175 protein-coding genes and 2 pseudogenes (1 of these 177 only partly in view) are annotated in these 179,511 nt (G+C 70.9%); 105 read left to right on the top strand and 72 right to left on the bottom strand.

Annotation, left to right across the window (positions count from 1 at the left end; all coding sequences use genetic code 11):
* Window positions 1-210 precede the first annotated feature (210 nt).
* From rpmH to KFLA_RS35165, 9 genes and pseudogenes are all read left to right on the top strand, one after another.
* Window positions 211-348: a 50S ribosomal protein L34 gene (rpmH, locus tag KFLA_RS36995; protein ID WP_012924626.1), complete on the top strand. Its 138-nt coding sequence runs from the start codon at window positions 211-213 to the stop codon at window positions 346-348.
* A gap of 29 nt (window positions 349-377) precedes the next feature.
* Window positions 378-737, top strand: a complete 360-nt coding sequence (gene rnpA / locus KFLA_RS35195; RefSeq protein ID WP_012924625.1) for a ribonuclease P protein component — start codon at window positions 378-380, stop codon at window positions 735-737.
* Window positions 734-1,045 carry a membrane protein insertion efficiency factor YidD gene (yidD, locus tag KFLA_RS35190; RefSeq protein ID WP_012924624.1) on the top strand — a complete coding sequence of 104 codons (312 nt, stop codon included), beginning with the start codon at window positions 734-736 and terminating at the stop codon, window positions 1,043-1,045. Before rnpA ends, yidD begins: the two co-directional genes overlap by 4 nt.
* Before the next feature lie 12 nt (window positions 1,046-1,057).
* A pseudogene (yidC, locus tag KFLA_RS35185) lies at window positions 1,058-2,074 on the top strand (membrane protein insertase YidC); the annotation flags it as partial.
* A 290-nt stretch (window positions 2,075-2,364) separates the two neighbouring features.
* Window positions 2,365-2,886: a Jag family protein gene (locus KFLA_RS35180; RefSeq protein ID WP_012924622.1), complete on the top strand. Its 522-nt coding sequence runs from the start codon at window positions 2,365-2,367 to the stop codon at window positions 2,884-2,886.
* A gap of 52 nt (window positions 2,887-2,938) precedes the next feature.
* Window positions 2,939-3,574 (top strand): 16S rRNA (guanine(527)-N(7))-methyltransferase RsmG, encoded by a 636-nt coding sequence (gene rsmG, locus KFLA_RS35175; protein ID WP_049797488.1) that lies wholly within the window; start codon window positions 2,939-2,941, stop codon window positions 3,572-3,574.
* 599 nt (window positions 3,575-4,173) lie between these two features.
* Complete coding sequence (locus tag KFLA_RS37755) at window positions 4,174-5,112, top strand: ParA family protein (protein ID WP_272941277.1); 939 nt, start codon at window positions 4,174-4,176, stop codon at window positions 5,110-5,112.
* Between the two features lie 1,363 nt (window positions 5,113-6,475).
* Entirely contained in the window at window positions 6,476-6,604 is a 129-nt protein-coding gene (locus KFLA_RS39515) for a hypothetical protein (RefSeq protein ID WP_272941276.1), read from the top strand.
* A 296-nt stretch (window positions 6,605-6,900) separates the two neighbouring features.
* Entirely contained in the window at window positions 6,901-7,125 is a 225-nt protein-coding gene (locus tag KFLA_RS35165) for a hypothetical protein (protein WP_012924618.1), read from the top strand.
* Window positions 7,126-8,096: 971 nt separating this feature from the next.
* Here the strand turns inward: KFLA_RS35165 and KFLA_RS38065 are convergent.
* Window positions 8,097-8,612, bottom strand: a complete 516-nt coding sequence (locus KFLA_RS38065; protein ID WP_012924617.1) for a hypothetical protein — start codon at window positions 8,610-8,612, stop codon at window positions 8,097-8,099.
* 778 nt (window positions 8,613-9,390) lie between these two features.
* On the opposite strand from KFLA_RS38065, the gene KFLA_RS35155 reads away from it, so the two are divergent.
* Window positions 9,391-10,368 carry a ParB/RepB/Spo0J family partition protein gene (locus tag KFLA_RS35155; RefSeq protein ID WP_012924616.1) on the top strand — a complete coding sequence of 326 codons (978 nt, stop codon included), beginning with the start codon at window positions 9,391-9,393 and terminating at the stop codon, window positions 10,366-10,368.
* Window positions 10,369-11,692: 1,324 nt separating this feature from the next.
* Here the strand turns inward: KFLA_RS35155 and KFLA_RS39215 are convergent.
* The 4 genes from KFLA_RS39215 to KFLA_RS35135 form a co-directional block, all read right to left on the bottom strand.
* The gene (locus tag KFLA_RS39215; protein ID WP_012924615.1) at window positions 11,693-12,079 is read right to left on the bottom strand and encodes a DUF3817 domain-containing protein; all 387 of its coding nucleotides are present in this window, start codon (window positions 12,077-12,079) and stop codon (window positions 11,693-11,695) included.
* Window positions 12,076-12,906, bottom strand: a complete 831-nt coding sequence (locus KFLA_RS35145) for an SURF1 family protein (protein ID WP_237706673.1) — start codon at window positions 12,904-12,906, stop codon at window positions 12,076-12,078. The genes KFLA_RS39215 and KFLA_RS35145 overlap by 4 nt, the downstream gene beginning before the upstream one ends.
* Before the next feature lie 34 nt (window positions 12,907-12,940).
* A complete protein-coding gene (locus KFLA_RS35140) occupies window positions 12,941-13,888 on the bottom strand; it encodes a D-alanine--D-alanine ligase family protein (RefSeq protein ID WP_012924613.1) in 948 nt (315 codons plus the stop codon).
* 183 nt (window positions 13,889-14,071) lie between these two features.
* Window positions 14,072-15,382, bottom strand: a complete 1,311-nt coding sequence (locus tag KFLA_RS35135) for an aminotransferase-like domain-containing protein (protein WP_012924612.1) — start codon at window positions 15,380-15,382, stop codon at window positions 14,072-14,074.
* Window positions 15,383-15,591: 209 nt separating this feature from the next.
* Between KFLA_RS35135 and KFLA_RS38550 the strand changes: the two genes are divergently transcribed.
* The 4 genes from KFLA_RS38550 (at window position 15,592) to KFLA_RS35120 (ending at window position 17,708) form a co-directional block, all read left to right on the top strand.
* Window positions 15,592-15,768 (top strand): hypothetical protein, encoded by a 177-nt coding sequence (locus KFLA_RS38550; protein WP_012924611.1) that lies wholly within the window; start codon window positions 15,592-15,594, stop codon window positions 15,766-15,768.
* Window positions 15,769-15,883: 115 nt separating this feature from the next.
* Window positions 15,884-16,564: a GNAT family N-acetyltransferase gene (locus KFLA_RS35130; protein ID WP_012924610.1), complete on the top strand. Its 681-nt coding sequence runs from the start codon at window positions 15,884-15,886 to the stop codon at window positions 16,562-16,564.
* Between the two features lie 22 nt (window positions 16,565-16,586).
* Entirely contained in the window at window positions 16,587-16,973 is a 387-nt protein-coding gene (locus KFLA_RS35125) for a DUF2784 domain-containing protein (protein ID WP_012924609.1), read from the top strand.
* Between the two features lie 66 nt (window positions 16,974-17,039).
* Window positions 17,040-17,708, top strand: a complete 669-nt coding sequence (locus KFLA_RS35120) for a permease prefix domain 1-containing protein (RefSeq protein ID WP_049797487.1) — start codon at window positions 17,040-17,042, stop codon at window positions 17,706-17,708.
* Between the two features lie 30 nt (window positions 17,709-17,738).
* Here the strand turns inward: KFLA_RS35120 and KFLA_RS35115 are convergent, their stop codons facing one another.
* Window positions 17,739-18,065, bottom strand: a complete 327-nt coding sequence (locus KFLA_RS35115) for a PadR family transcriptional regulator (RefSeq protein WP_012924607.1) — start codon at window positions 18,063-18,065, stop codon at window positions 17,739-17,741.
* Between the two features lie 81 nt (window positions 18,066-18,146).
* Here KFLA_RS35115 and KFLA_RS35110 point away from each other — a divergent pair, with 81 nt between their 5' ends.
* Entirely contained in the window at window positions 18,147-20,297 is a 2,151-nt protein-coding gene (locus KFLA_RS35110; protein ID WP_012924606.1) for an MMPL family transporter, read from the top strand.
* Window positions 20,298-20,367: 70 nt separating this feature from the next.
* Here KFLA_RS35110 and KFLA_RS35105 read toward each other — a convergent pair whose 3' ends face one another.
* From KFLA_RS35105 to KFLA_RS35070, 8 genes are all read right to left on the bottom strand, one after another.
* On the bottom strand, window positions 20,368-21,501 hold the full coding sequence (locus KFLA_RS35105) for an N-acetylmuramoyl-L-alanine amidase (RefSeq protein ID WP_012924605.1): 1,134 nt from the start codon (window positions 21,499-21,501) through the stop codon (window positions 20,368-20,370).
* Window positions 21,502-21,573: 72 nt separating this feature from the next.
* Window positions 21,574-21,903: a thioredoxin gene (gene trxA / locus KFLA_RS35100; protein ID WP_012924604.1), complete on the bottom strand. Its 330-nt coding sequence runs from the start codon at window positions 21,901-21,903 to the stop codon at window positions 21,574-21,576.
* 35 nt (window positions 21,904-21,938) lie between these two features.
* Window positions 21,939-22,931 carry a thioredoxin-disulfide reductase gene (gene trxB, locus KFLA_RS35095; RefSeq protein WP_041290799.1) on the bottom strand — a complete coding sequence of 331 codons (993 nt, stop codon included), beginning with the start codon at window positions 22,929-22,931 and terminating at the stop codon, window positions 21,939-21,941.
* A gap of 132 nt (window positions 22,932-23,063) precedes the next feature.
* Entirely contained in the window at window positions 23,064-23,816 is a 753-nt protein-coding gene (locus tag KFLA_RS35090; protein WP_012924602.1) for an anti-sigma factor family protein, read from the bottom strand.
* Between the two features lie 112 nt (window positions 23,817-23,928).
* On the bottom strand, window positions 23,929-24,642 hold the full coding sequence (gene sigM / locus KFLA_RS35085; RefSeq protein WP_012924600.1) for an RNA polymerase sigma factor SigM: 714 nt from the start codon (window positions 24,640-24,642) through the stop codon (window positions 23,929-23,931).
* The gene (locus KFLA_RS35080) at window positions 24,639-26,285 is read right to left on the bottom strand and encodes a protein kinase family protein (protein ID WP_012924599.1); all 1,647 of its coding nucleotides are present in this window, start codon (window positions 26,283-26,285) and stop codon (window positions 24,639-24,641) included. The genes sigM and KFLA_RS35080 overlap by 4 nt, the downstream gene beginning before the upstream one ends.
* Window positions 26,286-26,483: 198 nt before the next feature.
* Window positions 26,484-28,139: a murein biosynthesis integral membrane protein MurJ gene (murJ, locus tag KFLA_RS35075; protein WP_012924598.1), complete on the bottom strand. Its 1,656-nt coding sequence runs from the start codon at window positions 28,137-28,139 to the stop codon at window positions 26,484-26,486.
* On the bottom strand, window positions 28,132-30,462 hold the full coding sequence (locus KFLA_RS35070; protein WP_148256817.1) for a DUF6049 family protein: 2,331 nt from the start codon (window positions 30,460-30,462) through the stop codon (window positions 28,132-28,134). The genes murJ and KFLA_RS35070 overlap by 8 nt, the downstream gene beginning before the upstream one ends.
* A 63-nt stretch (window positions 30,463-30,525) precedes the next feature.
* Between KFLA_RS35070 and KFLA_RS35065 the strand changes: the two genes are divergently transcribed.
* Entirely contained in the window at window positions 30,526-31,953 is a 1,428-nt protein-coding gene (locus tag KFLA_RS35065; protein ID WP_012924596.1) for a CCA tRNA nucleotidyltransferase, read from the top strand.
* A 40-nt stretch (window positions 31,954-31,993) separates the two neighbouring features.
* On the top strand, window positions 31,994-32,773 hold the full coding sequence (locus tag KFLA_RS35060; protein ID WP_012924595.1) for a hypothetical protein: 780 nt from the start codon (window positions 31,994-31,996) through the stop codon (window positions 32,771-32,773).
* 99 nt (window positions 32,774-32,872) lie between these two features.
* Here KFLA_RS35060 and KFLA_RS35055 read toward each other — a convergent pair whose 3' ends face one another.
* On the bottom strand, window positions 32,873-33,691 hold the full coding sequence (locus KFLA_RS35055) for an aminotransferase class IV (RefSeq protein WP_012924594.1): 819 nt from the start codon (window positions 33,689-33,691) through the stop codon (window positions 32,873-32,875).
* A 52-nt stretch (window positions 33,692-33,743) separates the two neighbouring features.
* Between KFLA_RS35055 and KFLA_RS35050 the strand changes: the two genes are divergently transcribed.
* Window positions 33,744-34,358, top strand: a complete 615-nt coding sequence (locus KFLA_RS35050) for a YgjV family protein (RefSeq protein ID WP_012924593.1) — start codon at window positions 33,744-33,746, stop codon at window positions 34,356-34,358.
* A gap of 9 nt (window positions 34,359-34,367) precedes the next feature.
* Here the strand turns inward: KFLA_RS35050 and KFLA_RS35045 are convergent, their stop codons facing one another.
* Window positions 34,368-34,817 (bottom strand): GNAT family N-acetyltransferase, encoded by a 450-nt coding sequence (locus tag KFLA_RS35045; RefSeq protein WP_012924592.1) that lies wholly within the window; start codon window positions 34,815-34,817, stop codon window positions 34,368-34,370.
* A gap of 90 nt (window positions 34,818-34,907) precedes the next feature.
* Here KFLA_RS35045 and KFLA_RS35040 point away from each other — a divergent pair, with 90 nt between their 5' ends.
* Window positions 34,908-36,170 (top strand): amidase, encoded by a 1,263-nt coding sequence (locus KFLA_RS35040; protein WP_012924591.1) that lies wholly within the window; start codon window positions 34,908-34,910, stop codon window positions 36,168-36,170.
* Window positions 36,171-36,204: 34 nt separating this feature from the next.
* Window positions 36,205-36,582, top strand: coding sequence for a VOC family protein (locus KFLA_RS35035; protein ID WP_158307310.1), 378 nt, complete (start codon window positions 36,205-36,207; stop codon window positions 36,580-36,582).
* A gap of 10 nt (window positions 36,583-36,592) precedes the next feature.
* Here KFLA_RS35035 and KFLA_RS35030 read toward each other — a convergent pair whose 3' ends face one another.
* Complete coding sequence (locus KFLA_RS35030) at window positions 36,593-38,533, bottom strand: discoidin domain-containing protein (protein ID WP_012924589.1); 1,941 nt, start codon at window positions 38,531-38,533, stop codon at window positions 36,593-36,595.
* Window positions 38,534-38,669: 136 nt separating this feature from the next.
* Between KFLA_RS35030 and KFLA_RS35025 the strand changes: the two genes are divergently transcribed.
* The gene (locus tag KFLA_RS35025) at window positions 38,670-39,770 is read left to right on the top strand and encodes a LacI family DNA-binding transcriptional regulator (protein ID WP_012924588.1); all 1,101 of its coding nucleotides are present in this window, start codon (window positions 38,670-38,672) and stop codon (window positions 39,768-39,770) included.
* Between the two features lie 28 nt (window positions 39,771-39,798).
* Here KFLA_RS35025 and KFLA_RS35020 read toward each other — a convergent pair whose 3' ends face one another.
* A complete protein-coding gene (locus tag KFLA_RS35020; protein ID WP_237706672.1) occupies window positions 39,799-40,419 on the bottom strand; it encodes a TetR/AcrR family transcriptional regulator in 621 nt (206 codons plus the stop codon).
* A gap of 68 nt (window positions 40,420-40,487) precedes the next feature.
* Here KFLA_RS35020 and KFLA_RS35015 point away from each other — a divergent pair, with 68 nt between their 5' ends.
* The 6 genes from KFLA_RS35015 to KFLA_RS34990 are packed head-to-tail and all read left to right on the top strand — an operon-like array spanning window position 40,488 to window position 46,033.
* Window positions 40,488-41,729: an acyl-CoA dehydrogenase family protein gene (locus KFLA_RS35015; RefSeq protein WP_012924586.1), complete on the top strand. Its 1,242-nt coding sequence runs from the start codon at window positions 40,488-40,490 to the stop codon at window positions 41,727-41,729.
* On the top strand, window positions 41,726-42,589 hold the full coding sequence (locus KFLA_RS35010; RefSeq protein WP_012924585.1) for an SDR family NAD(P)-dependent oxidoreductase: 864 nt from the start codon (window positions 41,726-41,728) through the stop codon (window positions 42,587-42,589). The genes KFLA_RS35015 and KFLA_RS35010 overlap by 4 nt, the downstream gene beginning before the upstream one ends.
* Window positions 42,567-43,649 (top strand): phosphotransferase family protein, encoded by a 1,083-nt coding sequence (locus KFLA_RS35005; RefSeq protein WP_148256816.1) that lies wholly within the window; start codon window positions 42,567-42,569, stop codon window positions 43,647-43,649. The genes KFLA_RS35010 and KFLA_RS35005 overlap by 23 nt, the downstream gene beginning before the upstream one ends.
* Window positions 43,649-44,329 (top strand): histidine phosphatase family protein, encoded by a 681-nt coding sequence (locus KFLA_RS35000; RefSeq protein WP_012924583.1) that lies wholly within the window; start codon window positions 43,649-43,651, stop codon window positions 44,327-44,329. The genes KFLA_RS35005 and KFLA_RS35000 overlap by 1 nt, the downstream gene beginning before the upstream one ends.
* Window positions 44,330-44,333: 4 nt before the next feature.
* The gene (locus tag KFLA_RS34995) at window positions 44,334-45,086 is read left to right on the top strand and encodes an SDR family oxidoreductase (RefSeq protein WP_237706671.1); all 753 of its coding nucleotides are present in this window, start codon (window positions 44,334-44,336) and stop codon (window positions 45,084-45,086) included.
* Window positions 45,086-46,033 (top strand): LLM class F420-dependent oxidoreductase, encoded by a 948-nt coding sequence (locus tag KFLA_RS34990; protein WP_012924581.1) that lies wholly within the window; start codon window positions 45,086-45,088, stop codon window positions 46,031-46,033. The genes KFLA_RS34995 and KFLA_RS34990 overlap by 1 nt, the downstream gene beginning before the upstream one ends.
* Window positions 46,034-46,059: 26 nt before the next feature.
* On the opposite strand, the gene KFLA_RS34985 is transcribed toward KFLA_RS34990, so the two are convergent.
* Both KFLA_RS34985 and KFLA_RS34980 read right to left on the bottom strand, forming a co-directional pair.
* Complete coding sequence (locus KFLA_RS34985; protein ID WP_012924580.1) at window positions 46,060-47,916, bottom strand: sensor histidine kinase; 1,857 nt, start codon at window positions 47,914-47,916, stop codon at window positions 46,060-46,062.
* Window positions 47,906-48,616, bottom strand: coding sequence for a response regulator transcription factor (locus KFLA_RS34980; RefSeq protein WP_012924579.1), 711 nt, complete (start codon window positions 48,614-48,616; stop codon window positions 47,906-47,908). The genes KFLA_RS34985 and KFLA_RS34980 overlap by 11 nt, the downstream gene beginning before the upstream one ends.
* A 111-nt stretch (window positions 48,617-48,727) precedes the next feature.
* Between KFLA_RS34980 and KFLA_RS34975 the strand changes: the two genes are divergently transcribed.
* The 4 genes from KFLA_RS34975 to KFLA_RS34960 are packed head-to-tail and all read left to right on the top strand — an operon-like array spanning window position 48,728 to window position 53,236.
* Window positions 48,728-49,789 carry a hypothetical protein gene (locus KFLA_RS34975; protein ID WP_012924578.1) on the top strand — a complete coding sequence of 354 codons (1,062 nt, stop codon included), beginning with the start codon at window positions 48,728-48,730 and terminating at the stop codon, window positions 49,787-49,789.
* Complete coding sequence (locus KFLA_RS34970; protein WP_012924577.1) at window positions 49,786-51,084, top strand: peptidoglycan-binding protein; 1,299 nt, start codon at window positions 49,786-49,788, stop codon at window positions 51,082-51,084. The genes KFLA_RS34975 and KFLA_RS34970 overlap by 4 nt, the downstream gene beginning before the upstream one ends.
* A complete protein-coding gene (locus KFLA_RS34965) occupies window positions 51,081-51,773 on the top strand; it encodes an ABC transporter ATP-binding protein (protein ID WP_012924576.1) in 693 nt (230 codons plus the stop codon). The genes KFLA_RS34970 and KFLA_RS34965 overlap by 4 nt, the downstream gene beginning before the upstream one ends.
* The gene (locus tag KFLA_RS34960; RefSeq protein ID WP_237706670.1) at window positions 51,770-53,236 is read left to right on the top strand and encodes an ABC transporter permease; all 1,467 of its coding nucleotides are present in this window, start codon (window positions 51,770-51,772) and stop codon (window positions 53,234-53,236) included. Before KFLA_RS34965 ends, KFLA_RS34960 begins: the two co-directional genes overlap by 4 nt.
* Here KFLA_RS34960 and KFLA_RS34955 read toward each other — a convergent pair.
* Window positions 53,144-54,481: an MFS transporter gene (locus KFLA_RS34955; RefSeq protein ID WP_012924574.1), complete on the bottom strand. Its 1,338-nt coding sequence runs from the start codon at window positions 54,479-54,481 to the stop codon at window positions 53,144-53,146. The genes KFLA_RS34960 and KFLA_RS34955 overlap by 93 nt on opposite strands.
* 16 nt (window positions 54,482-54,497) lie before the next feature.
* Window positions 54,498-54,968 carry a DUF4188 domain-containing protein gene (locus KFLA_RS34950; protein ID WP_012924573.1) on the bottom strand — a complete coding sequence of 157 codons (471 nt, stop codon included), beginning with the start codon at window positions 54,966-54,968 and terminating at the stop codon, window positions 54,498-54,500.
* 76 nt (window positions 54,969-55,044) lie between these two features.
* On the opposite strand from KFLA_RS34950, the gene KFLA_RS34945 reads away from it, so the two are divergent.
* Window positions 55,045-55,671 carry a MerR family transcriptional regulator gene (locus KFLA_RS34945; RefSeq protein ID WP_012924572.1) on the top strand — a complete coding sequence of 209 codons (627 nt, stop codon included), beginning with the start codon at window positions 55,045-55,047 and terminating at the stop codon, window positions 55,669-55,671.
* A 115-nt stretch (window positions 55,672-55,786) separates the two neighbouring features.
* Here KFLA_RS34945 and KFLA_RS34940 read toward each other — a convergent pair whose 3' ends face one another.
* Window positions 55,787-56,482, bottom strand: coding sequence for a DUF6348 family protein (locus tag KFLA_RS34940; RefSeq protein WP_012924571.1), 696 nt, complete (start codon window positions 56,480-56,482; stop codon window positions 55,787-55,789).
* A 153-nt stretch (window positions 56,483-56,635) separates the two neighbouring features.
* Window positions 56,636-57,568: an acyl-ACP desaturase gene (locus KFLA_RS34935; RefSeq protein ID WP_012924570.1), complete on the bottom strand. Its 933-nt coding sequence runs from the start codon at window positions 57,566-57,568 to the stop codon at window positions 56,636-56,638.
* Between the two features lie 265 nt (window positions 57,569-57,833).
* On the opposite strand from KFLA_RS34935, the gene KFLA_RS34930 reads away from it, so the two are divergent.
* Window positions 57,834-58,187 carry a VOC family protein gene (locus tag KFLA_RS34930; protein ID WP_012924569.1) on the top strand — a complete coding sequence of 118 codons (354 nt, stop codon included), beginning with the start codon at window positions 57,834-57,836 and terminating at the stop codon, window positions 58,185-58,187.
* Between the two features lie 335 nt (window positions 58,188-58,522).
* Here KFLA_RS34930 and KFLA_RS34925 read toward each other — a convergent pair whose 3' ends face one another.
* Window positions 58,523-59,260 (bottom strand): alpha/beta fold hydrolase, encoded by a 738-nt coding sequence (locus KFLA_RS34925; RefSeq protein WP_012924568.1) that lies wholly within the window; start codon window positions 59,258-59,260, stop codon window positions 58,523-58,525.
* A gap of 23 nt (window positions 59,261-59,283) precedes the next feature.
* On the opposite strand from KFLA_RS34925, the gene KFLA_RS34920 reads away from it, so the two are divergent.
* The 3 genes from KFLA_RS34920 (at window position 59,284) to KFLA_RS34910 (ending at window position 62,710) form a co-directional block, all read left to right on the top strand.
* The gene (locus KFLA_RS34920) at window positions 59,284-59,697 is read left to right on the top strand and encodes an acyl-CoA thioesterase (RefSeq protein ID WP_012924567.1); all 414 of its coding nucleotides are present in this window, start codon (window positions 59,284-59,286) and stop codon (window positions 59,695-59,697) included.
* The gene (locus KFLA_RS34915; RefSeq protein ID WP_012924566.1) at window positions 59,697-61,013 is read left to right on the top strand and encodes a zinc-binding dehydrogenase; all 1,317 of its coding nucleotides are present in this window, start codon (window positions 59,697-59,699) and stop codon (window positions 61,011-61,013) included. Before KFLA_RS34920 ends, KFLA_RS34915 begins: the two co-directional genes overlap by 1 nt.
* Before the next feature lie 245 nt (window positions 61,014-61,258).
* A complete protein-coding gene (locus tag KFLA_RS34910) occupies window positions 61,259-62,710 on the top strand; it encodes a zinc-dependent metalloprotease family protein (RefSeq protein WP_012924565.1) in 1,452 nt (483 codons plus the stop codon).
* A 169-nt stretch (window positions 62,711-62,879) separates the two neighbouring features.
* Here KFLA_RS34910 and KFLA_RS34905 read toward each other — a convergent pair whose 3' ends face one another.
* From KFLA_RS34905 to KFLA_RS34880, 6 genes are all read right to left on the bottom strand, one after another.
* A complete protein-coding gene (locus tag KFLA_RS34905; RefSeq protein ID WP_012924564.1) occupies window positions 62,880-63,962 on the bottom strand; it encodes a hypothetical protein in 1,083 nt (360 codons plus the stop codon).
* On the bottom strand, window positions 63,959-64,165 hold the full coding sequence (locus tag KFLA_RS34900) for a hypothetical protein (RefSeq protein ID WP_012924563.1): 207 nt from the start codon (window positions 64,163-64,165) through the stop codon (window positions 63,959-63,961). Before KFLA_RS34900 ends, KFLA_RS34905 begins: the two co-directional genes overlap by 4 nt.
* A 104-nt stretch (window positions 64,166-64,269) precedes the next feature.
* On the bottom strand, window positions 64,270-64,710 hold the full coding sequence (locus KFLA_RS34895) for a hypothetical protein (protein ID WP_012924562.1): 441 nt from the start codon (window positions 64,708-64,710) through the stop codon (window positions 64,270-64,272).
* A 102-nt stretch (window positions 64,711-64,812) separates the two neighbouring features.
* Window positions 64,813-65,643, bottom strand: coding sequence for a DUF72 domain-containing protein (locus tag KFLA_RS34890; RefSeq protein ID WP_041289628.1), 831 nt, complete (start codon window positions 65,641-65,643; stop codon window positions 64,813-64,815).
* Window positions 65,644-65,739: 96 nt separating this feature from the next.
* Window positions 65,740-66,819 carry an inositol-3-phosphate synthase gene (locus tag KFLA_RS34885; protein ID WP_012924560.1) on the bottom strand — a complete coding sequence of 360 codons (1,080 nt, stop codon included), beginning with the start codon at window positions 66,817-66,819 and terminating at the stop codon, window positions 65,740-65,742.
* 10 nt (window positions 66,820-66,829) lie between these two features.
* Window positions 66,830-67,405: a PadR family transcriptional regulator gene (locus KFLA_RS34880; RefSeq protein WP_012924559.1), complete on the bottom strand. Its 576-nt coding sequence runs from the start codon at window positions 67,403-67,405 to the stop codon at window positions 66,830-66,832.
* Between the two features lie 213 nt (window positions 67,406-67,618).
* On the opposite strand from KFLA_RS34880, the gene KFLA_RS34875 reads away from it, so the two are divergent.
* The 4 genes from KFLA_RS34875 (at window position 67,619) to KFLA_RS34860 (ending at window position 73,397) form a co-directional block, all read left to right on the top strand.
* Window positions 67,619-69,109, top strand: a complete 1,491-nt coding sequence (locus tag KFLA_RS34875) for a short-chain fatty acid transporter (protein ID WP_012924558.1) — start codon at window positions 67,619-67,621, stop codon at window positions 69,107-69,109.
* Between the two features lie 131 nt (window positions 69,110-69,240).
* The gene (locus tag KFLA_RS34870) at window positions 69,241-71,544 is read left to right on the top strand and encodes a transglycosylase domain-containing protein (protein WP_148256815.1); all 2,304 of its coding nucleotides are present in this window, start codon (window positions 69,241-69,243) and stop codon (window positions 71,542-71,544) included.
* A gap of 195 nt (window positions 71,545-71,739) precedes the next feature.
* The gene (locus tag KFLA_RS34865; protein ID WP_012924556.1) at window positions 71,740-72,930 is read left to right on the top strand and encodes a mannosyltransferase family protein; all 1,191 of its coding nucleotides are present in this window, start codon (window positions 71,740-71,742) and stop codon (window positions 72,928-72,930) included.
* A gap of 47 nt (window positions 72,931-72,977) precedes the next feature.
* The gene (locus KFLA_RS34860; RefSeq protein ID WP_012924555.1) at window positions 72,978-73,397 is read left to right on the top strand and encodes a hypothetical protein; all 420 of its coding nucleotides are present in this window, start codon (window positions 72,978-72,980) and stop codon (window positions 73,395-73,397) included.
* Here the strand turns inward: KFLA_RS34860 and KFLA_RS34855 are convergent.
* The 5 genes from KFLA_RS34855 to KFLA_RS34835 all read right to left on the bottom strand — a co-directional run bounded on the left by KFLA_RS34855 (window position 73,346) and on the right by KFLA_RS34835 (window position 82,057).
* The gene (locus tag KFLA_RS34855; protein WP_012924554.1) at window positions 73,346-74,647 is read right to left on the bottom strand and encodes a transglutaminase domain-containing protein; all 1,302 of its coding nucleotides are present in this window, start codon (window positions 74,645-74,647) and stop codon (window positions 73,346-73,348) included. The two genes, KFLA_RS34860 and KFLA_RS34855, sit on opposite strands and share 52 nt — an antisense overlap.
* Before the next feature lie 231 nt (window positions 74,648-74,878).
* Complete coding sequence (locus KFLA_RS34850; RefSeq protein ID WP_237706669.1) at window positions 74,879-78,790, bottom strand: GH92 family glycosyl hydrolase; 3,912 nt, start codon at window positions 78,788-78,790, stop codon at window positions 74,879-74,881.
* Window positions 78,791-79,099: 309 nt separating this feature from the next.
* Window positions 79,100-79,831, bottom strand: a complete 732-nt coding sequence (locus KFLA_RS34845) for a methyltransferase domain-containing protein (protein ID WP_012924552.1) — start codon at window positions 79,829-79,831, stop codon at window positions 79,100-79,102.
* A gap of 89 nt (window positions 79,832-79,920) precedes the next feature.
* Complete coding sequence (locus KFLA_RS34840) at window positions 79,921-80,922, bottom strand: alanine racemase (RefSeq protein WP_012924551.1); 1,002 nt, start codon at window positions 80,920-80,922, stop codon at window positions 79,921-79,923.
* 4 nt (window positions 80,923-80,926) lie between these two features.
* On the bottom strand, window positions 80,927-82,057 hold the full coding sequence (locus KFLA_RS34835; RefSeq protein WP_012924550.1) for a lipid II:glycine glycyltransferase FemX: 1,131 nt from the start codon (window positions 82,055-82,057) through the stop codon (window positions 80,927-80,929).
* A gap of 124 nt (window positions 82,058-82,181) precedes the next feature.
* On the opposite strand from KFLA_RS34835, the gene KFLA_RS34830 reads away from it, so the two are divergent.
* The 5 genes from KFLA_RS34830 (at window position 82,182) to KFLA_RS34810 (ending at window position 86,481) form a co-directional block, all read left to right on the top strand.
* Window positions 82,182-82,754, top strand: a complete 573-nt coding sequence (locus KFLA_RS34830; protein WP_012924549.1) for a TetR/AcrR family transcriptional regulator — start codon at window positions 82,182-82,184, stop codon at window positions 82,752-82,754.
* A 34-nt stretch (window positions 82,755-82,788) separates the two neighbouring features.
* On the top strand, window positions 82,789-83,508 hold the full coding sequence (locus KFLA_RS34825) for an SDR family NAD(P)-dependent oxidoreductase (RefSeq protein ID WP_041289626.1): 720 nt from the start codon (window positions 82,789-82,791) through the stop codon (window positions 83,506-83,508).
* A 45-nt stretch (window positions 83,509-83,553) separates the two neighbouring features.
* Window positions 83,554-84,777 (top strand): MFS transporter, encoded by a 1,224-nt coding sequence (locus KFLA_RS34820; RefSeq protein ID WP_012924547.1) that lies wholly within the window; start codon window positions 83,554-83,556, stop codon window positions 84,775-84,777.
* 39 nt (window positions 84,778-84,816) lie between these two features.
* On the top strand, window positions 84,817-85,224 hold the full coding sequence (locus KFLA_RS34815; RefSeq protein WP_012924546.1) for a hypothetical protein: 408 nt from the start codon (window positions 84,817-84,819) through the stop codon (window positions 85,222-85,224).
* A gap of 147 nt (window positions 85,225-85,371) precedes the next feature.
* Complete coding sequence (locus tag KFLA_RS34810) at window positions 85,372-86,481, top strand: serine hydrolase domain-containing protein (protein WP_012924545.1); 1,110 nt, start codon at window positions 85,372-85,374, stop codon at window positions 86,479-86,481.
* A 92-nt stretch (window positions 86,482-86,573) separates the two neighbouring features.
* Here the strand turns inward: KFLA_RS34810 and KFLA_RS34805 are convergent, their stop codons facing one another.
* Complete coding sequence (locus KFLA_RS34805) at window positions 86,574-87,377, bottom strand: deoxyribonuclease IV (protein WP_012924544.1); 804 nt, start codon at window positions 87,375-87,377, stop codon at window positions 86,574-86,576.
* Between the two features lie 51 nt (window positions 87,378-87,428).
* Window positions 87,429-87,929 (bottom strand): Lrp/AsnC family transcriptional regulator, encoded by a 501-nt coding sequence (locus KFLA_RS34800; protein WP_012924543.1) that lies wholly within the window; start codon window positions 87,927-87,929, stop codon window positions 87,429-87,431.
* A gap of 94 nt (window positions 87,930-88,023) precedes the next feature.
* On the opposite strand from KFLA_RS34800, the gene KFLA_RS34795 reads away from it, so the two are divergent.
* The 5 genes from KFLA_RS34795 (at window position 88,024) to rplI (ending at window position 91,130) form a co-directional block, all read left to right on the top strand.
* Entirely contained in the window at window positions 88,024-89,241 is a 1,218-nt protein-coding gene (locus KFLA_RS34795) for an MFS transporter (RefSeq protein ID WP_012924542.1), read from the top strand.
* Window positions 89,242-89,396: 155 nt separating this feature from the next.
* The gene (gene rpsF / locus KFLA_RS34790) at window positions 89,397-89,687 is read left to right on the top strand and encodes a 30S ribosomal protein S6 (RefSeq protein ID WP_012924541.1); all 291 of its coding nucleotides are present in this window, start codon (window positions 89,397-89,399) and stop codon (window positions 89,685-89,687) included.
* A gap of 92 nt (window positions 89,688-89,779) precedes the next feature.
* Window positions 89,780-90,358 (top strand): single-stranded DNA-binding protein, encoded by a 579-nt coding sequence (locus KFLA_RS34785; RefSeq protein WP_012924540.1) that lies wholly within the window; start codon window positions 89,780-89,782, stop codon window positions 90,356-90,358.
* Between the two features lie 77 nt (window positions 90,359-90,435).
* A complete protein-coding gene (gene rpsR / locus KFLA_RS34780) occupies window positions 90,436-90,669 on the top strand; it encodes a 30S ribosomal protein S18 (RefSeq protein ID WP_012924539.1) in 234 nt (77 codons plus the stop codon).
* 14 nt (window positions 90,670-90,683) lie between these two features.
* A complete protein-coding gene (gene rplI, locus KFLA_RS34775) occupies window positions 90,684-91,130 on the top strand; it encodes a 50S ribosomal protein L9 (protein WP_012924538.1) in 447 nt (148 codons plus the stop codon).
* 87 nt (window positions 91,131-91,217) lie between these two features.
* Here rplI and KFLA_RS34770 read toward each other — a convergent pair whose 3' ends face one another.
* Entirely contained in the window at window positions 91,218-91,448 is a 231-nt protein-coding gene (locus KFLA_RS34770; protein WP_012924537.1) for a hypothetical protein, read from the bottom strand.
* 77 nt (window positions 91,449-91,525) lie between these two features.
* Complete coding sequence (locus KFLA_RS34765) at window positions 91,526-92,926, bottom strand: hypothetical protein (protein ID WP_012924536.1); 1,401 nt, start codon at window positions 92,924-92,926, stop codon at window positions 91,526-91,528.
* A 238-nt stretch (window positions 92,927-93,164) separates the two neighbouring features.
* Here KFLA_RS34765 and KFLA_RS34760 point away from each other — a divergent pair, with 238 nt between their 5' ends.
* The 10 genes from KFLA_RS34760 (at window position 93,165) to KFLA_RS34715 (ending at window position 104,045) form a co-directional block, all read left to right on the top strand.
* Entirely contained in the window at window positions 93,165-93,800 is a 636-nt protein-coding gene (locus KFLA_RS34760; protein WP_012924535.1) for a DUF6668 family protein, read from the top strand.
* Between the two features lie 12 nt (window positions 93,801-93,812).
* Window positions 93,813-94,076, top strand: a complete 264-nt coding sequence (locus tag KFLA_RS34755; protein WP_012924534.1) for a TrbC/VirB2 family protein — start codon at window positions 93,813-93,815, stop codon at window positions 94,074-94,076.
* Between the two features lie 51 nt (window positions 94,077-94,127).
* Complete coding sequence (locus KFLA_RS34750; protein ID WP_012924533.1) at window positions 94,128-94,973, top strand: DUF8175 domain-containg protein; 846 nt, start codon at window positions 94,128-94,130, stop codon at window positions 94,971-94,973.
* Window positions 94,973-95,848: a TrbL/VirB6 family protein gene (locus KFLA_RS34745; RefSeq protein WP_012924532.1), complete on the top strand. Its 876-nt coding sequence runs from the start codon at window positions 94,973-94,975 to the stop codon at window positions 95,846-95,848. Before KFLA_RS34750 ends, KFLA_RS34745 begins: the two co-directional genes overlap by 1 nt.
* Window position 95,849: 1 nt before the next feature.
* Complete coding sequence (locus KFLA_RS38060) at window positions 95,850-97,478, top strand: TrbL/VirB6 family protein (protein WP_012924531.1); 1,629 nt, start codon at window positions 95,850-95,852, stop codon at window positions 97,476-97,478.
* Window positions 97,453-98,973: an SCO6880 family protein gene (locus KFLA_RS34735; RefSeq protein WP_049797485.1), complete on the top strand. Its 1,521-nt coding sequence runs from the start codon at window positions 97,453-97,455 to the stop codon at window positions 98,971-98,973. Before KFLA_RS38060 ends, KFLA_RS34735 begins: the two co-directional genes overlap by 26 nt.
* 16 nt (window positions 98,974-98,989) lie before the next feature.
* Window positions 98,990-100,600 carry a hypothetical protein gene (locus tag KFLA_RS34730; protein WP_012924529.1) on the top strand — a complete coding sequence of 537 codons (1,611 nt, stop codon included), beginning with the start codon at window positions 98,990-98,992 and terminating at the stop codon, window positions 100,598-100,600.
* Window positions 100,600-102,525 carry a type IV secretory system conjugative DNA transfer family protein gene (locus KFLA_RS34725; protein WP_012924528.1) on the top strand — a complete coding sequence of 642 codons (1,926 nt, stop codon included), beginning with the start codon at window positions 100,600-100,602 and terminating at the stop codon, window positions 102,523-102,525. The genes KFLA_RS34730 and KFLA_RS34725 overlap by 1 nt, the downstream gene beginning before the upstream one ends.
* An 82-nt stretch (window positions 102,526-102,607) precedes the next feature.
* Window positions 102,608-102,988 carry a DUF4913 domain-containing protein gene (locus tag KFLA_RS34720; RefSeq protein WP_012924527.1) on the top strand — a complete coding sequence of 127 codons (381 nt, stop codon included), beginning with the start codon at window positions 102,608-102,610 and terminating at the stop codon, window positions 102,986-102,988.
* 34 nt (window positions 102,989-103,022) lie between these two features.
* A complete protein-coding gene (locus KFLA_RS34715; RefSeq protein ID WP_012924526.1) occupies window positions 103,023-104,045 on the top strand; it encodes a tryptophan--tRNA ligase in 1,023 nt (340 codons plus the stop codon).
* Window positions 104,046-104,271: 226 nt separating this feature from the next.
* On the opposite strand, the gene KFLA_RS34710 is transcribed toward KFLA_RS34715, so the two are convergent.
* On the bottom strand, window positions 104,272-105,576 hold the full coding sequence (locus KFLA_RS34710; protein ID WP_012924525.1) for an MATE family efflux transporter: 1,305 nt from the start codon (window positions 105,574-105,576) through the stop codon (window positions 104,272-104,274).
* Window positions 105,577-106,111: 535 nt separating this feature from the next.
* Here KFLA_RS34710 and KFLA_RS34705 point away from each other — a divergent pair.
* The 4 genes from KFLA_RS34705 (at window position 106,112) to KFLA_RS34690 (ending at window position 112,032) form a co-directional block, all read left to right on the top strand.
* On the top strand, window positions 106,112-109,246 hold the full coding sequence (locus KFLA_RS34705) for a replicative DNA helicase (protein ID WP_012924524.1): 3,135 nt from the start codon (window positions 106,112-106,114) through the stop codon (window positions 109,244-109,246).
* A gap of 154 nt (window positions 109,247-109,400) precedes the next feature.
* Entirely contained in the window at window positions 109,401-110,228 is an 828-nt protein-coding gene (locus tag KFLA_RS34700; RefSeq protein ID WP_012924523.1) for a CPBP family intramembrane glutamic endopeptidase, read from the top strand.
* Window positions 110,225-111,376 (top strand): sensor histidine kinase, encoded by a 1,152-nt coding sequence (locus KFLA_RS34695; RefSeq protein ID WP_012924522.1) that lies wholly within the window; start codon window positions 110,225-110,227, stop codon window positions 111,374-111,376. The genes KFLA_RS34700 and KFLA_RS34695 overlap by 4 nt, the downstream gene beginning before the upstream one ends.
* On the top strand, window positions 111,373-112,032 hold the full coding sequence (locus KFLA_RS34690; RefSeq protein WP_012924521.1) for a response regulator: 660 nt from the start codon (window positions 111,373-111,375) through the stop codon (window positions 112,030-112,032). The genes KFLA_RS34695 and KFLA_RS34690 overlap by 4 nt, the downstream gene beginning before the upstream one ends.
* A 114-nt stretch (window positions 112,033-112,146) precedes the next feature.
* On the opposite strand, the gene KFLA_RS34685 is transcribed toward KFLA_RS34690, so the two are convergent.
* Entirely contained in the window at window positions 112,147-112,818 is a 672-nt protein-coding gene (locus KFLA_RS34685) for a MerR family transcriptional regulator (RefSeq protein WP_012924520.1), read from the bottom strand.
* An 89-nt stretch (window positions 112,819-112,907) separates the two neighbouring features.
* Here KFLA_RS34685 and KFLA_RS34680 point away from each other — a divergent pair, with 89 nt between their 5' ends.
* Complete coding sequence (locus KFLA_RS34680) at window positions 112,908-113,489, top strand: DoxX family protein (protein ID WP_012924519.1); 582 nt, start codon at window positions 112,908-112,910, stop codon at window positions 113,487-113,489.
* 27 nt (window positions 113,490-113,516) lie between these two features.
* Complete coding sequence (locus KFLA_RS34675) at window positions 113,517-113,927, top strand: hypothetical protein (RefSeq protein ID WP_012924518.1); 411 nt, start codon at window positions 113,517-113,519, stop codon at window positions 113,925-113,927.
* 55 nt (window positions 113,928-113,982) lie between these two features.
* Here the strand turns inward: KFLA_RS34675 and KFLA_RS34670 are convergent, their stop codons facing one another.
* Window positions 113,983-114,945 carry a helix-turn-helix transcriptional regulator gene (locus KFLA_RS34670; protein ID WP_012924517.1) on the bottom strand — a complete coding sequence of 321 codons (963 nt, stop codon included), beginning with the start codon at window positions 114,943-114,945 and terminating at the stop codon, window positions 113,983-113,985.
* 64 nt (window positions 114,946-115,009) lie between these two features.
* On the opposite strand from KFLA_RS34670, the gene KFLA_RS34665 reads away from it, so the two are divergent.
* A complete protein-coding gene (locus KFLA_RS34665; protein ID WP_041289624.1) occupies window positions 115,010-116,305 on the top strand; it encodes an FAD-binding oxidoreductase in 1,296 nt (431 codons plus the stop codon).
* Here KFLA_RS34665 and KFLA_RS34660 read toward each other — a convergent pair.
* Window positions 116,302-116,700, bottom strand: coding sequence for a RidA family protein (locus tag KFLA_RS34660; protein ID WP_012924515.1), 399 nt, complete (start codon window positions 116,698-116,700; stop codon window positions 116,302-116,304). The genes KFLA_RS34665 and KFLA_RS34660 overlap by 4 nt on opposite strands.
* A gap of 172 nt (window positions 116,701-116,872) precedes the next feature.
* Here KFLA_RS34660 and KFLA_RS34655 point away from each other — a divergent pair, with 172 nt between their 5' ends.
* Window positions 116,873-117,613, top strand: coding sequence for a hypothetical protein (locus KFLA_RS34655; RefSeq protein WP_012924514.1), 741 nt, complete (start codon window positions 116,873-116,875; stop codon window positions 117,611-117,613).
* 118 nt (window positions 117,614-117,731) lie between these two features.
* Window positions 117,732-118,082: a TraR/DksA family transcriptional regulator gene (locus KFLA_RS34650; RefSeq protein ID WP_012924513.1), complete on the top strand. Its 351-nt coding sequence runs from the start codon at window positions 117,732-117,734 to the stop codon at window positions 118,080-118,082.
* A gap of 98 nt (window positions 118,083-118,180) precedes the next feature.
* On the opposite strand, the gene KFLA_RS34645 is transcribed toward KFLA_RS34650, so the two are convergent.
* Window positions 118,181-119,257: an ABC transporter ATP-binding protein gene (locus KFLA_RS34645; protein ID WP_012924512.1), complete on the bottom strand. Its 1,077-nt coding sequence runs from the start codon at window positions 119,255-119,257 to the stop codon at window positions 118,181-118,183.
* A 206-nt stretch (window positions 119,258-119,463) separates the two neighbouring features.
* Between KFLA_RS34645 and KFLA_RS34640 the strand changes: the two genes are divergently transcribed.
* Window positions 119,464-120,159: a dienelactone hydrolase family protein gene (locus KFLA_RS34640; protein WP_012924511.1), complete on the top strand. Its 696-nt coding sequence runs from the start codon at window positions 119,464-119,466 to the stop codon at window positions 120,157-120,159.
* Between the two features lie 19 nt (window positions 120,160-120,178).
* Here the strand turns inward: KFLA_RS34640 and KFLA_RS34635 are convergent, their stop codons facing one another.
* Window positions 120,179-121,117, bottom strand: coding sequence for an AraC family transcriptional regulator (locus KFLA_RS34635; RefSeq protein WP_012924510.1), 939 nt, complete (start codon window positions 121,115-121,117; stop codon window positions 120,179-120,181).
* An 86-nt stretch (window positions 121,118-121,203) separates the two neighbouring features.
* On the opposite strand from KFLA_RS34635, the gene KFLA_RS34630 reads away from it, so the two are divergent.
* The 4 genes from KFLA_RS34630 to KFLA_RS34615 all read left to right on the top strand — a co-directional run bounded on the left by KFLA_RS34630 (window position 121,204) and on the right by KFLA_RS34615 (window position 124,993).
* Complete coding sequence (locus KFLA_RS34630) at window positions 121,204-122,052, top strand: NAD(P)H-binding protein (protein WP_012924509.1); 849 nt, start codon at window positions 121,204-121,206, stop codon at window positions 122,050-122,052.
* Complete coding sequence (locus tag KFLA_RS34625) at window positions 122,049-122,594, top strand: anthrone oxygenase family protein (RefSeq protein ID WP_012924508.1); 546 nt, start codon at window positions 122,049-122,051, stop codon at window positions 122,592-122,594. Before KFLA_RS34630 ends, KFLA_RS34625 begins: the two co-directional genes overlap by 4 nt.
* Before the next feature lie 45 nt (window positions 122,595-122,639).
* Window positions 122,640-123,497 (top strand): alpha/beta fold hydrolase, encoded by an 858-nt coding sequence (locus KFLA_RS34620; RefSeq protein ID WP_012924507.1) that lies wholly within the window; start codon window positions 122,640-122,642, stop codon window positions 123,495-123,497.
* A gap of 101 nt (window positions 123,498-123,598) precedes the next feature.
* Window positions 123,599-124,993, top strand: coding sequence for an erythromycin esterase family protein (locus KFLA_RS34615; protein WP_012924506.1), 1,395 nt, complete (start codon window positions 123,599-123,601; stop codon window positions 124,991-124,993).
* Between the two features lie 56 nt (window positions 124,994-125,049).
* Here the strand turns inward: KFLA_RS34615 and KFLA_RS34610 are convergent, their stop codons facing one another.
* Entirely contained in the window at window positions 125,050-125,865 is an 816-nt protein-coding gene (locus KFLA_RS34610; RefSeq protein ID WP_012924505.1) for an ABC transporter permease, read from the bottom strand.
* On the bottom strand, window positions 125,862-126,836 hold the full coding sequence (locus tag KFLA_RS34605) for an ATP-binding cassette domain-containing protein (protein WP_012924504.1): 975 nt from the start codon (window positions 126,834-126,836) through the stop codon (window positions 125,862-125,864). The genes KFLA_RS34610 and KFLA_RS34605 overlap by 4 nt, the downstream gene beginning before the upstream one ends.
* Before the next feature lie 88 nt (window positions 126,837-126,924).
* On the opposite strand from KFLA_RS34605, the gene KFLA_RS34600 reads away from it, so the two are divergent.
* Window positions 126,925-127,893 (top strand): helix-turn-helix transcriptional regulator, encoded by a 969-nt coding sequence (locus KFLA_RS34600; RefSeq protein ID WP_012924503.1) that lies wholly within the window; start codon window positions 126,925-126,927, stop codon window positions 127,891-127,893.
* 44 nt (window positions 127,894-127,937) lie between these two features.
* Here KFLA_RS34600 and KFLA_RS34595 read toward each other — a convergent pair whose 3' ends face one another.
* Together KFLA_RS34595 and pip are read right to left on the bottom strand one after the other, a co-directional pair.
* On the bottom strand, window positions 127,938-128,957 hold the full coding sequence (locus tag KFLA_RS34595) for a phosphatidylinositol-specific phospholipase C domain-containing protein (RefSeq protein ID WP_012924502.1): 1,020 nt from the start codon (window positions 128,955-128,957) through the stop codon (window positions 127,938-127,940).
* A 123-nt stretch (window positions 128,958-129,080) separates the two neighbouring features.
* Window positions 129,081-130,025: a prolyl aminopeptidase gene (gene pip, locus KFLA_RS34590; protein WP_012924501.1), complete on the bottom strand. Its 945-nt coding sequence runs from the start codon at window positions 130,023-130,025 to the stop codon at window positions 129,081-129,083.
* A 44-nt stretch (window positions 130,026-130,069) separates the two neighbouring features.
* Here pip and KFLA_RS34585 point away from each other — a divergent pair, with 44 nt between their 5' ends.
* Window positions 130,070-130,582, top strand: a complete 513-nt coding sequence (locus KFLA_RS34585; protein WP_012924500.1) for a MarR family winged helix-turn-helix transcriptional regulator — start codon at window positions 130,070-130,072, stop codon at window positions 130,580-130,582.
* On the opposite strand, the gene KFLA_RS34580 is transcribed toward KFLA_RS34585, so the two are convergent.
* The 4 genes from KFLA_RS34580 to KFLA_RS34565 are packed head-to-tail and all read right to left on the bottom strand — an operon-like array spanning window position 130,535 to window position 134,662.
* Entirely contained in the window at window positions 130,535-131,221 is a 687-nt protein-coding gene (locus KFLA_RS34580; RefSeq protein WP_012924499.1) for a 2OG-Fe(II) oxygenase, read from the bottom strand. The two genes, KFLA_RS34585 and KFLA_RS34580, sit on opposite strands and share 48 nt — an antisense overlap.
* Before the next feature lie 36 nt (window positions 131,222-131,257).
* On the bottom strand, window positions 131,258-132,163 hold the full coding sequence (locus KFLA_RS34575) for a UbiA prenyltransferase family protein (RefSeq protein ID WP_012924498.1): 906 nt from the start codon (window positions 132,161-132,163) through the stop codon (window positions 131,258-131,260).
* A gap of 56 nt (window positions 132,164-132,219) precedes the next feature.
* Window positions 132,220-133,086 carry a Vgb family protein gene (locus KFLA_RS34570; protein ID WP_012924497.1) on the bottom strand — a complete coding sequence of 289 codons (867 nt, stop codon included), beginning with the start codon at window positions 133,084-133,086 and terminating at the stop codon, window positions 132,220-132,222.
* Window positions 133,073-134,662 (bottom strand): ABC-F family ATP-binding cassette domain-containing protein, encoded by a 1,590-nt coding sequence (locus KFLA_RS34565; protein ID WP_012924496.1) that lies wholly within the window; start codon window positions 134,660-134,662, stop codon window positions 133,073-133,075. The genes KFLA_RS34570 and KFLA_RS34565 overlap by 14 nt, the downstream gene beginning before the upstream one ends.
* Window positions 134,663-134,783: 121 nt before the next feature.
* Here KFLA_RS34565 and KFLA_RS34560 point away from each other — a divergent pair, with 121 nt between their 5' ends.
* Together KFLA_RS34560 and KFLA_RS34555 are read left to right on the top strand one after the other, a co-directional pair.
* Window positions 134,784-135,380, top strand: a complete 597-nt coding sequence (locus KFLA_RS34560) for a TetR/AcrR family transcriptional regulator (protein ID WP_012924495.1) — start codon at window positions 134,784-134,786, stop codon at window positions 135,378-135,380.
* A gap of 62 nt (window positions 135,381-135,442) precedes the next feature.
* A complete protein-coding gene (locus tag KFLA_RS34555) occupies window positions 135,443-136,207 on the top strand; it encodes an SDR family NAD(P)-dependent oxidoreductase (RefSeq protein WP_012924494.1) in 765 nt (254 codons plus the stop codon).
* 26 nt (window positions 136,208-136,233) lie between these two features.
* Here the strand turns inward: KFLA_RS34555 and KFLA_RS34550 are convergent, their stop codons facing one another.
* Window positions 136,234-137,742, bottom strand: a complete 1,509-nt coding sequence (locus KFLA_RS34550) for an LCP family protein (protein ID WP_012924493.1) — start codon at window positions 137,740-137,742, stop codon at window positions 136,234-136,236.
* A 101-nt stretch (window positions 137,743-137,843) separates the two neighbouring features.
* On the opposite strand from KFLA_RS34550, the gene KFLA_RS34545 reads away from it, so the two are divergent.
* Window positions 137,844-138,326 carry a GNAT family N-acetyltransferase gene (locus KFLA_RS34545; RefSeq protein WP_041289622.1) on the top strand — a complete coding sequence of 161 codons (483 nt, stop codon included), beginning with the start codon at window positions 137,844-137,846 and terminating at the stop codon, window positions 138,324-138,326.
* Here the strand turns inward: KFLA_RS34545 and KFLA_RS34540 are convergent.
* Window positions 138,316-139,203: an alpha/beta fold hydrolase gene (locus tag KFLA_RS34540; RefSeq protein WP_012924491.1), complete on the bottom strand. Its 888-nt coding sequence runs from the start codon at window positions 139,201-139,203 to the stop codon at window positions 138,316-138,318. The two genes, KFLA_RS34545 and KFLA_RS34540, sit on opposite strands and share 11 nt — an antisense overlap.
* Window positions 139,204-139,396: 193 nt before the next feature.
* On the opposite strand from KFLA_RS34540, the gene KFLA_RS36985 reads away from it, so the two are divergent.
* Window positions 139,397-140,245 carry a DUF3152 domain-containing protein gene (locus KFLA_RS36985; RefSeq protein ID WP_012924490.1) on the top strand — a complete coding sequence of 283 codons (849 nt, stop codon included), beginning with the start codon at window positions 139,397-139,399 and terminating at the stop codon, window positions 140,243-140,245.
* A 1-nt stretch (window position 140,246) separates the two neighbouring features.
* Here the strand turns inward: KFLA_RS36985 and KFLA_RS34530 are convergent, their stop codons facing one another.
* From KFLA_RS34530 to KFLA_RS34520, 3 genes are all read right to left on the bottom strand, one after another.
* Window positions 140,247-140,612, bottom strand: coding sequence for a VOC family protein (locus tag KFLA_RS34530; protein ID WP_012924489.1), 366 nt, complete (start codon window positions 140,610-140,612; stop codon window positions 140,247-140,249).
* 85 nt (window positions 140,613-140,697) lie between these two features.
* A complete protein-coding gene (locus tag KFLA_RS34525) occupies window positions 140,698-141,249 on the bottom strand; it encodes a MarR family transcriptional regulator (RefSeq protein WP_012924488.1) in 552 nt (183 codons plus the stop codon).
* The gene (locus KFLA_RS34520) at window positions 141,246-142,031 is read right to left on the bottom strand and encodes an NUDIX hydrolase (protein ID WP_202797058.1); all 786 of its coding nucleotides are present in this window, start codon (window positions 142,029-142,031) and stop codon (window positions 141,246-141,248) included. The genes KFLA_RS34525 and KFLA_RS34520 overlap by 4 nt, the downstream gene beginning before the upstream one ends.
* A gap of 90 nt (window positions 142,032-142,121) precedes the next feature.
* On the opposite strand from KFLA_RS34520, the gene KFLA_RS34515 reads away from it, so the two are divergent.
* Both KFLA_RS34515 and KFLA_RS34510 read left to right on the top strand, forming a co-directional pair.
* Window positions 142,122-142,352 carry a hypothetical protein gene (locus KFLA_RS34515; RefSeq protein ID WP_012924486.1) on the top strand — a complete coding sequence of 77 codons (231 nt, stop codon included), beginning with the start codon at window positions 142,122-142,124 and terminating at the stop codon, window positions 142,350-142,352.
* A 164-nt stretch (window positions 142,353-142,516) separates the two neighbouring features.
* Window positions 142,517-142,903 carry a VOC family protein gene (locus tag KFLA_RS34510; protein WP_041289621.1) on the top strand — a complete coding sequence of 129 codons (387 nt, stop codon included), beginning with the start codon at window positions 142,517-142,519 and terminating at the stop codon, window positions 142,901-142,903.
* Between the two features lie 36 nt (window positions 142,904-142,939).
* Here the strand turns inward: KFLA_RS34510 and KFLA_RS34505 are convergent, their stop codons facing one another.
* Window positions 142,940-144,256: an FAD-binding oxidoreductase gene (locus KFLA_RS34505; protein ID WP_012924484.1), complete on the bottom strand. Its 1,317-nt coding sequence runs from the start codon at window positions 144,254-144,256 to the stop codon at window positions 142,940-142,942.
* An 85-nt stretch (window positions 144,257-144,341) separates the two neighbouring features.
* On the opposite strand from KFLA_RS34505, the gene pdxR reads away from it, so the two are divergent.
* The 7 genes from pdxR (at window position 144,342) to KFLA_RS34470 (ending at window position 151,976) form a co-directional block, all read left to right on the top strand.
* Window positions 144,342-145,766, top strand: a complete 1,425-nt coding sequence (gene pdxR, locus KFLA_RS34500) for a MocR-like pyridoxine biosynthesis transcription factor PdxR (protein WP_012924483.1) — start codon at window positions 144,342-144,344, stop codon at window positions 145,764-145,766.
* Between the two features lie 285 nt (window positions 145,767-146,051).
* Entirely contained in the window at window positions 146,052-147,095 is a 1,044-nt protein-coding gene (locus KFLA_RS34495; protein ID WP_049797484.1) for a sensor histidine kinase, read from the top strand.
* Window positions 147,092-147,742 carry a response regulator gene (locus KFLA_RS34490; protein WP_012924482.1) on the top strand — a complete coding sequence of 217 codons (651 nt, stop codon included), beginning with the start codon at window positions 147,092-147,094 and terminating at the stop codon, window positions 147,740-147,742. The genes KFLA_RS34495 and KFLA_RS34490 overlap by 4 nt, the downstream gene beginning before the upstream one ends.
* Window positions 147,743-147,806: 64 nt before the next feature.
* Window positions 147,807-148,205 (top strand): hypothetical protein, encoded by a 399-nt coding sequence (locus KFLA_RS34485; protein ID WP_012924481.1) that lies wholly within the window; start codon window positions 147,807-147,809, stop codon window positions 148,203-148,205.
* Between the two features lie 204 nt (window positions 148,206-148,409).
* Entirely contained in the window at window positions 148,410-149,549 is a 1,140-nt protein-coding gene (locus KFLA_RS34480) for an epoxide hydrolase family protein (protein WP_012924480.1), read from the top strand.
* Between the two features lie 103 nt (window positions 149,550-149,652).
* Window positions 149,653-151,404: a PHP domain-containing protein gene (locus KFLA_RS34475; protein ID WP_012924479.1), complete on the top strand. Its 1,752-nt coding sequence runs from the start codon at window positions 149,653-149,655 to the stop codon at window positions 151,402-151,404.
* Window positions 151,401-151,976, top strand: coding sequence for a hypothetical protein (locus KFLA_RS34470; RefSeq protein WP_012924478.1), 576 nt, complete (start codon window positions 151,401-151,403; stop codon window positions 151,974-151,976). Before KFLA_RS34475 ends, KFLA_RS34470 begins: the two co-directional genes overlap by 4 nt.
* 82 nt (window positions 151,977-152,058) lie before the next feature.
* Here KFLA_RS34470 and KFLA_RS34465 read toward each other — a convergent pair whose 3' ends face one another.
* Window positions 152,059-154,311 carry a HelD family protein gene (locus KFLA_RS34465; RefSeq protein WP_237706668.1) on the bottom strand — a complete coding sequence of 751 codons (2,253 nt, stop codon included), beginning with the start codon at window positions 154,309-154,311 and terminating at the stop codon, window positions 152,059-152,061.
* 185 nt (window positions 154,312-154,496) lie between these two features.
* Here KFLA_RS34465 and KFLA_RS34460 point away from each other — a divergent pair, with 185 nt between their 5' ends.
* Both KFLA_RS34460 and KFLA_RS34455 read left to right on the top strand, forming a co-directional pair.
* Window positions 154,497-155,030 carry an NADPH-dependent FMN reductase gene (locus KFLA_RS34460; RefSeq protein WP_012924476.1) on the top strand — a complete coding sequence of 178 codons (534 nt, stop codon included), beginning with the start codon at window positions 154,497-154,499 and terminating at the stop codon, window positions 155,028-155,030.
* A 64-nt stretch (window positions 155,031-155,094) separates the two neighbouring features.
* Window positions 155,095-156,114, top strand: a complete 1,020-nt coding sequence (locus tag KFLA_RS34455) for an LLM class flavin-dependent oxidoreductase (protein ID WP_012924475.1) — start codon at window positions 155,095-155,097, stop codon at window positions 156,112-156,114.
* 60 nt (window positions 156,115-156,174) lie between these two features.
* Here KFLA_RS34455 and KFLA_RS34450 read toward each other — a convergent pair whose 3' ends face one another.
* The gene (locus tag KFLA_RS34450; RefSeq protein WP_012924474.1) at window positions 156,175-156,663 is read right to left on the bottom strand and encodes an Lrp/AsnC family transcriptional regulator; all 489 of its coding nucleotides are present in this window, start codon (window positions 156,661-156,663) and stop codon (window positions 156,175-156,177) included.
* A 137-nt stretch (window positions 156,664-156,800) separates the two neighbouring features.
* On the opposite strand from KFLA_RS34450, the gene KFLA_RS34445 reads away from it, so the two are divergent.
* A complete protein-coding gene (locus KFLA_RS34445) occupies window positions 156,801-157,943 on the top strand; it encodes a trans-sulfuration enzyme family protein (protein WP_012924473.1) in 1,143 nt (380 codons plus the stop codon).
* Window positions 157,944-158,022: 79 nt separating this feature from the next.
* On the opposite strand, the gene KFLA_RS34440 is transcribed toward KFLA_RS34445, so the two are convergent.
* Entirely contained in the window at window positions 158,023-158,610 is a 588-nt protein-coding gene (locus KFLA_RS34440; RefSeq protein ID WP_272941314.1) for a ClpP family protease, read from the bottom strand.
* Between the two features lie 117 nt (window positions 158,611-158,727).
* Between KFLA_RS34440 and KFLA_RS34435 the strand changes: the two genes are divergently transcribed.
* The 3 genes from KFLA_RS34435 to KFLA_RS34425 all read left to right on the top strand — a co-directional run bounded on the left by KFLA_RS34435 (window position 158,728) and on the right by KFLA_RS34425 (window position 160,577).
* A complete protein-coding gene (locus tag KFLA_RS34435; protein ID WP_012924471.1) occupies window positions 158,728-159,087 on the top strand; it encodes a helix-turn-helix domain-containing protein in 360 nt (119 codons plus the stop codon).
* Between the two features lie 3 nt (window positions 159,088-159,090).
* Window positions 159,091-160,077 carry a pyridoxal-phosphate dependent enzyme gene (locus KFLA_RS34430; RefSeq protein ID WP_012924470.1) on the top strand — a complete coding sequence of 329 codons (987 nt, stop codon included), beginning with the start codon at window positions 159,091-159,093 and terminating at the stop codon, window positions 160,075-160,077.
* A gap of 101 nt (window positions 160,078-160,178) precedes the next feature.
* Window positions 160,179-160,577: a GNAT family N-acetyltransferase gene (locus tag KFLA_RS34425; RefSeq protein ID WP_012924469.1), complete on the top strand. Its 399-nt coding sequence runs from the start codon at window positions 160,179-160,181 to the stop codon at window positions 160,575-160,577.
* Here KFLA_RS34425 and KFLA_RS34420 read toward each other — a convergent pair.
* Window positions 160,561-161,442, bottom strand: a complete 882-nt coding sequence (locus tag KFLA_RS34420; protein ID WP_012924468.1) for a hypothetical protein — start codon at window positions 161,440-161,442, stop codon at window positions 160,561-160,563. The two genes, KFLA_RS34425 and KFLA_RS34420, sit on opposite strands and share 17 nt — an antisense overlap.
* Window positions 161,443-161,544: 102 nt before the next feature.
* Here KFLA_RS34420 and KFLA_RS34415 point away from each other — a divergent pair, with 102 nt between their 5' ends.
* From KFLA_RS34415 to KFLA_RS34405, 3 genes are all read left to right on the top strand, one after another.
* Window positions 161,545-162,111: a DUF4865 family protein gene (locus KFLA_RS34415; RefSeq protein WP_012924467.1), complete on the top strand. Its 567-nt coding sequence runs from the start codon at window positions 161,545-161,547 to the stop codon at window positions 162,109-162,111.
* Between the two features lie 99 nt (window positions 162,112-162,210).
* Window positions 162,211-163,434 (top strand): MFS transporter, encoded by a 1,224-nt coding sequence (locus tag KFLA_RS34410; protein ID WP_148256812.1) that lies wholly within the window; start codon window positions 162,211-162,213, stop codon window positions 163,432-163,434.
* A 43-nt stretch (window positions 163,435-163,477) separates the two neighbouring features.
* A complete protein-coding gene (locus KFLA_RS34405; RefSeq protein ID WP_012924465.1) occupies window positions 163,478-164,452 on the top strand; it encodes a DMT family transporter in 975 nt (324 codons plus the stop codon).
* On the opposite strand, the gene KFLA_RS34400 is transcribed toward KFLA_RS34405, so the two are convergent.
* On the bottom strand, window positions 164,380-165,063 hold the full coding sequence (locus KFLA_RS34400) for a TetR/AcrR family transcriptional regulator (RefSeq protein WP_012924464.1): 684 nt from the start codon (window positions 165,061-165,063) through the stop codon (window positions 164,380-164,382). The genes KFLA_RS34405 and KFLA_RS34400 overlap by 73 nt on opposite strands.
* Window positions 165,064-165,115: 52 nt before the next feature.
* Between KFLA_RS34400 and KFLA_RS34395 the strand changes: the two genes are divergently transcribed.
* Complete coding sequence (locus KFLA_RS34395; protein WP_012924463.1) at window positions 165,116-166,027, top strand: SDR family oxidoreductase; 912 nt, start codon at window positions 165,116-165,118, stop codon at window positions 166,025-166,027.
* Here the strand turns inward: KFLA_RS34395 and KFLA_RS34390 are convergent, their stop codons facing one another.
* Together KFLA_RS34390 and KFLA_RS34385 are read right to left on the bottom strand one after the other, a co-directional pair.
* Window positions 166,028-166,873 (bottom strand): MBL fold metallo-hydrolase, encoded by an 846-nt coding sequence (locus KFLA_RS34390; protein WP_012924462.1) that lies wholly within the window; start codon window positions 166,871-166,873, stop codon window positions 166,028-166,030. It abuts the gene before it with no gap.
* Window positions 166,855-167,451 (bottom strand): LysE/ArgO family amino acid transporter, encoded by a 597-nt coding sequence (locus tag KFLA_RS34385; RefSeq protein WP_012924461.1) that lies wholly within the window; start codon window positions 167,449-167,451, stop codon window positions 166,855-166,857. Before KFLA_RS34385 ends, KFLA_RS34390 begins: the two co-directional genes overlap by 19 nt.
* A gap of 84 nt (window positions 167,452-167,535) precedes the next feature.
* Between KFLA_RS34385 and KFLA_RS34380 the strand changes: the two genes are divergently transcribed.
* Window positions 167,536-168,420, top strand: coding sequence for a LysR family transcriptional regulator ArgP (locus tag KFLA_RS34380; RefSeq protein WP_041289618.1), 885 nt, complete (start codon window positions 167,536-167,538; stop codon window positions 168,418-168,420).
* 80 nt (window positions 168,421-168,500) lie between these two features.
* On the opposite strand, the gene KFLA_RS34375 is transcribed toward KFLA_RS34380, so the two are convergent.
* Window positions 168,501-169,385, bottom strand: a complete 885-nt coding sequence (locus tag KFLA_RS34375) for a DMT family transporter (RefSeq protein WP_202797057.1) — start codon at window positions 169,383-169,385, stop codon at window positions 168,501-168,503.
* Between the two features lie 304 nt (window positions 169,386-169,689).
* Between KFLA_RS34375 and KFLA_RS34370 the strand changes: the two genes are divergently transcribed.
* On the top strand, window positions 169,690-169,884 hold the full coding sequence (locus tag KFLA_RS34370) for a hypothetical protein (RefSeq protein WP_012924458.1): 195 nt from the start codon (window positions 169,690-169,692) through the stop codon (window positions 169,882-169,884).
* 113 nt (window positions 169,885-169,997) lie between these two features.
* On the opposite strand, the gene KFLA_RS34365 is transcribed toward KFLA_RS34370, so the two are convergent.
* Window positions 169,998-170,978, bottom strand: coding sequence for an SCO6745 family protein (locus KFLA_RS34365; protein ID WP_012924457.1), 981 nt, complete (start codon window positions 170,976-170,978; stop codon window positions 169,998-170,000).
* A gap of 96 nt (window positions 170,979-171,074) precedes the next feature.
* Window positions 171,075-171,566 carry a GNAT family N-acetyltransferase gene (locus tag KFLA_RS34360; RefSeq protein WP_237706667.1) on the bottom strand — a complete coding sequence of 164 codons (492 nt, stop codon included), beginning with the start codon at window positions 171,564-171,566 and terminating at the stop codon, window positions 171,075-171,077.
* A gap of 150 nt (window positions 171,567-171,716) precedes the next feature.
* Between KFLA_RS34360 and KFLA_RS34355 the strand changes: the two genes are divergently transcribed.
* Window positions 171,717-172,940: a calcium:cation antiporter gene (locus KFLA_RS34355; protein ID WP_012924455.1), complete on the top strand. Its 1,224-nt coding sequence runs from the start codon at window positions 171,717-171,719 to the stop codon at window positions 172,938-172,940.
* 4 nt (window positions 172,941-172,944) lie between these two features.
* Here KFLA_RS34355 and KFLA_RS34350 read toward each other — a convergent pair whose 3' ends face one another.
* Complete coding sequence (locus KFLA_RS34350; protein WP_012924454.1) at window positions 172,945-174,405, bottom strand: ankyrin repeat domain-containing protein; 1,461 nt, start codon at window positions 174,403-174,405, stop codon at window positions 172,945-172,947.
* Between the two features lie 341 nt (window positions 174,406-174,746).
* On the opposite strand from KFLA_RS34350, the gene KFLA_RS34345 reads away from it, so the two are divergent.
* Entirely contained in the window at window positions 174,747-175,925 is a 1,179-nt protein-coding gene (locus tag KFLA_RS34345) for an amidohydrolase family protein (protein WP_049797482.1), read from the top strand.
* Here the strand turns inward: KFLA_RS34345 and KFLA_RS36980 are convergent.
* Window positions 175,870-176,409 (bottom strand): annotated as a pseudogene (locus tag KFLA_RS36980) (DinB family protein); the annotation flags it as partial. The gene KFLA_RS34345 and the pseudogene KFLA_RS36980 sit on opposite strands and share 56 nt — an antisense overlap.
* 199 nt (window positions 176,410-176,608) lie before the next feature.
* On the opposite strand from KFLA_RS36980, the gene KFLA_RS34340 reads away from it, so the two are divergent.
* On the top strand, window positions 176,609-178,273 hold the full coding sequence (locus KFLA_RS34340; RefSeq protein ID WP_012924451.1) for a DEAD/DEAH box helicase: 1,665 nt from the start codon (window positions 176,609-176,611) through the stop codon (window positions 178,271-178,273).
* Between the two features lie 222 nt (window positions 178,274-178,495).
* On the top strand, window positions 178,496-179,511 hold the 5' portion of the coding sequence (locus tag KFLA_RS34335; protein WP_012924450.1) for an MFS transporter. The gene runs 349 nt beyond the window's last position; only the first 1,016 of its 1,365 coding nucleotides appear in the window; it begins with the start codon at window positions 178,496-178,498; its stop codon lies beyond the right edge, outside the window.

Here is a 179,511-nt window from a genome sequence, read left to right as displayed (position 1 = left end):
ATGGGGACGGCTGGTTTGACCTGTCCACAGGCTGACACGTACCGTGGATCGGTCGGTGTTGAGCCGGCCGTTTCGTGCTGCGCTCCAGCGGGACCATTGTTGTCGGCGGGTAGTTGACTGGGTTCTGAATCGGTGTGCAGGGCCTGCACCAACGGCAGATCTACCAGTGGATTTGTCGACCTTCGTGATCGAGTAACCGGAGTCATCCCAGTGAGCAAGCGGACGTTCCAGCCGAACAACCGTCGCCGGCACAAGAAGCACGGCTTCCGTCTTCGGATGCGCACCCGTGCGGGCCGCGCGATCCTCGCCTCCCGTCGTGGCAAGGGCCGTCAGCGCCTCGCGGCCTGAGGTCCCTCGACCGACGCGGTGACCACCTCGTGCTGCCCCCGTCGCACCGGCTCCGCCGGTCCGACGACTTCCGCCGCGCCGTCCGGTCCGGACGACGCGCGGGCCGGCGTGCGGTGGTCGTGCACTTCTTCTCCGGATCCGGCGATCAGGCCGGGACCGCGGACGAGCCTGCCCGTGTCGGATTCGTGGTGAGCAAGGCGGTGGGCAACGCGGTTCTGCGGAACCGGGTCCACCGTCGCCTGCGCGCCGTCCTGGCGTCACGACTCACCGAGCTCCCGGCCGGCAGCCTGACCGTCGTCCGTGCCCTGCCGGCGTCGGCCTCCGCGTCGTACGCCGAGTTGGTGGACGACGTCGACGCCGCGCTGCGCCGGGTGCTGGTGCCCCGATGAAGATCGCGCCCGTGAAGTACGGGATCATCGGATTCCTCAAGCTGTACCGGAAGTTCGTCAGCCCGATGTACGGGCAGGTGTGCCGGTTCTACCCCAGTTGTTCGGCGTACGCCCTGGAAGCGGTCGAGCGGCACGGCGCGGTGCGCGGTAGTTGGCTGGCGGCGAGGAGACTCGCCCGCTGCCACCCGTGGAACCCCGGCGGCTACGACCCCGTTCCACCCACAGATGTCGACCAGCGCGGAGAGCCCGTCTCCGCCAACCAGCCCGGATCGTCCACCGACGCCGGGCCTGTGCAGCGAGGTGCTTGAGTGACGACTCTTCTGGCCATTCCCCAGCTCGCGTTGTGGGACGGGATCGTGGACGTGTTCAACGCGGTCATGACTCCGCTCTACTGGGCCGTCTCCGCACTGCTGGTGGGGTGGCACTGGCTGCTCTCGCAGGTTCTGGACCCGAACGGCGGCTGGGCCTGGGCGCTGTCGATCGCCGGCCTGACCATCGTCATCCGGACCCTGCTGATTCCGCTGTTCGTGCGGCAGATCCGCTCGAGCCGGAACATGCAGCTGCTGCAGCCGAAGATGAAGGAGCTGCAGAAGAAGTACGGCCATGACCGGGAGAAGCTCGGTCAGGAAATGATGAAGCTATACAAGGAGACGGGCACCAACCCGTTCTCCTCGTGCCTGCCGCTGCTGCTGCAGTCGCCGGTCTTCCTGGCGCTGTTCCGGGTGCTGGACGGTGCCTCGAAGGGTGAGGCCCACAGCAGCATCATCGCGCCGCACGTGAACTCGCTGCGGCACGCGAAGATCTTCGGTGCCGAGATCTCGCAGACCTTCCTGCGGGCCAACGGCGACGGCTCGACGAACGTCAAGATCGTCGCGATCGTGCTGATCATTCTGATGACCGCCACGATGTTCATCACCCAGCTGCAGCTGATGCGCAAGAACATGCCGAAGGAGGCCCTCGAGGGCCAGGCGGCGCAGATGCAGAAGATCATGCTCTACGTCTTCCCGATCTTCTTCCTGATCGGTGGCTTCAACTTCCCGATCGGTGTGCTCATCTACTGGTTCGTCTCGAACGTGTGGACGATGGGCCAGCAGTTCTACGTGATCCGCCGCAACCCGGCTCCCGGCACTCCGGCCTTCGACGCGATGGAGGCCCGCAAGCGCGAGCACAACCGGCGCGCGGGCCAGCCGGAGGAGACCGGCCTGGCCGGCGCGGACACCGACGGCGAGAGCGGTACGGACCGGCGGCCGGTGACCCGGCAGCAGCCGAAGCGGCAGTCCCGCAGCGACCGCCGCTCCGGCGGTACGACGACGCCCGCGGCCGGCGCCCGTCCGCAGGACGAGGTCGAGCCCAAGGCGTCCGCCAACGGCCAGCAGCCGGCCGCGGCCAAGAAGGCTCCGGCCGCGAAGAAGGCCCAGGCGGGCGGGAAGCGTCAGCCGGCCGCCAAGTCGCGCGCGCAGCGGACCGCCCAGCAGAAGGCGGCGCAGCAGAAGTCCGGTCAGAAGAAGTCCGGCGGTTCGACGGCCGCGCGCAAGACCGACAGCTGAGCAGCCGGCTCCCTGTACATCCCTGCTTTCGTAGGACCTGGGTCCCCGTGGGGCGGATCTCGAACCGTGAAGGAGTGGCCGTGAGCGACGGCATGCAGAACGCCGAGTCGGCGGAGAAGTCCACCGCGCGTGGTGCGGACGAGCGACTGAAGGCACTGGAGGCCGAAAGCGACATCGCGGCCGACTACCTGGAAGAACTGCTCGACATCGCCGACCTGGACGGCGACATCGACATGGACATCGACGGCGACCGGGCGGCGGTCTCGATCGTCGGGGCCGACCTGAGCAACCTGGTCGGCGAGAACGGCAAGGTGCTGGAGGCGCTGCAGGAGTTGACCCGGCTGGCGGTCTACCGGGAGACCGGTGAACGCTCGCGGCTGATGCTGGACGTGTCGAACTACCGCGCCAACCGCAAGGCCGAGCTCGAGCAGGTCGGCCAGAAGGCGATCGAAGAGGCGCGGGCCACCGGGAAGCCGGTGCGGCTGGAGCCGATGACGCCGTTCGAGCGCAAGGTGGTGCACGACGTCGTCGCGGCGGCCGGTCTGACCAGCGAGTCGGAGGGCGAGGAGCCGCGTCGCCGGGTCGTCGTCCAGCCGGCCTGACCGCCGTGTTTCGCTCGTGACGGACGACGTTTCACGTGAAACCCCGCCGCTCGTGGAGGAGCTTTACCCGGGGGCGGCGGACCGGCTCTCGGCGTACGCCGAACTGCTGGCGACGGAAGGAACCCTGCGCGGGCTGATCGGCCCGCGCGAAGTGCCGCGGCTCTGGGACCGGCACCTGCTGAACTGTGCCGTGCTCGAACGGCTGATTCCCGAGCAGTCCTCGGTCGCCGATGTCGGCACCGGGGCCGGCCTTCCCGGCATCGTGCTGGCCCTGGTCCGGCCCGACCTGCACGTCGCGCTGGTCGAGCCGCTGCTCCGGCGTACGACGTTCCTGGAAGAGGCGGTGCAGCAGCTCGGCTGCGACAACGCCGAGGTGGTCCGGGCCCGCGCCGAGGACCTGCCACCGGCAAGTTTCGACGTGGTCACCTCGAGGGCGGTCGCTCCACTGGGCAAGCTCGCCGGGTGGTGCCTTCCGCTGTGTGCCGAGGGTGGGCTGATGCTGGCCATGAAGGGATCGTCGGCAGAGGCCGAGCTGGCCGGCGCGGAGCGCGAACTGACCGCTCTCGGGGCGGAAGTTTGGCATGTTCACCAACTCGGCGTGGATGAACTGGCCCAGCCGACGACAGTCGTGAGTATTGTGGCCGGACGTGCTGCGCGGGGACCCCGGCACACAAAACGCGGGAGGTGAACGGGTTGGTGAGTCGCGCCGTCGGATGGCCGGACACGAGCACCGGAGAACCCCAGGGAAACCAGGGGATCGGTTGGCCCACACGGCACCAGGGCCCAGTTCTGTGGGTGACCCGGGAATCCACCGTGGATGCCGCTCCGGCTGCGGACAACCGGCCCGAGGCGCCGTCCACGGACCTTGTGGACAACGCCCCCGAGGTGACTGTTCCGTCCTCGTCCGAACCCGCGTTCACCGAGTCCGCGTCTTTCGCCGATGCGGCCGTCTCCTCCACCGTCGACCCCGTGTCAGCTCCCGCTGGCGAGCTGCAGGACGACTCGGAGCCCCGCCCTTCGGTCCTGCAAGCGGCCGCTTCGCTCGACCTGGGCGGCGCTTCGATCGCGTCGCCTCCCCAGCCCGTTTCACGTGAAACCGAGCCGGCCGGGACCCCCGACGCTGAGTACCCCGAGTCTCCACGGCCTGTGGATGACTACCCCCTCGAGACGCCCTCTCACGCGGGAATTCATCCACAGACCCCTGTGGATGAACCTGGGGAGAGACCAGCGCCGTCCCCCACCGACATCCTCTTCGGGCCACGTCCCGTACCTCTTGGAATGGGCGCCATGACTGCCGCACAGATCGCCGCGCGGGCCACCTCGGACGAGCTTCAGCGACGACTGCTCGAAACTCCGATCGCCGCCGCCACCGAACGGACCCTGCTCGTGAACGAAGGACGCACGATGGGCCGCGAGTTCCCGCTGCCCGCCGAGACCCGGGTCTTCGTGGTCGCCAACCAGAAGGGCGGCGTCGGCAAGACCACCACCACCGTGAACGTCGCCGCCGGCCTGGCGCTGTACGGCGCCCGGATCCTGGTGATCGACCTCGACCCGCAGGGCAACGCGTCGACGGCGCTCGGCATCGAGCACTCCGAGGGCACTCCCGGCGTCTACGAGGCGATCATCGAGGGCGAGCCGCTCAGCAAGCTGCTGCAGCCGTGCGAGGAGCACCCCGGCATCGTCGTCGTCCCGGCCACCATCGACCTGGCCGGCGCCGAGATCGAACTGGTCAGCATCGTCGCCCGCGAGAGCCGGCTGAAGAAGGCCCTCGACACCCACCTGGCCGAGACCGAGGCCGCCGGCGAGAAGTACGACTACGTCTTCATCGACTGCCCGCCCTCGCTCGGCCTGCTCACCGTGAACGCCCTCACCGCCGCCCGCGAGGTCCTGGTCCCGATCCAGAGCGAGTACTACGCCCTGGAAGGCCTCTCCCAGCTCCTCCGCCACATCGAGATGGTCAAGTCCCACCTGAACCCGACCCTCGACGTCTCCACCATCCTGCTCACCATGTACGACGCCCGCACCAAGCTGGCCGGCGAGGTCGCCGCCGAGGTCCGCGGCCACTTCCAGGACGCCGTCCTCCGCACCGCCGTCCCCCGCTCCGTCCGCATCTCCGAGGCCCCCAGCCACGGCCAAACGGTGCTCGCCTACGACCCTGCCTCCGCCGGCGCCCTCTCCTACCTAGAGGCATCCCGCGAAATCGCCATGCGCAACACGAGCTCGTAGCCGGCTCCACCCCAAAGGCCCGGACCGTTGAGGTCCGGGCCTTTGTCGTTTCCCGTTGAATCGATGGCGCGGGTGGCCACGGGTCGAGCCCATGCGTCGATGTCCATCTGCTGTGCGGGAGCGCGCGTGCCAAGTCACCACGATGCAGCACGCGTCCTCCGCTGGGCCTGGCACCTGCTGGCGGTCGAGTCTTTGGGATCCGGCCCTCGACTGCCTCGCCACCCCCCTGGCCGCTCGCGCAACTCAGGCATCGCCTCACCGCTCATGTGGAGCACCGAGCCGCGCGTAAGGAGATGTGGTGAAGCGGACGACGGATGTGTGGCCCGCGGCCAGTCGCGCACTCAGCCGACCGGCCGATAGCGCTTGCAGTCGTGGCCTCGCCGAGACACCAACCTCGCCACCAAGCTCGCCGCCCAGACCGGCGTTCCTCTCGGTGAGGCTGACAGCAGGCAGACCGGCGAAAGGCCGCTGGACGCTTCCCCGCAGCGGACCATCGCGCGCGCCCGCCATTACGTTCGACCAGGGGAGTGAGCCTCCAGCCGGACGTCGCTGGCGTCCACCCGCCGCAGGGGAGCCGAGGAGCCCACGACGCCGTGAGCTTCTCGCCTAGGGCCGCGCCACCCTCCCTCCGCACTGCTCCACTGAGCGCCGGGCCAGCGTCGGCCGCTCCGCATGGACCGCTCGGCGTGGAGCGCTCAGGATCGAGCGTTGGCATGGAGCGTTGGCATGGAGCGTTGGCATGGAGCGTTGGCATGGAGCGTTGGCAGGGAGCGGCGGCAGAAGCGAGCACTGATCGTCGCCGGTAACACGCCCGCCTTCAGTTCCGCGCAGATGACTTTCTGCATCGATAGGACGGATGAAGGCGACTTGGCGCTAGGTCGACATAGACCTCCCGCCTCGCGGAGTCCGGACTGCCGATTAGCTGAGTCAGCCATATTGGCCGGCGACGTGGCGTTCCGGCACCGGGCGCGAGGAGACGCCTCCCGCGGTGGCGACGGTTCCCGCCCACGGCGCGATCCCGGGCAGCCTGCGGCGCCGAGCCACACTAGAGCGAACGCGAGGCGCGACCGGGTGGTCCTGGCCGCCGAAAACAATGCGCCGGCGGGTGACCCGCGCGATCGCACCGCGCCCAAGCGGCTCTACGCGCTGGCGGGCTTCCGCGCTTCCCGCGTACCGGCCTGTCCGTTCCGCGTGAAGCGGGCCGCACCGGTTCCACGTGAAAGGGGCGCACCCGGACCACCTGTATGGGGCCGCACTCGGTACCACCTGAACCGGGCCGCACTCGGTACCGGGGAAACGAGCCCCGATCCACGCGGCGCTAGCTGTTTCACGTGGAACGTATCCGGGCGACCAGCGCTCTGGCATGGTGCGGGCTGAAGCCGAGGAGCGCGTCTTCGGCCAGATGCTTGCTACAGCGGCAGCAGGAGACAGCAGCGGCGGTCTGACCGCTGACGAGTTGGACCTCGAGCGGGCGTCGCTGGTTCACCGCTAGCTGCGGCCGATCAGGAGACGACTGCCCCGGCCGCCACTCCTAATGAACGGCACGGCCCTTCGCCCCGCCAACGTGGCGTCGCCGATGACGAACTGGCCGCAAAGCGTCGACGGTCATCGGCGGCGGGACCGGGATGCGCTGATCGCGTGTGTCGGCCGTCGAGCGTGGCGACGGCCTGGGCGTGGACCAACGACGCGCACAGGCCCGGCGCCGCCGACCGAGGCGCACGGGCGCCGAGCCGAGGATCAGCCGGTACGCCGTGCAGCCGCTGCGAAAACGCGGGTTCGAGGGTGCCGGTGGACGACCTGGCCAATGCGGCCCGCTTCGGCAAGGCCACCATCTGCCGCGGCTACGCGAGCGAGGAACAGTCGTCGAACGACGCGCGGCCTGGGCTGTCCGACATCGAGATCCCGGCGACCGAAATACAGTCGTGGTCGACGGGGCGTGGCGGCCAGTTCTGTGGGCTCCCGATTCTGTCGGGTTGCCCGATGCGGCGAGGCGACGACGCTCGTGGCGGCTGACACCGCCTGGGGATCGTCCGCGGATTGAGCGCATGTCTTAGGGAGCGGCATATAGCACGGAGTACCTGCCGCGTCGGCCGGCAATCCAGAGTGGCCCTAGGCGTGTCGCCGTCATGACTGCGAATCTGAAGTCGGCCCGGCGAAGTCTCTCGCGGTGGTGGTCGCGGTGCCGCCGCTCAGAGCAGGCCTCCGGGCCGTGGTGTCGAGTGACTGTCGTCGCAACTGATTGGCTGGGCGACGCCGCAGCCGCGCGAGCTGCTAGGCGCAGCCGTCGTGGCGCCGGAGCACGCGCCGGTGGAGCGCAGCTACCGCCTGGCAGTTGCGGCAGGGGATCCGGGGCGCCGGAAAGGATGGGCAGATCCGGGGCGCCGGAAAGGATGCGGACGCCGATGTACGTGTCGATGTCGCGGCCGGAGTCGGCAGCACAGAGCGAATTGCCACACCGGACGCCGGGGGTGACGAGGGCAGTCACGGCAACGTCCCCCCGCGCGGAGGCTGGTAGCACCGGTGGTACTCAGGGCCGGTGACGTGGGCTTCGATCCGACTCCTGTGGCTTTAGCCCTTATAGGCAGGCGTCCGTCGGCCCGGGCGTACGCCGTGTTCCAGCCGCCCAGCCCGCCCTGTTGCAAGCGCCGATGTACTCGCGCTGGGGGCTCCGATGTGCCCCGCCCTTGGGAGCGCCGGCGCATCAGGTCGCAGTCCGGCGCAGGAGCGACGACAAGAGGGCCATGGTGCTGGTGGCGACTTGGCGCTAGGTCGACAATCGGGGCAGCAGAGCACTCGCCGCTCCAGTGCTCGGGTGCGCCGAGGCAAGGGCTCCTCACAGGCACGAAGCGCTGCGGCTAGTCCTCACAGGATGCCCGTTTCACGTGAAACCCTGCCGCGCGTTCGCGGATCAGGAGGTGGCTGGCCTCGACCGGGCCCAGAGCATGTCCGCGGTGGCTGTTCCGGTTCCGGTCAGCGCTGAGGGGTCAGCGGGCGCACAGCGGCGCTGCGTAGGCCTCGCGCGACCCCGATCCGGCAGCTCGACGGCCGAAGCCGCCCGCTGTGGCGGAACTCGTGTCACGGTTGAACACCAACCCGTGGCCGGGAGCACTGCGTCGCGTTCCTCTTCTCTTGCGCGGACGCCTGCGGCAGTTGATGACCCGCACGTACGCCGCCAGCCGGCCGAGCTCGACCGTGCCGTCCGGCCCGTTGATGCTGCGTGCCAGCCCGTCGGCTCGGCAGGGGTCGGAGGACCGGCTGGCGCTTTTGACCGGGACCCAGGACGGCGTTTCACGTGAAACCCCTGTCTGAATCAACCACCGCGGGCCCCCACGCCCGGCCAACGTTTGGCGGAGGACTCGCCCGCCGAAGACCTCTCGATGGACGGCCGCCTTCACGACGGCCGTCTCCACGACGGCCGCCTTCACGACGGCCGTCTCCACGACGGCCGTCTCCACGACCGCCGTCTCCACGACGGCCGTCTTCGCGAGGGCCGTCTTCATGACGCCCGGACTCGCGCCGGCCACGGCTCGGCGACCGCCCTCCCCACAGCCGCGAGCCTGAGCCGGCGCCGCCGAGCTGCCGTGCGCGATCCGGAGTGGCAGGCCAGTCAGGACTAGAGCTGGGCAGCTGGGGCCCCGGCCGCGTGCGGCTGGTCGCCAGCACCGCCATCTGTTTCCGCCAACAGACCTGACCCCGCGCCGAACTTGTCCGCCAGCCGCCGCCCGCCTCCCCGTTTCCGGTCCCTGCGAACTGAGATGCGCCGAGTCAGCCGGCGTTGGTGTAGCCCCGGATCCAGATGCCGCCCCACCGCAGGCCAGTTCTCCGCAGTACCGATGCGCGGCCTCGCTGACTGCCCAGATATCGGTCAAGCGCAACGAGACGCACCGCCAGTTCGACGGCCTTCTTCCTGGTCGCGAACCCTCGGTGCTGTGGCATAGACATGCTCCGTGCCGGTCTGAGCGCTGCCCGGCCGGGACTTGCCACGACGGAAGTCTTCCCGGACCCGGCCCGAGCCCGGGAGGCGAGGCGAATCCAGCCGGCGCACGGAATCCATGCCTGGGGCGGACCCTGTTGCTGGAGTCCATGTTTCACGTGGAACGCTCGTCGCTGAATGAGTCGGCGTGGGTGTGATTGGGCCCCGGCGGGGCGACACGGGGAGGCGGGGGTGAGGGTGTTGCGGGGGCGGGGACCGGTTACCGTTGCGGGGGCGGTGGTTGAGGGGTGAGTGACCTCGATCGGCCGCAGCGAAGTGTGGCTGGCTGAGACTTAGGGAGTGGGATGAATACCAGGCTTGGGCGTGGACTGGGTGCTTTGATTCCTAGCAACCCGGCTCCCGGGAGCAATGCGAGTCTGGGAAGTAAGTCGAGTTCGATCCCTGGGGCTCCGCCGGTTCGGCAGGACAGTGCTGGGGCTGGGGTTCGTGGGAGCGGCGAGCTCGCTGCTGTGCCGGGGGCGGAGTTCGCGGAGATCGCGGTCGACAAGATCACGCCGAACCCGAAGCAGCCGCGCAGTGTGTTCGACGAGGACGCGATGGCAGAGCTCGTGCACTCGGTGAAGGAGATCGGGCTGCTGCAGCCGATCGTGGTGCGCCGGTTGGAGGAAGACCGGTACGAGCTGGTGATGGGTGAGCGGCGCTGGCGGGCGACGCAGGAGGCCGGGCTCACCACCATCCCGGCGATCGTGCGGGACACGTCGGACGACGTGATGCTGCGGGACGCGTTGCTGGAGAACCTGCACCGGAGTCAGTTGAACCCGCTCGAAGAGGCGGCGGCGTATCAGCAGATGCTGGACGACTTCGGGTGTACGCAGGAAGTGCTCGCTACGCGGATCGGGCGGTCGCGGCCGCAGATCTCGAATACGCTGCGGCTGCTGAAGTTGCCGGCATCAGTGCAGCGGCGGGTTGCGGCCGGGGTGCTGTCCGCCGGCCATGCGCGGGCATTGCTGGGACTGCCGAGTGGGGACGCGATCGAGCGGCTGGCGCAGCGGATCGTCGCTGAAGGGCTTTCGGTGCGGACGGTCGAGGAGATCGTCGCGATGGGGGACCTGTCGGCGGACGATCCGGTGCCGGCGCGGCGGCGGAACAAGCCGGTGGCGCCGCGGCTGATCGATCTGGCGGACCGGCTGTCGGATCGTTTCGAGACGCGGGTGAAGGTGGACCTTGGCAAGACCAAGGGCAAGATCACGGTGGAGTTCGCGTCGATCGACGATCTGGAGCGGATCGTCGGGTTGATGGATCCGAACAAGACGGCTGAGTGAGCTCGGGCTCGCCTGCAGTTTCGGCTGCGGGCGGGCCGTTCTCGCCGATCCACGCCGATCGACTTGCGCACGGAAAGCGGCGCATCGTCGATTCGACGTGGCCGTAGGACAAGGTCGTCGACAGCAGCTGAGGCAGCCAGGGATGATGTCGGCGGGTGCCTGGGGAATGAGCAGATGAGGCCGCCGGCTTCCGAGTCCGAGGCTCGGTTGGCGGGGCGATAGCGCGATCGGTGACTTGTCTCCCGGCGAGCCCGCACCGACGTCGGGGCAAGGATGTCCGGCGATGTCGCGAGTTCTGCTTCTGCGGCATGATGCTCGATCAGGTCGAGAACGCGTCGTCCGGCTGCAGGGTGAGTGGCAGTTGCGCGCGGCAGTCGGTGCTGGGCTACAGCCGGGCGATATCGGGGGATGCTTCGGCGCCGACCCAGGGGCAGTAGTCGAAAATCCGCCGCCGTGCGCGAACGCGATCCAGCGACATGAGAGCAGTGGGCGCTCGTGCGCGCGGGGTGCAGGTTCGGCGAGCGCTCGTCCTGGTGCTGGTGCTGGTGCCGAACCAGCGTCGGCCGCCGCCGCGGTGTCCCTGATCACGAGCCGGTCGCGGCTGCGACGACCCGTTGCACCCGTGTCGGCCCGATCCAACAGCTCGAATACCCCGTGTACGGACGCGTTGCTGGTGTTCGTCGTGTCGGGCGCGCGATCCGCGCCGCGGGTGCTGTTCTTGTGCGGAAGGCTGGCAGAGGTGATGGGACTCGGCGAGTTTGCGGCGTCCCAGGCGAAGCGGTCACGGGATTGACAGGTCGCAGCGAGGTTGATCGCTCGGTGCCGGTGCCGGTGCCCGGTGCCCGGTGCCCGGTGCCTGGCGGGGTGGCGGGGGTGTGGCGCGCGGGGGCAGCCGGTGGGGAAGAGTCATCGGCACATGCAGCCGGCGCATGGGCTTCGCTAGGGGTGAAGGTGGGCTGGGTGTCGCGTGGGGAGGCGACCTCGCGCTGCCGTCTCCTAGCACGTGGCGGGGATCGGTGCTGCACGCGTTACCGGTCGCCGACCCTCACGAGGACCCGGTGCGGAGGCAAAGTCCGATTCAAAGGCTGCAGGCGAGCGCGGAATGCCGAATCTAGCGATCTGGGAGTGGCCTGGAGCGGCTTGGAGGGCGCCAGCGGTCCGGAAGGAGCATCCGCGAGGCGGCTTAGGATCGCGCTCACAGAACAATTTGGGCCTTCGGAATGCTGTGATGGCAGCTTCCGAAGGCCCGGATGGCACTATCGCGATATGTCGACAAATTGCTAAGACGTTATCCGGTCGCGGCGTTTCACGTGAAACGGCCGAGTTAGCGGGTGAGGTCGTGGTGGACCTTGCGCTCGGCGTAGAAGGACAGGAACGGGATCGTGCCTGCGAGAGCGACCAAGACCAGGCGAGTGAAGGGCCAGCGGACGCGGCGGGCCAGGTCGAAGGTGGCCAGCAGGTAGACGACGTAGAGGAAGCCGTGCAGGGGGCCGACGACGTTCATCACGGACGGGTTGTCGGCGAAGTACTTCAGTGGCATCGCCAGGAAGACCAGCAGCAGGAGCATCACGCCGACGATGTACGCGATGATCCGGTACCGGAGCAGGGCGCCGCGGGTCTGCACCGGGAGGGCGGCGGCGCGGTTCCCGGCGGACGGGGTGGCGGACGCGGCGGACGTGGCGGGGGTGCTGGGGTCTGCGGGGGAGGTCACGCTGAAACGGTACCGCTTGGCGCTGCGTCATCCTCGGGCTGGTGGTCGGGATCACCCGCGCGGTGCGCGTCGAGCATCATCCGGCCCCACATCCACACCGTGAAGGCCGCGAACAACCACCACTGGAAGCCGTAGGCGACATTGCGCAGACCGGCGTGGTCGGTCGGGGGAGGCGGTGGCGGAACGAGGGCGAGACCGTTGAGCCCGGCGCCCTGCTCGACCGAGGTGGCAACGACGAAGGCGTCGTAGATCCGGTAGTCGACCATGTGCACGATCGTCGGGATCCGCAGCGACTGCAGGACGCGTCCCTTGCCGGCGTCGCCCGACGAGTCCTGCGCCTCGGACGCAGTGATGCCACCGGTGAGACTGACTCGGCCAGCGGGGGCCTTGGCGGCGGGATCGTCCACCGACGGAACCCAGCCACGCACCACCATCACCGCACCGGGCGTACCGGAGCGAACGGAACTGTCGAGCAGCAACGGACTGACCACCCAGAAGCCCTTGCGGCCTTCGTGTGCGCGGTCCGAGATGAAGATCTGATCGGCAGCCGGCGCCCAGGTCCCCGTGGCCGTCACCCGCCGAGCCACCGCGGCGGCCGGCAGCCCGGATTCGATCGAGAACAGCGACTCCACCGGCACCGGTGCGATCGACGCCCGCTCGGCCGTCGCCGCGGCGGTCTTGGAGCGGTAGACCTCGAGCTGCCAAACCCCGAGCACCGACATCACCGCGGCGATCGCCAAGGCCAGCACCAGCAGGCCGGTCCAGCGCGGAGTGAGGATCGTGCGCCACAACGGTCGCGCCGGCGGGGGCTCAGGAGTGGAGGCCACGGGCTCAGTGGTTGGCGCGACAGGCATCAGGACCTCAGCGAGCGGCAGCGGTGGCGAGCAGATCGCGGCACAGCACGCCCAGCTCGATCCCAGCCGCCTCCGCCGCCAGCGGAACCAGCGACGTCTCGGTCATGCCCGGCGCCACGTTGACCTCCAGGAACCACGGCACACCCTGCGCGTCGACGACCAGGTCCGAACGCGACAGGTCCCGCAGCCCGAGCGCCCGGTGCGCTGTCACCGCCGCCTGCGCACAAGCCGCAGCCACCGCGGCGTCCAGCCGAGCCGGTACGACGAACTGGGTGGCGCCCGCCGTGTACCGCGCCTCGTAGTCGTAGAAGCCCGAGTCCGGCTGGATCTCGACGGCCGGCAGGGCCCACGGCCCGTCGCCGGTGTCGACCACCGTGACGGCGACCTCCGTGCCTTCGACGTACCGCTCGATCAGCGCGACCGGTCCGTAGGCGTAGCAGTTCACCATCGCCGAGGGCAGTTCGTCGATCGTGCGCACGATCGAGGCGCCGAGCGCTGATCCGCCGCGGGCGGGCTTGACCACCAGCGGCAGGCCGAGCTGCCCGACGACGGCCTCCATCAACGCCGCCGCGCCGAGCTCGCGGAACGTGTCGTGCCCGAGCACCACCGACTCCGGCGACCGCAGACCGGCCGAGCGGACCATCGTGCTGGCGACCGGCTTGTCGAACGCCGTCCGGCAGGCCGCGGCGTCGGCGCCGACGTAGGGGACGCCGTACAGGTCGAGGACCTGGCGCAGGGCGCCGTCCTCGCCGGTGACACCGTGCAGCACGGGGAAGACGGCGTCCGGGGGATCGTTGCGCAGCCGCTCGACCAGGCTCGCGTCGACGTCACGCTGCTCGACCTCGACCCCGACGCTGCGCAGCGCGTCCGCGACGCGGCGGCCGGAACGCAACGAGACGTCCCGCTCGTGCGACAGCCCACCAGCCAGTACCAGCACTCGACCCAGATCACTCATCAAACTTTCCCGATCACTCGTGGGCGATTCCGGCTCGGCGCCGGTCCCGAGGCCCATGGGAACGGTACCGCTACCGGCTCGCGGACCCACGGGGCGCCCAGAGATCCCTGCACGGATTTTGCGCTCCCCAGCGCCGACCGCCAGCACCGACCCCAGCGTCGGCACCGGCCAGGCGCGGGCCCATCAGCTCAGCTCCGGGCCCGGTGCGTCGTAGTTGTGCCCGGCGCCGGGCTGCAGCGGACCGAACGTCTGCCGCAGCTCGAGCTCCTCGTTGATCACGCCGGCCAGTCGCGCGACCCCCTCGGTGATGCGCTCGGGCGTCGGGTGACAATAGGACAGCCGCATGCACTGAGAGCCGAAACCGTCGGCGAAGAAGGCGGTTCCGGGCACGTAGGCGACCCGGGCGGTGACCGCGCGCGGCAGCATCGCCTTCGCGTCCAGGCCTTCCGGCAGCGTCAGCCAGACGTAGAAGCCGCCGCCCGGCCTCGTCCACGTCGTTGCCGCCGGCATCTTCTCGGTGAGCGCGGCCAGCATCGCGTCACGGCGCTCGCGGTACATCTCCCGGAACTGCTTCACCTGGCCGAGCCAGTCGTGCCGGCTCAGGTACGACGAGATCGCCAGCTGGCTGAACACCGGCGGGCACAACGTCGCCGACTCCTGCGCCAGAACCAGCTTCTCCCGGACGGCGTGCGGCGCGACCGCCCAGCCGACCCGGAACCCCGGCGCGAACGTCTTCGAGAACGAGCCGAGGTAGATCACACCCTCCCGGTCGTCCGCGCGCAGCGCCCGCTGCGGCTCGCCGTCGAAGCCGAGCAGACCGTACGGGTTGTCCTCCAGCACCAGCAGGTCCGCGCGCTGACAGATCTCCAGCACCCGGCGCCGCCGCTCGTCGGACAGCGAGACTCCGGCCGGGTTGTGGAAGTTCGGGATCGTGTAGAAGAACTTGATCGTCTTGCCGGCCGCCCGGACCGACTCGATCGCCTGCTCCAGCGCCTCGGGCTGCACGCCGTGGTCGTCCATCGCCACGTGCACGACCTCGCACTGGTACGCGCGGAAGACGCCGAGCGCCCCGACGTACGACGGCGCTTCGCAGATCACCACGTCGCCCGGGTCGCAGAACACCCGGGTGACCAGGTCCACCGCCTGCTGGCTGCCGACCGTGACCACGACGTCGTCGGGATGGGCGTCGATGCCTTCCAGCCGCATCACGTCGCAGATCTGCTCCCGCAGGACGGGGTCGCCCTGGCCGGAGCCGTACTGCATCGCGGTCGAGCCGTGGTCGACCACCAGGTCGCGGACCGCGCCGCCGACCACGTCGAGCGGCAGGCCGCCGATGTTCGGCATGCCGCCCGCGAGCGAGACGACCTCCGGGCGGCTGGCGACGGAGAAGAGTGCGCGGATCTCGGAGGCGGTCATACCCTTCGTCCGTGCTGCGTACCGGTCGACGTAGTTGTCGAGACGGGTCTGCCGGACGTCGGGCAGGTCAGCACTCACGGACGGCTCCAAGGCACTCGAGGGGAAGTCTCCAGGCTACGCCGTGGTCGTCGGGCGTGTTGCCGCGCCCGGACTGCCGATCGGCGCCACCTCTCACTACCATGCCTTATAGGGGCAGGTTCGACCATGCCGCGGACTGGCAGCTGAGACGGCGGCCGGCCGGACCACACGCGGCAGGACCTGTTGCCACCGCGGAAGGCAGGATCGGAATGAGCGTGGGCAAGGCGTTCGGTTTGGCACTCGGAGGGCTGGTCCTGGGCGTGTTCGCCGGGTTCGCCGCGGAGTTGTTCAGACGGCAGCCGGCGGACAAGATCCAGCAGCGCTACGTCGCGCCGGAAGCGGCCGAGACCCCCGGCGCCCGGACCCCGGCGCCGGCGGCCCGGTGAGCGGGGCCTGGTGAGCGGCACGGTGACCGGCTCGACAACTGGCCGCGTGAGTGGTCCCGGGACCGGCCCCTGGACCGGCGCCGCGACCGGCGCCGGTGAGTGACCGGATCGCCCGATGGCCCGACGGCTGGAACCGTTGACGCTCGCCAACCTGGCCGAGCTCCCGGTGCCGTGCCGCGCCTGCGTCTTCTGGGAGCTCGACCCGGTCGCCGCGAAGAACGCCTCCCGCACCGGTGACACGGAGCTGGAGAAGGAGGCCTGGCTGTCCCAGCTGCTGCTCGACTGGGGCACCGCCGGCTTCCTCCTGTACGTCGACGACGACCCGGCCGGCTACGTGATCTACGGTCCCGCGGCGTACCTGCCCCGGATCCAGGCGTTCCCGACCGCACCCGTCAGCCCGGACGCCGTCGTGCTCGCGACCGGCCGGGTGCTGCCTCGCTACCTGGGCCTGGGCCTGGGCAAGCTGCTCGTTCAGGCCGTCGCCAAGGACGTGCTGAAGCGGGGGTTCCGGGCCGTGGAGGCGTTCGGCGACTCCCGCTGGGACGGTCCGGGCTGCGTCTGGCCGACGGACTTCCTGCGCGCGGTCGGATTCGGCGTCGTCCGGGACCATCCGCGGCATCCCCGGCTGCGGCTGGACCTGCGTTCGACGGTGACGTGGCGCAGCGAGATGGAAGCGGCGGTCGAACGGGTACTGGGTGTCATCCGGCCCGAGCACTCACCGCCCCGTCCGATCACGGTCCGCGAGGTCCTGCCGCGCGAACCCCAGCGCCTCCGGCACGGCCCGTCGCCCAGCTGACCCACCAGAGAAAGGCCGCCCGATGGTCTACCGCTTCCTCGCCGACGTGGTGATGGTGTTCCACGGCGTGTTCCTGCTGTTCTTCGTGATCGGCGGGTTCATCGCGTGGCGGTGGCCGAAGGTGATCTGGGCGCACCTGCTGGTCGGCGTCTACAGCCTGGTCAACGTGGTCCTGGACTTCGCCTGTCCGCTGACCCGCCCCGAGAAGTACTTGCGCCGCAAGGGCGGCGAGGACGACTACGAGGGCGGCTACATCCAGCACTACCTGGAGGGCAGTCTCTGGCCGGAGGGGGCGACGCCGACCGCCGAGAAGGTCGGCTTCGCGTTGCTGGTGATCTCGTACGTCGGCTTCTTCGTCCTCCGCCGTCGCCGCAGGCAGCGGGTGCCCGCGGCGGCCGCGCGTGGGTGAGGAACCAGGGGCGGCTCAGTGGTGCCCCGGACGTGTTTCGCCGCCCGGTTGTCCATACTGGTAGCCGTGTCCACTGCCACTCAGTGCTTGCAGCAAGGACCCGTTGACGCGTACGTCGCCGGGCTGAACCGCGCGCTGCGCGGACCTCGCCGCCGCAAGGCCGACCTGATGGCCGAGGCGCGGGACAGCCTCGAGGACGCGACCGAGGCGTACGAAGCCGACGGCCTCGACCGGGACGAGGCGGAGCGGCGGGCGGTCGCGGACTTCGGGGACCTGGGCGAGATCGTTCCTGGGTACCGAGCCGAGCTCGGGCTGGCACAGAGCCGCCGGACGGCCGTCCTGCTCTTCCTGGTGATGATCGCCCAGCCGATCGTCTGGCAAGAGGGTGCCTGGGCGTGGACCCAGCAGCCCGATGCGGCGATGCCGCTGCTCGACGTGGTCCAGCAGGCGGTCCGGGTGGTCGGCACGCTGGCGATCGCCGGTGCGTTCGTCGCCCTGCTCGGCACCGGCCTCGGTCTGCGCTATCCCTGGTTGCGGGACCGGGCGGCCCGGGCAACAGCGCTGTTCGCTCTGGTGTGCGCCGTGCTGGTCGGCGCGATGGCAACCGTGATGGGCCTGTTCAGCAGCGAGCTGGGCGGCTCCGACCTGGCTGGTCTCGGCGTGGTCGGCGGCTTCGTCCTGCTCCCGCTGACGCTCGTCTCGTACTCCGCTCAGCGCTGCCTCCGGCTGGCCTGACCTCCGCGGTCCCGGCCGGCTGCCGCCGGATCAGCTCGTCCGCGGCCGCAGCACGCCTTCGATGACCGTGCGGAACGTCTCCCACTCACCGCGCCCGGCGACGAGCATCTTCTGCCCGGCCGGCGTCAGCTGGTACGTCCGGCGCTTGCGGCCGCCGACAGTGCTCCACTCGCTGGCCAGGTAGCCGGCGCGCTCCAGCCGCCGCAGCGCCGGGTACAGCGTGCCGGTCGGCAGGTCCAGCGCGCCGCCGCTGCGCTCCTGCAGCGCCTCCATGATCGCGTAGCCGTGCAGGGGCTCGTGCTCGACCACGGCCAGGATCATCGGGTCGAGGTGACCTCGCAGGGCGTCCGCCTTCATGTAGCCAGTCTACCCATAAGCCTGCTACCGTCGACAGTAGATAAGTAGAACCGCTACATGTAGCAAAGCGAGGCACATCGGATGACTGTCGACACTCCCTCCCGGACGAGCACCGGCCACCAGCCGCCGCCCGGCCTGCTGGGCCGCATCTCCGGCTGGGCACAGCGGCACGCCGGACCGGCGGTCGCGTTGTGGCTGGTCGCGCTGATCGCCGTCACGGTCGGTTCCACGCTGGTGGGCGACGCGTACCGCAACGACACCTCGTTGCCGGGCACCGAGTCCCAGCGCGTGATCGAGGTCCTCGAGAAGCACCAGCCGCGCGGCACCGCCGACGAGCTGCAGATCGTCCTGTACGACGAGGCCGGCGTGAACCAGCCGGCCACCAAGAGCCGGATCGCCGCGATGCTCGCGGAGGTGCGTGACCAGCCGCACGTGGCGGAGGTCGGCGATCCCTTCGCCGAGCAGGGAACGGTCTCGGCGGACGGCCGTACGGCGTACGCGAACGTGACGCTGGACGGTACCGACGTCGATCCTGAAGCCGTGCGCGGCGTGATCACCAAGGCCCAGGAGGCGGCCACCGACGGACTGGTGGTCGAGCTGGGCGGCGACCCGGTCCGGGCGGCGGCCGAAAGCAGCGGCGGAGCTGCCGAAGGGGCGGGCATCCTGGCGGCGCTGGTGATCCTGGTCTTCCTTTTCGGATCGTTGCTGGCGGCAAGTCTTCCGCTGCTGACGGCCGTCTTCGCGGTCGGCAGCACGCTCGGCCTGCTGGTGCTCGCCTCGCACGTCTTCACGGTGCCGGACTACACGGCGCCGGTGATGATGCTGGTCGGGCTCGGCGTCGGCATCGACTACGCGCTGCTGATCTTCTCCCGCTACCGCGGCGAGCTCCAGCGCGGGGCCGACCGCACACAGGCCGCGCAGATCGCGCTGGATACCGCGGGCCGCTCGGTGCTCTTCGCCGGCTGCACCGTGGTGATCGCGCTGCTCGGACTGCTGGCGCTGGGCCTCGGAGCCCTGCAGGGAGTGGCTCTCGGCGTCACGCTGACCGTCCTGATGACGATGCTGGCGGCCGTGACCCTGCTGCCCGCCTTGCTCGCGCTGTTCGGCCGCCGGATCGAGCGCAGCGTCCTGAAGCACGCGGCCAAGGCCCGCCGTACGCCGGGAGACGGCTGGCGCAAGCTCGCCGGCCTCGTCCAGCGGCGGCCCTGGACGCCTCTGGTTCTGGGCGTGCTGGCCCTCGCAGCACTCTGTCTGCCGGCGCTGGACCTCCGGCTGGGCTTCGCCGACGCGGGCACCGACGACCCGGCCAAGACCAGCCGGAAGGCGTACGACCTGCTGGCTCAGGGATTCGGGCCGGGCTTCAACGGGCCGCTGATCGTGGTGTCGGAAGGCAACCAGGTGGCCGCGGACACCCTGAACCGCAAGCTGGCCTCGGAGCCCGGCATCGCGGCGGTCACGCCGGCCCGGATGACGGCCGACGGCCAGGTGGCGACGATGGTGGTGTTCCCGGACTCGGCGCCGCAGGACGAGGCCACCAGCAAGCTGGTCGAGCGGTTGCGGGACAGCACGCTGCCGGCGGTGGCGGCGGAGACCAAGGCGACGTACCTGGTCGGCGGGGCGACCGCCGCGGCCGACGACTTCGCGGCGGCGGTGAGCAGCCGGCTGCCGATCTTCGTGCTGGTCGTGGTCGGGCTGTCCGCGCTGCTGCTGCTGGTCGTGTTCCGGTCCGTGCTGATCCCGATCAAGGCGGCCGTGCTCAACCTGCTCAGCATCGGCGCCTCGCTCGGAGTCATCACGCTGGTCTTCCAGGAAGGCTGGTTCGGCGCCCAGCCGGGACCGATCGAGGCCTTCGTGCCGGTGATGATCTTCGCGATCGTGTTCGGGCTCTCGATGGACTACGAGGTGTTCCTGATCTCCCGGATCCACGAGGAGTGGCGCCGGACCGGCGACCCGGTGCTGGCGGTCCGGGAAGGCCTGGCGACCACCGGCAGCGTGATCACCGCGGCCGCCGCGATCATGATCGTCGTGTTCGGCGCCTTCTTGCTCAGCCCGGACCGGATGCTGCAGCAGTTCGGCCTCGGCCTGGCCACGGCCGTGCTCGTCGACGCCCTGCTGATCCGCTGCGTGATCGTCCCGGCCGTCTTGCGGCTGCTGGGCACGCGGGCCTGGTGGCTGCCGGCCAAGCTCGACCGGATGCTGCCCACGGTCGCGCTGGAGCGGTCAGAAAAGTGATCGGCTGAACCAGAAAACGAATCGCCCGCCGGCTGCGCAGAGCAGCGGGCGGGCGATTCGTCGTACCGGGTCAGACAGTCAGCTGACCGAAGCGCAGCATGCCGGTGGCGGCGTCCTGCTCCGGCGGCAGGTACACGCGCTGGATCGCGACCACGATCGCCTCGGCGACCACGTCGCGGAAGGCCGGGTCGGCCAGCCGGGACGCGTCGTGCGGGTTGGTGACGTAGCCGATCTCCAACCGAACCGCGGGCATCTTGGTCCGGCGCAGCAGGTCCCACGTCTTCTGGTGGGTGCGGCAGTTCAGCAGGTCGGTGCGGGCCACGATCTCGCGCTGCACCAGGCCGGCGAACTGCTCGCCGACGCTGGACGACGCGCCGTGCAGGTCCGTGCCGTAGTAGTACGTCGCGACGCCCTGCGCCTCGGGGTTCGCCGACCCGTCGGTGTGCAGGGAGACGCACAGGTTCGCGTCGGTCTCGTTGGCGAACGCGGCCCGGGCCAGCTCGTCCGGCCCCTGGTCACGCCCCCGCGACAGGTATGCCCGTACGCCGGTGGCGCCGAGCCGGCCTTCGATCCGGGCGGCCAGGTCGTAGGCCACGTCGGACTCGCGCAGGCCGAAGCCCTCCCAGCCGTAGTCGAAGCCGCCATGGCCCGGGTCGATCACCACGGTCTTGCCCGACAGCCGCGGACCGGCCGCCCGGACCGCCTCGGAGGCCCGCAGCGCGTCCGGCCGCCCGCCGGTCGCCATCGGCCGGATCCGCTGCAGCGCCTTGAACGTGGACGGGCCACAGGTGCCGTCGGCCGGCAGGCCCATGTTGCGCTGGAACTCGGTCACCGCGCGCTGGGTGTCGGGACCGAAGATCCCGTCCACCCGCGCCACGGCGAAGCCGAGCTCCTGCAGCTTGGCCTGCAGGGCGACCACGTCGTCCCCGGTCAGCGGGTGCGACACGACGTACGTCAGCAGCCGGTCGCCCAGCCGCCAGCGGGCGTCGTCGATCGCACGGTAGGTCTGCGGACCGACGATTCCGTCGATCATCAGCCCGCGTTGCTGCTGGAAGCCCCGAACGGCGTGCGCGGTCTCCTCGTCGTACACGGACCGCGGGCCGGGGGCCAGCAGACCGAGGCGCTGCAGCTTGCCGATGATCTCGGCCACGGCCTCGCCGCTGTCACCGATCCGGTAGATCCGGGCGCCGTTGGGGGCTTCCATCAATGCTCCTTGCCGTGCGGCGGACGGTACCCCCGTGAAAGGGGTGCCAGGCAGTCTCTCACCAGGTACTGGTCAGCCGGTGAAGTCGGCCAGTTCCTTCAGCAGTGCCGCCTTCGGCTTCGCACCGACGATGGACTTGGCCAGCTCACCGTTCACGTAGACGTTGATGGTAGGGATACCGGTGACCCGGTAGTTGCTCGGGGTGACCGGGTTCTCGTCGACGTTCATCTTGAGGAAGGTCAGCTTGTCGCTGTGGTCCTGCGCCAGCTCCTCCAGGATCGGCGAGACCTGGCGGCACGGGCCGCACCACTCGGCCCAGAAGTCCACCAGGACCGGCTTGTCGCTCTTCAGCACGGTCTGGTCGAACTCGGCATCGGTGACGGCGTTCATCTTCTCGGCCACGGACGGCTCTCCTTCGGTTGTTTCTCGAGTAGGTGTCAGACGGAGACGGGCTCGGTGGCCGCCGCGGTCGCGGCGGCGGACTGCTCGACGTGCTCCAGGGTGGCCAGGAAGCGCTCGGCGTCCAGCGCGGCCGAACAGCCGGTGCCGGCCGCGGTGATGGCCTGGCGGTAGGTGTGGTCGACCAGGTCACCGGCGGCGAACACGCCCGGCAGGTTGGTGGCGGTGCTGCCCGGCTGGACCAGCACGTAGCCCTCCTCGTCCAGGTGCACCTGGCCCTTGACCAGCTCCGAGCGCGGGTCGTGCCCGATCGCGATGAACAAGCCCGACACCGGCAGCGCGCGGGTCTCACCGGTCACGGTGTCGCGCAACGTCACGCCGGTCAGCTTGTCGTCACCGTGGATCTCGGCGACCTCGGAGTTCCACGCGAACTCGATCTTGTCGTTGCTGAACGCCCGCTCGGCCATGATCTTCGAGGCCCGCAGCTCGTCGCGCCGGTGCACGATCGTCACCTTGTCGGCGAACCGGGTCAGGAACGTGGCCTCCTCGATCGCGGTGTCGCCACCACCGACCACGGCGATCTCGTGCTGACGGAAGAAGAACCCGTCACACGTCGCACACCACGACACACCGCGACCGGACAGCTGCTCCTCGCGCGGCAGCCCCAGCTTGCGGTAGCCCGACCCCATCGCCAAGATCACGGTCCTGGCCCGGTGCTGGGCGCCGGCCGAGTCGGTGACCACCTTGACGTCACCAGTCAGGTCGACCTCGACCACGTCGTCGGCGACCAGCTCGGCCCCGAACCGCTCGGCCTGCGTGCGCATCTCGTCCATCAGCGCCGGACCCATGATGCCCTGCGAGAAACCGGGGTAGTTCTCCACCTCGGTGGTCGTCATCAGCGCACCACCAGCGGTCACCGAACCCTCGAAGACCAGCGGTTCCAGCTGCGCCCGCGCGGCGTACACGGCAGCGGTGTAACCCGCCGGGCCGGAGCCGATGACGATAACGTTGCGGACGGCTGGGTCGCTCATGCTCGCGCGATTCATCTGGGCGTTCCTCGGTGTCGTCGAGACTGGACGTCGTACTCAACGGATCCTAGAGGCCGACCATTCCCAAGGTACCCACCGTGCCCGTCCGGCCAGCCGGTGGCTCACCGAACGGAGTCAGCGGTTGCGCAGCGTGATGGTCGTGTCGTAGAAGGGCGTCGCGACGCCACCGGGCTCGCTGCACCCGGTGACCACGAAGATCTGCAGGTCCCGCGGCGACCCGCCGGGCAGCCCGATCACCGTCGACCGCTTGCCGTCCACCGTGGCCGGCTGGACCAGCCGGAGCACGGAGTTCGGCCGGCCCTGTGCGAACTGCTTGGCGCAGGCGATCTCGGCCGCGTCGCCGTGCAGCACCGCGTCGTTGGAGTTCTCCAGCCAGCGCTGGGCGTCCGGCCCGACCTGCTCGGTCGAGATGCTGGGCACCGACGTCGGGTCGCTGATCCCGGCCGCGCCCTCCTTGCTGTGGTCCGCGGTCGCCAGGACGACGCCGACGCCGGCCGCCGCGACGACGACCACCGCAGCCGCCGCGAGCAGCAGCTTCGGCAGGTGCCGGTGCGGCTCCTCGCGGAGCTGGGCCAGCGAGTGCACGCCGACCGTGGAGGCCCGCAGTACGGACTCCGAGGCGATCACGGCGTTCAGGTGCTCGGCGACGTGGGCCGGCATCGGGATGTCGGTGCGGCCCTCGTCGGCGAGATCCTCGGTCAGCTGCAGCAGCGCGTCGTACGTCTGCTGGCAGTCCGGGCAGGCCTTCACGTGCTCCCGCGCGCGGTGCGCCTCGGGGGCTGGTAGCAGGTTCTCGATCAGGTCGGCGATCGTGTCCGTGTCCAGGTGCTCGAGGTGCTCACTGGTCGGCAGACCGGATTCGGTCATCGGGGACTCGCCCCCTCACGGGACGTGCGCAGAGTGGTCATCGGTGAAGTGCTCCGGTCGGCGAACGCTAGGGGGTCGCGGGTGGGCGACTCCGCTTCGACGGACGGCCCGGTCATTCGGTTCCCCCCGATCCGGAACCAGCTTTTGCCGGTTTCGCGGCGGCCGCTGCCGGGCCGTCGTCGTCCGGTCCGCTGCCGCCGCGCGTGGTCTGCCAGTGCCGTAGCAACGGCAGCAACCGGGCCCGGCCGCGGGCGCACCGGCTCTTCACCGTGCCGGGTGCGCACCCGAGGATGGCGGCCGCCTCCTCGATCGAGTAGCCCTCCATGTCCACCAGCACGAGCGCGCTGCGCTGGTCGGAGTTGATCTGCTTGAGCGCGTTCAGCACGTCCAGCCGGCGCTCGCGCACCTCGGCCGGGTCGTCCTCGGCGGGGCCGGCCAGCTCGGCGGCGCGGTCCTCGTCCTCGGGCAACGGGTCGGCGGCCCGGACCTGGCGGCGCCGGATCCGGTCCAGGCAGGCGTTCACCACGATCCGGTGCAGCCAGGTGGTCACCTTGGCGTCGCCGCGGAACGAGTCGGCCCGGCGGAACGCCGAGATGAACGCCTCCTGCAGCGCGTCGGCCGCCTCCTCGGGCTCGCCGAGGGTCCGGATCGCGACCGCCCACATCCGGTCCCGGTGCCGTTTGACCAGGTAACCGAACGTGTCCGGGTTGCCGGCCACGTGCAGCCGGAGCAGCTCGTGGTCGTCCATGGTGTCGTAGCTGTGCGTCGCGACCGCGTCGCCGCCCGGGCTGGGGGGCGGACCGATCCGGGTGATGTCGGAGGTCATTTCTTGACCACGACCTCCGAGATCTCGCCGCGGTAGCCGCCGCCGTCCTTCGGCAGCTTGGTCAACCAGACCAGCACGTACCGCGTCTGGGTCGGAGCCTCCGGCTTCAGCGAGGCCGTCGGGCCGGCGTCCTCCGCGACGGCGACCGACTTCCAGCCGCTCTCCGAGCTCGGCGCCTTGTCACCCTCGGTCTTCGGCACCATCAGCTCCAGGTCGGTGCCGTCGCCGACCAGGCTGACGGTCACCTCGGAGACGTTGGTGGGCTGGCCGAGGTCGTAGTAGATCCCGACGCCGTTCTTCAGTCCGCCGAGCGCCGCCTTGCTGTACGACATCGTCGTCCAGGTGGTGCTCTGCTTGTTGTCGTAGGTGGCGCCGACGTCTTCCGGGTGCTCCTCGCCGTTGCCCTTCGGCTCGGGGTCGAAGTCCTTGGCGTCGGTGATCGTCACCTTCTCGTTGGTCTGCGCCGGCGGGCCGGAGGTCTGCGGCACGTTCGGAGTGGTGCCGTTGCTGCCCTGGTCGCGGTTGATCGCGCCCTTGACCAGGAACTGCGCCATCAGCACCACCGACAGCAGGGCCAGGACGGCGAGCAGAATCAGGATCCGTCCACCCCAGCTGCCCCGGCGGCGCGGTTCCTCCGCCGGTGGGCGACGGCGGCCGCCGCCGTTCGGGGGCGCGGACTGCGCGGCGACCGGCCGGGTCTCCGCCGCCTGCCCGTACGCCGCGTGCGCGGTCTGGCCGTTGCTGCTCGGCCGCGGCGGGGCCGGGTCGACCGCGGGCGGCACGGCCGGGATCGCGGGGGCGATCTGGGTCGCGTCGTCGATGCTGCCGTTCTGCCGGGCGACGGCGATCGTCTCGTCCATCTGGCTCGGCGGCTCGTGCGAGCTGCCGACGACGCCGGACAGCGCCGCGGACAAGCCGGCCGCACTGGTGATCGGCGCGGCGTGGTGCCGCGGCGGGTCACCGAGCAGCCGGTCGGTGATGTCGTCGAGGGACCGCGGTACGCCGGCGCGGACCTGGCGCGGGCTGAGCAGGCGGCCGTGCTCGACCGGCGCGGGCTGCAGTCCCCACGCGGGAGCGGGACCGGGCCAGCGGCCGGTGAGCGAGGCGTACAGGATCTCGCCGAGGGCGCGGACGTCCTCCTCCGGCGACCCCGGACCGGTCGAGCGCAGCGCAGCCTCGGTGGCCAGGCCGACCACCTTGATCGCGCCGGCGTCGGTGACCACCACGGTGGCCGGGGAGATCGAGCCGTGCGAGTGGCCGGTGCGGTGCAGGTTCTCGAGCGCTTCGGACACCTCGCGGGCCAGCCAGCCGGCCTGCTGGCCGGTCAGCGGCCCCGCGCCGAGCATGCGTTCCAGTGGGCGGCCTCCGGCCCACTCGCGCACGCAGTACGTGACGCCCTCGTAGACGTCGCAGTCGAGCACCCGCAGGAAGCGCGGGTCGTTCGCCGCAGCGGCCCGCCGGGCGGCGTCGAAGAGCACGTTCTGCCGCGGGTCCCCGACCGGGAGCACGTCCACGACGACCGCTCGGCTGAGCACCTCGTCCACTGCCCGCCACACCCGCGCACCGTCGATCTCCGCGAGCAGCTCGGCGATCCGGTAACGGCCGGCGAGCAGGGCACCCGGACTGACGGTCTGGTTCGACACGGTGTCTCTCGCCCTCCTCGATGCACTGGTCGGCCTGCGTCCCGCTCCGGATCCGCGCGTGGCGAACCCGGTCGCGAGCGGTTGCCGGTCCGATCGCAGCCCCCATGCTAGTGCCTCGTCAAGAAACGTCCGGCACCTTCGGCGGTGCCCCAGTCACCATCACCGGATCGTGGGTACGAGTGCACAAGCGGCGGTGGATCAGGATCGGCGGCGCCGGCCGGGCAGCTTCGCTGTGACCATGGACACCACGTCGGTGACCTCGTGGATGCGCAGCACCCGGGCCAGCCCGACGTACACCGGCAGCATCACGACGGCGCCGATGCCGAGCTGGAGCACGGCGGCGACCGGCCCGCTCCAGTCCAGTTGCGCGTTCACCAGCGACAGCACGATCCGGCCCAGCCCGGCACCGACCACCGCGGCGATGATCATCGCCAGCAGCGGCAGGCCCACGCCGGCGCCGTGCACCCGGGGCACCTTCCGGGCCAGCGCCCGCCGCGACAGCAGCACGGCGAAGAGATACGTGAGCGAGTACGCCGCCCCCAGCGCGACACCGCTGAACCGGAGGTGTTCCTCGTCGAGCAGCACCCGCACCCCGACCAGCGCCGCGGTGATGTTGAGCGCGGCGATCGCGCACTGGAGGAAGAACGGTGTCCGGGTGTCCTCGAAGGCGTAGAAGGAGCGCAGCTGGAAGTACTGCACGGTGAACGGGACCAGCCCCAGCGCCAGCGCCATCAGCGTGTACGCCATCAGTGACAGGTTGTTCTTGCCGGAGCCGTAGCCCGCGATCACCGTGACGATCGGGTAGGCGAACGCGACCATCGCCGCCGCGGCCGGTACGACGATCGCCAGCGCCTGCCGGATCGACTGCGCGGACAGCCGGGCCACCTCGGTCACGTCGCCGTCGGCCGCCAGCGACGACAGCTGCGGCATCGCGGCCGTCGCCAGCGACACCGTGACGATGCCGTGCGGGACCAGGATGATCAGCATCGCCGTGCTGTACGCGAACAGACCGGCCTTCGCACCCGGGTCGGGCGACGCGCTGCCGGCGATCGCGAGGTTGGTGACGACCACCAGCGTCACCTGGTTCACCGCGACGAACAGCACCGTCCACAGCCCCAGCTTCGCGGTCCGGCCGAGGCCGGTGCCGCGCAGACCGAACTTGGGCCGGTAGTGGTGACCGCTGGCCCGCAGGTAGGGCAGCAGGACCAGCAGCTGAACCGCGATCCCAACGGTGTGCCCCAGACCGAGCAGCAGCTCCTCGTTGGTGCTGTACGTCGCCGGGTTGTCGCCGGTCCGGTAGATCAGCAGGAAGACCACGATCGCCGCGCAGGCGACCAGGTTGTTCGCGATCGGTGCCCACATCATCGGGCCGAACCGGCGCCGGGCGTTCAGCACCTGGCCGACCAGCACGAACGCGCCGTAGAAGAAGATCTGCGGCAGGCACAGCTGGACGAACATGATCATCGAGGCACGCTCGGCGGCCCGGGACGGCTCGTGCAGCTCGTCCGGCAGGTAGAGCCCGGCGATCTGCGGCGCCAGCAGCACGCAGCCGACGGTGACCACCGCGAGCACCACGAAGCCGAAGGTGAGCAGCCGGTTGGTGAAGTCCTGCCCGCCGTCCTCGTGGTTCTTGATCGCCCGGACCAGTTGCGGCACCAGCACGGTGTTGAAGACGCCGCCGGCGAGCAGGATGTAGAGGCTGTTCGGGATGGTGTTGGCCGCGGTGAAGATGTCGCCGCGCAGCGCGGTGCCGATGGCGGCCGCGAGCAGGGCGATGCGGACGAATCCGAGCAGGCGGGACAGCACCGTTCCGGCTGCCATCACCGCCGCGGAGCGCAGGGTGCGGTCAGCCATCCTTCGTCCCGACTCCCTCTTTCAGACTGTCGGGTGTGACGCGCAGCGGCTCGCCGGCGGTCAGCGGGTTCGGCTCGTCCGGGTGCGGGCCGTCGTCGGCGGGCCCGGCGTTCAGCACCGCGGGGTCGATCGGCGCCGGGTGCAGCGGGTCTTCGCCGGTCTCCGGCGTGGGGTTGCGCCGCTCCGACCGCACCCGGCGGTAGATCCGGACCGCCGAGGTGCCGAACAGCAGCGCGACCGCGGAGCCCACCAGGATCCAGCCGACGCTGCCGTACTGCGCGGCCTGGATCAGCAGTTCCTGGGAGCTGCCGACCGGCAGGTCCTGGGACGAGACGACCTGCGCGTCGGCCCGGATCAGGCCGTTCTGCTCAGCGCTCGCGTTGATCTGGTACGTCGCTTTCTGACCGGGCGGCAGCACCCGGGTCTGCAGCGGCTCGATCCGCAGGTCGCTCCGGTTCGCCGAGGTGACCACGACGCCGACCCGGACCGAGACGTTCAGCTCGTTGGCGATGGTCAGCGGGAAGGTGCCCTTGCTGCCGGACAGGTTCACCTTGATCTCACGGTGCCCGCCCTTGCCGCCGCTGGAGTTCGTGACCAGGTGCACCTTGCCGAGCTGGCCGTTGATCAAACTCAGCTCGTACGACGCGAACTCCTGCGCGTCGTCGGGGAACGCGCGCCAGCCGGTCGAGGCGGACCGCAGCAGCGCGCGGCGCAGGTTCTCGTCGGCCTGGTCGGGGTTGTTCAGCAGCGACACGTAGGTCCGGAGCGCGTCGCTGAGCGACTTGATCTGCTGGAGCTGGTTGGGAGCCAGGCCGGGCGTCGAGCGCGGGACGTTGGGACCCTTGGTCAGCGCCGGCTTCGGCAGCGGGTTCGCCGGGTTGCTGCGGTAGAGCGTGTCCAGACCGACCGGGGCGGTCCACGGCAGCGACAGGCCCTCGGCCAGCGCGGTGGTGGCCAGCCCGTCCTCGGACCAGCCGCGCGGTGGCACCGCGACGACGGTGATGGCGCCCTTGCCGGTGGCGGCGAGCAGCGCCGTCTCCGCCGCGAACCGCTGCCGCACCTGGATCGGGCTGTTCGCGGTCGCCGGGTCGGGGCCGCCCGCGGTCAGCGCGGAGTCGGCGATCACGGTCCGCACGCTCTTCACCGGGCCCTCGGGCGTGAGCACGTTGTAGACCGGCGACGGCGAGAGCGTCGGCCGGGTGTCGGCGGACCAGGAGGAGCTGGGCACCAGGTTCACGTCGTCGGCCTTCGCACCGGCGTACCCGGTCGAACCGGCGGCGAGGTTGCGGCTGCTGGCCGAGCCGTTGTCCAGCCAGAGGCCGGACTGGAACAGCTGCGGGCCGCCGAGGTTGAACTGCTCGGTCGCCGTCCGGGACTGCGAGACCAGCTCGCGCAGGCCGCCGCCCGCGTCGATCAGGCTTCCGACGTCCGGGTCGCCGTACGGGAGCAGGACCACCGGGTTCTTCGCGCGGCTGGCGGTGAAGGCGCTGAGCCAGCCAGCGGCGGTCTTCTGGCCCTTGCCCGGGCGGATCTGCTGGTCGACGTGGACGCGGTAGCCGGCGGCCATCCGCTTGACCTCGTCGATCATCGCCGGGTCGACCAGCCAGGTGACCTTGCGGCTCCGGCCGAGCGCGAGCAGCCGGCCGAGTTCGCCGGTCGGGGCGAGGGAGTCGGCCAGCGACTCGTTCGCGAACCGGTCGCCGGTCAGCAGGGTGGGGCGGTGCCGCAGCGGGATCACCAGGGCGGTGTTCACCTTGCGCGGCATCGGCTGGGCGCTGACCACCGGCATCAGGGTGCGGGACAGGCCGGCCGAGAGCCGGTCGCTCGGGCTGGTGTCGCCGCGGAACCGGACGCCGACGGTGTAGACCCCCGGCTCCGGGCCGATGCCCCAGTCCCGCCACGGGACGACCAGCCGGAACCGGACCGAGGCCTTCGGCGCCAGCGTGCCGAACTCCTGGAAGCTGGGTGAGTTGGAGTTGGCCAGCCCGACGCAGTCGTTGCGCTGCTGGATCGGCTCGTTCGCCTCGGTCGGGATCGTGGCCAGCTGGGCCCGGGTGGTGAGCCGGTCGCGGCCGATGCAGACTCCGGCCTGCGCCTTGCCGAAGGTGGTGCTGCTGGTGTTCGTGATCCGGCCCGTGAGCACCACCTGGTCACCCGGTTTCGGGGCGGCCGGAAGGAAGGAGTCGATGGTCACCGAGACCACCGGGTTCTCCTCGGCCGAGGGGCTCGCGACCGCCGCCGGGACGGGCTGGGCCGCCGCCGAGGCAGCGATCACCAGGCCCGCGCCCACGCTCGCGCAGAGCCTCAGTCGCCGTCTGAACACGCCGTCACCGTAACCTAGTTCCCTGTGTCTCCTACTCCCGACCACTCGGCCTCTCCCGGATCGTTGTCCGCCGTCCAGCGGCAAGGTGTCCAGTCGTTGCTGAAGATCGCCCCGGTGGTCGACGAGCTCGGTGCCCGGTTCGACCGGGCCGGCCACGAGATCGCCCTGGTCGGGGGTCCGGTCAGGGACATTCTGCTCGGTCGGGGGAGCAAGGATCTCGACTTCGCCACCTCGGCGCGGCCCGACGACGTCCAGCGACTGCTGACCGGCTGGGCCGACCACGTCTGGGACATCGGCAAGGACTTCGGCACGATCGGCTGCCGCAAGGGCGACTGGGTCCTGGAGATCACCACCTATCGGTCCGAGTCCTACGATCCCACCTCGCGCAAGCCGGAGGTGGCCTACGGCGACACGCTCGAGGCGGACCTGGCCCGGCGCGACTTCGCGATGAACGCGATGGCGGTGCTGCTGCCGTCCCACCGGTTCGTCGACCCGTACGGCGGCCTCGAGGACGTCGCGAACAAGGCGATCCGGACCCCGGGCTCCCCGGAGGACTCGTTCTCCGACGACCCGCTGCGGATGATGCGCGCGGCCCGGTTCGCCGCCCAGCTGGCCTTCACGCCGGACCCGGCGGTGGTGGCCGCGATGACCGCGATGGCCGAGCGGATCACGATCGTGTCCGCCGAGCGGGTCCGCGACGAGCTGGTCAAGCTGGTCTGCGCGCCGTACCCAAGGATCGGTCTGGACCTGCTGGTCTCGACCGGACTGGCCGACCACGTGCTGCCCGAGCTGCCCGCGCTCCGGCTGGAGCTGGACGAGCACCACCGGCACAAGGACGTCTACCAGCACTCGCTGACCGTGCTGGACCAGGCGATCGACCTGGAGCCGCGGCTCGGCGAGGAGGTCGAGCTGCCGGACTTCGTGGTCCGGTTCGCCGCGCTGATCCACGACATCGGCAAACCGAGGACGCGCAAGTTCGAAGGCGACGGCAAGGTCACCTTCCACCACCACGACGTGGTCGGCGCGAAGCTGGCCCGCAAGCGGATGAAGGCGCTGCGGTTCAGCAACGAGCAGATCGACCAGGTCGGCAAGCTGGTCGAGCTGCACCTGCGGTTCCACGGGTACGGCACCGGCGAGTGGACCGACTCCGCGGTTCGCCGCTACGTGCGCGACGCCGGTCCGCTGCTGACCCGGCTGCACGTGCTCACCCGGGCCGACTCGACCACCCGGAACCGGCGGAAGGCCGACGCGCTGCGGGCGGCGTACGACGATCTGGAGCAGCGGATCGCCCGGCTGCAGGAGCAGGAAGAGCTGGACGCGATGCGGCCGGACCTGGACGGCAACCAGATCATGGAGATTCTGGGGATCGGGCCCGGGCGCAAGGTCGGCGAGGCGTACAAGTTCCTGATGGAGCTGCGGATGGACCAGGGACCGCTCGGCGAGCAGCGCGCCCGGGCCGAACTGCTCGACTGGTGGAACGCGCGCGGCTGAGTTGTACACAGTATTGTCCACAGGAGGCTAAATTCTGTGGATGGAGTGGTTGCTGGCCGCCCTCGGCGGCGGAGGAGTTGCCCTGGCCGGGCGGTACCTGTGGGACCGGCGCGCGGCGCGGCGCGGTGATGCCGAGGAGCTGGAGCAGATCCGGCAGCTCGCGGACGAGGACATCACGCTGCTCGGCGAGGAGCTGAGCCGGCTGGACGCCCGGGTGACCGGCCGCGAGCTGGACGCCGACGCGCGGGTCGACTTCCAGGTCGCGCTGGACTCGTACGAGGCGGCGCAGCGGGCGGCGAAGGAGATCCGGTCGGCCGAAGGCATCAGCGCGGTGACCGACGCGCTGGCGACCGGGCGGTACGCGATCGTCTGCGTCCAGGCCCGGGTCGCGGGTCAGCCGGTGCCGGAGCGCCGGGTGCCGTGCTTCTTCAATCCCCAGCACGGCCCGTCGACCGTCGACGTGGTGTGGACGCAGCCGAAGTTCGGCACCCGGACCGTGCCGGCCTGCGCCCAGGACGCGGCTCGGGTGCGCGCGGGTCAGCAGCCCGAGGTCCGGTACGTGCGGTACGGCAGCCGGCGGGTCCCGTACTGGGAAGCCGGCGCGGCGGTCGCGCCGTACGGGCAGGGCTACTTCGCGCTGGGCGCCGGCGCGAGCTACATCCCGCTCGCCGGCTTCGACGCGCAGACCGGAGCGGTCGGCGGCTGGGGGGACTTCTACGGTCACGGGGGCGCCGACCACGGCGGCGGCATCGACGGAGGTGGCGGCTTCGACGGAGGTGGCGGTGGCGGTGACGGCGGCGGGGGCGGCGGTGGCAACTAGGGCGTGTTGATACTCCCTGCGTGCTGCGCGGCACCCGGCACGCACCTCGCCACCGCACCGGGCACCTGCTCGCGACTGCAGGGAGTTAATCAACCCGCCCTAGGGCGGGTTTCCCCAGAGTGGGTCGGCGCCGAGCTGTTCGTAGGCCGCGATCAGCAGGTTCCTCGCCTCGGGCTTCGGCTCGTACCGGTGCGCGTCGATCGAGGCGACCGGCAGCGCGGTGTCGATCGAGTTGGTGAGGAAGGCCGCGTCGTACGCCGTGACGTCGGCCAGCGGCACCGGACGCGTCTCAGCCGGTACGCCGAGGCGGGCGAGCCCTTCGTCGATCACCCGCCGGGTGATGCCGGGCAGCGCGGCCGCGGCCGGCCAGACGAGCTGGTCGCCGCGGACGAAGCAGATGTTCCAGATCGACGCCTCCGAGACGTAGCCGGCGCGATCGGTGAACAGCGCGTCGTCGTACCCGGCCAGGCGGGCCCGACGGGCCAGGTGCAGCAGGTCGAAGGTGCCGTTGTGCTTCAGCTGCGGCAAAGTCCGCTCGTGCTCAACCGACTGCAAGCGCCGGGCGCCGGCCGTCGGCTCGATCGGCGCCCCGACCGTGATCAGCACGTCGGGCTCGACCCGAGTCCCGGCCAGCACCTCGGGGGTCCGCCGGCTGAAGACGGTGATCCGGACGGAGGCGTCCCGCCGCCCGCTGCGCTCGACCGCGCTCTTGACCAGTGGCAGCGACCGCTCCCCGGGCAGCCCGTGGCCGAACAGCTCGGCCGAGCTCCGGTCCAACCGTTCCACGTGGAACGGAAGCCCGTGCACGCGCCGGCCGCGAACCTGCAACGAGCTGAAGTGGCCGTAGCCCATGGCTCTGAGCAACGCCGGCGGCACCGGATCGAGCGGTACGCCGTTCAGCTCGAGGTAGTCCGTCACGGCACCAGTCTGGCCGAACAGTCCACCGGCGGACCTGGTCTACTCTCACCCCGTGGACGTGTGGAGCATCATCGGTTGGGGCGGTTCGGCGCTGGTCGTCGTGTCGTTGCTGCAGACCCGGATCCTGCGACTCCGGCTGCTGAACCTGGTCGGCTGCGTGGTGCTGGTCGGCTTCAACCTGGCGATCCAGGTCTGGCCGATGGTCGGCATGAACGCCGTGCTCGCGGTGATCAACGTCGTCCAGCTCTACCGCCTGCTCCGGCACCGCCACGACGAGGCCGCGTACGCCGTGCTCGAGGTCGATGCCGACGACACCTACCTGCGGCACGTGCTGGCGGCGCACGCGAAGGACATCAGCCGCTTCAACCCCGACTTCACCACCGCGACCGGCCCGTACGCGTTCCTGGTCCAGCGCGGCGAGCGCACCGTCGGCGTCGTGCTCGCCCACGACGCCGGCCAGGGCCGCGCCCAGATCGAGCTCGACTACGTGCTGCCCGAGTACCGCGACTTCACCCCCGGCGAGTTCGTCTACCGCCGCAGCGACGTCTTCACCGACCACGGCTTCCGCCAGGTCCTCGCCCCTCGCCGCATGCGCGACTCCGCCTCCTACCTCAGCAAACTCGGCTTCCACCGCGAGGGCCCGGACCTGGTCCTCGACCTGCCCTGACCGCCCGGTCTAGCTGAGGTCCTTTGCGAAGCAGCGGGAGGCTGGTTCGTCGGTGAAGGGTGGGTAGGCGGGGATGGGGTGGTAGCCGTGGTGGATGTAGAGGGCTTGGGCGGCGTGCTGCTCGGTGCCGGTTTCGAGGCGGAGAGTGGTCAGGCCCTGGGCGCGGGCCTGGGTCTCCAGGTGGGTGAGCAGCAGGTGGGACAGGCCCCAGCCGCGGAACGACGGTTCGACGTACAGGCGCTTGATCTCGCCGAGGCCGGGGGCGACGGGTTGCAGGCCGATGCAGCCGGCCGGGACGCCGTCGACGTGCAGCACGGTGAAGGCGGTGTCGGGGTGCGGGTCGACCAGCGGCTGGTCGTCGCCGTAGAGGGCGGCGAGTTCGGCCTGCTGGGCGGTGGTGAGGGCCACGACGGTGGGGTCGGTGCCCGTGGCCGGCTGGAGAACTGCCCCGTCGATCATGGGCCGGACGGTAGCAAGCGGGCGTGACGCTGCTGTTTCGAATTTCTCTCCGCTGCGCGGGCGCGCAGTGAGCAGAACCCACAATGAGACGTGACTTCACTCGAGGAACTGGCCGCGGGGGTTCGCGCGGGCCGGCTGGACCCGGTCGACCTGGTCGAGAAGGCGCTCGGCCGAGCGCGCGAGACCTCCGCGCTGAACGCGGTCGTGCACCTCGATGCCGACGGCGCCCGGGCCGCCGCCGCGCGGCACGACCGGCGCGGGCCGCTTGCCGGGGTCCCGGTGCTGGTGAAGGAGATCATCGAGGTCGAGGGTTTGCCGTACCGCTGCGGCTCCGCGGCGATGGACGAGCTCGGCCGCCGCGACGCCGACGTCGTCCGCCGGCTCCGCGCGGCCGGGGCGATCGTGCTCGGGCTGAGCCACTCCCACGAGTTCGCCTACGGCTGCACCGGTACGTCGAACCGCGTCGGCCCCTGCCGCAACCCGCACGACCCGGAGCGGATGACCGGCGGGTCGAGCTCCGGTGCTGCGGCGGCGGTCGCGGCCGGGGTGGTGCCGCTGGCGATCGGGACCGACACGGCGGGTTCGGTGCGGATCCCGGCCGCGCTGTGCGGCGTCGCCGGCTTCAAGCCCGCCTACGGCACGCTTCCCGCCGACGGGGTCTTCCCGCTGGCCCAGAGCCTCGACCACGTCGGCGTCCTGACCGCGACCGCCGCCGACGCGGCGTACGCCCTGGCGGCATTGACCGCCTCGGCCCCGGTCGCTGCCCGTACGACGCCGCCGCGGCTGGGCGTGGTCACCAGCCAGGGCGAGTACGACGCGGAGGTGAGCGAGGCCTGGTCCGCCGCACTCGTACGGCTCCACCAAGCCGGCGCGGCCACCGAACCGGTCGAACTGCCCGACTGGGCCACCACCAACCAGATCGCGATCGACCTGCAGGGCCCGGAAGCCGTCGCCAACCACGCCGGCCGGACCACCACGCTGTACCAGCCCGACGTACGGCTGCGGCTGACGGAGGCGGCGGAGGTCCCGGCCTGGCGCTACGTCCAGGCGAGGCGTGACACCGAGGTGGTCCGCGCGCAGGTCGGCAAACTCCTGGCGCAGTACGACGCCATCGTGCTTCCGACCGTCCCACTGGTCGCACCGCCGCTGTCGGCGGTCGCGGACCCGGCGGCCTCGATCGCGCTGCGCATCCAGCTGATGCGGAACACCAGACTCGCCAACCTCACCGGCTTCCCCGCCCTCACCGTGCCGCTGCCGGCTCGCAACCTCCCGGTCGGCCTGCAAGTCATTGCCTCAGACAACGAACGGGCCGCCGCCACCGCACTCTGGCTCACATCTCACCTCACACCTTGACCTCAAGCGCGGTGGAACTCCGAGCATGGTGGTCATGACGATGTCCTTGCGGGTCGAGGTGTTCACGCACGATCTGGAAGCGGCCGGTGACTTCTACCGCCGCGTTCTCGGGTTCGAGGAGCTGAGCCGGCAACCCGGCCGGTACCTGTGGATGGGCCGGGGCACGGCACGGATCGGGATCGGCGCCGCGGCGGACGCGGTCGACCCCGCGGTCCGCCGGGTCCCGGCGGGGACGGAGATCGTGCTCGAGGTGGACGATCTCGACGCCGAGTACGAGCGGGTGAGCCGCAGCGGCTGGCCGGTCGAGAGTCCGCCGCGCACGCAGGAGTGGGGCCTGCGGGACTTCCGGTTGTTCGATGCCGACGGCTACTACCTCAGGCTGACCTCCCGGAGTGGTGGGAGGTCGGCCTGAGAAGCCGGTCTCAGCTGTAGACGCGGAAGTCGGCCAAGGTCCACCAGTGGTCGCCGGCGGAGGTCGACGTGATGCGGAGGTGGCGCGCACGGGTCGGTGGCACGTCCACGTTCGTGAGCTGGCCGTTCGAGGTGCCGGTCTTCAGCGGGCGCCAGGTGGTGCCGTCGTTGCTGTAGCTCAGTTCCCACGAGGTGGCGTAGTCGCCGAGGTTGCCGCCGCTGTCGAGAGCGACCCGGCGGACCGTGCGCGAGGTACCGAGGTCGACCTGCACGGACTGGCCGGCCGCGCGCGCCGTCTTCGACTGCCACAGCGTCGAGCCGTCCGCGTCGATCGCCAGCGCGGCGACATCCGCACCGACCGACGCGGTCGCGTGGGCGGTGGTCAGCGACACCGGCGTCAACTCCGACCGCAGGTCACGCGTCCAGACGAAGGTGCCGATCGAGCCGCCGGGCAGGGTGTACTCGAAGGACCGGCCGCCGACCGCCACCGCGAATTCCCGCGGCGCGTCGTTCTCGTTGTGCACGACCAGCGCCGTCGACCCGTCGGGATTGCGGAAGGCGGCCGACATCAGCTGCCCGTTCCACCCGGTCGTGCCGTACGACGTACTGCCGATCCGCGTGGCGCCCGGCTTCACGAACTTCGACAGGTGGCCGATCGTGTAGTACTCCGCGTCGGTGCTGACCGAGCCGTCCGGGTGCCGGGTGACCAGGCCGGTGCAGGTGTCGCAGCCGCCGTTGTGCGGGCCGCCGTCGGCGTTCAGGGCGATGTTCCAGTTCACCACCGACTTCGACCAGTTCCGGGTGGTGCCGATCATCAGGGTGCGGGCGTGCCAGGTCAGCGTGCCGCGGAAGATCTGCGGCGGGGTGTCGTTCGGCCCGTGCGAGCCGGAGCACTCGGTGAACCAGATGCCCTTGTCCGGGAAGGCCTGCCGCAGCTTCGACTGGTCCGCCGGCGTGCCCGCGTAGCAGTGGTACGCCGTGCCCGCGATCCAGCGGGCGGCCGGCGTACTGAGCAGCTGGTACGGGTAGTCCGTCTCCGGGTCCTCGCCGGGCGGGGTGTTGCCGACGTCGCCGGGATGCGTGGACCAGTTGTGGTCGTAGCCGAGGATCTTGGTGCGCGGGCTGACCGCGCGCAGCATCGGGCCGAGCTGCTCGATCACCGCGGCCGCCTGCCGGACCGGCAGGTCCATGCCGGGATAGCCGCTGGGCGCGCGGTGCTGCGGCTCGTTCTGGATCGAGAGGAAGTCGATCGGGACGCCGGCCGCCGTGTACGCCTGCACGAACTTCACCAGGTAGCGCGCGTAGGCGTTGTAGATCGCCGGGTGGTCCTTCAGCCGGCCGCCCACCAGCGAGTCCCCGGTCTTCATCCAGGCCGGCGGGCTCCACGGCGTGCCCATCACCTTGAGCGCCGGGTTCAGCTGCTTCGCGCGGCGCAGCAGCGGCAGGATCTGCCGCTGGTCGTGAGCGATGCTGAAGCGCCGCAGGGTGAAGTCGGTCTGGCCGGGCGGGACGTCGTCGTACGTGTAGTGCTCGGCCTGAGCGGTGAAGTCGGACGAGCCGATCGGCTGGCGCAGGAAGCTGACGCCGATGCCCTGCCGCGGGTCGAACAGCGACCGCATCGTCTTCTCGCGGTCCGCGGCCGGCAGCTGGTGGAGCACGCTCGCCGACGAGTCGGTGATCGAGGCGCCGAAGCCGTCCATGGTCTGGTACTTCGTGGTCGGCTCGACCGTGATCGTGGTCCGGCTGCTGGAGCCCTGGCCGAACGTCACCGGGGTCCGCTCGTGCAGCAGTTCGGCCCGGTCGGGGGTGGTCACCCAGACCCGCGCCTGAGCGGTCGGTCCGCGGCCGGCTGCCGGGCCGTTCGTCTCGGCGCCGACGGCCGCGCCGGGCGCCGGCCCGGCCGCGAGCAGGGCGGTGGCCGCCACGGCGGCACCCAGCGTTTGCCTTCTCATACGGTGCTCCTCACCTCGGGCGGAGATGTAACAAATGAAACACAGAACGCCTTCATCGCTGTCAGAAAACCGTCGCACTGGCGGCGTGTCAAGGCTTGGCGCTACGGTGACAGAATGAAACAAGGCGATGTAACAAATGCCTAGACGGGTCACCGTCCGGGACATCGCGGCGGAGACCGGCGTCTCGATCGCGACCGTCTCCCGGGTGCTGAACCACTCCGCGAGCGTCGCGCCGGCCACCCGGGACCTGGTCGAGCAGGCGGTCGAGCGGCTCGGCGCGACCGCGCCCGGACCACGCGGCGGTACGCCGAAACCGGCGGCGGGCGCGGTCTACGTGCGCTGCCCGTACCTGCTGACGGACTACTTCGGACTGATCGTGTCCTCGATCGCCGAGACGCTCGACCGGCACGGACGGCAACTCGTTCTGAACGCCGGTCAGGGCGCGGCGTCCGCCCCGGTACTGAGCCAGCTGGCCGCCGGCCGGAGCTCAGCCGGGTACGGCGGACGACGCAGCGTCGGCACGGACGAGAATTCACCGGCTGAGCCGGGACAGACCGTCCAGCCGGCGGTCGGCGGCGCGATCCTGATCCTGCCGCCGGAGTCGAGCGAGGAGCTGGTCCGGTTGCGGGCGCGGCGGTTCCCGTTCGTGGTGGTCGATCCCCGCACCCCGCTGCCGCGGGACATCGCGGCGGTGTCGGCCGCGCACTTCTCCGGCGCGCGGCAGGTGACCGCCCACCTGGCCGAGCTCGGGCATCGCCGGATCGGGGTGATCGCCGGACCGCGGGAGTGGCTGGCGAGCGATGCCCGGCTGAGTGGGCACGCCGCAGCGCTGGCCGACGCCGGGTCATTGCCCGATCCCGCGCTGGTGCGCTTCGTGGAGCCCACGACGGAGTGGGGCTACCGCGCGGCGGGCGAACTACTGGACCTGCCGGAGCGGCCGACCGCGCTCGTCGCGTTCAACGACAAGGCGGCGGTCGGTGCGCTGCGCGCCGCCGTCGAGCGGGGCCTGAGCATTCCGGGGGACCTGTCGGTCGCAGGCTTCGACGACATCGACCTCAGCAGGGCCACGTCGCCGCTGCTCACCACGGTTCGCCAGCCGTTGCAGGAGATGGGCCGGATGGCCGTCAGCCTGCTCATCCGTCTCCTGGACCGCCACGAGCTCGAGGCGCTGCACGTGGAACTCGCCACCGAGCTGGTGATCCGGGATTCCACCGGCCCTGCTCCTGGAGCCGCCTGACCGCAGGCGTGGCACTCGCCGTGCCCGCTCAGAGGGTGCGGAGGGCCTTCAAAGCTGCCAGGGACTGGTCGACCAGGGCTTCGGCAGAGCACGGCCGGGCCGAAGCAGACAGACCGGACCACTCGATGGCCAGGTCCTCGACGTAGGCGAGCCAGGCGTGCACGGTCAGGCGGTCGGGCGACGCGGGACGGTCGGCGTCGGCCAGGTCGAGCAGGGCGAGGACGCGGGCGGTGAGGGCGGCGCGGGTTTCGGCGTACACCTCGACGACGAAGGCGTCCCCGCCGGCCGCGCCGCGGACGAAGGAGATGTAGGAGTCGCGCCGCCGGTTGATGAAGGCGACGAAGGACAGCAGCATCTGGCGGAGCTGCTCGGGCGGTGGCAGCGCGGGATCCGGGGCGGTGACCCGGAGCAGCCGCCGGCCGGCCGCGCGCATCACGGCGACGTAGAAGTCCCGCTTGGTCGGGAAGTAGTGGAACAGCAGGCCGCGGGAGATGCCCGCCTCGGCGGCGACCGCGTCGACCGACAACTCGTGGATCGGCTGGGTGCGCAGCATCATCAGGCCGATGCCGACCAGCTGTTTGCGCCGGTCCTCCGCGGTCAAGCGCCGCCGTCCCCGCTGCTCCGGCCCCGTTTTCGCGTCGACGTGCACGCTGTTGAGCATTGCTCAGCAGGTGCGTTACGGTCAACCGGTCAGCTTGTCCGGCGTGAGGAGCAGCGATGGGGTTCGAGCCGTCCGCCCGGGCGCAGGAACTGATCGGCCGGGTCGAGCAGTTCCTGCGGACCGAGATCGAGCCGGTGGAGGCCGAGGTGCACGCGGCGACCAAGGCCGCGGCGGATCCGTGGCAGCCGCAGCCGGCGTTCCGGGAGCTGCAGCGGAAGGCCCGCGCCCAAGGCCTGTGGAACCTGTTTCTGCCTCCGGCCGAACCAGGCAACGAGCAGTACGGCGAAGGGCTGAGCAATCTCGACTACGCCCCGATCGCCGAGCTCACCGGCCGGTCGTTCCTCGCGCCGTACGTGTTCAACTGCAACGCGCCCGACACCGGCAACATGGAGGTCCTGCTCCGCTACGGCACGCCCGAGCAGAAGAAGCAGTGGCTAGAGCCGTTGCTGGACGGCGCGATCCGGTCCGCGTTCTGCATGACCGAGCCGGACGTCGCCTCCTCCGACGCGACGAACATGGCGGCGACCGCGGTGCTCGACGGCGACGAGGTGGTCGTCAACGGCCGCAAGTGGTGGAGCACCGGCGTCGGCCACCCCGACTGCGAACTGCTGATCTTCATGGGTCTCACCGATCCCGAGGCGCACCGTTACGCGCGCCACACGATGGTGCTCGTCCCGCGCGACACCCCCGGGGTCAAGGTCGAGCGGCTGCTGCCCGCGATGAGCCGGTACGACGAACCGCACGGCCACGGCGAGATCTCCTTCACCGACGTGCGGGTCCCGGCCGCCAACATCCTGGTCGGGCCCGGCCGCGCCTTCGAGATCGCGCAGGGGCGGCTCGGCCCGGGCCGGGTCCACCACTGCATGCGGCTGATCGGCCTGGCCGAGCACGCGCTGGAGCTGGCCCTGCTCCGCGGCACCAGCCGGACGGCGTTCGGCAAGCCGCTGGTCAACCTCGGCGGCAACCGCGAACGCATCGCCGACGCGCGGATCGCGATCAACCAGGCCCGGCTGCTCGTCCTGCAGACCGCCTGGCTGCTGGACACCCAGGGGCTGGCCGGTGCGCTCAGCGAGGTGAGTCAGATCAAGGTGGCCGTGCCGCGGATGGCGCAGGAGGTGATCGACATGGCGATCCAGTTGCACGGTGGTGGCGGTCTGTCCGACGACTACCCGCTGGCCGCGGCCTGGACGAGTGCCCGGGCGCTGCGACTGGCGGACGGGCCCGACGAGGTGCACCGTGGAGTGGTCGCCAAGGTGGAGCTGGCGAAGTACCAGTCGACGAAGGGCGGGGCGGAATGAGCAGGGTCCTGGTCACCGGCGGAGCCAGTGGGCTCGGGCTCGCCCTGGTCCAGCAATTTGTTGCCGCAGGCCACAGTGTGCTGAGCACCGACGTCGCGGCCGAGTCGGAGCCACCGGCCGAAGCGTCGTACCGGCAGCTGGACGTGCGCAGCGAGCACGACTGGGCCGCGGCCGTCGAGTGGTGCGAGCAGAACTGGGACGGGCTGGACATCCTGGTCAACAACGCCGGCATCGCCACCGGCGGCCGGATCGACGTCGAGTCGCTGGCCGAGTGGGACCGGGTCGTCGACATCAACCTGATGGGCGTGGTCCGCGGCTGCCGGGCGTTCACGCCGGTGTTCAAACGGCAGCGTGCCGGCCACATCGTCAACACCGCCTCCGCGGCCGGCCTGGTGCACCCGCCGATGATGAGCTCGTACAACACGGTCAAAGCCGGCGTGGTCGCGCTGTCGGAGACCCTCTCGCACGAGCTCCACCCGTACGGCGTGAGCGTGTCGGTGGCCTGCCCGTCGTTCTTCCGGACCAACCTGGCCGACTCGATCCAGGGCGCCGACACCGCGATGGGAGCGGCCGCCCGCCAGCTGATCGAGAAGTCGCCACGGACGGCGGACGAGATCGCGGCCGCGGTGGTGGCCGGGGTGCAGAAGAAGCAGTTCCTGATCATTCCCGACCGGCCGGCCCTGCTGGCCTGGCGGACCAAGCGGTTCGCCCGCCCGCTGTACGACCGGCAGATGCGCAAGCTCGCGGCCCGCGCCCGCCGGCGCGCGGAATCCGCCGGGGTACCGAGTGAGGATCACGCGGGCGCAGGTGCGCCGAGTGGCGACCCGGCCGGGAGCGGTGACCGAAGCGTTGGGCGCTGAAGGCAACGAGCTGGTCGACGGCGCCCGGCCGGTCCGGGACGAGGACGCCTTCGACGTGCCCGCGGTGCACGCCTGGCTGCGGGAGCGGACGCCCGTGCCGACGAACCCACCCGACGTTCGCCAGTTCTCCGGCGGAGCGTCCAACCTGACGTACCTGCTGCGTTACCCGGAGCGCGACCTGATCCTGCGCCGGCCGCCCGCCGGGACCAAGGCGAGGAGCGCGCACGACATGGGCCGCGAGTACCGGATCCAGGCCGGTCTGGCCCCGGTCTTCCCGTACGTTCCCACGATGGTTGCCCACTGCACCGATCAGCAGGTGATCGGGTCCGACTTCTACGTGATGGAGCGGATCGCCGGCACGATCCCGCGGCGCGCCCAGCTCGGCGTCGACCTCAGCCCGGACCAGACCCGGCACCTCGGCTTCACCCTGGTCGACACGCTTGTCGCCCTGCACCAGGTGGACCCGGCCGCGGCCGGGCTCGCGGATCTCGGCCGGGGTGACGGGTACGTCGAACGGCAGGTCTCCGGCTGGTCCAAGCGCTACCGCAAGGCGAAGACCTGGAACGTGCCCGGCGCCGAGAAGGTGATGGCCTGGCTGGCGGCGAACCAGCCGGCCGACGCGGGGAACTGCGTGATCCACAACGACTTCCGGCTGGACAACGTCGTGCTCGACCCGGACGACCCGCTGCGGGTGATCGGGGTCCTCGACTGGGAACTGGCCACGCTCGGCGATCCGCTGATGGATCTCGGCAGCGCGATGGCCTACTGGGTGCAGGCCGACGACGACAGGGCGTTTCGCCGGTTCCGCCTGCAGCCGTCGGACGCACCCGGCATGATCAGCCGCGACGAGTTCGTCCGGTACTACTGCGAGCGGACCGGCCGGGACGCCGGGAACTGGGCGTTCTACGAGGTGTTCGGCCTGTTCCGGCTCGCGGTGATCGCGCAGCAGATCTACTACCGCTACCACCACAAGCAGACCCGGAACCCGAGGTTCAAGAATCTCTGGCTGCCGGTCAACCTGCTCGAACGGCGTTGCCGCCGCATCATCCGGCAGGCCTGATGGGCGCGATCTACCTGGTCCGGCACGCGCAGGCGTCGTTCGGCAAGAAGGACTACGACCGGCTCTCCCCGCTCGGTGAACGGCAGGCCGGCCGCCTCGGCGAGGCGCTGGCCGCGCGCGGGGTGACGCCGGACCTCGTGGTCGCCGGGGCGATGCAGCGGCACGCCCGGACGGCGACGCTCGCGCTGAAGGCGGCCGGGCTGCCGATGGACGTCGAGGTGGACGAGGGGTTCAACGAGTTCGACCACGACCAGGTGATCGTCGCGCACAAGCCGGCGTACCAGCGGCGGGCGGTGCTGCTCGCGGACCTGGCTCGCACCGGGCATCCGGCCCGCGCGTTCCAGGAGATGTTCGCCGCTGCGACCGAGCGCTGGACCCTGGGCGGCGACGGGTACACCGAGAGCTTCACCGAGTTCTGCGACCGGTCCGAGGCCGCTGTACGCCGTACCGCGGACCGCGTGGGCTCGGGGCAGACAGCGGTGGTGTTCACCTCGGGCGGACCGATCGCGGCCGTCGTCAGCCGGTTGTGGTCCGGTGGCGACGAGCTCTGGTTGCGGCTGAACCCGGTCACCGTCAACACCGCCATCACCAAGCTGGTCGTCGGCCGCAGCGGGCTGACGGTGGTCAGCCACAACGACCACGGCCACGTCGACGGCACCGACCTGCTCTCCTACCGATAGGGCGATGATGCGACGCAACATCCTGATCACCGGAGCGAGCTCCGGACTGGGCGCGGAGATGGCCCGGCAGTTCGCCGCGAAAGGGCGCAACCTCGCGCTGACCGCCCGCCGCGAGGACCGGCTGACCGAACTGCGGGACGCCTTGCTGGCGGAGCATCCGGGGCTGACCGTCCTCACGCACCGGCTCGACGTGACCGACCATACCGCGGTGTTCGAGACGTTCCGCGCGATCGATGCCGAGCTGCCCGGCGGGATCGACCGCGTGATCGTGAACGCGGGCATCGGCAAGGGCGCTCCGCTCGGCACCGGCCGCTTCGACGCCAACCTGCAGACCGCGCAGACCAACTTCGTCGCCGCGCTGGCGCAGGCCGAGGCGGCGATGGAGCTGTTCCGGTCCCGCAACGCCGGGCACCTGGTGATGGTCTCCTCGGTCGCCGGCGTCCGCGGCCTGCCGAAGACCGTCACCACGTACGCCGCGACCAAGGCGGCGATCGCGTCGCTCGCCGAGGGGCTGCAGCTGGAGCTGCTCGGCAAGCCGATCACGGTCAGCGCGATCCACCCCGGCTACATTCACTCCGAGCTCAACGAGCACGTGGCCAGGACACCGCTGATCGTCGGCACCGAGGTCGGCGTCCGCGCGATGGTCGCCGCGATCGAGGCGGAGAAGCGCAAGGCGTACGTCCCGGCCTGGCCGTGGGTGCCGCTGGCCGGGCTGATGAAGGTGGCTCCGCTGCCGTTGCTGAAGAGGCTGATCTGATGCGTTGGGGACTGACCGTTCCGCTGACCGGCGTACCGCTGCGGGACCACCGGCAGTTGATCGGCGAGCTGGCCGATCTCGGCTACACCGATCTGTGGTCGGCCGAGGTGGCCGGGGCGGACGCGTTCACCCCGCTGGTGCTGGCGTCCGAGTGGGACCAGCGGCTGCGGCTCGGGACGGCCGTCGTACCGGTGCACACCCGGGGCCCGGCCGCGCTGGCGATGAGCGCGGCGGCCTTGGCGGAGCTCGCGCCGGGCCGGTTCGTGCTGGGCATCGGGGCGTCGTCGGAGACGATCGTGACCGGGTGGAACGGGATCGCCTACGACCCGCCGCTGGCCCGGACCCGGGACGTGCTGCGGTTCCTGCGGCAGGCCTTCGCGGGGGAGAAGGTCGACGGCGAGTTCGACAGCTTCACGATCCGGCGGTTCCGGCTGGAGAAGGCGCCCGACGTCCCGCCGGCCGTCATGCTGGCCGCGCTGCGCCCGCAGATGCTGCGGCTCGCCCGGCGCGAGGCGGACGGCGCGATCACCAACTGGCTGTCCGCCCAGGACGTCCGGCAGGTCCGGGCCGAGCTCGGGGACGCCAAGGAGCTGGCCGCGCGGATCTTCGTCTGCGTCACCGAGGACGCCGAGATGGCGCGCAACATCGGCCGGTTCCTGATCGCCACCTACCTGACCGTGCCGGGCTACGCGGCCTTCCACGACTGGCTCGGCCGCGGTGAGGCGCTGCAGGAGATGCGGTCCGCGTGGGCGGCCGGCGACCGGAACGCCGCGATGGCCGCGGTCCCGGTCCAGGTGATCGACGAGCTGGTCGTGCACGGCTCCGCCGACGACTGCCGTGCCAAGATCCAGGCGTACGTCGACAACGGCCTGGACACTGCGATCATCGCCACCCTGCCGACCGGAACCGACCTGCTGGACACTGCCCGGGCGCTGGCTCACCGGTAGGACTCGCCCGCCGGCGCAGCTGGAACTCACCCGCCGGGAAGGCGGATCGTGAAGGTGGAGCCGTCGCCCGGGTGGCTGGTGACGGTGATGGTGCCGTGGTGGGCTTCGACCAGGTGCTTGGTGATCGCGAGTCCGAGTCCGCTGCCGCCGGTGGCGCGGGAGCGGGAGTGCTCGGCCCGGTAGAACCGGTCGAAGAGGTGGGGCAAGTGCTCGGCGTCGATGCCGGAGCCGTTGTCGCTGACCGTGAGCAGGTAGTCGTCGCCGTCGCGCCGGACGCCGACCACGACATGGCCTCCGGCGGGCGTGAAGCGGATCGCGTTCGAGACCAGGTTGCCGAGCGCCTGACGGATCCGGGCGCTGTCGACGATGGCCGGCGCGGGGCTGTCGGCCGCCGCGCTCACCCGGACCCCGGCGGCCTCCGCCGCGGGCCGGTGAGCGGCGACCACCTGACCGGCCAGCTCGGCCAGGTCGCGCGGCGCCGGGTGCAACCGGAGCATGCCCGCGTCGGCGAGGGCGAGGTCCTGCAGGTCGGCGACCAGGCGTTCGAGCAGGCCGGTCTCCTCCAGCAGCGAGGTGACCAGTTCGCGGTCGAGCGGGACCACGCCGTCCTCGGAGGCGACCAGGTACCCCTTGATGTTCGCGAGCGGGGTCCGCAGCTCGTGCGCGACGTCGCTGACCATCGCCTTGCGTTGGTGGTCGTGCTGCTGGATCGACTCCGCCATCGCGTTGAACGCGTGGCCGAGCCGCGCCACCTCGTCCTTGCCGGCCACCGGAACCCGGGCCGCGTGGTCGCCGTTGGTCATCCGTTGGGCGGCGCCGGTCAGCGCCAGGATCGGCCGGACCAGCCGGCGGCCGGCGAACACCATCACCAGCGCGGCGATCAGCAGCACGCCCAGCGCGGTCGCGGCGGTTCGCAGCAGCCCCTCGGTGGAGAACACGTTGAAGGTGCTCCTCGAACCCAGGAAGAGCCGTGCCTCCGGAGCGACGTACGGCGCGAGGGCCTCCGACCGCGCGGTCGACGTGCAGCGCAGGAAGCCGGCGGACTGCTCTGCCTTGTCCGGTGGCATCACGACAGTCAGGCCGTCGCCGTTGTTGAGCGAGTACGGCTCACCGGCCGCGCGCAGGCAGGACACCGCCCGCCGCACCTCGTCGGCGTTGACGTGCCGGGCCTTGGCGCTGGGAGCGTTGAGCCCGGCCGGCAGGCAGGCGTCGCGTGCGGCGCCGGGCTTCGGGATCTTCGTCACCGTGACGCCGTCCACCGTCTGCCCGTTCTCGATCACGACCTGCGGGCCGTGCTTGCCGCCGCTCGCGACGGTGGCGCTCTGGCCCTGCGCGTGATAGCAGGCCACGGCCTGCTCGGCGAGCTGTCCGCGCTGCCGGAGCTCGTCGTCGGTCAGTCCCCACGACTTGTACGTGACGAAGGGCAGACCGACGGCGACCGCCTGCAGGGCCGGTTTGGTCAGTGGCATTCGGCCGGCCACCCCGCTGACCGGGTCCGTGCTGATCACCGCGCCGGCACCCTGGTCGCGGGCGTTGATCGTTGCCGCCGGCATCGAAGGCAGGTCCGGCCCGGCGCCGAGCAGCGTGGCTGAGTCGGCGATCACCGTGCCGTCCGCGGTGGTCAGGGCGATCCGCCGCCCGGTCCCTTCGGCCAGGTCGTGAACCAGCTCGTCGACCCCGTCCCAGCTCGCGTGGTCGGAGGCGTACGTGCTCAGCTGCGCGTAGATGTCGCCGTCCACCTGCAGCTGGGAGATGTTCGTGTCGATCTCGCCCTGCAGCTGCTCCGAGGTGCTGTAGGTGGCGATCACCGCGGTCGCGATCACTGCCCCGAGCGCGACCGCCAGGGACAGCCCGAGGAACCGGATCAGCACGCTACGACGCATCGGATCCCACCTTCTCGGCCAGCTTGTAGCCCACGCCGTACACCGTGCGCAGGTACTGCGGGGTGGCCGGCGCCGGCTCGATCTTCTTGCGCAGGTTCATCACGTGCACGTCGATCGTCCGGTCGAACACGTAGTGGTCGAACCCGAAGGCGTGCTCGAGCAGCTGCTGGCGGGAGAACGCGCGCCCCGGCGACGCCGCCAGGCAGGCCAGGATCTTGAACTCCGCCGGCGTCACCTCGACCAGGTCGCCGGCCAGCCGCACCTCGTGCCGTTCCGGGTCGATCTCCAGGTCGCCGGCCCGGTACACCTCACCCTCGGCCCGGCTCCGGGTGCGCCGCAGCACGGTCCGCACCCGGGCCACCAGCTCGCGCGGGTTGTACGGCTTGGTCAGGTAGTCGTCCGCGCCGAGGTCGAGACCGAGCAGCAGGTCGTCCTCGGTGGACCGGGCGGTCAGCATGATGATCGGCACGCCGGCCCCGGCGCCCCGGTCGGCCCGCAGCACCCGGCAGACGTCCAGCCCGTCGACCTTCGGCATCATCACGTCCAGCACCAGCAGGTCGGGGCTGCGCCGGCGGGCCTCGTCGATGGCCGCCCGCCCGTCGTGCACCACGACCGTCAGGTGACCTTCGCGCTCGAGGTAGCGCCGGATCAGCTCCGCCTGCTTCACGTCGTCCTCGGCGACCAGAATGCGGGCTGGCATGGTCCGACGATGACTGATCTTCATGAGAATCCGATGAAGATCGACTGAGAGCATCGGGTGCTGACCGGTCCTTCACAGGTTCTTCACCGGGCCGCGGTCAGGCTCGCCGTCATGACGAACTCACGCAAAGCACTCTCGCTGGTCCCGGTGACGGCCCTGGTCCTGGCACTGGCCGGCTGCGGTGCGGTCACCTCGCCCGGCGCGGACAAGTCACCCGAAAGCGACGGCAAGAGCCCGCTCGCGGAGTACCTGGGCGAAGGATTCAGCGGTGGCAGCGGCGGCCCGCGGGTCGCGGTCCGGGCGGTCGGCGGCGACCAGGACAGCAGCGAGGAACAGCTGGCCAAGCAGCGCAAGGTCGAGGAGGCGACCGCCGCCTGCATGAGAACCGCCGGCTTCGAGTACGTCGCGGTGCCGCCGGAGGCGAACCCGAAGTCCAAGTTCGCCGAGGCATTCAACCTGCCGCCGGACCAGTTCGCCGCGCAGTACGGCTACGGGATCAGCACGATCGACTGGGCCAAGCCGGACGCCGCGCAGGACGACGACCCGAACACCACGATCCGCAACGCGCTGTCGGCCACCGCGAAGAAGGCCTACGACAAGGCGCTGAACGGCGAGCTCGGCACCGGCGGCGTGGTCGCGGTGCCGGCCGACGGCGGCAAGGTGCAGGCGCCCAAGGACGCCGGCTGCCGCGGCAAGGCGGCCGAGTCCGTGTACGGCAAGGGCGAGGACCGGGCGGCCGACTTCGACAAGTTCCAGTCGCTGTTCAAGGACCTGGAGGCGCTGCGCAAGCGGATCGAGTCCGACCAGCGGGTGGTCGACGCGACCGCGGCCTGGGCGGACTGCCTGGCCGATGCCGGGCACGCCGGCTACACCAAGGTCGACGAGCCACGGCAGAAGGTCAGCAGCAAGCTCGACGAGCTGACCGGCACCAGCACGACGCCCAAGCCGGGCAAGAACTTCACGGTCGCCGCGCCGTCGCTGGACAAGGTCGACGCCGCCAAGCTGGCCGAGCTGCGGTCGTTCGAGATCGAGCTGGCCAAGGCCGACCAGGGCTGCAAGGCGAAGGTGTACGACGCGCCGTACCAGCAGGCGCAGGTCGAGCACGAGAAGGGCTTCGTCGAGCAGCACAAGGCCGAGCTCGAGCAGTATCGCGACACGATGGCAGAGCGGTGAGCGCGTCTCCCAAGTCGCGGCGGCGGGTGCTGGTCGGGGTGTCCACGGTCGCGACGTTGTCGCTGGGGGTCGGCGTCGCGGCCGGCAGCCGGATCCAGTCGCCGGAGGACGCTGCCGCGAAGACCGCGCCGCCGAAGGCTTCCCAGATCACCGTGCCGGTGGAGAAGAAGGCGCTGGCCAGCCGGGTGGTTGCGCGCGGCGACGCGTCGTTCGACGGCGCGGTGAACGTCCGGATCGAGACCAGCGGGCTGACGACGCCCGCGGTGGTGACCGGCAAGGTGCCGACCGTCGGCTCGACGATCACCGAAGGCAAGGCGTTGCTCGAGATCACCGGCCGGCCGGTGATCGGGCTGGCCGGGGTGCTGCCGATGTACCGGACGCTCAGCCCGGGCAGCCGGGGACCGGACGTGCTGCAGCTGGAGCAGACCCTGGACCGGCTCGGCTTCGACCCCGGGACCGTCGACACGAAGTACGAGAGTGGAACGGCGCGTGCGGTCGAGGAGCTGTACGAGGCGGCCGGGTACGAGGCGCCTGAGGCGGAGGAGCGGCTCGTGCAGGCCGTGGACGGGGCGGACAAGGCCGTCGACCAGGCGAAGAACGCGCTCCGGCAGGCGAAGGCCGCGCTGAAGCAGGCCAAGGCGACACCGGGCAAGAAGGACTTCACCGTCGAGCAGGGGCAGGTGGACGACGCACAGGAGAACCTCGACGACGCCGAGGAGGCGTTGGCGGAGACCGAGTTCAAGGCCGGTACGCCGTTGCCGGTATCGGAGGTGGTGTTCGTGAAGACGCTGCCGCGGCGGGTCGACGACGTGAAGGTCGAGCGTGGCGGCGTCGTGAACGGCGTGGTGATGTCGGTCAGCGGCGCCTCGCTGGTGGTCACGGTCAAGGTCGACGCGCAGACCAAGGAACAGCTCAAGACCGGGATGGCGGCGAGCTTCGACCTCGGCGACGGCACCACCGTGCCGGCCACGGTCCGCCGGATCAGCCGGAACGCCGACCAGTACGACGTGGTGATCGCGCCGAAGAGCCTGACCGCGGCCCAGCTGGAACGGTTGCGCGAGGCAAACGTCCGGGTGACCATCCCGGTCCGCAGCACGAACGGCAAGGTGCTGGCGGTTCCGGTCGCCGCCCTGTCGGCCGGCTCCGACGGGTCGTCGCGGGTCGAGGTGCTGCGGGACGACAAGGTCGAGCTGGTGCCGGTCAAGGTGGGGCTGTCCGCGGACGGGTTCGCCCAGGTGACGCCGACCGGGGACGCCAAGCTGGCCGAGGGCGACCAAGTGGTGGTCGGGCGATGACGGCGACCGCGGTGGCGCTGCCGGCGCCGGTGGTGGAGATGATCGGCGTCCGCCGGTTCTTCCCCGGACCGCCGGAGGTGCGCGCGATCAAGGGCATCGACCTGACCATCCGGGCCGGGGAGTACCTCTCGATCGTCGGGCCCTCGGGCTCGGGCAAGTCGACGCTGCTGCACCTGCTCGGGCTGCTCGACAACCCCAGCGACGGCGTCTACCGGCTCGACGGGGTGGACACCTCCAGCCTGCGCGAGCGCCGGCGCGCCGTCCTGCGCGGCGAGCGGATCGGCTTCGTCTTCCAGTCCTTCCACCTGCTCGACCACCGGACCGTGCTGGAGAACGTCGCGCTCTCGATGGTGTACGTCGGTGTGCCGCGGCGGGAGCGGATGTCCCGGGCCCGGCTCGCGCTGGAGCGGGTCGGGCTGGCGCACCGGATGGAGTTCGCGCCGACCACGCTGTCCGGCGGCGAACGGCAGCGGGTCGCGATCGCCCGCGCGCTGGTCGCCCAGCCGAGCCTGCTGCTCGCGGACGAGCCGACCGGCAACCTGGACAGCGTGAACGCGGAGGCGATTCTCGAGGTGTTCGACGAACTGCACGCCGAGGGCATGACGCTGGCCGTCATCACCCACGACGACCACGTCAGCCGCCGCGCGCAGCGTCAGGTCCGCATCGTCGACGGGACGCTGCAGTGGTGACCCCCAGTACCGGCTCCCCGGATCCCGCCGGCGAGCCGTCCACGTCCCCGCCGATCCCGGCGTCGTCTGCGACGCAGCGGCATCCAGCGGGCCGCCCCGGTCGCGCGGGTGCGACTGGGCGCGGCCGCCTGCTCGCCGGCAGCATGATCCAGCGCCTCGCCGGCCGCCGCCCGCGGCGGTCCAGCGCCGCCCAGCGCCCGGACGGTCCGCGCCGCGGACTGCTCAGGCGCCGTGCCCCGGGCAGCAAGCGGCTGTCGCGCGGGCCTGCCCTGCGGGATCTGCTGGACGAGGCGCTGGCCGGAGTCGCCGCACGGCCGACCCGGCTCGTGCTGACCACGCTCGGCACGGTGCTCGGCATCGCCGCACTGGTGGCGACCGTCGGGCTCGGGCAGACCGCGGCGGGGCAGATCACCCAGCGGTTCGATCTCGCCGCGGCCACCCGGGTCGTCGTACAGCCTGACGACAAGGCCGAGGGCGAGGCGGCGACGCAGTTGCCGTGGGACGCGCCCGCGCGGATCAGCCGGCTGAACGGCGTCGAGGGGGCGGGCACGTACAGCCGGCTCGAGATCGGCGACGACCTGGTGCGCAGCGTCGCCGGGCTGGGCGGGCTCGGTGGGCAGAAGAGCGGGTACGCCTTGCCGGTGCTGGCCGGGTCGGCCGGGCTGTTCGACGCGGTCCGGTCGCAGCTGCGGACCGGTCGGTTCTTCGACGCGGGGCACGACTCTCGGGGGGATCGGGTCGTCGTGCTCGGCAAGCACGCCGCGGAGAAGCTCGGCATCAACCGGGTCGACGCCCAGCCGGCCGTGTTCATCGGCGACCAGGCCTACACGGTGATCGGCATTCTCGATGCCGTCTCCGGCCGGGCCGACCTGCTGGACGGGGTGATCATGCCGAACGGCGCGGCGAGGACGGCGTACGAACTGGAGTCGCCGGACGCGGTGGAGATCCGCACCCAGGTCGGCGCCGCCCAGCTGATCGCGGGGCAGGCACCGGTCGCGATCGACCCGAACAACCCGAGCGCGCTCAAGGTCGACGCGCCACCGCTGCAGGGCGGTGTGCGCAAGGGCGTCGAGTCGGACCTGAACGCGCTGTTCCTGCTGCTCGGCGCGGTGGCCCTGCTGGTCGGCGGACTCGGCATCGCGAACGTCACCCTGCTGTCGGTGCTGGAACGGATCTCGGAGATCGGGCTGCGCCGGGCCCTCGGCGCCGCGCGACGGCACGTGGCCGGGCAGTTCCTGGTGGAGAGCGTGATCGTCGGCTTCCTCGGCGGCCTGCTCGGCACCGCGGTCGGGGTGCTGCTCACCATCGGAGTGTCCTGGTCCCGGGACTGGACGCCGATCCTGGACACCCAACTCGCGATCGGTTCGCCGCTACTGGGCGCTCTGATCGGGCTGCTCGCCGGCACCTACCCGGCCTGGAAGGCCTCCGCGATCGAGCCGATCACCGCGCTGCGCGGCACTTGACCGGGAGTACACCAGCGCGGAGACGGCGAAGCCGAGCACGATGAAGGCGAGCACCGGGTAGGACTTCCCGTCGTCGGGCAGGATCAGCGCGCCGAGCGCGGCCGCCGAGACCTGCCCGACGTTGAAGATCATGTCGTAGAGCGAGAAGACCCGGCCGCGGTAGACGTCGTCGACACCGGTCTGGACGAGCGTGTCGACGCTGATCTTCACGCCTTGGGCGCAGAAGCCGGTGAGAAAGCCCGCGACGACGACCGCCGGCTGGACGTAGAGACCGCCGGGAAACGCGGTGACCACCGCGGCGGCGACGAACAGCACGGTGATCCAGCGCCGCAAGGTCAGCACCCGGGTCGCCCACGGCGTGACCAGCGCGGCGAGAAAGAGTCCGGCGCCGACGGCACCGCTGGCCAGCGCCAGTGCGCCGAACGCCTGGTCGAGCTGGTCGGGGCCGTAGAACTCGTTGCGGTACAGCAGGATCATCGCGACCGTGACCAGGCCGAAGAAGAACCGCAGCGATCCGATCGCGGCCAGGCCGAGCGCGGCCTGCCGGCGTTCGCGCAGGTGGCGGCCGCCGTCGACGAGTCCCTTCGCGATGCCGCGGACCGCCTCGACGAGGCCCGGCTCACGGCCGGTGAGGTCGGGGCCGAGCTGGTTGCGGCCGAGCCGGAGCGCGAGCAGCGCCGCGACGAGGTAGACGGCGGACGTCGTACCGAGCACGGCCAGGTCCGAATCGGCGAGCAGCTTCACCCCCGCGCCGGCGCCTCCGCCGATCAGGAAGAAGGCGGTGCCCGAGGTCGGGGTGACCGCGTTGGCCATCACCAGCTCGTCGGTGTCCACCACGTGCGGCAGCCCGGCGGACAGCCCGGAGAGCAGGAACCGGTTGACCCCGAGGGTGAGCAGCACGGCCAAGTAGAACAGCACGCCCGCGTTGCCGGCGGCAACGATCGCGCCGACCACCAGGACGAGCACGGCCCGGGTGACGTTGGCGCCGAAGAGGATCTGGCGGCGCGACCAGCGGTCCAGCAGGACTCCGGTGAACGGCCCGAGCACGGAGTACGGGAGCAGTGCCACCGCGAACAGTCCCGCGATCGCCGCCGCGTCCGGCGCCCGCTCCGGCGAGAACAGCACGTACGACGCGAGCGCGACCTGGAACACCCCGTCGCCGAACTGCGAGCTGAGTCGCACGGCGAACAGTCGCCGGAAGTCACCCCGCCTCAGCAGCCTGCCCAGATCCCGGATGAACTGCACGCCTGCACTGTAGCCACTACGTCCGGCTCAGCCTTTCGGCGGCGGTCCGGCCGCGGCTGTTCACCGGCACGACGCCGGACACCTTGCCTAGGCCGAGCAGCGGCATGTTGCCGTAGATGGTCTCGGTGTGGCCGGCCGGAACCACGTAGGTCTCGTGCCAGATGCCGACGTTGTGGCCCTTGTACGCCTGCCGGTAGAACTCGGTCCAGGCCTGGCGGTGTGAGCGCTGCGCGTCGCCGGCGAACGCCTGCAGCTTCTCGACGGATTCCCAGTACTGCACCATCGTCACGCTGCGTAGCCCGGGAAAACTGCGGAAGCCGAGCAAGCCGCTGCCGGGGTCCGCCGAGAGCTCTCGCAGCATCGGACCCATCGCCTTGGCGACGGGAAGCCACTGCCGCCAGGCGCGCAGTTTGTTCACCCGCATCCCGATCAGGAAGACCACGAGCTCTCCGTCGTACGCCGCTGTCTGCCGTCCCTCGATGACCATGACTATCTCCTCGATTGGATACCTGCGCTCTCCAACATTGGAGAGTGATACTCTCCAAAAGTCAAGAGGAGGCGAGATGTGGATCGCGGAGCTGTCCCGGCGGGCCGAGGTGCCGGTGGCGACGATCAAGTACTACCTGCGTGAAGGCCTGCTGCCGCCGGGCGAGTCCGTCGGGGCGACCAGATCCCGGTACGACGAGGCGCACGTCCGTCGCCTGGGGCTGATTCGCGCGCTGGTGGAGTCGGGGTTGTCGCTGGCGCGCGTTCGGGGGGTGCTGGCGGCGGTGGACGAGGAGTCGCTGGAGCTGCACGACCTGCTGGGCGCGGCGCACGGTGCACTGATTCCGGATGACATCGCGGCGAGCGCGGAATCGCGTCGGCGCGTGGACGAACTGGTGGAGCAGCGGGGCTGGCTGGTGTCCCCGGCGGCGTCGGACCGTGCGCTGCTGGCCGCTGCTTTGGACGCGCTGGAGAAGGTCGGTCATCACCTGGACGACGACTTGCTGGAGGTCTACGCGGCAGCGGCTCAGCAGGTGGGTGATGCCGATGTAGCGCATCTGCCGTCCGCTGACCGGGCGTCGACGGTGGAGACCACGGTGCTCGTGACCGCGTTGGGTGGTCCGGTCCTGCTGGCGCTGCGGCGGTTGGCGCAGCAGAACGCGTCGGCGCGTCGCTACGGATCGAGCCACTTCCCCGCTGACTGACTGACGGGCGGGCCTGGTCGTCAGCTGATCGGCCTGGCCGAGCACGCGCTGGGGCTCGCCCTGAGCGGCGGCAGCCCAGAGCGCGCGTACTGCGCCGGGTTTCAGCGACGGCGGGTCAGGCCGTCTGGACCAGCAGGAGGTAGGTGCGGGCGTAGGTGAGGTCCTCGTCGGGCCGGGGCCAGTCGAGCCCGGCCAGCACCGCTGATGCCACGTCGTGCACCTCGCCGTTGACCCGGACCTCGGCGGTCTCCGACGTGCTGCTGCCGCCGAAGAACACCTTGATGCCGATCAGTTGGCCGCCGGTGAGCTCGAGGTCCTTGCGCAGGACGGGTGCGAGGATCGGGGCGATCAGGTGGTCGCGGGCCCACAGTTGCGCCGCCTGGTGCTGCTCGCCGCTGCCCCAGCCGACGATGCCGCCGTGAATCAGGTGCCAGCCGGGAAACCCCGCCGGGTCGTCGGCGCCGAAGTGGCCGGCGAAGGACCCGTCCTGGATCAGCAGCTCGAACACCGCACTGCCCGTCGTACCGAGCCAGAGGTCGATTGCCCGGGCGGTCGCATCCTCGACCGTGTCGCCGTAGCCGGCCACGCAGTCGGACAGCGTGGTGGTTTCCGGGCGGTCCAGGTTGAGCACGAAGTTCAGGTCCAGGTGGCCGGACTGGCCGGTGTGGTCCCTGCCCAGCGTCACGCCGACGGTGCCGGGCCCGCGGACCAGGCCGTCTTCCACGTGCCAGTCCCGGTTCGACGCCGCGGACAGCTTCCCGGCCAGCATCTCCAAGACCACGGAATCCGGCAGCCGCACGTCGTCGCTCATGCCGTCGACCTTAGGGCGTGGCTGGTTGACTGCCGCAGTCGCCGGCTGCAGGTTGCCGGCCGCAGTCGCCCGGTGCAATGCGATCAGTGCAGGTCGCCCGGTGCAGTGCGATCAGTGCACGGTGCCCGGTGCAGTGCAATCAGTGCAGGGCAATCAGGCCTCGGCGCGGGCCGCCTGACGAGCGCGCAGCCGGTCGCGCTGCTCGACGAACTTGGTCGCCTGGGCGTCCAGGCCGGCCATGAACACCGCCAGTTCGTCCCGGGCCCGGGCGCCGTCCCCGCTGAGGTCGTCGCGCTCGAACACCTTCCACTTCCGCAGGATCGGCGCGACCACCTCGTCGTGGTGCAGCCGCAGGTCGTAGATGCCGGCCTTTGCGATCGTCACCGAGTTGCGGGCGAAGCCCTCCATCGTCGCGCCCGGCATGGAGAAGTCCGCGACCTCGTTGTACACCGCGCGCATCGTCTCGTTCGGCGCCAGCTCGAACGCCGCCGAGACCAGGTTGCGGTAGAAGATCATGTGCAGGTTCTCGTCGGTGGCGATCCGGGCCAGCAGTTGGTCCGCGATCGGGCAGCCGGTCGCCTTGCCGGTGTTGCGGTGCGAGACCCGGGTCGCCAGCTCCTGGAAGCTGACGTACGCGACCGCCTCCAGCATGTTCTTGTCGACCTGGTGGCCGGCGGTCATGTGCGCCATCCGGGCCACTTCCAGCTCGACCGGGTCGACGCCGCGGGTGACCACCAGGTAGTCGCGCAACGCGATCCCGTGCCGGCCTTCCTCGGCCGTCCACCGCCCGACCCACGTCCCCCAGGCACCGTCGAGGCCGAACTGGGTGGCGATCTCCCGGTGGTACGACGGGAGGTTGTCCTCCGTCAGCAGGTTGGTGATCATCGCGACCTTGGCCACCGGGTCGAGCCGGGACTGCTCCGGAGCCCAGTCCTCGCCGCCGAGAAAGGCGAAGTCCCGGCCCTCACTCCACGGCACGTAGTCGTGCGGGTTCCAGTCCTTGGTGATGGCCAGGTGCCGCTCGAGATTCTGCTCGACGACAGGTTCCAGCTCGTGCAGCAGGTTCGTCACCAGCTTGTCGGTCACCGGGGGTTCCTCTCGTCGGCGGTACGCCCCACCCTACGGCACCGTAAGTTACGCCTCCGTAGGTTTCAGGGTGTTCGGTGGGCGCGGTGGCGAGGTGATGGCCGGAGCGGCGAGGTGACGGCCGGGCGGAGTGGTGATGGCCGCGGCGGGATGGTGATGGCGAGGGCGGGTGATGATGGCGAGGGCGCGGTCGTGATGGCGAGGGCGGCCGGCTAGGCAGCTTCGCCGTGTGTCGACGCCGGTCAGGCGGCTCCGACGTATCGGCATGAGCGACTTCACCGCACCCGCTTGGATCGACATCACCGCCACGAACCCTGTGGCTGCGCGCGAGTTCTACACGCAGCTGTTCGGCTGGCGGCTGCAGCTGGTCGAGGCCCTGAACTACGCCCTGGTCCAGCCCGACAAGAACACCCTGCCCGGTGGAATCGGCCAGCAGAACGAGGTCCGCCCTGCAGGAGTCGTCACCTACTTCTCCGTCCCGGACCTGGAAGCCGCTGTGGCGAAAGCCGAGTCGCTCGGCGGCCGCATCGCGGTCCCACCGTGGGAAGTCCCTGGCCTGGGCCGGATGGCGATCATCCTGGACCTCGACGCCAACCGCATCGGCCTCTGGCAGGACTAGGGCGTGTTGAGCAACTCTGCGTGCTGCGCGGCACCCGGCACGGCACCTCGCCGCACTGGAGCAAAGGCCACGATGGAAAAACATCGAGGCCTTCACTCCAGCACGCCGAGCCACCGCACCGAGCACCTGCTCGCGACTGCACGGAATTGATCAACACGCCCTAGGTCGCCGACCGTCCTGGCCGGATCATCGTCTGCAGCAGGTCGCGTGCCTCGCCGGGACGCAGCGGCCGGACGGGCACCTGGTGGACGCCGTCCTGCGCTGAGGCCGTCGAGCCGGCTCCTGCTGCACTCGCAGAAATGTCGAGCAGCGGGACGTGTGGCTGGTGCCGGTCTCTACGGCGACCGCGGTGACGTGACTTCTGCCTGGTAGGCCTCCAGGCGGTCGGCCAGTTCGGTGGGGTGGCCGAGCATGGGGAAGTGGCCGCCGGGGGTCTCGTCGGGGGTGAAGCCGAGGCGGTCCTCGGTGACGCGGCGGAGGAAGTCGGCCGGGAAGAGCAGGTCGTCGCGGGCGATCACGGCTCTGGTCGGCACGTCGGGCCAGGCTCGCAGCGGACTCGGCTCGGTCCACGGGCCGGTCGACTGGTCCCGCAGCTCGCGGCGGGCCGCCGTGGCGAGGTCCGGCGGCAAGTCGTGGAAGAAGGTGTCGACGCCTTCGTCCTCCGTCGAGCGGTACCCGGTGTTCTCCCACCACTGTTCCATCGACTCACCCGGCCGCGGGATCATGCCCGCCACCAGCACCAGCAGCTCCACCGGCAACCGCTCACACACCAACGGAGCCGTCATCCCACCCAGCGAATGCGCCACGACCGTCAAACCCCGGCCCGGAACCCTGTGATTCCCGGCCTCGGCAGTGTCGACGGCTTCTGTCCGCGGGGCAGGGGCGGTCGGGGGGTGGTCGGCCCGGGCGACGGCTGTTACAACCGCGTCCACGTAGTCGGTCAGGCCGGCGGTGGGGTCGTCGCAGGGAAGGTCCACCTCGATGACCGGGTGGCCGCGGTGGCGGAGCTCGGCGGTGAGGGGGTGCCAGTGGTACGGGGTGCAGCCGGCGCCCGGAATCAGCACGAAGGTCATGAGCGGCACCTTATGGTGGGCCGGTGGACCGCAGCGCCTTCCCGCACTTCCACGCGATCAGTACGCGCTGGAAGGACAACGACGTGTACGGGCACGTCAACAACGTCGAGTACTACAGCTTCTTCGACACCGTGATCAACGAGTTCCTGATCCGGACCGGCGGGCTCGACATCCACCGCGGGCCGGTGATCGGGCTGTGCGTCGAGTCGCAGTGCACGTTCAAGGCGTCGCTCGCCTTCCCCGACCCGGTGGACGCCGGCCTGCGAGTCGCCAAGCTCGGCAACTCCAGCGTCACCTACGAGATCGGCCTGTTCCGCGGCGGCAGCGCCGAGCCGGCGGCGCTCGGGCGGTTCGTCCATGTTTTCGTCGACCGGGAGAACCGTCGCCCGGTCCCGCTGCCCGACGAGTTGCGCGCCGCGCTGGAAGGAATCGCCTGATGATCATCCGCGGCGCCGTACTGCGCGAGATGGGTTTGCCCCAGCCGTACGCCGAGTCCCGGCCGCTGCGGACCGAGCAGGTGGAGCTGGCGCCGCCTGGACCGGGCGAGCTGCTGGTCCGGGTCCGCGCGGCCGGGTTGTGCCACTCGGACCTGTCGGTGATCGACGGTTCGCGGCCGCGGGTGATGCCGATGCTGCTGGGTCACGAGGCGACCGGGGAGGTGGTCCGGTCGGAGGCGCCCGGCTTCGCGCCGGGGGACACCGTCGGCTTCGCCTTCGTGCCGGCCTGCGGTGGCTGTGGACCGTGCGCGGAAGGGCGCGCGGCGCTGTGCGAACCGGGCGCCGCGGCGAACACGGCCGGCACCCTGCTCGGTGGCGCTCAGCGCCTGGACGGAGTCCATCACCATCTCGGGGTGTCCGGGTTCGCCGACCACGCGGTGGTGTCGGCACGGTCCGCGGTGAAGATCGACCCGTCGCTGCCGCCGGAGATCGCCGCTTTGTTCGGCTGTGCGGTGATGACGGGCGTCGGCGCGGTCGTGAACACCGCCCGGATCCAGCCCGGCCAGAGCGCCGTCGTCTTCGGTCTCGGCGGCGTCGGGCTGGCCGCTCTGCTCGGGGCCGTGCTGGCCGGTGCCCACCCCATCGTCGCCGTCGACGTCGTGCCCGAGAAGCTCGCGCTCGCCACGTCCCTCGGCGCCACCACCGCCATCGACGCCCGCCCCACCGAATCCTCCGCTGCCCCGACCGCCGCCCCGTCCGAGGTCAGCCCGAACGCCGCCATCCCGTCCGGCGCCGGCCCGTCCAGTGGCGCCCTGAACGCCGCCATCCCGTCCGGCGCCGGCCCGTCCGATGACGCCCGGACGGTCACCTCCCAGTCCGAGCCGGCCTCGTCCGCTGCCGCCCCCAGAACTGCCGCCCCGACCGCCGCTGCCTTCGACGTGGTCGAGGCAGTTCGGGAGGCTACTGCTGGTGGCGCCGACTACGCGTTCGAAACGGTCGGGAGCGCGGCGGTGCTCGGGCAGGCCTACGCGGCGACTCGGCGCGGGGGCACCACGGTGACCGTCGGACTGCCGCATCCCTACCAACTGCTGAGCATCCCCGCGGTCTCGCTGGTCGCCGAGGAACGCACGCTCAAGGGCTCCTACCTGGGCTCGGCCGTTCCCAGCCGCGACATCCCGCGCTACATCGCTCTCTACCGCGCGGGTCGGCTCCCGGTGGACCGGCTGCTCACGTCGACGGTCTCGCTCGACGGCCTCAACGAAGCTTTCGACGAGCTGGCCGCGGGCACTTCCATCCGGCAGGTCCTGGTCTTCTGACCCGGCTGGGCGCGCCGGCAGCAGCGTCCAGCTGAGGGCGCTTCGCGCCGCGATCGGCGCCATCGACGACGTCGGGAAATCCGTGCCGGGAAAGGTAAATTCCCCGCCAAAGCTGTATACAGCGGGGCAACCCGTGGGGCAGGCTACCGAAAGTGCGCGCACGCGCACCACACGTGAGGCAGGGACCGTTCGAGCGCCGCCAGCGACCGCGGACAGTCCCCGAGGAGTCCCTGAGGAGGACCCCCATGCACAGCAGGTTCCGCCGAACCGGTGCCCTGGTCGGCACCGGCGCCGTCATCTTCGGAGCGCTGGCCGTCGTGGCCGGCAACCAGGCCGACGCCCAGCAGAACGCCGTCACCCCGCTGGACCAGGTGATCGGAGACCAGCTCCAGGGCCGAGCGGCGTTGAGCAAGCTCCAGCCGCGACTCGCCGAACTGGCCGAGCGCAACGGGATGGCCGCGCAGCAGCTGCAGCGCATTCTGGCGACCGACAAGACCAGCTGGCTGGACAAGACCGGCAAGCTCTTCTTCCGTGAGCCCGTCGCCACCGAGGCCGAAAGGGCGGCGTCCACCGCGTCGCCGCGCTGGGCGAAGCAGCCCGTCGCGTCGGCTGTCGCCGCCGGTCCGGCGTTCGAGCTGCACAGCAAGCCCGGCGCGAACCGGGTGATCTATCTCGACTTCGACGGTCACACCATCAGCGGCACGGCGTGGAACACCAACGGCAAGCCCGCCACCGTGAACGTCACCGCGTACGACACCGACGGCAACACCAGCAACTGGAGCACCGCCGAGCAGGACGTCGTCCGCGACGTGTGGGCCCGGATCGCCGAGGACTACGCGCCGTTCGACGTCGACGTGACCACACAGGCGCCGCCGGAGTCCGCGATCACCCGTTCGGGATCGACGGACCTCCAGTACGGCACGCGCGTGCTGATCGACCCGACCACTTGGTACCAGTCCGGCTGCGGTTGCGGCGGCGTCGCCTACGTCGGCGTCTACGACGCCACCAGCCGGCACGCGTACTACCAGCCGGCGCTGGTCTTCACCAAGGGCGTCGGCACCGGCGCGAAGAACATCGCCGAGGCCGCGTCGCACGAGGCCGGCCACAACATCGGCCTCAGCCACGACGGCACCGCGTCGGTCGGCTACTACCAGGGCCATGGTGCCTGGGCCCCGATCATGGGCGTCGGCTACTCCAAGGCGATCAGCCAGTGGAGCAAGGGTGAGTACACCGGCGCCAACAACAAGGAAGACGACTTCGCCGTCGCCGGTCAGAACGGTCTGGCGCTGCGGGCCGACGACCACGGCGACACCACCGCGGCGGCGACCGCAGTCACCGTCGGTGCCACCGTGCAGGGCGTCTACGCGAACGACAGCGACGTCGACGTGTTCCAGGTGGGTAACCTGGCGGCCGGCCAGTACACCTTCAGCGCGAACGCCGCCGCCAGGGGCGCCGACCTGGACATCAAGCTCCAGCTGCTGAACTCGGCCGGCACCGTGGTCGCCACCGCCGATCCCGCCGCCGGGCAGACCAACGCCGCCACGCCGACCGGTCTGAGCGCGAGCATCACCCAGCAAGTTGCCGCTGGCACCTACTACCTGCGGGTGGAGAACACCGGCTACGCCAGCCCGCTGAACACCGGCTACTCGACCTACGGCAGCCGCGGCGCCTACAGCGTCCGCGTCACCGCCGGCTGAGCCGCCCCACCCGGTGGTGGCACGCTCTCGCCCGGTGTGCCACCACCTCCGGTTCTCCCGGAGCCGCGCTTCTTCTGGTGAAGGCGGGGCTGCAGGCTGACCGGCCGCTGAAGCCGTCCCGTCCTCCGAGCCCGTGCTCGGGGGACGGGACTTTCTGTTGTGGGTCGGCTCATCTGGAGAGCTCCAAGCCGTCGTCGGGGTCGCGGGTCAGCGGTCGAGAAGGAGCCTCGACGAGCCGCTGACGGCGCGCGGGCGTGGGACCGGGGCGCAGCGCCACGGGCGGAGAACTCCGCGGGTCGGTCCACCGGGCTGGTGCCTTGGCCGGCCCCGTCGCTGACGCCTGAGCGCGGGGTTTCTGGTGGACGGTGGCGTGCGGCGGAAAGGCCTGGGTCAGGCGGGTGAGCTCCTGCTCGAGGGTGCTCAGGGTGGCACGCATCAGGGTGCGGGAGCGATGGGCGGCGAGTCCGTGCGGAAGGCGTTGCAGGGGATCCAGGGAGTGGAAAGCGGTGCGGAGAAAGGATTCGAGGTGGTGGCGAACCTCCGGCTCCTGAGCAGGCGGCACTCGGTGGGGAAGTTCGCTGGAGCGGTAAACCAGGTCGGTGACCAGCGGCCACTGCCCTTCGGCGGTCTGGCGGTTGAGCAGGTGGAGCGTGCGGCCGGGTGGCAGCGCGGCTCGGTGGTCCAGGTGGGACGTGAGCAGGACGGTGGCCGGGAGGAACGCCTGGTACGACGGCTGGGTGGTGATCCGGTCGATGCCGGGCGCCACCTCGGGGATGCCGAGCGAGTGCAGGTAGGCGTTGAGGTGGGAGTGGGACCAGGCTTCGGCGACTCCTTCTTCCAACGCTCGGCTGCCAGGCTCTCGGAAGGCAAGACGCGCCGCCTCCTGAGTGGCGCCCTGTGGGCCGAGAAAGTGGGACTGCTCGTGCAGCAGGGTGACCAGAGCGTCGCGGTAGCCGGCGAGCACGGCCTGCGGTCGAGGGCGGCCGGCCCGGGCGTACAGGTCGTGCAGCGGGTCGAGGATGCACTCGCGGTCGAGGTGCAGCGTGCCGTCCCAGTGAGCCAGGCCGAGAATGCCGTCGCCGGCTTCGACGATCTGGCCGTTCCAGGCGGTCTGACCGGCGCCGGACAGCGCGACCGCTGCCGGCGCATGCCGGCTGAGCAACTCCGCGAGGGTGCCGGGAGGGTCGCCCGGCGTGGATCGGTCGGCGTTGTGCTGGTGGAGCGCCGACTGCACCGCGTCGACCGGCGTCATGGCTGCATCGCGATGGCGAGGCGGACCAGGGCGTCGGCTGATCGGTGCAGGTTGGTGCGCTCGGCCGGGTCGACGCAGCTGTCGGCGCGCTCCCGTAGCTCGGCGATGAGCCATTCGGTGCGGGCCAGCCGGTCACCGTGCGGTTCGCCGGTGCGCGCTGCCACGGTCTGCGGTGCGGTGTCCTGCGGTTCGGTGGTCCCCATGGTCGTCCTCCCGGGCGAAGTGATGTCTCGCCAGGGAAGGTATGGAGAAAAGCCCTGTTCTCAGGGGCGAATTGGCAGCCTGTGGACAACCACGGCGGCGCGGATCAGGAGCGGGAGTGCTCCAGCCCGTCGGCCAGCGTCGCCAGCGGCTCGGTCATCTTCAGCAGCGTGAAGCGCTCGCCCGGGTCCTCGACCCGCTCGGCCAGCGTCCGGATCTTCTTGATCGCCCGCTGCGCCAGCTTGATCCGCTCGGTCACCGGCCCCTGCGCCGCGTTCGCCTCGGCGGTCAGCGCCGACGCCTCCTGGAACGCCTTCTCGTACGCCGGTGACGCCGGCGGCGGCGCGGTCCGGCGCACCATCTCCAGCAGATCGGTGAGCGAGGCCAGGTCGGCGGCCGCCTGCTCACGCTCGGAGCGGAGCTCGACCTGCCGGGCCAGCACCGCGAGCCGGCTCACTTCGGCGGCCAGTCCGTCGACGTCCAGCCGCGCCTCGAGGCACGCCTGTTGCACGGCGTCATACGCAGAGCGGAACTCGTCGTACCTCACAGTGAACAAACCTAGGGCACAACGGGCTCCGGCGGCGAGACACGGATGTCGCCCTGGTTGAACCTCAGGCGAAGAGATCGGAACCGGCAGGACACGAACGGCTCAGAACAGCGTCGGCGGACCGGTTTCCACCGGCTCCGGCAACGGCTCCAGCTCGGGTACCCGGAGGCGGACGTCGTCGTGGAAACGCCGGGCCAGTCCGAGCGCCAGGGCGTTGTCCGGGGTGTGGATGAAAACGGTCGGCGACCGCCCTTCCCGCAACCAGCCGGCGCTCAGATCGGCCCAGCCCTGCCATCCCGCCGCGGTCTGCTCCGGGTCGTCGCGGCCGATGTACCGCACGATCGGCCGGGCCGTGAGCGCGCGCGTCCGGCGTGGCACCCGCGGCTTGCTCATCCAGGCCTCTCGCTCGACGAGGCTCGTCGCCGGTCGGCCGAACAGTGTCATCGTGTCGAACGGGATCCACTCGGCGTCCAGCCGGCCGAGCAGCTGCTCGAGCGATCCGGCCGCTCGCTCGTCCTCGAAGAAGGCGCGGTGACGGACCTCGACGGCGTACCGGTGGGTGCGGGGGAGGCGGTGCAGGAACGTGCCGAGCGCGCCGAGGTCGCCCGGACCGAACGAGGCCGGTAACTGGATCCAGAAGGCGTGGGCCCGCGGGCCGAGCGGCTCGAGCGCGCTGAGGAACGCGGCGAGCTCGGCGTCGGTACCGCGGAGCCGGCGTTCGTGCGTGATGGTCTTCGGCAGCTTCACCACGAAGCGGAAGTCCGGCGAGGTCTGCGCGGCCCACTTCTCGACCGTGCCGCGGGAAGGCGTTGCGTAGAAGGTGGTGTTGCTCTCCACCGCGGTGCACCAGGTCGCGTACGAGCGCAGCCGATCCTTGGTGGCCAGGTCCCAGGCGGCATGGGTCCACATCGCGCAGCCCACGTGAAGTCGCACGAGGAAAACCTAGCCCCGAACAGGGCCGGGCCCCGCAGCCGAGTGAACGGCCGCGGGGCCCCGGAGCTCCGCCCTGGGCTCAGCGCAGGGCGGAGGTCAGCGCTCGATCTCGCCGCGGATGAACTTCTCCACCAGGTCGCGGCAGACGTCGTCGGCGTACTGCTCCGGCGGCGACTTCATGAAGTACGACGAGGCGGACAGGATCGGGCCGCCGACGCCACGGTCCTTGGCGATCTTCGCGGCGCGGATCGCGTCGATGATGATGCCGGCCGAGTTCGGCGAGTCCCACACCTCGAGCTTGTACTCCAGCGACAGCGGCACGTCGCCGAAGTTGCGGCCCTCGAGCCGGATGAAGGCCCACTTGCGGTCGTCCAGCCAGGCCACGTAGTCGGACGGGCCGATGTGCACGTTGCGCGGGTCGATGTCGTCGACCAGCTGCGAGGTGACGGACTGGGTCTTGCTGATCTTCTTGGACTCCAGCCGGTCCCGCTCCAGCATGTTCTTGAAGTCCATGTTGCCGCCGACGTTCAGCTGGTAGGTCCGGTCGACGGTGACGCCGCGGTCCTCGAACAGCTTGGCCAGCACCCGGTGGGTGATGGTGGCGCCGATCTGCGACTTGATGTCGTCACCGACGATCGGCACGCCCGCGGCGGTGAACTTGTCCGCCCACTCCTTGGTGCCCGCGATGAACACCGGCAGCGCGTTCACGAACGCCACGCCCGCGTCGATCGCGCACTGGGCGTAGAACTTCGCCGCCTGCTCCGAGCCGACCGGCAGGTAGCAGACCAGCACGTCGACCTCGGCCTCGCGCAGCGCGGCGACCACGTCGACCGGTGCGGCGTCGGACTCGGTGATCGTCTCGCGGTAGTACTTGCCCAGGCCGTCCAGGGTGTGGCCGCGCTGGACGGTGATGCCGGTCGGCGGCACGTCGCAGATCTTGATCGTGTTGTTCTCGCTGGCGCCGATCGCGTCGGCGAGGTCGAGGCCGACCTTCTTGCCGTCCACGTCGAACGCGGCGACGAACTCGACGTCGCGGACGTGGTAGTCGCCGAACACGACGTGCATCAGACCGGGCACGCGCTCGTCGGGCGCGGCGTCACGGTAGTAGTGCACGCCCTGGACGAGCGAGCTGGCGCAGTTGCCGACACCGACGATCGCTACGCGGATCGAAGTCATCTGGAACTCCTTAGTTGGGGGGTGTAACAGGCGGTTGTTGGTCAGGGGGCCGCTGCTGCCGCCGCTCGCCGTCGATCAGCTCGTTCAGCCAGCGAACCTCGCGCTCGGCCGACTCCAGGCCGTGCCGCTGCAGCTCGAGGGTGTACGTGTCGACCCGCTCCGCCGTCCGGCTCATCGCCGCCCGGAAGTTGGCCAGCCGCTCCTCCATCCGGGCCCGCCGGCCCTCGAGGATGCGCAACCGGGTGGCCGGATCGGTCCGGCCGAAGAACGAGAACCGGACGCCGAACGTGTCGTCCTCCCACGCCGCCGGGCCCGCGTCGTGCATGGCCTGGGCGAAGTGGTCCTTGCCGTCGGCGGTGATCGTGTAGACGATCTTTTGCCGGCGGCCGTCGGGCGTCCCGGCGTCGGCCGCGATCAGGCCGTTGCGCAGCATCGCCTTGAGGCACGGGTAGAGCGACCCGAACGACAGCACGCGTCCCCAGCCGAACTGGGCGTTGACGCGCTTGCGGAGCTCGTAGCCGTGCATCGGCGCCTCGTGCAGCAGACCGAGTACGGCGAGCTCCAGGACTCCACTGCGGTTTCCCATCACCCACCTCCTCGATCCAGTTTGTCATGACCTGATGTATCGGTTCGATACATCGTGCCGCCACTGTAAGCAGCCCGGCCCGGCTCGACAACTCATGACAAAGTCCCCCTTTGTCACGTCGCCTGCTGAGGTGCACCGAGAAAGCTGTTACGTCAGCCGCCGTTCTGCGTTAATCAGCTGACACACAGAGTCGTGAGTCACGAGCGGAGGGTCATGGCCGACACCCAGCCGAAGCACGCCAAGCACGGAGCCGCCGGAGAAGGGCCGCTGGCGCGGACGGCGCTGCGCTTCACCGCCTTCACCGAGAAGTGGTTGCCCGACGCGTTCGGGTTCGTCCTGGTCGGCACCTTCGTGGTGCTGCTGTTCGGCCTCGCCACCGGCGAGCCGCTGCTGAAGCGTCCCGACGACCCGGCCGCGACCGAGGGCTTCGGCCTGGTCGACGCCTGGGGAGCCGGCTTCTGGAGCCTGATCACCTTCACGCTGCAGATGGCGATGATCATCATCGGCGGGTACGCCGTGGCGACCAGTGGTCCGGTGGCCCGGCTGATCGCCCGGCTGGCCCGGATCCCGACGTCGCCGCGCGGGGCCGTCGCGTTCGTGGCCGCGGTCGCGATGCTGGCGTCGTACCTGAACTGGGCGTTCAGCCTGATCTTCGCCGCGATCCTGGCCCGGGAGGTCGCCCGCAACGTGCCGAAGGCGGACTACCGGGCGCTCGGCGCGATGGCGTTCCTCGGCCTCGGCACGGTGTGGGCGCAGGGTCTGTCCGGCTCGGCGGCGCTCCAGGTCGCGAGCCCGAGCAGCAGTCCGGCGCCGGTGCAGGAGGTGATCCGGGCCGCCGGGCACTCCAGTGGGGTGATCCCACTCAGCGACACCATCTTCACCTGGCAGGCGCTGGTCGCGACGCTGTTCGTGTACTGCGTGGGCGTGGCGATGGCCTGGTTCGTCGCGCCGGGCGAGGACAACGCCAAGACCGCGCAGCACCTCGGGATCGAGTTGAAGCCGCTGATCGGCCGCGGTTCGGCGTACAGCGGGCAGCGCGGCGACACCGAGGCCCGCCGGCCGGGGGACTGGCTCGAGCACTCGCCGCTGTTCAGCCTCCTGGTGGTGCTGCTCGGGACGGTCTACCTGGTGCGCTACTTCGACGGCAAGAGCTTCTTCAGCGCGCTCGACCTGAACACCGTCAACCTGATCCTCTTCCTGCTCGCGCTGCTGCTGCACTGGCGGCCGTGGCGGATGGCCCGGGCGGTGCGGGACGGTGCGCCGGCCGCCGCCGGCGTCCTGCTCCAGTTTCCGCTCTACGGCGGCATCTTCGGCATGATCGCCTACACCGGGATCTCGGCCCGGCTGGCCGGCTGGCTGGTGCAGGCGAGCAACCAGTTCCTGTTCCCGCCGTTGGTGGCGATCTACTCCTGCGTGCTCGGCGTGTTCGTGCCCAGTGGCGGCAGCAAGTGGGTGATCGAGGCGCCGTACGTGCTGGAGGCCGCGAACCAGCTCGAGGTGGACGCGGGCTGGATGGTCGTCGTGTACGACCTCGGTGAGGCGAGCGCGAACCTGCTTCAGCCGTTCTGGATGCTGCCGACGCTGGCCATCCTGGGGCTGAAGGCGCGCGACATCATGGGCTACACCTTCACCCTGTTCCTCGCGTGCTTCCCGGCAGCGCTGCTGGCCGTCACCCTGCTGGCTCCGCACGTCACCGGGTCGTGACGCCGGGTGATCGCGTCGGCTTCCCAGCGAACCGGAGGTAGCGCTACGATCCGGTGCGGTTTAGGGGGCTTTACCACACCACCCGTAGTCTGGGTCGCAATGACTTCAGCGAGATCGTCGAGGACTGGACAGTGAGTGAAGCTCGTCGCAAGGCCGCCCCGAACCGTGCGCGCGGCAAGAAGCACTGGGCGCTGCGGGTGGCCGGCTGGATGCTGGGCCTGTTCTTCCTCGGCGTGATCGGTGCCGCCGCGACCTTCTTCATCGGGTACCAGACGACCGACATCCCGGACCCGAACAAGGAGTTCCAGACCAACACCACGACGGTGTACTACGCCGACAACAAGACGGTGCTCGGGACCTTCTTCGACCAGAACCGCAAGTCGGTGCCGCTGGCCCAGATCCCGAAGACGGTCCAGGACGCGGTGACCGCGGCCGAGGACCGGACGTTCTGGACCAACCCCGGCGTGTCGCCGTCCGGCATGGCCCGGGCCGCGTTCAACATCGCCCGCGGCAGGCAGCTCCAGGGTGGTTCGACGATCACCCAGCAGTACGTGAAGATCATGTACCTGACCCAGGAGCGCACCTTCAAGCGCAAGTTCACCGAGCTGTTCATCGCGACCAAGCTCAGCCGCTCCACGGACAAGAAGGAAATTCTCGAGGGCTACCTCAACACGATCTACTTCGGTGAGGGTGCCTACGGCATCTCGGCCGCCGGCGAGGCCTACTTCAGCGAGCCGAACCCGCAGAAGCTCACCGTGCCGCAGGCCGCCTTTCTCGCCACGGTGCTGAACAACCCCCTGTACTTCGACCCGGACAAGCCGGAGGCGCAGCAGCGGATCCTGGAGCGCTACCGGTACGTGCTGGACGGCATGCGTCAGATCGGCACGATCACCGACGCGCAGTACACGACGTTCAGCCAGAAGGTGCCGCCGCTGAAGAAGAAGGCGAAGAGCCAGCGGTTCGCCGGCCCGAAGGGCTTCCTGCTCGACATGGCTCGCAAGGAGCTGGAGCGGATCGGCTACGACGCCGACGAGATCAGCGGCGGCGGCCTGCGCGTGGTCACCACCTTCGACGCCGAGCTGCAGAAGGACGCGGTCGCCGCGGGGACCAAGCGGCTGCCGAAGAAGAAGAACGACCTGCACGTCGGGCTGGCCTCGGTCCGGCCCGGCACCGGTGAGCTGGTCGCGATGTACGGCGGCCCCGACTACCTGAAGAGCCAGCTGAACTGGGCCACCCTGCGGGCCCGTCCCGGGTCGACCTTCAAGCCGTTCGCCGTCGCCGCGGCGCTGAAGGAGGACCTCAGCCTGTACGACGTCTACCAGGGCGACAGCCCGATCGAGGTCCGGGGCAAGGAGCTCAACAACGAGTTCGACCGGGACTACGGCGACGTGACGCTGCTGCAGGCGACCAAGGAGTCGATCAACACCGCGTTCTACGACCTGGTCGACAAGCAGATGGAGGACGGCCCGAGCAAGCTGGTCGACGCGGCCGTGGCGGCGGGCATCCCGAAGACCGAGGCGCTGGAAGGCGACCGCGGCAACCCGTCGACCGTGCTCGGCCCGAACGCCTACGCCTCGCCGGTCGAGATGGCGAACGCGTTCGCGACGTTCGCGGCGAACGGCACCTACGTGCCGGTCCACTCGATCAAGAAGGTCGAGACCCCGGGTGGCGGGAAGGACTGGTCCGACAAGTCCGTCAAGAAGGTCGAAGGCGCGATCGACCCGGAGATCGCGGCGCAGGTGAACCTGGCGCTGCAGGAGGTGACCGAGCGCAACGGCACCGGTGAGGACGCCCGCGAGCTGGACCGCCCGGTGGCCGGCAAGACCGGGACCGCCGGTGGCGTCGCTGCCGAGCACCGGGCCAAGAACGCCAAGTGCGACGGCTGCCTCGACGGCAAGGACACGCTGACGTCGTGGTGGTCCGGCTACACCCCGGACCTGTCGACCACGGTGCTCTACCGGGCCGGCAAGACCGGTGAGGGCGACCTCGACCCCTACAGCAACGACGAGGCCTTCTTCGGTGGCAACTGGCCGCTGAAGACCTGGCTGGCGTTCATGGAGCCGGCGCTGGACGGCAAGGAGAAGAAGGACTTCCCCGAGCCCGACCCGGACAGCATGAAGAACACCCCGACGTACACGCCGAGCGACGAGCCGGACAGCTCCCCGACGTTCAAGCCGACCAGGAAGCCGTCGTCGAGCACGCCGCCGCCGAGCAGCCCGCCGAGTACTCCGCCGCCCAGCACGCCGCCGCCGTCGACCCCGCCGACGAAGTCGCCGAGCGAGAAGCCGACGAAGAGCCCGAGCCGCCCGACCATCACGATTCCGACCCGCCCGCCCACGGACCCGGAGACACCACCGGCCGAAGGGGATCCCGGCAACGGCCCCGGCAACGGCCCCGGCAACGGCAACGGCAACGGGAACGGCGAGAACCAGTAGCCGGACCAGGAACGGCACCTCCGCGGAGGTGCCGTTTCGCTGTGGCGGCGTGCTGCGTCCACAGCCTGACCGGTGCGCCGAGCGGCGAAGTGAGCGGATGCGGCACGATGGTGCCTGTGATCGGGGCTTCGGGGATCTACGCGCGGACCGGCGGCGACGGCGCGGCCGTGTCGCCAAGGACAGCCGGAGCCGGCGATGTTTGAGCGCACGGCCGACGAGCGGCCGAAGGACGTGCCGCAGCCTCGGCAGCGTGGCTTCGCCGCCGTGCGGCAGTGGCGGCCGGATCAGCTGATCAAGGACTCGCTGGGCTGGTGGCTGGTCACTCGGGCCGGCATTCTCCTGCTCGCGTTGTCGGCGCCGTTGCTGTTCAACCGGGGCGACACCTACCCGAACGTGTGGCGGGCCTGGTGGCAGTGGGACGTCTGGCACTTCAAGGCGATCGCGGAGTTCGGGTACGCCAACGGAGAGCCGTCGGGGGCTCCGCTGGCGGCGTTCTTCCCGGGGCTGCCGGTGCTGATGCGGGCAGCGAGCTGGCTCGGCATCGGCTACGTCGGCGGCGGCGTGCTGGTCTCGGCGATCGCGAGCGCCGTCGCGGGGATCTACCTGGCCAAGCTCGCGCAGTACGAGTTTCCCCAGCTGCGGAACTTCGGGCCGACCGCGACGCTGGCGTGGTTCACCGCGCCGGTCGGCGTGTTCCTCGCCGCGCCGTACACGGAGGCGTTGTTCTGCGCGTTCGCGTTCCCGGCCTGGCTGGCGGCGCGGCAGGGGCGGTGGGCCCGGGCGGCGTTGCTGGTCGCGCTGGCCTCGACCGTCCGGGTGTCCGGGATCTTCCTGGCGTTCGCGCTGGTGGTCGAGTTCGTCACCTCGAAGAAGCGCGACTGGCGGTCGCTGCCGTGGCTGGTGGTGCCGGCCGTGCCGGTGCTCGGCTTCATGGCGTACCTCGAGCACGTGCACGGTTCCTGGTTCGCCTGGCAGGAGGCGCAGGAGAAGGGCTGGGCCCGGGAGTTCACCTGGCCGTGGGTCTCGCTGATGCACACCGTGGAAGCCGCCACGAAGGGCCACTTTCCGGCGGACCGGACCGACTGGACCTGGATGTTCCGGGCCGAGCTGGTCGCTCTCCTGGTTGGGCTCGTGCTGCTCGTCTGGCTGCTGTGGCGCCGTTCCTGGGGTGAGGCCGCCTGGGTCGGCGCGAATGTGGCAGCCTTCGTCACGTCGTACTGGATCTACTCGCTGACCCGGGCGACGTTGCTGTGGTGGCCGCTGTGGATCGGGCTGGCGGTGCTGGCGCACCGAAGACCGTGGCTCGGCCGGCTCTACCTCGCCGTCGCGATTCCACTGGGAGCGATCTGGGCCGCCGCCTTCTTCACCGGGCGCTGGACCGGCTGAGTAGTTCTGCTCAAGCCCGCGGACCCGCGCGCGTCTAGCGTGATCGGATGGACACGCGAAGGATTCTCACGGTCTGGGTCCAGGCTGTCGCGTCCGGGGTGGCGGGCGGCACCGTGCTCGCCGCACTGATCGCTCTGCGCGCGCCGCTCTGTCCGCCGGACAACGAGTACTGCATGGCCGACCAGTGGGGCGTGTACGTCGGCCTCCGCGCCGGCCTGGCCGTTCTGCTGCTCGCCGTCCCGTACTTCGCTTGGCGGGCGCGGCTTGCCTGGCCTGCGCTGATCGGGTCGGTCGGCTCCGCAGCCCTGCTCAACTTCGCCTGGCACTACGCCGACCGGCCCGGCTGGGGCTTCTACCTGACGCTCGCGGCCGCAGTGCTCGCCCTGCTCACCCTCGCTACGGCGTCCCGTCGCGGTCAGACGACCGGGCCGTGGTCGAGCAACTGGCCGGGCTCCCTCACGAGGTAGGCGAACCGCTGCGGCGCGGCTTCGCCGTACGGCGTGACGACGGCGACGGCCAGTTCGTGCTCGCCCGGCGTCAGGTCGAGCGCCCACTCGTCGGCGTCGACGGGGCCGTCACCGAGGTGCAGCCGGATACCCTCGCCGTACGGGTGGAAGTGCTGGAACCGGACGACGGGCCGCTCGACCGTACCGGCGAGCCCGGTCGCCACAACCGAGAGCTGGGGATGCACAGCGGCCCCGTCGCGCACCAGGCGCGGCGTCTGGATCACCCGCATGCCCTGGAACACCGGAGCGAACGGCGCGCTCGTCCACGTGTAGCCGGTGGTCGTCGCGGAGGTGAAGTACGTGAACCAGGCAGCGGCCTGGCCCGGCGGGAAGACTTCGCTCGACCCGGCCCGGACGAGTCGAGGCGGCGCGTCCAGCTTCAGCAGTTCGTGCAGCCCCAGCGGTTGGCCGTCCGTGTCCGTCCAGTACGCACCGTTCTGGCCGTCGAGCAACACCCAGCGGTCCAGGTCGTCGATCCACGCCTCGCTGACGACATGGCCTCGCCCGACGCCGACGTGGTGCGCGGGCTGGCGCAGATCGACCCGGCGGGCCGGGATCCGCAGCGCGTTGAGCGCCTGACTCAGCACGATCGAGTACTCGACACAGGCGAACCGCTCGCCCGCATCGACCCGCTCCAGCACGGTCACCGCGTCCGGCTCGTCGACGTGGTCGTTCGCGTGCCGCCAGCTGTGGTGGACCCAGTCGAGCAGCCGGACGGTGGTCTGCCAAGCGGACGCCTCGGGCGGAGGCAGCCGGGTCAGCAGCAGGTCCAGCCGCTCCGCAGCGATGGAGTAGAGCACCAGCGGGAGCTGTGGGCCCGGGTCCGGCCAGTCGGTGAGCTCCAGCTGCGGCAGAGGGACGTTCGCACTCATCCGCCGGTGCAAGGCCGGCCAGGTTGCCTCCTCGCCGAACAGCTTCTCCAACTCGCCGTCGAACAGTTCAGGCTGGCTGAACCCGCTGGCGACCGCCTCCTCGAGGAGCTCGAGCGCCACCTCGGCACCGATCCGCCGCGCGGCCACTGCCGCGCCGGGCGCCCACAGGTGGCACCACCACTCGTGGTCCGCCCGCAGTTCGGGGACCAGGTCGAGCAGGTCCTGGTTCCGGTCCCCGCGCAGACACGCCTCGGCCCGCAGCCGCAGCTCGGCCAGGCCGCGTGATGGGTGCTCCGGGCGTCCGCCCGCCGGTCGCGGGGAGCCGTCCGCTTCGGTCATCGCCCGTCCTCTATCTCGCGATGTGGACTCTTCTGGTCCAGGGCAACCTATCCGGTGACCCGTTCGTCAGTACCAGTGGAGAGGGGTGGCAGTCCGGGCGGGGACGCCACCCCTCGCTTTGTCGTCGCAACTCCTGTGCACAACCGTCCGGCGGAACCTCTCAGGGGCAGGTTCCGCCGGAAGTTTCGCACCAGTGGGGGCGGCCACCACGGTGGCCGCCCCCGACGGTTGTCAGCCGTAGTTGCGCTCGATCGACTGCGACGGCGTCGGGCTCGGCTTGGTCTCGGCCACCCGCCGGTCGCTCGGGTGGGTGCCCGCCTCGATGCCCTTCAGCGTGCCGAGCAGCTCCAGCTCGGACAGCGTCACGCCGTCCGCCCCGGTCGCCGGCGTCAGCACCAGCCGGTACTGCGTGTACGCCGTCGGCTTCGCCACGCTGAACGACCGGGTGTACGCGGGGAAGGCCCAGGTCTGACCCGACCGCTTGTCCACGGTCGTCCACTTGGTCCCGTCGTTCGAGCCCTCCAGCGTCCACCCCGACGGCGCGGCCCCGGTGGTCCCGCTGGTCAGCGTGTACATCGTCACCGGCCGGCCCTGCTGCAGCTGGACCGTCACGGTCGGCTTCGCTCCGGTCAGCGTGACCTGCTGCTTGGAGTCGTTGTCGGTCAGGGCGGACACGTCCACCCCACCGGCCGCGGTGACCGCGCCCTCGTCCTCGGTCGAGTCGCGCCAGGTCTTCGGGTCCTCACCGGGCCGGGTGATCGACGGCGGCGCGTCGTTGCGGCCGGTGCCCCAGTTGGACGGCTTGTCGGTCATCTCGAACTCGATCTTGCCGCCACGCCCGATCAGGTCGTGCGGCAGCGCGGTCGAGGTCCACTTCTTGCCGTTGACCCGGACGCCCTTGACGTAGATGTTCTTCGCGCTGTTCTTCGGCGCACTGACCACCAGCTTCCGGCCGCCCGGCAGGTTGACCGTCGCCTTGGTGAACAACGGCGACCCGATCGCGTACGTCGGCGCACCCACCTGCAGCGGGTAGAAGCCCAGCATGCTGAACAGGTACCAGGCCGACATCTCGCCGTTGTCCTCGTCGCCGGGATAGCCCTGGCCGATCTCCGAGCCGAGGTACAACCGGCTCAGCACCTCCCGGACCTTCTCCTGCGTCTTGAACGGCTGCCCGGCGAAGTTGTACATGTACGGGATGTGGTGCGACGGCTGGTTGCTGTGGCCGTACTGGCCCATCCGGACGTCCCGCGCCTCGAGCATCTCGTGGATCGTGCCGCCGTAGCCGCCGACGTGCGTGGCGTCCTCGGGCGTGGAGAAGAACTCGTCGAGCTTCTTCGCCAGCCCGTCGCGACCGCCGTACAGGGCGGCCAGGCCGGCGCCGTCCTGCGGGGTGGAGAACGCCATGTTCCACGCGTTGGTCTCGGTGTAGTCGTGGCCCCAGTCGCGCGGGTCGAACGTGGTCGGCGAGTGGCCCCAGACCCCGTCGGCGTCCTTGCCCTGGAAGAAGCCGATCGCCGGGTCGAACAGCGTGACGTAGTTGCGCGCCCGGTTCAGGTAGTAGTGGTAGTTGTCCAGGTACTCCTGCTTGCGCGGGTCGCTCTTCTTCGCCGCGTCGTACAGCGCCTTCGACATGTTGGCGATGCCGAAGTCGTTGATGTAGCCGTCCATCGACCAGCTGAAGCCCTCGGCCGTGCTGTTGGCCGTGTAGCCGTTGAAGGTCGCCCGGTCCAGGCCCTTGCGGCCGACGTTCTCGGTCGGCGGCCGGACGGCGGCGTTCTTCAGCGCCGCGTCGTAGGCCGCCTGCACGTCGATGCCCTTGACCCCCTTGAGGTAGGCGTCGGCGAAGGCGACGTCGGAGCTGGTGCCGACCATCAGGTTCGCGTAGCCCGGCGAGGACCAGCGCGAGATCCAGCCGCCGTCCTTGTACTGCTGGACGAACCCGTTCACCAGGTCGTCGGCGGAGTCCTGCGCGAACAGCGCGTACGCCGGCCACACGGTCCGGTAGGTGTCCCAGAAGCCGTTGTTCACGTAGGTCTGCCCGGCGACGATCTTCGAGCCGGTGGTCGTCGGGGTGTCGACGCCGACCTTCGGCGAGACCGGCGACGCGTAGGTGATCACCGGCTTCTTCGCCGTACCGGTGTTCTCCGAGCCGTTGTTCGGGTAGAGGAACAGCCGGTACAGGTTGGAGTAGAGCGTGGTCAGCTGGTCCGCGGTGGCACCCTCGACCTCGATCGTGCGCAGCTTGGCGTCCCAGAGCTTGCGCGCGGCCGACTTCACCTTGTCGAACTTGCTGTCCGCGCCGAGCTCGAGCTCCAGGTTCTTCTTCGCCTGGGCGGTGCCGATCAGCGAGGTGGCGATCCGCAGCTGCACCTGCTGGGTCTGCGGGCCGAAGGAGAAGTAGCCGCCGACGTTCGCGCCGCCGCCGTCGCTGAGCTTGCCGGAGGCAACCACCTTCTGGTCGACCACGCCGTACACGAACAACCGGCCGGCACCGGTGGACAGGCCGCTCTTGACGTCGCTGAAGCCGGTCACCACCCCGGTCTCGGCGTCGAGCGTCAGGCCGCCGTTGTTGTTGGCGTTGTCGAAGACCAGCGACGCCTTGCCCGCCGGGAACGAGAACCGCAGCATCGCCGCGTGATCGGTCGGCGCGACCTCGAGCGCGTTGCCGTTGTCGAAGGTGACGCCGTAGTAGTACGGCAGCGCGGTCTCGTTGTCGTGGCTGAACGCCCAGGCCCGCGCCTTGCGGTTCGCGGTCGGCTTGCCGTCGGCCGGTACGACCTGGGGCATCACCTGGAAGGTCTGCCGGTCACCCATCCACGGGCTCGGCTCGTGGCTGATCGACAGCGCCTGCAGCTCCGGCTTGTTCTGCTCGTTGTTGCCCTTGGCGTAGTCGTACAGCCAGGACGTCGAGCCGGCGTTCGTCACCGGGGTCCAGAAGTTGAAGCCGTGCGGCACCGCCGTCGCCGGGATGTTGTTGCCGCGGGAGAAGCCGCCGGTCGAGTTCGTGCCGCGGGTGGTGATCGCCAGGTCGGACGGGTGCTTGGCCGCGGTCCTGCGCGCGGCGGCGTCCGGGTTCTCGGCCTTGGCGATCCGGATGTCGTCGATCCAGCCGCGGAAGTCGGCCGGGCCCTCGGGCTTGTCGTAGCCGACCAGGATCCGCCGGACCGTCTTGCCGGCCGCGACCTTGCCGAGGTCGGCTTCGATGTTGTTCCACTGGTTGGTGGACAGGCCCTTGGCGTCGCCCTGGCCGCGCGGGCTGAGACCGAAGCCGTGGTGGTCCTTGGCCTTCAGGTCGCTCAGGTACGTGCCGTCCGAGAAGGCGAGGTCGACCGCGGCGTACGTGCTGGGGTAGCTGAGATCGCCCTCGATGTGCTCGGGGAAGATCTTGTACGACAGCCGGGTGCTCCGGCCGATCCGCAGATCCACGTCGGCGATCTTGTTCCAGGTGTAGCCGCGGCCCTCGGCGGACTGGTGACCGGCGTACCGGAACGACTTCACGCCGGTGAAACCGACCCGGGCCCGTGCGTTGTAGGCGCTGGTCGGACCGGAGTCCAGCCGCGACTCGGCGGTCTCGCCCGGAGGCGGCAGCGGCGCGCCGTTCGACAGGTACCAGTCAGCGAGCTGGACGATGCCGTCTCCGTGGTTCTGGGTGATGTCCAGCTTGAAGTACGTGTACGCCGTGTCGTTGGCGAGCGTGTACTCCTTGGTCTGGAACCGGTTCTCGAACGACTCGCCGGTCCGGGTGTCCAGCGTGGTCCAGGTGGTGCCGTCGTTCGAGCCGGAGATCGTCCAGTTCCGCGGGTCGCGGCCCTCGGCGTCGTTGGCCGAGGTGAGCGCGTACTTGCGGATCGTCACCGGCTGCGAGGTCTGGTAGACCAGCCAGCCGGTCGGCGCGAAGACCAGCCACTTGGTGAACTTGTCGCCGTCGGCGGCGTTCGAGGCGATCTCACCGGAGCCGGTGTTCTCCCCGTTCGCGGTCACCTTGGTGACCTTGTCCATCTCGCTGCCACCGATGCCGGTCGGCGTCGGCCCGCGCACACCGTCGGCGCGGGGCGTACCGTCCGGCCCGGTCTCGACGGCGTCGGTGTACCCGGGCTGCGGCTGTCCCGGCTCGAAGGAAGTGAAGAAGGAAGTCCCACTCACGACCGGCTCCTGGGGTGTCCGGTCGGTGGCGGGAACAGAGGCGCTCGCTGACGTCATGGCAGACATTGTCACAACAAGCGCGAGAGACGTGACGAGCCCCAGTGGGCGGCGGAGTTTCATCTACGCTCCTTGCACGGCGGACGGCACCCGGCGCCCCGTTCTGCGCCGCGCACCGAAGGGATGGTGACGCGGCCCCGATGACAAGGTTGTCAGCCCGCGTTCCGGAGTGATCCTCCCTACCGCATCACGCCCGGTCAAGAGTTCGTTGCACTCAGTTCCCGTCATCTGCGGCCCACGGAGTCCACCGAGCTATTTCGTCGCGGCCGCCAGCAGGGTCGGGATGATGGCGAGGAAGCGGTCGGTGTGGGCTCGGGTGGATTGTTCGGCGAGCCAGTTGTCGGCGTCGGCGCGGGTGATCAGGGCCTTGTCGACGGCGGCGGTGGCGGCGGTTTGCAGTTGGGGGACGAGGGTTCGGTGGTCGGTGACGACCTGGTTGTGGACGACGACCTCGACGTCGTGGAAGCCCGCGTCGAGCAGCCAGTCGCGGAAGCTGCGGGCCGCGCGAGGGGCGACAGAGCGGGACTCGAGGCCGAGCAGGATGACGTCGGTCAGGTCCTGGTCGGTGCTGTCGATCAGCAGGAAGCCGTAGTCCTGGCCGACGAGGACGGCGCGGCCGCCCGGGCGGAGTACACGGCGGGCTTCGGTGATCGTCGGCAGCGGGTCGGCGAGCAGGTGGAACAGGCGGGCGGCGCGGTAGCCGTCGACCGATTCGTCCTCGAGCGGTAGCTGGTCCGACGGGGCTGTGTGGAAGACGGCGTCCGGTGTCCGGGCCTGGGCGATGGCAACGGCGGCGGGGTCCGCGTCGACGCCGATTGCCTTGATTCGCGCGTCGATCAGCTCCGCGACGGCGTGCCCGGCACCGCAGCCCACATCGACGCAGGTGTCACCGGCAGTGAGTGCGAGCAGCCGGTACGACGCGCCCCGCAGGGCAGCGGCGTCGGGGGTCTGCTCGATCCGATCCAGGAAAGTCGGTTCAGCCATGCACACTACGCTGCAACTTCAGGTGGACCTGAAGTCAACGGTGACCGGTTCGCCGCCCGCCGGCGCGCGGCAGGCGGACGGCGTACGGGTCAGTCCATCGACACCTTGTCGAAGGTCGTGGTGGTGTAGCGCACGTCGACGCCCACCTCGTCGCCGACCGCGGGCGGCGCCACCGACGACGGCAGGAACAGCATGCTGGCCTGCATGTGCGGCGGCTCGGCGAACCAGCGCTGCTTGCCCTCGATGGTGAACGGCGACAGCGCCATGCCGGCCGCGTCCAGGCTGCCCTTGGCCATCGCGATCGCCCGCTGCCGCACGCTCGCGGCCGCGGTCGGAGCCTCCAGGCCGACACCGTGCGCGGTGCCGCCCGAGACCACCAGGATGTGGCCGTCGCCGGAGACGCGGCGCTGCCGGTAGCCGACCCGCTCGCCGCGGCGGACCGAGTGCACGTCCAGCACGGTCGCCCGGACGCTGAACGCGCCGCGGTCGCCCAGCCACAGGCCGGTGCCCATCCGGAGCTTGACGTTCTCGCCGAGGTCGGCCAGCTTCTGCGGCGGCACGTGGGATACCCAGAGCGGACCGGGCCGGACGGCGCGAGCGGCCTTGCCGAGCTCCTGGGCCTCCCGGATGTTCGCGGACGTACCGCCCGCGCCCATCGGGAAGTGCAGGGACCAGCCCTCGAACTTGATCCGGTCCAGGGCGTTCAGCAGCATCGTGTGTCGCAGCTCGCGGGCGCCGATGCCGTGCCGGCGCATCGAGGTCTGCACTTCGATGAGCACCCGGCTGCCGGCCGGAATGGAGACCAGGTCGGCCAGCCGGCTGACCGTGTGGATCACGTTCTTGCCCTGCGGGACCTCCAGGAACGGCCGCCACGGGGAGAGCACGACCACGTCGTCCTTGTGGTCCGGCGGTACCTCGGTGTACGTGCCGACCGCGACCGTCCTGGCGCCGAGCGCGCGGGACTCGGCCAGCAGCCGCGGGTTGCCCACGCCGTACCCGTTGCCCTTGGCGACCGGAACGATGTCGGGAGTCCAGGTGGAACGGAGATGGTCGCGCCATCGATCGGAGTCGATGTGCAGGATCAGGGGCATGGTGTCAACGCCGTCTCATGTAGAGGTCGAATGCGGTGTAGAGCGCCTTGTTCAACGGCAGATCCCACTCACCGACGTACTCGACGGCCTCGCCGCCGGTGCCGACCTTGAACTGGATCAACCCGACGTGCGGGTCGTTCGGGTCCAAGGTGTCGGTGATGCCCCGTAGGTCGTACACGGACGCGCCTGCGGCGAGCGCGTCCGACATCATCCGCCACTGGATCGCGTTCGATCCACGGACGTCTCGTTTGGCGGTCGAGCTGGCTCCGTAGGAGTACCAGGAGTGACCGCCCACCCGGACCCAGATCGTCGACGCGACCAGGTCCCCCTCGTGATGGGCGTTGTAGAGCCGGAAGTCGCAGACGTCGGCCGGCTGGTGCGCCATCGCCGCCTGCATCTTGACGAAGTACGGCAGCGGCCGCGGGGTGAAGTGGTCCCGCTCGGCCGTCTCGACGTACAGCTGGTGGAAGGCCTTCAGGTCCTCGGGCGTGCCGAGGCTGACCTCGACGCCGAGCTTGTCGGCCTTCTTGATGTTGCGCCGCCAGAGCTGGTTCATGCCCTTGAGCAGGTCGTCCTGGGTCTTGCCGGCCAGCGGCACCTGGAACACGTACTGCGGCTGACCGGCGGCGAAGCCCTCGCCGGTCCGCGGCGCCTTCCAGCCGAGCGCCCGCAGCTGCGCGGCGACGGTGGCGCCGGACGGCTCGATCACGTCGGGCCGGACGTCGCCCAGCTTCGGCTGCTGCCCGCCGGCGATCGCGTCCTTGATCGTCTTCGCGGACCACCGCCGGGTCGCCACCGGCGGTCCCATCCGCAGCCCGAACGCGCCCTGCTCCTGGGCGTGCGCGGCCAGCGGGCGCAGGTAGCGGCCGAGGTCGATCGCGTCCCAGTCGATCACCGGGCCCTCCGGCAGGTAGGCCAGGTAGCGCTTGACCTTCGGCATCTGCCGGTAGAGCACCAGCGCGACCCCGACCAGCTCGTCCGGCGCGGCGGCGTCGTACCAGCCCAGTGACTCGGCCTTCCACTCGCTCTTCACCGCCGCCCACCCCGGGGTCTGCAGGAAGCTCGCCGACGGCTGGGCCGCCAGGTACGCGGCGTGCTGCTCGGCGGAGATGGTCCGGATGCTCAAGTCACTCACGGTCGGTCAGGTTACCGGGCCGGAGCGCCAGACCGTAGCCGACGGAGATTCGCCGGTGATCGGCCGGTGGGCGGTCCGCTAGGTTTTCGGGATCAGGGCGAGTGCGACCGGCGAGGGGGTGGCGGTGGGTACGACGAGCGACCGGCCGCTGCGGGCGGACGCGCAGCGCAACCGGGACCGGCTGCTGTCCACGGCCGTGCAGGTGTTCTCCGAGTGCGGGCCGGACGCGCCGCTGGACGCGATCGCGAAACACGCCGGGGTCGGCATCGGCACGCTCTACCGGCACTTCCCGACCCGGGAGGCGCTGGTCGAGGCGGCGTACCGCAACGAGCTGGCGGTGGTCTGCGCGGCGGCGGGCGAACTGCTCGCGACGATGCCGCCGGCCGACGCGACCCGGGCCTGGATGGACCGGTTCCTCGACTACATGACCCGCAAGATCGGCATGGCCGACGCGCTCCGGGCGGTGATCGCGACCGGTGCCGATCCGTACGCGCACAGCTTCGAGCTGCTGGTCGGCGCGATCCGGCCGCTGCTGGACGCCGGCGCCGCAGCCGGTGAGCTCCGGGCCGACGTGAGCCCGGAGGACGTGCTGATCAGCGTGTCCGGCGTCGCCCTGGCTACCGGTGCGAACCGCGAGCAGGCCGGCCGACTGCTGGATCTGCTGATGTGCGGTCTCCGCTACCGCCCACCGAGCTGAGCCCTCCGACGGCCCGCGGTTTACGTTGGCGGGCATGACACAGCCAGTGGCTTTGGTGACGGGGTCCGCGTCCGGGATCGGCGCGGCGACGGCCCGGCGGTTCGCCGCCGACGGGATGACCGTGGTGGTGCACTCGCGGTCGAGCCGGGACGCCGGGGAGGCGCTGGCGGCGGAGCTTAGCGGCAGCTACCTGCAGGCGGATCTCGCGGACGACGAGCAGGCGGCCGGACTCGTGCCGCGGGTACTGGCCGAGCACGGGCGTCTCGACGTACTGGTGAACAACGCGGGGATCAGCTGGCCGGTCCCGCACACCGACCTGGACGGACTGACCGCGGCCGACTGGCGCAAGCTGCTCGACGTCAACCTGATCGCGCCGTGGCTGCTCTGCACGGCGGCGCTGCCCGCGTTGCGCGCGACGGGCGGCTGCGTGGTCAACGTCACCAGCCATGCCGGCGTACGGCCGAAGGGCAGCTCGATCGCGTACGCCGCCAGCAAAGCGGCGCTGAACCACGTCACCAAGCTGCTCGCGGCCGCGCTCGGACCCGACGTCCGGGTCAACGCGGTGGCGCCCGGCCTTGTCGACACCCCGATGACGGCGTCCTGGACCGCGGCGCAGGAGCTGTGGAAAAGCTCGAGCCCGATGCGCCGCGCGGCCCGGCCGGAGGACGTCGCCGGCCTGATCGCCGCGATCGTGGCGAGCGACTACCTGACCGGTGAGGTGATCCTGCTCGACGGAGGACTCAACCTGCGCTGAGCCTGGACGGCCGGCGTTGTCGGTGGCCGGTTCTACGATCGCCGGATGCCGTCGCGTGCTTCGTCGCTGGGTCCGGATTTCCGTCGTCTGTGGAGCGCCTACACGGTGAGTGCGGCGGGCAGCGCGATCGGCTTCGGCGCGTTGCCGCTGATCGCCGTGCTGGTGCTGGACGTCAGCACCTTCCAGGTCTCGATGCTGGCCGCGCTGTCGGCGGTCGCGGGCGCCGCGCTCGCCCTGCCGATGGGCGACTTCATCGAGCAGCGGCGCAAGCGGCCGGTGATGATCGCTGCGGACCTGGTCCGGTTCGGCGTACTGATCAGCATCCCGGTCGCCGCGGCTCTCGACCTGCTCAGCTACGTCCAGCTCTGCCTGGTGGGAATCTTGCACGCCGCCGCGCTGATTGCCTTCACTGCCGCGAGTGGTGCCCACCTCAAGGCGTTGGTACCAGCTGAGCAGCGCGCCGAGGCGAACAGCCGGTTCGAGTCGACCACCTGGGTCACGCTCAGCGTCGGACCGCCGGTCGGAGGTGCGCTGGTCGGTCTCGTCGGCGCGACGTTCACGCTGGCGATCGACGCGGTGTCGTTCCTGCTGTCGGCGTTCGGCATCAGCCGGGTCCGCCGGCCCGAGCCCGAGCCGGTGCGCCGCCAGGACAAGCGTGACCTCACTGTCGGCTGGCGCTACATCTGGCGGCACCGCGGTCTGCGCACGCTCTTCCTGAACTCCCAGTTGTTCGGCGGTCCGGTGATGATGACCTCGCCGCTGCTGGCGGTGTTCATGCTGCGCGACCTCGGGATGTCGCCCTGGCAGTACGGGCTGGTGCTCGGGCTGCCCTGTGCCGGTGGCTTCGTCGGTGCGTGGATGGCGCCGCGGCTGACCCGGCGGCTCGGGCTGCACCGGATGCTGCTGGTGTTCGGCGTACTGCGGGCGCCGTGGTTGCTGCTGTTCCCGCTGGCGACGCCCGGCGTCGACGGCTTCGTTCTGCTGGTCGTCGCCGAAACGGCGCTGCTGCTCGCGGCCGGCGCGTTCAACCCCTCGTTCGCGACGTACCGGATGGAGGTGACCGAGGACGGCTTCATGGCCCGGGTCTTCACCGCTTGGTCGATCAGCTCGCGGTCGGTGCAACCGGCGTTCATGGCCGTCGGCGGCATTCTCGCCGGACTGGTCGGGCTGCGGTCGACGTTGCTGATCGCCGGCGTCTTCTGCCTGCTCAGCGCGATCGCCCTGCCCTGGCAGAGCGCCGGGCCGGAACCGCTGCCCGAGGCCGCCTGAGCGCGGGACCGCCTCGGCGGTTGCGGTACCGTCCCGCGCATGGCGGCTCCCGAACCGAACACCGATCGCACCCCCCGGTTCTACGGGATGTGCGCGATCCTGTGCCTGATCGTCGCCCTGATGCTCGCTGCGGACGTCGCGCAGTCGAGCAGCAAGTACGGCGGCGCTGCCTGGGTCGGTGTCGGGCTCGTCACCGTCCTGATCCTCGCCCTGACCGCCCTGTACGCCGCGTGCGCCCGCGGCCGGCTCCAACTGAGCCAGGTCGTGGTCAGCAGCCTGACGCTCTTCCACCTCTCCACCCTGTGCGTGGTGGCGGCGGTCGGCGCCGACATCCTGATCCCCGACCGCGACACCGGCTCGCTGGCTCTGCTGCTGCCGTGGGGCATCACGTACTGGCTGCACAACCTCGACAGTTCCCCGCGGTCCTCGTCCGACGGTCAGGCCTGAATCGGGGCAGCCCTGAGCCGGAACCCAGGGACTTCCTGGTTCCTGCCGCCGGTCGTCCGGCGGCAGGGTAAGGCCACAGACCTGACAGAGGGGCATGTGGTGACGAGACGACGTGTTTGGGTAGCAGGCATTGCGGTCGTGGTGGCGATGTCGTTGACAACAGCAACGGCATCGGCAGTACGGCCGTCAGCGGGACCGGCCGACCGGCAGGAAACCGCCGGCCGGCCGACGGAGCCGACAGAGCAGGAGTTGCGGCGCGCGCTGGACGCCGTCGTGGCGGCCGGTGCGACCAGCGCCACCGCGGAGATCCGCTCAGCGGGCCGGACGGTGCGTGCGACCAGCGGGGTGGCGTCGATCGGGTCCGACCGGCCGGTGCCGGCGAACGCCCGGTTCCGGATCGGCAGCGAGAGCAAGACGTTCCTCGCCACGGTCGTGCTGCAGCTGGTCGCCGAGCGCCGGCTCCGGCTCGACGACACGGTCGAGCGCCGCCTGCCCGGCGTCGTACCGGACGGTCACCGGATCACCGTGCGGCAGCTGCTCAACCACACCAGCGGCCTGTACGAGGTGCTGGCCACGCTGCCGTCGCCGCGGTCGGAGGAGTTCCTCCAGCTCCGGTGGCGGACCTGGACGACGGCCGAGCTGGTCGCCCGCGCGACGGCGAAACCGCTGGACTTCGCACCCGGCACGGTCGCGAAGTACTCGAACACCGGCTACCTGGTGCTGGGCATGATCGTCGAACGGCTGACCGGCCGGTCCTACGCCCAGGAGATCAAGCGGCGCATCATCCGGCCGCTGCACCTGCACGGCACCTCGCTGCCGGGGACCAGGACGCGCATTCCGGGTCCGCACGCCTCCGGGTACCTGCCGGTCGAGCGGGACGGCGTACCGCAGCTGGTCGACATCACCCGGATCAACCCGTCGATCATGAATGCCGGCGGCGACATCATCTCCACCACCGAGGACCTGAACCGCTTCTTCGCGGCGTTGCTGGCCGGCGAGCTGCTGCCCCGGTCGCTGATGCGGGAGCTGCGGACGACACCGCTGGAGTCCCGGTTCGGCCTGGGAGTGATCAAGCGCGAGCTGCCCTGCGGCGACGCGTGGGGCAAGGACGGCGACGCGCCGGGCTACTCGGGCATGACGTTCGTCTCCCCGGACAACCAGCGGCAGATCACGGTCTCCACCACCTGGGGGCTGGGCCGTGCCGGTAACGCGGTGCAGGCGCTGGTGGACGCGGAGCTGTGCCGCCCGGCCCGCTGAGCTCAGCTCGCTGAACGCACGCCCGCCGACAAAGCCGGGCTGGCTGTGGACCCCGGTCCGGCGCTCGCTCCAGAGCGCCGGATCGGGACCCGTTAGCCCAGGTGTGCGCGCAAGTAGTCGATGTCGGCCTTCTGGCCGTGCTCGGCGTTCGGGGTCTCGACGACGACCGGGGCGCCGGCCGTCTTCACCACCGCGACGATGTCGGCCGGGTCGATCTCACCCTCGGCGAAGTTGCTGTGCCGGTCGGCGCCGGAGCCGAACGCGTCGCGCGAACCGTTCGCGTGCACGAGGTCGATCCGGCCGGTGATCGCCCGCACCTTGTCCACCACCGTGGCCAGTTCCTCGCCGCCGGCGTGGAAGTGGCAGGTGTCCAGGCAGAAGCCGACCCGGTCGACGTGCTCGTTGCCCGAGTCCTGCACGGCCTGCCACAGCCGGCCGATCCGGTCCAGGTGGCGGGCCATCGCGTTGTCGCCGCCGGCCGTGTTCTCGATCAGCAGCGGGACCGGCAGCTCGGAGCGCTCGATGCACTTGCGCCAGTTGTCGAACCCGGCCTCCGGGTCGTCGCCCTTGCCGACGTGCCCGCCGTGCACGATCACGCCCCGGGCGCCGATCTCGGCGGCCTTGTCCAGCGTCTGCTGCAGCAGCTTGCGGCTCGGGATCCGGATCCGGTTGTTCAGCGTCGCCACGTTGAGCACGTACGGCGCGTGCACGTACAGGTCGACACCGACGGCCTCGGCCCGCTCCTTCAGCGCCTCCGCGCCGTCGGCGTACGAGACCTTCGGGCCCTTCCAGCCCTGCGGGTCCCCGAGGAAGAACTGCACCAGGTCGGCACCCCGGTCGGCGGCCTCCGCCGGCGGGTCTTCCTGATCGACGTGCGCCCCAAGCTTCAGACTCATACCGGCCACCCTAGAACCGGCCACCGACAAGCGCCGACGCCGGGCGGGCGGTCAGCGGGACCAGCCGGCCGAGCGGGTGACCGGGCGGACCTCGCCGGCCGGCGGCTGGACCGGCCGCCCCTCGAACTCGGTGGACAGCACCACGTGCGTGTTCATCTCGCCGTGCTCGCCGAGGCGTTCGAACAGGCCCTCCAGGTGCCGCATCGAGGTGACCCGGACGCGCAGCATCGAGCACACGTTGCCGCTCAGCTTGTGGATCTCGAGCACCTCGGGGAAGTCCTCCGCGCGGGTCGTCTTGAGCAGGCAGCGCCCGGTGGTGCAGCGCATCTGGACGAACGCCGACAGCGGCTGACCGGCCCGCACCGCGTCGACCTGGGCGTGGTACCCGGTGATGATGCCGGCCTCCTCCAGCCGGCGAACGCGTTCGGCGACCGCAGGCGGGGACAGGTTGACCCGCTTGCCGAGCTGGTTGAACGACAACCGGCCGTCGGCCTGCAGCGCGGCCAGGATCTGCCAGTCGGTGGAGTCCGGTTCGCGCGGCTGCAAGGTCATCTGCCCAGAACACCTTGCAGATCGCGGTCGCGCAAGCCGGTACGCCGTTCGTTTCGCCTTCAGCCGTCGGTGCGACTTTTCTAGCGTTGTGGGCATGCTGATTCCCCTCGTCCTGGCCGCCGCCGCGATGAACGCCGCAATGGTCGCCGCCAGCGCGGTGAGCACGATCCTGGTCGCCGACGAACTGGCTCCTGCGCTGGGCGGTCTGCCCAACACAGCCGGCGTACTGGGCACGGCGGCGGGAGCAGTCGCCGTCGGTCGCCTCAGTGCTCGGAGTGGACGGGCCCACGCCCTGCGCGTGGGTTACGCCGTCGCAGTGTGTGGCGCAGCGCTGACCACACTCTCCGCTGTGGGAGCACACGTCGCGCTGCTGTTCATCGGCATGCTCCTGCTCGGTGCGGGGAACGCAGCAAGCCTCCTGTCGCGCTATGCCGCCGCGGACGCGGTCGATCCGGCCCGTCAGGCCAGAGCGATGAGCGCGGTCGTCTGGGCCAGTACTGCGGGTGCGGTCGGCGGGCCGTTCTTGCTGGAGCCAGCCGGGCGCGTTGCAGGTTCCATGGGGCTTCCGGCGATCTCCGGGGCGTTCCTGCTTGCTGTGGTTGCGGCGTTCGGCGCAGTGATGGCCGCGAGCCGGATCAAGCCGACCGGGTCCGGGCAGTCCGGCGTACCGGTGGCTGGCGAGCCGGAACCGGGCAGAGCTGATCGCAGTACGACGGTGATCGCGGCAGCCGTGATGATCGTCGGGCAGTTGGCGATGGTGGCCCTGATGACAGCGGTCCCGGTCCACGTCCATCAGCACGGCCAGGGGATGACCATGCTGGGGGCGATGCTGTCGGCCCACACGTTCGGGATGTTCGCGCTGGCTCCGGTGACCGGGTGGCTGATCGATCGCTGGCAGCCGAGGCCGGTGATGCTGGCCGGTCTGGCGACGCTGGCCGGAGCTGCGCTCGCTGTGGCCCTCCCGCTCGGCTGGACGTTGACGCCGGCGCTGTTCCTGCTCGGGTACGGCTGGAACCTCTGCTATCTCGGCGGCAGCGCGTCGCTGGCTCGCCAGCCGGCCGGCTCAGCAGCTGCTCGATCCCGCCGGGAGAGTCGGGTGGAGGCGTGGGTCTGGGGCGTGTCGGCGCTGGCGACCGCGGCCTCGACGCTGTTGTTCGCCGCCGGCGGCTTCCCGCTGGTGACCACCGTGTCGCTCGCGCTGGCCGTTCCGCTGCTGGCAGTGGTCGCCGCGCGGAAGCCGGTTGCCGGGCGTCCGGAGGCGTCGAACGGCATCGAACACCCCCGCGGTGAGCCTGTGGATATGGTCGGTTGAGCGTCCCGACGCTGGTATTCTTCTGCTGTGGCCCGGTCCATCGACCGGGCTGCTTGCTTGACGCCGACGGCAATTGTCGGCCGGGAGCACCCCGCATCGCCCTCCTGCCACGGAGAGACCGTGGCCGCCAAGTCCGAAGGAGGTGGAGTTCGCGCATGCGTCGTTATGAAGTCATGGTGATCCTCGACCCTGAGCTCGAAGAGCGCACCGTGGAGCCGTCCCTCGACCAGTACCTGAACATCGTCCGCAAGGAAGGTGGCACGGTCGAGAAGCTCGACATCTGGGGCCGTCGCAAGCTCGCTTACGACGTCAAGAAGAAGGCCGAAGGCATCTACGCCGTCATCGACCTGACCGCCGAGCCGGCGGTGGTGAAGGAGCTCGACCGTCAGCTCACGCTGAACGAGTCGATCCTCCGCACCAAGGTCATCCGGCCGGACCAGCACTGACCCCTGGGGTCGTCAGCAGCATCGGTTCTGTCGGCGGCAGCCGCTACTGATAGCTGTGGACACAGTCACACCCGAAAGCAGGAGGAACGGTAATGGCAGGCGAAACCGTCGTCACACTGGTCGGCAACCTTGTCGACGACCCTGAACTGCGGTTCACCCCGTCCGGTGCCGCCGTCGCGAACTTCCGGATCGCGTCGACGCCGCGGACGTACGACCGGCAGTCCGGTGAGTGGAAGGACGGCGAGTCGCTGTTCCTGAGCTGCGCCGTCTGGCGGCAGGCCGCGGAGAACGTGGCCGAGTCGCTGCAGCGCGGCATGCGCGTGATCGTGCAGGGCCGGCTGAAGTCGCGCACCTACGACGACCGTGAGGGCAACAAGCGCACGGTCTTCGAGATCGACGTCGACGAGGTCGGCCCGAGCCTGCGCAGCGCCACCGCCAAGGTGACCCGGACGATGCGTTCGGGCCCCGGCGGCGAAGGTGGCGGTGGCGGTGGCTTCGGGGGTGGCGGTGGCAACTCCGGTGGCGGGTTCGGCGGTGGCGGCGGCAACGCGGCCCCGGCGAACGACCCCTGGGCGGCCCCGCAGGGTGGTGGCGGCGGTCAGTCCGCCGCCCCGCAGAACGACCCCTGGGCGAGCCAGGGCGGCGGCTCGATGGAAGAGCCTCCGTTCTGACCGGTCGGGGTATCCAGCACTGAAACAGTGACCATTCCGGCAGTCGTGCCGGGCTCTGCTAGGAGGAGAGCACCACAATGGCCAAAATCATCCGGAAGCCGAAGAAGAAGGTCTGCGGCTTCTGCAAGGACAAGGCGACGTACGTCGACTACAAGGACACCGCGCTGCTGCGCAAGTTCATCTCGGACCGCGGCAAGATCCGCGCCCGCCGGGTGACCGGGAACTGCGTGCAGCACCAGCGCGACGTCGCCACCGCCATCAAGAACGCTCGTGAGGTGGCCCTGCTGCCGTACACGAGCACGGCTCGCTGAGGGAGGTCTGAGACATGAAGCTCATCCTGGCGCAGGAGGTCGAAGGCCTCGGCAACCCCGGCGACATCGTCGAGGTGAAGGACGGCTACGGCCGTAACTACCTGGTGCCGCGCGGCCTGGCCATCGGCTGGACCCGGGGCGCCGAGAAGCAGATCCAGACGATCAAGCGGGCGCGCGACGCCCGGGCGATCCAGGGCAAGGAGCACGCGAGCGAGGTCAAGAACCAGCTCGAGCAGCTCGGCGTCACCCTGAACGTGAAGGCCGGCGACACCGGCCGCCTGTTCGGCTCGGTCACCCCGGCGGACATCGCCGGTGCGATCAAGTCCGCCGGCGGTCCGCTGGTGGAGAAGCGGGCGATCGCGATCGGTTCGCCGATCAAGACCACCGGCAAGCACCAGGTCTCGGTCCAGCTGCACCCCGAGGTGGCCGCCACGGTCCGCCTCGAGGTTGTCGCCAGCTGACGACCACCCCGCAACACCAGCACGGCCCGGACTCCAGGAGTCCGGGCCGTCGCTGCTTCTCCGCCCTTGCTGGTTCCTCCGCGCGGGCTACTGCTTGTCGGGGGCCGGCCAGCTCAGCGGGCGTGGGTCGTTGCCTTGCCCCGGCTCCGGCTTGGCGACCGTCGGCCGGCTCACCGGCCTCGGGTCCGACTGGCTGACCGACCCGGTCGGCTTGTCCACCGTCGGCCAGTTCGTCGGCTGCGGCTCGTTGTCCAGCCCGGCCGCTCCCGCGGACGCCGGCGCCAGAGCCAGCACCGCCGAGACCAGCCCGGCCAGCACCCACCGCCGAGCTCCGTACTGCGACGCCTGGCGATCATCCCTTCCCGCGCCTGGAGGTTGCCGGCGCCGGACGGGGATCACTTCTTGTCCAGGGCGTAGAGGACGGTGTCGTGCACGACGATGGCCCGGTTGCCGGCGACACCCCACGGGCGCGCCGCGTTTGCGGGCAGGGCGGTGAGCTTGCCGCCGCCGGGCACGATCGACGACAGGCTGCCCGCGACGTTCGCGTAGATCGTCGTGCCGGTGACCGACAGCGGGTCGAAATCCTGGATCAAGCTGGTCTTGCGACCGATGAAGTCGATCACGCACTCGCCGTACGCCGCGACCTTGCCGGTCTGGTCCGGCACCCACTTCCAGTTCTGCACCCGGAGCAGATCCACCTTCGGGCAGGTCGCTGCCACCGACCCGTCCGCGGTGGAGTTCACCGTCGGGATCACCTCGGAGGGGTTCTTGGTGTTCCAGATCACCATCGCGCGCCCCGGACTGGCCATCGCGATGTGGTTCACGCTGGTCGCACCGGCCGGTGGCTTGAGTGCCCGCTCCTGCAGTTCCTTACCGGGCTGGCTCCAGTACAGCGGTCCGGCGTACCGGGCGATCAGGGCCTTGTCGCCCTCGGCCAGCAGCACGGTCGAGAAGCGGGGCTGGTTCTGCACCGTCTGCAGGGCGCCGTTGCTCACCACGCTCGCGCCGTCGTCGCCGAACGTGACCAGCGGCGAGCTGCCGAAGAACTGCACGTCCGCGCCGTCGGGCAGCTCGATCTCGGTCCGCTCGAACCCGTCGCCCGGCCAGTACAACAGCTTTTTCGGGGTGGCGACGGCGAGCACCTGCTGGGAGTCGATGGTGGTGTAGACCGGATCGCCGGCGTTCTTCGGCACCTCGTCCTGCCAGAGCACCTTGCCGCCGCTGTCCAGGACCACCAGCTTCTGGTCCTCGGTGAGGACGGCGACCTCGCTGCCGTCGGTGGACACGGCCGGCGCCGAGCCCTCGGCGATGTCCAGCGTCCAGCTTGCGCTGGCGGCCCAGCCCGGCGGGGCCGGCCGGGCGATGAACTGGTCCGGCACGATCCTCGGCGCCGGCAGCTCCGGCAGCTTGTTCACCGCCGGCGGCTTCGGGGTGGCCGGTTCACGCCCCAGCAGCAGGTACGCCGTGGTGCCGCCGACCAGCACGATCGCCAGCCCGGCCGCCACGAGGATCGGCCAGATCGGCTTGCGCTTGGCGGCCACCTCGATCGCGTCCACCTGGCCGTCCGGGTGGATCACCAGCGGCCACGACGAGCCGTCCGCCTCGACGGCCGTCGCCTTCACCGGCCGGCCCAGCTGACCGGCCCGCTCGGCGACCAGCGCCAGCGCCGCCTGCCGCGGGTCGTGGTGGTTCACCGGGTGGCTGCGCCCGGCGATCTTCACCTCGGCGTTGTGGTCGTCGTACAGCCGGATCGTGACCTTCGGCCAGGACGGGATGCCCTTGTCAGCCACGGTCACCACTCATCCGCGCCACGGAACTCCCTCGATCGTCGGCTTCACGGACTCTCGTTCTAGCATGGCGACCGCCCGAACACGTGCTGCCGCCCAGGCATGCCGAACCGCGAGCCGTCCGGCTCGTCTGACCCCGACAAGGGGGTAGAAACATCCTCGCCTGTGGATGGGTCAAACCGGTGTACGCGAAGAGCGAGACAATACTGTGGGCGACAGCCCGTGACACGCCGCGAGAGGAGGGGCCATGACGCAACCGCAGCACAACCCGTGGACGACGCAGCAGCCACTGCCGCCCGGGCCGCAGCCGGTTCCAGGCCCCCCGCCGGGCCTGCCCGACCTGTCCCCTCGCGGGCCGTCGGCACCCCAGCACGGCGTACCGGCCCCGGCCGAGGACCAGCGGCTGCCGAAGTTCGCCATCCCCGCCGCCGACACCCTGTGGTGGGTCGGCGTGCACGGCGGAGCGGGCGAGTCGACGATGGCGCAGCTGCTGCCCGGCACGCGCGCGGCGGGACACCGCTGGCCGATCCCTCCGCCACCGGTGCCGACGCCGGTCGTGCTGGTCGCGCGGACCCACGGATCGGGCCTGCGCGCCGCACAGCGGGCTGCGATCGAGTGGGCCTCCGGGGTGGTCCAGGGCGTCGCGGTGCTCGGCCTCGTGCTGATCGCGGACGCTCCCGGCCGGCTGCCGCGGGTGCTCGACGACTTCGCCGACATCGTCGGCGGCGGTGTGCCCAGAGTCTGGGACATCCCCTGGATCGAGGAGTGGCGAAGGGGGGAGGATCCCACGCCCGACAACACCCCTGACGAGGTTTTCGAAGTTCTCGAATCCATTTACGCTCTTCGCGCGTCAAATCCAGCGGACTACCCCGCCCCGTACTGAGAGGCTCTTTCCATGTTGGCTAAGTTCACCCACCTGCTCGTCCCGCTCGGGGACGCTCTGCCGAACGAGGTCCAGAACAAGGTCGAGACGGTGGTCGGCTGGGTGACCACGATCTCGATCTCGATCTGCATCCTCGGTGTCATCGTCGCCGGCGCCATGATGGCCATCGGTCAGCGGCGGGGCGAGGGCGGCGAGCACGCGGCCCGCCTCGGCTGGGTCCTCGCGGGCTGCATCGTCATCGGTACGGCGTCGGCGCTGGTCAACGCCATCGTCTGATGACGACGACACCGCGCACCGCCCTGCACGGCTCGTCCCGGGGCTGACCGCATGGCCTGGTTCAGTGGACGCGACTCATCCGGGGCCGAGGACGACGGCACCGCAGCCGGCTCTCCGTGGGAGAGCCGGGGCGTCGTCGCCTCGGCGATCGTGCTCGGCGCTGTCGCCGTGTGCGCCGCGGTCTGGCTGGTGGTCGGGGGGTCCGACGACCCGTCCACCCAGCCGGCGCCCACGGCGACTCCCACCCTGGCCGGGCCGACGGACGACCCGACCGACGAGTCCACTGAACCTCCGGCCACCCCGGACCCGACGGCCAGTACGCCGACCGCCCCGGTGCGGCCCAGCGGCGTCGGCGGGTGCCGGACCAAGAACCCCGACCAGCGCATCCCCCGGGAGGCGCCGAGCGCGGTCAGCTGGCAGTTCGAGACCAACATGCTCATCCCGCTGCAGCGGCAGGGTGGACCGGCCCTCGAGGACGCCAACGGGCTGCGGCACTGCTTCGCCCACTCGCCGACCGGCGCCGTGCTGGCCGCGATGGTGACGCTCGGCCAGATCCGCAACCCCGAGCTGACCGAGGCGGTACTGCGCAACCGGATCGCCCCCGGCCCGGGGCGGACCCGCGCGCTCGCCGCGACCCGCACGTCGCCGACCCCCCGCAACACCGGCCAGACCTCGCAGTTCGCCGGCTTCAAGGTGGTCGACTACCTGCCGAACCGGGCGATCGTCTCGGTCGCGGTCCGGCTGGACAGCCAGAAGGTGGCCGGCCTGCCGGTCACCCTGCTGTGGACCGGCGGCGACTGGAAGCTGGTCCTGCAGGCCGACGGCAGCTTCAACGGCGAGGTGGCCCCGGACGTGCTGCAGTCGCTCGAGGGCTACGTCCGGTTCGGGGGCGCCTGATGATCCCGCTGGGCTGTTCCTGGGCGCCCTGGGACTGGGGCGACTGCATCTCGCAGTACCTCGGCGACGCGCTCGAGTGGGCGATCGGCAGCCTGTTCAAGCTGATCTTCGACGCGATCAAGTTCGTGGTGATCAAGGCGGTCGAGGCGGTGATGAAGGCGGTCGGCACGCTCTGGATCGACATCGACACCCCCGACCTCGGCGGCAACAGCGCGGTCGCGTTCCTGCAGGAACGGACCCTGTTCATCCTGATCTTCGTCGCCACCATCGCGATGATCATCGGCGGCGTCCGGATGGCGATCGCCCAGCGCGGCGAGGCGGTCCGCGACATCATCAAGAGCCTGCTCACCATGGTCGTCGTCTCCACCGGCGGGGTCGCGTTCGCCACCGCCCTGATCCAGATCGCCGACGCGTTCTCCGAGTGGATCGTCGACGAGGCGATCGGCCAGTCGAACTTCTCCACCCGGATCGGCGAGATCCTGGTCAACCCGCTCAAGACCGAGGGCGTCGGGCTGATGCTGGTGATCGTGATGGGCATCCTGATGGTGATCACGTCGCTGGTCCAGCTGGCCCTGATGGTGATCCGGTACGGGATGCTGATCCTGCTCGTCGGGGTGCTGCCGCTGACCGCGGCGGCCACCAACACCGAGGCCGGCATGATGTGGTTCAAGCGGGCGGTCGCCTGGCTGGCCGGCTTCATCCTCTACAAGCCGATCGCGGCGATCATCTACGCGGCCGCCATCACCTTGATCGGCACCCCGCAAGGGGCGCCGGACAAGACGCTGGCCGTGATCACCGGTGTCGCCATGATGATGCTGGCCGTCGTCGCCCTGCCGGCCATCCTGCGGTTCGTCTCACCGAAGACCGGAGGCTGAGGTGCTGGCGCTCCTGTGCGACGACGGTTGGGACGCCTGCATCCGGGACTTCCTGCTCGAGGCACTCACCCCCGCAGTCGAGGCGTTGATAGCGTTGATCTTCGATCCGATTCTCAGTGCGCTCGCCGAGGCCATCGGCGCCTTGATGGCGACCATCGGCACCTTCTGGGTCTTCGTCGACACCCCTGCGGTGGGCAATGCCCAAGGGGAACCGGCCAGCGCCACGGTCGGCTGGCTGTGGCAGCACACCAGCTGGCTGGCGGTCTTCGCGGCGATCATCGGCGTGATCGTGGCCGGTGTCCAGATGGCCTGGTCGCAGCGCGGCGACTCGGCCCGGGACCTGCTCCGGTCGCTGCTCACGCTCGCCGTCGCGTCGACGCTGGCGATCGGTATCGCCCAGCTGCTGATCAGCATCGGCGACACCTTCTCCAAGTGCATCGTCGCGACCGCGCTGGACACCGACCGGACCACCGGCTGGACCTGCTCGCTCGGCGACGCGAACCCGCAGGCGTTCGGCGACGCGATGACGGTGATGCTGGGGTTGTCGGTCGCGTCGGCCGGCACCCTCGGCGTCGGGCTGATGATCACCATCGCGGTGATCACGCTGCTCGCGTCGGTGATCCAGATCGTGCTGATGGTGATCCGCTACGCGATGCTCATCCTGCTGCTGGGGGTGCTGCCGGTGGCGGCGGCCGCCACCAACACGGAGATGGGCAAGGGCTGGTTCCTGCGGATCCTGTCCTGGCTGACCGCCTTCATCCTCTACAAGCCGGTGGCGGCGCTGATCTACGCCACCGCGATCAAGCTGACCGGTGCGGCCTTCGAGGAGGGTGAGCGCAACGGACCGCTGGCGTTCACCAGCCAGGAGGCCGGGCCGGCGATCATGAACATGGTCACCGGCGTCACCATGCTGGTGCTCGCGCTGTTCGCGATGCCCGCGCTGATGCGCTTCATCGCGCCGATGGTGTCGGCGACCGCGGGTGGCGCCGGAGCCGGCGGGCTGGCGGCGAAGCTGGTGGGTGCGGACAAGCTCGCCGACAAGGCGTCCGAGAGCACCTCGAGCGAGAGCGACGGCCCGAGCGGCGCCCGGAACGTCGGCCGCCCCAGCAATTCGTCGTCGCAGAACTCCGGCCCGAGAGGATCGCAGAACTCCTCCTCCCCGTCCGGTAGCGGTGCCGGCGGTGGCGGTGGCGGTCGCGGTGGCGGCGGTGGCGGCGGTGGCGGCGGTGGTCGGAGCGGCGCCAGCAGCAGTGCCGGTCGCAGCGGTACAGGCGGTGGTGGTGGCGGTGGCGGTGGCGCCGGTGGTGGCGGCGCCGGGGCAGGCGGCGGTGCGGGTGCCGGTGCTGGTGCCGGTGCTGGAGGTGCGGCCGGCGGCGGTGCAGTTGCCGGTGGTGGCGCCGCGGCCGGCGGTGCTGCCGCCGGAGGTAGTGCGGCAGCCGGAGGTGGTGCGGCAGCAGGCGGTGCGGCCGCCGGCGCGGGTGCCGCGGCCGGACCGGTCGGTGTCGCGGTCGTGGCCACCGCCGCGGCGGCGGCTGCGGTCGCCAAGGGGGCCGTCGATGGCGCCCAAGCGCTAGGCAACGAAGCGGTCGACAACGACTCGACGGATGAGGGACCAAGTGGCAGCGGCTGACAACGTACGAACGGCTCCCAGGACGTACGGGAACTGGCGGGCGCCCGCCTCGGCGGGAATCGCCGGGATGGGCATGCTCGGCACCGTCATCATGATGTTCGGCCTGGTGATCACGATGATCGCCACGCTGGCCAGCGGTGTGGCCGGCGCCCTGGTGTCGCTGATGATCGTCGGCACGATCCTGCTGCTGCTGATGACCAAGGACAAGCACGGGCACTCCGCCCTGCAGAGGCTCTCGACCCGAATTGGATGGCAGCGAGCGAAGATGGCCAGGCACAACATCTACCGATCCGGACCACTGGGCCGTACGGCGTGGGGCAAGTTCCAGCTGCCCGGCCTGGCCGCCGCCTCCCAGCTCAGCGAGTACCAGGACTCCTACGGGCGGCCGTTCGCGCTGCTGTTCTACCCGAGCACCCGGCACTTCACCGTGGTGATCAACGCCGAGCCGGACGGTGCGTCGCTGGTCGACGAGGACCAGGTCGACGTCTGGGTCGCGCACTGGGGTCAGTGGCTCGCCTCGCTCGGCCACGAGCCGGGCATCGTCGCCGCCTCGGTCACCGTCGAGACCGCGCCGGACACCGGGATCCGGCTGCGCCGCGAGGTGTCGCACAACATGCAGGACGGCAGCCCCGCGATCGCGCGCGCGATGCTGGCCGAGGTCATCCAGACCTACCCGGAGGGGTCGGCGCTGGTGTCGGCCCGGGTCGCGCTGACGTTCAAGGGCACCGACCGCAACGGCAAGCGCCGCAAGGAAGACGATATGGGCCGCGAGCTGGCGTCCCGGCTGCCCGCGCTCACCCAGAGCCTGAACTCCACCGGTGCCGGTGCCGCGCGTCCGGTGGCCGCGCAGGAGCTGTGCGAGACCGTCCGGATCGCCTACGACCCGGCCGCCGCGGTGCTGATCGACGAGGCGCGCAGCCAGGGCATCTCGCCCGAGCTGCAGTGGACCGACGTCGGCCCGGCCGGCGCCCAGGCGTTCTGGGACAAGTACCGGCACGACAGCGCCTGGTCGATCACCTGGCAGATGACGCAGGCGCCTCGCGGTGAGGTGTTCTCGTCGGTGCTGTCCCAGCTGGTCGGGCCGCACCCCGACATCGACCGCAAGCGCGTCACCCTGCTCTACCGGCCGCTCGACGCGGCCACCGCGGCCCGGATGGTCGAGGCCGACAAGCGCAACGCCTCGTTCCGGGCCACCGCCTCCGCCCGTCCGTCGGCCCGGTCGATGGCCGAGGCCCGGGCGGCGGAGCGGACCGCGCAGGAGGAGGCCCGCGGCGCCGGTCTGGTCAACTTCGGCATGGTCGTCACCGGCACGGTGATGTCGGCCGAGCAGTTGCCGGACATGGTCGCCGCCATCGACAACCTCGGCGCCACCGCCCGCGTCCTGCTGCGGCCGGCGTACGGGTCGCAGGACTCCGCCTTCGTCGCCGGGCTGCCGCTCGGCATCGTGATGCAGAGCCACCTGTCGGTTCCGGCCGGCCTGCGGGAAGCCCTGTGAGTCGACGGGAGACATCGTGAGCAAGAAGAAGAAGCCGGTCGACCCGAGCAAGGGTGGCCGCCGCCCGATGCCCCGTGGCTGGCCCGGGATGGGCGGCGGCTACTCGACGTACCTGCAGGCACCGGCGGAGTGGCGCGGTACGACGGTGCAGGTCTGCGGCATGTGGCCGTTCGCGGCCGGCACCGGCAGCCCGATGGTCGGCGTCCCGATCGGCCGCAACATCCTCTCCGGCGCCACCATGTGCTGCGACCCGATCAGCTGGTTCATGCGGGCCAAGCTGATCTCGAACCCGTCGATGTTCGTGCTCGGCAAGCCGGGTCTGGGCAAGTCGACGATCACTCGGCGGATGGCGCTCGGCCTCGCCGGCTACGGCATCCAGCCGCTGGTGCTGGGCGACCTCAAGCCCGACTACAAGGACCTGATCCTGGCGCTCGGCGGCCAGGTGATCGAGCTCGGTCGTGGCCGAGGGCACCTGAACGTGCTGGACCCGGGCGAGTCCCGCAAGGCCGCGCTCCGGCTGACCGGCAGCGCCCGCCAGGCGATCCAGGCCGACGCGCACGGCCGCCGGCAGACGATGGTCTCGGCGCTGATCTCGATCATGCGCTCGGCGCCGCCGTCGGACCGCGAGGAGACCATCATCGACGAGGCCCTCAAGGTCCTCGACGAGCGGCACGACGGAACGCCGGTCCTGCGCGACCTGCTCAAGGTGGTCCAGGACGCGCCGGACCGGGTCCGCAACGTCGCCCTGGACCGCGGCAGCCTGGACCGCTACCGCCAGATCACCGAGGGTCTGGAGGCGTCGCTGATCGGTCTGGTCGGCGGTGGCCGGCTCGGCGAGATCTTCTCCGAGCAGACCGACAACCCGATGCAGATGGACCGTCCGGTCGTGTTCGACGTGTCCAACATCGACGACTCGGAGACGAACCTGCAGGCCGCCGTCCTGCTGGCCTGCTGGTCGTACGGGTTCGGCGCGGTCGCGGTCTCGCAGGCGCTGGCGGACGCCGGCCTCGAGCCGCGGCGGCACTACTTCGTCATCCTGGACGAGCTCTGGCGGGTACTGCGGGCCGGCCGCGGCCTGGTCGACCGGGTCGACGCGCTGACCCGGCTGAACCGGCAGCGTGGTGTCGGGATGGCGATGATCTCGCACACCATGTCCGACCTGCTCGCGCTGGAGCACCCCGAGGACCGGATGAAGGCCAAGGGCTTCGTCGAGCGGTCCGGCATGGTGATCTGCGGCGGGCTGCCGCGGGCCGAGATGGAGAACCTGACCGCTGTCGTCCCGCTGTCGGGCGAGGAGCAGAACATGCTGATCGGCTGGCAGGACCCGCCCGCGTGGGACCCGGCGACCGGTGAGGAGGCCGCGCCCCCGGGCCGTGGAAACTTCCTGATCAAGGTCGGCGGCCGGCCGGGCATCCCGGTGCACGTCGGGCTGACCTCGGTCGAGCGCGAGATCAACGACACGAACAAGCTGTGGAAGACCGGCGCCGACGGGACGCCGCTGAAGGTGGAGATCGCCGACGACGGGACCGAGGAGGTCGTCGAGCAGTACAGCTTCGACGACCCGTCGCTGCTGCCGCCGCCCGACCCGACGACCCGCGTGGTCGCCCGTACGGGAGTTGACGACTGATGGCGCAAGGCAGGAAGAGCACCGGACCGAACTCGCTGTCGCCGGAGGCGATGGGGCTGTTCGCGCTGATCGGACTGGTCGGGTTCGCCTCGTTCGGCACCTGGATCGCCGCCTCGGTCGGGGCGTCGATCAGCGGCGTGAAGAAGCCGACCGGCAACCCGCTCAGCGTGCTGATCGAGCTGGCCACCGGCGACTACGAGTGGCCGCCGGCCGCGACCGCGGTGCTGATCGCCGAGCTGGCGATCGTGGTGGCGCTGGTGGTCGGGGTCTTCCTGCTGCTGCGCCGCCGGCGGGGCAGCCGGTCCCGGGTGGACCGGCACGCCGACCTGATGTCGAACCGCCGCGACCTGCGCAAGATCCTGCGCGAAGGGGCCCAGGAGACCGCGAACCGGCTCGGCGCCGGGCACGCCGGTCCGGGCGTCTTCATCGGCCGTACGGTGCGCGACGACCTCGAGCTGTTCGGCTCCTGGGAGGACATGCACATCGACATCTGGGGCCCGCGGACCGGTAAGACGACCACCCGCGCGGTGCCGGCCATCCTGGACGCGCCGGGCGCGGTGATCGCCACCTCGAACAAGCGCGACATCGTCGACGCCACCCGCGGCCCGCGGACGGCGAAGGGCCCGGTCTGGGTGTTCGACCCCCAGGGCGTCGCCGACGAGGAGCCGACCTGGTGGTGGAACCCGCTGACCTACGTCACCAGCGAGGTGAAGGCCAAGCAGTTCGCCGACCACATCGTCAACAGCCAGCGCCGGGAGGGCGCCCGCTCGGACGCCTACTTCGACACCGTGGCGACCGACCTGCTCGCCGGGCTGCTGCTGGCGGCCGCGCTGGCCAAGCGGCCGATCACCCAGGTCTACCTGTGGCTCAGCGACCAGCTGAACGACGAGCCGGCCCGGATCCTCGACAACGCTCCGGGGTACGAGCTCGCGGCGCAGCAGATGGCCAGCCTCTACAGCCTGCCGGACAAGCAGCGCGCCGGTGTCTTCGGCAGCGCCCAGCCGAACGTGCAGTTCCTGCTCAACCGCCAGGTCGCCCGCTGGGTCAACCCGAACGGTCCGTCCGACAACCGGCCGCAGTTCAGCCCGCAGGACTTCATCCGCCGCGGCGGCACCCTGTACAGCCTGTCCAAGGAGGGCACCGGTACGGCGGGCCCGCTGGTCGCCGCGCTCACGGTGGCCATCGTCGAGGCGGCCGAGGACTACGCCAAGACCTGCCCGATGGGCCGCCTGCCCACCCCGCTGGTCGGCGTCCTGGACGAGGCGGCGAACGTCTGCCGCTGGAAGGACCTGCCCGACCTGTACAGCCACTTCGGCTCCCGCGGCATCGTGCTGATGACGATCCTGCAGTCCTGGGCGCAGGGCGTGGAGTGCTGGGGCGAGCACGGCATCGAGAAGCTCTGGTCGTCCGCGAACATCCGGGTGTACGGCGGTGGTGTGTCCGACGCGAACTTCCTGGAGCGGCTGAGCAAGCTGATCGGCGAGTACGACATCCGGTCGAACTCGGTCTCGTACCAGAAGGGCGAGCGCTCGCACAGCAGCCAGATCCAGCGGCACAGCATCATGGAGGTCTCGGACCTGACCTCGATGCCGCCGGGCCGGGCGATCGTGTTCGCCTCCGGTACGCCGGCGACGATGATCCGGACGATCCCGTGGATGGCCCGGCCGGACGCCGGCGCGGTCCGCGCCTCGCTGGCGCAGTACGACCCGGGCGCGGCGTCCACCGCGGGTCCGGCCGGCGCGTCGGCGAACCCGTGGGTCGCGGCCGGCCAGAAGGCCCAGCACAACCCGCTCGGCCCGGCGCAGGTCACCTGGCCGGCCCAGCAGCAGCCGCCGCAGCCACCGCCCCAGCAACCGTCCCAGCCCCAGCAGCAGTGGGGCCAGGCCCAGTGGAGCCCGCCGAACCCGAACGACCGCCGCGGGTGACAATGCTCGTGCGCTGAGCGGCGCGGTCCACCCGGACCGCGCCGCTTGCTTGACCAGGTTGGCCCCGGCGAGGAGTGAAGTGATGGACGACGACGACGCGATGGAGCTGTACTACCCGCATGTCGCGGCCTTCGTCGAGGACCGGCTGGTGTACCTGTACTCCCGCCGGCTCGGCCAGACGTACGTGTGGTGCCCGGAGTGGTTCCGGCACGCCGAGGCGCTGAGCCGGCTGGACTCGATCTGGCGGGCCTGGGAGCACCTGCGGCTCGACCCGGCCACCGGGATGTCGGTCTGGTGGCGGGACCACGCCGACCCGCACATGATGGTGCTGCTGAGCCCGGACGGCCCGTTCGCGGGCTGCCGGGGCCAGCACAGCGAGTACACCGCCCCGCCGCTGGCCACCGTCACGCCGCCGGAGGGCCTGTTCTTCGACCAGCGCGACCCCGAGCTGCGCAGCCTCTGAGTCCGGTCCGGCACGGCTCTGGGAGGATAGGACCATGGCTACGCAATCGCCCGCACGTCCGGTGTCGCTGACCGGGATCAAGCCGACCGGCGACCCGCACCTGGGCAACCTGATCGGCGCGATCCGGCCGGCCCTGCAGCTCGCCGACAGCTACGACGCGATGTACTTCATCGCCGACTACCACGCGCTGACGGTGCTGCGCGATCCCGAGCAGATGCGGTACTACACCCGCTCGGTGGCGGCGACCTGGATCGCGGCCGGTCTGGACACCAACCGGATCACGATGTACCGCCAGTCCGACGTCCCGGAGACGTTCGAGCTGCACTGGGTGCTGTCCTGCGTGTCCGCCAAGGGCCTGATGAACCGGGCCCACGCCTACAAGGCGGCCCGGGACAAGAACGCCGAAGCCGGCAAGTCGGACCTGGACGCGGGCGTCAACATGGGCCTGTACAACTACCCGGTGCTGATGGCGGCCGACATCCTGCTGATGGACTCCGACGTGGTCCCGGTCGGCAAGGACCAGTCGCAGCACGTCGAGTACGCCGCGGACATCGCCGGTACGTTCAACCACCTCTTCGGCGAGGACAAACTCAAGGTGCCGCGGCTGGTACTGCCGGAGGACGACGCCGCCAAGACGCTGCCCGGCATCGACGGCCGCAAGATGAGCAAGAGCTACGGCAACACGATCCCGCTGTTCGCGCCGGAGAACCAGCTGAAGAAGCTGGTCCGCCGGATCGCCACCGACAGCACGCCGGTGGAGGAGCCGAAGGACCCGGACAGCTCCTCGGCGTTCCAGCTGTACGAGCAGTTCGCCTCGCCGGAGCAGCTGGCCGAGACCCGCAAGCGGCTCGAGGCCGGCGGGATGGGCTGGGGCGACCTGAAGAACCAGCTGTTCGAGGTCATCAACGACCAGATCGGCCCGCTGCGCGCCCGGTACGAGGAACTGATGGCGCCGGACAGCGATCTCGACGCCCTGCTGGACGCCGGCGCCGAGCGTGCCCGCGCCCGGGCCCGGGTCGTCGTCGACCGCGTCCGCGAGGCCGTCGGCATCGTCTGACCCCGCCTGCCCCGGCCCCGCCCCGCCCCGCCCCGGCCGGCCTGGCCGGCCCCGGCCTTAGCGCCGCCCCGCCCCGGCCTTACCGCCGGCCCCCGCCCCATCCCGCGTACCGCCGCCTCTCGCGGGTCAACCCGTCAGACGCATGGTTGGCCCACCAGAATCTGATGGTCCAACCATGCGTCTGATGGGTTGACCCATCAGAGTCGGCGTGCCAGGGGGGACAGGGTCAGCGGACCGCGCCGGTGACCATCCAGGCGTCGCGGCGCTCCCGGGTGAGCAGCGTCAGCAGGCGGAACAACATGAACCCGCCGAACGCCCACCACAGCGCCACGATCCCGCCGTCGAACCAGATCACGCTGAGCGCCAGCGGCACGTAGAGCACCAGCGCGACCACCCCGGCGACCGCCAGGTACGGGCCGTCGCCCGCGCCGATCAGGACGCCGTCCAGCACGAACACCACACCGTTCACCGGCTGCCACAACGCGGCGACCAGCAGCACGGCGGCGAGCGTGTGCCGCACCTCCGGGTCAGCGGTGAACCAGGGCACGTAGAACGTGTGCAGGCCCCACAGCGCGAGCCCGCCGCCGACGCCCGACCACAGGCCCCACCACATCATCCGGCGGGTGATCGCGCGGGTGCCTTCGACGTCGCCCGCGCCGAGGGCCCGGCCGGTCAGCGCCTGCGCGGCGATCGCGATCGCGTCCAGGGCCAGCGCGAGGAACGACCAGAGCGTGAAGGCGACCTGGTGCGCCGCGACGGACGTCGTACCGAGCGAGGTGGCGACGAACGTGGCCAGGATGATCGCGACCCGCAGCGTCAGCGTGCGGACCACCAGCGGGACGCCGGCCTGGGCCGAGGCCAGGATGCCGGGTCGGTCCGGGCGCAGCTTGGCGCCGTCGCGGCGGGCCCCGCGGACGACCACGACGACGAGGGCGACCCCGGCGGCGGTCTGCGCGAGCGCCGTACCGAGGGCGGAGCCGGCGATGTCCAGGCCGAGGCCGTAGACCAGTACGAGGTTGAGCACGATGTTGACCAGGTTCGCGCTGATCGCGACGATCATCGGCGTCTTGGTGTCCTGCAGCCCCCGCAGTACGCCGGTGGCCGCGAGCAGCAGCAGCATCGACGGGATGCCGAGGCAGGAGATCCGCAGGTAGACGACGGCGTGGTCGGCGACGTCGGGGGACGGGTCGAACGCGCCGATCGCGGCCGGTGCGAGCAGGACGCCGGCGACCGCCAGGACGACGCCCAGCAGCAGCGCCAGCCAGAGACCGTCGATGCCCTGGGCCAGGGCGCCGCGGTGGTCCCCGGCCCCGATCCGGCGGGCGACGGCCGAGGTGGTGCCGTAGGCGAGGAAGACGCAGATGCCGACCAGCGTCTGCAGGATGGTGCCGGCGATGCCGAGCGCGGCGAGTTGCGGGGTGCCCAGGTGCCCGACGATCGCCGAGTCCGCCAGCAGCATCAGCGGCTCGGAGACGAGGGCGAAGAACGCCGGTACGGCGAGCCGGAGGATCTCCCGGTCCTGGCTGCTCACGCCGGCTGTGCTCCGGTGGTGCCGCTGGTTCCGGTGCGGGCTTCCGGCCGGTCGTCGTGGTCCCGGTGCCGCGGGCTGGTAAGGGGCATGGGCTTCATTGTGCCTGGCGTGATCTGTGCACAGAGCACCGGACCCGAACGTCTCGAATGTTTTTCTCCTCCACAGCTGTGGGAAGACAAAATCGCAGGTCAGAGCACGGTTGTGGAAGTTTGTCCCCAGATATCCACAGGGATGTACCCAACCTGTGCACACCCGCGGCCGGAGTTTCCCACAGGTCGTCCACACCCCCTGTGGATGTCCGGCTACCCGGGTCCGGGGGGAGGGGCGTACGGTCGCGTGACGACACCGTCCGCCCGCAGTCTCGGGGGCGAGTCCGCCTGCGGACGGGGTCGCGGAAACTTGTCGGCGGTGCCGGATACGGTTCGATCACGTGTTCGATCCGTGGCTGGTTCCCGGATCCGCCGGCCGGCGGACCCGGGCGGGTGCGGGTCTGCGTGCGTGCGGGTCGGCTGGGCGGACGAGGAGGTCGGACGAAGTGAGCGTTGCGGAGTTCCGCGGGGGGCAGGACGGCGGGAACGAGGAACGCAACCCGGCGATGGGCTTCGACCGCACCCCACCGCAGGACCTGGCCGCCGAGCAGTGCGTGCTCGGCGCGATGATGCTCAGCAAGGACGCGATCGCCGACTGCATCGAGACCCTGCGCGGCACCGACTTCTACCGCCCGGCCCACGAGTCGGTCTTCGACGCGATCACCGACCTGTACGCCCGGGGTGAGCCGGCCGACGCGATCACCGTCGCCGCCGAGCTGACCCGCCGGGGCGAGATGGCCCGGATCGGCGGCGCGCCGTACGTGCACACGCTGGTCGCCTCGGTCCCGCTCGCGGCGAACGCGAGCTACTACGCGCACATCGTCCGGGAGAAGGCGATCCTGCGCCGGCTGGTCGAGGCCGGCACCAAGATCGTGCAGCTCGGCTACGCCGGCGAGGGTGAGGTCGACGACGTCGTCGACGAGGCGCAGGCGGAGATCTACCAGGTCACCGAGAAGCGGACCACCGAGGACTACGCCCCGCTGAAGGACATCATGGAGGGCGCCCTCGACGAGATCGAGGCGATCGACTCCCGCGGCGACGCGATGGTCGGCGTACCGACCGGGTTCACCGACCTGGACGAGCTGACCAACGGGCTGCACCCGGGCCAGATGATCATCGTCGCGGCCCGGCCGGCGATGGGCAAGGCGCTCGCGCTGGACACTCCGCTGCCGACGCCGTCGGGCTGGACGACGATGGGCGAGGTCGCCACCGGCGACGTGCTGCTCGACGCCGACGGCCGGCCGACCCGGGTGGTCGCGGCGACCGACGTGCTGCTCGACCGGCCCTGCTTCCGGCTCACCTTCTCCGACGGCACCACGCTGGTCGCCGACGCCGAGCACCAGTGGGTCGTCGAGGACGGCGGCCAGCCGGTCGTCTGCACCACCGCGGACCTGCACAGCGCGATGACGGCGTACCCGGGCCTGACCCCGGCGGTGCCGAAGTCGGCGCCGCGCGAGATCTCCGGCCACGGCGTCACCACCGGGGTGCTGGGCGAGCCCGACCGCCGGGTCGAGCTGGTCGAGCCGGTGCCGAGCGTGCCGGTGCGCTGCGTCGAGGTGGACAACCCCGACCACCTGTACCTGGCCGGCAAGTCGATGGTGCCGACCCACAACTCCACCCTCGGCCTGGACTTCGCCCGCTCGGCGTCGATCAAGCACGGCCTGGCCTCGTGCATCTTCTCGCTGGAGATGAGCCGCAACGAGATCACCATGCGACTGCTCTCGGCCGAGGCGAAGGTGCCGCTGCACCACATGCGCAACGGCAAGATGACCGACGAGGACTGGGCCCGGCTGGCCCGCAAGATGGGCGAGGTGTCCGAGGCGCCACTGTTCATCGACGACTCGCCGAACCTGACGATGATGGAGATCCGCGCCAAGGCCCGCCGCCTGAAGCAGCGGCACGACCTGCGCCTGATCGTCATCGACTACCTCCAGCTGATGACGTCCGGCAAGAAGGTCGAGTCCCGCCAGCTCGAGGTCTCCGAGTTCTCCCGCTCCATCAAGCTGCTCGCCAAGGAGCTCGAGCTGCCCGTCGTCGCCATCTGCCAGCTCAACCGAGGCTCCGAGCAGCGCTCCGACAAACGCCCGATGGCCTCCGACCTGCGCGAGTCGGGCTGCCTCACCGCGGACACGCGTCTGCTGCGGGCGGACACCGGTGCGGAGATTTCCCTGGGCGAGCTGCTCGCGGACGATGCGAAGGACGTTCCGGTCTGGTCCCTGGACGACCGCCTCAAGCTGGTACCGCGCACGATGACCCACGTGTTCCCGAGCGGGGTGAAAGAGGTCTTCCGGCTCAAGCTCGCCTCGGGCCGCGAGATCAAGGCGACCGCGAACCATCCCTTCCTGACCTACGACGGCTGGAAGCCGCTGGGTGATCTGGTTCCGGGCCAGCGGCTCGGGTCTTTGCGGCATGTTCCGCCCCCGCTGAACATCAAGGCGTGGAACGACGACGAGGTGGTCCTGCTGGCCCACCTGCTCGGCGACGGCTCGTTCGTACGACGGCAGCCGATCCGTTACGCCAGCATCGACGAGCACAATCTCGAGGCAGTCGGCGCCGCGGCCCGTCGGAGGTTCGGGATCACGCCGGTGCGCGACGAGTACGCCGCCGCGCGGGTCACCACGCTTCGTCTGCCGGCGCCGTACCGGCTTGCTCGCGGTCGGCGGAACCCGATCGCCGAGTGGCTGGACGGTCTCGGACTGTTCGGCCTGCGCAGCCACGAGAAATTCGTTCCTCCCGGTGTCTTCGGCCTGCCGAAGGAGCAGGTCGGCTCCTTCATCCGGCATCTGTGGGCAACAGACGGCTCGGTCCGCTGGGACGACAAGGCAGGGCAGGCGCGCATCCACTACGCCTCGACCAGTCGGCGTCTGGTGGACGACCTGGCCCGATTGCTGCTGCGCTTCAACATCTTCAGCAGGATCGAGGTGGCGCGGAAAACCGGCTACCGCGACGGCTACCACCTGCACATCTACGGCGCCGAGAACCAGCTCCGGTTCTGCGACGAGATCGGTGTCCACGGTGTGCGTGGGCTGCAAGCGCTCGAGGTGGCAACCGCATTGCGCGATCTCCGTGCCAACCCGAACCTCGACACCGTGCCGAAGGAAGTCTGGTCGCGGGTGCGCGAAGTGCTGACCGACCAGCAGGTGACCCATCGTGAGTTCGCCGCCGCAATGGGCACCCAGTTCTCCGGCTCGGCCCTGTGGAAGCACGCCCCCAGCCGTCAGCGCCTTGCCGAGGTCGCTGATGTGCTGGGCGATGCTGACCTGGAAGTGCTCGCGACCAACGACATCTTCTGGGACGCCGTCACGTCGATCGAGAGCCTCGGGGAGCAAGAGGTCTACGACGCCACCGTGATGGGCACGCACAACTTCGTCGCTGAAGGCATCGCCACCCACAACTCGCTGGAGCAGGACGCCGACGTCGTCATCCTGCTGCACCGTGAGGACGCGTACGAGCGCGAGTCCACCCGGCCCGGCGAAGCCGACTTCATCGTTGCCAAGCACCGCAACGGCCCCACCGCCGACGTGGTCGTCGCCTTCCAGGGCCACTACTCCCGCTTCGTCGACATGGCCCACGACGGCTGAGCACCGATCGTTTCGCACCAACCGGGGGCCGATTTGTCCCCCGTGCGAGCTACCGCAGGTGTCCACCGCACGGTGACGATTCCGGCGCGCAGAATCCCTAGCGTTCGAGGTGGCCGCGGCGCTTCGTTCGCGGGGATCTCGCGAAGGAGTGGACATGCGTCTGGTGCAGCAGTTGGTCGTCGTGGCAGTGGTGGCGTTCGCCGGCAGTCTGGCTGTCGGCGCGGCGCAGTGGAACACGCCGCTGACTCTCGTTATCGGCGTCGCGACGGCGGTGCTGGCGCTGCTGGCCTACCGCTGGATCGTGCGGCGGACAGAACGCCGTACGCCGGTGGAGCTGGCTCGGACCGGAGCTGTCACCAGGGTCGGAGGCGGCGTCCTGATCGGCGTCGCGCTGTTCGCGGCGGTGATCGCGACGATCGCCGTGCTCGGCGGCTACCAGGTGGTCGGCTGGGGATCGGCGTCGGGCGCGGTGGCACTGCTCGGCTTCACGGCGGCGGCCGCGGTGACGGAGGAACTGATCTTCCGCGGCATCCTGTTCCGCATCGTCGAAGGCCGCATCGGCACCGGGCTGGCCTTGGCGCTGACCAGCCTGCTGTTCGGGTTGGCGCACCTGTTCAACCCGCACGCGACCCTGTGGAGCACGATCGCCATCGCGATCCAGGCCGGCGGCATGCTCGGCGCCGCCTACGCGGCCACCCGCACCCTCTGGGTCCCGATCGGCCTGCACTTCGGCTGGAACTTCGCCGAGGCGGCCATCTTCGGCACCGACGTGTCCGGCACAAGTGCGCCGGAAGGCTTGCTGGACGGCGTGACGTCGGGATCGGTTGCGCTCAGCGGCGGTGAGTTCGGGCCGGAGGCCAGCGTCGCCGCGGTCGTGGCCGGCGTGGTGCTGACCGTGGTGTTCCTGTGGCTGGCTCGTCGCCGCGGCACCCTGCTGCCCCGCCCTCGCCGTGGCGCGCCGGCCGCTACCCTCGTTCAGTGATCGACCTGCGGCGGGTCCAGGACCTGTGGCGGCGGTCCGACGTCACGGTCCGGGACGCCCCGCTGGCGCTGGCGCTCGCCCTGTCCTCGCTGGTGCCGGCGCTGCGCAGCAACGGGACCCAGCTCGGTGACCTGCCGACCCGCCCGATGGACGCCCTGGCGCTCGCGGTGGTCGCGCTCGAGTGCGCTCCGCTCGCCGTACGCCGGAAGTGGCCGACGGTCTGCCTGGCGCTGGTGTCGATCGGCTTCGCCGCCGACCAGCTTCGCGGCTACCACACGGTCGCCGGTACGGCGTTGCCCATCGCGTTGCTGAGCACGGCCGCGCACCTCGACCGGTACCGGCGGACGACGATGGTCGTGGCGTCGGCCGCCTACGTGCCACTCGCCGTCGGGCTGGATCGGCAAGGCTCGGCCGAGGGCATCACCGGCTACGTGACGTTCTACCTCGCCCTGGCGCTTGCCTGGGGCATCGGTGCCTGGCTACGCCTCTCCCGGGCGGCTGAGGCCGAGCGGCGCCGCCATGTCGCCGAGACCACCCTGACGATGGAACGCACCCGGGTCGCCCGAGAACTGCACGATGTCGTGACGCACCACGTGACAGCGATGGTGGTGCAGGCCGAAGCTGCGCGGTACCTCACCGCCTCACCCGAACGCCTCGAGCAGACGCTGACCGCCATCACCGACACCGGCCGGCGGGCTGTCACCGACCTGAGGCACCTGCTCGGCCTGCTCAACCCGGACCACAGCACCGAGCCGCGAACACCGTCCCTCGGCGAGCTGAACGCCTTGGTGGAGCAGGTGCGCCGGGCCGGTCAACCGGTCGAGCTGACCGAGCAGGGTGAACCGATGGCGACCGCCGGCAGCGCCGGAGTCACGGCGTACAGGGTGGTGCAGGAGGCGCTGACGAACGCGCTCAAGCACGCCTATGGCAGCCGCACCAGCGTGTACGTGCGGCATGGCGAGCGGGAGATCACCGTGGAGGTCCGCACCGACGGGTCCGGCACCCATCCGGCGTCTCCCGGTGGAAGCGGCCGGGGTCTGGCCGGGCTGCGGGAGAGGGTGGCCGTGCTGGGCGGCGAGTTCAGCGCTGTACGCCGGGACGGCGGCTTCGTCGTCCGGGCGTGCATCCCGTCCGGGAGCCCGTCGTGACCGCGCCGGTGCGGGTGCTGGTCTGCGACGACCAGGCGCTGATCCGCACCGGGTTCGCGACGATCATCGACGCGCAGCCCGACCTCGAGGTCGTCGGCGAGTGCGGGGACGGCCGGGCAGCGGTGGACCTGGCCGTCCGGCTGCAGCCGGACGTGGTGGTGATGGACGTCAGGATGCCGGTCCTGGACGGCATCGAGGCGACCCGGCTGCTCGCCGGCGAGGGGGTCGCCCGGCCGGTCAAGGTGCTCGTGGTGACGACGTTCAACCTGGACGAGTACGTGTACGAGGCGCTGCGCGCGGGAGCCAGCGGGTTCCTGCTCAAGGACGCGCCGGCATCGCAGTTGCTGCAGGGCATCCGGACCGTTGCCGGCGGCGCCGCTCTGCTGGCTCCCGAGGTGACCCGCCAGCTCGTCGGCCGGTACGCCGCCCGCGTCCGGCCCGCGGAGAACGCACCGGCCGAGGTCCCGCTGACTCCGCGCGAGCTGGAGGTGCTGCTGCTGATGGCGGACGGTCTGTCCAACAGCGAGATCGCCGCCACCCTGGTGATCAGCCACGAGACCGTCAAGACCTACGTGTCCCGCATCCTCACCAAGCTCGACCTGCGCGACCGCGTCCAGGCGGTTGTCTACGCCTACCGGCGCGGTCTGGTCACCTGAGCTCCGCCCTGCTGCCCAGGTGGTCGACGGCCCGTCAAGACGTGCTTCCCGTGAGCCGAGGAGCACGCGCTGGAGCAGCTCTCGCCGGTTTCGAGCCGGCCGCGTCCTAGTACCTCAATCGCCAGCTCCTCCGCTGCGCCAGTGCTGGGCCGAGATGGACTCCTGGGCGAGCAGGCGCAGCGAGGTGAGCAGGGTTTCGCCCAGGATGGTGCCGATGACGACGGACTCGGCGATCTGGTCGGGGGTGGTGCGCTGGGTGACGGCGGCGATCTCGAGGTGGGTGAAGGTCTCGACGGCTTCGGCGTAGGTGTCGAGGTGGGCGACGAGGTGGTCCTGGTCGAGGGCGCGCAGGGTGGCGACGGTGTCGATCAGGGTGGTGAGGGCGGGGGCGTCGGGCTCGACCGTCCAGCCGCGGGCGGCGAGCAGGTCCTCAATCTGCTGGGCGGCGAGAGTGCGGGCGTCGGGGGTCGCGGCCGACTCGGCGGTCGGCAGTTGGTCGGGCATCGTGCGGGTTCGGGTGATGGCGCGGTGGGCGCGGCCGATCTGGTGGTGCAGGGAGAGGTCGGGGGAGTCGAGGCCCTCGAGGATCTCCTTGACCCGGGCGACAGGGACCTGGCCGAGGTCGATCAGCGCGCGGATCAGGCGGAGGCGGCGGAGATGAGCCTCGCCGTAGCTGGCCTGGTTGGGGCTGGTGAGCTCGCCGGGGAACAGCAGGCCCTCCCGCAGGTAGTACTTGATGGTCGGCACCGGGACTCCGGACTGCCGGCTCAACTCTGCGATCCGCATGCCGCTTGCCTTCCGTCGATTCGTGATGGATAGTAGCAGTATCCATTAACGGCTAGTGTCACTATCCAAACAGGAGGAGGTGGATCCTGGTGATCGTTGGGGTGCTGATCGCGGCGACGCTGGTACTGCGCGGTCTGGGCGGGCTCGGAGTCCGGCGGTTCGCGAGCTGGGCGGTGAGCGCGGCGCACGGGCTGGCGGTGATGCTGCTGCTGACCGCGAGCGCGCACTTCGTGCCGGCGAGTGTGACCGTGATGCCCAATCACGCGGATCTGGTGCGGATCGTGCCGCCGTTCGTCCCGTACGCCGACGCGATGGTCTACCTGACCGGCGTGCTGGAGCTGCTCGGTGCGCTCGGACTGGTGCTGACGGCAACGAGATGGGCGGCCGGGTGGTCGCTCGCGACGCTGTTCGTGGTGATGCTTCCGGCCAACGTCTACGCGGCGACCGAGCAGGTCGCGTTCGCGAACGGCGCGCCGGCGACGCCGCTGTGGCAGCGCATCCCGGAGCAGGTCCTCTACCTCGCGGTCGCGGTCTGGGCCGCCCGCTCCGCTCCCCGTACGCCGATCCGCCGGCTCCTGCACCCGGCCGCCACCCTCCAGCCCCAGCCCGAAGCCAAGCCCCAGCCCGAGCCTGAAGCCAAGCCCCAGGCTGAGCCCGAGTCCGTCCGCTGACCCCCTGACCCAGGAGGAGTTCCACCCATGACCGCGTTGAGTGAGCCGTCGAGAATCATCGCCGGCGCCGTCCTGCTCACGATCGTGACGATCCAGTTCGGCGGGTGGTTCCTGACCAGGATCGTGCGCGGCCAGGTCCCGATGACCGACTTCCAGAGGTCGTTCGCCCGGGCCGGTCACGGACATGCCGGCGTGCTGGTCATTCTCAGCCTGGTCGGCCTGCTCTACGTCGACGCGACCAGCCTGAGCGGGAGCTGGCTGTGGATCGGCCGGCTCGCGCTGCCGGTCGCGGCGATCCTGATGTCCGGTGGCTTCTTCACCTCGTCCGCCGGCCCCGGCCGCAGCCGGCCGAACCAGTTCGTCTGGATCCTCTGGCTCGGCGCCGCCGTGCTCGCCCTCGGCGTCCTGACCCTCGGCATCGGCCTGATCACCGCGTGATCCGTCACCACGGGGCCGCTGATCAGAATCCTGACCAACCCGCGCAACCCACTGGTCAGCCGGTGACCAACGCACTGCCCACCCGGCGGATGACCTCCGCGGTCTCCTCGGCGGCCTCCAGCGTGAACTCCGCGCCCAGGGCAACGACCCCGGCGAGGTACTGCACCAGCAGCTGCGGAGACTCCGCCGTCAGGTGAACCACGCAGGCGTCCGCCCCGGCCGGCTCGACCCGGCCGGGCAGCCAGCGCCCGTAGAACCCCGCGCGGACCTCGTCCGCCGGCAGCTGCACCCGCAGAGTCGCCCAGTGCCGGTACGTCGCGGTCGCGAACGACTCGGTCAGGTACGTCGCCGCGTCCGGCGCCGGCAGGTCGCGCGCGGTGAACCGGTGCCGGGTCGGTCGCACATCGGTGATCCGGTCGACCCGGAAGGTCCGCCAGTCGTCCCGGCCGGGATCGAACGCGACCAGGTACCAGTTGCCCTGCAGCGCGACCAGCCGGTGCGGCTCGACCCGGCGGGCGCTGCTCTCGCCGCCACGCGACTCGTAGTCGAAGGCAACGATCTCCCGATCGCGGCAGCACGCGGCCAGCACGGCCAGCCGGGCCGGATCCAGCTGCGGCTGGTCCTCTCGCCCGACCACGGACGTCGCGCCGACCGCGGCGACCTGTGGACGAAGCCGCGGCGGCAGCACCTGCGACAGCTTCGCCAGCGCGCTCATCGAGTTGTCGTGCAGGCCGGCGACCCCTCCGCTACCGGCTCCGGCCAGGCCGACCGCCACCGCGACGGCCTCCTCGTCCGACAGCACCAGCGGCGGCATGTTCCGCCCGGACCCCAGCCGGTACCCGCCCGCGGTACCCGTGGTCCCGGTCACCGGGTAGTCGAGCGCCCGCAGCCGGTCCATGTCGCGCCGGATGGTCCGGTCGGTGACACCGAGACGCTCGGCCAGTTCGGCTCCTGACCACTCCCGCCGACTCTGCAGCAGCGACAGCAGGCGCAGCAGCCGGCCCGGCAGGTCGTTCATGTCCACAAAGATATCCACAGCTTGAGGACAAGTGCTGTCCGGAAGCATCTCTAGCGTCGTCGGCATGCAGACATGGACACCTACGACCGACGGCTACGACGACCAGCGCCTCGGCATCCAGCGCCTCGATCCCCACCGCCCCGCCTGGATCGCGGGCGTCACGAGCGCCACCGACGTCCAGGAGGCAGTCCGGTACGCCCGCGATCACGCCTTGCGCGTCGCGGTCCAGGGCCGCGGGCACGGCCACACCACGCCGACTGACGGCGTGCTCATCACCACCGGGGCCTTCGCCGGCGTCTCGGTCGACCCGCGACGGCGTACGGCGGCGATTCAGCCGGGAGCGACCTGGCAGCAGGTGATCGACGCGGCCGCGCCGTACGGGCTGGCTCCGTTGTCCGGCAGCTTCCCGGGCGTCGGCGCGGTCTCGTACACGCTCGGTGGCGGCACCGGCCTGATGGCGCGGCGCTACGGATTCGCGGCCGACCACGTGCGCCGCCTCGAACTAGTCACCCCGGACGGCGAGCTTCGCACCGTGACACCCGAGCAGGAGGACCTGTTCTGGGCGCTGCGCGGCGGTGGCGGCAACTTCGGCATCGTGACCGCACTGGAGGTCGACCTCTTCGAGGTGCCCACCCTCGCCGGCGGCAGCCTGTACTACGACCTCGCGGCGGCGCCCGACGTGCTCGCGACCTGGCACGAGTGGACCCGGAGCGTCCCGGACGAGGTGACCTCAGCCGTCGCGGTCCTGGCCTTTCCCGACATCCAGCCGGTCCCCGCGCCGTTGCGCGGCAAGCACGTCGCGCAGCTCCAGCTCAGCATGCTCACCGGCCTGGATGAGGCGGAGCGGTTGATCGCCGAGCTCCGCGCCGAAGGCGAGCCGCTGCTCGACACCGTCGGCGAGCTCCCGTTCACCGAGTCGCACCGGATCTTCGCCGAGCCCGACGGGCCGAGCCCTTACCGCTCGCGCAACGTGCTGCTGCGTGACCTGGAACCCGCAGCACTCGCGACTGTGCCGAAGCTGACCGGATCAGATGCGCCGGTGATGACCCTGGTCGCGATCCGTCACCTCGGCGGCGCGATGTCCCGCCCGCCGGCGACGCCGAACGCGATCGGCCACCGCGACGCGTTGTACTCGCTGACTGCGTTGTCAGTGACCGCGGAGGACGTGACGGCGCTGCTCGAAGAAATCGTGGCGCCGTGGGCGCCGTACGGGATCGGCCGCAGCCTGAACTTCAGCTTCGCCCCGCTCACCAGTGCGGAGGTGGCGCAGGCGTACGAACCGTCGGCGTACGCCCGGCTCCGGCGGTTGCGGCAGGAGCTCGACCCGACGGGCCTGCTCCAGCCGAATCACCCGCTTTAACCCAGGGCAGCGGTGACGTCGATCTCGACGAGCTGGCCGGGGAAGCCGAGCTGGGCGACGCCGAGCAGCGTGCTGGCGGTGGTGAACGCCGGGGCGAGCTCGGAGTCGTTCAGCTGAGTCCAGACGGCGGCGAGGTCCTCGCGGACCGGGCTGGCCACGTAGATCACCGTGCGGACGACGTCCTCGGGGCGGGCGTTGGCCGACTCCAGCGCGGTCAGGATGTTGCTGATCACCTGCGTGGTCTGCCCGCCCAGCTCGCCCGAAGCCAGCTCACCCGCCGAGTCCAGCGGGCACTGACCGGCCAGGAAGACCAGCCGCGATGCCTCCACCGTGGTCACGTGGTGGTAGCCGGGGGTCGGGTGCAGCGCTGGGGGATTGGTCCGCTCGATGGTCACCACCCCACCCAAAGTCACCGGCCGCACGCCGGTCAATCGAGTTTCGCGGCCGGTGCTGCCAAGACACGCCGGGACGTTGTGACATGTGGCGGGTAACGCACGACGCAATTACCGTCAGTCTCGTGACAAGCACTGACAGTAGTCAGTGCTCCATCGAGAGAAGGAGTACGTCGTGAAGCTTCGTACCCTCACGGCTGCGGTGGCCACTCTCGGCCTCGCGGCCGTGACACCGCTGGCGGCCTCGGCCGCCGGCCCTGCCCCCGATCCGTCGTGGGCTCCTCCGACCAAGGCCGCCGAGGCCGACATCGACGGCACCTGCCACCTGTGGGTCCCCACCCGGGTGGCGATCGACCGGCCGTACCGGACGCTGTTCGGGTCGGTGAGCGGCCGATGCAAGTCGCCCGAATCGGCGTCGGGGTGGGTGCTGAGGCACCCGAGCCTGGGTGGCGTCAACCAGATCGTCTTCGACGTGAACTACCCGACCGGCGACGGCCGCTGGCGGGTGCCGGACACGCACGCGATCGGCTACCAGGTCTTCCGCGGTCTGGGCAGCTACAACGAGGACCAGGAGGAGGACTCGGTCAACGTCCAGAACCAGGTCGGTGTCACGGTGAAGCTGGCCGCTCGTGCCTGGATTGCGTCATCGCGGACGGGAGACGTTGTGACGCTGAAGGGCACGTCGTTGCTGTACTCGACCTCCGCCAACACCTACTTCAAGCGGTCGGCGCCCGGCGCCTTCCAGTTCCGGGAGAGGGGATCCACGGTGTGGCGGACGCTGAAGGCCGGCGTCCGGACCAACGGCAAGGGCGAGGTGCAGCTGTCCTACCGGTACAGCAAGCTCCGGGACTACCGCTTCGTGCTGTACTCGACGCCGATCAGCTGGGACGCCGGCAGCGCTGTCACCATCCGCTGACGACACCACGGTGAACGCCGGCCCCGCGATCACCTCGCGCTGACGGCGCACGCTCGGCTCGTCCCCACCGCAACCCGGCGGGGACGAGCCGGCCCGGCGCTCGTGGCATCGTGGAGCAATGGCCGCCGACAGGGATCGAGAACTCCGTGAACTGCTGACGGCGGACCGGGCCGCCACGACGGAACGGATGACCTCGCTTCGCCGCGACCTGGAGGCGATCGTCGAGGCTGCCCGGCTCGTCGCCACCGATGACGAGCATGATCCCGAAGGGGCCACGATCGCCTTTGAGCGCTCGCAGACCGCTGCGTTGCTGGAGAGTTCGCACCAGCACCTGATGGCGCTCGATGACGCGTTGGCTCGGCTTTCCGCCGGCGCGTACGGACGCTGCGAGCGCTGCGGTGAGCCGATCGCGACGGGTCGGCTTCAAGCTCGCCCCACCACCCATACCTGCATCGACTGCGCCACCTGACAGGGCTTCTCGACCACCACGGCCCCGGGCGGGCGAGCCGCTCGGGGCCGGGGGCGTAGTACGTGTCGAGCCGAAGGCCGTACTACGGAATCGGGAGGTCAGGCGGTCAGCCGTTCCTCGGTGGAGGTGGAGAACAGGTGCAGCTTGTCGGGCTGCGGCGCCAGGTGGACGACCTGGCCGGGTTCGCTCCGGGTCCGGGTGCCGATGCGCGCGATGACCTGCTGGTTCGTGGTGTGCTCGGCGGTGCCGTAGAGGTACGCGTCGGAGCCGAGCTCCTCGACCACCGAGACCTTGACCGGCAGGCCCTCGTCGGCGAGGTGGAACGCCTCCGGCCGGATGCCGAGCGTCAGCGTGCGGTCGTCACCGGCCTGCGCCAGCAGGGCCCGCTCGATCGGGACCACGTAGTCGCCGATCTTCGCGCCGCCGTCGACGATCTCGGCCTCGATCAGGTTCATCGCCGGCGAGCCGATGAAGCCCGCGACGAACTTGTTCTTCGGGGCGTCGTACAGGTTCAGCGGGGTGTCGACCTGCTGGAGCAGGCCGTCCTTGAGGACCGCGACCCGGTCGCCCATCGTCATCGCCTCGATCTGGTCGTGCGTGACGTACACCGTGGTGACGCCCAGCCGGTGCTGCAGCTCGGCGATCTGGGTGCGGGTCTGGACCCGGAGTTTCGCGTCGAGGTTCGACAGCGGCTCGTCCATCAGGAAGACCTGCGGGTCGCGCACGATCGCCCGGCCCATCGCGACACGTTGCCGCTGACCGCCGGACAGCGCCTTCGGCTTGCGGTCCAGGTACTGCTCCAGGCCGAGCAGCTTGGCCGCCTCGGCGACGCGCTTGGCCCGCTCGTCCTTGCCGAGTCCCTGCATCTTCAGCGCGAAGCCCATGTTGTCGGCGACCGACATGTGCGGGTACAGCGCGTAGTTCTGGAACACCATCGCGATGTCCCGCTCCTTCGGCGGACGGTCGGTCACGTCCCGGTCCCCGATGAAGATCGCGCCGTCGTTGACCTCCTCCAGCCCGGCGAGCATGCGCAGCGCGGTCGACTTGCCGGAGCCGGACGGGCCGACCAGGACCATGAACTCGCCGTCGGCGATGTCCAGGTCGAGCTGGTTCACGGCAGGGGTGTCGCTGCCTGGGTAGACCCGGGTCGCACCCTTGAACGAGACGGTTGCCATCACGCAGTTCCTTTCCTCCGCCGGCCGGGTTCGGGCCGGGACGATCCTCCGCACCAGGCGCCCAGGACCTGGGTGTCCGCACTTTGGTGACGAGTCATCAAAGTCATGGACAAGAACGCCACCGATGGATCGCGCATTCCCCCCAGGGTCGGCAGGACGGACCTGGTCGGCCACCGCTCCGGAAGCGGTGGGTACCGTGGCGGTCCATGGGAGAAACCGTCACCGTCGCAGAGTTGACCGCGTACCTGGCCCGGGGAGCGGCAGGTGGCGCCGGGACGCTGATGCTGCCGATGATCACCGGTATCGGAGCGCAGGTCCGGGACTGGGCCGACGAGCTGGCCGGGCGGGGGATCACCGCACTGGTCTGGGACCCGTTCCACGGACCCAGCAGCGACGACACCAGCATCGACGAGCTGAGCCGCCTGCTGCTGGCGATGGACGACGACACCGTTCTCGCCGAGCACCGGACGTTGCTCGACCATCTGCTCGGCGAGCTCGGTTGCCGCGCGGCCGGAGTTCTCGGCTGGTGCCTGGGTGGCCGGCTAGCTTTGTTGCTCGCGGCAAGGGAACACCGGCTGGCCGGGGTCGCCGCCTTGCATCCGACGGTCCCGTCGGACCTGGCGCCCCAGCACACGTACGACGCCATCGCCGAGGCCGCCGCGATCACCGCGCCGGTGATGGTGGCGTACCCGAGCGCCGACACGCTCGTCCCGGTCGCCGACTTCGAGGCGTTGCAGGCGTCGTTGCAGTCCCGTCAGCGCGGGGCCACCGTCAGCCTGTTCCACCCCGGCGCGGACCACGGCTTCTCCGACCGGGGCCGGCATGACAAGCCGGCCAACGCCGAGGCGTTCCAGCTGGCGTGGCCGCAGGCCCTGGCCTTTCTCGAGACGACAACCCGCTAGGGGCGTGTCGACCAACAGCCTAGGCCGCCGTCGCCCTGCGGTGGGCGGTCGGGTTGGTGCCGCGGACGCGTTTGAAGGCGACGGACAGCGCGAACGCGTTCGCGTAGCCGACCCGGCGGGCGATCGACTCGACGGTGTCGCCGGTCTCGCGCAGCAGGTCGGCCGCGAGCGTGATGCGCCAGCCGGTCAGGTACGACATCGGGGCCTCGCCGACCAGGGCGGTGAAACGGCGAGCCAGGCTGGCGCGGGAGACGCCGGTCCGGTTCGCCAGCTCGACGACGCTCCACGGATGGGCGGGGTCCTCGTGCAGCAGCCGGAGCGCGAGCCCGACCACCGGGTCGGCCTGCGCCTGGTACCAGCCAGGGGCGTGCGATTCCGGCCGGGCGAACCAGGCCCGCAGAGTGGTGATCAGGGCCAGGTCGAGCCACCGGTCGAGCACGCTCTGCTGGCCGGGCTCGTCGCGCTGGATCTCGCCGAGCACCATCTCCATCACCGGCCCGGCCACCTCGTCGGCCGGCACCACGAGCACCGGCGGCAGGGCGGCCAGCAACCGGCGGCTGACGTCGCCCTCCAGCTGGTAGGTCCCGCTGACGATCATCGCCTCGCCCTCGGGCCGGCCGCCGTGGGTGCGAACACCGAGCCGGGCGCTGTAGTCGACAGGTGCCCCGGGCAACGGTTCGCAGCGGCCGCCGGGATGGATCCGCAGTTGCGGCGCGGTGTCCGGCGCATCCACGACGACGTACGGTTCGGGGCCGCTGAGCACCGCGACGTCGCCTCGGTCCAGCCGGACCGGCGGCTGGTCACCGCGCAGGATCCAGCCCGCGCCGCGGACCAGGGTGGCCAGGGCCAGCGGTGCCTCGTCGACGATGTGCAGACCCCACGGCGGGTCGAGCACGGTCAGGTTGAACACTCCGCCCCGGGCACGGGCGCCGGCGAGCAGATCGTCGAGCACATCCATACCAGAGACCCTAGCTGAGACTCTCAAACATGGAAATGCGTCGCGCAGCCATGGTTTGTCTCACCTGAGAACGGTGGACTGAAGCCATGACAACAACACCGATTCTGATCCTGGGTGGTAAGGGCAAGACCGGCCGGCGCGTGGTGCAGCAGCTCGCGGCACGCGGCGTACCGGTCCGGACGGCCTCGCGATCGAGCGAGCAGCGCTTCGACTGGTACGACGAGAGCACGTGGGCGGGCACGGTGGCCGGCAGCAAGACGGCGTACCTCGCACCCCCGGTCGGGCCGGCCGGGCTGGCGCAGGCGGGCCGCTTCGTCCGGCAGGCGGCGGCCGAGGGGCTGCGTCGGGTGGTGCTGCTGTCCGGCCGCGGCGTCGGCAGCCCGGAGCGGGAGTTCGCCGTCTACGAGAGCAGCGTCGAGCTGGAGCAGGCGGTCAAGGACAGCGGCGCCGACTGGACGATCGTGCGGCCCGCGTGGTTCATGCAGGGCTTCAGCGAGGACTTCCTGGTCGACCACGTACTGGCCGGCGAGCTGCGCGTCTCGGCCGGCACCGGAGCGGAGGCATGGATCGACGCCGACGACATCGGCGACGTGATGGCAACCGTCCTGCTGGACCCGTCGCACACCGGCCGGATCTACTCGCTGTCCGGGCCGCGCACGCTGACGATGGCCGAGGTCGCGGCCGAGCTGTCCGCGGCGACCGGCCGCGAGATCCGGTACGCCGACCTGGACCCCGAGCAGCACGTCACCGAGCTGATGGGCATCGGGCTGCCGCGGGAGGACGCCGAGTCGGTCCGCGACCTGTTCGCGGTGATCCGGCACCACCGGTCGGAGTACCTGTCCGACGACGGGGTGCGCGAGGTCCTCGGTCGCGCTCCGCGGGACTTCACCGACTGGGCCCGGGAGACCGCGCGGACCGGGGTGTGGTCGGCATGACCGTCACCCGGATCCTCACCCTGGCCGCCCTGCTCGGTACGGCGCTGATGGGCGGGGTGTTCTTCGCCTTCGGCACCGCCGTGATGGGGTCACTGCAGCGGATGCCGGCCGGGCAGGGCGCGACGGCGATGAACCTGATCAACGTCCGCATCCAGAACCCGCTGTTCCTGCTGGTGTTCGTCGGCACCGCCCTGGTCTGTCTGGCGCTGGCCGTGCTGGCCTTCGTCCGGGACACTCCCGGCCGATGGTGGCTGGTCGCCGGCGCCGCGCTCTACCTGATCGGGGTGGTCGTGGTCAGCTTCGCGATCAACATCCCGCTCAACGACCAGCTGGCCGCCGTCGATCCGGCGTCGGCGGCCGGCGCGGCCGAGTGGTCGGCCTACCTGGCCAAGTGGAACCCGGCCAACAACCTGCGCGCGGTCGCCTGCGCCCTCGGCGTCCTGGCTTTCGGGCTGGCTCTGGCCGGCGGCGCCGACGCGAAGGCCGCGCCGGCGTCCGAAGGCGCAACCGGTCCCGGGTGGCAGCAGCCGGCCGGCCGGTGACGCACCGGCCGGATGCTCTACTGGGTTCACCGTCGACGAGGTGAGGTGAGCGGGTTGTCCGAGCAGCTGCTGAACGTGCACGGCGTCGAGCTGTGCGTCGAGACCTTCGGTGACCCGGCCGACCCGCCGATCCTGCTGATCCACGGGGCGGCGGCCTCGATGGACTACTGGGAGACCGCGTTCTGCGAGCTGCTGGCCGCCGGTCCGCGGTACGTCGTCCGGTACGACCACCGCGACACCGGCCGCTCGGTCAGTTACCCGCCGGGCAAGCCGGGGTACACCGGGACCGATCTGGTCCGCGACCCGGTCGGCATTCTGGATGCCCTCGGCATCGGCCGGGCGCACGTCGCCGGTCTCTCGATGGGCGGCGGGATCGCCCAGCAACTCGTGCTCGACTTCCCCGACCGGGTCCGCAGCCTGACGCTGATCGCGACCAGCCCGCTCGGCGACGACCTGCCACCGGCCGCCGACCGGATCAAGGCCGCCTTCGCGACCGAGGCAACACCGACCGACTGGTCCGACCCGGACGCGGCCGTCGACGCCTTGATCGCCGCGGAGAAGCTGTACGCCGGCACCCTCCCGTACGACGAACCGGCCCGCCGCGCCCTGGTCCGCGCGATGATCGCCCGCACGACGGACCTGGAGTCGGCGATGACCAACCACTGGATCCTTCCCGACGACGACACCCCGCCGCTGCGTCCCCGCCTCGGCGAGATCAGGGTGCCGGTGCTGGTCCTGCACGGGACCGAGGACCCGCTCTTCCCGCCCGCGCACGGCGAGGCGCTCGCCCGCGAGATTCCCGATGCGCGGCTGGTCCTGCTCGGCGGCGCCGGTCACGAACTGCCCGAGCCGACCTGGGACACCGCCGTCCCGGCCATCCTGGCGGTGACCAGCGCGGGGTAGAGCTGGCTCCACCATCGCTTCGGGCCTCTGCGGGATGGGGTCGTGCGGCCGTGCGCGGAAGGGTGGGAGTCACTTGATTCCGACTCTGCGAAGGATCTCCGATGAAGCGAAACCGCCGCGTCGCCGCCTCCCTGGCGGCCGCTGCCCTGCTGACCACCGCCGCGTTGCCCGCGGCAACCGCCCTCGGCGCTGCGCCGCGCAGCGACACCGCTGCGCCGGCGCATGGACAGTCGACCACCGCGCCGTACGGCGCGGTCGTCGCCACCCAGAACCCGGTGCCGGCCCTGAACCGCGCCGCCTACCCCCTGCTGTCCACCGACCCGACCGGCCCGCTGCGCGACCTGCGCCCGCTGGTCCGGATGGTTGGCAACGCCCAGGTGGTCGGCGTCGGCGAGGCGACCCACAGCTCGAGCGAGTTCTTCACTCTCAAGCACCGGCTCTTCCGGGCCCTGGCCGAGCAGCGCGGCTTCACCGCCTTCTCGCTGGAGGCCAGCTGGAGCACCGGCGTAGCCCTCGACCGGTACGTCGTGCACGGCGTCGGTGATCCGCGGGCGATCATGCAGCACGAGTTCCAGGGGTCGTACCAGTTCTGGAACGCCGAGGAGTACCTCGACCTGATCGAGTGGATGCGCGACTACAACCGGACGCACGCCCGCAAGCTGCACTTCGTCGGCAACGACCTCGGCTACGTCTCCCCGGCCTTGCTCGACCTGGTCACGGCGTCCGCCGGCAAGGTCCGGCCCGCGCTCGTCCCCGAGCTCACCCGCCTGTACGCCGGCATCCGGTCCGGCGCGAACGCCGCCGACTGGACCGCGCAGTACGTCGCGAAGCCGCTGGCCGAGCGGCTGAAGACCGAGGCGGCGACCCGGCAGGCACTCGCCCGGGTGGAGTCGCTGCCGGCGAGCCCGGGACGGACCTGGACGGTGCAGCACGCCCGCACGATCTGGCAGGTGGCGAAGTTCTTCGCGATGGACATCGAGGACCCGGCGGTGCTGCCGTCGGCGATGCGGTTCCGCGACCAGGTGATGGCCGAGAACACCGCGTGGTGGGCCCGGACGACCGGAGCCCGGACGCTGCTGTCCGCGCACAACGGTCACATCGCGCTGGAGACCTCGATGCCGGAGCAGTACCCGAAGATCCAGGGCCAGTTCCTCCGGGAGCAGCTCGGCAAGGACTACGTGGCGGTCGGGCTGAGCTTCGACCACGGGTCGTTCAACGCCCTGGACGTGAACGACCCGAACGGCGCGATGCGCCGCTTCACGCTCGGCCCGGCGGCGGCCGGCAACAACGAGCACACGCTGGACCGGGTCGCCTACCGCGACTACTTCGTCGACCTGCGGACGCTGCCGCGCAGCACGAAGGCCTGGCTGCAGGTGAAGCGACCGACCCGCGACATCGGTACCGCCTACCCGTGGCCGGACTCGAAGGTCGCGCTCAGCGCGTCGTACGACGTGCTGATCCATCTCGCCGAGGTGTCGGCCGCCCACCTCCGCTAGGACGCCGACAGGACCTCGGGCCCGGGGGGGCTCGAGGTCCTGTCGGTGGTCGCAGGTCAGTCCGCGGACCGCAGCATCGTCCGGATGCCGACCGTCAGGCCGAGGGCGGCGGTGACGAGGGCGGCGACGAAGCCCCACAGGACCGGCGCCGACAGCACGTCGCCGGAGAACAGCGTGCGCTCCGCGTCGACGAGGTACGTCAGCGGGTTGAACTTCGAGGCGGCCCGCATCCAGCCCGGCCCGGTCTCCAGCGGGAGCAGCATCCCGGACAGGATCATCAGCGGGAACAGGAAGGTCTGCTGGACCACCCAGAACATCCAGTCCTGCTTGCGGACCGCGATCGCGAGCGCGTAGCTGAACGCGCCGAGCCCGACCCCGAAGACCGCCAGCAGTGCCAGCCCGACCACCGCGCCGGCCAGGTGCAGCTCGAACCCGAACGGCACCATCACGGCGATCACGATCACCGCCTGCCCGAACAGCGGCACCATCTCCTTCAGCGCCCGGCCGATCAGCAGTGACGACCGGGACAGCGGCGTCACCAGCATCCGCTCGTGTGCCCCGGTCTGGAACTCCATCAGCAGGTTCGACCCGGTCGCCGAGGTACCGAACAGCGTCGTCATCACCAGGATCGCCGGCACGAACCACTGCCAGACCCCGCCGTCCAGCGTGCCGCCCATCGATCCGGCCAGCAGCGGCCCGAACAGGCCCAGGAAGATCAGCGGCTGGATCATGCCGAACAGCAGCGTGAACGGGTCCCGCAGCACCGGCCGCAGCTCACGGCCCATCACGATCCGGATGTCGCGCAGCAGATTGCGGTCGGCGACCTCGACGCTCGGCGTCGCCGTCCCCGGGGAAACAGTCAGGGTGCTCATGCTGCGGCCTTTCCGTCGGTGTCGGCCTCGCGCAGGCTGCGGCCGGTCAGGTTGAGGAACACGTCGTCGAGCGTCGGGCGGTGCACCTGCGCCGCGGCCACCGGTACGCCGTCCTGCTGGGCCGCGCCGAGCAGGATCGGCAGCGCTCCGGGTCCGTCGGTGACCCGCACGCTGACCTGGTCCCCGGTGCTGGTGAACTCCCGGGCGCCGGGCAACCGCTCGGCCAGCTCCTGGATCCGCGAGTGGTTGCTGGCAGCAACCGTCAGGACGATCCGGTCGCCGGCCAGCCGGGTCTTCAGCACCTCGGCGGTGTCGTCGGCGATCACCTCGCCGTGGTCGACCACAACCACCCGTTCGGCCATCGAGTCGGCCTCGTCCAGGTAGTGCGTGGTGAGCACGATGGTCATCGCGTGCTGCTCGCGCATCCGCAGGATGTGCTGCCACAGGTTCGCCCGGTTCTGCGGGTCCAGGCCGGTCGAGGGTTCGTCCAGGAACAGCAGGCCGGGCGCGTGCACCAGTCCCATCGCGACGTCCAACCGGCGCCGCTGCCCACCCGACAGCTCGGACACCTTGCGCTGGGCGAGCTCCTTCAGCTCCAGGTTCTCCAGCAGTTCCGCCGTCCGCCGCTTCGCCGCCCGGCGGTCCATCCCGTAGATGGCGCCCTGGCCGAGCAGTTCGTCGCCGACCCGTTGCGAGTGGCCGGCGCCGTTGCCCTGGCCGACGTACCCGATCCGCCGGCGGACCCGGGCCGGGTCGCTGCGCACGTCGTACCCGGCGACGGTCGCGGTGCCGGAGGTCGGGGCGATCAGGGTGGTGAGCATCCGCAGCGTGGTGGTCTTGCCGGCGCCGTTCGGGCCGAGCACGGCGACCAGTTCGCCGGGTGCGACGTCGAGGCTGATGCCGCGGACCGCGTGCACGGTCTCGGTACGGCTCACCACGAAGTCTTTGGTGAGCTCTCGGGTGCTGATCACGGGGTGTCTCCTTCATCGGGGCTGGTGAGAACGACCTTTCCAGGAGAAGAGGACAGGTTCTGGCCGCCACTTCTGGCAATCTGAGGACATGTCCGAAACCTCGGCTCGACTGCTCGCGCTGCTGTCCCTGCTCCAGGCCCGGCGTGACTGGCCCGGTGCGCTGCTGGCCGAACGGCTGGAAGTGAGTCCGCGCACGGTCCGCCGCGACGTGGACCGGCTCCGCGACCTCGGCTACCCGGTCCGGGCCAGCAAAGGCCCGGACGGCGGCTACCGGCTGGACGCCGGGGCCGACCTGCCGCCGCTGCTTTTCGACGACGACCAGGCGATCGCGGTCGCCGTCGCGCTGCAGACCGCGACCACCACCGTCACCGGGATCGAGGAGGGCGCGTTGCGGGCGCTCGCCACGGTCCGGCAGGTGATGCCCGCCCGGCTGCGGCAACGCGTCGACGCCCTGCAGGTGACGACGGTCGACCGGTGGGCCGGCTCCGCGCGCACGAAGGTCGACTCCGAGATCCTGATCGCGGTCGGTACGGCGGTGCGCGCCCGCGAGGTACTGCGCTTCGACTACGCGTCGCCGGGTGCGGAGTCCGGCGAGTGGGTGCCGCCGCGCAAGGTCGAGCCGCACCACCTGGTGACGTGGGGCGGCCGCTGGTACCTGGTCGGCTGGGACCTGGAGCGCAAGGACTGGCGCACGTTCCGGGTCGACCGGATGCGGCCGAAGTCGCCGGCCGGGCCGCGCTTCACGCCGCGCGACCTGCCCGCGCCGGATGTCGCGACGTACATCTCCTCCCGGTTCAGCAGCCAGCCGCGGTGGGCCTGCCGGGGCGAGGCGATCCTGCAGGCGAAGGCGGCCGACATCGCGGGCTGGGCCGGCCGGGAGGCGGTGGTCGAGGAGCTCACCCCGACGAGCTGCCGGCTGATCCTGCCCGGCTGGTCGTGGACCGGGCTGGCGGCGGCCTTCGGCATGTTCGAGTGCGACCTGGAGTTCGTCGGCCCGCCGGAGCTGAAGGCGGCCGCGGCCCAGCTCGCCGCCCGGTACACCGCCGCCGCGTCCTGACCTGGGAGGGCGGGCCCAGGTCAGGACACGGTGAGGGCGGGGCCTCAGCTTCGGGGCGTGGTGAGCGAGACGATCTGGGGGTTGGTCCAGTCGCTGGAGACGACGGTGGCGCCGTGGGCGGCGAGCTGCCGCACCCGGTCGGTCGCCTGCTGGACCGTCGGGTTACGGGCGTCGATGGCTGGGGCGACGTTGTGGGCGTCGACCATGACCAGCAGGTAGTTGTTCGCCGTGTAGAAGGCGGTCGAGCCGGCGTACCAGGTGCTGGCGTTGCCGTCGAAGGTCACGTACCACGGGGCCCGGGCGCCGCCGCGCTCGCCGGTGCGCGGGTCGGTGGCGGAGGCGCCGTTCACGGTGGTGAACATGGTCGCGCCGGCCAGGTTTCCGGCGGCGTTCAGGCTGATCAGGTGGTCGGCGTACTCGAGATCGGTGTCGTAGTGGTCGAGCGGGTTGCCGGCCTCGAACGCCCCGGTCTCCACCAGGACGACGAACCTGCCGCGCAGGCTCTCCCGGCTCGGCCAGCCGTTGGCGCGCACGGCGGCGTCCAGGGTCGCGGCCGATCCCTTCACCTCGGCCGGGCGCAGGATCGCGCCGGCGCCGAGGGCGTTGGTCAGCAGGGCGTCGAACTGGGCCGGCCCGAAGCCGTTGCGGCCGTCGAAGCCGTTCTTCAGCTCCAGCTTGAGAATGACCGGGGCGTGGTTCGGATTCTGGTCGTGCCAGAGGCGGAGGTTGCGCAGGCAGGCCGGCAGGCTCTGGTTGCGGGAGCCGGACCGCAGGGCGGCGAAGGTGGTCGCGGACGAGCAGTTGTTGGCGTTGCCCGGATCGTGGCCGACCCAGTAGGCGCGGGAACCGAGGAAGTTCTGCCAGATGTCGAGCTCGAGCATCGACGCGCCCGACTCCAGCGCGTCGACCAGCCACGGGAACGTCGACTGCACGTAGGCGTTGTGCACGCCGACGCCGGTGACTCCGGCGATCGAGGCATCGGCCCGGGTCGCGGCCTGGGCGGTGGGGGACAGGGAGAACGCCGCGGTCAACGCCACCACGGCAGCCAGCACGAAACGCTTCACGGAAACTCCTCAAGGGGCGGATTGAGGGACGCGTCGGGTGCGACCAGCCTGAACCGGCCGCGCCCACAGCGTTACGCACCGTGGCGTGTCGAAGACGAAACGTCAGTAAACAGCGCGGGTCGATCAGCGGTCGGCGAAGGTCGCGATCGCGTCGGTGACCAGCTCGGCGACCGCCGGCCCGGCGCCATGACCGGCGTGTTCGACGATTGTCAGTTCGGCGTCCGGCCAGCGCTGGGCGACCTTCCACGCGGCCTCGACCGGGCTGCTGAAGTCGAGCCGGCCGACGATCAGCACGCCGGGAATCCCGGCCAGCTTGTCCGCCTTGCGTTCCAGCACGCCCTCCTCCAACCAGGCGGCATGGCCCCAGTAGTGCGACACCAGCCGGGCGAACCGCAGCCGGAACCGAGGATCGTCGTACCGCGGATCGGGCTGGATCCCCGCCCCGTGCGTGGCGACGTGCGTGTCCTCCCAGGCGCACCAGTTGCGCGCCGCCCGGTCCCGCACCTCCGGGTCCGGGTCGTGCAGCAGCCGGCTGTAGGCGAGCGCGAGGTTGCCGTCCCGGTCCGCCTCCGGTACGCCGTCGCGGAACCGCGCCCACTCCGCCGGGAACACCCGGCCCATCTCCCGGGTCACCCACTCGACCTCCCGGCGCGTGGTGTTGGTGACGCTGAACAGCACGATCTCCGACACCGCGGACGGGTGCTGCTCGGCGTACGCGAGTCCCAGCGTCGCGCCCCAGGAGGCGCCGAGCACCAGCCAGCGCTCGATCCCGAGTTGCTCGCGCAGCTGCTCCATGTCCGCGATCAGGTGCCAGGTCGTGTTCGTGCTCAGGTCCACTTCCGGGTCGCCCGCGTCGGGCGTGCTGCGACCACAGTTGCGCTGGTCGAACAGCACCAGCTTGTACTTCGTCAGGTCGAAGTACTTCTTCCAGAACTGCCCTGCTCCCGAGCCGGGCCCGCCGTGCACGACCACCGCCGGCTTGCCCTCGGGGTTGCCGCAGACCTCCCAGTACACGCGGTGCCCGTCGCCGACCTCCAGCAGGCCGTGGTCGTACGGCTCGATGGTCATGAACGTCCTTCCGGTAGATGTGACAGCGCTGTTAGAGTGTACCCATGGACGGCGCGCTCGGCACCCAGTTGCGGCATCTGCTCGAGCAGATCGACGGGGACGTGGCCAAGGTCTACCGGGACCTCGGCCTGGCCGAGTACCGGCCGCGGTTCTCGCCGATCGTGCGCACACTGGTTGCTCAAGGCCCGTTGTCGGTGCGCGAGCTGGCACTGGCCGTCGGCGTCACCCACTCGGCCGCGAGCCAGACGGTCGCCCAGCTCACCAAGGCCGGCTTCACCACCCAGGAGCCCGGCCCCACCGACGCCCGCCAGCGCATCGTGCACCTCACCGACCGCACCCGCGAGCTGCTTCCGGCCATCGAAGCCGAGTGGACCGCCACCACCGCCGCCCTGGCTTCCCTCGACCGCGAGCTGCCCTACCCGCTCGCCGACTTCCTCGCCGAGCTCCAGAGCGCGCTCACCACCAAGCCCTTCCGTCAGCGCATCGCCGACCACGCCGGCGCCGAGCTGTCAGGCAGCGTCGTGAAAAACCAGTCCGAGCGTCCGCCGCGTCCCTGACCGCACGGTGCTCACCCCGTGCCGGACCGGCGCCGCCGACCAGCCACGCGTCGACCGCACCGGCCGGTCGCGCGTGGTGAAGATCAGCCCGCGGCCCTGCGGCAACGAGGTCACCGTTGCTCGCGACTGCGCCCGAGGCCGCTGCTCCACCAGCAGGAACTCGCCGCCGTCGTGATCGACGCCGGGCCGGTCCAGCCCGATCACCACCTGCAGCGGGAAGACCAGGTCGCCGTACAGGTCCCGGTGCAACGCGTTCCAGTCGCCGGCCTGGTACTTCAGCAGGATCGGCGTGGGGCGTTCCTGCCCTGCCCGATGACAGGCGTCCAGCCATTCAGCCAGCGAATCAGGCCATGGCGCCGGCTGCCTGAGACGCTCGGCCCACTCACGCGCGATCGGCAGCAGCCGCGGGTAGAACGCTTCCCGCAGCTCGCGGATCACAGCGGGCAGCGGGTAGGCGAAGTAGCGGTACTGCCCGGAACCGAAGCGGTAGCGCGCCATGTCGATCGTGGCGCGGAACCGCTCGGCGTCGTCGTACCAACTGCTGATCTCGGCGCACTGCTCAGCGGTGAGCACCGGGGGAGTCAGCGCACACCCGACCGCGTCGAGCTCGTCGGCCAGTTGGTCCCAGTCGAAGTCCATGACTGTGGAACGCTCCGGGCCGCCGAGGCGTGAGGGCTAGAGAACGCCCGTGTAGGTGAGCGCGAACGCCGCACACGGGATCAGAAAGAGGGTGGCGAGCGTGATCACCTGGCGGAAGGTCTGGCCTGGCCCGATCAGCCGGCCGTACGCCGCGACGAGCACCGGCACCATCACGATCTCCAGCGCGAGCATGCTGCGCGGGATCACCATGTCGAGGGCTGCCAGCAGCACGGACAGGGTCGCCGCCGCGATCCAGGCGGCGTACCCGAGCCGGTACGTCGTACTCGCGCCGAGCCGGACCGCGATCGTCCGGTAGCCGGCGGCCCGGTCAGCCGGCAGATCGGCGAGGGTGGTCGGCAGGTACAGGCCGATCGCCGCGAGTGTGCCCTGCAAGGCCATCACCCACGGGAAGCCGCCGAGCTCCGGCGTCACCGCGGCCCAGCCGGCCAGCGGGCCGAAGGCGCCGAGGGCCAGCGAGTTCGACGCGACGTCGAAGCCGGCGCGGGTCTTCAGCCGGACCGGCGGCACGCTGTAGGCCCAGCCGAGCACCAGCGCCAGCAGCACCCCCGCGGTGAACACCCAGCCGACGAAGCAGGCGACCAGCAGCGCGGCAACTCCCGCGCCGACCGCGAGCTGCTTGGCCTGGCGCACCGAAACCCGCCCGTCGAGCAGCGGCGACGCGGACTTGCGCGGGTTCAGCAGGTCGCCGGGCAGGTCGTACGCGTCGTTGATCGCCAGCACCGCCAGCCAGAGCAGCGGCCCCATCACCACCGCGCCGACCAGCAGCCGCGGCCACAGCTCCACCGGCGGCACCAAGCGGTGCGTCGCCAGCAGAATCCCTACGTAGTACGGCACCACCGACACGATCCAGAACGCCGGCCGACCGACCGCCAGCACGTCCCGCAGCCGCGGACGAGCTTCAACCGCCACCAGTGTGGTCACGGCTCCACACTGCTCGTCAGCGGCGGCCGGGGCCTCCCTCCGACGGGGGAATCACCTCACTCCTGAGGCTGAACGTGAGCAACGGAACCCTGCTCCAGCGCCACCCAGACCGACCCGTCCGGCCCGACCGCGAGGCCGTGCGGCTCCGACCCGTCGCCCAGGGCAACGGCCGTCACCACCGTCCCGGCGGCGTCGAGGCGGACCACCGAGCCGGCGCCCCACAACGTGACCCAGCAGCCGCCGTCCGGCGTCGCCACCACCGCGTGCGGTTTCGCGTCGCGGTCCGGCAGCGGGAACTCGGTGATCGTGCCGTCCGGCGTGATCCGGCCGACCTGCCCGGCCAGGATCTCCACGAACCACACGCCCGCCGGCCCGCCGCTGATCCCGACCGGCCCGGCGCCCTCGGTCGGCAGCGGGTACGTGCTGACCTGGCCGTCGACCGTCATTCGCCCGATCGCGTTCGCCGCGTTCAGCGTGAACCACAGCTCCTCCCCGGCGCTGGTGATGTGCGCCGGGAAGCCACCCGGCGTCCCGATCGGATGCTCGGTGACGGCGCCGTCCGGCCCGATCCGGCCGATCAGGTCCGCATCCATCACCGTGAACCAGATCCCGCCGTCCGGCCCGACGCACACCCCGTACGGCGAACCGCCCGGCACCTCGACGGCGGAGACGGTGCCGTCCGCCCCGATCCGGCCGATCCGGTGATCGCCGCTGCGGGTGAACCAGAGCACGTCGTCCCGGTCGGCCACGATCACGCTCGGCCGGCTGCCGTCCGCCGCCAGGTCGAAGCGTTCCACTTGGCCGTCGGCGAGCCGCGCGACCGCTCCCGCGTGGACCAGCGTGGTCCAGACTTCGGTGCCGCGCAGCGTCACGCCGTACGGGCCGTCGCCGGGCGCGCCGATGCTGATTTCACTGACTGACAAGGGTGTTCTCCTTCAGTTCGAGAATCTCGCCGCGCCAGCGGGAGACGAAGCGGCGGTCGTGGCTGACCACGACCAGGGCACCTTCATACGCGTCCAGCGCTGCCTCCAGCTCCTCGACGAGCACCAGCGACAGGTGGTTCGTCGGCTCGTCGAGCAGCATGACGTCGTACTGGGCGGTCAGCAGGCGGGCCAGTGCGAGCCGCCGGCGTTGACCCGTCGACAGGGCGCCGACGCGGGTCTGCAACTGATCAGGCCGGAACAGACCGAGCCCGCCGGCGCCCCGGTGCCTGGCCAGTGCCGTGCGCAACCGCTCGTCCGGCCGGGGCTCGACGACTTCCTGGCTGAGGTAACCGAGCCGGCCCCGATGCTCGACGAAGCCGGTGTCCGGTGCCAACCGGCCCGCCAGCACGTCGAGCAGCGTGGACTTGCCCGCGCCGTTCGCGCCGGTGATCAGCACCCGGCCGCCCGCCGGAACCTCCAGCGACACCGGGGCGAGCCGACCCTGGACCGACACCTCCACCGCGTTCACCAGCACACCGGACGTCGCGCCCGCGGTCCGCAGCGAGGCGGCGAACCGCAACGGCTTGGCCGGGACCGGAGGCGGATCGGCTTCCAGCCGCCGGAGCCGTTCCTTGGCGTTGCGGGTCTTGCTGCGCTCCGCCTCGTTGACCCGGCCGCCGGCCCGGTCGTAGGCCATCTTGTTGTTGTCGCTCATCGGCCGCCCGTACGCGACCCGGTCGGCGGCGGTGCCGACGGCGAGTTTCATCGCCGCGACCTCGTCCTCCCAGAGCTGACGGGTCTGCTCTGCGCGGGCTCGCTCGGCGGCCTTCTCGGAGAGGTACCCGTCGTACCCGTTGCCGTAGCGGGTCACCCGGTGCGTGTCGCCATCCACCTCGAACAACGTGGACGCCACCCGCTCCAGGAACGCCCGGTCGTGCGACACCACCACCGTCGTACCGGAGCGGGACCGGAGGTGATCCTCCAGCCACACCGTCGCGGCGACGTCGAGGTGGTTGGTCGGCTCGTCGAGCAGCAGGACCTCCGGTGACGCGGCGAGAACGGCCGCCAGGTGCAACCGGGCCAGCTCGCCACCCGACAGCTCGGACAACCGCCGGTCACCGGGCAGCGCGGACAGGCCGAGGCCGTGCATCGCACGGGCCAGCCGGGCGTCGGCGTCGTACCCTTCGCGGGCCTCGAAGGCGCTCTGCAGGTCGCCGTACTCGTCCAGCACCTCGAGGTTGCCATCGGCAAGTAACTGCTCGACCTCGTGCAGCCGGGACTCGATCGCCCGCAGGTCGGCCAGCGCGTGGTCGGCGACCGCCGCGACGTCCAGGTGCAGCGGCAACGGGTTGTCCTGGGCAAGGAAACCGACACCGCCGCTCGCGACCACGGTGACGGTTCCGTCGTCCGGCTGCTCCACGCCGGCGAGCAGCCGGAGCAGGGTGGACTTGCCGGAACCGTTCTCGCCGATCAGGCCGCTGATCCGGCCCGGCGGGAACGCGCAGCCGACCTGGTCGAGCACGACGCGGTGGTCGTACGCCTTGGAGACCTGCTGCAGGGACAGCTGGGGAGACATGGGTGTCCTCCTGACACGCGGGTTCGAACGGTGGGCCGGGTGCGGGCCACCGGAACAGCGGCGGGTCAGAGGATCACGGGCGCGCTCCTTAATGCGACGAATGTTGCGTTAAGATGATGCCATGAGCTCGCCGCAGTTCGCAACCCGTCCCGGCGGCCGCACCGCGCGGGTCCGCTCCGACGTGCTGCGGGCGACCGAGCAGGAGCTGGCCGAGCACGGGTACGAAAGCCTCGCCATCGACGCCGTCGCCGCCCGCTCCGGCGTGCACCGCACGACGATCTACCGCCGGTGGAAGACGGTCGACGGGCTGCTGTCCGACCTGCTCGAAGCCGGACGCGACGACCACTGGGCGCCGGCCGACACCGGCTCGCTGGAGTCCGACCTGATCGCGCTGAACCGCGAGGTGCATGCCGCCCTCGCGAGCGGGCCCTCCGTCACGACCGCCGTGATCGCGGCCTCCTTCCGTACGCCGCAGGCAGCCGCCGCGTTGACCCGCTTCTGGGACGACCGGTACGAGCGCAGCGCGGTGCTGGTCACCCGGGCCGCCGAGCGCGGCGAGATCCCCGCGGACACCGCGGCCGAGGACGTCGTGATGGCGGCGACGTCGCCGATCTACCACCAGCTGGTCCTGCGCCGGCGGGCGATGTCCCGCGCGGACGCCGATTGGCTGGCGCGCGCCACGGCCGCCGCCGCCAAGGCCGGCGCCTTCGCCCGCTGACCGCTACGCCGGCGGCGACCGCACCGCCTAGGCTGCCTTCTACACCGATGAAGGAGGCCGTAGTGTCTGGACGTCTGACCGACGAGGTCGTGCTGGTGACCGGCGCCGCGCGCGGAATCGGCCGCGCGATCGCCGTCAAGGCCGCCGCGGAGGGCGCCGCCGTCGCGCTGCTCGACATCCTGCCCGGCGAGCTGACCGCGACCGCCGAGCAGATCGCCGCCACCGGCGCCCGGGTCGCCGCGGTCGTCGGCGACATCACCGAGGAGAACTCGGTGCGGACCGCTGTCGGCGACGTCACCGGGCAGCTCGGCCCGGTCACCGTGCTGGTCAACAACGCCGGCAAGAACGCGTACGCCGACGCGACCGCGATGACGGTGGCCGAGTGGGACAGCGTCTTCGACGTCGACCTCAAGGGCGCCTGGCTGATGGCCCGGCAGGTGCTGCCGGCGATGATCGCGAGCCGCCGCGGTGCGATCGTCAACATCGCCTCGATCCACTCCAGCCTGACCACCGCCGGCATGTTCCCGTACGCCGCGGCGAAGTCCGGCCTGGTCGGCATGACCCGCAGCCTCGCCCTCGACGTCGCCCCGCACGACGTCCGGGTCAACGCGGTCAGCCCGGGCTTCATCGCCACCGATCTGCTCGAGGAGTTCTTCGACACCATTCCGGGTGCCCGCGACTCCGCGCTCGCCGTGCATCCGCTCGGCCGCATCGGCACCCCCGAGGACGTCGCCGAGGTGGTCTGCTTCCTGGCTTCTCCGGCCGCCGCCTTCGTCACCGGCGCGAATTGGGCGGTCGACGGCGGCCTGGGCATTCGTTACGCCTGAACCGTCGTCAGCGACCTTGCCGCCGGTCAGCCGGTCGGGCGGTAGGCGCAGGCGTCGGACAGGTCCTCGGTGGGGGTGGACGGCTTCACGGTCGGAGTACCGCGGGTCGTCGTCGGGCGACTCGTCGGGCGCGGGGTGGAGGCGGCCGCCGGGCGGCCGCCCAGCGCCTTCGCGACCAGCGCGCGCATCGCCGGGTAGTTCGGGTTGCGGCCGTTCGGGAAGTTCTTCTTCTTGTTCAGGTCGATCGTGGTGATCTTCGCGGACTTCACCTTGACGCCCAGCCCGACCAGGTCGCCGAGCAGCGTCTGCGGGAGGTCGGTGCGGATCAGCCGCTCGCCGGCGGCGGCGATGTCCCGGTAGTTGGCCAGCACGTTCTGCGGCGTGGCGCGCTCGACGATCGCCTTGATCACGCAGCGCTGCCGGGCCTGCCGGGCGACGTCCGCGCCGGGCACCTTGTACCGGCCGCGGGCGAACCACAGCGCGTCGAAGCCGTTCAGCTTGCGGTTCGGGCCGGGCTCCAGGTAGCGGCCCGGCGGAATGCCCTTGTCGTCGTCGCCACCGACCGGGACCGGGTAGTTGATGTTGACCGTGATGCCGCCCAGTGCCTGCACCATCTTCTCGAAGCCGGACAGGTTCACCTGCACGTAGTAGTGCAGCTGCAGCCCGAGCGCCTCGCCGACGGACAGCTTCAGCACGTCGGCGCCCCGGTTGTCGGACTCACCCAGCAGCTCGGCGTCGTCCCGCGGCACGTTCCGGAACATCGCGTCCAGGTAGTACTCCGGCTGCTCCTGGTCCTCGTCGACCCGCGGATCCCAGTAGCCGGTCGGATACTTCGCGTGCAGCGGCGTGCCCTTCGGGAACGGCATCCGCATGAAGTTGCGCGGCAGCGAGATCAGCGCGGTCGTTCCGGTCCGGGTGTCGATGCTCGCGACAAGCACGCTGTCCGCCCGGGCGCCCTCGCGGCCCTCGCCGTCGTCGGCGCCGATCAGCAGCACGTTGAGCCGGGGCAGTTTCGCCCACGGGTCCTTCTGGTCGACGTTCGGGCGGGTCCCGCTCTTGGCCTCGCCGCCCGCGAACACCTTCGTCACCAGGCTGCGCTGGGCGACCAGGTTGTGCGCGCCGAGCGCCGAGCCGGAGGCGATCGAGAAGCAGACCAGCCCGATCACCAGCGCCCCGCCCAACCGGCCCCCGATCCCCGTGTGCAGCGGCCGCAGCATCTTGTACGACGTGACCAGGACGACGACCAGGCCCAAGCCGAGCACCGCGAGCCCGACGGTCAGGCCGAGCAGGACGTCCGGGTCCAGGGCCCAGGCGATCGCGTCGTCGCGGCGGACCAGCGCGACGTACGCCGTGGCGCCGTACCCCAGGACCGCGACGGTGGTGAGCGCCGCGCCGAGCCGTCGGCGCCCGGCCACCAAGTACGCCGTACCGGGGAGCAGCGTGCCGAGCACGGCGATCGCGAGCGCGCCGAAGCCGGTCCGTTGCCGGGGGCTGCGAGGTCTCGCTCTGCGGGCTCTGGTCGCGCTCGGGGACATGGCTCCACTCGTGCCGGGGTCAGGGCGGGTGGACGCCTCCCCGGGTGGCGTCCATCCGGTTCGATTCAGTCCGTGGCCGGAAAGTTCGGCAGAATTCCCCGGTGACCGATCTGCAGGTACGCCGAGCCAAGCCGGACGACGCCGCGGCCCTGGTCCGGCTGCGCAGCCTGATGCTGGCGGCGATGGGTCTCGAGGTCGGCGGCGAGGACGCGCCGTGGCGCGAGGTCTCGTTGCGCTACTTCGCCGACCAGCTGGCCGCGCCGGAGACCTTCGCGGCGTTCGTCGTCGACGACCCCACGGCCGGAGTGGTCGCCGGAGCGGCCGGCCACTGCCACCCGCACCCACCGGGCCCCAAGGACCTGACGCTCAGCCGCGGCAGCCTCTACAACGTCAGCACCGAGCCGGCCTTCCGCCGCCGCGGACTGGCCCGGCTGTGCGTGATCGCCCTGCTCGACTGGTTCCGCGACGAGACCGACGTCGGCCAGGTCGAGCTGCACGCCACCCAGGACGGCGAACCGCTCTACCGCTCGCTCGGCTTCGTCGACAGCAGCTACCCGACGCAGCGGCTGCGCATCAGGCGTTGACGAGCCAGCCGAGCATCCGCCGGTACGCCGCCTCGTTCTGCACGTGGCCGCCGGCGTACTCGTGCCGCGTCGCCCCGGGAATCGCCGCGGCCAGGTGGTCCGCCTGCCGCCGGCTGCGCAGGTCCTTCGAGCCGAACCACAGGCTCACCGGCCCGTCGATCGCGTCGAGCGCGAAGCCCCAGTCCCGGGCGAACGCGAGATTGTCGTCCACCCACCCGTCGTGACTGTCGACGAAGGTCGCCCGCAGCCGGGCCATCGAGGCGGCGCTGTCCCGGGCCGGCGGGGCAACCACCTCCGGCGCTTCCGGGTCGGGCGGAAACTCGGGGCCGCCGGCGTCGACCAGCGCCATGATCTGCCGCGCCGCCGCCTCGATCTCCGGCCGCAACCGGTGCTCGCCCCGGGCCGCCAGCCAGGAGGTGAGATTGCGCCGCGGGTCCGGCTCGTCCTCACCCGGTGCCGGGCCGTCGACGAGCGGCGGAGCGATGCTGCCCGACACCGCACAGCGGGTCACCCGGTCCGGCAGCAGGGCAGCGCAGGCGAGCGCATGCGGACCGCCGCCGGAACCTCCGGCCACCGCGAACCGGTCCCAGCCCTGCGCGTCCGCGAGCAGCCGCACGTCCCCGACCACGTCGGCCACCGTGCGGCCGGGCTGCCGCGTCGAGTCGCCGTACCCGGGGCGGTCGGCGACCAGCAGCCGCACCCCGCTCTGCTCGGTCGCGCGAACGACGTCCGGCCGCTTCCACCGGGTGCTCGGCGAGCCGCTGTGGAAGATCACCGGGACGCCGCCGGGTTCGCCGTACAGGCAGTAGCCGACCTGCCGGCCGTCCGGTGTCGGGACGGTGTGGGCCGGTGGCGGGGTCCAGGGCGTCTCGGTCACACCTGATCCAAGCCGACCTCCGGCGCCGCGACAAGGCTGCCGAGGCTGAAACCCACGAGGGCGTCTCAGGCCCGTCAGATCCGGATCACAACTTCTGCCCGGCACGGGAGCGGAACCGAGAAGGGGGAACTGGCCTGCAGACAAGAACAGGGTGTGAACGCGTTCGGCCCCGGGCGCGGTGAGGAGTCGTGGGATGCGCAAGCTGAGGGTCGCCGGTCTCGGCGTGGTGGTGGCGGTCGTGGTGGCCGGGCTGGTCCAGCTGCCCGCCAGCCCGTTCGCCCGGCACGACCTGTCCGACCGCGAGCCTGTCGGCGTCGTCACCGCGCGGCCGTCCGCCGCCCAGCCGGGAGCACCGGCCGGCGAGGCCGAACGGCAGGACGACGCAGCGGCAGAGCCGAGCCCGGGCAGCGGCCAGGCCTCGCAGTCCACCCTCGCCGACGGGGAGGTGATCAGCTACCCGCAGGCGGGTGGGGTCTCGTACACGGTCCTGCCGGGGGACGCCGCGACGATCGGCACCGGCGGCAAGCTGCTCACCTTCGAGATCGCGATCGAGAACGGCATCGCCGGCATCGACCGCCCCGCCCTGGCTGACTTCGTCCGGAGCACGTACGCCGCTCCGCAGGGCTGGACGGCCGGCGGCAAGTGGCGCTTCCGCCAGGTCGGGCCGGGCCAGAGCCCCGACTTCACGCTGATGTTCGTCACGCCCGCGACCCGGGACCTGATCTGCGGCGGCGGCTACGACCGCTACACCAGCTGCCGGATCGGCGACCGGGTCGTGCTCAACATCGCCCGCTGGGTGCATGGCGTGCCGAACTACGGCGGCTCGCTCACGGCGTACCGGCAGTACATGGTCAACCACGAGACCGGCCACCGGCTCGGCGAGGCGCACGAGCTCTGCCCCGGCCCGGGTCAGCCGGCGCCGGTGATGCAGCAGCAGACCCTGGGCCTGCACGGCTGCGTCGCCTACGCCTGGCCTCACCGCGACGGCCGGCGCTACGAGGGCAGGCTCGGCAGGTACAACGACCCGATCCCCGCCGCCTGACTCACTGCTCGATCACCGAGAGCACGTTGCCCGCCGGGTCCTTGAACCAGGCGATCGGTGGGCCCTCGTTGCGGGCGATACCCAGCTCGTCCTGGTCGTCGCCGTACCGCTCGAAGCGGATGCCGCGTTCGGCCAGCGCCCGGACCGCCGCGGTGATGTCGTCCACCGGGAAGTTGAGCACCGTGTACTCCGCGGGCACGTGGTCCTGCTTCGGGTAGACCAGCACCCCGTGCCCGCTCGCGATCTGGAGCGTCAGCATGCCGTTCTGTTCGGTCACCTCCAGCCCGAGCGTCTCGGCGTAGAACGCCTTCGCCGCCGGGATGTCGTCCACCGAGAACCCGCTGAACGCCTTCGTCTGCCTGAACATCGCTGCCTCCTACCGGGTGACTTGTTCTCTCACCAGGTACGTCGGTGCGATCGGCCTGCTCTCGACATCGGCGGCCGGTGCCGGGTCAGTTGTTCAGGACGGGGTGCGGCACCACCTGGTTGACCGCGGCGGTGACGGTGGCGGTTTCGAGGCCGTCGGCAACGGTGTGCAGCAGCCGCACCAGGTGGGCGGCGTCGGTCGGCCCGAGAATCCCGGTGATCACGTCGAGCACCCGCACCGTCAACGCGTCCAGCTGCGCCAGCCGGGCCTGGCCCATCCCGGTGACGGCCAGCGTCGGCTCCGTCCGGACCAGTCCGAGCGCCACCAGCTCGGCGATCGCCAGCTCCGCCTCACCTGGGCTGGTCCCGATCTGCTCGGCCACCTCGGCCGCCGAGGCCCGTCCGTTCGAGATCGCGCTCAGCACCAGGGCCGCCGGCATCTTCATGCCGACCGCGTCCTGCAGGCCGAGAATCAACGGGTGCGCGTGGCCCCGGACCCGCTCCACCGCGTCGAGCAGCCGCAACGCGTCACCGACGTCTCCGATCAGGTGCTCGGTCTGGACGGTGGCGATCCCGGTCAGCGGCGCTTCCCGGTCGGGAACAGCCAGCGCCTTGGTTCCGGCGTCTTCGATGGTCACCGTTCCAGCCTACGGATCCGCCCGGCGACTTCGGCGTGTCGTTCCTGAGGAAACGCTGTGAATTGCGCCGAGCCGGACATTCGAACAGGCGTTCCGGCGGCAACCTTGGTCAGGAACCGCCGCAAGTGCGGGTCGAAAACCCGCTGCCCGGCCGCCGCGACCTCCGCCGGCGACCACCACCGCACCCCGCCGAACTCGCTTCCGTCCGTCGTCAGCTCCATCCCGCGCCGGCCCGCCACCACGAACCACAGGCTGACGTCAGTGTGCCCGCTGTCGATGCCGACGGTCTCGGTCACCGTCACGAACGCAGGCCGCCGCCCGGGATCGACGAACGCGGCCGCGATCCCCAGCTCCTCCGCGACCTCGCGCGCCGCAGCATCCGCCGGATCCTCCGCCGGCTCGACGTGTCCACCCGGCGGCAACCACAGCCCGGCATTGCGATGCTCGACCAGCAGGCTGCTGCCGTCGGCCGGGTCGAGCACGGCGACGTACGCCACCAGGTGCGGCGTCGGGGTGGCCGGCTTGGCGCGACGGTAGATGTCGTCGGTGCTCTCCAGCCAGCGGACCGTGCGGTCGCGGTGCTCCGCTTCCAGGGTGTCCAGTGGCTGGATCTGGCTGACGAGCTGGTGGACGTGCTGCACGGACGGTCGCATGCAGCGCATTCTCGCAAAGACGCCAGAAACAAGGGAACAAATGTTCGAAATGGCGTGCCGGAAAGCCCAGTTTTTCTTGGTGGAAACCCGAAACCAGGCGTGACCTCCGGGCGCGTTCGTGCGTTGCACCAGACGTGACGGTGAACACACGGCACGCCGTCATCGCGCTCGCTCCGCGTTCTCCCGCCGACCATCCCGAGAACTGCCCCAGGAGGACCAGTGACAACCGCCACCGCGACCCAGACGTCCGAGCGCCGACGCGTCCGAGTCTGGTTCGGTGAGCACGTGATCGCCGACTACAACGCCGAGCCGGCGTTGGCCGAGCGGTACGCCCACGCCATGAGCCGTCGCTTCGCCGGACTGCGGGTCACCAACGACCCGATGCCTGCGGTCGACCGGCTCCCCGACCCCCTGCCCGGCGAGCGCATGTGGGACGTAGCACCCCGCTGATCCCGGGCACCTCCGCGGAGGTGCCCGGCCAGTGACCATCGGTCGGCGGCAGGCGAGCGCGGGCGCTCGGCCCCGCGTCTGCCGCCCGGCCCGAGCCATGTCGAATCCCTGCCACCGGCTCCGACGTCGCGGACATGACTGATTTCCTCTCGCAGCAGCCCCCGATGGCCCGCCCCGTTCTGAACAGCATGCTGCTCGGCAGCACCGACCCCGACCGGCTGAAGACCTGGTACCGCGACGCCTTCCACGCCCGCGTCGACGGCTACGGCAATCTCGACCTCGGCGGCTTCGGCCTGGTGATCGAGTACCGCGACGACGTCGCCGCCCGGGCGCCCGAGCCCGGCCGGTTCATCGTCAACTTCGCCGTCGACGACATCCAGGCGGCCGCCGCCCACCTACGCACGCTGTCCGTCGACTGGCTGGTCGAGCCCGAGGACCGCGGCGTCGGCCACTTCGCCACCCTGCGCGACCCCGACGGCAACTACGTGCAACTGATCCAGATGAAGCCCGAGTACTACGCGAACCAGCAGACGACGGCCGACGTGTCGTAGGGCGTGTTGATCACGTCCCTGCGTGATCAACACGCCTCAGGGCCGGATGTTCTGGTTGAGGTGAAACACGTTGGCCGGGTCCCAGACGTTCTTCAGGGCGGTGAGGCGCGCCAGCTTCGCCGCCGGGAAGGCCCGCTGGACGTTCTCGCCGTTCAGCGTGTTCAGGTAGGCGCCGCCGGCGTACGGAGCGAGCTCGGCGGCGTACCGGCGTACGGTCGCGATTCGGTCGGCGTCCTCGGCGGGGTCCTCCCACCGGATCGCGGTGACGAACTCGAACACCGTGTCCCGCTGGCTGAAGGCGGTGTCCTCGTCGGGTACGTCGGCGATCGCGCCGCCGTACGCCTGCAGGCTCGCACCGAGGCCCGGGTTGCGCAGCAGAGCGCGGATCGCGTCGTCGGGCAGCGCCTTGAAGTAGTGACCCTTCCAGTAGCGCCGGTACCGGTGGCCCTGCAGATTGTCGTCGCGCGTCTGCAGGGCCAGGTACGACAGCTCCCGGATGTCCTCGGCGACGACCGCGCCCAGCGACCGGAAGGCGCTGAGCAGCTCCCGGCCCGCCGCGGGCTCGCCGACCCAGACGAAGCCCACGCTCACCTGGTCGCCCTGGACCGCCGCGGTGAAGGTCGCCTGCCGGGGAGCGGTGACGTTCAGGTCGCGCCAGCCCCGCAGTACGGCGAGCCTTTCCGCTGCGGGGTAGGTGAACTCGGCCACCAGGCTGCGGGTCCCGACCTGGTGCAGCCGGAACTCGAACGACGTGACGATGCCGAAGTTGCCGCCTCCGCCGCGCAGGCCCCAGAACAGCTCCGGGTTTTCCGTCGCGCTCGCGCGCACCACGGTGCCCTCGGCCGTCACCAGTTCGAACGAGACGACGTTGTCGCACGCGAGACCGAACTGCCGGGCCAGCCAGCCCATGCCGCCGCCGAGTGTCAGCCCGCCGACCCCGGTGTGCGACACGTTGCCGGCGGTGGTCGCCAGCCCGTACCGCTGCGCTTCCCGGTCCAGTTCACCGAGCAGCGCGCCGCCCTGCACCCAGGCCAGCCGCTGCTCCGGATCGACCCGTACGCCGCCCATCGGCGTCAGGTCGATCATCAGGCCGCCGTCCGGCACGGCCAGACCGGCGATGCTGTGGCCGCCGCAGCGGACCGCGATCTCCAGCGCGTTGCTGCGGGCGTACCGGACGGCGGCGGCCACCTCGGCGGTACTGCGGCACCGGGCGATCGCGGCCGGGCGGCGGTCGACCATCGCGTTCCACACGGTCCGGGCCTCGTCGTACCCGGGGTCGCCGGCGTGCAGCAGCGGCGGCAGCCCGGGGGCGGGTCGTGACGGGCCGGCCGGCGGGATCTGGGTGGCGGTCATCGTGGCGCTCCTCGGCTGAACGGGCTGGAAGGACTGGTGGCTACCACGCTGACAGCGAAGCGGTACCCGGTTAAGGTCCAATCGCATGAGCCGATCCAGGACCAGTTCGGGCGCCGGGGAGTTGCTGGTCCCGCTTCGGCGCGATTCCACCGTGCCGTTGCACCAGCAGGTGGCGCGCGGAATCCGCGACCGAATCCGGCAGGGCCTGCTGCCGGCGGACGCCGTTGTGCCGTCGACCCGTGCGCTCGCGGCGGACCTCGGGTTGTCGCGGGGCGTGGTCGTCGAGGCCTACCAGCAGCTCGTCGCCGAGGGCTACCTGGTCAGTAGGACCGGCGGCTACACCCAGGTCGCCCCGGCCGCGGCCCGCGAACTGCCCGTGCCGCGGACCGAGCCGATGTCGGGCGGATCGCCGCGGATCGACTTCCGGTACAGCCGTCCGGACGTCTCGCAGTTCCCGCGGGCCGCCTGGTTGCGGTCGATCCGGAAGGTGCTGACCGAGACCCCGCACGACCGGCTCGCCTATCTCGACGGCCGGGGTGCGATCGAGCTGCGCGAGGCACTGGCCGCCTACCTCAACCGCGTGCGCGGAACGTCCGCCCGGGCCGAGAACCTGCTGATCAGCAACGGCTTCGCGCAGGGTTCCCGCCTGCTGCTGCAGGTGCTGGCGGCGTCGGGGTTCCGGCGGCTGGCGGTCGAGGACCCGTCCGACGACGAGCTCCGCGCGGTGGCCGCCGCGGCCGGGCTGGAGGCGGTCGGCGTACCGGTGCTGGACTCGGGGGTGGACGTCGAGGCGCTGGAACGGTCCGGAGCCGACGTCGTGCTGGTGACGGCCGCCCACCAGTTCCCGACCGGGGCGGTGACGTCGGCGCAGACCCGGGCGGCGCTGGTCGACTGGGCCGGCCGGCGGGACGCGCTGATCGTCGAGGACGACTACGACGCGGAGTACCGGTACGACCGGGAGCCGATCGGTGCGATCCAGGGCCTCGCGCCGGACCGGGTCGTGTACGCCGGGACGGCGAGCAAGACGCTGGCGCCTGGACTGCGGCTGGGCTGGCTGATCCTGCCGGCGCACCTGGTCGAGGCGATGTCCTCCGCGAAGGTGGTCGACGACCGGGGCTCGTCGGTGCTCGACCAGCTGACCTTCGCCGACTTCGTCGCCCGCGGCGAGTTCGACCGGCATCTGCGCCGGATGCGCCCGCGCTACCGCAGGCTGCGGGACACGCTGGTCGACCGGCTCGCCGAGCAACTGCCCGACCTGCGACCGGTCGGCATCTCGGCCGGTCTGCACGTGACCACCTGGCTGCCGCCCGACCTGTCGGAGCAGGCCGTCGCGCAGGCTGCGCTCGAGCGCGGCGTCGGCGTCTACGGTCTCGCGCCGTACTGGGTCGACGCCGGTCCCGCGGGCCTGGTCTTCGGCTACGGCGGTCTCACCGAACAGGCCGTTGTCGAAGGCATCGATGCCCTCGCCGCGGCCGTCGCCGCCGTTCGCTCAACTCCGTCGATCGACTGAGATCCGGCACCGTTCTCCGTCGTCCGGGCGAGGAAAGGAACGCGGCGCTGCGGCAGACTGGGCGGATGGCCGCCTCGTGGGACGCAGCGCTCACCCGGTTCGGCGTTCCCGGCCCGCGCCCGCGGGACCGCGCGATCGACGCCGGCCTGGTGCTCGCCGTGGCGATCGCGTCGGCCGTGCCGTTCGTCGCTCCGGCGCCGGGCACGGTCACCCCGCTCGGCGTCGTCCTCAACGTCGCGACCGTCGTCCCGCTGCTCTGGCGACGCCGCGCGCCCTTCGCGGGTGATGGTGGTCGTCGGCGTTGCCGCCACCTTCGTCTCCCTCCACCACAGGCCCGGCCAGAACCTCCAGTACGCCGGCCTGCTGGCGATCTACACCGTCGCCAGCCTCGGCCGGCGCCGCTGGCAGCGGATCGGCGTCCTGGTGGTCATCCTGGTCACCTTCCCACCGGCCTCGTTGCTGCTGAAGGACAACGACCTCGACGAGTTCATGTTCACCTTCCTGCTGCCGCTGGCCGCGTTCCTGCTCGGCTCGCTGGAGCGTACCCGGCGAGAGAACGCTGAGATGCTGCGCGAGCGCGCCGACCAGCTGGAGCGGGAACGTCGGGCCGAGGCCGCCCGCGCCGCCGCCGAGGAACGCGCCCGGGTCGCCCGCGACATGCACGACATCCTCGCCCACGCCGTCAGCCTGATGATCGTCCAGGCCGAAGCAGGGCCGGTGGTGGTCCGCACCGACCCGGAGCGTGCCGAGCGGTCGTTCGAGGCGATCGCGGACGCCGGGCGGGACGCGATGGCGCAGCTGCGGCGGCTGCTCGGGGTGCTCAAGGCGGACGAGGCGCAGCGGCTGCCGCAGCCGACGCTGGCCGAGCTGCCGGAGCTCGTCCGCGGCACGGCGAGACTGATCGAGACAGGAGCGCGGCGCCCGGTGCCGCCCGACACCGAGCTCGCCGTGTACCGGATCGTCCAGGAGGCGTTGACCAACACCGTGAAGCACGCCCGCGCCCGGCACGTCGACGTACGGCTGGACTGGACACCGGCCGCGCTCGAGCTGACCGTGACCGACGACGGAAACGGGCTGGTGGCAACGACCCGGCGACCCGCCGGCGACGGCGACGAGCTGAACGGTTCCGGCTCGGGCGTCGGTGGTCAGGGCCCGCGCGGCACCGGGGACGGCTCGCGCGCCGGGGGTCACGGGCTGGTCGGGATCCGGGAACGGGCCGCGGCGTGCGGCGGTATGGCGGCGGCGGGGCCTCGGGCCGGCGGCGGGTTCGAGGTCCGGGCGACGCTGCCGGTACCCGGACCCCACCAGCGACAGGACGGTGCTCGATGATCACGGTGGTGCTGGCCGACGACCAGGAACTGGTCCGTAGCGGCTTCGCGATGATTCTCGACGCGCAACCCGGCATCGAGGTGGTCGGCGAGGCCGGCGACGGGACCGAGGCGGTCGAGCTCGTCCGCGCGCTCCGGCCCGAGGTGGCGCTGCTCGACGTCCGGATGCCGCGCACCGACGGCCTGGCCGCCGCCCGCGCGATCTGCGCCGGTACGTCGACCAAGGTGATCATGCTGACCACCTTCGACTCCGACGACTACGTGTACGACGCGCTGTACGCCGGAGCGAGCGGGTTCCTGCTCAAGGACGTGCGCCGCGACGACCTCGTGCACGCCGTCCGGGTGGTCGCGGCCGGCGAGTCCCTGCTCGCGCCGAGTGTGACCCGGCGGCTGATCGCCGACCTCACCCGCAACCGTCCGCGGGCCGGCCGGGTCGCCGAGCTCGACGCGCTGACGTCGCGTGAGCGGGAGATCCTGCTGCTGCTCGGCCGCGGGCTGTCCAACGCGGAGATCGCCGCCGCGCTGACGGTGAGCGAGCACACCGTGAAGACGCACGTCAGCAACACGCTGACCAAGCTCGGCCTGCGGGACCGGGTCCAGGCGGTCATCGCGGCGTACGAGACCGGCCTGATCACTCCCACGAGCTAGGCAGTGTCTTGATCTGGCTCCCGTCGGCGATGTGCGGCGGCCGCCGGATCCGCAGGCTGGTGGCATGACCAAGATGCTGCTCGCCGCACCCGCCCTTTTCATTGCCTACGGCATCGTCCGCCTGATCGACGGGACCGACGGAGCGCACGGCCCCGGCCTCGCGTGGACGGTCGGGCACCTGCTCTTCCTGCTCGCCTTCTTCCTGTACGCCGCGGTGCTGCTGCACCTCCGCCGCCTGGCCGGCTCACCCCGCCGACTCGCGAACGTCGCGACGGCCGCCGGGCTGATCGGCGTGCTGGCGTTCGTCCGGGTCATCGTGATCGACCTGATCGTCGGGTTCCGGGCCGCGGACCGGCCGGAGATGTCCCGGATCGGCGCCGAGTACGACCGCTGGCCCGGCGACCTCGGCCTGTACGACGCCCTTACACCGTCGGCCCTCTGCTCTTCCTGGCCGGTCTGCTGACGCTTGCGATCCTGCTGGTCGTCGCTCGCCGGCTGCCGCTGTGGTCCCCGGTCCTGCTGGTCCTCGGCTTCGTGGCGATCAGCGTCAATCTTGATTTGATGCCGCTCGGCGGCGCGCTGCTGCTGGCCGCCGTCGTGCCGTTGACGCGAACTGTCGGTCGGCTGCGCAAGGCTGAGGTCACCCTCTGACCTCTCGGGAGTGTGCATGATCGGCGAGTTCCGCCTCGACGTCCCGCAGGCCGACCTGGACGACCTGCGGGACCGCCTGGAACGCACCCGCTGGCCCCGCGTCCTTCCCGGCGCGGACGACTGGTCCCGGGGCGTGCCGGTCGGCTATCTCCAGCAGGTCGTCCGGTACTGGCTCGACGACTACGACTGGCGTCGGTGGGAGGCCCGCCTCAACGCGTTCCCACAGTTCACCACCACGATCGACGACCAGCTGATCCACTTCCTGCACGTCCGCTCGCCGGAGCCCGGCGCGCTCCCGCTGATCCTCACCCACGGCTGGCCCGGCTCGATCGCCGAGTTCCTGGAGGTCGTCGGCCCGCTGACCGACCCGCGCGGCCACGGCGGCGACCCGGCCGACGCGTTCCACGTCGTCGCTCCGTCCGTGCCCGGCCACGGTTTCTCCGTCCCGCTCGACCGCCCGGGCTGGGACCACCTGCGCATCGCTCACGCCTGGTCCACCCTGATGGACCGCCTCGGCTACCAGCGGTACGTCGCGCAGGGCGGCGACACCGGCTCGGTCGTCTCGCCGCTGCTCGGCCGGATCGCCCCGGATCGCGTGCTCGGCGTGCACATCAACGGCGGTCTCGCCTTTCCCGCGGCCGAGCCCGGCGACTTCGACCACCTCGACCCGCGCGACCAGGCCAAGCTCGCCTTCGCCGAACACGTCCGAGCCACCGGTACGGCGTACGCGGACCTGCAGTCCACCAAGCCGCAGACCATCTCCTTCGCCCTGAGCGACTCACCCGTCGGCCAGCTCGCCTGGATCCTGGAGAAGTTCCACGACTGGACCGACCCGGCCCGCCCGCTCACCGACCAGCCCGCCGCCCTCGACCACCTGCTCACCGACGTCACCCTCTACTGGCTCACCAACACCAGCGCCACCTCGGCCAACCTGTACTACGAGAACCGCACCTCCACCACGCCCGAGCCCCCACCCTCCTCCGTCCCCACCGGCGTCGCCGTCTTCCCCACCGACCCCGCCATGCGCCACATCCTCGCCCGCACCCACCACCTCACCCACTGGACCGAGCACGACCAGGGCGGCCACTTCGCCGCCCTCGAAACCCCGACCACCCTCGTCCAAGACCTCCGAACCTTCTGCCGCCCACTGCGCTGAGACGGCAGCAGGAGCCGGTGTCCGCGGTTCATGTGGAGATCACCCCTCGGTCACCCGGAAAGGTGATGATCGCGGCGGATTCCGCCATCCGAGAGGACGCACGATGGGACACTCCCACGGTCACGAGCACGGGCATGGACACGGCCACGGACACGGGCACGATCACGACCACCACCACCCGAACGCCGAGCTGGACGCGGCCACGCTGGCCGCGCTGGACGAGTCGATCCCGGACCGGGAGCTGTCGCCGTCGGAGGTGAGCCGGCGCAGTCTGCTGCGGTCGGCCGGGATCCTCGGTGGCACCGCCGCGCTCGCCGTCACCGGCGCGCAGGCCGCGGCCGCGGCAGCGCCGAAGAACGTGCCGGGCTGGATCTTCCGGCAGGGCAAGCGCCCGAACGTGTGGCTGGCCGGTGACCACCACATCCACACCCAGTTCAGCTCCGACGGCATGTACCGGGTGGTCGACCAGGCGCGGCACGCCGCGGCGTACGGGCTGGACTGGCTGGTGATCACCGACCACGGCGGCGCCACCCACGCCCGGATCGGGGTCGACCTGGTCAACCCGCAGATCAAGGCGGCCCGGTCGGAGCTGAAGGACACGCTGATCTTCCAGGGACTGGAGTGGAACATCCCGGCCGCCGAGCACGGCACGGTGTTCGTCGCGCCGGGCAGCCGTGAGGTCGAGGTGCTCAAACAGTTCGAGAACAGCTACGACGGCTCGGTGAAGGGGGCCAGCGGCAACAGCCCGGCCAACGAGGCGCTCGCCGTCGCCGGCATCCAGTGGCTGGGCCAGCAGGTCGACCGCCGCCGGGTGCAGGACGCGCTGTTCCTCGCCAACCACCCGGCCCGCAACGGCATCGACAGCCCGCACGAGATCCGGAACTGGCGCGACGCCGACCCGCGGATCGCCGTCGGCTTCGAGGGTGCGCCGGGCCACCAGGCCGCCGGCCTGCCGAGCACGATCGGCCCGGGTTCGGCCCGTGGCTTCTACGGCAACGCTCCCGGCGCGAACTCCTTCCCCGGCTACCCGCTGGAGTCGTACCGCACCTGGGGCGGCTTCGACTGGATGACCTCGACGGTCGGCGGCCTGTGGGACAGCCTGCTCGCCGAGGGCAAGCCGTGGTGGATCAGCGCGAACTCCGACAGCCACGTCAACTGGAACGAGACCTCCCGCCGCCCTGACGGCTCCAACCAGGCGCAGTTCGACCGCGACGGCCGCTACATGGACCCGGTCCACGGCACCACCGTGAACCGCACCGCGGGCGACTTCTGGCCCGGCTACTACAGCCGCACGCACGTCGGCGCCGACCGCCGCGACTACGTCTCGGTGATGGAGGGCCTGCGGGCCGGCCGGATGTGGGTCGACCACGGCATGCTCGCGAAGGGCGTCGAGGTCGAGGTCCGCGAGGTCGGCCAGCGGTACGGCGAACCGCTCGGCGGCGCGCTGCTGGTCCGGCGCGGCCGGCCGGTCGAGCTGGTCGTCCGGATCACCACCCAGACGATGCCCAACTGGGCGAACTTCGTACCGAAGCTGAACCGGGTGGACGCGATCCGCGGCGCGGTGACGGGTGCCGTCAGCAACAAGGACTCGTTCACCGCACCGGACACCAAGGTGGTCCGGCAGTGGGACACCTCGGGCAAGCGCGGCACCTTCGAGCTGGTGCTGCCGCTGGGCCGCGCGGAAGAGCCGTTCTACGTCCGCGTCCGCGGCACCGACGGCAACCGCAGCCAGCCCGGCTACCTCGGCGCGGCGATCGACCCCGCGGGCCCCCAGCTCGACGTGGTCGGCGACGCGGACCCGTGGGTGGACCTGTGGTTCTACACGAACCCGATCTGGGTGCTTCCGAAGAAGTGATCATCGCCGTCGACGCGGCCGCCCGCGACACCACCGAGGCCGAGCACGTTCTGCACGAGCTGCTCGCCCCGGTGCACGCCCCGGTCGTCGCCTGCACCCACCTGGTGTCAGGCGACGGCCCGCCCCACTACGCGGTTTCCGTCACCGGGACCGCGGTGGGGCTGGAGCAGCACGTCCGCGCTTGGGCTGCCGGGCGCGGCGCGGGGGTCGCGATCACCCGTGCCGGCGCGTCCAGCCCCGACCTGGCCGGCCCGAGCACGCTCGTCCGCGGCGCCTACGTGGCCGCGGTCGAGGCCGCGCTCGGGTCGGCGGGCCGGCTGGTCCGCTGGCCCGGCCACGAGCACGCGTACGGCGTACTGACGGCCGCCGACCTGCGGGCCCGCTGCGGCATCGACCAGATCGAGGCCCTCGGCGGCCTCCCGGTCGAGGACGACTCGCGCATCGACACGCTCGGCTTCCTCCGCCCGATCCGGCGCGTGACCGGCACCGTGCTCCAGGTGCAGCCGGCCGCCGGCGGCCTGCTCATCCCGTTCGAGCTCGAGCACCAGCAGAAGTGCTGCGCCGACCACTAGGGCGTGTTGATCAATTCCCTGCGTGCTGCGCGGCACCCGGCACGGCACCTGCTCGCGACTGCAGGGAGTTAATCAACACTCCCTAACGCCGCACGTCCCAGGCATCCGAGTCGCGCAGTACGTCGGGCAGTTCGCCGATCACCCCGAGCCGCTGCGTGCACCGCGTCAGCGCCACGTACAGATCGCGCAGCCCGCGGGGCGACTCGAGCATGATGCCCTCCGGATCGACTACCAGCACCGAGTCGAACTCGAGCCCCTTCGCGCCCGCCACGGTCAGCACCGTCACGTCCGTCAGGTCACCGACCGCCTCCTGCACAAGCTCGAGCCGCAGCCGTGACGTGATCACCCCGACCTGCCCGTGCTGCACCTCTTCCGCCGCGACCTTGCGCACGTACGCCGCCTGGTCGGCCGGCCCGACCTCGACGTGCCACGGCTTCACCCCGGTCGACCGCACCGACTGCGGCGCCTTCGCGGTCGGGTCGACCTGCCGCAGAACGTGCCCGGCCAGCTCCATCACCTCGGCCGGCGTCCGATAGTTCAGCGTCAGCTCCGCCAGCCGCCAGCGATCCCCGAAGCTCGGCGCGAGCGCGTGCCGCCAGTTCGTACCGCCGCCGGCCGCACCCGTCTGCGCGACATCGCCGACCAGCGTCATCGACCGCAGCGGACACCGCCGCGCGATCGCCCGCCACGCCATCGGCGACAGCTCCTGCGCCTCGTCGACGATCACGTGCCCGTACGTCCAGCGCCGGTCGGCCGCGGCGCGTTCGGCCAGGGTCCGGTCGTCGTCGGCCTCGAACCGCTCGGCCAGTGCCTCGGCGTCCAGGATGTCCTTGGCCGTCAGCACCTCCGACTCGTCGTCCTCGTCGAAGTCCGTCGACCCTGAGCCGGAGAGCAGGTCGAGCGAACCTTGCGCGTACGCGATCGCCCGAGCGCGTTCCGCCTTCCGCCGGGCCGCCTCCTGGCCGTCGTCGCCGAGCAGCTCGGCCGCCTCGTCGAGCAGCGGCACGTCCGCCGGGCTCCAGTCGTCGCCGTACCGGAGCAGGTGCTCGCGGTCGAGCTCGCTCAGCTGCGGAGCTGCCGAGGCCAGCCGTCGCTCGTCGCCGTACAGGTCGACCAGGAGCTCGCGCGGGCTGAGGTTCGGCCAGAGCCGGTGCAGCAGGTGCTGGACCGCGGGTTCGGCGACGACTTCCTTGCGCAGCTCGGCGAGGTCGTACTCGTCCAGCAAGTTCTCGCCACCGAGCGGGTCAGCCCCGATGATCTCGGCGTACTGCGTGGTCAGCGCGTCGACGATCTCGGTCAGGAAGAACGGCCGGGCCTGGTTGTGCGTCAGCCGCCGGGCCCGGGCCCACGAGCGCGCGCCCTCGACGACCGCCGGATCGAGCCGCAGCACCGTGCGGTCGACCGTGACCTCGACCGGCTGGTCCGGGACCCACTGCCGGTCGGCCACCGCCTGCGCGATCACCTCCGCCAGCACCGCCCGGCCCTTCACCTCGGCCGCCTCGGCGGACTCCGGCCGGGTCGCGGTCAGCCCGGGGTAGAGCTCGGCGAGCGTGACCAGCCGGACGCCGTCCTCGCCGAGCGACGGCAGCACCTGGCCGATGAAGCGCAGGAAGGTCGGATTCGGCCCGACCACCAGAATTCCGCGCTTTTCCAGCTGGTCGCGGTGCGTGTACAGCAGGTAGGCGGCCCGGTGCAACGCGATCGCGGTCTTTCCGGTGCCGGGACCGCCCTGGACGACCAGAATTCCGGCCAGCTCGGACCGGATGATGCGGTCCTGGTCGGCCTGGATGGTCTGCACGATCGATTCCATCGTGCCGGTCCGGCGGGCCTCGAGCGCTTTGAGCAGCACCGCCTCGCCCATCACGCCGGTGCCGAGCCGTGACTCGCCGGCCGCGGTCCGGTCCAGGTCGAGCTGCTCGTCCTGGACGTCGACCACCCGGCGCAGCCGGGTCTGGATGTGCCGGCGCCGGACGACGCCCTGGTTGTGCACCGCGGTGGCGACGTAGAACGGCCGCGCTGCCGGGGCGCGCCAGTCCACCAGCAGCGGTTCGTAGTCCTCGTCGTGCAGGCCGATCCGGCCGAGGTGCAGGACCTCGCCGTCGCTGTCGTCGAGCCGGCCGAAGTACAGGCCCTCCTCGGCGGCGTTCAGCCGGGCCAGCCGGGCGTTCAGGTCGCGGACCCGGCCGTCGCGCTGGTGCAGGGCCTGCGCGTTGCGGGTCCCGGCCACCTGCTCGCCGCGCCGCCGCTGCTCGGCCTGCGCGCGCTCGCGGTCCAGTGCCGCGTAGAAAGTCGTCAGGTGAACCTGTTCCGCCTGGACCGGATTCAGCAATTCCAACCCCTTGTGATAAACTGCGCTCCGTTGGTTCCCAGAGGGATTTCCCCGCTTCTCGGGTGTGAAATCCGGTGATTCTCTGGTGGTAGCCACAAATCCCCGAGTTTAGCGCACTGCTGCATTTGTGTCCCGCGCTCGGCAGGCGCGAGCTTGACCTCAAGTCGAGTTGAGGTCCTACCGTCGTCGGTGTGACAGTCCATCCGCTCCGACTCGCCCTGGTGGTGCGCAGCGCCGAGCCCGGGCGCTTCGCCACGACCGTCGCGGCCTGGTTCGGCCGCGTGGTGGAGCGGCGGGACGACTTCAAGCTCGACCTGGTCGACCTCGCGACCACCCCGCTGATCGACCTGCCGGCGAGAATCGCCGAGGCCGACGGCGTCGTCGTGCTGACCCCGGAGTACAACCACGCCTATCCCGGCGAGCTGAAGACCGCGATCGACGCCGTCCGCGAGCCCTGGTACGCCAAACCGGTCGCCTTCATCGTGTACGGCGGTCGCTCCCGCGGCCTGCGCGCCGCCGAGCAGCTCCGCCTCGTCTTCGGCGAGCTGCACGCCGTCACGCTGCGCGAGACCCTGAGCTTCCACCAGGTCCCTGGCTGCTTCACCGACGACGGCGAGCCCACCGAGCTGGGCACCGCCGAGGCAGCGACCGCTCTGCTCGACCAACTCGCCTGGTGGGCCCGCGCTCTGCGCGACGCCCGCACGACCACGCCGTACCCCGGCTGAGGTCGACCTGCCTCGATCGCCGGCTTGCGGAATAGGTTGGTCCGGTGGGCCGTTGCGGTTGTACGTGACTGCTGAGCCTCTGCCGTTGTCCGTGCTCGACCTGTCCCCGGTTCCGGCCGGGACCCGCCCCTCCCGGGCGCTGCACGAGACGCTCGAGCTCGCGCGGACCGTGGAAGCCGCCGGCTACCACCGGTTCTGGCTCGCCGAGCACCACAACATCCCGAGCGTGGTCAGCTCCAGTCCCGAGGTGATGATCGCGGCGGTCGCCGCGACCACCTCCACCCTCCGGGTCGGCTCCGGCGGCATCATGCTGCCGAACCACTCGCCGCTGAAGGTCGCCGAGACGTTCCGGGTGCTGGCCAGCCTGCACCCCGGCCGGATCGACCTCGGCCTGGGCCGCGCGCCCGGCACGGACCAGCGGACCGCGCTCGCCCTGCGCCGCAGCCGCGAGGCGCTCGGCGCCGACGACTTCCTCGAGCAGTACCAGGAGCTTCGGGCGTACGCCGAAGGCTTCCCGGCCGGCCACCCGTTCGCCCCGATCTCCGCCCAGCCCGACGACGTGCCGCTGCCGCCGGTGTGGATCCTCGGCTCCAGCGCGTACGGCGGTCAGGCGGCCGCCGCCCTCGGCACCGGTTTCGCGTACGCCGGGCACTTCGGCTCTCTCGACCCGGCCGGCGTGATGCGGGCCTACCGCGAGCAGTTCCAGCCGTCGCCCCAGCAGGACCGCCCGCACGCGATGCTCGCGCTCGCCGCGATCGTCGCCGAGACCGAGCAACGCGCCGAGCAGCTCGCTCTCGCCAACGCTCTGTCCATGCTCCGGCTCCGCTCCGGCCGTCCGGGTCCGCTGCCGACGCCGGAGGAGGCCGCGGCGTACCCGTGGTCCGAGGGCGAGAAGGCCGCCGTGGAGGAGTGGGCCGGCCTGGTCTCGGTCGGTACGCCGGACCAGGTCGCTGCCGACCTCGCCCGCCGCGCCGAGTCCGCCGGCGCGGACGAGTTGATCATCACCACCTCGATCCACGACCCGGACGAACGCCGCCGCTCCTACACTCTGCTGGCCGAAACCTGGGGCCTGAAGCCCCGCTGATCCACGGTGTCCACAGCCCAGGCCTGTCCTGGGCTGTGCTGCCCGGACTTATCCACAGGCTCACAGCCGGACGTGCTCGAAGATCAGACTGGTCTCCGCGTGCACGACAGCCGGATCGGCCGTCAGATGGTCCAGCACGAAATCACGCAGCGCATCCGGTGACTCCGCCGCCACGTGCAGCAGGTAGTCGTTCGCCCCGCTGACGTGAAACAGCGAAAGCACCCCCGGCAACTCGGGCACCATCGCCCGGAAGCGGTCGATCTCGTCCCGCGAGTGCGCGCCGATCCGGATCGCCACCATCGCCTGCAGCGGCCGCCCGAGCGCGGCCAGGTCCACGTCGGCGTGGAAGCCGCGGATGACGCCGCGGTCACGCAACGCCCGGACCCGCGCCAGGCACGTCGACGGCGCGATCCCGGTCGCGTCGGCGAGCGCGTTGTTCGGCATCCGGCCGTCCGCGCTGAGCAGCCGGACCAGTTCCCGGTCCACCTCGTCGAGCCCCGCGGGCACCGGCCGGGGAGCCGGTCCGGGCGTCCGACGATCCTTCGGCATGCCCTCACTCTAGAGCCCGTCCACAGAATCCACAGCGTGTGGATAGACCTGTGGACGAATTTTCTTCGGAACTCTTGCGTGCTTCTCGCAGGAACTTCCACCCTGGCGCTCACCAGGTGCGACCGGAGGAGGCCTCGATGACCGCGTTGGACACCCGTGCCGTGCACGCCGGCCGTGACGACTTGACCGCCCTCGGCCTGCACGTGCCGCCGATCGACCTGAGCACCACCTACCCGTTGACCGACCTGGCGACGAGCGGCGCGGCGTACGACCGGCTGGCCGCCGGCGACGGGCCGGGCGACGGCAGCCTCGTCTACCAGCGACTGTGGAACCCGAACGTCGCCCGCTTCGAGCAGGCCTTGGCCGAGCTCGAAGGCTGTGAAGGCGCGGTTGCTTTCAGCACGGGCATGGCCGCCCTCAGCGCCTGCCTGCTCGCCACAGTCGCCGCCGACCGCCCCCACGTCGTCGCCGTCCGACCGCTCTACGGCGGCTCGGACCATCTGTTGTCCACAGGCCTGCTCGGTACGACGGTGACCTGGGCGACGCCGTCGACCGTCGCCGACGCGATCCGTCCTGCCACCGGGCTCGTCCTGGTGGAGACCCCGGCCAACCCGACCGTGGAGCTCGTGGACATCGCCGACGTGGCCCGCCAGGCCGGCGGCGTACCGGTGGTTGTGGACAACACCTTCGCGACGCCGGTGCTCCAGCGGCCGGCCGAGCACGGAGCCGGCCTGGTGTTGCACTCGGCAACGAAGTACCTGGGCGGTCATGGCGACCTGATGGGCGGCGTCGTCGTCGGTCCGGCGGATTGGGTCGCGCGGCTGCGGCAGGTCCGGGCCGTGACCGGCGCCCTGCTCTACCCGCTGGCGGCGTACGAGCTGCACCGGGGGCTGCAGACGCTGCCGACCCGCATCCGTGCGCAGCAGTCCGGCACCGCGAAGCTCGCCGACTGGCTCAGCACGCATCCAGCTGTGGACAAGGTCTACTACCCCGGCCTGCCCGAGTGTGACCCGCGCGGACTCGTAGGGCGGCAACAGATCGGGCCGGGCGCAGTACTGGCCTTCCGTACGAGCCGTGCGGAGCAATTGCTGGCCAGGGTCGAGCTGATCACCCACGCGGTCTCACTGGGCGGCGTGGACACGCTCATCCAGCATCCGGCCGCCCTGACGCACCGCCTGGTCGCTGCCGAGGCGAAGCCCGGCCAGGACCTGCTCCGCCTCAGCGTCGGCCTGGAAGATCCCGACGACCTCATCAGGGACCTGGACCAGGCCCTCGCCTGACCGCCGGGGCCTGCGGCACGGGGGAGCAGGCTCCGGCGATTTCCCGGCCGACCGCAGGAGCCGGCTGCGGCGGGTGAGCTCAGCCGCCGACGGCGACCGGCTGGGTCAGGATCCGGTCCACGATGCCGTACTCCACCGCCTGGTCCGGCGTGAACCAGCGGTCCCGGTCGAAGTCCTCGGTGACCTTCTCCTCCGGCTGGCCGGTCCGCTTGCTCAGCAGCTTGGCGAGGTCCTTCTTGGCCAGCAGCGACTGCTCGGCCTGCGTCTTGATGTCACTGGCCGTGCCACCCATGCCACCGGTCGGCTGGTGCATCATGATCCGCGCGTGCGGCAGCGAGTAGCGCTTGCCGGGCGCGCCACAGGTCAGCAGCACCTGGCCCATCGACGCCACCAGCCCCATCGCGTAGGTCGCGACGTCGTTGCTGATGAAGTTCATCGTGTCGTAGATCGCCAGTCCGGCCGACACCGAGCCGCCCGGCGAGTTGATGTACAGCGAGATGTCCGCCTTCGGGTCCTCGGCGTTCAGCAGGATCAGCTGGGCGCACAGGGCGTTGGCGTTCTCGTCCTTGATCTCGTCGCCGAGCACGAGGATGCGCTGCCACAGCAGCCGCTGGTAGATGTGGTGGTCGAGGGCGTTCGGTTGCATGGTCTCGCTCATGTCCTCCAGCCTGGCCGCGGCCCGGCCGGCAGTCGCCGGAATCTGCCGATGGCAGATCTGCCCTCCGCAGACCCGGCCGGGGTGGCACACTCGGTACAGGAACCACCGAGCCGAGGAGGACCAGACGTGTTGCTACGCCAGGTGATCGGGAACGTCTTCCGCCGGCTACGGCGCGAGCGGGGCATCACCCTGCGCGAGCTGGCCGAGCTCGCCCAGGTCTCGGTGCCGTACCTGTCCGAGATCGAGCGCGGCCGCAAGGAGCCGTCCTCGGAGATCCTGGCCGCGATCTGCCGCGCGCTGGACCTGGAGCTGAGCGACCTGCTGGCCGAGGTGCAGTTCGACCTCGCCACCGCGGTCCGTTCCACCCTGCCGGTCCGGCTGCAGACGGCCGCGATCCGGGTGACCGAGTCCGCGCCGCAGCGGATCGCGTCCACGTCGCCGCAGACCTACTCGACCTCCGCGCAGGCGTTCGCCCTGGTCGCCTAGGTAGTGCCGCGCCTGCTCCACCGCAGCCCGGCCGCCCGGTCCTGGCGGACCACGCCTGCGCCCACCGAGGTGCTGGCCTTCCATCAGGGTCTCAGCGACTACGCGCCGACGCCGCTGCACGCCGTACCGGCTCTGGCGGGTGAGCTGGGTGTCGGTCGCGTACTGGTCAAGGACGAGTCGCATCGACTCGGTCTGCCGGCGTTCAAGGCGCTCGGTGCGTGGTGGGCGATCCACCGCGCTCTGCAGGATCATCCCGGCACCGAGGAACTGGTCACTGCCACTGACGGCAACCACGGTCGCGCCGTAGCCCGTCGAGCGCGCATGCTCGGCCTCCGCTCGCACGTGTTCGTGCCTGACGTGGTCAGCTCGACCGCGATCGACGCGATCCGCTCCGAGGGCGCCAAGGTCACTGTCCTACCCACCTCGTACGACGCTGCGGTGGTTGCCGCGGCGTCGGCGGTGACCGGGCGGCAGTTGCTGATCCAGGACTCCGCGTGGCCGGGCTACGAGGTGATCCCGCAGTACATCGTGGACGGCTACTCGACCCTGTTCCGCGAGATCGACGTGCGGCCCGACCTGGTCGTCGTACCGATGGGCGTCGGTTCCGTTGCCCAGGCCACGGTCACTCACTACCGCAGTACGGACAGTGCGCCGGCCGTGCTGGGCGTAGAGCCGGCGCGAGCGGCCTGCATCACCAGCAGCCTGCTCGCCGGTCAGCCGGTGACAGTGGAGACCAGCACCACGGTTATGGCCGGCCTGAACTGCGGTACGCCGTCCAGCCTGGCCTGGCCGGTCCTGCGGGACGGGATGGACGTGTCGGTGACGGTGGAAGAGGACGAGGCGATACGGGCTGTCGAGGACCTCGCTGCCGCAAGCATCTCCTCGGGACCGAGCGGCGCGGCCACCCTGGCGGGCCTCCGCGCCGCGCGCGACGCGCTGGAGCTGACTTGCGACAGCACAGTCGTCCTGCTCAGCACCGAGGCAAACTAGGGCGTGTCTCCCAATTCCCGCCTACTGCGCGGCACTCGGCGCGGAATCAGGAGACACCCCCAGATCGACAAGCCGGTGCCGGTCCGGCAGGCTCACGGTCCATGGAGCTCAAAGTCCGATTCCCCGTCGACGACCAGGTGCTGTCGACTCTGCACGCTCTCGCCTTCGGGTCTGCCGCCGGCGACGTCCAGCCGTGGGCGGCTCGCCTGGAGCGGCACGCGCTGACCTGGGTCGGTGCCTTCGACAACGAGCAGCTGATCGGCTTCGTCCAGGTCTGCTGGGACGGCGGCGCGCACGCGTTCGTGCTGGACACCGCCGTCCACCCGGATCACGGTCGCCGGGGGATCGGTCGGCTGCTGGTGGCCCGAGCGGCCGACGAGGCACGCGCGGCGGGCTGCGAGTGGCTGCACGTCGACTACGAGCCGCACCTGACCGACTTCTACGTCGGAGCCTGCGGCTTCTCGCCCACCGACGCGGCTCTGCTCAGGCTGCGGGGCTGAGCGCCGTCAGTCGCTCCGTGGAGATGCAGCTGATGAGGCAGCGCTCCTTGGCGTCCCCCAGCAGATCAGCAGTCCACCGGGTGAAGCCGCCGTCGCCCAGCTCGTCCCCGCCCATTCCCAGCCCGAGCGCGATCCCCGTGTAGTAGTTCGATCCCTTGTCACGCTGCGAGTCTTCGATCAGCTCCACGGGCAAGGCCGGACGCACGGTGTCGTCGATCCGCTCGCGCAGTGCCGTCGGCGCGAACGTGGTGAAGCTGAAGTCCGCCTTGTCGCCCAGTACGGCGTGCCAGTAGCGCAGGTGGTCCAGCAGCAGCTCGGCCTCCAACCGGCCCGACCCGGTGTCCCGCGCGGTCGACACCAGCGCGAAAAGCTGGAAGTGCGCGAACATGCCCGGCCCTTCCGCCGCCTGGGCCCGGACGACCCGCTGGCACGTCGCGAGGTCCACCCGCGCCGCCCCGGCCCGCCGGCGTACGGCGGCCTCGAGGGCCAGCTCGTTCGTGGGGTCGCTGGCCACCTCGGTGTTGCGCGTCGTGCTGAGCACCTTGTTCTGGTTGACCGTGGCGACGGCCGAGCAGGTCCCGAGCGGGGTCACCGGGGACAGCTCGACGCCGGCGAACCGCTCCGGCAACAGCTCCCACAGCCGCGCCTGCGTCTTCACCAGCGCCCGCGGATCCGTCTGCGACGGCTGCACGAACCGGTCCTGCCGCCAGCGCTCCAGCACCCGCGCCGGCGTCACCTTCGCCGCCCGAAGACGACTCACCTCCAGCAGCGCACTCTGCAGGTCGGACGGACTCAACCCGTCGACCAGCGCCTCCCGGCTCCCCGCCGGCAGCTTGGACCACACTCGCTCGTTCGCACCCGTCATGGCTCCAACCCTGGCCGATTTCGTGGTCCGTCGCACCGGGATTAGTTCTGTACCTATTAGTATGTACGACACGCTGACCAGAAGGGTGCCACCGTGTACGCGATGCAGTACGAGCTGACCTTGCCGGCCGACTACGACATGGGGACCATCCGCCGCCGTGTGCTCGAGCGTGGTCACGCGACCGACGACTTCGAGGGTCTGGGCCTGAAGGCGTACCTGGTGCAGGACCAGGCGAACGGGGCCGCGGTGAACCAGTACGCGCCGTTCTACCTGTGGAACGACACCGCCGGGATGAGCCGCTTCCTGTGGGGTGGCGGGTTCTTCACCGGAATCTGCCGGTCGTTCGGACGACCGAGCGTGCGGCACTGGACCGGAGTGGAGGCGCTGGGCGGGCCGGACGTCGACCAGCAGGCCGTGGCGGCGACCAAGCACATCGTTCAGCTGCCACCGGACGTTGATCCCGCGGGGCCGGTGGCCGAGGCGATGGACGGTTTGCGCCGGACCGCGCAGCTGGCGGGTGTGCACAGCTCGGCCATCGCGGTGGATCCCGGGCGGTGGGAGCTCGTGCAGTTCACCTTGTGGAGCGGCGAGCCGGGCATCGTGCCGGGCACGCGGTACCAGGTGCTGCACTTGTCCACACCCGGCACAAAAGACCTGCTGGTGGCCTGACGGTCCGGGTAAATTCAGTGCATGAGATTCCCGAGCCCACACCTTTGACCTGACCGCCGACCCACCAGTCTGTCCGTCCGCGTCGTCGCCTACGAGGCGTTGCAGGACCTGATTCCGCTCTACCCGCTGTACCAGTTGCTGTTCGCGGACCACGGGCTCTCGGCCGCCGAGATCTCGACCCTGTTCATCATCTGGTCGGCAACCGCGTTCCTGCTGGAGATCCCGTCCGGGGCTCTGGCGGACGTGTTCTCCCGCCGCAAGCTGCTGATGCTCGGCCCGGCCCTGACCGGTCTTGGCTACGCGGCGTGGATCACCGTGCCGTCGTACGCCGGCTTCGCGCTCGGCTTCGTGCTGTGGGGCGCCGGATCCGCGCTGATTTCCGGCACCTTCGAAGCCTTCGTGTACGACGAGCTGGCGGCGCGTGGTGCCACCGGCACGTACGCGCGGCTGCTGGGCACGGCCCGATCGGCCGCGCTCGTGATGAACCTGACCGCGACCGTGCTCGCGGCGCCGTTGTTCCAGTTGGGCGGGTACCAGCTGGTCGGCGTTCTCAGCGTGCTCAGCTGCCTCATGCAGGTCGCTGTCGCACTGTCCCTCCCGGAGGCGGCGCGGGTCGCCTCCGCCGACGAAACCGAGGAGGTGGCGCCCGGGACCGGGCGAACCGCGCTCGGACGGTACCTGCTGATGCTGCGCTCGGGTCTGACCGAGGCAGCCACCAGCAGAACGGTCCGCAAGGCGGTCGCGCTGGTCGCTCTGCTGGGTGGATTCCTGTCGTTCGACGAGTACTTCCCCTTGCTGGCCAGGGAAGTGGGTGCGTCCACAGGTCTGGTGCCGCTGCTGATCGCCGGGACCGTCGCGGCCCAGGCGATCGGTGGAGCCCTGGGCGGACCGGCGTACCGGCTGCCGGCGACGGTGTTCGCCGTCGGCCTGGCGGTGACCGCTGGGCTGATCGCCTGGGGGTCGCTGAGCGGGACCGCCGGGGGATTTCTGCCGATCGCCGTCGGCTACGGCGTGATGCAGCTGGTCATCATCGTGGCCGATGCCCGGTTGCAGGACGCGATCGAAGGACCGGCCCGGGCGACCGTCACGTCGGTGTCCGGCTTCTTCGCGGAGGTGTTCGCGGTGGCCGTCTACGCCGGCTTCGCGGTCGGCTCCGTGTGGGTCGGACTGCCGGTGCTGATGGCCGGGCTGACCGTGCCGGTGCTGCTCACCGCGCTGATCACCCGATCCGCCCTGCCGCCTCCGAAGGCTGCCGAGCCGGGCGAACAGGGCGAGCCGCGCGCGCCGGGCGAGACGGCGGAGACGGAGGGAGCCGCTGGCTGAATATTCGGTGTCCGCCGAAGCGATCCGCCCCTACGGTCGAGGCATGGCGACCACGGCACGGCCCGCGATGACGGATCGACGGCAAGGGCTGCTGGCGGCCGCAGCCGCGGGAGTGACCGTGGTGCTGTGGGCCTCGGCGTTCGTCGCGATCCGGCACGTCGGTCACGAGTTCTCCGCCGGCGCCCTGTCGCTGGGGCGGCTGGTCGTGGGCAGCCTGATGCTGGGCGCCGTCGTCGTCAGCCGTCCCCGGCGATGGCCGGAGAAGCGGGACTGGAAGCTGCTGCTGGTCTGCGGATTGCTCTGGTTCGGTGTCTACAACGTCGCCCTGAACGCCGCAGAGCAGCGCCTGGACGCCGGCACCACCGCGATGCTGATCAACATCGGCCCACTGCTGATCGCCGTGCTCGCCGGGCTGCTGCTCGGCGAGGGTTTCCCGCGCCGGCTCGTGATCGGCAGCGCGGTGGCCTTCGGTGGTGTCCTGCTGATCGGCGTGTCCTCGTCCGACGGCACCGCCGAGACCTGGAGCGTCATCCTCTGCGTCGTCGCCGCCATCGCGTACGCCGTGGGCGTGGTCGCGCAGAAGCCGTTGCTGGGTCGCCTTCCGGCGCTGGAGGTGACCTGGCTGGCCTGCACGATCGGCGCGATCAGTTGCCTGCCGTTCGCGCCGGCTCTGGTGCGGGAGACCGCCGCCGCTCGGCCGGCGACGATCTGGTGGGTGGTGTTCCTCGGCGCGTTCCCGACCGCGCTGGCGTTCACCACCTGGGCCTACGCCCTCGCCCGAACGAGCGCCGGCCGGATGGGCGCCACGACGTACCTGGTTCCGCCGCTCGCCATCGTGCTCGGCTGGCTGCTGCTCGGCGAAACGCCGGCCACCCTGGCGTACGCCGGGGGCGCGCTCTGCCTGCTCGGCGTCGCGATCTCCCGGCTGCGGTCCAAGAATTCCGGTCAGCCCGCGGTCGACTCGATGCCGTTGACCAGCAGGGTCAGCGCCGACTCGAAGCCGCCGTCGAAGTCGTAGTGCAGGCCGTCCCGGCCCAGCGCGTTCACCACCCGGGTCAGCGCGGGCGCCTTTCCGTCCGGCAGCTTCTGCACCCGGTCGACCAGGTCCGGCGCCAGCTCGAACGTCGCGGCCCGGACGGAGAGCTCACCGAGCAGGAACCCGTGCACGAAGTCGACGATCGTGTTCACCGACTCGAAGATGGCCCGCGGCGGGAGCCCGCCGCGTTCCAGCGCCCGGTAGAACGGCTCGACCGTCACCACCACGACGTCCGACACCGCTGAGGGGTCCGACAGCACCTGTAAGGCGAGGTTCGGGTGTGCCTTGAGCGCGGCCCGGTAGGCCCGGGCAGCGTCCTTCACCTCGTCCTGCCAGGGTCCGCCGGGCCGCGGCCGGACGTCGTCCAGCCCCGCGAACACGAGCTCGGCCAGACCGGCGAACACCGCCGCCTTGTTCGGCAGGTGGTGGTAGATCGACATCGGGTTGACCCCGAGCGCCGCGGCCAGCCGCCGCATCGTCATCGCCTCCAGACCCTCGTCGTCGACGATGCGCAACGCGGCCGCCAGGATCGCCGCACGGCTGAGCCGCTGCTCACCCGTGCGCGGCCGGCCCGGCTTGCCAGCAGTATTCATACACCGTATGGTACAGAAATCATACGTTGTATGGCTGACTGGGAGGGCGGGAATGAGCAAGCCTTTGGAGGGCAAGGTCGCGCTGGTCGCGGGAGGGACCCGGGCGGCCGGTCGCGGCACCGCGGTCGAGCTGGGTGCGGCCGGAGCCACGGTCTACGTCACCGGCCGCACGACCCGCACCCAGCGGTCCGAGATGGACCGCCCGGAGACGATCGAGCAGACCGCGGAGCTCGTCGACCGCGCCGGTGGCCGCGGCATTCCGGTCCAGGTCGATCACCTGGAGCGGGACCAGGTCCGGGACCTGGTCGCCCGGATCGACCGCGAGCAGGGTGCGCTGCACATCCTGGTCAACGACATCTTCGGCGCGACCACGATCGAGTGGGACAAGACGGTCTGGGAGTCGTCCCTCGACGTCGGGCTGCGGATGTTCCGGCTGGCGGTCGAGACGCACGCGATCACCAGTCACTTCGCGCTGCCGCTGCTGATCAAGCAGCCGGGCGGGCTGGTGATCGAGATGACCGACGGCACCGACGAGTACAACGCGGTGAACTACCGGGTGTCGTTCTTCTACGACCTGGCCAAGGCCGCGGTGAACCGGATGGGCTTCTCGCTCGCGCACGAGCTCGGGCCGCACGGTGCCACCGCGGTCTCGTTGACGCCGGGCTGGTTGCGCTCGGAGGCCATGCTCGACGAGTTCGGCGTGACCGAGCAGAACTGGCGCGACGCGACCGAGCGGATTCCGCACTTCGCGATCTCGGAGTCGCCGGCGTACGTCGGTCGAGCAGTCGCGGCGCTCGCCGCCGACCCCGACGTTGCGCGGTGGAACGGCCAGTCGCTGTCCAGCGGCCAGCTGGCCAAGGTCTACGGCTTCACCGACGTCGACGGCAGCCGGCCGGACGCCTGGCGCTACCTGGTCGAGGTGCAGGACCCGGACAAGCCGGCGGACACCACCGGCTACCGCTGATCACAGCCTGAGCAGCCCACCCGCACAAGCGGTGCCGGCCACACCGGTCGCTTGCCCGCTGAGGGCCGTCTGCGGGTGGGCGGCCGCGATCGGCAGCCCGGTCTCGGCTGCAAGCCGCAGCAAGTCACGGCGCGAGGTCGTCGCGACAGCGGGCTTCCGCTCGTAGACGTACACCAGCTCCGGCCAGCGCGCCTGAGCTGGATGGACCAGGACATCTCCGGCGAGTACAGCCCTGTCTGTAAGCACTGACTGATGCCCCGGAGTGTGCCCAGGCGTCGGCAGCAGCGTGAGACCGGCGACCGCCGTCCGGCCTTCCACCGCCCGCAACTGGCCTGCTGCGGCGATCGGCTCAATCAGGTTCCGGTACGTCGCACTGTCCTGCGCATGAGCGAGCTCGGCCTGCTGTACGACGTACTCCGCGTTGGCGAACCGTGGGTGGTCGCCATCGGTGTTCCAGCCCGCGTGATCGAGGTGGACGTGCGTCAGGACAACCGTGTCGATCTCGGCCGGACCGACTCCGGCGCTCTCCAGCAGTCGAGGGAGGCGACCGGTGGTGCCGAGCCACAATGCCGCCTCACCGCCCGCCGGGCCGATGCCGGTGTCGACGAGGACGGCATGCCGGTCGGACGTGACCAGGTAGGAGTGGAAGTGCAGCAGCCAGCCACCATCCGGTGCGACGTTGCCGGGTGCTTCCGACTCGGTCCAGGCTTGCTGCTCCGGCGACCAGCCCGGTAGCGCCTCCGCGATCGGCTCCGGGAACACGGCCACGGCGTCGCACAGCACGGTCACGTCCACCTCGACAGTGTCCCGGCGGACCGGGTCGTCGGTCAGGCAGTCAGCATCCACGTCGCGAGACCGGCCATCGCCACGGCAATGCCACCGTCCAGGAACTGCCACGCACGCGGCCGGGCGAAGACCGGGCCCAGCTTGCCGGCGAAGTAGCCGAGCGAGAAGAACCAGACGAAGCTGGCGCTGACCGAGCCGATCCCATACAGCCATCGCCCGTCCGTGCCGTACTGGTTGGCCAGTGAACCGAGCAGCACCACGGTGTCGAGGTACACGTGGGGGTTGAGGTACGTGAAACCGAGGCAGGTCAGGATGACGGTGCGCAGGGCAGCCGGGGCATGGTCCGACACGGTGAGGCTGCTCGGCCGGAACGCCCGCCGGGCCGCCACCGCGGCGTACCCGAAGAGGAAGAGCGCGCCGCCGTACTTGGCGATCGCGAGGGCTGTGGGGTTGGAGGTCAGCAGCGCACCGAGGCCTGCGATGCCGCCGCTGATCAGCAACGCGTCCGAGAGCGCGCACACCAGCACCACCGGCAGCACGTACTCGCGACGCAGTCCCTGGCGCAGCACGAAGGCGTTCTGCGCGCCGATGGCGACGATCATCGACAAAGTGGTGACAAAGCCGGCGAGAAGGATCACTTTGCCGACGGTAGAACGATGGCCTCTTGCAGGCCAGCTAAAGTTTCTACACCCCGGTTAGCTCAGCTTCATATGCTGGCAGGTATGCAGATCGACTCGGCACAGCTCGACACCTTCGCCGCGGTAATCGACGAAGGCAGCTTCGACGCGGCGGCGCGCCGGCTACGGATCACGCCGTCGGCGGTGAGTCAGCGGATCAAGGCGCTGGAGAGCCGGCTCGGCCAGGTCTTGATCCAGCGCGGCAAACCGGCCCGGAGTACTGCGGCGGGCGAGGCGTTGCTGCGCCTCGCCCGTCAGGTCTCGCTGCTCGAGGTCGAGGCGATCGCCGCGGTCAAGGGCCAGATGGAAGGGCTGCGGCTGCCTGTCGCGGTCAACGCCGACTCGCTCAACGGGTGGTTCCTGCCCGCGTTGCTCGACGTACCGCGCGAGCTGGTGACAGCCTTCGACCTGCGCCAGGAGGACCAGGACCACTCGGCGGAACTGCTGCGGGACGGGACCGTGCTCGCGGCGGTGACCGCGGATCCGCGCCCGGTCCAAGGCTGCCGGGTCCGGCCACTGGGGAGGATGCGCTACCTGTCGGTCGCCACCCCGGAGTACGCCGAACGCTGGCTGGCGGGCCGTCCGCTCGCCGAGGCCCTCGCCGACGCGCCGATGCTGGTCTTCAACACCAAGGACATGCTCCAGCACCGCCTGCTGCGCAAGGTCACCCGGCGCCGGCTCGATCCGCCCGTGCACACGATCCCGGCCCCAGGGCCGTTCGTCCGGGCGATCGGGCTGGGGCTGGGATGGGGCATGATCGAGGAGGAGGTCGTCGAGCCCGACCTGGCCGCCGGGCGGCTGGTGGAAGTTGCTCCTGGCAATTATGTCGACGTGCCGCTGTACTGGCAGTACTGGAAACTCGACTCCCCGGTCCTGAATGCCCTCACCGACGCCGTACTGCGTGCCGCGGCCGCCGGCCTTCGCAGTTGAAGCGCCACCGCGGAGGCCGTCGCCATCCGAGGGAGTGGCCCCCTGAGCAAGCGGTAGCCGGCTCAGGGGGCCGAGGGAAATCAGCCAGCGGCGTTGTGGCGGATCGTGGTCGACAACAGAATGAGGAGCGCGCCAAGTACCTGCGGACCGCTTAGCTGCTCTTGCTGGACGAGTGCGGCAAGCAGGGTTGCGGTGAGCGGTTCGAGGAGGACAGCGATGATTGCAGCTCGTGGACCCGCGTAGCGCAGGCCGGTGAAGTAGCTGCCGTAGGCAACCGCCGTCGGAACCAGGCCGAGGAACAGCACGGCACCGATCGCCGCCGGCTGGACTGGGATGCTCATGCCGACGGTCAACGCGACGGGCAGCAGCAGGAGACCGCCGGCGAGAAAGCCCAGACCGATCGTGCTGATGCGGTCCAGGCCGGGTAACGCCTCGCGGCGATCCAGCGACAGCGCGGCGAAGCCTGCTGCGGCCAGTAGCGCGAGACCGGTGCCGGCCAACCGATGTGCGCCCGCGGTCGGCGTACCGATCAGCAGCACCAGACCCGCGAGTGCGACGACCAGGGAGATGACGGCCCGGCGGGCGGGACGGCGCCGGTCGAGCAACGCCGTCCCAGCGGTGATCAGGATCGGTACCGCGACCATCGTGGTGAGCGTAGCCAGGCCGACCGAGGTGGCAGCGACCGCCGCGAAGTACGCAGCCTGGAAACAGGCCAGCAGCAGACCGACGGTGGCGATGCGGAACAGGGCTTCGGGACCCCGCGGTGCTCCGGCGAGCCGCCTGGTCACCAGGGCGTACCCGGTGATCAGCGCGCCGCCGGTGAGCAGACGGTACTCGGCCACAGCGACCGGGGTCAGGCCGGTGGAAGAGGCAAGGATCGAACCGGCGAGACCGCCGGTTCCCCACAGCACCCCGGCCAGAACGAGCAGCGTGATGCCGTTCCGGGACGTGGGCGCAGCGGTCACGGACAAGCGTGAGGGCATGCGAAAGGGCTCCAGCTTCGACGCAGAGAAAGGGAAAGAGCGTCAAAGCAGGGCATCAGCGGATCAGCGGCTCACAGGCAGCACCGAGTGGGGCCACGGCCATTCGGCTGGCCGGGCCCGGCAGACGCCCTGCTCAGGAGCGCGGCGGCGGGCAGATGATCAGATGCTGGTGCACGGTACTCACCCTAGCGTCGACAGGTCCCGCTCCAGCTCTTCGTGTGGGTCGTCCCAACCTGTGGATGTCGCTGCACTAGGCTCGACCGACGTCGGTCGAGGGGATTGCCAGATGAAGAAGATCGTGCTGATCGCACTCGGTGTCCTGCTGTGCGTCGCCGGCGTGCTGTGGACGCTCCAGGGCCTCGGCTACGTCGGCGGCAGTTCGATGACCGGCAGCACCTTCTGGGCCATCGTCGGCCCCGTCGTAGCGGCCGCCGGCGTCTCCCTCCTCTACGTAACCTTCCGAGGTCCCCACAACCGCTGACCCCGCGGACAAACTCCTCCCCACACGTCCCCCGCGATACCTACCCATCGCGCCCGGCCCCCGCGCATACCTGTGCCCCGTGCGTCCCGGCGCGCAGGACGTGGCCGGTGGCGTCAGGTCAGTTCGGAGGTGGGCCAGCGGAGGGCCATGGGGTTGTCGGGTGGGATGAAGCCTGAGGTCATCAGCTTGCTGCTGATCGGCCGGACCAACCGGTCGAGCTCCTCGGCCTTGTCGTGACCGAGTGCCTTCCAGCCCTGCTCGGCGAGGCGGTCGGTCGTGTCCTCGACCTGCTGACGTACTGCGTGCCCGCGCTCGGTCAGCGCGCCGTCGGCGTCCAGCAGCCCGCGCGTTCGAAGGTCCTCGGCGGCTTCGGTCCACTCGTCGTCGCTCCACCGGCGGTTCAGCTGGAAGACCTCCTTCGACGGCCCACCTGTCGCAGAGATCGTCAGGCATGCCTGGCACGGGCTCAGCCCGGCGTTCACCAAGGCGCTCACATGCCCGTCACCCCGCGACTCCCGCAAGATCGTCGCCGCCTGCCACAGCACCAGGTGTGGCTCGTCCGCCCACTCCAGCGCCGCGTTCGCCGCCGCCATCGGCCGACCCGCGGTCGGCGCGAGGTCAGCCGCCCGCCGAGCCACCTCCGCGGCGCGCTTCACCCACGCCTCGACCTCACCCGGACTCCGCCTCCCCTGAGGTTCCGCCTCCGTCCTGGGGGAAGCCTCCGCGTCCGGCGTGGAAGGAACCGGGGGCTCAGGCGGCGTACGGCGCGCTGGTGATGCCAGGTACGGGAGGAGACGGTGCAGGGCCCTGTCGACGGCTCCCAGGCGGGTGGTGACGAGTTGGGCGGGGGATGCATGGGTCCAGGCGTCGGGGATCGCTCGGGCGACCATGCTCGGGTGGAAGGTGTAGAAGACGGCGGTGACCAGCTCGGGGCCGACGGGGCCGAGGGGAGCGGCGCGGCAGGCGAAGTAGCTCATCCAGCCGCCGCGCAGCCCCAGCGCGTCGGTGGCCCGCCTGGTGTCCGGGGCGAAGTAGGTGATCGCGTGGTACGGCTCGAGGACCCGCCACATCCTGCGCGCGCGTGACTCCTGCATCCACCGATCCAAACACGAACCGCGATCCGAAGGCACCGCCCGCGCGTGCCGCCGGTGCGACGCTCGACCCCGCGTTCGGACCGTGGCAGGCGGGAGTCAGAGGGGCCGGTGCATGACGTGGAGGCCGACGTAACCGTGCGTCGGGTGGTGGAAGGCTTCGGGCACGGTGCCGATGACGCGGAAGCCCAGGGACTGCCAGAGCTTGACGGCGACGGTGTTGGTTTCGACGACGGCGTTGAACTGGATGGCGCGGAAGCCTTCGCGGCCGGCCCAGTCGATCATGTCCTGGCAGAGGGCGCGGCCGACTCCTCGGCCGCGGGCGGCGGCAGCGACCATGAAGCTGGCGCTGGCGACGTGGGCGCCGGGGCCGGGGCGGTTCGGGTACATGTTGGCGCTGCCGAGAACGGTGCCGTCGGCATCGACCGCGACCGTGGTCCGGCTCTGCGGCGCACCGGACGGCGTCATCCAGAGCGACCTGGCCTGCTCGTCGGTCAGCTCCGGGTCGTAGGCGTAGGTCTCGCCGGCCGACACGATCTCGCGGAAGAAGGGCAGGATGGCCGGCCAGTCCGCGTCCTCGGCGTCCCTCACCTGCAGTGCTTCCGGGCTCACGGCATTCCCTTCTGGTCGCCCCGTGCGGAGGCCGCGTCGTGCGGCATGCATCGATCCGATGCGAAAAGGATCACGGTGGCAGCGGCGGAAGCCAACTGTATTTCGCTCCGGCCCATAGAATCGCTGGGGATGACGAACTCCGTGGTCCATGGGTTGCCGCGCTGGAGTCTGGCCGTGCCCCCGCTCGCACTCGTCGTCCTGGTGCTGTCCTGGGGGCGGGACCTGGGCGCGTTCCTGGTGATCCTGGTCTGCGCCGGTCTCGGGGCCGCGGTGATCGCCGCGGTGCACCACGCCGAGGTGGTCGCGCACCGGGTCGGTGAACCGTTCGGCACGTTGATCCTGGCCCTCGCGGTGACCGTGATCGAGGTCGCGCTGATCGTGACGTTGATGGCCTCCGGCGGGGACAAGGCCGCCTCGCTGGCCCGGGACACCGTGTTCGCCGCGGTGATGATCACCTGCAACGGCATTCTCGGGTTGTCGCTGGTGGTCGGCTCGCTGCGGCACCGGACGCAGCAGTTCCGGGTGCACGCGTCGGGCAGTGCGCTTGCGGTCATGACGGCGCTGGTGACGCTCAGCCTGGTGCTGCCGACCTTCACCACCAGTACGCCGGGCGCCACGTTCAGCGGTGCGCAGCTCGCCTTCGCGGGCGTTGTCTCGCTGGTGATGTACGGCGTCTTCGTGTTCGTGCAGACCATTCGTCATCGCGACTACTTCCTTCCGGTCGAGCCCGCGCAGCAGCCCGCAGCCGAGTCCGCCGCAGCGCACAAGGCCGCGGCCGAAAGGTCCGCCGACGCGGCGGTGGCGCACGACGAGATGGTGGCCGACGACGAGGTGGTGAAAGCCGGCGACGAACTGGAGGAGGACGAGGACCACGAGACCCACGCCGCCGCGCCCAGCACGAAGGTGGCGCTGAGCAGCTTGGTGCTGCTTTTCCTCTGCCTGCTCGCCGTGGTCGGGCTGGCCAAGACGGTGTCGCCCAAGCTCGAGTCCGCCGTCGAGTCGGCCGGTGCGCCGCTGGCCGTTGTCGGCGTGATCATCGCGCTGCTCGTCCTCCTGCCCGAAACGGTCGCCGCCGTCCGCGCCGCGCTGCGCAACCGGCTGCAGACCAGCCTCAACCTCGCCCTCGGCTCCGCGCTGGCCAGCATCGGGCTGACCATCCCGGCGATCGCCGTGGCCTCGATCTGGCTCACCGGCCCGCTGGTGCTCGGGCTCGGCGGCAAGGAAATGGTCCTGTTCGCGCTGACGGTCGTGGTCAGCATGCTCACGCTGGCCACTGGACGCGCCACCCTGCTGCAGGGCGCGGTCCACCTGATGATCTTCAGCTCGTTCCTCTTCCTCGCCGTGAGCCCGTAAGCCCTCACTCCCTAGGCGATGCACCCCCGCCCAGGCCGGACAGGAAACCGACAACCGCCTGCTGACCGTTGTGCTTGGCCCAGCCCAGCGGAGTGTGCTGGTACGTCGGATCTTGCAGCGTCGGGTCGGCGCCGAGCTCGACGAGTTTGCGCACGGTCTCGAGATGTCCGTTCCAGGCGGCGCGGTGCAGCGGTGTCGCCGACGTCATCACGTTCAGGTCCCAGCCGAGCTCCTTCAACGGCGACAAGGCTGCCGTCCTGCCGAGTTCCGCCGCGCGGAGAGCTAGGTACGGATCGCGATCGACTGCCCGACCGGCCAGCTCTGAATCGGCAGCCACCGGTTCACCGCGGAAGACCGCCGCGAACAGTGTGTGCACGTCGTCCAGCGGTGCAGCCCCGGCCGCCCGCAGCAACTCCGCGATCTCGGTATGTCCCAGCATCGCGGCCAGCTCGTACGCCCGGTGGTGGCCGAACGCGGGATGCCGCGTACCGCGCCCGTCAGGATCAACTCCGGCAGCAAGCACCAGCTCCACCCGCCGCAGCAGTCCTTGTGCGGACGCGAACACCAGCTCGTCCTCCAGCAGATCCTGCGGCGTCGGGTGGGCCACGGTCAGCCGCTCGTGCCACGGCCCGCCGTCACCCCGGCCGAGCCCGAACTCCAGCAACAGCTCGAGATGCTGCTCGTCGTACGGCGGCGGGCACCCGGGGCCGCAGTTGTACATCGTCTGGCTGTCGTTGGGATCGGCGCCGGCCTCCAGCAGCACCCTCGCCAACTCGAGCCGGCATTGGTGCGGCGGCTGGTCCCCTTCACCCCGGCCGAAGGCGCCGGTCAGCGCGGTGAACGGTGACGGCAGCCCCTGCCAGAGGTAGCCCGCGTTCGGATCGGCGCCGTGCGCGAGCAGCAGGCGGGCGATCTCGACCGGAGCCGACGGCGACACCTCGAGCCGGGAGTAGGCCAAGTACATGAGCGGCTCCCAGCGGTACGGTCCACCTTCGTGCTTGGCCAGCTCCGGTCGGCGGCGCAGCTCCGCGCGCACCGCGTCCACGTCACCTGCGACCACCAGCGTATAGATGTTGCTCGCGGCAACATCCGGGAACGCGGACAGCAACTGCCCGGCAGCTTCGGGGCGCTGCGGATCATCCTGGCCGTACTGCAGCGTTGCCAGCCGAAGGAACTCGTCGGCGCGCTGTCCGGCAGTCTCGACGGGACCACCGACGCTCTGGTGGTGCGGTGAACGGCTGTACTGCTCGACGGTCCCGAGATGCCGGCTGAGTCGCGGCCAGCTGGGGAAGCCGTAGCTGCGAGCGATCACCAGCTGGGCGTCGGCCAGGTTCGCGACCGGGTGGAACTGCTCGGCGAGCGCGACGGCCTCGGGATCCCCGGCACGGACCTCACGCAACAGGGTCTTGGCCTGGTTGCGCAGGTGCTCGAGGTTCGGAGCGTCGGGAAGACGGCGGGTCGGCATGGCGACCTCCTCTCTGAAGGCCTGCTGTCCGCGTCGTCAGGCGAGAAAGGAGGTGGGCCTGGTGCTGCACAACCTCGAGATCAGGTGGGCTGAGCCCTTCCCGCGGACCGGTGGCACCCTGCGTGCCTGTCGACGATCGTACGCCGGATCCGCCCGCTCGGCATCTGCCCGGGCACGATCACGGAGCCTGCATCCACCACTCGGTGAACTCGTGGGCGCGGCCGCTCCGGTCGAGGCGGACCACCCCACAGGTTGCTGAACTCGGCCGGCGGCGTGGTCAGGTTGTCCCGCATGGTCGCATTGTGCCGCCCGGTCGCCCGTTCGACAGAGAAGATACGAGGATGACGACCTGGGTCTTCGACGGAATCTCGCTGCCTGTGGACAACCAGGTCAGGCTCGCGTTCGGCGCCGGAGACCGCGAGCGGCTGCCCGGCCGGTTCGCGCTGCCCGGCCTGGTCGACGCGCACTGCCACCTGACCGTCGACACCGACGAGCAGGGCCCGTTCCTGGCCGGCGAGGACGTGGCGCTCGCACGCCTCGACGAGCTTGCCAGGGCGGGCGTCAGCGCTGTTCGGGACGTCGGGGGACGACGGGAGGTCACGTTGGCGCTCGCCAGGTCACCGCGTGAGGACCGGCCGGCCGTGCTCGCCGCCGGGCGGTTCCTGGCTCCGGAGGGCAAGTACTTCCCGCGCATGCACGAGCCCGTCGAGCCCGATCAGCTCATCGCCGCGGTCGAGGCCGAGTTGGCCGACGGCGCGACCTGGATCAAGCTGGTCGGCGACTTCCCGCAGGTCGGCCCGGACGGCCCGATCCCTGGCAGCGCCGTCGAAGCGGCGTACGGGCTGGAGGTGGTCGAGCAGGTCGTCGCAGCGGCGCACGCGCTGGGCGGCAGGGTCGCCGCACACACCACCAGCCCGGTCGTGAGCGAGTTGATCCGCGTCGGTGTCGACTCGATCGAGCACGGAACGAGCATTGCCGAGCAGGACCTGGCCGTCCTGGCGGCGCGGGGAGGCGCGTGGACGCCGACGCTCTGTGCGTCGGTGAGCGGCCGGCCCGGCGAGTCACAGGAGCAGATCGACCGGCGAAGGGCGCGATCGAGGCACCTGACCGGAATGCTGGAGCTGGCCACCCAGTACGGCGTGACGGTGCTCGCCGGGTCGGACGTCGTCGGCTCGATCCCGCGGGAGATCGCTCTGCTCGCCGAGCACGGCCTGGACGTCACCCAGGCCTTGCAGGCAGCATCGACGGCCGCCTGGGACTATCTGGGCCTGCTGGACGACGGCAATCTCGTCACCTATGCCGAAGACCCGCGCGAGCACCCCGAGACTCTTGCTAGCCCGTCCGCCGTGATTCTGCACGGTCACCGAGTTCACCAGGGCGTGTTGGGATTCACTCCCCAGTCAGACCGTCGATCCGCTCGCGCAGCAGGTCGGCGTGGCCGTTGTGCCGGGCATACTCCTCGACCATGTGCAGGTAGAGCCAGCGGACCGAGTACTCGCCGTCGCGGCGCGGTCTCGTGAACGTGTGATCGAGGTCGAAGCCGCGGCCGATCTCGTCGGACTGCCTGACCACCCGGCGGAACGTCTCGACGTCCTGCTCGGCCGTCGCCGCCGAGGCGAGGTCGAAGTCGCCGTCCGGGTGCTCGGACGTCCACAGCTGCAGCACGCCCGGCCGCCCGGCCAGGCAGAGGTGGAACCAGTACCGCTCCACCTCGGTCAGGTGCCGGACCAGCCCGATCAGGCTCATTCCGGACGGTTCGACGGACCGTTGCACAAGTTCGTCGCCGGTCAGTCCGGCGATCTTCCAGAGCAGGGTGCCGCGGTGGAAGTCGAGAAATCCCTGCAGCAGATCGCGTTCGTCGCCGGTCTGAGGTGGATCGGTCCGGAATGCTGTCTCGTCGGCAGTCACAGGCTGGAACCTACCGCGACCGGGATCACTGCCGCCGGTACCCGGCCGTGACCTATACTGGTTCGCGACGGTCCGCCCAGTTCTGCCTCGGACCATTTGGCAGTCGACCCCCACGCGCCGCGGCCACGATGCCGCGCCGGGCAGGACGACCCTTTCGACTTACCTGGAGTACTCCATGGCGGTCAGCCGCCCCACGCCCGAAACTCAGTCCGCCCGCTCCGACGGTCCGGCGCGCCCTCGTCGCCGCCGCCGTTCAGGTGCCGGTGGCAACCAACCCGCAGCAGCCGCCGGCACCGTGACCGCGGTTGATGCACAGAGCAACGACCGTCGTACGGAAGGTGACCGGCCCCGCCGTCGTCGCGCGTCCGGCGGCGGCACCGGCGGCCAGTCCGCCGGCCGTTCCACCGGGTCCGCCGCCCCGGCGAGCGGTACCCCGACCAGCGACGCCGGGTACGACGAGGCCGCCGCGACGGTGGTCTCCGACGACCTGACCTTCGCCGACCTCGGTCTGCCGGCCGAGCTGGTCACCGCGCTGGCCGCGGCCGGTGTGCACAAGCCGTTCCCGATCCAGGCGGCGACGCTGCCGGACTCGCTGGCCGGCAAGGACGTGCTCGGTCGCGGCCGGACCGGTTCCGGCAAGACCTACGCGTTCGTGCTGCCGCTGATCGCCCGGCTCGCCACCAGCGGCACCCGCCGCCGGCCGAACCAGCCGCGCGCGCTGATCCTGGCGCCGACCCGGGAGCTGGCCACCCAGATCCAGGCCTCGATCAGCCCGCTGACCGACGCCTTCGGCCTGCGCACGATGACCGTCTTCGGCGGCGTCGGGCACGGCCCGCAGATCACCGGCCTGCGCAAGGGCGTCGACATCGTCGTCGCCTGCCCGGGCCGGCTCGAGGACCACGTCAAGGCCGGGCACGCGAAGCTCGACGCGGTCGAGATCACCGTGCTCGACGAGGCCGACCACATGGCCGACCTCGGCTTCCTGCCGGCCGTGCGCCGGCTGCTGGAGGCGACGCCCGCCACCGGCCAGCGGCTGCTGTTCTCGGCGACGCTGGACGCCGGCGTCGACGTGCTGGTCAAGCGCTTCATGCGGTCGCCGGTGACGCACAGCGTCGACTCGGCGCAGTCGCCGGTCGCCAAGATGACCCACCACGTGCTGCACGTCCAGCCGGACAGCCGGCTGCCCGTCCTGGTCGACCTGGCCGCGGCTCCCGGCCGCACGCTGGTCTTCACCCGGACGAAGTACGGCGCGAAGTCGCTCACCAAGAAGCTGATCGCCCAGGGGGTGCCCGCGGTCGAGCTGCACGGCAACCTGTCCCAGGGTGCGCGCACCAGGAACCTGGAGGCCTTCTCCGACGGTTCCGCCAAGACGCTGGTCGCGACCGACATCGCCGCCCGCGGCATCCACGTCGACGACGTGTCGCTGGTGATCCACGCCGACCCGCCGATCGAGCACAAGGCCTACCTGCACCGCTCGGGCCGGACCGCGCGGGCCGGCGCCGAGGGCACCGTCGTCACGCTGATGACCGACGACCAGGTCCGCGACGTGCGCGACCTGACCCGCAAGGCCGGCATCGCGCCGACCGTGACCAAGCTGCGGATCGGTGACCCGCTGCTGACCGAGCTGGCCCCGGGCGAGCGCACCTTCGTCGAGCCCTCCGCGCGGCCCGTCGCCCAGCCGGCGACAGTACGGCGTACTGGTGGCGACGGCGCGTCGGCCGGTGGCCGGGGTCGTGGCGGTGGCGGCGGTCGTCGCCGCGGCGCCTCTGGACCGGGGCAGGCTCGCAGCGCCGCCTCCGGGCCGGGGCAGGCACGGGGCAAGGGTCGCGGTGGTTCCGGTGGCGGCAGTGCGGCGCCCAAGAGCTACACCACCACGACGCCGGGCGCGGCCAGTCGCCCCGCCGGTGCGGCGGCCTTCTCGGCCGGCACCCGCGCGGGAAGCAGCCGTCGCGGTCGCTGACGTCAGGTGAGCAACGAGAGCCCAGGTCGCCAGGTGGCGACCTGGGCTCTGCTCGTTCGGAAGCAAGGAGCCAGCCGCGGCAGTGGACGGTGCTGGGGGACGTGGCGCCCCGAGGAGCTCGGCGTGTGCAACGCGCACGACCGTCTGTTCTGAGCGAGCTGCCGACGGCGACTGCCGCACGTGGTTGACTTCAAGTGCAGTTGATGTCCGAGGGTTCTGGGCATGACCTCCACCGAAGAGCAGACCGTGCCGTCACGCCCGCCGGGAGTTCTCGCCCCGGAGTACCGGGCGCTGACCATCGGGATGGTCGCGCTGATCACCCTGGTCGCGTTCGAGTCGCTGGCCGTCACGACCGCGATGCCGACCGTCGCCCAGGCGCTGGACGGCCTGTCCCTGTATGCGCTGGCGTTCGGCGGGCCGCTCGCGTCCGCCGTCGTCGCGATGGTCGTGTCCGGCACCTGGTCGGACCTGAAGGGCCCGACCCGGCCGTTGTGGCACGGGACCGCCTGGTTCCTGACCGGTCTGCTGATCGCCGGGTTCGCGCCCACCATGGAGGTCCTGGTCGTCGGCCGGGTGATCCAGGGCTTCGGCTCCGGCCTGCTCATCGTCGCCCTGTACGTCGTGGTCGGCCACCTCTACCCGGCCGCGCTCCGGCCGCGGATCTTCGCCGCGTTCGCGACCGGCTGGGTGGTCCCGTCCTTGGTCGGGCCGGCGATCGCCGGCCTCATCGTCGAGCACACCAACTGGCGGATCGTCTTTCTCGCCGTACCGGTGCTGGCCGTGCCGGCCACGCTGGTCATGCGTCCCGGGCTGGCGAAGGGCGATCACCCGCAGACCAGTGGCAAGCTGTGGAGCAAGCGGGCGTGGTGGGCCGTCGCAGCCGCGGCCGGCGTGCTGATGCTGCACTACGGCGGTCAGCAGCACGGCGTCCAGCAGTTGGTGCTGGTGATCGCCGGGCTGGTGGCGGTGGGCGCGTTCGGGCCGAAGTTGTTGCCGAAGGGCACGTTCGCGATCGGTGCGGGACTGCCCGCGGTGATCGCGCTGCGCGGCCTCGTCGCGGCCGCGGGATTCGGGGCCGAGGTCTTCCTGCCGCTGATGCTGACCAGGGAACGCGGGCTGTCGCCGGCCTTCGCCGGGATGGTGCTGACGGTGAGCGCGCTCAGCTGGACCGCGGCCTCGTGGTACCGGGGACGGCCGAACCAGCCGTTCCCGCACCACGTCTTCCTGCAGGCGGGCAT

Origin of the sequence: Kribbella flavida DSM 17836 (assembly GCF_000024345.1) — a bacterium.
Taxonomy (GTDB): Bacteria; Actinomycetota; Actinomycetes; order Propionibacteriales; family Kribbellaceae; genus Kribbella; species Kribbella flavida.
This window is presented reverse-complemented; position numbering and strand designations above follow the sequence as displayed.

Bases quoted from the DNA above. Each gene is read 5' to 3' on its own strand.
- yidD (WP_012924624.1), top strand. From the start codon at position 734: ATGAAGATCGCGCCCGTGAAGTACGGGATCATCGGATTCCTCAAGCTG.
- KFLA_RS37755 (WP_272941277.1), top strand. From the start codon at position 4,174: ATGACTGCCGCACAGATCGCCGCGCGGGCCACCTCGGACGAGCTTCAG.
- KFLA_RS39515 (WP_272941276.1), top strand. From the start codon at position 6,476: ATGGTGCGGGCTGAAGCCGAGGAGCGCGTCTTCGGCCAGATGCTTGCT.
- KFLA_RS38065 (WP_012924617.1), bottom strand. From the start codon at position 8,612: ATGAAGACGGCCCTCGCGAAGACGGCCGTCGTGGAGACGGCGGTCGTG.
- KFLA_RS35155 (WP_012924616.1), top strand. From the start codon at position 9,391: ATGAATACCAGGCTTGGGCGTGGACTGGGTGCTTTGATTCCTAGCAAC.
- KFLA_RS35140 (WP_012924613.1), bottom strand. From the start codon at position 13,888: ATGAGTGATCTGGGTCGAGTGCTGGTACTGGCTGGTGGGCTGTCGCAC.
- KFLA_RS38550 (WP_012924611.1), top strand. From the start codon at position 15,592: ATGAGCGTGGGCAAGGCGTTCGGTTTGGCACTCGGAGGGCTGGTCCTG.
- KFLA_RS35130 (WP_012924610.1), top strand. From the start codon at position 15,884: ATGGCCCGACGGCTGGAACCGTTGACGCTCGCCAACCTGGCCGAGCTC.
- KFLA_RS35125 (WP_012924609.1), top strand. From the start codon at position 16,587: ATGGTCTACCGCTTCCTCGCCGACGTGGTGATGGTGTTCCACGGCGTG.
- KFLA_RS35115 (WP_012924607.1), bottom strand. From the start codon at position 18,065: ATGAAGGCGGACGCCCTGCGAGGTCACCTCGACCCGATGATCCTGGCC.
- KFLA_RS35110 (WP_012924606.1), top strand. From the start codon at position 18,147: ATGACTGTCGACACTCCCTCCCGGACGAGCACCGGCCACCAGCCGCCG.
- KFLA_RS35105 (WP_012924605.1), bottom strand. From the start codon at position 21,501: ATGGAAGCCCCCAACGGCGCCCGGATCTACCGGATCGGTGACAGCGGC.
- trxB (WP_041290799.1), bottom strand. From the start codon at position 22,931: ATGAGCGACCCAGCCGTCCGCAACGTTATCGTCATCGGCTCCGGCCCG.
- KFLA_RS35090 (WP_012924602.1), bottom strand. From the start codon at position 23,816: ATGACCGAATCCGGTCTGCCGACCAGTGAGCACCTCGAGCACCTGGAC.
- sigM (WP_012924600.1), bottom strand. From the start codon at position 24,642: ATGACCTCCGACATCACCCGGATCGGTCCGCCCCCCAGCCCGGGCGGC.
- murJ (WP_012924598.1), bottom strand. From the start codon at position 28,139: ATGGCTGACCGCACCCTGCGCTCCGCGGCGGTGATGGCAGCCGGAACG.
- KFLA_RS35060 (WP_012924595.1), top strand. From the start codon at position 31,994: ATGGAGTGGTTGCTGGCCGCCCTCGGCGGCGGAGGAGTTGCCCTGGCC.
- KFLA_RS35045 (WP_012924592.1), bottom strand. From the start codon at position 34,817: ATGATCGACGGGGCAGTTCTCCAGCCGGCCACGGGCACCGACCCCACC.
- KFLA_RS35035 (WP_158307310.1), top strand. From the start codon at position 36,205: ATGACGATGTCCTTGCGGGTCGAGGTGTTCACGCACGATCTGGAAGCG.
- KFLA_RS35030 (WP_012924589.1), bottom strand. From the start codon at position 38,533: ATGAGAAGGCAAACGCTGGGTGCCGCCGTGGCGGCCACCGCCCTGCTC.
- KFLA_RS35025 (WP_012924588.1), top strand. From the start codon at position 38,670: ATGCCTAGACGGGTCACCGTCCGGGACATCGCGGCGGAGACCGGCGTC.
- KFLA_RS35015 (WP_012924586.1), top strand. From the start codon at position 40,488: ATGGGGTTCGAGCCGTCCGCCCGGGCGCAGGAACTGATCGGCCGGGTC.
- KFLA_RS35010 (WP_012924585.1), top strand. From the start codon at position 41,726: ATGAGCAGGGTCCTGGTCACCGGCGGAGCCAGTGGGCTCGGGCTCGCC.
- KFLA_RS35000 (WP_012924583.1), top strand. From the start codon at position 43,649: ATGGGCGCGATCTACCTGGTCCGGCACGCGCAGGCGTCGTTCGGCAAG.
- KFLA_RS34995 (WP_237706671.1), top strand. From the start codon at position 44,334: ATGATGCGACGCAACATCCTGATCACCGGAGCGAGCTCCGGACTGGGC.
- KFLA_RS34990 (WP_012924581.1), top strand. From the start codon at position 45,086: ATGCGTTGGGGACTGACCGTTCCGCTGACCGGCGTACCGCTGCGGGAC.
- KFLA_RS34985 (WP_012924580.1), bottom strand. From the start codon at position 47,916: ATGCGTCGTAGCGTGCTGATCCGGTTCCTCGGGCTGTCCCTGGCGGTC.
- KFLA_RS34980 (WP_012924579.1), bottom strand. From the start codon at position 48,616: ATGCCAGCCCGCATTCTGGTCGCCGAGGACGACGTGAAGCAGGCGGAG.
- KFLA_RS34975 (WP_012924578.1), top strand. From the start codon at position 48,728: ATGACGAACTCACGCAAAGCACTCTCGCTGGTCCCGGTGACGGCCCTG.
- KFLA_RS34965 (WP_012924576.1), top strand. From the start codon at position 51,081: ATGACGGCGACCGCGGTGGCGCTGCCGGCGCCGGTGGTGGAGATGATC.
- KFLA_RS34950 (WP_012924573.1), bottom strand. From the start codon at position 54,968: ATGGTCATCGAGGGACGGCAGACAGCGGCGTACGACGGAGAGCTCGTG.
- KFLA_RS34945 (WP_012924572.1), top strand. From the start codon at position 55,045: ATGTGGATCGCGGAGCTGTCCCGGCGGGCCGAGGTGCCGGTGGCGACG.
- KFLA_RS34940 (WP_012924571.1), bottom strand. From the start codon at position 56,482: ATGAGCGACGACGTGCGGCTGCCGGATTCCGTGGTCTTGGAGATGCTG.
- KFLA_RS34930 (WP_012924569.1), top strand. From the start codon at position 57,834: ATGAGCGACTTCACCGCACCCGCTTGGATCGACATCACCGCCACGAAC.
- KFLA_RS34925 (WP_012924568.1), bottom strand. From the start codon at position 59,260: ATGACCTTCGTGCTGATTCCGGGCGCCGGCTGCACCCCGTACCACTGG.
- KFLA_RS34915 (WP_012924566.1), top strand. From the start codon at position 59,697: ATGATCATCCGCGGCGCCGTACTGCGCGAGATGGGTTTGCCCCAGCCG.
- KFLA_RS34910 (WP_012924565.1), top strand. From the start codon at position 61,259: ATGCACAGCAGGTTCCGCCGAACCGGTGCCCTGGTCGGCACCGGCGCC.
- KFLA_RS34905 (WP_012924564.1), bottom strand. From the start codon at position 63,962: ATGACGCCGGTCGACGCGGTGCAGTCGGCGCTCCACCAGCACAACGCC.
- KFLA_RS34900 (WP_012924563.1), bottom strand. From the start codon at position 64,165: ATGGGGACCACCGAACCGCAGGACACCGCACCGCAGACCGTGGCAGCG.
- KFLA_RS34885 (WP_012924560.1), bottom strand. From the start codon at position 66,819: ATGACTTCGATCCGCGTAGCGATCGTCGGTGTCGGCAACTGCGCCAGC.
- KFLA_RS34880 (WP_012924559.1), bottom strand. From the start codon at position 67,405: ATGGGAAACCGCAGTGGAGTCCTGGAGCTCGCCGTACTCGGTCTGCTG.
- KFLA_RS34875 (WP_012924558.1), top strand. From the start codon at position 67,619: ATGGCCGACACCCAGCCGAAGCACGCCAAGCACGGAGCCGCCGGAGAA.
- KFLA_RS34865 (WP_012924556.1), top strand. From the start codon at position 71,740: ATGTTTGAGCGCACGGCCGACGAGCGGCCGAAGGACGTGCCGCAGCCT.
- KFLA_RS34860 (WP_012924555.1), top strand. From the start codon at position 72,978: ATGGACACGCGAAGGATTCTCACGGTCTGGGTCCAGGCTGTCGCGTCC.
- KFLA_RS34855 (WP_012924554.1), bottom strand. From the start codon at position 74,647: ATGACCGAAGCGGACGGCTCCCCGCGACCGGCGGGCGGACGCCCGGAG.
- KFLA_RS34845 (WP_012924552.1), bottom strand. From the start codon at position 79,831: ATGGCTGAACCGACTTTCCTGGATCGGATCGAGCAGACCCCCGACGCC.
- KFLA_RS34840 (WP_012924551.1), bottom strand. From the start codon at position 80,922: ATGCCCCTGATCCTGCACATCGACTCCGATCGATGGCGCGACCATCTC.
- KFLA_RS34825 (WP_041289626.1), top strand. From the start codon at position 82,789: ATGACACAGCCAGTGGCTTTGGTGACGGGGTCCGCGTCCGGGATCGGC.
- KFLA_RS34820 (WP_012924547.1), top strand. From the start codon at position 83,554: ATGCCGTCGCGTGCTTCGTCGCTGGGTCCGGATTTCCGTCGTCTGTGG.
- KFLA_RS34815 (WP_012924546.1), top strand. From the start codon at position 84,817: ATGGCGGCTCCCGAACCGAACACCGATCGCACCCCCCGGTTCTACGGG.
- KFLA_RS34810 (WP_012924545.1), top strand. From the start codon at position 85,372: ATGTCGTTGACAACAGCAACGGCATCGGCAGTACGGCCGTCAGCGGGA.
- KFLA_RS34805 (WP_012924544.1), bottom strand. From the start codon at position 87,377: ATGAGTCTGAAGCTTGGGGCGCACGTCGATCAGGAAGACCCGCCGGCG.
- KFLA_RS34800 (WP_012924543.1), bottom strand. From the start codon at position 87,929: ATGACCTTGCAGCCGCGCGAACCGGACTCCACCGACTGGCAGATCCTG.
- KFLA_RS34795 (WP_012924542.1), top strand. From the start codon at position 88,024: ATGCTGATTCCCCTCGTCCTGGCCGCCGCCGCGATGAACGCCGCAATG.
- rpsF (WP_012924541.1), top strand. From the start codon at position 89,397: ATGCGTCGTTATGAAGTCATGGTGATCCTCGACCCTGAGCTCGAAGAG.
- KFLA_RS34785 (WP_012924540.1), top strand. From the start codon at position 89,780: ATGGCAGGCGAAACCGTCGTCACACTGGTCGGCAACCTTGTCGACGAC.
- rpsR (WP_012924539.1), top strand. From the start codon at position 90,436: ATGGCCAAAATCATCCGGAAGCCGAAGAAGAAGGTCTGCGGCTTCTGC.
- rplI (WP_012924538.1), top strand. From the start codon at position 90,684: ATGAAGCTCATCCTGGCGCAGGAGGTCGAAGGCCTCGGCAACCCCGGC.
- KFLA_RS34760 (WP_012924535.1), top strand. From the start codon at position 93,165: ATGACGCAACCGCAGCACAACCCGTGGACGACGCAGCAGCCACTGCCG.
- KFLA_RS34755 (WP_012924534.1), top strand. From the start codon at position 93,813: ATGTTGGCTAAGTTCACCCACCTGCTCGTCCCGCTCGGGGACGCTCTG.
- KFLA_RS34750 (WP_012924533.1), top strand. From the start codon at position 94,128: ATGGCCTGGTTCAGTGGACGCGACTCATCCGGGGCCGAGGACGACGGC.
- KFLA_RS34745 (WP_012924532.1), top strand. From the start codon at position 94,973: ATGATCCCGCTGGGCTGTTCCTGGGCGCCCTGGGACTGGGGCGACTGC.
- KFLA_RS34735 (WP_049797485.1), top strand. From the start codon at position 97,453: ATGAGGGACCAAGTGGCAGCGGCTGACAACGTACGAACGGCTCCCAGG.
- KFLA_RS34725 (WP_012924528.1), top strand. From the start codon at position 100,600: ATGGCGCAAGGCAGGAAGAGCACCGGACCGAACTCGCTGTCGCCGGAG.
- KFLA_RS34720 (WP_012924527.1), top strand. From the start codon at position 102,608: ATGGACGACGACGACGCGATGGAGCTGTACTACCCGCATGTCGCGGCC.
- KFLA_RS34715 (WP_012924526.1), top strand. From the start codon at position 103,023: ATGGCTACGCAATCGCCCGCACGTCCGGTGTCGCTGACCGGGATCAAG.
- KFLA_RS34700 (WP_012924523.1), top strand. From the start codon at position 109,401: ATGCGTCTGGTGCAGCAGTTGGTCGTCGTGGCAGTGGTGGCGTTCGCC.
- KFLA_RS34685 (WP_012924520.1), bottom strand. From the start codon at position 112,818: ATGCGGATCGCAGAGTTGAGCCGGCAGTCCGGAGTCCCGGTGCCGACC.
- KFLA_RS34675 (WP_012924518.1), top strand. From the start codon at position 113,517: ATGACCGCGTTGAGTGAGCCGTCGAGAATCATCGCCGGCGCCGTCCTG.
- KFLA_RS34670 (WP_012924517.1), bottom strand. From the start codon at position 114,945: ATGAACGACCTGCCGGGCCGGCTGCTGCGCCTGCTGTCGCTGCTGCAG.
- KFLA_RS34665 (WP_041289624.1), top strand. From the start codon at position 115,010: ATGCAGACATGGACACCTACGACCGACGGCTACGACGACCAGCGCCTC.
- KFLA_RS34650 (WP_012924513.1), top strand. From the start codon at position 117,732: ATGGCCGCCGACAGGGATCGAGAACTCCGTGAACTGCTGACGGCGGAC.
- KFLA_RS34645 (WP_012924512.1), bottom strand. From the start codon at position 119,257: ATGGCAACCGTCTCGTTCAAGGGTGCGACCCGGGTCTACCCAGGCAGC.
- KFLA_RS34640 (WP_012924511.1), top strand. From the start codon at position 119,464: ATGGGAGAAACCGTCACCGTCGCAGAGTTGACCGCGTACCTGGCCCGG.
- KFLA_RS34635 (WP_012924510.1), bottom strand. From the start codon at position 121,117: ATGGATGTGCTCGACGATCTGCTCGCCGGCGCCCGTGCCCGGGGCGGA.
- KFLA_RS34630 (WP_012924509.1), top strand. From the start codon at position 121,204: ATGACAACAACACCGATTCTGATCCTGGGTGGTAAGGGCAAGACCGGC.
- KFLA_RS34625 (WP_012924508.1), top strand. From the start codon at position 122,049: ATGACCGTCACCCGGATCCTCACCCTGGCCGCCCTGCTCGGTACGGCG.
- KFLA_RS34615 (WP_012924506.1), top strand. From the start codon at position 123,599: ATGAAGCGAAACCGCCGCGTCGCCGCCTCCCTGGCGGCCGCTGCCCTG.
- KFLA_RS34610 (WP_012924505.1), bottom strand. From the start codon at position 125,865: ATGAGCACCCTGACTGTTTCCCCGGGGACGGCGACGCCGAGCGTCGAG.
- KFLA_RS34600 (WP_012924503.1), top strand. From the start codon at position 126,925: ATGTCCGAAACCTCGGCTCGACTGCTCGCGCTGCTGTCCCTGCTCCAG.
- pip (WP_012924501.1), bottom strand. From the start codon at position 130,025: ATGACCATCGAGCCGTACGACCACGGCCTGCTGGAGGTCGGCGACGGG.
- KFLA_RS34585 (WP_012924500.1), top strand. From the start codon at position 130,070: ATGGACGGCGCGCTCGGCACCCAGTTGCGGCATCTGCTCGAGCAGATC.
- KFLA_RS34580 (WP_012924499.1), bottom strand. From the start codon at position 131,221: ATGGACTTCGACTGGGACCAACTGGCCGACGAGCTCGACGCGGTCGGG.
- KFLA_RS34565 (WP_012924496.1), bottom strand. From the start codon at position 134,662: ATGTCTCCCCAGCTGTCCCTGCAGCAGGTCTCCAAGGCGTACGACCAC.
- KFLA_RS34560 (WP_012924495.1), top strand. From the start codon at position 134,784: ATGAGCTCGCCGCAGTTCGCAACCCGTCCCGGCGGCCGCACCGCGCGG.
- KFLA_RS34550 (WP_012924493.1), bottom strand. From the start codon at position 137,742: ATGTCCCCGAGCGCGACCAGAGCCCGCAGAGCGAGACCTCGCAGCCCC.
- KFLA_RS36985 (WP_012924490.1), top strand. From the start codon at position 139,397: ATGCGCAAGCTGAGGGTCGCCGGTCTCGGCGTGGTGGTGGCGGTCGTG.
- KFLA_RS34530 (WP_012924489.1), bottom strand. From the start codon at position 140,612: ATGTTCAGGCAGACGAAGGCGTTCAGCGGGTTCTCGGTGGACGACATC.
- KFLA_RS34510 (WP_041289621.1), top strand. From the start codon at position 142,517: ATGGCCCGCCCCGTTCTGAACAGCATGCTGCTCGGCAGCACCGACCCC.
- KFLA_RS34505 (WP_012924484.1), bottom strand. From the start codon at position 144,256: ATGACCGCCACCCAGATCCCGCCGGCCGGCCCGTCACGACCCGCCCCC.
- pdxR (WP_012924483.1), top strand. From the start codon at position 144,342: ATGAGCCGATCCAGGACCAGTTCGGGCGCCGGGGAGTTGCTGGTCCCG.
- KFLA_RS34495 (WP_049797484.1), top strand. From the start codon at position 146,052: ATGGTGGTCGTCGGCGTTGCCGCCACCTTCGTCTCCCTCCACCACAGG.
- KFLA_RS34490 (WP_012924482.1), top strand. From the start codon at position 147,092: ATGATCACGGTGGTGCTGGCCGACGACCAGGAACTGGTCCGTAGCGGC.
- KFLA_RS34485 (WP_012924481.1), top strand. From the start codon at position 147,807: ATGACCAAGATGCTGCTCGCCGCACCCGCCCTTTTCATTGCCTACGGC.
- KFLA_RS34480 (WP_012924480.1), top strand. From the start codon at position 148,410: ATGATCGGCGAGTTCCGCCTCGACGTCCCGCAGGCCGACCTGGACGAC.
- KFLA_RS34475 (WP_012924479.1), top strand. From the start codon at position 149,653: ATGGGACACTCCCACGGTCACGAGCACGGGCATGGACACGGCCACGGA.
- KFLA_RS34450 (WP_012924474.1), bottom strand. From the start codon at position 156,663: ATGCCGAAGGATCGTCGGACGCCCGGACCGGCTCCCCGGCCGGTGCCC.
- KFLA_RS34445 (WP_012924473.1), top strand. From the start codon at position 156,801: ATGACCGCGTTGGACACCCGTGCCGTGCACGCCGGCCGTGACGACTTG.
- KFLA_RS34425 (WP_012924469.1), top strand. From the start codon at position 160,179: ATGGAGCTCAAAGTCCGATTCCCCGTCGACGACCAGGTGCTGTCGACT.
- KFLA_RS34420 (WP_012924468.1), bottom strand. From the start codon at position 161,442: ATGACGGGTGCGAACGAGCGAGTGTGGTCCAAGCTGCCGGCGGGGAGC.
- KFLA_RS34415 (WP_012924467.1), top strand. From the start codon at position 161,545: ATGCAGTACGAGCTGACCTTGCCGGCCGACTACGACATGGGGACCATC.
- KFLA_RS34405 (WP_012924465.1), top strand. From the start codon at position 163,478: ATGGCGACCACGGCACGGCCCGCGATGACGGATCGACGGCAAGGGCTG.
- KFLA_RS34400 (WP_012924464.1), bottom strand. From the start codon at position 165,063: ATGAATACTGCTGGCAAGCCGGGCCGGCCGCGCACGGGTGAGCAGCGG.
- KFLA_RS34395 (WP_012924463.1), top strand. From the start codon at position 165,116: ATGAGCAAGCCTTTGGAGGGCAAGGTCGCGCTGGTCGCGGGAGGGACC.
- KFLA_RS34380 (WP_041289618.1), top strand. From the start codon at position 167,536: ATGCAGATCGACTCGGCACAGCTCGACACCTTCGCCGCGGTAATCGAC.
- KFLA_RS34370 (WP_012924458.1), top strand. From the start codon at position 169,690: ATGAAGAAGATCGTGCTGATCGCACTCGGTGTCCTGCTGTGCGTCGCC.
- KFLA_RS34365 (WP_012924457.1), bottom strand. From the start codon at position 170,978: ATGCAGGAGTCACGCGCGCGCAGGATGTGGCGGGTCCTCGAGCCGTAC.
- KFLA_RS34355 (WP_012924455.1), top strand. From the start codon at position 171,717: ATGACGAACTCCGTGGTCCATGGGTTGCCGCGCTGGAGTCTGGCCGTG.
- KFLA_RS34350 (WP_012924454.1), bottom strand. From the start codon at position 174,405: ATGCCGACCCGCCGTCTTCCCGACGCTCCGAACCTCGAGCACCTGCGC.
- KFLA_RS34345 (WP_049797482.1), top strand. From the start codon at position 174,747: ATGACGACCTGGGTCTTCGACGGAATCTCGCTGCCTGTGGACAACCAG.